The sequence below is a fragment of the Pseudonocardia sp. HH130630-07 genome (assembly GCF_001698125.1).
Taxonomy (GTDB): domain Bacteria; phylum Actinomycetota; class Actinomycetes; order Mycobacteriales; family Pseudonocardiaceae; genus Pseudonocardia.
The window spans coordinates 2446089-2672285 of sequence record NZ_CP013854.1 but is presented as its reverse complement, the minus strand read 5'-3'; the positions used below and the strand labels follow the sequence as shown (position 1 = coordinate 2672285).

Below are 226197 nucleotides of genomic sequence, written 5' to 3'. Positions count from 1 at the left end.
CGTCCGGCGCAGCGGCCGCGCACCCAGGACCGGGTCGAACCCGCGCCGGGCCAGCAGCTTCTTGGCCTGGTCGGTGAGCTCGATGGCCATGTCCTTGTTGGCCAGCTGCTTCTCCACCCGCCCGATCATCAGATCGACCATCTCGACGATCTGCTCCTGGTTGAGCTGGTGGAAGACGATGATGTCGTCGATGCGGTTCAGGAACTCCGGGCGGAAGTGCTTCTTCAGCTCGTCGTTGACCTTGGTCTTCATCCGCTCGTAGTTCGACGCCTCGTCGTTGCCGGTCGAGAAGCCCAGGCCCACGGCCTTCGAGATGTCCTGGGTACCCAGGTTCGAGGTGAAGATCAGCACGGTGTTCTTGAAGTCGACCGTGCGGCCCTGGCCGTCGGTGAGACGACCGTCCTCGAGCACCTGCAGGAGGGTGTTGTAGATCTCCTGGTGCGCCTTCTCGATCTCGTCGAACAGCACCACCGAGAACGGCTTGCGCCGCACCTTCTCGGTGAGCTGGCCGCCCTCCTCGTAGCCGACGTACCCGGGAGGGGCACCGAACAGCCGCGAGGCGGTGTAGCGGTCGTGGAACTCACCCATGTCGATCTGGATGAGCGCGTCGTCCTCGCCGAAGAGGAAGTTCGCCAGCGCCTTGGACAGCTCGGTCTTACCGACACCGGACGGGCCGGCGAAGATGAACGAGCCGGACGGGCGCTTCGGGTCCTTCAGACCGGCCCGGGTACGGCGGATCGCCTGGGACACGGACTTGACCGCGTCCTCCTGGCCGATGATCCGCTTGTGGAGCTCGTCCTCCATCTTGAGCAGACGGGTCGTCTCCTCCTCGGTCAGCTTGAACACCGGGATGCCGGTCCAGTTGCCCAGCACCTCGGCGATCTGCTCGCCGTCGACCTCGGCGACGACGTCGAGGTCGCCCGACTTCCACTGCTTCTCGCGCTCGGCCTTCTCGCCGAGCAGGGTCTTCTCCTGGTCGCGCAGGTGCGCGGCCCGCTCGAAGTCCTGCGCGTCGATCGCCGACTCCTTGTCCCGGCGGACGTTCGCGATCTTCTCGTCGAACTCCCGCAGGTCCGGCGGCGCGGTCATCCGGCGGATGCGCATCCGGGCGCCGGCCTCGTCGATCAGGTCGATCGCCTTGTCCGGCAGGAAGCGGTCGTTGATGTAGCGGTCGGCCAGGGTCGCGGCCGACGCCAGCGCGTCGTCGGTGATCGTGACGCGGTGGTGCGCCTCGTACCGGTCGCGCAGCCCCTTGAGGATCTCGATGGTGTGCTGCACCGACGGCTCGGAGACCTGGATCGGCTGGAAGCGGCGCTCCAGTGCCGGGTCCTTCTCGACGTACTTGCGGTACTCGTCGAGCGTGGTCGCACCGATGGTCTGCAGCTCACCGCGGGCCAGCATCGGCTTGAGGATCGAGGCCGCGTCGATCGCGCCCTCGGCGGCACCCGCACCGACCAGGGTGTGGATCTCGTCGATGAACAGGATGATGTCGCCGCGGGTGCGGATCTCCTTGAGCACCTTCTTGAGGCGCTCCTCGAAGTCACCGCGGTAGCGGGAACCGGCGACCAGCGAACCGAGGTCGAGGGTGTAGAGCTGCTTGTCCTTCAGCGTCTCCGGGACCTCGCCCTTGATGATCGCCTGGGCCAGGCCCTCGACGGCGGCGGTCTTGCCGACGCCCGCCTCACCGATCAGCACCGGGTTGTTCTTGGTCCTCCGCGAGAGGACCTGCATGATGCGCTCGATCTCCTTCTCCCGGCCGATGACCGGGTCCAGCTTGCCCTCACGGGCCTGCTGGGTGAGGTTGCGACCGAACTGGTCCAGCACGAGCGACGACGACGGCGTGCCCTCGCCCCGGCCGCCGGTCCCGCTCTCCTGGGGCTCCTTGCCCTGGTAGCCGGACAGCAGCTGCAGCACCTGCTGGCGGACGCGGTTGAGATCCGCGCCCAGCTTCACGAGGACCTGGGCCGCGACACCCTCGCCCTCTCGGATCAGCCCGAGCAGGATGTGCTCGGTGCCGATGTAGTTGTGGCCGAGCTGCAGCGCCTCGCGCAGCGACAGCTCCAGCACCTTCTTCGCCCGGGGCGTGAACGGGATGTGCCCGGACGGGGCCTGCTGGCCCTGGCCGATGATCTCCTCGACCTGCTGACGCACGCCCTCCAGCGCGATACCGAGGGACTCGAGTGCCTTCGCGGCGACACCCTCACCCTCGTGGATCAGGCCAAGGAGGATGTGCTCGGTCCCGATGTAGTTGTGGTTGAGCATCCGGGCCTCTTCTTGGGCCAGGACGACAACACGTCGTGCTCGGTCGGTGAACCTCTCGAACAATTCGCACTCCTTGCCTGCTGCGCCTCACGTACGGCGCGACCAGCATCCGTAGTCCGGACCCGGGCGCACCGGGCCCGGCACTGCGCCTCGCGTGACACTGCGCCGGACCACCCCTGCAGGGGCGGGCCTATATACCACTGTATCGGTCGTACGGGGTCCGGCGCCTCCACCGCTGGTGGACCGCCGGTCTGTGCGTGCGTAACGCGAACGGCACCGGTCGTGTTCCGGCCCGGCTCAGCCGGGCTGCTCCTCGGCCCGCTCCCGGGCCAGCTCCGCCTGCTTGAACTCGCGGAAGCCCTCCTCGTCGCGGCCGCGCCGCCAGTAGCCGGAGATCGACAGGTCGTCCTTGGCCAGCCCGCGCTCGCGGTACAGGTGCCGGCGCAGCTCCCGGACGGCGATCGCCTCGCCGTGCACGAACGCGTGCACCCGGCCGCTGCGGAACTCCAGCGCGCGGACGGCGTCGAGGAGCTGGGTGGAGTCCGGGTCGCCGGCCGCGTCGGACCGGTGCAGCCACGTCACGTCGAGGCCGGCCTCGCCGGGCAGCTTGATCTCGTCGGAGGGGCCGTCGGTCTGCAGGATCGCGACGACCGGGCACCCGGCCGGGATCCGCTCGAGCGCCGCGCACACGGCGGGCAGCGCCGCCTCGTCCCCGACGAGCAGGTGCCAGTCGGCGGCCGGGTCGGGCGCGTAGGCACCGCCGGGCCCCACCATCCGGATGCGGTCACCCGGCCGGGCGGCGGCCGCCCACGGGCCGGCGAGGCCGGTGTCGCCGTGGTGCACGAAGTCGATGACGAGCTCGCCGAGGGCGTGGTCGAGCGAGCGGACCGTGTACGTCCGCTGGACCGGCCACTGCTCACGCGGGTACTCGGCGTGCACGGTGTCGATGTCGAACGGCTCGGGGTAGTCGACACCCGGCTGCTCGAACAGCAGCTTGACGTAGCGGTCGGTGTGTTCGGTGTCCGGGAACGCGGCCAGGTCGTCGCCACCGGCGACGACGCGCACCATGTGCGGGCTCAGACGTTCGGTGCGGAGCACCTGGAGTTCGGTGACGCGGCGGGCCATGACGGCACCTCCCGAGGAGCGGAGGGGGAAGGGGCCTCCACGAGGCTACCCCTCCCCGTCGCACCCAGGTGAGGTCACCCTTAGTTCTCCTGGTGGTAGGCCTCGAGGACCTCGGCCGGGATGCGGCCGCGGTCGGAGACCTTCATCCCGCGCTTGCGGGCCCACTCCCGGATCGCCTGGTTCTGCTCGCGGTCCACCGAGGGACGACGGGCGGCGGGCGCGGCGGGGCCACCCCGGCGGCGGGCGGCGGGCCCGGCGGCACGACGGGCTGCGGCGACGTAGTCGGCGAGCACGTCGCGGAGCTGCTTCGCGTTGTCGTTCGACAGGTCGATCTCGTAGTTGCGGCCGTCCAGGCCGAACTCGATCGTTTCGTCAGCGGCGTCGCCGGACAGATCGTCGACGAGCCGGATCTCCTTGATCTGCGCCATCGTCGCAGCCTCCTTCAACCTTCGTGCGCGTTCTACGGTGAACCGGTCCGGCGGGAACCCGCACGATTGACTGCAATACCCGGACGCAATGGCAAGGCCGCTCGGATGGCCGGAACCGACTCGTTTCGAAGACTAACCGAAAACTGTTCGCCGCGTCGACCGAGGGGGGTCAGAACATTCCGGAATCGAGCCGAATGCCACTCGTTCGGGCCTGGATACGCCTCGTCCCCGGCCGCGACGACGGCCGGGGACGAGCGGAATCGCGCGTTCTAGGACTCGCCGCGAACCAGCGGGAACAGGATGGTCTCGCGGATACCGAGACCGGTGAGCGTCATCAGGAGACGGTCGACACCCATCCCGAGTCCGCCGGTGGGCGGCATCCCGTACTCCATCGCGCGCAGGAAGTCCTCGTCGAGCTGCATCGCCTCCGGGTCGCCGGCCGACGCCAGGAGTGATTGCGCGTACAAGCGTTCCCGCTGCTCGACCGGGTCGACGAGCTCCGAGTAGGCGGTCGCCAGCTCGACCCCGAAGACGATGAGATCCCAGGATTCGGACAGTCGCGGGTCGTCCCGGTGGGCGCGGGTCAGCGGCCGCACCTCGACCGGGAAGTCCCGGACGAACGTCGGCTCGACCAGCGTGTGCTCGACGAGCTTCTCGAACAGCTCCAGCACGATCTGTGCGTGCGTGGGGTAATCCGTCACGTCGACGTCGAACTTCGCCGCGATCTCCTGCAGAACCGGAACCTCGGTGTCCGGGCTCACATCCTGGCCGACCGCCTCGGACACCGATCCGTAGAGCGTGACCGAACGCCACTCCCCGCCGAGGTCGTGCTCCGTGCCGTCGGCGTGCCGGACGGTGGTGGATCCGAACAGCGACCGGGCGGCCCCCTGGATCAGTTCGCGGGTGAGGATCGCCATGTCGTCGTAGGTCGCGTACGCCTGGTACGCCTCCAGCATCGCGAACTCCGGTGAATGCGTGGAGTCGATCCCCTCGTTCCGGAAGACCCGGTTCAGCTCGAAGACCCGCTCGATACCGCCCACCACGCAACGCTTCAGATAGAGCTCGGGGGCGATGCGCAGGGACAGCTCCGAGTCGAGCGCGTTCGCGTGCGTGAGGAACGGCCGGGCGGTCGCCCCACCGTGCTGCAGCTGCAGCATCGGCGTCTCGACCTCGACGAACTCGCGCTCGGTCAACGACTCCCGGAGGGTGCGGAGCACCGCGGACCGGGCACGCACGGTCTCCCGCGCCTGCGGGCGGAGGATGAGATCGACATAACGCTGCCGGACCCGGTTCTCCTCGGACAGTTCCTTGTGCGCGGTCGGCAGCGGGCGCACCGACTTCGACGCCATGGACCACTCCTGCGTCTGCACCGACAGCTCGCCGCGCCGGGAGGTGATCACCTCGCCGCGGACGAGCACGAAGTCGCCGAGATCGACGACGGCCTTCCAGCGGGCCAGCTCGTCGGGACCGACCCGGTCCAGCGACAGCATGGCCTGCAGCTCGGTGCCGTCACCCTCGCGCAGGGTCGCGAAGCAGAGCTTCCCGGTGTTCCGCAGGAAGATGACCCGCCCGGCGACGGCGACCTGCTCGCCGGTGGCGACGTCGGCGGGCAGGTCCGGGTGCGCCTCGCGGACCTGACGGAGGGTGTGCGTGCGGTGGACCTCGACCGGGTAGGGGTCGCCGCCGGCGGCCAGCAGCTCCGCGCGCTTGGCCCGGCGCACCCGCATCTGCTCGGGCAGGTCCTCGGTTCCGGAATCGGTGGGTGTGCCGGGAGTGTTCACGGCCGGTCAGGCTATCGGCGCCGGTACCGGCCGAATCCGAGCGGGTCCCGAATCCGGCCCGCACCCCTACGCACACGCCTACCCTCGTCGCATGCGCCATCCGCGTTCGCACCCCCGCCCCCGTTCCACTCATGGAGCTTCGGCCTCGCTGCACCGGGCCGAAGCTCCATGAGTGCGGACGGGGAGGGGAGGCCCGCCGATCCCCGGGCGCGCAGCTTCGGGGCGGCGGCGCGGGAGTACGAGCGGTTCCGGCCGGGGTATCCGGACGCGGCGGTCGGGTTCGCGCTGGGGGATGCCGGGGGCGCCGGCAGCCGGGTGCTCGACCTCGGGGCCGGGACCGGGAAGCTCACGGCGTCGTTGCTGGCCCGCGGACTGTCGGTGACCGCAGTGGAGCCCGACCCGGAGATGCTCGCCGTCCTGCGCGGGCGGTTCCCCGGGCTCGACGCGGTACCGGGCGCCGCGGAACGGATCCCGCTGCCCGACGGGTCGGTCGACGCGGTCGTCGCCGGGCAGGCGGTGCACTGGTTCGACCCGGAGCGCTCGGCGGCGGAGATCGTCCGGGTGCTGCGTCCCGGCGGGACGTTCGCGGGGCTGTGGAACGGCGCCGACGGCGAGATCGGCTGGATCGCCGGGCTCGACGAGGTGCGCACCGGCAGCCCGGCCCCGGTGGACAACCCGGCCGGCGGCGGCGAGGGGCCGGGGCTCCCGGGGGCGCCGTGGTTCACCGGGCACACCGGCCGGGTGCTGCGCTGGACCCGCCCCACCACCACCGAGGACTACCTGGCGAACCAGCGCACCCACTCCTAGGGCGTGTCTCCCAGATAGGCGGACCGGGGTGCGCGATGCTTGATCGGTGCCGCGTACCGCTGTCCTGACTGATGCCCAGTGGGCCCGTCTGGCGCCGCTGTTGCCCTCCTCCGAGGGTCGTCGCGGGCGCCCGTTCCGCGATGACCGCCGGGTGCTCGAGGGGATCATCTACCGGTATCGGTGCGGGCTTCCCTGGCGCGACGTCCCAGCCGAGTTCGGGCCGTGGCAGACGTTGTGGAAGCGGCACCGCCGCTACAGCGGCGACGGCACCTGGGACCACATCCTGGCTGCTCTTCTGGTCGAGGCCGACGCCGCCGAGGTGCTCGGGTGGGCGGTCAGCGTGGACTCCACGATCATCCGTGCCCACCAGCACGCCGCGACCCTCAAGCGCGACACAGGGGGCCGGATCGAACTACACGAATCTGCTCGCCGAACCAGCAGATCACGCGCTGGGACGGTCCCGCGGAGGGCTGTCGACGAAGATCCACCAGCTCGTTGACGGGCACGGCCGCCCGCTGGTGGTCCTCCTCGGCCCCGGCCAGGGCGGCGACTCGCCAATGTTTCCGCACCTGATGGCGCGCCTGAGCATCGCCCGACCGGGCCCGGGACGACCCCGGACCCGGCCTGAACGCGTGCGCGCGGACAAGGCCTACTCCTCACGCGCGATCCGCCGGCACCTGCGCGAGCGCCGGATCATCGCTGTCATTCCGGAGCCCTCTGACCAGCAGGGACACCGCAAACGACGGGGCTCACGCGGTGGCCGACCGCCCGCATTCGATCCGGTCGACTACCGAAACCGCAACGTCGTCGAGTGCGGGTTCTGCCACGTCAAGCAGTGGCGCGGGCTGGCCACCCGTTACGACAAGCTCGCCCTGACCTTCCGCGGCGGCGCCGTCCTGAAGGCAATCGTCACCTGGCTCCGCGCATTGGGAGACACACCCTAGTCGCTGACCGCCGACCCGGCCGGGCGCGAGGCCGTGCTGGACCGGATGCGCGACTACCTCGCACACCGCCCGGAGACCGCGTCCGGGACGTTCGGCCTGCCGATGCGGACGATCGTCGCGCGGGCCGTCCGCGGCTGAGGTCAGCGCGGCCGGTGGTGGCGCAGGTGGGTCAGGCGCAACCCGTGCAGCGTCAGGTCCGGGACGTGCGCGGTGATGGTGTCCGCCCGCCCCGCCACCAGCTCCGCCAGCCCGCCGGTGACGACGACGGTGACCGGCCCCGCCGACGGCCCCAGCTCGGCGATGATCCGCCGCACCAGGCCGTCGACCTGCCCGGCCGCCCCGTAGAGCACCCCGGACTGGACGGCCTCGACCGTCGTCCGGCCGATCACCGAGCGCGGCTCCACGAGATCGACCGGCCGCAGCGACGACGCCCGCTCGGCCAGCGCCTGCATCGCGATGTCGATCCCCGGCGCGAACGCACCGCCCAGGAACTCGCCCTTCGCCGAGACGACGTCGATGTTGGTGCAGGTGCCCAGGTCGACGCAGACGCAGGTGGTCCCGAACAGGTGGTGCGCGGCGAGGGAGTTCACGATCCGGTCGGCACCGACCTCGCGCGGATGGTCGACCAGCAGCGGGACGCCAGTCCGCACCCCCGGCCCGACGACCAGCGCCCGCATCCGGTCCGACCACCGGTCCAGCAGCGACCGCAGCTCCCGCGACGGCCCCGGCACCGTGGACAGCGCCGCGACGGCGTCGACCTCGGCGAACCGGGCACCGAGCATCCCGGTGACCGTCAGGTCCAGTTCGTCGGCGGTGGCCCGGGTGTCGGTGCGCATCCGCCAGCGCCGCTCGGGCTCCGGGGACAGCGCCGACGGGTCGGTGCCCGGTGCCGGCTCCGGATAGAGCCCCAGCGAGACGTGGGTGTTCCCCACGTCGATGCAGAGCAGCACTAGCGGGCGGCGGAGGTCAGCAGCCCCGAGCCCTCCGGGGCCCGGCCCGGGTCGGCCCCGAGGTCGGCGATCGCGTTGTCGGCGTCGACGAACACCACCCGCGGCCGGTACCCGCGCAGCTCGGCCTCGTCGTAGGAGCCGTAGGAGATGAGGATGACGAGGTCGCCGGGGTGCACCAGGTGCGCGGCGGCGCCGTTGATCCCGATGGTCCCGGACCCGGCCTCGCCGGTGATCGCGTAGGTCTCCAGGCGGGCGCCGTTGGTGATGTCGACGATCGTGACCTGCTCGCCCTCGAGCAGGTCGGCGGCCGCCATCAGGTCGGCGTCGATCGTCACCGAGCCGACGTAGTGCAGGTCGGCCTGGGTGACGGTGGCGCGGTGGATCTTGGACTTCATCATCGTGCGGTACACGGGCACTCCTCGGAGGTTCTGCGGACCTACAGCGCGATCGCGATGTTGTCGATCAGGCGGGTGCTGCCGACCCGGGCGGCGACCAGCAGGCGGCCGTCGCCGTGGTCGGGTGCGGGGCCCAGGTCGGCACCCCGCAGCTCCAGGTAGTCGACGACGACGCCGGGCTCGGTCTCCAGCTCCGCCCGGGCCGCGGCGAGCACGGCGTCCGGGCCGCGGGCCGACACCGCGGCACCGGCGCGCAACGCCCTGGACAGCACGGCGGCCGCCGGACGCCGGTCGGCGTCGAGGAAGACGTTGCGCGAGGAGCGGGCGGTGCCGTCGTCCTCGCGGACCGTGGGCACGCCGACCACGTGCACGCCGAAGTCGAGGTCGCGCACCATCCGGCGGACCAGGGTGAGCTGCTGGTAGTCCTTCTCGCCGAACATCACGACGTCCGGCGCGACGATGTGCAGCAGCTTCGCGACGACCGTCAGCACCCCGTCGAAGTGGCCCTTGCGGCTGGCGCCCTCCAGGTCGTCACCGAGCGCTCCGGCCGCGATCCGGGTGTCGGAGCCCGGCGGGTACATGGTCTCGGGCTGCGGGGTGAACACCAGCTCGACGCCCTCCTCGCGGCAGACGTCGAGATCGGCCTCCAGCGGGCGCGGGTAGCGGTCGAGGTCCTCCCCCGCCCCGAACTGCAGCGGGTTGACGAAGATCGACACCACCGGGACGACCGAGCCGGGCACCCGGCGGGCGTGCCGGATCAGCTCCCGGTGCCCGTCGTGCAGGGCGCCCATGGTCGGGATCAGCACGACCTTCCGTCCCGCCCCGCGCAGCGCCCGGGTGACCGGGCCCAGCTTGGCCGGGTCGGAGTGGACGGTCAGCCGGCCGGGCGCGTAGCCGTTCCGGGTGGTGCTCACTGGTCCTCCAGGGTCTTCTCCACGGCGGCCAGGTCGGCCGGCGCCAGCAGTCCGGCCGCCGCGGCCCGGCGGGCGGTGCGCGCGGCCAGCGCGCGGTAGGCGACGGCGAGGTCCGGCGCGGCGTCGCCGATCCGGTCCAGGTGGGTCCGGACGGTCCCGGCGTCGCCCCGGGCGACCGGTCCGGTCAGCGCGCGGTCACCGTGGCGCAGCGCGTTGTCCAGCGCCGCGGACAGCAGCGGGGCGACGAGCCGGTCGGCCGGCCGGATCCCGGCGGACTCCAGCAGCTCGACGCAGTCCCCGACCAGCGTCATCAGGTGGTTGGCGCCGTGTGCGAGCGCCGCGTGGTAGAGCGGCCGCACCGACTCGGCGATACGCACCGGCTCGGCCGACATCTCCAGGACCAGTGCCTCGGCGACGCTCCAGCCGACGGTGTCGCGGGGGTCGCCGTCCTCGGGCGCGCCGGGCGCGGTGACGCCGACGCAGCAGGACGCGAGGCGCTCGACGTCCTCGGGCCGGCCGGTGAACGTCATCGCCGGGTGCAGGGCCAGCGGCAGGACACCCTGCTCGGTGGCCGGATCCAGCACCGCGGTCCCCAGCGATCCCGCGGTGTGCACGACGATCTGCCCGGGCCGGAAGCAGCCCGCCGCCGCGAGCCCGCGTACGAGGCCCGGCAGGACGTCGTCGGGCACGGCGAGCAGGACCAGGTCGGCCCGGGTGCAGACCTCGTCCGGAGGCAGCAGCGGGGTGTCGGGCAGCAGCTCCGCCGCCCGCCGGACGGAGGCCTTCGAGACCCCCGAGGCGGCGACGACGTGGTGGCCCGCCCTGGCCAGCGCGGCTCCGAGTACCGAACCGACACGTCCGGCGGAGACCACGCCGACGGCGAGCCGCGCAGGACGGCCGGCATCGATCACAGTCAGTTCCGTTTCCTCCCGCTCCGGTCCGTGCTGGTACCGGTCGGGCAATCCGCGGTCGCGCACCGCCATCGGCGGCGGTGTGCCGGACGCGAGGGTAGACGCGCGCCGGTCCGCCGCGAGCCCGGTATGACCGGCCTCACCCGCCCCGGGGACGCGCTCCCGGGACGGTTCAGTCGGCCGGGCGGGACCGGTCGGGCTCCGGCTCGTCCGGACGGCGCATCGGCCGGGTGAGGCCCGGGTTCGCGGGATCGTCGTGGTGCCGCCCGTGGCCGGACGGATCGGCGCCGGGGTCGCCGGACGCAGGGCCGGGGTCGCCCGACGCGGGGGCGGGGGTGCCGGACGCGCCGGTGGGGTCGGCCGGGCTGCCGGGCGCGGCGGGCGGTTCGGCGGGACGCCGGACCGGCCGGGTCGGCCCGTACGGATCCGGGGGCACCGGTCGCCCGGCGGCGTCGCGGCCGGGCGGACCCGGTCGTCCCTGGTCGGCGCGCGGCACCGGTCCCCCGGCCCGGTCGCCGCCGGCAGGCTGCACGGGCCGCCCGTCCGCCGGCAGCCCGGTTGCGGCACCGCCGGGTGCACCTGCGCCGCCAGGTTGCCCCGCACCGGCGCCGCCCGGCTGCCCCGCACCGGCGCTGCCCGGTCGCCCCGCTCCGGCACCGCCCTGCGGCTGCGCGTGGCCGGGACCGGAGTGCGACTGGGCGGGTCCGGCTCCGCGCAGCGGCGTGGGCGTGGGCGTCCCGGCACCGCCCGGCGGGATGGCGCCCCCGGAGCCCGACGGACCGGGACCGGGACCGCCCGGCGGGAATCCGGCGTCCGGCCCGCGAGCACCCGGATCGGAGCCCCGGCCCGCCCCGGGCCCGTGCGGCGCACCCGACGGGCTCCCGGGCCCGCGACCAGGACCAGGACCAGGACCAACGGAACCGGCGGGACGGCCCGGCGCCGGACCGCCCGTCCCCGGGGACGCCTCCGCGCCGAGGTCGGGGATCTTGAACGCGCCGGAGAAGCTGCCGTCCGGTGCGGCCGGGGGCGGCGGCTGCCAGCCCGACGGGCGCTGCCGGGCCCACGCGGCGACCAGCGCCTCCGGCACCCCGACGGCGATCGCCCGGGTCCGCAGGACGGCGGCCAGCTTCTCGTCGTGCAGCTCCGACGCGCTGTCCTGGACCGCGCCCCGGGCGATCCGGTTGCGCATGAACGCCAGCTCGGTGACCGCGGCCTGGTACTCGGCGACCGCCTTCGCCGCCGCCTTCCCGGACCGCCTGCGGACCAGCGCCTGCCAGCCCCGGCGCCGGGACAGCCGGGCGAGCAGCGGCACCTCGCTCGGCGCGATCCACCCGGCCGCGGCGAACCCGGGCAGCTGCGCGGCGACGATCCGCGCCTCGCGCCGCCGGGCGTACACGACCAGCGTGAACATCCCGGCGAACAGCGGCACCATGACGAACGCGTAGATCTCGTAGAACACCCCGGGCGAGGCCGCCAGCACCGACGCCCCGTTCCACAGCGCGTGCAGCACCACCGCCGCGAGGTAGCCGCCGAGCAGCGCCAGCACCCGGGCGCCGATGCTGCGGCTGGCGACCGACAGCCCGGCCGCGATGCCGATCATGCAGGTGAACAGCGGGTGCGCGAACGGCGAGGCGATCCCGCGCACGAACAGCGTCGACAGCACGCCCGCGGTCTCCGGATCGGAGACCGCGCGTCCCAGGTACAGGATGTTCTCGCTGAACGCGAAACCCGCCGCGATGATGCCGGCGTAGACGATCCCGTCGACGATGCCGTCGAACTCGCGCCGCCGGAAGACCAGCAGCCCGACGATGAACAGCCCCTTGGCGAACTCCTCGACGATCGGGGCCACCACGATCGGCCCGAACAGGTCCCCGGCGCCCCGCCCGGCGGCCGCGTCCAGCACCGCCGACGCGCTGGTGTTGATCAGCAGCGACACCAGCGCGGCGAACCCGGCGCCCCAGAGGAACGCGCCCATCAGCATCCGGGGCGGTTCCGGCTCCCAGCGGTCCACCCACAGGAACGCCGCGACCACCGGCACGACGGGCAGCAGCGCGACCAGGGTCCCGATCACGACGCCGCCGGTGCCGATCGCGCGCTGCAGCACGCCGATCGTCATCACCGTCAGCAGCGCCAGCACCACCAGCCCGACGACCGGCAGCAGGACACCGCGACGCTTCGCGGACGGGGCCGGGCCGAGCGGGATCCGGCCGGACACCGTGGGGGAGACCATGGCCCGGGAGCGTAGAGAATCCCGCGGCCGACCACCGCTCGTGCGCGCCGGGCGAGGCGCGCACCACACCCGTCCGGGCCCTCAGCCGGGGTGGACGCCGTCGTCGGGGTCGTCGGGAGCCCGGCAGCAGTGCTCCAGCCACAACGCCGCCCCGACGAGCAGGAACGCGCAGAGGAGGCCGAGCCCGGCCGCGAGGCTGTCGGCGTACGCGGCGACCACCTGGCCCGCCTGCGGCACGGTGTGCAGCAGCAGTCCCGCCCACAGCCCGGCGACGATCGCCCCGCCCACCGACGACGCCTTCGCCAGCAGCACCGCACGGGCGGCCACCAGCGGCGGCACCGGCAACGCCCCGTTGCGGCGTTCGATCCTCCGGCGCAGCACGAACCCGCCGCCGAACTCGGCGACCGCGAGCACCCCCACCGTCGCACCGGCCGCGTTCGGCAGCACCGGCAACATCGAATACGTCAGCTGGACGAGAATGTTGCCCAGCAGTGCCGTGACCACGAAGATCCCGGCGAGATCGCGGTAGCGGGTCGGGGGCACGGTCGGCCGGGGGTCCGGGTCGGGCCCCGGGCGCCGCCCCGCCGGATCGGGGGCGCTCACCCCGGCACCAGGACCAGGTCGTCCCGCCGGACGACGCCGTCGAGCGCGTCCGGGCCGAGCCGGTCCAGCAGCGCGCGGACCAGGCCGTGCCCGTGCAGGACCGCCCCGGGCTCGGCGAGCAGCCAGGGCAGCAGCACCGTGCTGCGCTCCGGGGTGCCCGGGTGCGGCAACAGCAGATCAGGGTCCGCGGAGAGCACCGGGACGGCCCCGTCGACGACCTGGACGACGTCGACGTCCAGCGTCCGCGGACCCCAGCGCTGCTCGCGCACCCGGCCCGAGGAGTCCTCCAGCGCCTGGCCCCGGCGCAGCCAGCCCCACGCGTCCAGCGCCGGGTCCTCGGCGACCAGCACGGCGTTGAGGAAGTCCGGCTGGTCGGTCACGCCCCACGGCGCCGTCTCGAACACCGGGGAGACGGCCACGACGGCAGGCCCCAGGCCGGCGACGACGGAGCGCAGGTGCCCGAGCCGGTCACCCAGGTTCGATCCCAGCGAGAGCACCGCGCGGGTCACGACCGCCCCCGGCGCAGGACGACGGCGACGTCGTCGAACGTCAGCGGGATCGGCGCCGAGGGTTTGTGCAGGGTCACCTCGACCTCGCGGATCCGCTTGTCCGAGGCCAGCACCGCGTCGGCCACCGCGCCGGCGACCGACTCGATCAGGTCGCGCGCCGGGCCGGCCACGATCCCGGCGGCCAGCTCGGCGAGCTCGCCGTAGTGCAGGGTGTCGGCGAGGTCGTCGGACGCCGCTGCGGCGGACAGGTCGGCGTGCACGACGAGATCGACGACGAACTCCTGCCCGTCGCGCTTCTCGTGGTCGAAGACGCCGTGGTGGCCCCGGACCCGCAGCCCGCGCAGCTCGATCCGGTCGGCGGTCACCGGTCGCCCTCCGGCGAGGTCCTGGCCCGCGAGGCACCGAGCCGGCAGGCCGCCGCGACCGCGACGGCGTCCATCGTCGAGTCGACGTCGTGTACCCGGATACCCCAGGCACCGGCGTTCGCCGCGAGCGCGCTGACCGCGGCGGTCGCCACGTCCCGGCCGGCCGGCGGACGCGGCGTGCCGTCGGAGTCGGCGAGCAGATCGCCCAGGAACCGCTTTCTCGACGCGCCGACGAGAACCGGGAACCCCAGCGCCACCAGCACGTCCAGCCGGCGCAGCAGGGCCCAGTTGTGGGCGGCGGTCTTCGCGAAGCCGAGCCCCGGGTCCAGCAGGATCCGGTCCGGGTCGACCCCGGCCAGCACCGCGTGGTCCACCCGGGCGACCAGCTCGGCGCGGACCTCACCGATGACGTCCTCGTACCCGGCGAGCTGCTGCATCGTCGCGCTGTGCCCGCGCCAGTGCATGAGCACCCAGGGGACCCGGGTCTCGGCGACGACCGCGGCCATCCGCGCATCGGCGAGGCCGCCGGACACGTCGTTCACCAGCACCGCACCCGCCTCGACGGCGGCCCGGGCCACCTCGGAGCGGGTGGTGTCGACGCTGACCCGCACCCCGGCCGCGGTCAGCTCCCGCACGACCGGCACGACCCGGTCCCGTTCGGTCGCGGCGTCGACCCGCTCGGCACCGGGCCGGGTCGACTCGCCACCGACGTCGACGAGATCGGCACCGGCGTCGCGCATCGCGACCCCGTGCGCGATGGCGTGCGACCGGTCGAGATAGCGCCCGCCGTCGGAGAACGAGTCGGGGGTGACGTTGAGGATGCCCATCACCGCGGCCCGGCCCAGCTCGGGCAGGCCGCCGTCCGGCGCGACCACGGTCAGGACCCCCTGATCAGTGAGAGCGCCTCCGCGCGCGAGGAGGCGGAGCTCTTGAACAGCCCGCGGACCGCCGACGTCGTGGTCCGCGAGCCCGGCTTCCGGATGCCGCGCATCGCCATGCACAGGTGCTCGGCCTCCAGCACGACGATCACCGCGCGCGGGTTCAGCTTGCGGACCAGCGCGTCGGCGACCTGCGCGGTCAGCCGCTCCTGCACCTGCGGGCGCTTCGCGTACAGGTCGACCACGCGGGCGATCTTCGACAGGCCGGTGACCTGCCCGTCCACCGCCGGGATGTAGCCGACGTGCGCGACCCCGTGGAACGGCACCAGGTGGTGCTCGCAGGTCGAGAACATCGGGATGTCCTTGACCAGGACCAGCTCGCCGTGCCCCTCGTCGAACGTCTTCTCCAGCACGGAGTCCGGGTCCACGAACAGCCCGGCGAAGATCTCGCCGTAGGCGCGGGCGACCCGGGCGGGCGTCTCCTTGAGCCCCTCCCGGTCCGGGTCCTCCCCGACGGCGAGCAGCAGCTCACGGACCGCACGTTCGGCCCGGTCGAGATCGACCTCGGCGGGGACCGCCTGGGTGACCCCCGCCGCGACCGCCGTCGACTCGATGGGCGGGGGGACCCGGCCGTCCGTCGTCGATGTGCTCAGCGTCCTGCCTCCGGATCGTCGCCCCGGCGGTCCTCCGTCCCGGGGCCGCCCGGGTTCCCGGGCGGCTGCTGCGGGTTGTTCTGGCCCTGCCCCGGGTACTGCTGCGGCGGCCGGTTCTGCGGCGGGCCCTGGTTCTGGCCCGGGTTCTGCCCCGGATTCTGGCCCTGGTTCTGTGGCCCGCCCCAGTTCGCCGGCGGCCAGGTCTGGCCGTGCGGCGTGGTGGCCGGGCGCCAGTCCGGCGGTGCCCCGTAGTTCGGTGCGACGGCCGGCGGGGGCGGCTGCTGACCGCCCGCGTAACCCTGCTGACGCCCGTCGGGGACCCCGTTGCCGTTCGCCTGGCCGGGGTGGGACCCGTTCCCGTTGCCGCCCGGAGCGGGACCGTTGCCGTTGCCGGGCGCGACCGGGGTGGCGCCGTAGCCGCCGTCGTTCGGGGCGTCCGGACGGGCCGGTGCGGACCCGCCGGGCGGGAACGGCGAGGCACCGGGCAGGCCGGGTGCGCCACCGTGGCCGTTCGCCAAGCCGGAACCGACCTGGGCCGGCGTCCGCTCCTCGTCGGCCGGCCACGGCTCGCCACGCTCGTGGGCGAGCTCGCGCGGGGTCTTGATCGGCGGCTTCTCCGACGGGGTGCGCTCACCGAAGTCGTTGAACGCGGTGATCCGCGGGCGCTTCTCCACCGATCCGAAGATCCGTTCCAGGTCCTTGCGGGTCAGCGTCTCCTTCTCCAGGAGCTCCAGGACCAGGTCGTCGAGGACGTCGCGGTAGGTGTTGAGGATCTCCCACGCCTCGGTGTGCGCCGCCTCGATCAGCTTGCGCACCTCCTCGTCGATCTCGTGGGCGATCTCCAGCGAGTAGTCGGCCTGGCTGCCCATCGAGCGCCCGAGGAACGGGTCGCCCTGCTCGCGGCCGTACCGGACGGCGCCGAGCTTGGCGCTCATGCCGTACTCGGTCACCATCGCCCTAGCGATCTTGGTCGCCTGGTCGATGTCGGAGGACGCGCCGGTGGTCGGCTCGTGGAACACCAGTTCCTCGGCCGAGCGCCCGCCCATCGCGAACACCAGCCGGCCGATCATCTCGGCGCGGGTCATGAGGCCCTTGTCGTCCTCCGGCACGACGAGCGCGTGCCCGCCGGTGCGCCCGCGCGGCAGGATGGTGAGCTTGTAGACCGGCTCCAGGTCCGGCATCGCCCAGGCCGCCAGCGCGTGCCCGCCCTCGTGGTAGGCGGTGATCTTCTTCTCGCGCTCGGAGACGATCTTCGACTTGCGCCGTGGCCCGCCGACCACCCGGTCGACGGACTCCTCCAGCGCCGGGCCGGTGATCTGCGTGGCGTTCTCCCGGGCGGTGAGCAGCGCCGCCTCGTTGATCACGTTCGCCAGGTCGGCGCCGGACATCCCGACGGTCCGCTTGGCGAGGCTCTCGAAGTCCACGTCGTCGCCGAACGGCTTGCCCTTGGAGTGCACCTGCAGGATCGCCCGGCGGCCGGCCAGGTCCGGTGCGGCGACCGGGATCTGGCGGTCGAAACGGCCGGGCCGCAGCAGCGCCGGGTCCAGGATGTCCGGCCGGTTCGTGGCCGCGATCAGGATGATCCCGCCGCGGGCGTCGAACCCGTCCATCTCGACCAGCAGCTGGTTCAGGGTCTGCTCGCGCTCGTCGTGCCCGCCGCCGAGGCCGGCCCCGCGCTGGCGGCCGACCGCGTCGATCTCGTCGACGAAGATGATGCAGGGCGCGTTCTGCTTGGCCTGCTCGAACAGGTCCCGCACCCGGGAGGCGCCGACACCGACGAACATCTCGACGAAGTCGGAACCGGAGATCGTGTAGAACGGCACCCCGGCCTCGCCGGCGACCGCACGGGCCAGCAGCGTCTTACCGGTACCGGGCGGGCCGTAGAGCAGGACGCCCTTCGGGATCTTCGCGCCCAGCGCCTGGTAGCGCGCCGGGTTCTGCAGGAAGTCCTTGATCTCGTAGAGCTCCTCGACCGCCTCGTCGGCGCCCGCCACGTCGGAGAACGTGTTCTTCGGCATGTCCTTGTTGAGCTGCTTGGCCTTGGACTTGCCGAAGCTCATCACCCGGTTCCCGCCGCCCTGGGAGTTGTTCAGGAACCAGAACAGGACGATCAGCACCAGTGCCAGCGGCACCAGCATGATCAGCAGCGAGGAGAGGAACGAGTCCGGCGGGGCGCTCGTGTCGTACTCGCCGATGCCGCGGACCCCGCGGATCTCGTCGAAGATCGGGCCGGCGAGCTGCGCCGGGTACTGCGAGATGATCTGGGTCTCGCCGTCGACCGGGGTGTTGAGCGTCAGCCGCAGCTGCTGCTCCCGGTCCTCCATCAGGGCTTCCTTGACGTTCCCCGACTGGATCTGGGCGAGCGCGAACGACGTCGGCTTCTCGGTGTAGCCCCGGGTGTCGTCGAACATGAAACTGAACCCGAGATAGACCAGGAGCGCGACGAGAATCCAGATCAGCGGGTTGCGGAGCAGGCGCTTGCGGTCCATGCAACGTCGGCCTGGGGTGGCCTTCACCTTCCCGAGAGTGGTTCGCGGCAGCGGCGGCGAACGGAGCACCGCCCCGCCGGTCGGCCCTGACCCGCCAGGATAGCCCCACGAAGCAGGGACTGCGCCGGGCGGACCGGGATCGGACGGTCGCGCGCGATCGTCCGTCGGGTGAACGTCCGGCGTACCCGGCTGGTTCCCCCGTCAGGGTGTCCCGGCGCACACCCGGTCGTGGCATCGGCGAGCGGATGTGGGACAACTGTGGAGCACGCCCGGAGACGAGGCGAGCACGGAGCGCACACCTCGGCGCCCGCGCTCCCGGTCCGGCCCGTGCGGGTCTGCGGGTCGGGAGGGGCGGATCGGATGGCGTTGCGCGCGGGGATCGGGGCTCGGCGGGCGGTGTCCGCGCTGGCGGTCGGCCTCGCGGGCTCGGCGGCACTGACGGCACTCGCGGCCCCGGCCGTCCCCCGGGAACCGGCGGCGGAGGCACCGGCCGTCGCCGCCACGGCGCGGGCGCTGCCCGGTGCCGCACCCGCGGCCCCGGCCCCGTCGGTGGTCGCCACCGGCCCGGCGGCCTTCGGGCCGGGCGTCGTCACGGAGACGGCGGGGGCCGGGCTGTGCACCGCCGGCTTCGTCCTCACCGCGGGCGACCGCACGTTCCTGGCCCAGGCCGCACACTGCGGCGGGACCGGCGGCGAGACCGAGACCGACGGCTGCACCTCGGCGGCCGTTCCACTGAACACCCCGGTCACCGTGCGCGGCACCGGCCGCACCGTCACCGGGACGCTGGCCTGGAGCTCCTGGAACACCATGCAGGCGCGCGACGAGACCGATCCCGACACCTGCGCCTACAACGACCTCGCACTCGTCGAGATCCCGCGGGCGGAGGCGGCCGCCGTCGGGGCGGCCGTGCCCTTCTTCGGCGGGCCGTCCGGGATCCGGACCGACCCGCTGCCGGCCGGGTCCACGGTGTTCGGCCTGGCCAACCCGCCGGGCCCGGGCGGGGTCCGGGCCGTCGGGCCGCGCGCCGGTGCGGTCGCGGGCGAGGTCGGCGGGGGCTGGGGACACGCCGTCTACACGATGGAGCCGGGCGTCGCCGGGGAGTCCGGCAGCCCCCTGCTCGACGCCGACGGACGCGCGGTCGGCGTCCTGTCCAGCCTGTCCTCGACCGACGACCGGCCGAGCACCGAGTACACCGACCTGGGCCGGGCGCTGGAGTACGCCGCCCGCACCGACGGGCCCCCCGGCCTCACCCCGGCCCAGGGCCCCGCCTTCACCGCGACCCCGCCCGGGGTGGACCCGCGCACCCTGGCGACGCCCGCGGGCCCGGCACTCGCCGCGGGCTGAGCTCCCGGCGCCCCTGTCCACTGCACCGCCCGGTGGATCGGAGGGTCCGGCGCCCGGCCGGTGGCCCGGCTCGCCGGGCCGACCCGGCGTCCGCCGTACCCCGCCGCCGTACCCGCCGCCGCGCATCTGCCGCCGTGTCTGGTCGCCATGCCTGGTCGCCGCACCTCGCCGCCGCATCCCGTTGCCGCACCTCGCCGCTGGGCCTCCCCACCGCGCCTCGCCGCCGCGCCTCGCCACACCCCGCCCAGTGCCCGGCGCTCATCCCTTGCCTGAACGCTCGCGGGATCGCGTGAGCGGGGACCGGATCCGTGAGCGTCGCGGTGAAGGAGGTTCGCGCGGCGCGGTGTGGACCGCGGTGGATGCCGGGCCCGGTTCCGAAGGGTCGGAGCGCACCGGCACCGCGCGGCCGAGCCTCGGATGCGTACGGGCCGAGCCCCGGGGAGGGACGCCGGACACGGCAGCACCGCGGAACGCGATTCCGAGGACCGCTCGCCCGAGGACGCACCGGCCCCACGGGTACCGCACCAGGCCCGGACGCGGTGCGAACACTCCCGGACGACGGATGCGGGAAACGTACTGCGCGGCGCACCGCCCGACCGCCCGACCGCACCAATACCGCGATCCCGCACGGGACCGCAGCCACCACACCCGTGATCTCACACGAGTCCCTCCGCACCGGTCCCCTGATCCCGCACCGCTGTTCCGGCCGCGCACGAAGCCGGGCCCCATGCGTCGACGGAGATCCCGTGCGAACGGATGTGACAGATCCCCTGGTCGTGCGGGGTGGGCTCGATGTCATGCGGGGGTGGCGGTCGCGGGCCCCGGCCCGGAACGGCGGGGGCCGCGGCCGGCGGCGACGGTTCCCGTGTCCCTCGCGACAGCGGGAGGGGGCGACGCGGGTTCCGGGGGCGGGGTGCCGTGGCCGCGGGGCGGGGAACTGCGTTCCGGCGGCCGCGTCTCCCAGGGCCGGTCAGGCGTAGACGGCCGGGTCCAGGGTCCCGATGTAGGGCAGGTCGCGGTACCGCTCCGCGTAGTCCAGGCCGTAGCCCACGACGAACTCGTTGGGGATGTCGAAGCCCACGTACCGCACGGGCAGGTCGACCTTCACCGCGTCGGGCTTGCGGAGCAGGGTGACGACCTCCAGCGACGCCGGTCCACGGGTCTGCAGGTTGTTCAGCAGCCAGTTCAGGGTGAGACCGGAGTCGATGATGTCCTCGACGATCAGCACGTGCCGGCCGGCGATGTCCCGGTCGAGGTCCTTGAGGATCCGCACGACCCCCGACGACGACGTGGACGACCCGTAGGAGCTGACCGCCATGAACTCCAGCTGCGTCGGCACCGGGAGCGCACGGGCGAAGTCGGTCATGAACATGACCGCGCCTTTGAGCACGCCGATCAGCAGCAGGTCGGAGTCCCGGCCGCCCCGGACGAGATCGGCGTAGTCACCGGCCACCTCGCGGGCCAGCTCTGCGGTCTTCTCCCGCACCTGTTCCTCGGTGACCAGCACGGACGAGATGTCCCCGTCGTACACCCGACCCCCTCGCGGGCCACGATGGCGACCCGGTCGACTGCGGCACCGGGTGATCGTCACGCCCGGTCACGCCCCCACCTGCGGCGGCGCAGCACGAGCCTGCCACGCGAGCGGGTCAGCTCCAAGCCACCACCGAGGGTCGGCCCGCCCTGCCCGCACCACCGTCCGACGAGGTCGTCGGCGGCGCGGAGCTGGGCGTCGGTCAGTGCCCGGACGCCGTGTCCGGCGAGCCATTCCCGCAGCACACGGCGCCGGACGGCCGGCGGTTCGGCGACCAGTGGTGCGACGTCGAGCACGGGTGCGACCACCTCCCCCGAACCGGTGACGTGCGCGGACGGGGGCTGCTCACGGGGGCGCCCCGCCGGTGTCCTGTCACCGGGATCACCCGGGACCGCGGGCGTCGGCCGCCCCTGATGGTCACGTTCCGTGTGCGTCTCGGCACGATGCGGCTCGTCCGTCCGCGGGGAGGACGGACGACCGGGACCACCGGGTCCGCCGTCCCCGACCGGCCCCGGGCGTTCCGCGGAACGCCCGCGCCCGCCCGGATCCGCGTGTCCGGTGCGTTCAGCGGAACGCTCCGGCCCGGCGACGCCCGTGTCCCCGGGCAGCTCCGCATCACCCACGGGGCCGCTGAACCCGGCGTTCCCGGGACGTCCCGTGCGCTCCGTGCGTTCAGCGGAACGCCCGGACCCGCCCACCTCGACCTCCGAGCGTTCCGCGGAACGCTCTCCCGATGAGTCCGAGCGTTCCGCCGAACACGCCGGGTCCGGGTTCCGGGAGAGGTCCGAGCGTGCTGCGGACGGTCGGTCGGAGCGTTCCGCGGAACGCCCGGCCGGTGAGTGCGAAGGGGCCGCGGAACGTCCGGGGAGGTCCGGTGCGGGACGGACCACGGACCCACCGGGAGAGCGTTCCGCGGAACGCCCCGCATCACCCGGTCCCGCGTCCCGATCGCGTTCCGCGGAACCGCCCGAACCACCCGAACCGCCGGGATCCGCCACGCCCACGGCCCGCACCACCGCGGAGCGCACCACCGCGGCCCGGGCGGTGAGGGCGTCGTCGTCGTCGTGCAGTTGTGCTGCGGTGCGGGCGAGCGCCTCCGCGACGCCCCCGCCGAGGACCTCCTCCAGCAGCGGCAGCACCTCGTGCCGCAGCCGGGACCGGGTGAACCGGGCGTCGGCGTTGTGCGGGTCGGCCCACACCGCCGCGCCGGCCTCGGCGCAGGCGCCGGCGGTGTCGGCCCGGCGCAGCCCGAGCAGCGGACGCAGCCACGGCCCGGCCCGGTCCCGCATCCCGGACAGCGAGCGCGCCCCGGACCCGCGGGCGAGCCCGAGCAGGACGGTCTCGGCCTGGTCGTCGAGGGTGTGCCCGAGCAGCACCGGCGAGGACGGATCGGGACGGGCGTCGAGCAGCGCCGCGCGCCGGGCCCGGCGCGCGGCCGCCTCGGTCCCGCCGGACCCGGTGACCTCGACCGCCCGGACGACCGCGGTCACCCCGGTCGTGCCGAGCCACCGGGCGAGCGCCGCGGAGCGTTCCGCGGAACCGTCCTGCAACCCGTGGTCGACGACGACGGCGTGCACCGGCCCGTCCCGCACCGCCCGTACCGCGAGCACCAGGGCCGTCGAGTCGGCTCCGCCGGAACAGCCGACGACCGGCGGCACCGCGCGCACCGGGCCGGGCAGCGCGGCGAACGCGGCGCGCACGGCCGACCGCACCCGCCGGGTCGCCGGGCCGGTCGTCACGACCGCGAGCGCCCGGTCAGGCCACCCGACGCAGCCATGCCTGCGCGTCGGTCAGCTCGTCGCGGGTCGGGAGGGTCTCCGGCGACTCCCACACCCGGTTCAGCCCGGCCGTGCCGGCCTCGGACTCGACGGTGCGGCAGAACGCGGCCCCGACGGCGTACTGCTTCATCTTGGCCTCGACGCCGAGCAGCGCCCGCAGCAGCCGGTCGACCAGGCCCCCGCCGCGACGGCGCGCGGTGAACCGGCGCCGGATCACCGCGACGTCGGGGACCACGTCCGGGCCGACCGCGTCCATCACGTGGTCGGCGTGCCCCTCCAGCAGGGTGGAGAGCGCGAGCAGCCGGTCGAGCAGCGCCCGCTGCTCCGGCCCCTGCAGCAGCTCGACGAGCGCGAGGACGTCGGTACCGCCGCGGCCGTCCGCACCGCGCAGCGAGCGGATCGCCTCGGGCAGCCGGGTGAGCGCCGCGGAGTCCGGCTCCTGCAGCGACAGCAGCTCGGTGACCAGGTCGGCGAAGTGGTCGCGCAGCCACGGCACGGCGGTGAACTGCAGCCGGTGGGTCGCCTCGTGCAGGCACACCCAGAGCCCGAACTGGGCGCCGTCGACGTCCAGCGCCCCGGTCACGGCGTGCACGTTCGGGGCGACCAGCATCAGCCGCCCGGCGCCGTCGGGGCCGCCGAACGGGTCGTACTGGCCCAGCACCCGGGCGCCCAGGTAGGCGAGCAGCCCGCCGAGCTGGACCCCGGCGCCGGCGGCGGTCACCGAGCGCAGCGGCCCGGGAGCGGCGGGCAGCACCGCGCGGCCGGTCAGCGCGTCCATCCCGTCGACGGCGGCCCGGGCCCAGGCCGGCCGGTCCAGGACGTCGGCCGGGAGCAGCGGCAGTCCCGCGCCCAGCCCGGTGACCTCCCGGACGTGCCCCTCGGCCCGGGCGGAGTCGGTCCGCAGCCGCTCGACCAGCTCCCGCGCCGCCGCCGGGGAGGTCCGGGGACCGGGCGGCATCAACCGGGCGGCCGTCGACGCGGCCAGCGACCAGTTCACCGGGAGGCCCCGCTCGTGCGACGTCTGCGGGGGCATCGTGGCCGTGCCGGTCGGGTCGGACTGCATTCGCCTCACGCTACCCGCGGCGGGCGGGTCAGCCGCGGCAGCCGCAGCGGCTCAGCGTCGCCGCGACCCGGTCCAGTGCGGGACGCGCGTCGGCCGGGGACGTCCCGTTCGACAGCAGCGCGAACACCAGCAGCCGGCCGTCGATGTCGGTCACCACCCCGGCCAGGCTGGACGCCCCGCTCAGCGTGCCGGTCTTCGCCCGCACGACCCCGCGCCCGGCCACCGCGGACCCGTCGGTGAAGCGCTCCGCGAGCGTGCCACCGCCACCGGCGACCGGGAGCCCGGTCAGGATCGGGCGCAGGAACTGGACGTCGTCCGGGCTGTCGGACTGGGCCGCGGCCGACTGCAGCACCGAGCCGAGCAGCCGCGCCGGGACCCGGTTGTCCACCGACAGCCCGCTGCCGTCGGCGATCTGCAGGCCCTGCACGTCGTACCCGGCCTGCAGCAGCGACGAGGTGACCGCGCGGGACGCGCCCTCGAACGACGGGTCGCCCTCCTGGACGACCGCGACCTGCCGGGCGAGGGCCTCGGCGGTGACGTTGTCCGAGGCGGTGAGCATGTACTCGACGAGGGTCGCGATCGGCGGGGAGAACACGCTGCCCAGCACCGGTGCCTCCGCCGGGGCCCGGCCCTCCTCGACGTCGCCGGCCCCGAGGGCGTCGGCCAGTGCCCGGCCGGCGGCCTGCGCGGGGTCCGTCGAGCGCGGGCCGTCCTGCTCACCGGGGTCGGTACGGCCGCCGTCGAGCATCAGGGGCGTCATCGGGGCGACGTAGCCGTCCGCCACGTCGCTCGGGCCCCAGCCGGGCGCCTCGGCCGGACCGGTCCACAGGGCGGTGTCGACGAGGACCCGGTTGATCTGCCCCGGGCGGGCCTTCTTCACCTCGTCGGCGAGCTCGGCGATCCGGGCGGGCTCGGGGTAGAGCCCGTTCTCCCCCAGCGGCAGCGCGGTCAGCGAGGGGTCGCCACCGCCGACGAGCACCACCGAGTCCTCGGTCGGGCCGGGCACGACGCGGGTCGCGAGCCGGTCCAGCGGGTCCAGGGTGAGCAGCGCGGCGGCCGCGGTGAGGAGCTTCATCGTGGAGCCGGGGAGCATCGCGCGGTCACCCTCGCGCTCCCACAGCGGCGGCACGCTGCGCGGGGACGCCGAGTCCAGCACGACCCCGGTCACCTCGCCGAGCTCCGGGGCGTCGAGCTGGTCGGCGAGTGCCTGGGTGATCCCCGCCGAGTTCGGGACGGGTGCGGTGGGCGTGAGCGGCCCCAGCTCGGGCATCGGGACCGGCGGGTACTGCACGGCCGCGGTGCCGAAGCCCATCTCGCCGCGGGTCTCCGGACCGGCCAGCGCGACGGCTCCGAAGAGCGACGCCAGTGCCATGACCGCGACGGCGACGACGGCGAACCGGCGCGTGCTGCGGTCGGTCCGCCGGTGCCTGCGTCCCACTGGAGCCTCCTGCTCGCTGCCCGGCACCGGGGTTCCGGTGCCGTTCGACCTGTCCGGGCGACGGTGCGACGGTCGCCACATCTGCCGCCGGTGAGGTCACCGCCTGCAGCCGCGGAGTCCGGCTCCCCCACACTAGGGGGAAGCACGGACTCCGCCGGAACGGGCGGGCCACCCCTCTTCAAGGAGCAACGAACCGTGGACTTCGACGTCACCATCGAAATCCCCAAGGGCGGCCGGAACAAGTACGAGGTCGACCACGAGACCGGTCGCATCCGGCTCGACCGGACCCTGTTCACCGCCACCCAGTACCCCGCCGACTACGGGTTCATCGACGACACCCTGGGCGAGGACGGGGACCCGCTGGACGCGCTGGTCCTGGTGCAGGAGCCCACCTTCCCCGGCTGCGTCATCCGGTCCAGGGCGATCGGCATGTTCCGGATGAAGGACGAGGCCGGCGGCGACGACAAGGTGCTGTGCGTCCCGTCCAGCGACCCGCGCCAGGAACACCTGCGCGACATCCACCACCTCGCCGAGTTCGACCGGGCGGAGATCCAGCACTTCTTCGAGATCTACAAGACCCTCGAGCCGGGCAAGAGCGTCGAGGGCGCCTCCTGGGTCGGCCGGGCCGACGCCGAGCGCGAGATCAAGGCGTCCTACGAGCGCGCCAAGACCGCCGGGCACTGACCGGCACCCCGGGACGGCCGGTCCGGCCGTCCCGGGAGGCGCGGGTCACACCTTCTCGAACACCGCGGCGAGCCCCTGCCCGCCGCCGATGCACATCGTCTCCAGCCCGTAGCGGGCGTCCCGGCGGTGCATCTCCCGGCTCAGCGTGGCGAGGATCCGGCCGCCGGTGGCCCCCACCGGGTGCCCCAGCGAGATCCCCGACCCGTTGACGTTCGTGCGCCCGAAGTCCGCCTCGGTGAACTTCCACTCCCGGGTGCACGCCAGCACCTGCGCCGCGAACGCCTCGTTCAGCTCGATCAGGTCGATGTCGGCGAGCGTGAGCCCGGCCCGCTGCAGCGCGGTGGCCGTGGCCGGGACCGGGCCGATGCCCATCGTCTTCGGCGGCACCCCGCCCAGGCCCCAGGAGACCAGCCGGACCAGTGGCCGCAGGCCCAGCTCGGCGGCGGTCCCCGGGCTGGTCACGACGCACGCGGCGGCGCCGTCGTTCTGGCCGGAGGCGTTCCCGGCGGTGACCGTGGCCTCGTCGTCGTCGCGGCGCAGGACCGGGCGCAGCCCGGCCAGGGTCTGCACCGAGGAGTCCGGACGGATGTGCTCGTCGGTGTCGACGACCGTGTCCGACCGGCGTCCGGGCACCGTCACCGGGACGATCTCGTCGGCGAACCGCCCCTCGTCCCGGGCCGCCGCCGCACGGTGGTGCGAACGCACGGCGAGCTCGTCCTGCTCGGTGCGGCCGATCCCGTACTCCCGGCGCAGGTTCTCCGCCGTCTCCAGCATCCCGCCGGGCACCGGGAAGTTGACCCCGCCCGCGGTGACCCGGCCCCGGGCCAGCGAGTCGTTCAGCAGCACGCCGGGGGTGCCGCCGCGGATCCCCCAGCGCATCCCGGTCGAGTAGAACGACGCCCCGGACATCGACTCCGCGCCACCGGCCAGCACGACCTCGGCGGCACCGGTCTGCACCTGCATCGCCGCGTACAGCACCGCCTGCAGCCCGGACCCGCAGCGCCGGTCGAGCTGCAGGCCGGTCACGGTCACCGGCAGCCCGGCGTCGAGGGCGGCGACCCGGCCGATCGCGGGGGCGTCCATCGAGGGGTAGCAGTGGCCGAGCACGACGTCGTCGACGACGGTCGGGTCCAGACCGGTCCGCTCGACCAGCGCGGAGAGCACCGTCGAGGCGAGCGTGTGCGCCGGTACGTCGCGCAACGCACCGCCGAAACCACCCACCGGCGTGCGCAGGGGCTCGCAGATCACCGCGTCCCGCAGCTCGGCCCCCATCAGACGTACTGCCGGGTCAGCCAGCGGGCGACGACGGCCGGTTTCTCCGCGCCCTCGATCTCGACCGTCACCGTCGACGCGATCTGGACACCGCCGGAGACGTCACCGACCTCGTCGATCGTCACCCGGCCGCGGACCCGCGAGTCCACCGGCACCGGGCTGGGGAACCGCACCCGGTCCAGGCCGTAGTTGACGCCCATCCGCACGCCCTCGACCCGGTACACGGCCTTGACCAGCACCGGGAGCAGCGACAACGAGAGGAACCCGTGCGCGATCGTGGTGCCGAACGGGCCGTCGGCGGCACGCTCGGCGTCGACGTGGATCCACTGGTGGTCGCCGGTCGCGTCGGCGAAACCGTCGATGCTGTCCTGCCCGATCCCGACCCAGTCCGAGACGCCGACCTCGGTGCCGGCCGCCGCCCGTAGCTCGTCCACTCCGTTGAAGACGTGCATCTCCACCCACTTCCGCGTCGTGTGCGTCCGTCGGTGAACCTCTCTACCGCATCGGACGAACAACGGCCGGGACGACGTCGTCCGCCCCGCGCCGCGCGGACCGGCCGACTTGGCTATGGTCGGTGCGCGAGGACGTGCCCGCGGCCAGGAGCGGGCCACCCCTCCACGGAAGGCCACCACGCGATGCACCCGACCGCAGCGGACCGCCGATGAGCAGTCCGACCGCCCCCGTGCGGGGGCTGGCGCACCGTGCCGTGCCCTACCGGGACCCGGACCACCAGGCCGAGTCGCTCGCCGGCCCGCTCGCGGCCGCGCTGGAGCGTGGCGCGCGGGCGATCGTCGTGGTCGAACGGCGGTGCCGGGTCGCGCTGGAACGCCTGCTGGGGCGGGACGCGGGCGTGCTGTTCCGGCGGCCCGAGCGGATGCACTCGGCCCCGCCGTTCACCGTCGCGGGGCGGTGGAGCCGGGCGGTGCGCGCGGCGCTCGCCGACGGCGCGCCGGACGTCTGCACGGTCGGCCAGCCCTGCCCGGTCCCCGGTACCGACCCGGCCTACTGGACCCGCCTGGACCTCGCGCTGGACCACGCGCTGCGCGACCTCCCGGTGCAGATGCTGTGCTGTTTCGCCGACGGCGCCGCCGCCAGGGCGGACGCGGGCGCGCTGCACGACGAGCTGCTCGTCGACGGGGTGCCGGTCCCCAGCGGGCACCGTCGGCGCCCGCTGCGGGACCTGCTCGCGGAGAACCCGCAGCCGCCGCCCGCGGACCTCGGCGCCCCGCTGGTCGAGCTGCCGATCCGGCTCGGCGACCTGGGCTCGATGCGCCGTGTGGTGCACCGGCAGGCGGTACTGAGCGGTTGCGGCCCCGGCCGGGCCGACGACCTCGTCCTCGCGGTGAACGAGCTGCTCAGCAACGGTATCGAGCACGGCTCGGGGGCCCCGGTGCTGCGGATGTGGCGCACCCCCGACGGGCTCGTCGCCGAGATGGCGGACCCGGCCGCGGTGCACCTGCCGTTCCCCGGGCTGAGCGCGCCGCCGGCCGCCGGGACCCGCGGCCGTGGGCTGTGGCTGGCCTCCGAGCTGACCGACGTGCTGCAGGTCTGGACGGCCGAGGACGACCCGGGCCGGGTGCGCGGCACCGTCGTCCGGGTGACGACGAGCCCGCCGTGACGCCGGGCGTCGATCCGGTGGCCCGCTTCCTGCGCATGGTGAGCGGGCCGGAACCGGAGCTGGACCGGGCCGCGTGCGCGATCGCCGTCGGCATGGGCCGCGAGGACCGCACCGCCCGGGTGACGGCGGCGCTCGACGACCTCGCCGACGGCGTGACCGGCCCGGAGTCGCTGCTGCACCGGCTGTTCATCGACGCCGGGTTCGTCGGCAACGTGACCGACCGCGCCGATCCCCGCAACTCCTTCCTGCCCGACGTGCTGGAGCGCCGGACCGGCATCCCGATCACGCTGGCCGTGGTGACGATCGAGGTCGGGCGGCGGGCCGGGGTCCCGCTGGAGGGCGTCGGCATGCCGGGGCACTTCCTGGTCCGGCTGCCCGGGACCCAGCGCTACCTCGACGTCTTCGACCGGGGACGACGGCTGGACCCGGCCGGCTGCGAGCGGCTGTTCCGGGCCACCACCGGCGCCGGCCCGGAGGTGCCGTTCGACTCCGGGATGCTGCCGCGCGTCTCGACCCGCCAGATCCTGGCCCGGATCCTGGACAACCTGCGGGTGGTCCACGCCCGGTCCAGGGACCACGCCGGGCTGGAACGGGTGCTGCGGATGCGGCTGGGGCTGCGGCACCGCGGCCCCGACCTGATCCGCGAGCTGGGCTCGGTGCTCGCCGCCCAGGCCCGGTGGGACGAGGCGGCCCGCCTGCTGGAGACCTGGGCCGACGGTCCGGGACGCGGGTCGCGCAGCGGGGCCGAGACCCTGGACGAGGTGCGCACCGAGGCCCGGCGGCACCGGGCGCACCTCAACTGACGGTCCGGGCCGGTTCCGCAGCGCGGACGGCTGGTACGTCAGGTGTGCGGGGCGCGGGTCGGGGCGCCGGAGTCCTCGCCGAACCGCCACGGCTGGCCGGTCGACTCCAGCACCGCCATCCACAGGTCCCCGTACGGGTCGACCTGGTTGCGGCGGCTCACCGCGAGGGACATCGGGATGTGCACGAACCGGCGGCGGACGCGGCCGACGACCATCGCCGTCCGTCCGGACATCGCGGCGTGCACCGCGGCCTGGGACAGCCGCACGGTGTAGACGCTGTCGTACGGGTTCGCCGGGACGCTGCGGATCAGGTAGCTGGGGTCGACGTAGCGCACCGTCGTCTCCATCCCGGCCCCGGCGAAGGACTCGGTGATCCGCTCCCGCATCCACGGGCCGATGTCGGCGAGCTTCGCGTTGCCCGACGCGTCGGTGCGCCCCACCGGCGGCAGCAGCTCCTGCCCGGCCCCCTCCGCGACGACGACGACCGCGTGCCCGCGCTGCTCCACCCGTCGTCGCAGGTGGTGCAGCAGGCCGGTCTCACCGTCGAGCTCGAACGGCACCTCGGGGATGAGGACGGCGTCCGCGTCGGACCGGACGAGCGAGGCGTAGCAGGCGATGAAGCCGGAGTGCCGGCCCATCAGCTTGACCAGCCCGACCCCGCCCGGGGTGGACTTGGCCTCCACCGTCACCGACCGGATGGCGTCACTGGCCTGGGAGAACGCCGTCTGGAAGCCGAAGCTCTGGTCGATGAACGGGATGTCGTTGTCGATCGTCTTCGGGATCCCGACGACGGCGATCCGCAGGCTCCGCTCGGCGACCACCCTGGCGATCTCCATGGCGCCGCGCATCGTGCCGTCGCCGCCGATCACGAACAGCACGTTGAGGTGCATCTGCTCCAGGCAGTCGACGATCTCCTCGGGGTCCTGCGGGCCGCGCGAGGTGCCGAGGAAGGTGCCGCCGTCGACCGGGATCTCGCGCACCGACTCCGGCGTCAGCTCGACGACGTCGTGCCCGTAGGAGGAGACGAACCCGCGGTAGCCGTTGCGGAACCCGACCACCCGGCGCACGCCGTAGTGGTAGGTCAGGGTGCGCACGAGGCCGGCGATGACGTCGTTGAGCCCCGGGCAGAGCCCGCCGCAGGTGACGATGCCGGCCCGGGTCTTCGACGGGTCGAAGTAGATCTGGCGGCGCGGGCCGCAGGGCTCCAGCCCGGGCAGGTCCTCGACGTCGACACCGCGGGACTTGAGCCCGTTGGCGGTGTCGTCGAGCAGGACGCGGTCACCGGAGTCGACGTAGTGCTCGGTGGTGCGTCGGGCGTCGAGCAGCGGGGCGAGCGGGGACGTGATGCGGGCCGGGCCGAGGGTGTCGATCGCCAGGTCGTCCGGAGTGATGGTGCTGTACTCCCACGTCGTCACACGCACTCCTTCAGGTGTATCGATCCCGTACCCGCCCCAATCGTCGCCTACGGCCCGGTGGACCGCACCGACACCCCCGGAGCGGGGGTGCAACTAGGCTGGGCCGGTGCCGCTCGCTCTGATCACCAACGACGACGGAATCGGGTCCCCGGGGCTGTATCCGCTGGCCAGGGCGGCGCGGGAGGCGGGGTACGACGTCGTCGTGGCCGCCCCGGCGTCGGACGCCAGCGGGGCGGGCGGGTCGGTCCGGGCGGTCGTCGGCCCGGAGGACGACGGCCACGTCGCGCTGAGCGCCCGGGACGACATCGCCGAGCTGGACGGGATCGAGGCCTGGGCGCTCGCCGCGGACCCGGCGTGGATCGTCCAGGCGGCCGGGCAGGGCTGGTTCGAGCGCCGGCCGGACGTGGTGCTCTCCGGGATCAACATCGGCGCGAACACCGGCGGCCAGGTGCTGCACTCCGGGACGGTCGGCGCCGTGCTCGCCGGGGCGCTGAACGGCTGGTCCGGGATCGCGCTGTCACTGGCCTGCGGCCTGGCGGTGCCGCGGCGTCCGCACTGGGACACCGTCACGGCACTGCTGCCGGAGCTGCTCGAACGGTTGCGCTCCCGCCCGGCCGGGACGCCGTGGACGGTCAACGTCCCCGACGTCGGCATCGACCGGCTCCCGCCGCTGCGCGAGGCCGCGCTCTGCGCGACCGGCTCGGTGCGGGTGCGGATGGTGCACCGCGGCCCGGACGGCGACCGGCCCGGCGGCCTGCGCGCGGTCGTGTCCGAGGAGCACTCCGAGGCGCTGCCCGGTACCGACGTCGCGCTGCTCGCCGCGGGACACCCGACGGTGACCGAGCTGTCCCCGATCGGCTTCCGGCCCGGCGGGACCGGCTACCCCGCCTGAGGCAGGGCGCCGGCGCCGACCGACCGGTACTCCCGGCCGACGTGGACGAGCGGCCCGCCGCGCCGCCGCAGCCCGAGCACCTCCACGATCTCCGCGGCGAACAGCAGCGACGCCCCGACCTCGGCGACCGAGCACACCCGGGCACGCACGGCCGTCCCGACGTCGGGCAGCCACGGCTCGCCGGTCGGCAGCGACACCCACCGGGTCCCGGGCCCGAACCGCTCCGCACCGGGCGCGGCGAAGTCGGCGGCGAGGCCGGCGTCGACGTCGTCGAGCAGGTGGACGACGACCGAGCCCGACCCCAGCACCGCATCGGCGAGCCGGGCGGTGCGCGCCATCGAGAACGACAGCGCGGGCGGGTCGGTGGACACCGAGGCGACCGACGACATCGTCATCCCCGCCGGTCCCGCCGCCCCGGTCGCGGTCACGACGGCGACCCCCGCCGGGTGCCCGCGGAACGCCGTCCGCAGGGCCCCGGCGAGATCGGTACGGGTGCTCATCACCCCCGCGCCCCCGCGAGGCGCTCGGCCGCGTCGGCCCAGTCGACGACGTTCCACCAGGCCTTGACGTAGTCCGGCTTCACGTTCTTGTACTGCAGGTAGAAGGCGTGCTCCCACATGTCGAGCAGGACGATCGGGGTCTGCCCGGCCGGGAGCTGGGACTGCTGGTCGTAGAGCTGGTGGATCAGCAGCTTCTGCCCGAGCTGGTCGTAGCCCAGGATGGCCCAGCCGGAGCCCTGGATGGTGGTGGCCGCGGCGGTGAAGTGGGCCTGGAACGCGTCGAAGGAGCCGAAGTCGGCGTCGATCGCGGCGGCCAGGTCACCGGTGGGCTTGTCGCCGCCGTCCGGGGAGAGGTTCTTCCAGAAGGCGGTGTGGTTGACGTGGCCGCCGAGGTTGAACGCGAGGGTCTTCTCCAGGCCGACGATCGCGCCGAAGTCGTTCTTCTCGCGGGCCTCGGCCAGCTTGTCCAGGGTGGCGTTGAGGCCCTGGACGTAGGTGTTGTGGTGCTTGGAGTGGTGCAGCTCCATGATCTCCGGCGCGATGTGCGGGGCGAGCGCGCCGTAGTCGTAGGGCAGGTCCGGAAGCGTGTACTGAGCCATGACCGAAGCCTCGGACCTGTACCGGACTTCAGGTCAGGTGTGACCTGCGACTAGGGCGTGTCTCCCAATGCGCGGAGCCAGGTGACGATCGCCTTCAGGACGGCGCCGCCGCGGAAGGTCAGGGCGAGCTTGTCGTAACGGGTGGCCAGCCCGCGCCACTGCTTGACGTGGCAGAACCCGCACTCGACGACGTTGCGGTTTCGGTAGTCGACCGGATCGAATGCGGGCGGTCGGCCACCGCGTGAGCCCCGTCGTTTGCGGTGTCCCTGCTGGTCAGAGGGCTCCGGAATGACAGCGATGATCCGGCGCTCGCGCAGGTGCCGGCGGATCGCGCGTGAGGAGTAGGCCTTGTCCGCGCGCACGCGTTCAGGCCGGGTCCGGGGTCGTCCCGGGCCCGGTCGGGCGATGCTCAGGCGCGCCATCAGGTGCGGAAACATTGGCGAGTCGCCGCCCTGGCCGGGGCCGAGGAGGACCACCAGCGGGCGGCCGTGCCCGTCAACGAGCTGGTGGATCTTCGTCGACAGCCCTCCGCGGGACCGTCCCAGCGCGTGATCTGCTGGTTCGGCGAGCAGATTCGTGTAGTTCGATCCGGCCCCCTGTGTCGCGCTTGAGGGTCGCGGCGTGCTGGTGGGCACGGATGATCGTGGAGTCCACGCTGACCGCCCACCCGAGCACCTCGGCGGCGTCGGCCTCGACCAGAAGAGCAGCCAGGATGTGGTCCCAGGTGCCGTCGCCGCTGTAGCGGCGGTGCCGCTTCCACAACGTCTGCCACGGCCCGAACTCGGCTGGGACGTCGCGCCAGGGAAGCCCGCACCGATACCGGTAGATGATCCCCTCGAGCACCCGGCGGTCATCGCGGAACGGGCACCCGCGACGACCCTCGGAGGAGGGCAACAGCGGCGCCAGACGGGCCCACTGGGCATCAGTCAGGACAGCGGTACGCGGCACCGATCAAGCATCGCGCACCCCGGTCCGCCTATCTGGGAGACACGCCCTAGTTGTCGTCGCGGCCGGTCAGGGCGTGCTCCAGCTCGTCGGCCAGGTGGACGACCTGGCGGAAGGGGAACTCGAAGCCGTCCAGCGCGGCCGGGCCGAGCGGGATCGAGTGCCGGTAGACGACGACGCCCTCCTCCGCCGCGAGCCCGCCGACGACCGAGGGCCCGGCGAGCTCCAGGGCCCTGGCCAGGTCGACGTCGGCGACCCGGGCCACCGGCGACTCGATCTGCACCCACTCCTGGTCCGGGTCGGCGACGGCGGCCGCGGCGTCGGTGATCTCGACGCCCGGCTGGGCGGCGTCCTCCCGGACCCGCTTGACGATGACGAGCTGCGTGCGGTCACCGGTCGTGGGGAGCCGGAAGCGCAGCTCGGACGCCGTCTGCCGCACGATCTCGTACCGCACCACCACGTAGGAGTGCAGGTCGTCCCAGGTCGCCACGGCTTCTCCCCCTCGTACCGGCGGGCCCCGCGGCCCGTCCCGCCGTGACCCTAGCGTGACCGCGGCGGCGGGCGGCGGGCCCCGGCGTCCGGTGGGCCTCAGCCCTCCAGCCCGGTGGTGATGAGCTGGTCGACCGGGGCCCGGTCGTCGGTCAGCACGGGTGCGCCGGCGGCGAAGGCCGAGGTACGGCCGGGGTCCAGGACGGCGCCGGGCTCCCCGGCGCGCGTCACCGCGCCGTCCAGGGCCGCCGGGTCGAGCGGCCGGTCGGACGCGACGACCACGACGTTCCCGCCGCCCCCCGGTGCGAACTCCGACGGGCGGGCCACCAGCCCGGTCGAGCCGAACCGGGTGCCGACGGTGGCGGTGGCCGCACGCACCAGCTCCAGCGGGTCCCGGTCGATGACGTTGAGCAGGTAGAGCCCGCCCGGCCGCAGGACCCGCCGGACCTCGTCGACGAACTCGACCGTGGACAGGTGCCACGGCACCGAGCGGGCGCCGAACGCGTCCCCGATGACGACGTCCGCCGAGTCGTCCGGCCGCTCGGCCAGCCCAGCCCTGGCGTCACCGGTGCGCACGGTGGTTCCCGGGATCCCGCCGGCCTCCAGCTCGCGGACGCCCAGGTCGACCACGCCGCGGTCCAGCTCCAGCACGGCCGACGTGCTCCCGGGCCGGGTCGCGGCCAGCCAGCGCGGCATGGTGAGCGCGCCCCCGCCGACGTGCACGACGTCCAGCGCCCGCGCGGGCCCGAACGCCGTGTCGACGGCCGCGGCGAACCGCTTGGTGTAGGCGAACTCCAGGTGCGCCGGGTCGCCGAGCCGGACGTAGGAGTGCCGCAGGTCGTCGAGCACGAGGTAGCGCCCGGCGGGATCGCCGGGATCGGGCTGCACCGAGGCGCAGTAGTAGGTGGTGTCGGCGTCGCACCGGCCCGGCACGGCGACCAGCGCGACCGCGAGCAGGACGGCAGCGGTGCCGCCCCGGGCGACGTCCCGACGGCGCCGCCACGGTGCCACCAGCACGCCGAGCAGCAGGCACGCGGCCGCCGTGAGGAGCAGGATCACGCTCACCGGGAACAGCGCGACCAGCACGAACCCGGTGAGGAAGGTGCCCGCGAGCGACCCGATCGTCCCGGCCGCGGACAGCCCGCCGATGACCTCCCCGGACCGGTCGAGCCCGGTCAGCCGGGCCCTGGTGACCGCGGGCGTGACCGCGGACAGCGCGGTCACCGAGACCAGCGTGGACGCCGCGACGAGCAGCACCGCCGCGGACGGCCCGGCCCCGAGCACCGGGCCGAGCAGCCGTACCAGCGGCCGCACCGCGAGCGTCCCGAGCCCGCCGACGACGAGCATCAGCGCCGCGACGGCCACCGGGTCGTGCCGGTCGGCCCAGCGCCCGCCGAGCGCGGCGCCCGCGGCGATCCCGGCGAGCGCCACCCCGATCACGGCGGTCGTCGACTCCAGGGTGAGGCCGACGTACGGCGCGACCAGCCGGGTGGCGAGGGTCTCGACGACGAGGATCGCCGCCCCCGACACGACGACGGCGGTCCGGGCGATGGCGAGGCGCACCGGGCCATCGTGCCGTCCGGGAACGGCTCCCCGGGAACCAGGCCCCGCCCCTCGCACCCCGCCCCGTTGTGCACTCATGGAGCCAAAGCCTCGTCCGGCCGGGCTCTTGCTCCATGAGTGCCGATCGGGTGGGGCCGGAGTGGCGACCGGACCGGACGGGACGCGCCCTGCGCCCCCGGAGGTCGGACGGCGGCCAGGAACCCGGTGATCACGGATCGGGAAGCAGGACGGCCACGGGTGGCCGGATCCCTTCCCGATCGCTGATCATCACGAGCCGGTCCGGGTCTCCCCCAGGCGCAGGACCAGTTTGCCGGTGTTCTCCCCGCGGAACAGCCGCAGCAGCACCTCGGGGAAGTCGTCCACGGTCCCGTCGACGACGTCCTCCCGGCTGTGGATGCGGCCCTCCGCCAGCCATCCGGCGAGCTCGGCGGCCGCCTCGCCCCAGCGCTCGGCGTAGTCGCCGACCAGGAACCCCTCCATCCGGGCCCGGAACACCAGCAGGTTCATGTAGTTGCGCGGCCCGGCCGGGACGCCCTCGGCGTTGTACCGGCTGATCGCCCCGCAGATGACGATCCGGGCGTGCATCGCGAGCCGGCCGAGCACGGCCTCCAGGATGTCGCCGCCGACGTTGTCGAAGTAGACGTCGACGCCGTCCGGTGCCAGCTCCTTCAGGCGCTGCGAGACGTTCTCCGTGCGGTAGTCGATCGCCGCGTCGAAGCCCAGCTCGCCGGTGAGCCACGAACACTTCTCCGGGCCCCCGGCGATCCCGATCACCCGGGCCCCGCGGATCCTCGCGAGCTGCCCGACGACACTGCCGACCGCACCGGCGGCCCCGGACACGACGACCGTCTCGCCCTCGGCCAGCGCACCGACGTCGAACAGCCCGAAGTAGGCGGTCATGCCGGTCATGCCGAGCAGCGCGAGGTAGCGCTCCGGCGGGACGCCGTCGGCGGGCTGCACCTTCTGCAGGCCGGAGCCGTCGGACTCGAGGTACTCCTGGATCCCGACGACGCCGGTCACCGTGTCCCCGACCGAGAACTCCGGGTGCCGCGAGGCCACGACCCGGCCCAGGCCCAGCGCCCGCATCACCTCGCCGAGCCCGACCGGCGGTGCGTAGGACTTCCCCTCGTTCATCCAGCCGCGCATCGCCGGGTCGAGCGAGAGGTGGCTGACCCGGACGACGAGCCGCCCCGCACCCGGCTCCGGGACCGGCTCGGAGGTGTGCTCCCAGACCTCCGGCCCCGGAGTCCCCTGCGGCCGCGCGGCGAGCCGCACCTGACGGTTGACGTCGTTACCCATGAGTACGGTCTACCCCCACGGCCCCGCCCGCACCCACCCGCCCCGAGGCCCACTCATGGAGCTAGAGCCCGGCCAGGCGAGGCTCTAGCTCCATGAGTGCGGCTTGGGGTGGGGTGAGCGGGGCGAGTGAGGCGGGTGAGGCGGGTGAGGCGGGTGAGGCCGGAGGGTGGGTGGGTCAGAGACCCAGGTGCCGGGCGATCAGCATCTTCTGCACCTCGGAGGTGCCCTCGCCGATCTCCAGGATCTTCGCGTCGCGGTAGAACCGCCCGACCGGGTACTCGTTCATGAAGCCGTACCCGCCGAACACCTGGGTGGCCGCGCGCGCGTTGTCCATCGCCGCGTTCGACGAGACGAGCTTGGCGATCGCCGCCTCCTTCTTGAACGGCTCGCCCGCCACGAGCAGGCGGGCCGCGTGCTGCCAGGCCAGGCGCGCGGTGTGCGCCCGCGCCTCCATCTCCGCGATCATGAACTGGACGGCCTGGTAGGAGCCGATCGTGTTCCCGAACGCCTCGCGCTCGCCGGCGTAGCGGACCGACTCGTCGACGCAGCCCTGCGCCAGCCCGGCCGACAGCGCGGCGATCGCGACCCGGCCCTCGTCCAGGATGGACAGGAACTGGGCGTAGCCGCGGCCGCGCTCGCCGAGCAGGTTCGCCTCCGGCACCCGGACGTCGTCGAAGAACAGCTCGCGGGTGTCGCTGCAGTTCCAGCCGACCTTGGAGTACTTCGGACCGACGGTGAACCCGGGCGTCCCGGACGGGACGAGGATCGCCGAGATCTCCTTGCGGCCGTCCGGCTTCTCCCCGGTGACGGCGGTGACGGTGACGACCGAAGTGATGTCGGTGCCGGAGTTGGTGATGAAGCACTTCGAGCCGTTGATCACCCACTCGCCGCCGTCGAGCCGGGCCGTGGTGCGGGTGGCGCCCGCGTCGGACCCGCCGCCGGGCTCGGTGAGGCCGAACGCCCCGAGCGCGCGACCGGCCGCGAGATCGGGCAGCCAGCGGGCCTTCTGCTCGTCGGTGCCGAACCGGTGGATCGGCATCGCGCCGAGCCCGACACCGGCCTCGACGGTGATCGCGACCGACGAGTCGACCCTGGCCAGCTCCTCCAGGGCCAGGCAGAGGGCGTAGTAGTCGCCGCCCATGCCGCCGTGCTCCTCGCCGATCGGCAGGCCGAACAGGCCCATCGCGCCCATCTTCGCGGTGATGTCGTACGGGAACTCCTCGCGGATGTAGAGGTCCCCGATCACCGGGGCCACCTCCTTGCGCGCGAACTCCTCGACCGAGGCCCGCAGTGCCTCGTAGTCCTCGGCGGTGCTCATGGCGTGTCCTCTCCGGTGTCGACGACCAGCAGCACCGCGTCCTTCGCGACGGTGCCGCCGGGTCGTGCCCTCAGCTCACGCACCGTCCCGCCGACGGCGGCGGTGAGCACGTGTTCCATCTTCATGGCCTCGACGACCACGAGCTTCTGCCCGGCGACGACGGTGTCGCCGTCGGCGACGTCGACGACCGTCACGGTGCCGGGCATCGGCGAGCGGACCGCACCGTCACCGGGACCGGACGACGCCGTCGCGGCGGCCTCGGTCGGCTCCTGCTCGCGCACGCCCCAGGTCCGGCCGTCCCGGGAGATCCAGAGCGTCCCGTCGGCGCCGCGGGCCACCGGGTAGCGGCGGGTCCGCCCGTCGTGCGTGTGCGCGATCGTCCCCGGTCCGGTGACGACGGTGCGGCACCGCACGACCGGGGCGGCCGGCACGCCGGGCACGGTGTGCCCCGCCGGGTCCGGGCCGGGCAGCGCCAGCTCGAAGTCCGCGGCCCGGCCGCGGACCCGGATCTCGGTCGCCGCCGTACCGGCCCCGCCCGCGACCAGCCGTCGTACGGTCCAGGCCGGTCCGCCGACCCGCCAGCCACCGGGGACGTCGAACGGGTCGACGACGCCCGGCCCGGGCTCGCGCTGCAGCAGCCCGTACCCGGCGACGGCTCCGAGCACGTCGTCGGGAACGCCCGTGTCGGCCAGCGCGGCACCGCGCCGGGCGATCAGGCCGGTGTCGAGGCGCCCGGCGCGGACGTCGTCGTCGGCCAGCAGGTTCCGCAGGAAACCGACGTTGCCGTCGATCCCGAGCAGCCTGGTGTCCCGCAGCGCCGCGTCGAGCCGGCGCAGTGCCTCGGCGCGGGTGGCCCCGTGGGTGATCACCTTGGCGAGCATCGGGTCGTAGTCGGACCCGACGACGGTCCCGGTCGCGACGCCGGAGTCGACCCGCACGCCCTCGGCGGGCGTCCACTCCAGGATCTCGCCGCCGGACGGCAGGAACGTCAGCGCGTCGCCGGAGACCGACGTCGTCTCGGCGTAGACCCTGGCCTCCATCGCGTGGCCGGTGAGCACCACGTCGTCCTGGCCGATCGGCAGCGGCTCCCCGGCGGCGACCCGCAGCTGCAGCTCGACCAGGTCCAGGCCGGTGACCTCCTCGGTGACCGGGTGCTCGACCTGCAGCCGGGTGTTCATCTCCAGGAAGAAGAACTGGTCCGGGCGGTCGGAGCTGACGATGAACTCGACGGTCCCGGCACCGGTGTAGCCGACCGCGCGGGCCGCCTCGCACGCCGCACGGCCCATCCCGGCCCGCTGCGCGTCGGTGAGCAGCGCCGACGGCGCCTCCTCGATGATCTTCTGGTGCCTCCGCTGCAGCGAGCACTCGCGCTCGCCGAGGTGCACGACGCCGCCGTGGGCGTCGGCCATGACCTGGATCTCGATGTGCCGGGGCGTGGTGACCAGCCGCTCGACGAGCAGGGTGTCGTCGCCGAAGGAGCCGCGGGCCTCGCGCCGGGCTCCGGCGATCGCGTCGGCGAGCTCCGCGGGCCCGTGCACCTCACGCATGCCCTTGCCGCCGCCCCCGGCGGACGGCTTGAGCAGGACGGGATAGCCCACCTCGGCGACGACGGCGGTCAGGTCCTCGTCGGACAGGCCCGCGCCGTCCGACCCCGGGACGACCGGGACCCCGGCCGCCGAGACGGTCCGCTTGGCCCGGATCTTGTCGCCCATCGCCTCGATCGCCGACGGCGGCGGCCCGACGAACACGATCCCGGCCCGCTCGCAGGCGGCGGCGAACGCGGTGTTCTCGGACAGGAAGCCGTAGCCCGGATGGATCGCCTGCGCGCCGGTGGCCCGGGCCGCGGCGATCACGTTCTCGATCGACAGGTAGGACTCCGCGGCCGCGGCCGGTCCGATCCGGACCGCCTCGTCGGCCGCGCGGACGTGCGGGGCGCCGGAGTCGGCGTCGGAGTACACCGCGACCGAGCGGATCCCCAGCGCGCGCAGGGTGCGGACGACGCGGACGGCGATCTCGCCGCGGTTGGCCACCAGGACGGTGTCGAACAGTGCCGGTTCCACGAGGGCCCTCACATCCGGAAGACGCCGAAGGCCGGGTCGGCCAGGGGCGCGTTGGCGGCCACGGACAGGGACAGCCCGAGCACGGTGCGGGTGTCGGCGGGATCGATGACGCCGTCGTCCCACAGCCGGGCGGTCGAGTAGTAGGGGTGCCCCTGGGTCTCGTACTGCTCCCGGATCGAGTCCGGATCGACGCCCGAACCGACGGTGCCCAGCACGGTGGCCGCCTGCTCGCCGCCCATCACCGAGATCCGGGCGTTCGGCCACATGAACAGGAACCGGGGCGAGTACGCCCGCCCGCACATCGAGTAGTTCCCGGCCCCGAACGACCCGCCGATGACGACGGTCAGTTTCGGCACCCGGGTGGAGGCGACCGCGGTCACCATCTTCGCGCCGTTCTTCGCGATCCCGCCGGCCTCGTACTCGCGGCCGACCATGAAACCGGAGATGTTCTGCAGGAACACCAGCGGGATGCCGCGCTGGTCGCACAGCTCGACGAAGTGCGCGCCCTTCAGCGCGGACTCGGAGAACAGGATCCCGTTGTTCGCCACGATGCCGACCGGGTGGCCGTGGATCCGGGCGAAACCGGTGACCAGCGTGGTGCCGTACTCCGACTTGAACTCGGAGAACCGCGAGCCGTCGACGATCCGGGCGATCACCTCGCGCACGTCGTAGGGGGTCCGCGAGTCGGTCGGCACCACCCCGTAGAGCCCGGCCGGGTCCACGGCGGGCTCCTCGGTCGGTGTCACGTCCCACGGCCGGGGTGCGCGCGGGCCCAGGGTCGCGACGATCGCGCGGACCCTGGCCAGCGCGTCGGCGTCGTCGGTGGCCAGGTGGTCGGTCACCCCGGACGTCCGCGAGTGCAGGTCGCCGCCGCCCAGCTCCTCGGCGGTGACGACCTCGCCGGTGGCCGCCCGGACCAGCGGCGGGCCGCCGAGGAAGATCGTCCCCTGGTTGCGGACGATCACCGCCTCGTCGCTCATCGCCGGGACGTAGGCGCCGCCCGCGGTGCACGAGCCCAGTACCGCGGCGATCTGCGGGATGCCCCGGCCGGACATCTGCGCCTGGTTGTAGAAGATCCGCCCGAAGTGCTCCCGGTCCGGGAACACCTGGTCCTGCTCGGGCAGGTAGGCGCCGCCGGAGTCGACGAGGTAGATGCAGGGGAGCCGGTTCTGGGCGGCCACCTCCTGGGCGCGGAGGTGCTTCTTGACCGTGACCGGGAAGTAGGTGCCGCCCTTGACCGTCGCGTCGTTGGCGACGATCACGCACTCCCGGCCGGCCACACGGCCTACCCCGGTGATGATCCCGGCACCGGGGGCCTGGTCGTCGTACATGCCGTGGGCGGCCATCGGCGACAGTTCCAGGAACGGCGACGACGGATCCACCAGCGTGTCGACCCGGTCCCGCGGGAGCAGTTTCCCGCGTTCGACGTGCCGGACCCGGGACCGTTCCGGGCCACCGAGCCGGGCGGTGGCGAGCTGCGCGTTCAGGTCCGCGACCAGATCGCGGTGCGCCGCGGCGGCGGCGACGGAGCGCTCGTCCGCCAGGTCGACCGCGGAACCGATCCGCGGGGCCTCCTGCGTTCCTCCGACCACCATCTCCACCCTCTCGGTTAATGACCGTTAACAGGTTAGCGCTCATTAACGTCGGGCGTCCAGACCGCGGGACTCAGGCCGGTCACAGGAGCGGCGGCGCACACTCACCGGGTACGACGACGAGGGAGTGCCCGTGAACGCCACCGGTCCGCAGCCGCCGGCCACCGTCGGCCTACGGTAGAACCGTGCGCCTGCTACTGGTCGAGGACGAGAAGCCGCTCGCCGAGCTCGTCCGCCGCGGGCTGACCGCCGAGGGCCACGAGATCGAGCTCGCGCACGACGGGAACACCGGTCTTCGCTACGCCCTGTCCGGCCGGCACGACGTGATCATCCTGGACATCATGCTGCCGGGACTGTCCGGCTACCGGATCCTGCAGCACCTGCGCGACCAGGGCGTCTGGACGCCGGTGCTCATGCTGACCGCCAAGGACGGCGAGTACGACGAGGCCGACGCGTTCGACCTCGGCGCGGACGACTACCTGACCAAGCCGTTCTCGTTCGTCGTGCTGCAGGCGCGGTTGCGGGCGCTGCTCCGGCGCGCCGGTGAGGCCGCGCCGACCGTCCTGCGGGTCGGGGACCTGTCCCTGGACCCGGCCACCCACCGGGTGCACCGCGGCGACGTCGAGATCACCCTGACCCCGCGCGAGTTCGGGGTGCTGGAGCACCTGATGGCCCACACCGGGCAGGTCGTGACCAAGACCGACATCCTGCGCTCGGTGTGGGACGCGCACTACGACGGCGAGGTCAACGTCGTCGAGGTCTACGTCGGCTACCTGCGCCGCAAGATCGACACCCCGTTCGGGACGCACAGCATCGAGACGCTGCGCGGAGTGGGCTACCGCATGTCCGAGCCGGGGGCCTGACCCTCCGGGAGCGCGTCCGCTCCCGGCCGGCCGGCGTGGTCAGCGGCGGTGCTCCTGCTCGCGCCGGTCCTGCGGGCGGCGCTGCATGGGCGGGCGGGCCGGGACCGGGTGCGGCTGCGGCGCCGCGACGGGCGGGCCCTCGGTGCGCGGACGGTCGGCGGGCGGCGTCTCGGCGGCGGGCGCGGCACCGGCGGGGGAGGCGCCGGCCCGGGGCGCGGTCGCCGTCGCGGAACGGGCACCCGCACCGGCCCGGACGACCGGGAGCGGGCGGGTGGCGTTCTCGTCGTACGGACTGCCGACGGCGTCCGGGCGGACGGGCTGCGCCGGGCCGGGAGCCCGGCCGCCGGCACCGGCCGGCGCGTCGGCACCCGGGACGACGCCCGGGGTCGCGATCGGGGTCGCGACCGGGACGGCGTCGCCGGTGGGCCGTTCCGGAACGTCGCCCGGACGTGCGGCGCCGCCGCCCCCACCGGTCCCGGGCCGGGAGGCGCCGGCCCACCCCGTGAGCGCGCCGGGGCCCGGTACCGCGCCGATCCGCGGCAGCGGTCCGGACGGCCGGTCGTCCCGCAACGGTGCGTCCGCCGGGTCCCCCGGGTCCGCCGCGTCCGCCGGGTCCGTCGCGTCCGCCGGGCCCGTCGGCTCCGCACCGACGGCCGGCGCCACGGGTGCGGCCGGTGCTCCGTCGGCATCGGGCTCGCCGTCGGTCTCCGGGGCCGGTGCGGCCACCGCGGGCAGGGTCACCCGGAACCGGGCGCCGCCCAGCTCCGGCGAGTCCAGCACCGACACGGCGCCGCCGTGCGCGGCCACCAGCTCGGAGACGATCGAGAGGCCCAGCCCGGAGCCGCCGTCACCGCGCGAGCGGGCCTCGTCGAGCCGCACGAAGCGCTCGAACACCCGGGCGCGGTCGGCCTCGGGGACGCCGTTGCCGTCGTCGTCGACGTCGACGACGGCCGTCCCGTCGGAGATCCGCACCGCCACGGTGACCGCCGAGGCGGCGTGCCGCCGGGCGTTGTCCACCAGGTTGCGGACCACCCGGACCAGCTGACCGCGGTCCCCGACCACCCGGGCCGGCTCGGTGACCACCCGCACCACGACGGCCGACGCCCCGGCGGGCCGGGCCCGCTCGGCGTCGGCGATCTCGTCGAGGTCGACCTCCTCGCGGCGCGGGGCGATGCCGCGCTCGTCGGCCCTGGCCAGGAACAGCAGGCCCTCGACCAGGCCGGTCAGCCGGGAGGTCTCCCCGCGCAGCGTCTCGACGGTCGCCCGGTCCGCGGAGTCCTTCCCCATCCCCGCGCCGAGCAGCTCCAGCCCGGTGGACACGGTCGCGAGCGGGCTGCGCAGCTCGTGGCTGGCGTCGGCGACGAACCGGCGCTGGGTGGCCTGCGAGGACTCCAGCCGGCCGAGCATCTGGTTCATCGTGCGGGCGAGGCGGCCCACCTCGTCCCGCGCGGCCGGCTCGGGCACCCGGCCGGACAGGTCACGCTCGCCCATCCCGGCGACCCGGGCCCGCATCTCCTCGACCGGGCGCAGCGCCCGGCCGGCGAACAGGTAGGTGAAGAAGCCCGCGACCAGGACCAGGATCGGCACGCCGACGACGAGCATCAGGCCCACGGTCTCGACGGCCTTGTGCACCTGGCCGAGGTCCTGGGCGGCGTAGACGGTGATCGGGCGGCCCTGCACCCGGGCCCCGATGCCGACGACCATCATGTTCTCGGTCACCGTCTCGTCGGCACCCTCGCGGTCCGAGCCGTTGCGGTAGGTGATCGGCACGTCGCTCTCGGAGCGGGTCTCGCGGGGCGCGAGCAGCCACCCGACGATCGGGTCCTGCCCACCGAGCGGGTCCGAGGCCCCGAGGACCTGGACGTCACGCCCCCGGCCGTTCGACCCGACCACCTCGTCCGGGGCGTTCGTCCGGTCGCTGTAGGCGGTGACGACCTGGACGATGTCGGTCCGCTTGCCGGTCGCGTCGATCGCGTTGTCCTTCGGGTCCCCGACGAAGTTCGCGTCGACCCGGGTCACGAGCTGGTTCGCGGTCTCCTCCAGCGCGTCGCGGGTGCTCTTCGCCAGCACCTGCTCCAGCACCAGGACCAGGGCGACCCCGGCGACGACGAGCACCATCGCGACCGCCGTGGCGGCGGCGAGCGCGGACGCCGCACGGACGCCCGTACGTTCGCGCAAACGGCGCAGGATCCTCAGCACACGCCCGAGGGTATCGCCGCCGACCTGTGCGGACACTGAGACGGACCGCGCCGGGGTTAACGTTCGTTAACCGCTCGGCTACGCTCGGGCGGTGGCCGGACCCGAGGTCGCCGGGCCCACCCGGCGGGAGCAGATACTGGGCGAGGCCGCGCGCCTGTTCGCCCGGCACGGCTTCCACGGCGTGAGCATCGCCGATCTCGGCGCGGCCGTCGGCGTCAGCGGGCCCGCCCTCTACCGGCACTTCCCCGGCAAGGAGGCGCTGCTCTCCGAGCTGCTGGTCGGGATCAGCCGCCGCCTGCTCGACGGGGGCCGGGCCCGGGTGCACCACGACGACCCGCACGCCGCGCTGGCCGCCCTGGTCGACTTCCACGTGGAGTTCGCGACCCGCGAGCCGGAGCTGATCGTCGTGCAGGACCGGGACCTGGCGAACCTGCCCGAACAGGCCCGGCGCACCGTGCGCCGGCTGCAGCGGACCTACGTCGAGCTGTGGGTGGACGTGCTCCGCCGGACCCGCCCCGGGCTGGCCCCGGCCGAGGCCCGGACCGTCGCGCACGGGGTGTTCGGGCTGCTCAACTCCACCCCGTACGCCCCCCGCGCCGCCCCGCCCGGCGACCGCGGGCCGGACGCGCGGGCCGCCGTGCTGCGCCGGATGGCACTCGCCGCGCTGGCCGCGGCACCGGCCTGAGTCAGGCCGCGACCCGCTCCCGCTCCCGCGGCGCCGCCGGGGCCTCCCGGCGACCGGCCCGCCGGGTCCCGGCCAGCAGGCGCAGCCCGTTGAGGCAGACGACGACGGTGGACAGCTCGTGCCCGGCGACGCCCACGACCAGCGGCAGCGTCCCGGCCAGGTCCCACGCCACGAGCACCACGACCACCGTCGCGGCGAACGCCAGGTTGGCCCGGGCGATCCGCCGGGCCCGGCGGGCCAGCTCCACCAGCGGGGCGATCGAGCCGAGCGGGTCCCGGGTGAGGACGCCGTCGGCCGCCTCCAGCGACAGCGCGCCGGCCCCCTCGGACACGACCAGGCCCACGTCGGCGGCGGCGAGCAGCGGGGCGTCGTTGATGCCGTCGCCCGCGGCGAGCACCCGGCGCCCCGCCGCCTGGCGCTCGCGGACGGCGCTCACCTTGTCCGCGGGCAGCAGCCCGGCCCGGACGGCGGAGAGCCCGAGCCGGGCGGCGAGCGCCGTGGCCGGGCGCGGCGCGTCGCCGGTGAGCACCTCCGGTTCGCCGCCGACCACCCGTCGCACCTCGGCCAGTGCCGCGGTCGCCCCGGGCCGGGGCTCGTCGGAGAGGCCCACGACCCCGGCCGGCTCCCCGTCGACGAGGACGACGACCGCCGTCCGCCCGGCGGCCTGGAGCTCGGCGACGGCCGCCGCGGCGGGCCCGGCCGACGTGCCGAGCAGCTCCGGGCGCCCGGCCACGACGTCCCGGTCACCGACCCGGGCCCGGACGCCCTCGCCGGGCAGCGCGGCGAACCCGGTGGCCGCCGGGATCCGCAGGCCGCCGTCGAGCGCGTGCCGGCGGACCGCCCGGCCGAGCACGTGCTCGCTGCCCGCCTCGGCCGCGGCCGCGACGGCGAGCACCTCGCCGGGTGACCGGCCGCCCAGCGGCGTGACCGTGACGACCACCGGCCGCCCGGCGGTGAGCGTCCCGGTCTTGTCCAGCACCACGGCGTCGACCTCGGCCAGCGCCTCCAGCACCGTGACGTCCTTGACCAGCGTCCCGCGCCGGCCGGCCACCGCGACCGCCGCGAGCAGCGGCGGCATCGTCGCCAGCACGACCGCGCACGGCGAGGCGACGATCATGAAGACGATCGCGCGCAGCAGCGTCTCCTCGAACGGGGCCCCGAGCAGCAGCGGCACCGCCAGCAGCAGCACCGTCGCCGCGACGACGACCACCGAGTACCGCTGCTCGACCCGCTCGACGAACAGCTGCCGCCCGGCCTTCGTCGCGGCGGCCCGCTCGACCTGGGCCGCCACACCGGCCACGACGGTGTCGACGGCGTCGCGCCGGATCCCGACGCGCAGCACCCCGGTGCCGTTGACGGTCCCGGCCAGCACGTCGTCGCCGGTCGCGCGGCGCACCGGCACCGGCTCGCCGGTGAGCGCCGCGGTGTCCACCTCGGACACGCCGTCGAGCACCCGGCCGTCGCCGGGGACGCGCTCGCCCGGCCGGACGAGCACGACCTGCCCGGCGACCAGATCCGCCGCCGGCACCCGCCGCTCGGTGCCGTCCACCAGCAGCGTCGCCGTCTCCGGGGCGAGGTCGAGCAGCGAGGCGATACCGGCCCTGGTGCGCGCCGTCATCACCGCCTCCAGCGCCCCGGACGTCGCGAAGATGACGATCAGCAGCCCGCCGTCGAACCACTGGCCGATCCCCGCGGCGGCGCCCGCCGCGACGACCATCAGGAGGTCGACGTCGAGCCGCCGCTCGCGCAGCGCGCGCAGCCCCTCGACCGCGGGCTCCCAGCCGCCGAGCAGGTAGCAGAGCAGGTAGGCGGCGACCACGACCGGTTCCGGGGCCCCGGCCAGGGAGAACCCGACGGCGCCCAGGAAGACCAGCAGGGCGGCCGCGGCCCAGCGGACCTCGGGCAGGGCGAGAGCGGTGCGCATGCGAACGACACTACCTGCGTATCCACGAAGATACGCAACAACGCATCCATGCACTGAGATGACGGACCATCCGCGCAGCCACGCAGGTATCCTCGGCCCCGTGCACGAGTCCATCCCCGGCTTCGCGATGCCACCCGAGGACGACGTCCGCCGGGCCGCGGACGCGCTGCGCATGCTCGCCGACCCGACCCGGATCAAGATCCTCTGGGCGTTGCTGCAGGGCGAGACCTCGGTGGCCTGCCTGGCCGAGCTGGTCGGCGCCGCCCCGACCGCGGTGAGCCAGCACCTCGCGAAGCTGCGCCTGGCCGGGCTGGTCGAGAACCGGCGGGAGGGGACGTTCGTCTACTACACCGTCGAGGACCCGACCGTCCGCGCCGTGCTCGGACGCGTCCTGCACCGCGAGCCCGCCGGGCACTGAGCGCACGGCGGGCGCCGCGGTTCACCAGCCGCGGTTCCCGGTGCCGTTGCGGGTCCCGGACAGGTCGGTGAAGACGCTCGTCCCGGACGAGGTGTCCCCGCCGTCGCCGTGCACCAGGCGGCGCAGCGCCTGCTGGGCGGCGGCCCGCGGGTCGTCATCGGCCACGGACTCCGGCCCGCCGGATCCCGCGTCCAGGTACGGGCGCGGCCGGGAGACCGGGGGCGCCTGCTGCGGCGCCGGGGCGTGCGCGTGCGGCGGCGGGGCGACCGGGTCGGCGCCGCCGGGTGCGGTCCCCCTGGCGTGCGCCGACGGTCCGCGGTCCCCGCTCGACGGCTCGCGGTCGCGGGCGGCGGGGACGCCGTGCACCGCGGCGGAGCCCGTCCCCCGCTCCGCGGCCCGGATCGTCGCGTCGGTGGCGGACCCGGGCGTACCGATCGCCGCCACCACGATCCGGTCGCCGGCCGGCGTGGCGCCGGCGTCCACCGGGCCGTGCCCGGTCGGGTCCTCCGGCAGGTGCTCGAGCGCGGCCCGCAGGTCGTCGACCGGCAGCGGCCGGGTGCAGGTGACGATCAGGCCGACCCGCCCGTGCAGCGGAACACCGGGGTAGCCCTGCGACGCCAGCTGCAGCTGCTCGCCGATCCGGTCGCAGACACCGGCCAGGTGCCGTTCCGAGGCCCCGGGCAGGACCAGGGCGAACTCGCGCTGGGACAGCCGCACGGCGGTGTCCACCGGGCCGAGCGGCTGGGTCAGGGCGGCGGCGACCTGGTGCGCGGCGAAGTAGGCGGCGCGGTCGTCGGACCGGACCCGGTCGCCGGCCAGCGCCGGGAGGTCGAGCACCGCGACCCCGACCGCGAGGGTCTCCGGACCGACCGGGCCGGTCCAGCGGTCCAGCACCTCGGCGGTGGGCAGTCCGCTGGCCGGGTCGGTGACGGCGGCCGAGCGCGCCGCGGCGGCGCGCTGGGCGTCGGCCAGCTGGGCCCGCAGCTCGCGGGTGCCCGCCCGCGCGGACAGCAGCTTGTCGATCATGTGGTTGAGCGAGGTGGTCGCCCACGCCTCGCCGGTCGTCCCGGAGGACGCGGCCGGGTCGCCACCGGCGGGCATCGAGCGGGCGAGCAGCTCGTCGATGGTGCGGCGGATGCCGGAGTCCAGCCGGTCGCCCAGCGCGAACCGCAGCCGGGCCAGCTCGCTCCCGGCCGCGGCCCTGGCGTAGCCCCAGCGGCCGTGGAACAGGCGGCCGGCCTCGTCGCCCGACTCCTTCGGGTCCCTGGCGTGCTGGTCGGTCGCGACCAGGAACGCCCCGCCCTCGGGACCCGCCGCGACGACCGTCCACTCGTCGGCGAGCGGCTCACCGGGCTGCAGGCTGACGAGATGGACGCCCGGGGGCGCCTCGTGCGCCTCGCCGTCGACGAACCCGACGACGACGTGGATCCCGGCCTCGGCCATCCGCGCGTAGACCTCGCGCTCGCGGTCGAAGAACGGCAGCTTCTGGAAGAGCGCGATCACCACCGTCGGGTCGATCCGCGGCCCGGACATCACCGCGCGCTCGATGGAGTGCGACAGGTGCACGAGCAGGCGTTTCGACGCGGGCTCCGGCGTCGCGCCGGACGCGCGCTCCCACGCCTCCCGGCGCCCCTCGGAGAGGCCGTCGACATAGGCCTGCTCGGCGGCGACGCGGACGGCGTGCGCGAGCGGTCCCTCGGACCCGGACATGACGGCCTCCCTCGGTCGGCACTCCGGCGGACCCGATGCCCCGGGTCACGCCGAGTACCGACTCAACAACCGCGAGTGATCCACAGCAACTCGGGGCGGGGATTGTGGGGTGGAGTCGCAGCAGACTGCGACCAGCGGTTTCACCCGGACGCGGACGCCCGGTCGGCCGCCGGTCGTGACCCTCGATGCGACGAACGGCGCAGCTCGCCACGTACGGAGCAGTACCGGGTCGCGCCGTCACCCACCCGCGGCGGCGAGGCGACCGTGCGTGCCCGCCGACCCCTCGGACGGCCCCGCGACATCGACGGCGGCCGGCCCGTCGCCTCCCGTTGACATGCCGATCCGCCGTCACATACTCGGACCGGACGGGCGCCGTGCGCCCACCGGCGCGCTCGCCGGACGCCGCGTACCGCTCGACCGCACCGCAGGAGCCCTGATGCCCGCACTGATCACCACCGAGCTGGTCGACCTCGACGTGCCGTCGGCGGACCGCAGGACCGCCGTCGCGGCGCTCGCCCGGCGCCTCGCCGACGCCGGCCGGGTCACCGACCTGGACCGCTTCCTGGCCGACGTCGAGGCCCGCGAGGTCCGGATGCCGACCGGCCTGGAGGGCGGCATCGGCATCCCGCACTGCCGCTCGGCGACCGTGACCACCGCGAGCCTGGCGTTCGGCCGCAGCGCGTCGGGCATCGACTTCGGTGCCGAGGACGGCCCCGCCGACCTGGTGTTCCTGCTCGCCGTCCCGGCGGAGGGGGACCCCGACCACCTCGGCGTGCTCGCGGCACTGGCCCGGCGGCTGGTCCGGGCCTCGTTCACCAGCACGCTCCGCGAGGCGACCGCCCCCGCCGCGGCGGCGACCTTCATCGAGGAGCAGATGACCTCGTGACGGCGTCGCCGGGCACGTCGGTCAGCACCGTGACCCCGTGCGGCGGCAGGACGCCGGTCGGCAGACCGGCCAGGGAGCCGATCTCGCCGAGCGGGGCCAGGTCCACCGGGGTGTCGCCGCGGTTCACCAGGAACCGGAACCCCTCCCGGCGGACCAGCTCGACCCGGCCGCACAGCTCGCCGGGGAGCTCCGGGGCGATCCCGGCGCGCCGCAGCAGCCGGCCCAGCAGCGGGGCCCGGTCGGCGAGCCGGGTCGAGACGTAGGACGCCGATCCCGTCCCGACCGGGCGCCGGGTGACCGCGGGCGACCCGGCCAGGTCCGGCGCCCCCGGATCGGTGCCGCCGCCGGTGTAGCGGGCCAGCACCTCGACCGCCGGGTCCACCAGCTGCACCGGTTCGCTCCACAGGTCACCGGTCGAGCCGTCGTCGAGCAGCACGGTCGCCCCCGGGTCCAGCGGCGCGAACTCCTCGACCCGGACCCCCAGCAGGTCGCGCAGCGCGCCCGGGTAACCGCCGGGCACCGCGTGCGCGTCGTCGTCGACGATGCCGGAGAAGTAGGTCGCGACCAGGTGCCCGCCGCCGTCGACGAACGCGCTCAGCTCCGCCGCCCGCTCCGGGCCGAGCACGTGCAGGACCGGGGCCACGACCAGCTCGTACCCGGCGAGGCCGGCCCCGGCCGGGACGACGTCGACGCGCACCCCGGCGTCGGCGAACGCCCGGTACCAGCCGAACGCCTCGGCCTTGTAGCGCAGCTCGGTGCTGGGCGTGAACGGCTGCTCGGCCGCCCACCACGACGGCCAGTCCCACAGGATCGCCGCCCGGGCCGGCACCCGGCGGGCACCGGCCACCGGGGCCAGCCCGGCCAGCGTCGCACCGAGCCCGGTGACCGCCCGGAACACCGCGGAGTCCGCACCGGCGTGCGGGAGCATCGCGGAGTGGAACTTCTCGGCTCCGGCAACGGACTGGCGCCACTGGAAGTAGCAGACGGCGTCGGCGCCGTGCGCGAGATGGGTGAGCGAGTCACCGGCGAGCCGGCCCGGGCGCTTGGCGCGGTTCACCGGCTGCCAGTTCACCGCCGACGTCGAGTGCTCCATCAGCCACCACGGTGCGCCGCCGGCGAGGTTGCCGGTGAGGTTGGCCGAGAACGACAGCTCGTCGCGGGCGTGCGGGCCGGGGAACACGTAGTGGTCGTTGGCGACGATGTCGATCTCGTCGGTCCAGCTCGCGTAGTCCATCCCGCTCGTCTCGCCCATGACCATGAAGTTCGTGGTGACCGGGACGTCCGGGGTCAGCTCCCGCAGCACGGCCGTCTCGGCGCGCAGCGCGTCGGAGCCGAAGCGGGCGAAGTCGAGCTGCTGGGTCGGGTTCGGGAAGGTGCCGGGGCCGACCCGGCGCGGGGTGCGGATCTCGGACCAGTCGCCGTAGTGCTGCGACCAGAACGACGTCCCCCAGGCCCGGTTGAGGGCGTCGAGGTCGCCGTAGCGGTGCGCCAGCCAGTCCCGGAACGCCCGCTCCGCGTCCGGCGAGTGGTCGGCGACGTTGTGGCAGCCCAGCTCGTTCGAGACGTGCCAGGCGGCCAGCGCCGGGTGCCCGCCGTACCGGCGCGCCATCCGCTCGACGAGCTCGAGTGCGTACCGGCGGAACACCGGCGAGGTCGGCCGGTAGTGCTGGCGCCCGCCCGGCCAGACCGTCCGGCCGTCGGCGTCGACCGGGAGGATCTCCGGGTGCAGGTGGTGCAGCCACGGCGGTGGGGACGCCGTCGCGGTGGCCAGGTCGACGGCGATGCCGCCGTCGTGCAGCAGGTCCAGCACCTCGTCCAGCCAGCCGAGGTCCCAGCGCTCCGGCGCGGGCTGCAGCCGGGCCCAGGAGAAGACGCCGACGGTCGCGACCGTCACCCCCGCCTCCCGCATCAGCGCGACGTCCTCGGCCCACACCTCGCGCGGCCACTGCTCGGGGTTGTAGTCGGCCCCGAACTCGATCCGGGGACGGGTGGCGCCGGGGGTGCGGCGGAGCCAGCGGGACATGGCGCTCCTTCGACGTCCGAGTTCGTGTGAACCTGTTCGATTGTGCGCGAACCTGTTCTCAGGGTGTACGGTGCCGGACGCGTGTTACGCCGAGGTAACGGCGTCCCGCCAGGGATGGCAGGAACCCGTCATCACGGGAGACGATGCGCGCCGACCCCGTTCCCGACGACGCGAGCGACCCCGACGACCCGCGTCCGTACGCGGAGGAACGGAGTCCACGCGTGACCCGGACCATGAACGGCACCACCTCCGGCACCGAGCTGGCGCCCGACTCGCTGTCGGCGCACTCCGGAGTGGTCAGCGAGTCCGAGCACCAGGCGCTGCGCGCCGACATCCGGCGGCTGTCGACGATGCTCGGGCAGACGCTGTCCGACGAGGCCGGGCCCGAGGTGCTGGCGCTGGTGGAGAAGGTCCGCCAGGCGGCCCGCGACTCCGCCCGCGGCCAGGCCGGCCCGGACGCCGTCGCGGCGCTGCTCGACGGCATCGACACCGGCACCTCGGTGCTGCTGGCGCGGGCGTTCTCCCAGTACTTCCAGCTGGCCAACGTCGCCGAGCAGCTGCACCGCTCGCGCGAGCTGCGGGCGCTGCGCCCGGCCGACGCCCGTCCGCTGCGCACCGTGCTCCGCCGGCTGGCCGCCGAGGCCGACCCGGACGAGCTGACCGAGGTGCTCTCCCGCGCCCAGCTGCGGCCGGTCTTCACCGCGCACCCGACCGAGTCGTCCCGGCAGTCGGTGCTCGCCATCCTGCGCCGGGTCGTCGAGTCGCTGGAGCGCGAGGCACCGGACTCCGAGGTCGCCGCGCTCGTCGACCTGCTCTGGCAGACCGACGACATCCGACCCGGCAAGCCGATGGTGATCGACGAGGCGCGCAACATCGCCTGGTTCGCCGCCCGGCTCGGCGAGCGCACCGTGCCGGACCTGCTCGACGAGTTCGCCCGCGAGGCCGCGGACGCCGGCTGCGAGCTGCCCGCCGACGCCCGTCCGCTGGTGCTGGGCTCCTGGGTGGGCGGGGACCGGGACGGCAACCCGAACGTCACCCGGGAGGTCCTGGAGCTCAACGCGGACCGGGCGATCCGGATCCACGCGACCCTGGTCGAGCAGCTCGTGCTGGAGCTGTCGATCTCCACCCGGGTGATGGGCGTGTCCGAGGAGCTGCGCGGCTCGCTGGCCCGGGACCGCAGGGCACTGCCCGCGGTGCACGACCGCTACATCCGGCTCAACGCGCACGAGCCGTACCGGCTGAAGCTGTCCTACGTGGCGGCGCGACTGGAGAACACCCGGCGGCGGATCGCCGGCGGGTCGCCGCACGAGCCGGGCCGGGACTACCTCGGCAGCGCCGGCTACCTGGAGGACCTGCTCGTCGTCGACCGCTCGCTGCGCGAGCACCACGGCGCCCGGATCGCCGGCGGCACGCTGGCCAGGGCGGTCCGCTCGGCCCGCGCGCTCGGGCTGCACCTGGTGGAGCTGGACGTCCGGGAGCACTCGCAGTCCCACCACGACGCGCTCGGGGCGATCTTCGACGAGCTCGGCGAGCTGGCGAAGCCCTACGCCGAGCTGACCCGCGACGAGCGCCGCGAGCTGCTGTCCGCCGAGCTGCGCGGCAAGCGCCCGCTGCTACGCCGGCACTACGGGGTCCCGGAGGCCGCCGCGCCGGTGCTCGACATCTTCGACACCGTGCACGCGCTGCAGCACGAGTTCGGGCCGGACGTCGTCCGGACCTACATCGTCTCCATGGCCCGGGACGTCGACGACCTGCTCGCCGTCGCGGTGCTGGCGCGCGAGGCGTACATGGTCGAGATCGAGGGCGAGAACCCGCGCTCGTCGATCGATCTCGTCCCGCTGTTCGAGACGGTCGAGGAGCTGTCTCGCGCCGGGGAGCTGCTGGAGGGCCTGCTCGCCGACCCGGGGTACCGCCGCCAGGTCCGCAACCGGGGCGACCTGCAGGAGATCATGCTGGGGTACTCCGACTCCAACAAGGGCGCCGGGATCACGGCCTCGCAGTGGCAGATCCACCGGGCCCAGCGCCAGCTGCGCGACGTCGCCGCCGCGCACGGGGTGACCCTGCGGCTGTTCCACGGCCGGGGCGGCTCGGTCGGGCGCGGCGGCGGTCCGGCCGGCGAGGCGATCGCGTCCGCGCCGTTCGGGTCCGTGGACGGGACGATGAAGCTCACCGAGCAGGGCGAGGTCATCTCCGACAAGTACTCGCTGCCCAGCCTGGCCCACGACAACCTGGAGATCCTGCTGGCGTCGATGCTCGACGCGTCGCTGCTGCACCAGGCGTCGCGCTGGCCGGAGGACACCCTGGCCCGCTGGGACGAGGTGATGGAGTGCGTCGCGACCGCGGCCACCGACACCTATCGCGAGCTGGTCTCCGACCCCGGCCTGCCCGGGTTCTTCACCGCGGCCACCCCGGTCGAGGAGCTGGGCCGGCTCAACGTCGGCTCGCGCCCGTCGAAGCGGCCCGGGCAGGGCACGCCGACCCTCGACGACCTGCGCGCGATCCCCTGGGTGTTCGGCTGGACGCAGACCCGGATGGTCGTGCCCGGCTGGTACGGCCTGGGCTCCGGGCTGCGCGCCGCGCGCGAGGCGGGCTACGGCGAGGACCTCGCCGCGATGCGGCAGTGGGCGTTCTTCCGGAACCTGATCGGCAACGTCGAGATGACGCTGGCGAAGACGGACCTGCGGATCGCCTCGAGCTACGTCGCGAACCTCGTCGAGCCCGACCAGCAGCACCTGTTCGAGCGGATCCGCGAGGAGCACGAGCGCACCCGCTCGGAGCTGCTCGCCGTGACCGGTGAGTCCCAGCTGCTCGCCGGGCACCCGGTGCTGCGCAACACGCTGGCGGTGCGCAACTCCTACCTCGAGCCGCTGCACCACCTGCAGGTCGAGCTGCTGGCCCAGCGCCGGGCCGCCGGCGAGCAGCCGGACCCGGACCTGGAGCGGGCCCTGCTGCTGACCATCAACGGCATCGCGGCCGGGATGAAGAACACGGGTTGACGTACGGCCCGGAAAGGGTATGAACCGGGCATGGAGAACGAACAGCACACCCCGGCCCCGGCGCGGCCCGCCGCCCGGCGGGTGATCGCCCTGCTGCTGATCTCGGCGCTGGCACTGACCGCACCGATCGGGCTGATCTCCTCGCCGGGCGGGGCCCGGATCCTGGGCGTGTTCCTGCTCGTGGCCATGGCGCTCGGGGTTCTGGTGTTCTTCCTGCACCGCTACCTCCGGGACCGGGAGCCGTAGGCCGCGGGGGACACTGCCCCGGTGCAGTACCGCCACGCCCCGGCCGCGAACCACGCGGCGCTCGACGCGGCACTGGCCTCGGCCCCCGGGCGCCCGACCCTGCCGGTCCGGCTGACGGTCGAGCTGTTCGGCCGGGCCCGCGAGCACGTGCCGGGGGCCCGCGGGACGCTCACCGTCTGGGACCCGTGCTGCGGGGCCGGTGGCACCCTGGCCGTGCTGGGCCTGCTGTGCGCCGGGGTGCACCGGCTGGCCGGCAGCGACGCCGATCCCCGGCCACTGGACCTGGCCCGGCGCAACCTGGGCCTGCTCGGTCCCGGCGGGCTCGCCACCCGCGCCGACGAGCTGGAAGAACTCGCCGCACGGCACGGCAAGGACGCCTACGCCGGGGCCGCGGCCGCCGTCCGCGCGCTGGTCCCGCGGAGCCGGCCGGAGTGGTCGGTCGGGGTGGCCGACGCCGGGGACCCGGCCGCGGTGCGGGCCGCACTCGGTGGCGCGGTGCCGGACATGGTGCTCGCCGACCTGCCGCACGACCGCCAGACGACCTGGTCCGGGCTCCCGCCGGCCCCGGGCGCGGGGGCGGGGGCGGGGGCGGGACGTGGCACCGGCGGCACCCGGGACGCGGCGGACGGCACCCCGGGGCCGGCGGCGCGGTTCCTCTCGGCGGTCGCCGGGGTCGTGCGGCCGGACACGGTGATCGTCGCCGTCGGTGCCGGGCGCACCGTGCCGCTGCCACCGGGGACCCGGAGCCTGGAACGCGTGCGGATCGGGCGGCGCGCTGCCGTGCTGGTCCGCGCCGGGGAGCTCGGGTCACCGTGACGATCGGGTTCCTGGCTGCGTCCGGTGCCGCAGGTGGCACCGGACGCAGCCGAGGATCCGATCACCGGTAAACGGCGATCGCCTGCCGCACCGCGGCTCGGGAAAGCCCGGCGGCACCCGGTCACAGCAGGGCGTAGGCGTCCAGCAACTGGTCGCGGGCGGTGGCCAGGTACCGGGCCAGCTCATCGGCGGCGCGCTCGGTCCGCCCGGCACCGAGCAGCTCGGCGATCTCGCCGTTGCGGGCCAGGTACGGCTCGTGGAACTCGCGCACCTGCAGCATCCGCTGGAACACCAGGCGCATCTCGGCCAGCAGCCGGCCCATCTCCCGCTCCAGGCGCGGGCTCCCCGCCAGCGCCACGATCTCGCGGTGGAAGTGCTGGTTCGCAGCGGCGACCCCGGTCCAGTCCCCGGTGCCCGCGGCGGCCCGGCCCTCCTCGTAGGCCGCGCGGACGGCGGCGAGCGCGGCCGGGTCGGCGGCCAGCGCCCCGTACCGGACGGCGCCCGGCTCGATCACCAGCCGGGCCGCGTAGACGTCGCGGACGTCGTCGATCTCCGGCCGGGCGACGAACACCCCGCGGTTCGGGACCCGGACCAGCACCCGCTCGGCCACCAGCTGGGACAGCGCCTCGCGCAGGGTGTTCCGGGAGACGGCCAACGCCTCACCGAGCGCCTGCTCGGGCAGTCGCGCGCCGACCCGCAGCCGCGCCTCGGCGACCTCGGCCCGGATCCGGTCGGCGACCCGTTCCGACGCCGGGACGACGATCGACGTCGACCCGGCCAGGGACACCAGCGCATCCTGTACGGAGGGGTTCGGGGCGGCCACGACACCGGATCCTAACGAGAAATGTCCTCCGATGGGATTGCCGGATCGTTGAACAATCCGACACACTCGACCGTTCCACCGCGCAGACGGCCCCGGAGGCGGCGATGAGCGAGGACACCGGCACGAGCGACACCGGCAGGAGCGGCACCGCACGTCCCCTGGCCGGATCGACCCGCAGCGCGCTGCTCGGGGCGATGTTCCTGATGGCCACCAGCGCCATCGGCCCCGGCTTCATCACCCAGACCACCCAGTTCACCGCGCAGCTCGGTGCGGCGTTCGCGTTCGCGATCCTGGTGTCGATCCTCGTCGACGTCGCCATCCAGATGAACGTGTGGCGGGTCGTCGGCGTCTCCGGGATGCGCGCGCACGAGCTGGCGAACCGGGTCGCACCGGGCGCCGGCTGGGTGCTGACGGCGCTGGTCGTCGTCGGTGGGCTGGTGTTCAACATCGCCAACGTGGCCGGGGCCGGGCTCGGGCTGAACGCGCTGTTCGGGCTGGACACCGCGATCGGCGGCGCGATCTCGGCGGTGCTGGCGATCGCGATCTTCACCATCCGCCGGGCCGGAGCGGCGCTGGACCGGATCGTCGTCGTGCTGGGTGTGCTGATGATCGGGCTGACCGCCTACGTCGCGGTCGTGTCGGACCCGCCGGTCGGGGACGCCCTGCGCCAGACCGTGCTGCCGGACGAGATCAGCTGGCTGGTCATCACCACGCTGATCGGCGGGACCGTCGGCGGGTACATCACCTACGCCGGTGCGCACCGGATGCTCGACTCCGGCCTGTCCGGCCCGGAGCACGCCGGGCAGGTCGCCCGCAGCTCGGTGCAGGGGATCGTGGTCACCGCGGTCATGCGGGTCCTGCTGTTCCTGGCGATCCTCGGCGTCGTCGCCGGCGGGGTGAGCCTGGCCGGATCCGAGAACCCGACGGCGACGGCGTTCGAGGCCGCGGCCGGCGAGGTCGGCCTGCGGCTGTTCGGGCTGATCCTCTGGGCCGCCGCGATCACCTCGGTGATCGGCGCCGCCTACACCTCGGTGTCGTTCCTGACCTCGCGGACCACCCCCGCGCGCACCACGAACCTGATCACCGTCGGGTTCATCGTGCTGAGCACCGCGGTGTTCCTGCTGGCCGGGGCCGCGCCGGTGACGCTGCTGATCTTCGCCGGAGCGTTCAACGGGCTGATCCTGCCGATCGGCTTCACGATCCTGCTCTGGGTGGCCTGGCGACGGCGCGACCTGCTCGGCGGGTACCGCTACCCGCGCTGGCTGCTGGCCACCGGGGTCGCGGGGTGGCTGGTCACCCTGTTCATCGGGTACCAGTTCGTGGCCGACAACCTGGGGAAGCTGTGATCATCGACCTCAACGCCGATCTCGGCGAGTCCTACGGCCAGTGGACCCTCGGCGACGACGACGCCATGCTCGGCCTGGTCAGCTCGGCCAACGTGGCGTGCGGCTTCCACGCGGGCGACCCGTCGACCCTGCGCGCGACGACGGCGCGCGCCGCGGCCGCCGGGGTCACCGTCGGGGCCCAGGTGTCCTACCCGGACCTGCGCGGCTTCGGCCGCCGGTTCCTCGACGTCGAGCCGGCCGCCCTGACCGACGACGTGCTCTACCAGATCGGCGCCCTGGAGGCGCTGTGCCGGGTCGCCGGGACCGCCGTCCGCTACGTCAAGCCGCACGGCGCGCTGTACAACGCGACCCGTACGCACACCGCGCAGGCGCGCGCCGTCGCCGAGGCGGTGCGGGCCTACGACCCGGCGCTGCCGGTGCTGGGCCTGCCCGGCTCGGAGCTGCTGCGCGCGGCGCAGGCCGCGGGCCTGCGGGCGGTGCCGGAGTTCTTCGTCGACCGCGGCTACACCGCCGAGGGCGCGCTCGTCCCGCGCCGCGAGCCCGGCGCCCTGCTCGACGACGCCGGTGCCGCCGCCGACCGGCTGGTCCGGATGCTCGACGAGGGCGTGGTCCGGGCCGTCGACGGGACCGACATCGCCGTCGTCGCGGAGTCGGCCTGCCTGCACGGCGACTCCCCCGGCGCGGTCGCGATGGCCCGGCGGGTGCGCGACGCGCTGGCCACGGCCGGCGTCGGGGTCCGGGCGTTCGCATGACGACGGCCGAGCTCACCCCGCCGGAGGCCAGGGCACGGTTCCGGGCCGGGCTGTCCACGCCGACGTCGGGCTGGTGCGCGGGCTTCACCCAGGCCAACCTGATCGCCGTCCCGCGCGAGTTCGCCTGGGACGTCCTGCTGTTCGCCCAGCGCAACCCGAAGCCGTGCCCGGTGCTCGACGTGCTGGAGCCGGGCGACCCGACCGGCGCGCTGCTCGACGGCGACGTCCGGACCGACCTGCCGGGCTACCGGGTGTACGCCGACGGGGCGCTGGTCGACCGGCCGTCGGAGGTGGCCCGCTACTGGCGGTCGGACCTCGTCGGGTTCCTGATCGGCTGCAGCTTCACCTTCGAGACCGCGCTGCTCGCCGAGGGCGTCCCGGTGCGCCACCTGGCCCGCGGCACGAACGTCCCGATGTACCGCACGACCCGGCGCTGCCGCCCGGCCGGGCGGATGTCCGGGCCGCTGGTGGTGTCGATGCGCCCGGTCCCGGCCGGGCTCGTCGACACCGCGGTCGCGGTGACCGCCCGCTACCCGGACGTGCACGGCGCACCGGTGCACGTCGGCGACCCCGGCGCGCTCGGGATCGCCGATCTCGCCGTGCCCGACTTCGGCGACCCGGTGCCGATCGCCGAGGGCGAGGTGCCGGTGTTCTGGGCGTGCGGGGTCACCCCGCAGGCCGCGGTGCTGGAGTCGCGGCTGCCGCTGGCGATCACCCACGAGCCCGGGCAGATGCTCATCACCGACGCGCGGGACACCGACTACCTGCTCTGAGTCATGATCGGGGCATGACGAACGACCCCCACGCCTGGCTCGAGGACGTCACCGGCGACGAGGCCATGGAGTGGGTGGCCGCCCGCAACGCCCGCACCGAGGCACTCCTGACCGGGACCGAGCTGTTCACCGGGCTGGAGTCCGGCGTCCGCGAGGTCCTCGACTCCTCCGACCGGATCCCGTGGGTCACCCGCCGCGGCGGGCACTACTACAACTACTGGACCGACGAGCGGAACCCGCGCGGCCTGTGGCGGCGCACCACGCCGGAGGAGTACCGCAAGCCGGAGCCGGACTGGGACGTGCTGCTCGACCTCGACGCGCTGAACGAGGCCGAGGGCGAGAACTGGGTCTGGCACGGCGCCCGGTTCCTGCGCCCCGGCCTGGACCGCGCGCTGGTCGACCTCTCCCGCGGCGGGGCGGACGCCGACGTCACCCGCGAGTTCGACGTCGAGTCCCGGACCTGGGTCGACGGCGGTTTCGTCCGCCCGGAGGCGAAGGGCGGCGTGAGCTGGATCGACCGGGACACGCTCTGGGTCTCCACCGATCTCGGCGAGGGCACGACGACCAGCTCCGGCTACCCGCGCAGCGCCCGGCGCTGGACACGGGGCACCCCGCTGTCCGAGGCGCCGATCGTGTTCGAGGGCTCGGCCGAGGACCTCTCGGTCTCGGCGTTCCACGACCAGACGCCCGGCTACGAGCGCGACTTCGTGCGCCGCGCCATCGACTTCTACGCCGACGAGCTGTTCCTCGTCGAGGACGGGGCCGGGGGCGGGACGCTGCGCAAGGTGCCGGTGCCGGACTCGGCGGTGGCCGACGTGGAGCGTGAGTGGCTGGTCCTCGAGCTGCGGGAGGACTGGAACGGGCACCCGGGCGGGTCGCTGCTCGCGGCCCGGTTCGACGACGTCATGGCGGGGACGCCGGTCTGGTCGGTGCTGTTCGCGCCGACACCGGCGTCGTCGCTGGCCGGGTACGCCTGGACGCGGCACCATCTCGTGCTCAACGTGCTCACCGACGTCGTCAACCGGTTGTCGGTGCTGACCCCCGGCGACGGCGACTGGGCCGCCTCGGAGTTCGTCGGTGCGCCGGAGTTCGGCAGCATCGGCGTGTCCGCGGTCGACCCCGACGAGTCCGACGACGTCTGGCTCACCGTCACCGACTACCTCACCCCGGCGACGCTGTCGATCGCCCGCGTCGGCGAGCAGCCGGAGCCGCTGAAGAGCTCGCCGTCGTTCTTCGACGCGTCCACGCACACCATCGAGCAGCACTTCGCGACCAGCGACGACGGCACCCGCGTCCCGTACTTCCTGGTCCGCCCGGCCGACCTGGCGTTCGACGGCACCGCGCCGACCCTGCTCTACGGCTACGGCGGCTTCGAGATCGCGCTCACCCCCGGCTACTCCGGCGCGACCAGCCGGTCCTGGCTCTCGCGCGGCGGGGTGTACGCGGTGGCGAACATCCGCGGCGGCGGCGAGTACGGCCCGCGCTGGCACCGCGCGGCGCTGCGGGAGAACCGGCCGCGGGCCTACGAGGACATGGCCGCCGTCGCCCGCGACCTCGTCGAGCGGCGGATCACCACACCGGCGCACCTCGGCGTGCAGGGCGGCAGCAACGGCGGCCTGCTCGCCGGGAACATGCTGGTCCGGTACCCGGAGCTGTTCGGGGCGGTGGTCGTCCAGGTGCCGCTGCTGGACATGAAGCGCTACAGCCACCTGCTCGCCGGGGCGTCCTGGATGGCCGAGTACGGCGACCCGGACACCGACGACTGGGAGTTCATCCGGACGTTCTCCCCGTACCACCTGATCGACCCGGACGCGTCCTACCCGCCGGTCGTCCTGCTGACCTCGACCCGGGACGACCGGGTGCACCCCGGGCACGCGCGCAAGTTCGCCGCGGCGCTCGACGCCGCGGGCCACGACGTCACCTACTACGAGAACATCGAGGGCGGGCACGGCGGCGCCGCGGACAACGCGCAGGCCGCGCGGATGTCGGCACTGGCCTCGGCGTTCCTGTGGCAGCGGCTCGGCCCGGCGGGAGGAGCGGCATGAGCGAGATCGTGATCCGGGTGCGCGGCGAGCACGAGCGGGAGGTGCCGGCGGAGCGCGGCACCGTGCGGCTCGTCGTGGCCGCGCAGGGGCCGGAGCCCGGGCCGGTGCGGGCGCAGGTCGAGCGCGACTGCGCCACCGTCCTGACCGACGTGCGGGCCGGGCACGACCCGGACCACGGGCCGGTCCGCCGGATCGTCGTCGACCAGGTCCGGACCTCGGTCCAGCAGCCCACGCACCGCGGGCGGCCGCGGCCGCCGGTGCACCACGCGTCGGTGTCGGTGTCGGTCGAGTTCGACGACGTGGCCCGGCTCGGCGGCTGGCTGTCGGCGCTGCACGACGTCGCGAGCGCCGCGATCCGCGGCATCACCTGGGACCTGGCCGACGAGCACCGCCGGGAGACGACGCGCGACGCCCGCCGCCAGGCCCTGCGCGAGGCCCTCGAACGGGCCCAGGACTACGCCGACGCCCTCGACCTGGGCCCGGTGCGGCCCCGGTCGGTGGCCGACATCGACGCCGGGCCCCCGGCACCGCTCGCCGCGCGGGCGTTCGCCGCCCCGGCCGCCGCCACCGCGCCGGACGACGGGCTCGGGGCGCTGCTGGAGCCGGGCGAGGTGACGATCCGGGCGGCCGTCGACGCCGAGTTCGTCGTGCCCGGCTAGGGCGTGTCTCCCATATGGGTGTCCGGACTGCCGGCAGGATGAGCCGGTGAGTTCGTCGAGGTTCGCGCTGCTCTCGGATGCTCAGTGGCAGTTGATCGGGCCGCTGCTGCCCTCCAACGCCGGGCGGCGTGGGCACCCGTTCGGCGAGGATCGCCGCGTGGTGGAGGGGATCATCTTCCGATACCGAACCGGGATCCCCTGGCGAGATCTGCCGCGGGAGCAGTTCGGGCCCTGGCAAACGGTGTGGAAGCGACACCGCCGCTACGCCGCTGACGGCACCTGGGACACCGTGCTGGCCGCACTGTTGGCCCAGGCCGACGCCAAGGGCGAGATCGACTGGACGGTGTTGACAGGTGTCGGTGGACGCCACGATCAACCGGGCGCACCAGCACGCCACGAACACCACCCGCCCCGAGCAGGACACAGGGGGCACGGTCGAACTACACGAAATCCCCTGACGGGTTCATGCCCAGCCCGCTCGGCGGACCGCGAGAACCCGCAGGTCACGGCATCGGCCGTTCCCGTGGCGGGCTGACGACGAAGATCCATGCCGCGGTCGACCGGCGGGGCCGGCCGCTGGCGGTGGTGGTGACCGGCGGGCAGCGCAACGACGGCGCCATGCTCGAGCAGGTCCTGGCCGACATCCGCGTCCCCCGCCTCGGCGCGGGACGGTCCCGCACCCGACCCGACGCCGTGGTGGCCGACCGGGCCTACTCATCCGGGGTCAACCGGCGCGCACTGGCCCGCCGCTCGATCACCACCGTCATCCCGCAGAAACGCGACGAGATCGCCGCCCGCAAACGCCGCGGCTCCCTCGGCGGCAGACCACCCGGACTCGACGTTGAGACCTACAAGGGCCGCAACGTCGTGGAACGCCACTTCACCCTGACCAAGCAGTGGCGCGGGCTGGCCACCCGCTACGACAAACTCGCCATCACCTATCGCGCCGCCACCGTCCTCAGCGCCTGCATCACCTGGTCACGCCTATTGGGAGACATGCCCTAGCCGTTCCCGGCGATGCCGGAGTGCTCGGCCCGCAGCTCGCGCTTGAGGATCTTGCCGGAGGGGTTCTTCGGCAGCGCGCCGGCGAACACGACGTACTTGGGGCGCTTGTAGCCGGCGAGGCGCTCCCTGGCGTGCGCGTGCACCTGGTCCTCGGTGAGCGTCACGCCGTCGCGGGGCACCACGACCGCGGTCACCGCCTCGATCCAGTGCGGGTGCGAGACCCCGAACACCGCGACCTCGGCGACGCCGTCGAGCAGGTAGAGCGCCTCCTCCACCTCCCGGGAGGCGACGTTCTCCCCACCGGTCTTGATCATGTCCTTCTTCCGGTCGACCACCGAGAGGTAGCCGTCGGCGCTCATGACGCCGAGGTCGCCGGAGTGGAACCAGCCGTTCCGGAACGCCTCGGCGGTCTTGTCCTCATCGCGGTAGTAGCCGCGCGCGGCGTGCGGGGACCGGTGCACGATCTCGCCGACCTCGCCGGGCGGCAGCTCCTCGTCGTCGTCGCCGACGACCCGGGTCTCGGCGTTCAGCGAGGCGCGGCCCGCGGACCCGGCGCGCTCCAGCTGCTCGGCCGGGGACAGGATCGTGGCCAGCGGCGACATCTCGGTCTGCCCGTAGAAGTTCCACAGCGCCACGTCGGGGAGCCGCCGGGCCAGCTCGTGCAGCACCTCGACCGGCATCGCGGCCGCGCCGTAGTAGCCCTTGCGCAGGCTGGACAGGTCCCGGGTGTCGAAGTCCGGGTGCCGCAGCAGCGAGATCCACACCGTCGGCGGGCAGAACAGCTTGGTGACCCGCTCCCGCTCGATGGTCGCCAGCAGGGTGGCCGGGTCCGGCGCGGGCAGGATGATGCTGGTCGCGCCGAGGTAGACGTCGACGGAGAAGAAGCAGTCCAGCTGCGCGCAGTGGTACATCGGCAGCGAGTGCAGCTCGACGTCGTCCGGGGCCATGCCGCCGTCGACGATGCAGGAGACGTACTGCGACACCAGCGAGCGGCTGGTGAGCACGACGCCCTTCGGCCGGGACTCGGTGCCCGAGGTGTACATCAGGCGCAGCGGGTCGTCGTCACCGACGGCGACGTCGGGCTGCCCCGGGTCGCCGGTCCCGGCGATCCACCCGTCGAGGTCCGGCCAGTCCCCGCCCGCACCGATCCGCACCCGGACCGGGACCGGCACCTGGGCGAGGGCCTGCTCGGCGGTCGGGACCAGCGTGTCCTGGACGACGAACGCCCGCGCCCCGGAGTGGTCGAGGATGTAGGCGATCTCGCCGGCGGTGAGCATGAAGTTGACCGGGACGAGCACGACGCCGAGCCGGGCGGTGGCGAACACCAGCACCCCGTACTGACGGCTGTTGCGCGACAGCAGCGCGAGCCGGTCGCCCTTGGCCAGGCCGTGGCCGGCCAGCGCGGCCGCGCAGCGGTTCACCGCGGCGTCGAACTCGGCGAACGTCCAGCGGGTGTCGCCGTCGACGACGGCGGGCTTGTCCGGGTAGCGCAGTGCCGTGCGGTGCAGCAGGTCACCGACCGAGTGCCGGCGGGCCCGCGTGAGGGCGGCGATCGTCCGTTCGCTGAACTCCGGGGCGGCGCTGCTCATGGCGGCATCGTGCCCGACGGCGGTGGCCGGCGTCACGTCCTGACGGGGGCCGCCGCCCGGTTGGTCAGGACCCGGTCCGGACGCCGTCCGACGTGCCCGAGCCGTCCGGGGCCGGCTCCCCGTCCCCGCTCGGGACCGGGGTGCAGATCCCGGTCGGAGCGTCCCGGCCGCGCAGCGTGACCGGTTCGCCGGACCGCCACCGCGCGGCCTCGGCACCCGCGGCGGCGACCGCCCGCTCGGCGGCGACCACGCCGCCCGGCACCGACTTCGCCAGCTCGGTCAACCGGGCCGCCTCGTTCACCGGGTCGCCGATCACCGTGTACTCGTAGCGGCGCGGGTCGCCGATGTTGCCGGCGACGGCGTCCCCGGCCGAGACCCCGATCCCCGCCTCGATCTCCGGCATCTCGGCCTCCAGCCGGGCACCCAGCCTGCGGGCCGCGACCAGCGCGGCGCCGGGCGCGTCGTCGAGGCCGGTGGGGGCGCCGAAGACGGCGAGCGCGGCGTCGCCCTCGAACTTGTTGATCCAGCCGCCGGACCGCTCGACGCACTCGACGACGAGGCCGAAGAACCGGTTGAGCACCGCCACGACCTCCTCCGGCGGGCGGCGCTCGGCCATCGCCGTCGACCCGACGAGATCGACGAACAGCACCGCGACCGGGCGGAGCTCGCCACCGAGACGGACCTCGTCGCCCCGGGCCGCCGCGGCCTCGGCGACGTCCCGGCCGACGTGCCTGCCGAACAGGTCGCGGATCCGTTCGCGCTCGCGCAGGCCCTCGACCATGCCGTTCGTCCCGGCCTGCAGCTGCCCCAGCTCGGTGTTGTCGTAGACCGGCACCCGGACGTCGAGATCGCCGTCGGCCACCCTGGCCAGCGCCCGGCGCACCGAGAGCACCGGATCGGCGATGGCCCGGGCGGCACCGATCGTGGTCAGCAGACCGGCGCCGATCGCCGTCCCGCCCAGGGCCAGCATCGTGATCCCCAGCTGGGTGGGCGAGGAGTCGCCGAAGACCAGCGCGAGCAGCCCGGCGAGCATCAGCCCGGCGACCGGGACGGCGGTGCCCAGCGCCCAGAAACCCACCGACCGCATCATGACGCCGGTGACCAGGCGCCGCCGGCGCGGCGGGCGGCCGGACAGCACCCGGGCCGCCGCACGTCGCAGCATCCGCTCGACCAGCAGGAACGACAGCGCGCAGGTGGTGACCCCGCCGATCGCCACCGTCGCCGTCACCGAGAACGCGAGCCGCCCCGAGTAGCGCACGTTGAGCAGGCAGAACAGCACCGCGGCGAGGAACCAGAGCACGGCGACCACCGAGGTGATCCGGCCCGGGGCGTGCAGCACCAGCCGGCGTTCGGCCGTCTCCGGGTCCGCGGAGCGCCGGCGCACGGTCAGCGCGCGGCGGCCGAACCAGATCCCGATCGGGAGCGTCACGAGCAGGTAGCCGACGAGGACGACGAGGTTGACCAGCCGGATGCCGACCGCGTCCAGCAGCTCCTCGCGGGGCAGCACGAAGGCCGCGAGCACCAGGACGACCGCCGCCCCGCCGACGTTCGCCGTCGTGACGACGAGTGCCAGCAACGCGCGGACCGACAGACCGACGACCGGGCGCCCCGCCCGGGCCTGCCGTTGCTCCGCCATGCGCCGGAGTCTAGGCCGAAAGGGTGATCCGGGCCCGCGTCCGGTGAACCGCCACGCCCGGGCGAGACGTCCGGCAGGCTCCACGGTGGACCGGAGGCGGGGGGCGCGTGGTGGGACGACGGACGACCGGTGCGGCCCGGGGCGCGCTCGGGATCGGAGCGCTGGCCGCGGCGCTCGTCCTGGTACTGGTGCTCGGGGACTGGCCGTCCGGCGTGCTGACGGAGTTCTGGGCCGAGCACGCGATGCTCACCAACGTGGTGTCGTCGCTACTGTTCCTGCTGGTCGGCGCCACGCTGGTGGAGTGGTGGATCGCCCGGCAGGACGCCCGGCGCTACCGGATCATCGAGGTCACGGCCTACGGGGCGGTGGCCCGTGCGCCGCTCGCCGCCCGGCGCGCGCTGTGGGGCCTGCTGAACGGCGGGACGGGCTCGGGCGACGCCGACTTCGGGATCCGCGAGCACGAGCGCACCGAGATCGAGGCGGCGTTCGCCCGCCGGGGCCTCGCACCGGCCTCCGAGCTGGAGATCGTGCACCGGGTCGCACCGCTGCCCCCGGACGTCGAGCGGCTCGCCGTCCTGATCGGCGACGAGCGGTGGCGGCGGACCGCGCTGACCGTGATCCGCCGGGCCATCGACTCCGCACGGGTGATCACCGCACGCTGGGCCCAGGTGATGCTGTCCGCGCAGCGCAGTGCCGAGACGCTCGGCGCGATCGGCGTGGTGATCGAGGACCTGCGCCGGGTCCGCCGGATCCTGCACGAGCTCTCCGGACCCGGTGCCGATCCCGCCGACGTGGACCGGATCCGGGCGGCCGCGATCGCCTGGCGGACGGCGTTCGTCCACGCGGCGGACGCGTACGAGCACATCGCCGACGCCGCCCATCCCGACACCCACGAGAACTGGACCGAGCTGTTGATACAGCCGGCTGACCTGCGGGTCCTGCGGGTCCGGGACGGGACGCGCGAGTCCTGGAGCCCGGTCTACGGCCCGGACCGGCCCCCGGCCGTCGACCTGGCGTTCCTGGAACCGCCGGAGGACCCGCAACCCGGGTCCGGCTCGACCGGTGACTAGGAGCCGGCCGCGGTGATCGGAGATTCGGCTGCGTCCGGTGCCGGCAGCGGCACCGGACGTCGCCGACGTTCCGATCACCATGGTCCCGGGGCCGGGGCCGGGGCCGGGGCCGGGTGCGGGGCCGGGTGCGGGATCGGCGGGCGCGGCCGCGACGGATGTCGCGTGACACCGGATCGACGGGCGACCGTCTGCCGGTGCCCGCGCGTCGATCACGACGGAGACTGGCCCCGGACACCTGTCGTGTGCCGTGGCGCCCGCCGCAGCACACCGCAGTACACCGCCGTCGCGGAAGGACAGTGGATGAGCAGCATGCTGCACGGTTGCCTCGCCGACACCGACTACGTCGAGCTCACGGCGCAGTCCGGGCGCAGTTACGGCATCTGGGTGACCATGCCCCCCGGCCACACCGACGCCACGGGCCCCCTGCCCCTGATGTACGTGCTCGACGGCAACTGGACGGTGGGCGTCACCGCTCCCCTCGTCGTCGTCCAGGCCGACCCGTACCTGACGGTCGCCCCCTACATCCAGGTCAGCATCGGCTACGCGGGCGAGGACGCCGGGCACTGGGAGCGGCTGCGCAACCGCGACTTCGTGCCGCCGGGGGAACCCGTCGCCGAGGACATGGTGTCCACCCTCGAGGCGGCCCGGGACTCGGGCGCGATGTCGCAGGAGAAGATGGCCGCCTACCTCACCGAGCTCGCGGACACCCGGGCCGATCTCTTCCTCGACTTCCTGACCGACGAGCTCCACCCGCACCTCCGGTCCCGGTACCCGGTCGCCGATTCCGGGCACGGGCTCTTCGGCTACTCCTACGGCGGGCTCTTCGCCCTCTACGCGTGGCTGCGCGGCGCGGCGCCGTTCGCCAGCTTCGGTGCGGGCAGTCCCGGCGTCATCACCCCCGCCAGCCGGATCTTCACCATGATCGACGCCCTCCCGGCACGTCCCGCGGATCCGGTCGCCCCGCGGCTGCACGTCACCGTGAACGAGCTCGAGGCACTCGGGGACGTCGCGATCTACCGCAGGCTGGCGCAGAACGTGCTCGACGTCGTCGACCGGCTGCAGCGCACGGACCGGGCGCCGGACGTCACCCGGGCGCTGTTGCGGGAGACCCACGTGACCGGGCTGCAGGCGTCGTTCCTGGACTACCTCAAGGTGTGCCACTCGCGGCCCGGGGCCGGCGACTAGGGTGTGTCTCCCAATGCGCGGAGCCAGGTGACGATCGCCTTCAGGACGGCGCCGCCGCGGAAGGTCAGGGCGAGCTTGTCGTAACGGGTGGCCAGCCCGCGCCACTGCTTGACGTGGCAGAACCCGCACTCGACGACGTTGCGGTTTCGGTAGTCGACCGGATCGAATGCGGGCGGTCGGCCACCGCGTGAGCCCCGTCGTTTGCGGTGTCCCTGCTGGTCAGAGGGCTCCGGAATGACAGCGATGATCCGGCGCTCGCGCAGGTGCCGGCGGATCGCGCGTGAGGAGTAGGCCTTGTCCGCGCGCACGCGTTCAGGCCGGGTCCGGGGTCGTCCCGGGCCCGGTCGGGCGATGCTCAGGCGCGCCATCAGGTGCGGAAACATTGGCGAGTCGCCGCCCTGGCCGGGGCCGAGGAGGACCACCAGCGGGCGGCCGTGCCCGTCAACGAGCTGGTGGATCTTCGTCGACAGCCCTCCGCGGGACCGTCCCAGCGCGTGATCTGCTGGTTCGGCGAGCAGATTCGTGTAGTTCGATCCGGCCCCCTGTGTCGCGCTTGAGGGTCGCGGCGTGCTGGTGGGCACGGATGATCGTGGAGTCCACGCTGACCGCCCACCCGAGCACCTCGGCGGCGTCGGCCTCGACCAGAAGAGCAGCCAGGATGTGGTCCCAGGTGCCGTCGCCGCTGTAGCGGCGGTGCCGCTTCCACAACGTCTGCCACGGCCCGAACTCGGCTGGGACGTCGCGCCAGGGAAGCCCGCACCGATACCGGTAGATGATCCCCTCGAGCACCCGGCGGTCATCGCGGAACGGGCGCCCGCGACGACCCTCGGAGGAGGGCAACAGCGGCGCCAGACGGGCCCACTGGGCATCAGTCAGGACAGCGGTACGCGGCACCGATCAAGCATCGCGCACCCCGGTCCGCCTATCTGGGAGACACGCCCTAGGGTGTGTCTCCCAATGCGCGGAGCCAGGTGACGATCGCCTTCAGGACGGCGCCGCCGCGGAAGGTCAGGGCGAGCTTGTCGTAACGGGTGGCCAGCCCGCGCCACTGCTTGACGTGGCAGAACCCGCACTCGACGACGTTGCGGTTTCGGTAGTCGACCGGATCGAATGCGGGCGGTCGGCCACCGCGTGAGCCCCGTCGTTTGCGGTGTCCCTGCTGGTCAGAGGGCTCCGGAATGACAGCGATGATCCGGCGCTCGCGCAGGTGCCGGCGGATCGCGCGTGAGGAGTAGGCCTTGTCCGCGCGCACGCGTTCAGGCCGGGTCCGGGGTCGTCCCGGGCCCGGTCGGGCGATGCTCAGGCGCGCCATCAGGTGCGGAAACATTGGCGAGTCGCCGCCCTGGCCGGGGCCGAGGAGGACCACCAGCGGGCGGCCGTGCCCGTCAACGAGCTGGTGGATCTTCGTCGACAGCCCTCCGCGGGACCGTCCCAGCGCGTGATCTGCTGGTTCGGCGAGCAGATTCGTGTAGTTCGATCCGGCCCCCTGTGTCGCGCTTGAGGGTCGCGGCGTGCTGGTGGGCACGGATGATCGTGGAGTCCACGCTGACCGCCCACCCGAGCACCTCGGCGGCGTCGGCCTCGACCAGAAGAGCAGCCAGGATGTGGTCCCAGGTGCCGTCGCCGCTGTAGCGGCGGTGCCGCTTCCACAACGTCTGCCACGGCCCGAACTCGGCTGGGACGTCGCGCCAGGGAAGCCCGCACCGATACCGGTAGATGATCCCCTCGAGCACCCGGCGGTCATCGCGGAACGGGCGCCCGCGACGACCCTCGGAGGAGGGCAACAGCGGCGCCAGACGGGCCCACTGGGCATCAGTCAGGACAGCGGTACGCGGCACCGATCAAGCATCGCGCACCCCGCTCCGCCTATCTGGGAGACACGCCCTAGGTCCTGCCCGCGTGGTCCACCGGCGCGGGCGCCTCCCCGGGGCCCGCGCCGGGGGCGCGGCGGCCCAGCCCGATCGCGTCGAAGCCCAGGGGCGGCCCGGGCAGCGGCTGCCCGGGTCCGGTCCGCAGGCCGTCCATGACCAGGGCGAAGAGCCGGTCCAGGACGGTCGGGTCGGTGCCGGCGGATCCCGTGTCCACCTGCGACACCAGGACCAGGGGCAGGATCGCGTCACCGATCCCGATGTCGGCCCGGACCGATCCCGCGGCCTGGGCCCGGCGCAGCAACCGCTCCGCGGTCGCGATCACCTCGCCGCGCCCCTCCCGGGTGGCCGGGGCGTCGCGCACCTGCTGGTAGACGCGCGTCGAGGCCACCGAGAGCAGCACGCTCAGCCGCAGGTCGAGCGCCGAGCGCAGCAGGGTGGCCAGTGCGACGGCCGGGTCGGGTTCGTCGCGCTCCACCCGCCGGGCCATCTCGACGAGCCGCTCCAGCAGGTCGTGGCTGACCGCCTCGATCAGCCGGTCGCGGTCGGGGAAGCGCCGGTACAGGGTCGCGACGCCGACGCCCGCCGCCCGCGCGATCTCCTCCATCGGCACCGCGGGGCCCACCCGGCCGAACAGGTCCTGCGCGGCCCGCAGGATCTGCCGGCGGTTGCGCTCGGCGTCCGCGCGCAGCCGCGTGCCCGACGACGGCTCGGCGCGCGTCGTCGTCCCGCCCGAATCGTCCCGCGCATCCGACCTCGTCACGGGCGGATCGTCTCACGTCCGGGGCACGGCGCCCGGGCGGCGGTCGGTGAAGTGGACGAGTTTCCTCCGGATAGCTACGCTCGTAAGTGGACGAACTCATTCCACATGGAGTGCGAGGTGCGGACCATGACCGACGCGATCGCCGAGCCCGACACGGTGTTCCCGCGCGAACGGGGGTGTCCCTTCGCCGCCCGCGCGCAGGACGCCGAGATGCGCGCGATCTCGCCGGTGCGCGAGGTGACGCTGCAGGGCGGGGAGAGCGCGTGGTGGGTGACCGGCCACGAGGAGGGCCGGACCGTGCTGTCCGACCGGCGCTTCTCCTCCGACCGGCGGCTGCCCCGGTTCCCGCTGCCCGGTGGCGACGCCGAGACCCGCGAACGGTTCCGCAGCCAGCCGCCGTCGATGATCGGGATGGACGGCGAGGAGCACTCGCGGGCCCGGCGCGCGGTGCTCGGCGAGTTCACCGTGCGGCGGCTGCAGGCGCTGCGGCCGCGGATCCAGGAGATCGTCGACGGGTTCGTCGACGAGATGCTCGCGGCCGAGGAGCACCCGGTCGACCTGGTGCAGGCCCTGTCGCTGCCGGTCCCCTCGCTGGTGATCTGCGAGATGCTCGGCGTGCCCTACGCCGACCACGACTTCTTCCAGGCCCGCACGGCCACGCTGATCCGGCGCAGCTCCCCGCCCGGGGACAAGGCCCGCGCCCTCGACGAGCTGCGCGGCTACCTCGGCGAGCTGCTCACCCGCAAGGACGCCGAGCCCACCGACGACCTGCTCGGCCGGCAGGTCGCGGCGCAGCGCGCCGCGGGCACCCTCGACCGCGAGGGACTGGTCAGCACGGCGTTCCTGCTGCTCGCGGCCGGGCACGAGACCACCGCGAACATGATCTCGCTCGGCACGCTCACGCTGCTGCGCGACGACGGGCAGCGGGCCGCGCTCGCCGCGGACCCGGACGCGATCCCGGCGGCGATCGAGGAGCTGCTGCGCTGGTTCAGCATCGTCGAGACCGCCACCTCGCGGGTCGCCACCGCCGACGTCGAGCTCGCCGGCCGGACGATCCGCGCCGGGGAGGGCGTCGTGGTCTCCGGCCTGGCCGCCAACCGCGATCCGCGCGCGTTCGACGGGCCCGAGGACCTCGACCTGACCCGCGGCAGCCGCCGGCACCTCGCGTTCGGCTACGGCCCGCACCAGTGCCTCGGGCAGAACCTCGCCCGGCTGGAGCTCGAGGTCGTCTTCGAGACGCTGCTGCGCCGGATCCCCGGCCTGCGGCTGGCCGCGCAGCCGGACGAGATCGACTTCAAGGACGACGCCGCCATCTTCGGCGCCTGGCAGCTCCCCGTCACCTGGTGAGGGGCTGACCGGCAGGCCACGGCCGCGCCGGCGCCACCCGTGCCGGTGCGGCCGATCTCCACCCGGGCTCGACCCGGAGGTTGATCCCCCACACCCCTCTCCGGCGCGAGGCTCGATCCCGTCACCCACGACGAGGAGGCCCCGCGATGACCCCGGCGGACACCGACCGCACCACACCCGTCCCGACGCCGTCCGGAGGCGGCGGGCCCCGGGCGTTCCTGCGTTCCGCGGGACCGTCGCTGCTCGTCGACGCGCTCCTGCCGTACCTGGTCTACCTGGTGCTGACCGCCCGCGGGTTCTCCGACGTCGCGGCGCTGGCCTGGTCGGCGCTGCCACCGGCCTGCCACGTGCTGGTGCAGGCGGTCCGCTCCCGGCGGATCGAGCCGGTGGGCGGGATCGTGCTGGCGACCATCGGGATCGGCCTCGCGACGTCGCTCGTCAGCGGGGACGCCCGGTTCGCCGTCGCCCGCGAGGCGCTGGGCACGGTCGTGCTGGCGGTGCTGCTCGGCGGCTCCCTGCTGCTGCGGGTGCGACCGCTGGTCTACACCGCGATGTGCTCGTTCGGCCGGATGCAGCGCCCGGAGCTGCCGGAGCTGCTGGACCGCCAGTGGCGCACCAACGCCGCGTTCCGGCGGCTGCTGACCCGGGCCACCACGGTCGCCGCGCTGGTCATGGCCGGGGAGGCGGTGCTGCGGGTGGCGCTGGCCTACACGCTGCCGGTGGCCGTCGCGGTCCCGGTGCTGGCGGTGCAGTCGATCGCGGTGTGGACCGGGCTGTCCGCGCTGCTGGCGGTCATGCTCAGGCGGGCGGTCCGGGCCGGGGCGTGACCTCCAGCAGCCCGCGCAACCGCTCCAGGTCCGCGACGACGGCGGCGACGTCGCGCTCGAACTCCGCGTCGGTCGCCGCCGGGGCGCGGCGCACGCTGAACACGATCTCCGCGCCCAGCGGGTGCGGCACCACCCGCAGCGGGTTGTACGCGACCTCCCCCGACGGCAGGACCACCTCGTGGTCCAGCACGCCCCAGGCGTTCTCCGGGACGAACCGGATCTCGATCTCCCCCAGCGGGCCGCCGGGGACCAGCCACCGGCCGTCCCGCTCCTCGATCCGGTCCCCGACCCCGGCCGCCCAGCGCGGCAGGTTCCGCGGGTCGCGGACCCAGGCGTAGACCGTCCCGGGCGGCACGGCGACGACGACGCCGACGTGCCGGGACCCCACGACCCTCATGACGTCGCCGTGGCGAGTCCGGCGAGCCGCTCCGCGGCCTCGGCCAGCACCTCGTCCCGCTTGCAGAACGCGAACCGCACCAGCGGCCGGGTCGCCGCCGCCCCCGCACCGGTCGGGCAGAACACCGACATCGGGACGGCCGCGACCCCGCACCGCTCCGGCAGCGCCCAGGCCAGCTCGACGCCGTCGTCGAACCCGAGCGGGCGCGGGTCCGCGACGACGAAGTAGGTGCCCTGCGGGATGAGCACGTCGAACCCGGCGGCCCGCAGCCCGGCCGAGAGCAGGTCCCGCTTGCGGGTCAGGTCGGCGGTGACGCCTGCGTAGAAGTCGTCGCCGAGCGCGAGCGCGTTCGCCACGGCCGGCTGGAACGGCGCGCCGCCGTGGAAGGTGAGGAACTGCTTCACCGCCCGCGGCGCCGCGACCAGCTCCGGCGGCCCGTGCACCCAGCCGACCTTCCAGCCGGTGACCGAGAACGTCTTGCCGGCCGAGGAGATCGTCAGCGTCCGCTCGGCGAGGCCCGGCAGCGTGGCCGTCGGGACGTGCCGGACGCCGTCGTAGGTCATGTGCTCGTAGACCTCGTCGGTCACGATCACCGCGTCGTGGGCGACGGCCAGCTCCCCGATCCGGGTCAGCTGCGCGGGCGTGAACACCGTCCCGGTCGGGTTGTGCGGGGTGTTGACCAGCACCACCCGGGTGCGGTCGGAGAACGCGGCGGCCAGCTCGTCGTCGTCGAAGCCGAAGGCCGGCGGGTGCAGCAGGACCGGCTTCAGGGTGGCACCGGCGAGCGCGACGGACGCGGCGTAGGAGTCGTAGGTGGGCTCGAAGACGACGACCTCGTCGCCGGGGCCGCACAGCCCCAGCAGGGTCGCCGCGATCGCCTCGGTCGCCCCGGTGGTGACGACGACGTCGGCCGGGTCGACCGTGAGGCCGTGGAAGCGGCGCTGGTGCTCGGCCACCGCAGCGCGCAGGGCCGGCACGCCGGGGCCGGGCGGGTACTGGTTGGCGCCGCGCTCGGTGATGTTCGCGGCGGCGTCGGCGAGCAGGGAGGCCGGGCCGTCGGTGTCCGGGAAACCCTGACCGAGGTTGATCGCACCGGTCTCGACCGCGAGCCGGGAGATCTCGGTGAAGATCGTGGAGGTGAACGGGCGCATGCGCTCGACGAGCATGCCCCGACCCTAGACCGGCACCCGGGCGGCGCAGCCCCTGATCGAGGTTCTGCGCTGCCGGAGTACGGGCCCGGGCCCGCTGGTGGGCGCGGTGGGTTCCACCGCCGCCGGGCGGGCTTCCGGCGCGGTCAGTCGAGGCCGCGGACGATGTGCGTCTCGTCCTGCTCCTCGGTGTCGACAGTGTCCTCGATGGTCGTGGTGCTCATGGGTGACCTCCTCACTGCTGTCGGATGACCGATGGTGGACGTAGAGGTGGACGCCCGTCACCGGGGTTGCGTTGCTGAACCGGCCTGTGGACCGATTCAGAGCCACCCGGCCGGGTGACGACTCCGGTCTACCCGTCGATCCGGCCGGTCAGGTGCACCCTTTCCGGTTTCCTTGCGCTGCGGACCGCGAGACCCCACGCGCCGCCGGCGCCGGGCGCGGTGACCAGCTCCGCCCGGGACGGGAGCAGCAACGGGCTGCGGAACGCGACGTCGTAGGTGCAGGCGTCCGGGATCCGGCCCGCCAGCGACGCCGCGGCGCGCGCCGCCGTCCACATGCCGTGCGCGATCGCCCGCGGGAAACCCGTCGCCCGCGCGGTGAGCGGGTGCAGGTGGATCGGGTTCACGTCGCCGGAGACCGCGGCGTATCGACGGCCGGTGTCCGCGCCGACCCGCCACAGCGCGCTCGCCGGCCCGGTGGGGGCGTCCGGCTCGTCGATGCCGGGTCCGGTCACCTCCGACGGCGCCCGCGCGCCGCGGGCCAGGTAGGTGCTGCGCCCCTCCCAGACCGGCTCGCCACCCGCCGAGACGATCCCGACGAGGTCCACCCGGGCGCCCTTCGGGTGGCGGCCGAACCGCTCCGCGTACACCTGGACGTCGAGCGTCTCGTCCGTGGCGATCCCCCGGTGCGCGGTGATCCGGTTCGCGATGTGCACCATCCCGGGCAGCGCGAGTGGGAACGCGCGGTCGGCCATCAGCACGACCTGCAGCGGGAACGTCAGCAGGTGCGGGTAGGTGAGCGGGAGCGCGTCACCGACCCGGAACCCGCAGACCCGCGCGTAGTCCGCGAGGTGCCCCGGATCGACCGTGACCCCGCGGCGGACGATCTCGCGGGCCGGCAGCTCGCGCGGCCGGCCACCGGGCAGCACGGCCGACACCGCGGCCGCGGCGTAGCGCGGGCCGAGCGCGGGCGGGCCCGTCAGCTCGGTGGTGGTGCGACCGGCGGGACCCGTCATCTCAGGCCCCCAGCATGGACTGGCCGCAGACCCGCACGACCTGGCCGTTCAGCCCGCCCGAGTCCGCCCGGCCGAACCAGCCGATGGCCTCGGCGACGTCGACCGGCAGCCCGCCCTGCTTGAGCGAGTTGATCCGGCGGCCGGCCTCGCGGGTGCCCACCGGCATCCGGCCGGTCATCTCGGTCTCGATGAACCCCGGGGCGACGGCGTTGATCGTCGCGCCGCGCTCGCCGAACCGCGGGGCCAGCGCCCGGACCATCCCGATCACCCCGGCCTTGGAGGACGCGTAGTTCGTCTGGCCGCGGTTGCCCGCGATGCCCGACTGCGAGGACACGCAGACCACCCGGCCGGCCTCGTGCAGCGGGGAGTCCGCGGCCAGCAACGCCTCGTTGATCCGCAGCTGGGCACCGAGGTTGACCGCGAGCACCGCGTTCCACCGCTCGGCCGTCATGTTGGCCAGCAGCTTGTCCCGGGTGATCCCGGCGTTGTGCACCACGAGATCGACGCCGTCGTGCCGGTCGGCGAGGTGCCCGAGCAGCCGGGTCGCGGCGTCGTCGGCGGTGATGTCGAGCTGCAGCGCCGTGCCACCGGTGCGGTTCGCCGTCCGGGCCAGCCCCTCGCCGGCCGCCGGGACGTCGACGGCGACGATCCGCGCCCCGTCCCGGGCGAGGGTCTCGGCGATGGCCGCGCCGATCCCCCGGGCCGCGCCGGTCACCACCGCGGTCCGGCCGGCCAGCGGCTGCTCCTCGGCCCGCGGGTCGTCCACCTCCACCGGCTCCTGCGGGACACCGACGGGTGCGCCGACGTGCACGACCTGACCGTCGACGTAGGCCGAGCGCGCGGACAGGAAGAACCGCACCGAGGAGTCGAGCGCCGCGGGCGGGGCGTCCGCGGCGGCCACGAGCAGGTTCGCCGTGGCACCGGACCGCAGCTCCTTGGCGATCGAGCGGACCAGGCCGTCCAGCGCCTGCGCGACGGCCGCGGCCTCGGCCCCCTCGGCGGCACCGGGCTCGGCGCCGATCAGCAGCAGCCGGCCGGACGGGCCGAGCCTGCGCACCGCCGGGGTGAGCAGCTGCTGGGCCGCGGCGAGGTCGGCCAGCGTCGTGGCGCCGGCCAGGTCGACGACGACGCCGTGCAGCTTCTCGCTCCCGGCCTCGGTGAGCACCTGCTGCCCCTGCTCGGTGACGAGTGCGGCGACCGCCGCGGCGAACCGCCCGTCCCCGATGGGGGCCACCAGCACCGGGCCGGCGAGCAGCGGGTCCCCCGGCCGGTGCCGGCGCAGTGCCGGGATCGCCGGCAGGCCCAGCTGCCGGGCGATCGGGGTGTGGGACAGGGTCGCGAGCAGGTCGCTCACTTCTTCGCCTCCAGGATCGCGACGACGCCCTGGCCGCCGGCGGCACAGATCGAGATGAGCCCACGCTGGTCGGAGCCCTGCGCGTCGGCCCGCTCCCGCAGCAGCTTCGCCAGCGTGGCGACGATCCGCCCGCCGGTCGCCGCGAACGGGTGCCCGGCCGCGAGCGAGGACCCGGCGACGTTGAGCCGGTCGTCGTCGATCGGGCCCAGCGGTGCGTCGAGGCCGAGGCGCTCGGTGCAGAACCGCTCGTCCTCCCAGGCCCGGCGCTGCACGAGCACCACCGAGGCGAACGCCTCGTGGATCTCGTAGAGGTCGAAGTCCTGCAGCGACAGGCCGTTGCGGGCGAGCAGCCGCGGCACCGCGAACACCGGTGCCGTGAGCAGCCCGTCCTCGCCGTGCACGTAGTCGACCGAGCCGGTCTCGGCGTCGACGACGTGGGCGAGCACCGGGAGGCGGTGCTCGGCGGCCCACTCGTCGGACCCGAGCAGGACCAGCGCGGCGCCGTCGGTCAGCGGGGTGGAGTTGCCCGCGGTCATCGTCGCGTCCGGGTCGCCGGTGCCGAAGACCGGCTTCAGCGCCGCGAGCTTCTCCACCGTCGAGTCGGGACGCAGGTTGTCGTCCCTGGTCAGCTTCAGGTACGGGGTGACGAGATCGTCGAAGAAGCCGCGGTCGTAGGCGGCGGCGAGGTTCGTGTGGCTGCGCACCGCGAGCGCGTCGGACTCGGTGCGCCCGATGCCCCAGGCCGCCGCGGTGCGGGCGGCGTGCTCCCCCATCGACAGGCCGGTGCGCGGCTCGGAGTTCTGCGGGATCTCCGGCACGATCTGCCCGGGCCGCAGCTGCCCGACGAGCTTGACCCGCTCGGCCGCCGACCGCGCCGCGGCCAGCTTCACCAGGACCCGGCGGAGGTCGTCGTTCACCGCGATCGGGGCGTCGGAGGCGGTGTCCACCCCGCCCGCCACACCGGACTCGACCTGCCCGAGGGCGATCTTGTTGGCGACCGCGACCGTCGCCTCCAGCCCGGTCCCGCAGGCCTGCTGGACGTCGTAGGCCGGGGTCGACGGGCTCAGCCGCGACCCGAGGACGGCCTCCCGGGTGAGGTTGAAGTCCCGCGAGTGCTTGAGCACCGCGCCCGCCACGACCTCACCGAGACGCTCGCCGGCCAGCCCGAAGCGGGCCACCAGACCGTCCAGGGTGGTGGTGAGCATGTCGAGGTTGGACGCGCTCGCGTAGGCGCGGTTGGCCCGCGCGAACGGGATCCGGTTGCCGCCGATGACGGCGGCGCGCCGGGGAGTGCCTGACATGGGGACGTCCCTCCTGGAGTGGACCTGCGTGCGACGGTCCCGGCTACCACCCGGTAGACGATACCCAAGGTACACGGTACTGTGGGTGTCGTGAAGGCGCGACGGGACAGGCGGGACAGCCGCTGGGACACGCACCGCGAACAGCGGCGCGGCCAGCTGGTGGGCGCGGCCGTCACCGCGATCCGGCGGGACGGCGCCGGGGTCGGCATGGACGAGATCGCCGCGTCGGCCGCCACCAGCAAGACCGTCGTCTACCGGCACTTCGGCGACCGGGCCGGCCTCTACACCGCGATCTGCGAGTCGGTGGCCGGGGTGCTGCTCGCCGAGGTCCGGCGGGCCACCGCGGAGGCGTCCACCGGCCCCGGCGCCGGGCCGCGCGCGGCGGTCGCCGCCGGCATCGACGCCTACCTGCGGCTGATCGAGATCGATCCCGAGCTGTACCGGTTCGTCGTGCACCGGCCGCTGCTCGCCCAGGGCGCCGCCCGGCGCGCGGGCACCGGGGACACCCCCGATCCGGTGAACGACATGGTGTCGGTGATCGGTGACGAGGTGGCCGGCGCGATCGCCGGGTACCTGCCCCCCGCCGCGGGCACCGGAGCCGCCCGGTTCTGGGGGCACGCGATCGTCGGGCTGGTCCGCGGCGCGGCCGACGACTGGCTGGCCCGCCCGGACGGCACGACCCGCGAGCAGCTCACCGCACACCTCACCGACCTGGCCTGGTCCGGACTCTCCGGCCTGGCGTCCCCTGTGGAGGTTCAGCCATGACCCGCACCCGAGTCGCACCGGAACACGTCGATGCGGGCGCGCTGCGCACCGTCGTCGACGGCCGGTGGGCGCACGTCCGCGAGGAGACCCGGGCACAGCTCGCCGCGAACGACGACGGCCTGCGCGGCGCCGGCGACCTGACCACCGAGGAGTACCGGGCGCGCATCACCGGCGCGCTGAAGATCCTCACCTCCTCGGGCCGCCCGCACACCGGGTTCGACCCGACCGTCGGGGGCTCCGGTGACGTCGGCGGCGTCGTCACCGCCTTCTCGATGCTGGCCTACGGCGACCTGTCGCTGCTGGTCAAGGCCGGTGTCCAGTGGGGACTGTTCGGCGGGGCGGTGCAGGTGCTGGGTACCGAGCGCCACCACGAGCGCTACCTGCGCCGGATCATCGACGGCGAGCTGCTCGGCTGCTTCGCGATGACCGAGGCCGGGCACGGCTCGGACGTGCAGCACCTGCACACCACGGCGACCTACGACCCGGCGGCGCAGGAGTTCGTCGTCGACACGCCGTACCCGCAGGCCCGCAAGTCCTACATCGGCAACGCCGCGCGGGACGGGCGGATGGCCGTCGTGTTCGCCCAGCTGATCACCCGGGGCACCCGGCACGGGGTGCATGCGTTCCTGGTCCCGCTGCGCGACACCGACGGCAACCCCGAACCCGGCGTCACCATCGCCGACGACGGGCGCAAGGCCGGGCTCAACGGCGTCGACAACGGGCGGCTGTCCTTCTCCGGCGTGCGCATCCCGCGGACCCACCTGCTCAACCGGTTCGCCGACGTCGCCGCGGACGGGTCGTACTCCTCCTCCATCGAGAACGAGACGGCGCGGTTCTTCACCATGCTCGGCACCCTGGTCCGCGGCCGGATCTCGGTGGCGGGCGGCGCCGGCGGGGCGGCGCAGAAGGCGCTCGCGCTCGCCGTGCGGTTCGGCGAGCGCCGCCGCCAGTTCTCCCACCCCGGCACCGGCGAGGAGATCGCCGTCCTCGACTACCTCGCCCACCAGCGCAAGCTGCTGCCCGCGCTGGCGACGACGTACGCCCTGCACTTCACCCAGGACGACCTGGTGAAGCGGATGCACGACATCCAGGCACCCGGCGCCGGTCCGGTCGGCGCCCGCGAGCAGCGCGTGCTGGAGCAGTCGGCGGCCGGGATCAAGGCGATCGCGACCTGGCACGCCACGCACACCATCCAGACCTGCCGGGAGGCCTGCGGCGGCGCCGGCTACCTGGAGGAGAACCTGCTGCCCGCCCTGAAGGCCGACACCGACGTGTTCACCACCTTCGAGGGTGACAACACGGTGCTGCTGCAGCTGCTGGCCAAGGAGCTGCTGTCGGACTACGGCCGGACGATCCGCCAGGGCAACCCGCTGCGGATCGCGCCGCTGCTCGGCGGCCAGCTGGCGGGCGTGCTGGCGGAACGGACCGGGGTGGCGTCGCTGGCCCGGCGGCTGCCGCTGCGCGGGTTCGACCTCACCGACCCGGCCCGGCGGCGCGCGCTGCTGCAGGTGCGCCGCACCGACACCCTGGCCACCGCGATCCGGCACCTGGCTCCGGCCCTGCGCGGGGGAGCCGACGAGTTCGCGGTGTTCAACTCGGCCCAGGACCTCCTGCTCGACGCCGCCCGCGCGCACGTCGACGCGCTGGTCGAGCAGTCCTTCGCCGACGCGCTGCAGCGGATCGCCGACCCGGGCGTCCGGGGGCTCCTGGAGCGGGTGCACGACCTGCACGTGCTGACGACGATCGACCGCGAGCGGGCCTGGTACCTGGAGACCGGGCGGCTCACCGCCGCCGAGTCCCGCCGGATCCGGCCGCTGGTCAACGAGCTGTGCGCCGAGCTGCGCCCGCACGCGCGGACGCTGGTCGACGCGTTCGGCGTCCCGGAGAGCCGGCTGGCCTGCCCGATGCTCGACGACGAGGCGTGGGCCCCCGGCCCGAGCGCCCCCGCCGCGCCGGTGACCGAGCAGGTCGAGGCGGGCTGACCCGGGCCCGGGTCAGGCGGGGACCGCGGCCAGCGTCAGCTGCGCGTCCACCACCGCCCGGGTCGCGCCGAGCGCCTCCGAGACCTGCCACGCCACCTCGGCGGCCCGACGGCCCAGCTCGGCGGCCCGCTCGTCACCCATCCGGATGGTGGGCACCGACATGCCCAGCGAGCCGACGGCCCGGCCGCTGTGGTCGAAGACCGGGGCCGCCACCGCCCGGATCCCCGGGGTCCGCTCGGAGTCCGAGCCCGCGTACCCGCGCTCGCGGCACTGCGCGAGCTGGCCCGCGAGATCGGCCGGATCGGTGACCGTCAGGTCGGTGACGGCCGCGATCGGCGCCGCCAGCGCGGCCTCCTGCCGTGCCCACGGCAGCGTCGCCAGGATCGCCTTGCCCGGAGCCCCGTGCACCAGCGCGATGGGGATGCCGATGTCGGTGTAGGTCCGCCGCAGCTCCTGACGGCTCTCCACCTGGTCGATCACGATCCGCTCGCCGCTGGGCAGCAGCTCGTGCAGGCCGACGGTCTCGTCGACCGCGTCCCGCAGGGCGACCATGAACGGCCGCGCGGCGTCCCGCAGCGACGACGGCAGTGCCCCCGACCGGCCCAGCTGCAGCAGCAGCGGACCCAGCCGGTAGCGGCGGTCCCCGCCCTGCGCGAGCAGCCGGTTGCTCACCATCGAGCCGAGCAGCCGGTGCGTGGTGCTGGTCGACAGCCCGGTCCGCCGGGCCAGGTCGGAGATGCCGATCGCGGAGTGCTGCGCGTCGAAGCACCGCAGGATCGCGACCGCCCGGTCGATGGACTGGACTCCGTCCCGCTGGGCCGTCACCGGCGCCCGCCGCCACCCGAAAGGGTTGACGACGGACGTGCCCCCTGCCACTGTTTCCGCATTAAGGCATGGTATCCCGCAATACGGGAAAGTTCAACCCGTCCTCTCACCGGGTTCCGCGTCCTCGACCTGACCCGGTTCCTCTCCGGCCCCTACTGCACGATGGTGCTGGCCGAGCTGGGCGCCGACGTCATCAAGGTCGAGCAGCCCGGCACCGGCGACGACTCCCGCCGGCTGGCCCCGAAGGTCGAGGGTGAGAGCTACCCGTTCGCGATGCCGAACCGCAGCAAGCGGTCGGTGTCGCTGGACCTGAAGGACGAGCGCGGCCTGGAGGTCTTCCTGCGCCTCGCCGAGCAGGCCGACCTGGTGATCGAGAACTTCCGCCCGGGCGTCGCCGACCGGCTCGGCATCGGCTACGACGCGGTCCGGGCGGTACGCGAGGACATCCTGTACTGCTCGATCAGCGGTTTCGGCCAGACCGGGCCGTACCGTGACCGGCCCGGCTTCGACATCATGGCCCAGGGCGTCGTCGGGTTCCTGCGGATGACCGGCGAGCCCGGCGGGCGGCCCGCGAAGTTCGGCATCGCGATCAACGACATCGCGGCCGGCTCCACCGCCATCTACTCGATCATGGCCGCGCAGCTGCACCGGACGTCCACCGGCGAGGGCCAGTACATGGACATCTCGCTGGTCGAGGCCGGGCTGGCCTGGACGGTCTGGGAGTCGGGTGCCTACTTCGGCGGCGGCGAGGTCCCGCAGCCGACCGGCACCCGGCACCGGCGCTCGACCCCGTACCAGGCGTTCCGCACCAGCGACGGCTACGTGACCGTCGGCGCGGCCAACGACCGGCTCTGGCACCGGCTGCTCGGTGCGCTGGGCCGCCAGGAGTGGGCGGCCGATCCGCGGTTCGCCACGCTGCCGGACCGGATGGCGAACATCGACGAGCTGGAGAGCGAGATCGAGCGGATCACCGTCACCCGCAGCACGGAGGAGTGGATCGCGGCGATCGACGCGGTCGGTGTCCCCTGCGGTCCGGTCCTGACCTACGACGAGGCGCTGCGCGACCCGCACGTGACCGCGCGCGAGGCCGTGGTCGACCTGGAGCACCCGATCATCGGGGAGATGCGCACGATCGCGCCGCCCACCAGGTTCTCCGGCATCGACTTCGCGGTGCGCGGCCCGGCGCCGTGGCTGGGTCAGCACACCGGCGAGGTGCTGCGCGAGGCCGGCTACTCCGACGAGCGGATCGCCGAGCTCGCGGCGGCCGAGGTGCTCTACGACGCCCATCCGGACCGGCAGGCGCCCGTCGCCGGGACGGGGGCGGCGTGATGTCCGACCACGTCGTCGTCGAGCGGGACGGGGCGGTCGCCACCGTCGTGCTCAACCGGCCGGCCCAGCACAACGCGATCAACGCCGCGATGTACCGGGACCTGCCCGGCATCGTCGCCGGGCTGGACGCCGATCCCGAGGTCCGGGTGCTGGTCCTGCGCGGGGCCGGGACCAGGGCGTTCGCCTCCGGTGCCGACATCTCCGAGTTCGAGGCGGAGCGCAGCGACGCGGTCCGCGCGAAGGCCTACAACGAGAAGGTCGCCGCCGCCGAGCAGGCGATCGAGGGCTGCACCAAGCCGACCGTGGCGATGATCCACGGCTACTGCATCGGCGGCGGGGCCGGGCTGGCGCTGTCCTGCGACATCCGCTTCGCCGACACCGCGGCGTCGTTCGCCATCACCCCGGCCAAGCTCGGCCTGGTCTACAGCCTGGAGTCCACCCGGCGGATGGTCGACCTGGTCGGGCCGTCGCGGGCGAAGTGGGTGCTGATGGGCGGGCTGCGGATCCCGGCCGCGCGGGCCGCCGAGCTCGGCCTGTTCGACGAGGTCGTGCCCACCGAGGAGCTGGCCGCGACGACCTACGACTTCGCCGGGACCGTGTGCACGCGGGCGCAGTTCAGCGTCCGCGCGGCCAAGGTCATGGTCAACCGGATCTCGGCCGGCCAGACCGTCGACGACGACGAGTCGGTGCGCCTGCGCAACTCCTCGTTCGGCACCGAGGACTTCGCCGAGGGCGTGCGGGCCTTCCTGGAGAAGCGGCCCCCGGACTTCCGGTGGTCCTGACCCCGACAGCAACGGTGTTTTTCTCAACGAGGAGGAAACGATGTTCGTCAGGAGGCTCCTGGCCGCGGCCGCGGTACTGGCGCTGACCACGTCCGTGGCGGCGTGCGGGGCCGGTGCACCGGCCGGCCCCTATCCGTCGGAGGACCTGAGCTGGACGATCGCGTTCGGCCCGGGCGGCGGCAACGACCTGATGGCCCGGACCATGGTCGACATCGTGCAGCGCGAGGGGCTGTACCCGGGCCGGATCCTGGTGGAGAACCGGGAGGGCGGCTCGGGTGCGAGCGGCTGGGGCCACGTCTACGGCCAGAGCGGCAGCGGCTACGAGATCTCGACGACGTCGGGGTCGTTCATCACCACCCCGCTGCAGGCCGACACCGGGTGGCAGCCCACCGACTTCACCCCGGTCGGCCTGCTGGCCTCGGACCACGCACTGCTGGTGACCGCGGGGACCGCGCCGTGGCGGACCCTCGACGACTGGGTCGCCCACGCCAGGGAGCGGGGCAGCGCCGTGGTCGGCGGCATCGGGACCGTGAACGTCGACTTCATCGTCCAGCAGATGATCGCCGAGGCGAAGGGCTACCGGATCGAGTACGTCCCGTTCAACGACGAGGGCCAGATGCAGACCGCGCTGTTGTCCGGCGCGATCGAGGCCATGGTCTCCAACCCCGGGTCGATCATGGGGCAGGTCGAGGCCGGCCAGGTCACGCCCCTGACGTTCACCGGTGGACAGCGGCTGCCCGCGCTGGAGCAGGTGCCGACCACCACCGAGGCCGGGATCCCGGACGTGCCGTCCATGCCGCGCGGCCTCATCCTCCCGCCGGGCGCACCGCCGGAGGCGCAGGCGTTCTGGGTCGACGCGATGCAGAAGGTCACCGCGACGCCGGAGTGGCAGCGCTTCCTCGACGAGAACCACCTGATCGACGACCAGCGCTGGGGCCCGGACTTCACCGCCTACCTGCAGGAGACCCAGGAACAGTTCCGGGCCAAGCTGACCGAGCTGGGGGCGCTGTGACCACCACCGCCGCGGCCCCCGTGACCGGCACCGGCCTGCGGAGCCGGCTGCTCGCACCGAAACCGGTCTTCCTGTTCGTGCTGCTGGTGCTGCTGGCCGGTTACACCGAGCGGGCCTTCGCCCTGGACTGGACGACGGTGGCCGGACGCATCGGGCCGGGCTACTTCCCCCGGATCCTCGGGGTCACGGCGCTGGTCGTCACGGTCTGGGCGCTGGTCGCGGCGATCCGGTCCCCGCAGGCGGAGCCGGAGACCGTCGACGACGAGTCCGACGCCGGGGCCGCCGAGCTGGGCCGGCACCCCGGGCTGCTGACGGTCACCGTGTTCGCCGCGGCCGCGCTCGCGCTGACCCTGGTGTGGCTCGGCGCGATCGTGTCCTCCGCGCTGTTCCTGATCGGGATCCTGGCGCTGGTCAACCCGGGCCGGTGGATCACCAACTCCGCCGTCGCCGTCGGGCTGCCGCTCGGCCTGCACCTGCTCTTCCAGACCCTGCTCAACGCCGGGCTGCCCAGCGGCATCCTCCCCGCGTTCTGACGCGGGCGGCCCGAGGACGGACGGGACCACATGGACGTGTTCGACAACCTCGTCGGGGGGGATCCTGGCGATCCTGACGCCGGCGAACCTGTTGCTCCTGCTCGCGGGCGTGCTGCTCGGGATGCTCGTCGGTGTGATCCCCGGTCTCGGCCCGTCGGCCGGCCTGGCGATCCTGCTGCCGCTGACCCTCACCCTCGACCCGACCGGCGCGATCGTGATGCTCGCGGCGGTCTACTACGGCTCGATGTACGGCGGGACCATCACCTCGGTCCTGATCAACACACCCGGCGAGTCCGCGACCGTCGCCAGCACGTTCGACGGCTATCCGCTGGCCAAGGCCGGACGGGCCGGTCCGGCGCTGGTCATCGCCGCGGTCGGCTCGTTCGTCGCGGGCACCGTCGGGGCGATCCTGATCAGCCTCGCCGCACCGGTCACCGCCGCGGCAGCCGCGACGTTCGGGCCGCCGGAGCTGTTCCTGGTCGTGATCATCGGGCTGCTCGCGATCATCGTGATCGTCGGCCGGAACCGGCTGCTGGGTGCGCTGTCGGCACTGCTCGGCTTCGCGATCGCCACGGTCGGCATCGACATCGGCACCGGCCAGCAGCGCTACACGTTCGGCTCGGTCGAGCTGATCAACGGGATCGACTTCGTCCCGGTCGCGATCGGCCTGTTCGGCGTCGGCGAGATCCTGCACACCCTCTGGCGCGGGGGCCACCTCGAACGCACCGGGTACTTCCGGGTCTCGGCCGCCGGGCGCGGGTTCTGGCCGACCCGGCAGGACTACCGCGAGTCCCGCGGGCCGATCGCCCGCGGCTCGGCGCTGGGATTCGCCGTGGGGGTGGCGCCCGGCGCGGGCGCGACGGTCGCCTCGCTGATGTCCTACAACCTCGAGAAGTCGATCTCGAAGCGGCCGGAGCGGTTCGGGAAGGGCGCGATGGCGGGCCTGGCCGGGCCCGAGGCCGCGAACAACGCCGCGTCCTCCGGCGCCATGGTGCCGCTGCTGACGCTCGGTATCCCGGGGTCGGCGTCGACGGCCGTGCTGATCGGCGGTTTCCTCATGTGGGGCCTGCAGCCGGGGCCGCTGCTGATGGAGCAGAACCCGGACTTCGCCTGGGGCCTGATCGCGAGCATGTACCTCGGCAACGTGATGCTGCTGCTGGTCAACATCTTCTGCATCCCGGCGTTCGCGAGCCTGGCGAGGGTGCCGTTCCGGATCCTCGGGCCGTCGATCATCGTCATGTGCGTGGTCGCCACCTACACGGTGAACGGCTCGATCATCGAGGTCGGCGTCATGCTCGCCTGCGGGGTGCTCGGCTTCTTCATGCGCCGGGTCGGCATGTCCCCCGCGGCCCTGGTCATCGCGCTGGTCCTGGGGCCGATGGCCGAGGAGACGCTGCGCCAGACGATGATCATCTCCAACGGCTCGGTCGGGATCTTCCTGGAGCGCGGGACCTCGCAGGTCCTGCTCGTCGCACTGGTCCTGCTGCTGGTGTTCCCGCTGTTCGCCGCGGGCGTGCGCCGGGCCCTCGGCACGCTGGTCGCCCGGATCGGTCGGCGGCGCCGGGTGGCCCACGGCGACCCGGACGGCCGCGGGGACGTCCCGGCGGACCCGGACCGCCCGGCGACGGGGCCGGCGACGACCGGGCCACCACACCGGAGCGGGACCGGGGCGGGGAACCGTGACCGGCTCGTACGCCGTCGTCGGGGGCGGGATCCTCGGCGCGGCCGTCGCCCGCCGGCTGCAGGAGGTCTCGCCGGGTTCCCGGGTCACGATCTGGGAGAAGGAGGACCGGCTCGCCGCGCACCAGACCGGCCGGAACTCCGGCGTCGTGCACGCGGGGCTCTACTACCCGCCGGGGTCGCTCAAGGCGACGCTGTGCCGGCGCGGGGTCGGCTTGCTGCGGGAGTTCTGCGCCGCGCACGACATCGCCTACACCGAGTGCGGGAAGGTGCTCGTCGCCCTCGACGGCACCGAGACCGGGCGGCTGGCCGCGATCGAGGAGCGGGCCAGGGCCAACGGTGTGCCCGGCGTCCGGCGGCTCTCCGGCGGGGAGCTGCGCGAGATCGAGCCGCACGTCCGCGGGGTCGCGGGCCTGCACTCCCCGCGGACGGCGATCGTGGACTTCCCGGGCGTCACCCGGGCGCTGGCCGGGCTCGTCGAGCGGGACGGCGGCACCGTCGCGCTCGGGCACGAGCTGACCGGGATCGAGCAGCGTACCGGCGAGGTCGTGCTCACCGGGCGGCGGCACGGCGGGCCGGTGCGCGAGCGGTTCGACCGGGTGGTCCTCTGCACCGGGCTGCACTCCGACCGGACGGCCGAGCGGGCGGGCGACGGGTACGCCCCGCGGATCGTGCCGTTCCGCGGCGAGTACCACCTGCTGCGCCCGGAACGCCGCGCCTTGGTGCGGGGCCTGGTCTACCCGGTCCCGGACCCCCGGTACCCGTTCCTCGGGGTGCACCTGACCCCACGGGTCGACGGCGAGGTCATGGTCGGCCCGAACGCGGTGCTCGCGCTGGCCAGGGAGGGCTACGCGTGGCGCACGGTCTCGGTCGCCGACCTGCGCGCGACCTGGGCGGACGCCGGGTTCCGCCGCTTCGCCCGACGGCACTGGCCGACCGGGGCCCGCGAGCTGGCCGGGTCGGTGAGCACCCGCCGGTTCGTCGCGGCCGCCCGACGGTACGTGCCGGAGCTGCGGGCCGCCGATGTCGTCGCCGGGCCGCGCGGGATCCGGGCCCAGGCCATCGACCCGGACGGCTCGCTCGTCGACGACTTCCGGATCTCGGCCCGGGGCCGGGTCACCGCGCTGCGCAACGCACCGTCACCGGCCGCGACGTCCGCGCTGGCGATCGCCGAGCACGTCGTCGGCGCGGTGCTGGACACGGGATCCCGCCGGTGACACCGCGCCGGCGGGCGGGTACGGACACGGAGGCCGGATGGACATCGGACTGAGGGACAGGGTCGCGCTGGTGCTGGGGTCGACGGCCGGACTCGGCCGGGCGTCCGCCGCGGCGCTGGCCGCCGAGGGGGCACGGGTCGTCGTCACCGGGCGCCGCGCGGAACGGGTGGACGAGGTCGTGGCGTCGCTGCCGGGCTCGACCGGGGTGGTCGCCGACCTGACCGAGCCCGACGCCCCGGCCCGGCTGGCGGCGGCGGCCCGTGCGGCGTTCGGCCGGATCGACGTCCTCGTGCTCAACGGCGGCGGCCCGGCCCCCGGGGCGCCCGACGACTTCACCGCCGCGGACGCGGCGGCCGCGGTCGAGCTGCTGCTCGCCCCGCACGTCGCGCTGGTCGGGCAGGTGCTGCCGGAGATGCGCCGGGCCGGGTGGGGACGGATCGTCGCCATCGGTTCCAGCGGTATCCAGCAGCCGATCCCGGCGCTCACCGCGTCCAACGTCGGCCGGGCCGCGCTCGCCGCGTACCTCAAGACGCTGGCCGGCCGGGTCGCGGTCGACGGGGTCACGGTGAACACCGTGCTGCCCGGCCGGATCGACACCGACCGGGTGGCCCACCTCGACCGGATCGCCGCCGAGCGCGCCGGGACGACCCCGGAGCAGGCCAGGGCCGGCTCCGAGGGCGGCATCCCGGCCGGGAGGTACGGCACCCCGGACGAGTTCGGGGCGGTCGTCGCCTTCCTCGCCGGCACCGGTGCCGGGTACGTCACCGGCAGCCAGATCCGCTGCGACGGCGGCCTCGTCGCCGCCCCGTGAGCAGGAGCCCGCACATGCGTCTCGCCACCGTCGTCGACGGACCCGACCGGGCCGCCGTCCTGATCGACCCCGGCCGCGGGGCCGTGCCGGTGCACCGGCTCACCGGCGGCCCGCGCGGCCGGGGCCGCGCCGGACGGGGAGTTCGTGCCCGTCCGGCGGCTCCGGTTCGCCGCGCCCTACCTGCGCCCCCGCAAGATCTGGGGGATCGGGCTGAACTACGTGGACCACGCCGCGGACCTGGCCGAGACCGTCCCGGACGAGCCGGCGTCGTTCCTCAAGGGCGACCACACGATCATCGGTCCCGGGGAGCCGATCCCGGTCCCGCCGCAGAGCGTCCGCACCACGACCGAGGGCGAGCTGGCGCTGGTCGTCGGTCGGGAGTGCCGCAACGTGTCCGTCGACGACGCGCTCGAGCACGTCTTCGGGGTGACCACCGTGCTCGACCAGACCGCCGAGGACATCCTGGCGCGCAACCCGCGCTTCCTCACCCGGGCCAAGAACTTCCCCGGTTTCCTGTCGTTCGGCCCGCAGCTGGTCCCGATGGCCGAGGTCCGGACCACCTTCGACCGGATCGGCGACATCGAGGTGACGACCGCGGTCGGCACGCGGAACCGGAGCAACACGGTGTCCCGGATGCGCTACGACCCGGCGTTCCTGGTGGCGTTCCACAGCGCGGTGATGCCGCTGTTCCCGGGTGACGTGCTCTGCACCGGCACGCCGGGTGCGCTCCCGATCCGCCCCGGCGACACGGCGTGCTGCCGGATCCCGGGCGTCGGGGAGCTGACGAACCCGGTCGTCACCGGTCCCTGAACCTGGACATTTTTTATCCTGGATATGTAGTGTCCTGGTCATGCGGATGGGACAGGGCGTCGAGTGGGCGCTGCACTGCTGCCTCAACCTGGCCTGGGTCGACGCACCGGTGCCCGGCCAGCGGCTCGCGGCGTACTACGACCTGCCACCCGCCTACCTGAACAAGCAGTTGCAGGCACTCGTCCGGGCCGGGATCTGCGAGTCGGTGCCCGGCGCCCGCGGCGGTTTCCGGCTCGCCGGGGCCGCCGCCGAGATCTCCCTGCTCGACGTCGTGGTCGCCCTGGAGGGCCGGGAGGGCGCGTTCCGCTGCACCTCGATCCTCTCGGCGTCGCCCGGTGGCGACCCCGGCCGGGACTACTCCGGCTCGTGCGCGATCTCGGTGAGCATGCGCCGCGCCGAACTGGCCTGGCGCCGCGAGCTCGCCGGGCGCTCGCTCGCCGACGTCGGCACCGACGTCCTCCGGTACTCCCCGGACGCGATGGACCGCGTCCGGGCCGCATTCACCTGAAAGGGTTTCCCGTGGAACCACGCATGCCCAACCCGTACTCGCACGTGCCGGACAGCTACCGCGCCCTGGCCGCGCTGGAGCGCTCCACCCGCGACGACGAGGCCCTCCCGCACCCGATCCAGGAACTCGTCCGGTTGCGGGCCAGCCAGATCAACGGCTGCGGGTTCTGCGTCGACATGCACTCCCACGAGGCCGCCGACGCCGGCGAGCGCCCCGAGCGCCTGTACTCGGTCGCCGCCTGGCGGGAGGCGCCGTGGTTCACCCGCGAGGAGCGGGCCGCGCTGGCGCTGACCGAGGCCGTGACCCGGCTGGCGGACAACCCCGAGGGCGTCCCGGACGACGTGTGGGACGAGGCCGCCGCGGTGTTCGACGAGCGGTCGCTCGCCCTCGTCGTCACCACGATCGCCACCATCAACGCCTGGAACCGGATCAGCGTGACGACCAGGCAGATCGCGGGCAGCCACCGCGGCGCGGCATAGCGACACGCCGTTCGCGTGACCCCACTCACCGGCCCGATGGATCCGGGGCGGAATCCCGGTCACCCCTCGTGAGGTTGGACCGAGGCGTTGCCACACGAGGGGGAGAACGGTGACCACAGCCGTCGTCACACCGAGCCGGGTACGGCTCGCACTCGTCCTGGGTGCGCTGATCGCGCTCGGTCCGCTCACCATCGACACCTACCTGCCCGCGCTGCCCGAGGTCGGCCGCGACCTCGGCGCCGCCGGGACGACCGTCCAGCTGACCCTGACCGGCACGCTCGCCGGGCTGGCGCTGGGTCAGCTCCTGATCGGCCCGCTGTCCGACGCGTACGGCCGTCGCCCGCTGCTGCTGGCCGGGGCGGCGCTGCACGTCGTCGCGTCGGCGCTGGTCGCGGTGGCCCCCTCGATCGAGGTGCTCACCCTGCTGCGCGTCCTGCAGGGCGCGGGCGCCTCGGCCGGCGCGGTGGTCGGGCTCGCGATCGTCCGTGACCTGTTCACCGGCCGCGCGGCGGCGAGCATGCTGTCCCGGCTGATGCTCGTCATGGGCGCCGCGCCGGTGCTCGCGCCGACGCTCGGCGCCGGGCTGCTCACCTGGGTGTCCTGGCGCGGGGTGTTCCTGTTCCTCGCGGCGTACGGCCTGGTCATGCTGGTCGTGGTCAGCTACGGGCTGCCGGAGACGCTGCCCCCGGCCCGGCGCCGGCCGGCCCGCCTCGGCGCCACCCTGCGCACCTACGGCACGTTGCTGCGGGACCGGACGTTCGTCGGCCTCGTCCTCGTCGCCGGGCTCGCGATGGGCGCACTGTTCAGCTACGTCTCCGGCGCCTCCTACGTCTTCCAGCAGCAGTTCGGGGTCGACCAGGGGACGTTCGGGCTGCTGTTCGGGGCCGGGGCGATCTGGCTGGTCGTCGGCACCCAGCTGAACCCGGTGCTGCTGCGCTACCTGGAGCCGCGCCGGGTGCTGACCGGCGGGATCACCGCGGGCGTACTGGCCGGGTTCGTCCTGTTCGTCCTGACCTCGACCGGCACCGGTGGCCTCCCCGCCGTGCTCGTCGGCGTCTGGGTGATGCTGCTGGCCTGCGGGTTCGTGATGCCCAACGCACCGGCACTGGCACTCGCCCGGCACGGGGAGAGCGCCGGGACGGCCGCGGCGCTGCTCGGGTCGCTGCAGTTCGGGCTGGGCGCCGCGACGTCGCCGCTGGTCGGCCTGCTCGGCAACGACGCGATGGCGATGGGCACCGCCATGTTCGCCTCGGTCGCGCTGGCCGGGCTGTCGCTGGTGCTGGTCGTGCGGCCGTGGACGCTGCCGGACCTGAACGAGTAGCCCACCCCCGTGGCGGCCTGATCCGACGGGCTCAGTCGTCGGCCAGCGCGGCGACGACGGGCACCCTGGTGGCCCGGCGGGCCGGGAGCACCGAGGCGAGGACCGCGGCCAGCCCGGCACACCGCCGACCAGCAGTGCCATGAGGCCCCACGGCAGGTCCACGACCACCCGGTCGTCGATCACCCGGGCGGCCGCGATCCCGAAGCCGCTCCCGAGCAGCGTCCCCAGCAGGCCGCCGGCGACGCCGAACACCAGCGCCTCGGCGGTGAGCATCGTCCGCAGGCCGGAGGCGGCGAGGCCGAGCGCCCGCAGCATCGCCGACTCCCGGGTGCGTTCCAGCACCGACAGCGTCAGCGTGTTCGCCACACCGACCAGCGAGACGAGCACGGCCAGCGCCAGCAGTGCGGAGATGAGCGCCGTCGCCTGGCCGAAGTTCGCCGCGACCCGCTCGCGCACGTCCAGCGTGGACACGATCCGGACGGTGGGGTCCTGCGCCGTGGCCCGGTCGACGATCGCCCGCGACTGCCCGGCCGGGAGGTCCGGTGCGAACCCGGCCAGCACCGCCGCGTCGCCCCGGCCGGGGAACAGCGACTCGAAGAACGCGTTCCCGACGATCATCCGGGGAACGGCCTCGCCGGTCACCAGGGCGTCGACGACGAGCGGGACCGGACGGCCGTCGACCACGACCGTGATCGTCCCGCCGACCCCGGTGCCCAGCTCCGCGGCCCGTTCTGGGCGCAGCGCCACCCGTCCCGGGCCCAGTGCGGCGGCGGCCGCCGGGGTCAGCGTCCCCTCCATCGTGCTCAGCTGTGCGGGCCCGCCGGCCGTCGTGACCCGGGACTCGCGGACCCGGGTCACGGCGGTGACGGCGGCGTCGCGGCGCAGGTCGTCGTAGACCCCGCGGGCGATCACGGATCCCGGGCCCGTCCCGGGCGGGCTGACGAGGTAGTCGGCGGGCACGAGGCGCGACGCGCCCACGGCGACAGACGCCTCCAGCGACCGCGTGATGACCGAGACACCCGTGGTCAGCGTGATCCCGACGACGAGTGCGAGCACCGTGGTCGCGGCGCGGGCCGGGCTGCGGGCCGCGTTCGCCACGGCCAGCCGCCCCGGCACGCCGAACAGCCGCCCGAGGGGCCGGCCGACGACGGCGACGAGCGGCCCGACGACGACCGGCCCCAGCAGGACCACACCGCCGAAGAACAGCGCGCCACCGACACCGACCAGCACGAGCGGGTACAACCGGCCGTCGCTGAGCAGTGCGAACCCGGTGCACAGCAGGCCCAGCACGCCGAGGGCGATCCCACCGGCCGTCCGCCCGGGCGGCCCGGCGGGTACCCGGTCGTCGACGGCCCGGCGCAGCGCCGCCACCGGCGGGACCCGGGTCGCGGCGCGCGCGGGCAGCACGGCCGCGGCGACGGTGGCCAGCACGCCGGTGAGCGACGCGACGAGGACCGTCACCGGGGTGACGGTGACGACCGAGACCGGGACGGCCGCCCCGGAGACCTGGATCAACGGGACCACCGCGTACACCGCCCCGATCCCGGCGAGCGTCCCGAGCGCGGCGGCGGCGGCGCCCATCACCAGTGCCTCGGCCAGCACCGACCCGAAGACCTGCCTGCGCGACGCCCCCACACAGCGGGCCAGCGCGAGCTCCCGGGTCCGTCGCCCGAGCAGGATCGTGAACGTGTTCTGGATGACGAACACCGCGACCAGCATCGCGACCAGCGCGAACATCAGCAGGCCGGTACCCAGGACCTCGGGATCGAGCCCGCTGCCCGCCGCCTGGGCCTCGGCGTACTCCCGTCCGGTGGTCACCGTGGCCGGGGCGCCGTCGAGCGCCGCGGCGACCCGCGGCACGAGAGCGGCGGGGTCGTCGCCGCGCACGTAGATCTCGCTGAAGCCGGTCGTCCCGGTCATCCGGGCGGCGACGCCGGGCGTCATCCCGACACCACCCCGCAGCACCAGATCACCCTGACCGGCGACGCCCGCGAGCCCGGAGACCACGAACCGGCGCGGCTCGCCGGATGCGGAGTCGAGGATCGCGACCGTGCTCCCGACCCCCTTGCCGAGGACCCGGGACGTCTGCTCGGCCAGCAGCACCTCGCCGTCCGTGGCGGGCGCCCGGCCGGCGACGACGTCGGTGCGGACCGTCACGGAGAAGCCGGCGGGCTGCTCGCGGACCGGCCGGCCGTCGTCGCCCAGGACCGAGACGTCACCGGTCACCAGCCCCTCCGCCGAGCGGACGCCGCCGGTCTCCCGGATCCGCTGCAACCCCTCGCCGGTGAGCGGGCTGAGCCGGCTCGTCGCCGCCGCGACGACGTCGATCCGGGCGGCCCCCGCGACGACGGTGCGCTCGACGTTCGCCCGCAGCGTGTCGCTCACCACCAGCGTCCCCGCCACGAACGCCGTCCCGATGAACGTGGCGAGACCGGCCAGGAGCAGCTTGCGGCCGTGTGCGCGCAGGGCGGCCAGCAGCAGTCGGCGCACCGCTCAGCCCTCCAGCTTCTTCATCGTGTCGAGGACCTCGTCGGCCGTCGGCCGGGACACGTCGTGCACCACCGCGCCGTCCCGCAGGAAGACGACCCGGTCGGCGTAGGACGCCGCGTACGGGTCGTGCGTCACCATCACCACGGTCTGGCCGAACTCGCGCACCGAGACCCGCAGGAACTCGAGCAGATCGGTCCGCGAGTTCGAGTCGAGGTTGCCGGTCGGCTCGTCCGCGAAGACCACCGCCGGGCGGTTCACCAGTGCCCTGGCGACCGCCACCCGCTGCTGCTGCCCGCCGGACAGCTCGGAGGGCCGGTGCCCCAGCCGTCGCCGCAGGCCCAGCCGGTCGACGACGTCGTCGAACCGCGCACCGTCGATCCGGCGGCCCGCGATCTCCGCGGGCAGCCGGATGTTCTCCTCCGCCGTGAGCGTGGGCAGGAGGTTGAAGCTCTGGAAGACGAACCCGATGTGATCACGCCGGAGAGCGGTCATCTCGTGGTCACCGAGTTCGGCGAGCCGGCGGCCGTCGACCTCCACCACCCCGTCGGTCGCCCGGTCGAGCCCGGCCAGGCACTGCAACAACGTCGACTTGCCCGAACCGGACAGCCCCATGACGGCGTTGAACGTCCCGGCCGAGAGCGAGAGGCTCACCCCGTGCAACGCGGTGACCTGCGCGTCTCCCGAGCCGTAGGTCTTCCGGACGCCGACCGCGCGCACGGTCGTCCTCCCGGGTGCGGTCGGATCGTCGGTGATGTCCGGCATGAACGCGAGCCTATACCGCATTCCCCCCACCGTCGTCGTGCTTGATCTATAGTTGACTTCAAGTTTTATCGTGTCCACATGGATGCGAGCATCTACATGGCCATGCGCAACGCCAGCTCCGAGCCGGGCCGGCAGAACCGGCCGGCCGGGGAGACGGTGCGACGGATACTCCGGCTCGCCCGGCCGCACCGCAGACGGATGGGCTGGTTCCTCGCCGCGAGCACGGTGGGGGCCGCGCTCACCGTCGCCACCCCGCTGCTCGCCGGGCGGGCCACCGACGCGATCAACCTCGGCGAGCCGCTGTCGGTGCTGGGGACCGTCGCCGCGTTGATCGCCGTCGCCGCCGTCGCCGAGGCCGGGCTGAGCCTGGTCACCCGCTGGCTGTCGGCGAATCTCGGCGAGGGACTGATCCACCAGCTCCGCACCACGGTCTTCGACCACGTGCAGCGGATGCCGGTCGCGTTCTTCACCCGCACCCGGACCGGCGCGCTGGTGTCCCGGCTGAACTCCGACGTCCTCGGGGCCCAGCGGGCGTTCTCCGACACGCTGTCCGGGGTCGTGTCGAACCTGGTCGTGCTGGCTCTGACGCTGGCCGCGATGCTCACCATCTCCTGGCAGGTCACGCTGCTGGCCGCGGTGCTGCTGCCGGTGTTCCTGGTCCCGGCCCGGCTGATGGGCCGCCGGCTGGCCGCGCTGGAACGCGAGGCCGCCGACCACAACGCGGCGATGAGCACCCGGATGACCGAGCGGTTCTCCGCCCCCGGCGCCACCCTGATCACCCTGTTCGGGCGTCCGGAGCAGGAGTCGCGGGAGTTCGCCGAGCGGGCCGATCGGGTCCGTGCGATCGGGGTGCGCTCGGCGATGCTGCAGTGGACCTTCGTGACGGCGCTGACCCTCGCGTCGTCGCTGGCCGTCGCCCTGGTCTACGGGGTCGGCGGCGGGTTCGCGCTGACCGGCGCGCTGTCCGCGGGCGACGTCGTCGCGCTGGCACTGCTGCTGACCCGGCTCTACCAGCCGCTGACCGCGCTGGCCGGTGCCCGGATGGAGATCATGACCGTGCTGGTCAGCTTCGAGCGGGTGTTCGAGGTGCTCGACCTGGAGCCGATGATCACCGACGCACCGGGTGCCCGGCCGGTCCCCGGCGGCCCGGTCGGTGTCGAGTTCGACCGCGTCTCGTTCGCCTACCCGAGGGCCGACCAGGTCTCGCTGGCCTCGCTGGAGGAGGTCGCGACGCTCGACACCCGCGGTGGCGAGGAGGTGCTGCACGACGTGTCGTTCAGCGTCCCGGCCGGGCGGATGGTCGCGCTCGTCGGGTCCTCCGGGGCCGGCAAGTCGACGGTGGCCCAGCTCGTGGCCCGGCTCTACGACGCCGGGTCGGGCGCGGTGCGGATCGGCGGGGCCGACGTCCGGGAGCTGACCGCGGCGTCGGTGCACCGGACGGTCGGGTTCGTGACCCAGGACGGCCACCTGCTGCACGACACGATCGCCGCGAACCTGCGGATCGGCGCCCCGGACGCCGGTGACGGCGAACTGTGGGACGCCCTGCGCCGGGCCCGGCTGACCGACCTGGTCGCGTCCCTGCCGGACGGGCTGGACACCGTCGTCGGCGAGCGGGGCTACCGGCTCTCCGGCGGTGAGCGGCAGCGGATGACGATCGCCAGGGTGCTGCTGGCCCGGCCGCGGGTGGTGGTGCTGGACGAGGCCACCGCCAGCCTGGACTCGACGTCCGAGGCCGCCGTGCAGGCCGCGCTCGCCGAGGCCCTCGACGGCCGGACGGCGATCGTGATCGCGCACCGGCTGTCCACCGTCCGCGACGCCGACGAGATCCTGGTGCTCGAGGGCGGGCGGATCGTCGAGCGCGGCGGCCACGCGGCGCTGCTGGCCCGCGACGGCCGCTACGCCGAGCTGCACCGCACCCAGTTCGGCAGTGCGCTCGCCGCGTGAGGGCGGCTCAGGCGAAGTCGTCGGGGGACACGTCGTCGATGAAGGCGCGGAACTGCCGGAGCTGCTGCTCCGGCGGTTCGGTGGGCGGCCCGGACGACGCTGCACGGGCCTGCGCGGCCGAGCCGCTCGCGTCCGCGGCGTCCGGGGGCAGCACCTCGCCGACCGGCTGACCCGCCTGGTCGATGACGTGCTCGGCCATGCCGATCCGCAGTCCCTCGCGGACCGCGACCGCCAGCGCGTCCGACGGCCGCACGGCCAGCCGGGTACCGCCGTCGAACACCAGCTCGGCCGTGTAGACGCCGTCGGCGAGGTCGCTGATCTCGATCGACTCGATCGTCCGGCCGAGCGCCGCGACCACCGGGAGCAGGACGTCCTGGGTGAGCGGGGTCCCGGAGGTGTCGTCGGGGTCCCGGCGGCCGACCGCGATCACCTCGGCCTGCGGGGGCCGCAGGAACACCGGGACGCACCGGTCGCCGCCCTCCTCGCCGAGCAGGAGTACCGGCTGGCGGGAACGGGCGTGCACGATCAGTCGCAGGACGTGCATCGTCCGGGCCATCGGACCAGTGTCCCCGCCGGTGGTGCCGGGAGCCGTCTCACTACGAGACGGTTCAGCCCCGGCCGAGCCACGGCATCGTCGTCGCGGCGATCGTGAGGAACTGGACGTTCGCCGTCAGGGGCAGCCCGGCCATGTGGACCACCGCTCCGGCGACGTGTGCGACGTCGAAGGTCGCCTCCGGCCGCACCGTCCCGTCGGCCTGCTTCGCGCCGGTCGCGATCCCGGCGGTCATGTCGGTGGCCGCGTTGCCGATGTCGATCTGCCCGCAGGCGATGCCGTGCGCGCGGCCGTCGAGCGAGAGCGACTTCGTCAGGCCGGTGATCGCGTGCTTGGTCGCGGTGTAGGCGGCGCTGCCCGGGCGCGGCACGTGCGCCGAGATCGAGCCGTTGTTGATGATGCGGCCGCCCTGCGGACGCTGCTCGCGCATCGCGGCGAACGCCGCCCGCGCGCAGAGGAACGACCCGGTCAGGTTGACGGCGACGGCGTCGTTCCAGTCCTCGACGGCGATCTCGTCGACGGTGCCGGCCGGGCCGAACGTGCCGGCGTTGTTGACCAGCAGGTCCACCCGGCCCCAGCGGTCCCGCACCGCCGCGAACAGGGCCGCGACCGACTCCGGATCGGTGACGTCGGTCCCCACCGGGTACGCGTCGGCGCGGCCGGCGGCGACCCCGTCGAGCTTCGCCGCCCGGCGCCCGGCGAGGGCGACCCGCCACCCGGCGTCGAGCAGGGCGCCCGCCACCGCCGCCCCGATCCCGGACCCGGCCCCGGTCACCACCGCCACACCGTTCATGGCGGCCAGCCTGGCACGCCGCGGGCGGTGACGCGGCACACAGATCGTCACACCGGGCCCGTGGGCGGTGTCCCCATCCCGACCGTTCCGGCAGCGAGGGAGACGACCATGGGTGGCACGGTTCTGGTGGTGGGCGCGGGCTACGCGGGCGTGACGGCGGCGAACCGGCTGGCCCGCACGAGCGGTACCGAGGTGACGCTCGCCGACCCGCGGGACGAGTTCGTCGAGCGGATCCGGCTGCACCGGCTCGCCGCGGGCAGCGGCCCGGCGACGGTGCCGCTGGCGCGGGTGCTCGACCCGCGGGTCCGCACCCGGCGGGCCCGGGTCACCGCGATCGGGGACGGCACCGTGACCCTCGACGACGGCGGCGGGCTGCGGTTCGATCGCCTGGTGTACGCGGTGGGCAGCGGAGGCTCCGGCACCCCGGCGGACGAGGGGTACCGGGTGGACACCCTGGAGGCCGCCACCCGGCTGCGGACGGCCGTCGCCGGTCTGGCCGCGGGCGCGCCGGTCGTCGTGGTCGGTGGCGGGCCGACCGGGGTGGAGACGGTGACCGAGCTGGCCGGCGCGCGTCCCGACCTGCGGGTGCGGCTGGTGACCGACGCCGAGGTGGCCGCCGGGCTCGGCGCGCCGGCCCGGCAGCGGGTGCGGGACCGGCTGGCCGGGCTGGGCGTCGAGCTGCGGGAGCACACCGTGGTGACCGACCCGATCGGGCTCGGCGCCGCGCTGCTCGTGTGGGCGACCCGGCCCGGGGTGCCGGATCTCGCCCGGCGCAGCGGCCTGCCGGTGGACGGGGCCGGACGGCTCGTCGTGGACCGGACGCTGACAAGCGTCGGGGACGCGCGGATCGTCGGGGCGGGGGACGCCGTCGTCGCACCGGCGGAGGTCGGGTTCGTCCGCGAGAGCTGCCAGGCGGCCGTCCCGCTCGGGGTCGCCGCGGCCCGGACCGTCCGGGCGGGGCTGCGCGGGCGGCCCGCACCGGCGGCGTCGGTCGTCTACCGGGCGGTGTGCCTGTCGCTCGGGCCGGGCAGCGGGCTCGTGCAGGCGGTCGACCGGCGGGACGTGCCACGCCCGCTCACGGTCGGCGGGCGGACGGGTGCCGTGGTGAAGGAGCAGGTGTGCCGGTACACGGTGCGGGCCGTGCGGGGACGGGTCGCGTGACCGGGCCGGGCGACGGTCCGCTCGCCGCGTTCGGGCGGCACCGCGGCCTGCTGTTCCGGCTGGCCTACGACATCCTCGGCAGCGTCGCCGACGTCGAGGACGTGCTGCAGGACACCTGGCTGCGCTGGGCCGGCGTCGAGCACGACCTGGTGGCCGATCCGCGGGCCTACCTGGCCAGGATCGTCACCCGGCAGGCGCTGAACCGGCTGCGCAGCACGGCCAGGGCCCGCGAGACCTATCCCGGCCCGTGGCTGCCCGAGCCGTTGCCGTCCGGGTCCGGCGCGGACGACCAGGTCCTGCGCACCGACGACGTGTCGGTCGCGATGCTGCTCGTCCTGGAGACGCTGTCCCCCGAGGAGCGGGCGGTCTTCGTCCTGCGGGAGGCGTTCGACGTCGGCTACGAGGAGATCGCCGGGATCCTGGACCGCCCGGCCGCGACGGTGCGCCAGATCGCGCACCGGGCCCGCGCGCACGTTCGGGCCCGCCGTCCGCGGTTCACCGTGCCGCCGGAGCGGGCGCGGCGGGTCGCGGAGGCGTTCGTCGGGGCGACGCTGGGCGGCGACCTCGACGGGGTGACGGCACTGCTGGCCCCGGACGTCGTGTCCGTCTCGGACGGCGGCGGGCGGGTCTCGGCGGCACGGCACCCGGTGCACGGCCGGGACCGGGTGGCCCGGTTCCTGGTGGGGCTCACCCGGTACCCGATGCCCGGCGGCGGCCCGGAGTTCGGCGTGTTCAACGGCCTGCCGGGCGTGCTGCTGCGGGCCGGTGACGCCGTGGACACGGCGTTCCTGGTCGAGGTGTCCGACGTCGACGGCGCGGACCTGGTCACGGCCGTGTACGCGGTGCGCAACCCGGACAAGCTGGCGCATCTCTAGCCGATCGATCGCGCTGTCTGCCGCCGTCTAGCAACGACACGAGAAAACGGCAGACGAGGACATCGACCGGTCGATCGGGCCGTCTCCGACTTTCTAGCGTCAACCCGAGACAGGCGCAGACGACGACATCGAACCGATCCGATGTCGCGACATACTCCTGTCTAGCGTCGCCCCGATACGGTCGGATACGAGGCGATCGATCCGGTTCCCTCTCTCGTCGGCGCAGCGCAGCAGCCCTGCATCGAACATGTGTGCGACACCCTCCGGGTCAACGCCCGGGGTCGGCGAACACCTCGGGGACGGTGGGCCCCCGCCGCCGCACCCGGCCGGCGGACTCGCCGTTCACCCGCGCGAAGGCCCGGGTGAACGCGGCCTCCGAGCGGTACCCGAACCGGCGGGCGGCCTCGGCCACTGTGACACCTCCCCCCGACAGGACGTCCACGGCGGCCCGCATCCGCCACCGCGTCAAGTACGCCATCGCGGGCTCGCCGACCAGCTCGGTGAACCGGGCGGCGAACGCCGAGCGGGACATGCCCGCCACCTCCGCGAGCGCCGCGACCGTCCAGTCCCGCTCCGGCTCCCGGTGCACCGCGGCCAGCGCCGGGCCGATCCGGGCGTCGGCCAGCGCGCCGGGCCAGCCCGGCCGGGCGCCCCGGTCACTCGCCAGCCGGGCCCGGATCGCCTGGATGACCAGCACGTCGGCCAGCCGGGTCACGACCGCGTCGCTGCCGGGACCGCCGTCCTCGACCTCGGCCGCGAGCAGGCGCAGCGTGTCCTGCACCCGGTCACCCAGCGGCGAGGCCTCGACCCGGATCAGCGGCGGCAGCCGGTCGACGAGGTCCTGCGCCGCGGGATGGGCGAACCGGACGGCGCCGCACACCATCCTCGTCACCGGGCCGCCCCCACCGTGGTGGAGCAGGCCGTAGCGACCGCCGAGCGTCGGGTGCGGGATCGACCGGATGTCCGGCGCGGGGACCTCCGTCGCACTGCGCAGCACGTGTCCGGTGCCGTGCGGGACGACGACGAGCTCCCCCGGCCGCAGCGTCCGCTCCTCGCCGGCGACCGTCAGCCGGGCACCGCCGGAGGTGACGACGTGGAACCACAGGCACCCGGGCGTCGCGGGCAGCGTCATGCCCCACGGCTCGGACAGCTCGCACCGGCAGTGGAAGACGCCGTCCATGCGCAGGACGTGCAGCGCCTCGCCGAGCGGGTCGGCGACCGGGAACGGCGGCGCGGCGGACACCGGCACAGCATGACAGTTCATCCACAGGCCGTCCCCAGGTGTGGACGCTCGAACAACAGATGTGGACTCCTGTGGATTGTCCGTCCGTAGACGGGCCGACAAGCTGGATTCATGTTCGGACGACATGGATTCGAGAGGGGACGCACCATGACCGGAGTGCTCGACACCGTGATCGGCACCGCGACCGGGACCGGCGCCGGCCTGCTCGGCGGGATCTACCTGGCCTTCTCGGTCGCGGTGCTGCCCGCGCTGGGGAACCGGCCGGCCACCGAGGCGGCGGAGACCATGCGCGAGATCAACCGGGTGATCGTCAACCCGGCGTTCCTCGTGCTGTTCGTGGGCACCGCGCTCGCCGCGACGGCGCTGCTCGTCGCCGGGGTGCTGGCGGGGGCGCCGCTGCGGGTCGCGGCCGGGATCGTCGTCCTGGCCGGGTTCGCCGTCACGATCGCGGTGAACATCCCGCTCAACGAGGCCCTGGAGCGCGGCGGGGACTGGGCGGCGTTCGCGCCGAACTGGACGTGGGCCAACCACGCGCGCGGGGCCCTCTCGGCACTGGGCGTGCTGCTCCTGCTGCTCTGAGTCCGCTCCGAGCGGCTCCGGGCCCACTCCGAGTCGAACATGTGTGCGACATCTTGGGGACGCCCCTGGCCCCGGGCGAGCCGGGCGGTGCACCCTGGTCCGGCATCCGCTCCCCCGGGTGCGGACCGGCTGTCGCCGACAGCGCCGAACCAGCACCACCCGGGGGATCATGAACACCCACGAACGACGCCGGCTGGCCGCCCTGCGCGCGGACCGCGAGACCGTGCTCGCCGCCGCCGCCGGGCTACGGCACGAGGCGGTTCAGGCGTACTACGCCGGGCACCTGCCCCGCCCGGAGTACGCCTTCGGCCTGGCGTCGGTACTCGAGCTGCTGGGCACCCGGGTCGCCGACCTGGACCCGGACATCCGCGCGCACGTCGTACGGGTGTCGCGGGAGATGACCGGCGACGGGATGGACCAGCCTTCGGTCCGCCGTACCCGTCGCCGGTGAGTGTCCGTCCACAGGCGGGCCGAGTTGTCCACAGGTGTGCACACAGCTGGGGACAGCTCGAACCCGCGTTCGAGAAGGGGCCTCAGCGCACGCCTTCCATGAGCACCTTCAGCTTCGGGACCGTGGCGAGGACGACCGCTCCCACGACGACCGCGGCGACGCCGGTGATGCCGAAGTAGGCGACCTCGTTGTCCGCGCTGTAGAAGTCCGCGAGCACACCGGCCAGCACCGACCCCATCGACACCGACAGGAAGAACAGGGCCACCATCTGGGTCTGGAACGCCCGCGGTGCGAGCTTGGTCGACAGCGACTGGCCGACCGGTGAGGTGAACAGCTCGGCGACGCAGAAGACCAGCAGGATGCCGGCCACCGCGAGCAGCGGCGTGCCGTTCGCACCGGTCCCCGCCAGCGGCACGAAGAGCAGGAACCCGAGACCCACGACGATCGTCCCGATCGCCATCTTGGTCGGCGACGCGGGCTGGCGCGGACCGAGCTTCGTCCACACCGCCGCGAACACGCCCGCCAGGACGACCACGAAGAACGGCTCGATCGACTGCACGGTGCCGGCCGGGATCTCGAAGAGGCCGAACACCGAGCGGTCCACCCGCTCGTCCGCATAGATCGTCAGCACGGTGAAGATCTGCTGGAAGATCGCCCAGAAGACCGCACTGGCCACCCACATCGGCACGAAGGCGAGCACCCGGCGGCGCTCGATCGGATCGACCTTCGGGCTGCTCAGCATGAGCGCGAAGTAGCCGACCGTGGCGATCGCGACGATCGCGGTCACGATGTAGTCCAGGCGCCCGGCCGTGATCACGCCGGTGAAGGTGAGCACCAGCAGCACGACGACCGCCGCGACACCGATCAACCCGGCGCGGGTCCGCTGCGTGGCCGGGAGCGGGTTGGGGGCGGTCCGGCCACCGGCCGGGAGGTTGCGGCGGAAGAGCGAGTACTGGATCAGCCCGATCGCCATCCCGACCGCGGCCAACCCGAAGCCGATGTGGAAGCTGGCCGTCCGGGTCTGCACGACCGGGGTGAGGATCTGCCCGAGCAGCGAACCGATGTTGACACCGAGATAGAAGATCGAGAATCCGGCGTCGCGGCGGTCGTCGCCCTCGCCGTAGAGCATGGCGATGATCGTCGAGGCGTTCGCCTTGACGCCGCCGCTGCCGAACGCGACCAGGACGAGGCCGACGGCGAGCCCGGTCCCGCCGGGCAGCACGGCGAGCGCGATGTGGCCGGCCATGACCGAGATCGCGCTGCCGAACAGCACACGTTCCGGGCCGAACAGCCGGTCGCCCACCCAGGCCGCGAGGATCGTCGACAGGTAGACCGTGCCGCCGTACGCACCCACGACGCCGGCCGCGACTCCCTGGTCGTAGCCGAGCCCGCCGTCGGTGACGGCGTTGTACATGTACAGCAGCAGGATCGACTGCATCCCGTAGAACGAGAAGCGCTCGAACATCTCGACGCCGAACAGCGTTCCGAGCTGGAGGGGATGGCCGAGGAAGGTCCGCTCCCGGCGTACTGGCGATGTCGTGCTGTCGGTCACCGGGCCCGGTCTACTCGCCGAGTTGCACGAGGTAAAGCTCTTACACCCGACTGTTGGCTCACATCAACGAGCCGCGACACGGATGCCTCAGAGCGTGGCCGGCCCCTCCTCCGGCACCATCCCGATCCGGTCGGCGACGGCGGCCATCACGTCCTGCACCGCGACCGTGTCCGCCAACGGCATCACCGGGCTCTCGATCTCCCCCGCCGCGACCCGGAGGGTCACCTCCTCGATCTCGTGCGCGTACCCCCGCCCGGTGGCCGGCAGCACGATCTCCGCCGGGTCGGCCCCGTGCGCGTGGACGACGATCCGGTCCGGGTGGTGGAACCGCGGCGGCACCTCGATCCAGCCCTCGGTGCCGATCACCCGGGCGCTGCCCGGCATCGCACACCGCAGGCTGGTCTGCAGGGCCGCGCTGCGGCCGTCCGGGAATCCGAGCAGGATCGACTCCTCGGCGTCGACGCCGGTCGCGGTCAGCGCGCCGCTCGCGGCGACCTCGGTCGGGGTGCCGAGCAGCATCTGCGCGAACGAGATCACGTAGACGCCCAGGTCGAACAGCGCGCCGCCGCCGAGCTCGGCGGAGAAGAACCGGTCGTCGTCGGCGGACCGGTTCCGCACGCCGAGATCGGCCTGCACCGACCGGACCTCGCCGATCGCGCCGTCGGCGACCAGCTCGCGCAGCCGGACGACCGCGGGGAAGAACCGCGTCCACATCGCCTCCATGGCGAAGACGCCGTGCCGGCGCGCCGCGGCGGCGATCTCCCGGGTGCCGACCGAGCTGACCGTGAAGGCCTTCTCCACCATGATCGCCTTGCCGGCCCCGATCGCGGCCAGCGCGAGCGCCCGGTGCTGCGGGTGCGGGGTGGCGATGTAGAGGACGTCGACGCCGTCGTCGTCGAGGATCGCCCGGTAGCCCGTGTGCACCCGGTCGATCCCGTGCCGGCGGGCGAACGCCTCACCCCGCTCGGTGGACCGGGACGCGACGGCGACCAGCTCGGCCCCGGGGACGTGTGCGAAGTCCGGTGCGACGGCGTCGGCGATCCGCCCCGGGCCGACGATCCCCCAGCGCACCCGCCGTCCGGCCCCGGTACCCGCCCCGTCCGTGCTCACCTGCGTCATGCCCGTGATCCTGCCGGAAGAAATCTCCGGCCCGCGCGATGAGTTCCGCGGAACGTCCCGGTCTCTCCTGGTGAACGGCACCGGATCCCCGGCGCCACCGCAGCTCAGGAGAAGCTTCCGATGCCGAACATGATCTTCGTGAACCTGCCCACCTCCGACCTCGACGCCGCCAAGGCGTTCTACTCGGCGCTCGGGTTCACCCTCAACGAGCAGTTCTCCGACGAACAGACCGCGTCGTTCGTCGTCAGCGACGCGATCGTCGCGATGGTGATGACCGACAAGCGGTTCGCCGAGTTCACCAAGCAGGACTCGGTGGCCACCCCGGGCACCGCCCGCGAGGTGATCAACGCCCTGGGCGTGGAGACCCGCGACGAGGTCGGCCGGCTCGCCGACGCGGGCCTGGCGGCCGGCGGGAAGCAGGGTGGCGACACCCAGGACCACGGGTTCATGTACGGCCGCAGCGTCGACGACCCGGACGGCCACCGCTGGGAGTTCGTCTGGATGGACATGTCGGCCATGGAGGGCTGAGTGGCGCCGGGCCGTCGCACACGAGGGGGTGCGACGGCCCGTAGGATCTCCGGTGCGCTCAGACCGCCCGCAGCGGCCGGGCCCTGCGCACCAGCCCGTCGATCGCCAGCGCGTACCCGTCGATCCCGAACCCGACGACGATCCCCGCCGCCACCGGCGAGACGTGGGAGTGGTGCCGGAACTCCTCACGGGCGTGCACGTTCGAGATGTGCACCTCGACCGTGGGCAGCTCGGCGCCCTCGATCGCGTCGTGCAGGGCCACCGACGTGTGGGTGTAGGCGGCGGCGTTGAGCACCAGCCCGATCGCCGAGCCGTGCCGCACCGCCGCACCGGCCTCCTGGATCCAGTCGACGAGCGTGCCCTCGTGGTTGGTCTGGCGGAAGTCCAGTTCCATCCCGTGCCCGGACGTCGACTCCCGGCACAGCGCCTCGACGTCGGCGAGGGTGTTCGCGCCGTACACGTCGGGCCGGCGGGTGCCGAGCAGGTTCAGGTTCGGGCCGTTGAACACGTACACGGTGGTCACCCGGCGGATCCTCCCACCTCAGTGCGACCAGCCGGGACGGACCAGGCCGCACTCGTAGGCCAGCACCACCAGCTGCGCGCGGTCGCGCGCGCCGAGCTTGGACATCGTGCGGCTGACGTGGGTCTTGGCCGTCGTCGGGCTCATGTGCAGGCGGGCGGCGATCTCGTCGTTGGACAGACCGGCCGCCACCTCGACGAGCACCTCACGCTCCCGCTCGGTGAGCGACGCCAGCTGCGGCGCCGCGGCCGGGCCGCCCCGGGAGCGGGCCGCGAACTCGGCGATCAGGGTGCGGGTGACGCCCGGCGCGAGCAGCGCCTCACCGCCGTGCACGACCCGGATGGCGTGGATCAGGTCGGCCGGCTCGGAGTCCTTCACCAGGAAACCGCCGGCCCCGCCGCGGATCGCCTCGAAGACGTACGAGTCGTCGGTGAACGTGGTCAGCACGATCACCTTCGTGCCGGCCAGCCCGGGGTCGGCGGTGATCTCCCGGGTGGCGGTCAGGCCGTCGGTGCCGGGCATCCGGATGTCCATGAGCACCACGTCCGGGCGGTGCTCCCGGGCCGCGGCGACCGCCTCGGCCCCGTCGGCGGCCTCGGCGACGACCTCGAGATCGGCCTGCGACCCGAGCAGCGCCCGGAACCCGGAGCGCACGAGGGCCTGGTCGTCGGCGAGCAGCACGCGGATCATGCGTCCACCATCGGCGGTCCGGCCGCCTCCCGTACGTCGGCGACGGGGAGCCGGGCCCGCACCCGGAAACCGCGCTCCGGCCCCGGTCCGGCGTCCAGCGTCCCGCCGACCGACCGGGCCCGTTCGCGCATGCCGGTCAGTCCGTTGCCCTCCGCGGCGTCCTCGACGGGGCCGGTCCCGTCGTCGTCGACCACCAGGTCCAGCTCCTCCGGCCCGAACCGCAGCGTGACGACGGCCGTCGCCGCCCCCGCGTGCCGCCGGGTGTTGGTCAGCGACTCCTGCACGATCCGGTACGCGGCGAGATCGACGCCCGTCGGCAGCGGCCGCGGCTCCCCCTCGGTCCGCCGGTCCACCGGCAGCCCGGCGGCCCGGACCTCGTCGAGCAGCGCGTCGAGCCGGTCCAGCCCCGGGGTCGGCAGCCGCGGTGCCTGCTCGTCCACCCCGCGCAGCACCCCGAGGGTCGAGCGCATCTCCCGGAGCAGGTCGCGGCTGGCCCGCTTGATCTCGGTGAGCGCGGTGCGGGCCTGCTCCGGGTCGTCGTCCATCAGGAACAGCGCGACCCCGGCCTGCACGTTGATCAGGGAGACGTGATGGCCCAGCACGTCGTGCAGCTCCTGGGCGATCCGCAACCGCTCCTCGCCCGCCCGGCGGCGGCGCTGCTCCTCGGCGGCGCGCCGGGCCTGCTCCACCCGCTCCCGGCGGACCCGCAGCAGCATCCCGACCGCGAACAACGCCAGCAGCCAGGCCACCACCGGCCCGCTCGCGCCCCACGGCACCGGCCGGCCGGTCAGCAGCAGCCACCCCACCAGCACCGCCGCCGCCACGACGACGACGGCCAGCGCCCGGTGCTGGCGCCCCGCCGCGACCGCCGAGACCAGCCCGACGCCCAGCGCGAGCCCGGTCGGCCCGGTCACCGGGTACCCGAGCCCCAGGTAGACGACCGACGCGGTGGCGATCACGGCGAGCGCGGCCACCCGGTTCGCCCGCCGGAACACCAGCGCGAGCGGCCCGATCGCCAGCAGCAGCACGGCGAGCCCGTCGAACGGCAGCTCGCCCGGCCGGAGGGGACCGGCGGACCAGTCCCACTCGTCCCGCCGGACCGCGCCGAAGGCCGTGCCCCCCGCGGTGAGCAGCGCGACGGCGCCCGGCAGGACGAGGGTCCGCACGACCCCACCCCACCAGCGCGGACGGCGATCGGTGAGCACGGGCGACACGGTAGCCGGGCACACCGACAGCCGGCGTCGTCCCGAGGGTGACCGGCCGGCTGCACCCGGGGGAGTACGCCCGGCCCGGACGCTGCCACCCCGGCGGCAGCCGGATCGGCGACCGCCGGTGGACGCGCCCGCACCCCGCCCGCGACCAGGCTGTCCGGCATGACGACGACACCGGACACCACCGACCCGGCCCCGGCGGCCACGAGCACCGACGCCGCGGGAGCCCCGACCGGACCGACCGCGCCGACCGCGCCGGACGACGCGATCACGCGTCCCGGCCCCGTGGGCGCGACCACCCGCACCGTGCACCCCGGCGAGGACGAGCTGCTCGCCTCGGACTCCGAGCGCGAGCACGTCACCGACCGGCTCCGGCAGGCGGCCGCCGAGGGGCGGCTCACCCTGGACGAGGCCGACGAGCGCCAGGCCGCGGCCTACGCCGCCCGGACCCGCGCCGAGCTCGTCCCGCTGCTGTCCGGGCTGCCCGCCGTGCCCCGGGCCCGGCGACCGCGCCGCGGGCCGCTCACGCCCCGGGCCCGGCGGAACCTCGTCGTGCACGCCGGGGTGACCGCGGCGATCCTGCTGGTCCTGATGGTGGCGGCGATCGTGGGACCGGCGCCGTTCTTCGTGCCGATCGGGCCGGCGTTCTGGCTCGGCCTGATCCTCTTCGTGCACTCGCGGCGGGCCGAGCGCGAGCCGTCCCCGGACGAGCAGATCCCCGCGGAACTCCGATGACCGCCGCGGCCACCGGGGCAGCCGGGGCAGCCGGGGCAGCCGGGGCAGCCGGGGCAGCCGGGGCAGCCGGGACGTCCAGGACCACGGCGGCCGCCCGGCGGCCCGCCCCGGCCCGCCGGCTGCCCCGGCGCGCACGCGCGGGGCTGCGGGTCGCGCACGTCGTGCTCGGCATCGGCTGGACCGGGCTCTCGACGGTGATGCTGGTGCTGCCCGCGACGGTGCTGCTGCGCGACGGGGGTGCGGACATCGCGGTCCCGGCGATGGCGTTCGTCGGCAACGGGATCATCCCGTTCTTCGCCGTGGGCACCGTGCTCACCGGCGTCGCGCTCGGCGTCGGCACCCCGTGGGGCCTGTTCCGGCACCGCTGGGTCGTGGTGAAGACCGTGCTGGCACTCGCCGTGATCGTCGGCTCGGTCGCGCTGAACACCCGGTGGATCGAGATCGCCGCCGCCGGCGACGACCGTTCGGTCCTCTGGTCGCTCGTGCTCAGCTCGGTCCTGCACCAGGTGATGCTGCTGGCCTCGACGGTGCTCTCGGTGGAGAAGCCGTGGGGACGCGTCCGGCGCTTGACAGGCAACCGTTCAGTTGCATAATTGGCCGCGTGACCGCCGTCGACGCCGTCTTCCGGGCCCTGGCCGACCCGACCCGGCGCACGGTGCTCGACCGGTTGCACGAACGGGGTGGCCAGACGCTCGGTGAGCTGTGCGAGGGGCTGGGGATGAGCCGGCAAGCCGTCTCCAAGCACCTGGCCCTGCTGGAGTCCGCCGGGCTCGTGTCCTCCGTCCGCCGCGGCCGGGAGAAGCTCCACCACCTGGACCCGGTGCCCATCCAGGAGATCCACGACCGGTGGATCGGAAAGTTCGAGCGCAGCCGGGTGCAGGCGATCACGAGCCTGCGCGCCGCGTTGGAGGACGACGATGAGCGAGCAGACTGAACCGACCTACGTCTACACGACCTACATCCGCAGCACCCCGGACCAGGTGTTCCGGGCCCTGACCACGCCCGAGTTCACGATGCAGTACTGGGGCGGCGCCGAGCTGACGTCGGACTGGCAGGTGGGGAGCCCACTGGAGGCGGTGCACCCGGACCGGGACGACTTCATCGGCACAATCCTGGCCGTGGAACCCCCGCACCGGTTGTCCTACTCGTTCACCGGGCGGGCCGAGCAGGCCGCGGGCCGAGCGGCCACCGTGGTCGAGTTCGCGATCTCGCCGTTCGGCGAGGAGGCGGTGAAGCTGCAGGTCGTGCACACCGGCTTCACCCCCGACGAGCAGGGCGCCCGGGACCTGCGCGACGTGGGCGAGGGCTGGCCGGCGATCCTCTCCGCCCTGAAGACGCTGCTGGAGACCGACCGCCCGCTGGCCTCCCCCGGGCACTTCGCCCCACGGACCCCCGCCCGCACCTGAACCCGGTCCCGCGCCGGCCCGGCCAGGACCGGCGCGGCGGAGCGGCTCTCAGGTGCCGCGTCGCCACCAGCGACGGCGCGGCGGAGCGGGTTCCGGGGCGGCCGGGACGGTGCGCCGCTGCTCCCGGGCGTGGCGCCAGCGCGACACCACCTCGTCGGCGTCGAGCTTGCGGATCGGCACGCGCGGTCCCATCGGGTGCCGCATGTGGTCGACGACGCGCGAGTTCACCTCGGCGACGTGCTCGCGCACCCGGCGCTCGTCGCGGAACCCGGCGACCGTGGTGTCGATCGCGTCCAGTTCCTTGCGCAGCTGGACCGACGGCGGCAGCAGCGCGTCCCCGGAGATCCCCTCGCGCTGCAGGTAGCCGCGGATCCACCAGTTCTCGTCGACCGGGCCGGTTCCCCCGGCGCCCGGCAGTGGTCTGCCCTTCCCGGGCAGGTCGTCGAAGTCGCCCCGCTCCACGGCCTCCCGGATGCTCCGGTCGACCGGGGACTCGAACCGTGGATCCACCATTGCGATCACCCCGTGCCTACCGTACCGGCGACACCCGTTTTCTGTCGGGGGTCGGGTCCACACTCCTGCCATGACCGACCTCCACGGGGCCGACCGCCTCGAGACCACCGACCGTTCCCGCACCCTCGACCTCGCCCGCCACTACCCCGGTCGCCGGGCCGGCCACGTGGCGGCGCGGGTGCGCGGTGCCGGGCATCCCGACCGTTCCTGGCGCCTGGGCGCCGACGGGGAGATCCGCACCGCACACCTGCTCGAACAGCTCACCGGCCGTACCCGTCGCGACCGGCTGCTGGGCCGATCACCCCGGTGGCGGGTGCTGCACTCGGTCCCGCTCGAGGGCGGGGCGGCCGATCTCGACCACGTCCTGATCGGCCCGCCGGGGATCTGCGTGATCAACTCCCGGCACCACCGGCACCGCTCGGTCCTGCTCGACGGCGAGCGGCTGGTCGTCGCCGGGGTCGCCACCGACGCGGTGCCGCGGGCCCGTGCCGAGGCCGCCCGGGTCCGGGAGCTGCTGCTGCCCCGGGTCGGGGGCGGGTCCCGGATCCCGGATCCCGGTCCGGTCGGTGATCGCCGTGGTCGGGGCGCCGATGCGGGTGCGCCGCTGGCCGGACGACGTGGTCGTCGCGACCGAGAGTGCGCTGGTCCTCGCCCTGCGCGGGCTGGCACCGGCGCTGGACCCGGCCGGGGTGGACCGGGTGTACGCGGTGGCCCGCCGCCCGGAGACGTGGGACGGGCCGCGGGACCCGGTCACCGGTCGAGGAACCGCAGCACCGCACCGGTGAACTCGGCGGGCCGCTCCATGTTCGGGTAGTGCGCGGTGCCGGGCACGGTGGCCTGCTCACCGTGGGGCACGATGGCGACCGCGTCGGCGACCAGTCGCCGGTGGTCGTCGCCGTCCAGGTCCCCGACGATGCCGAGCAGCGGGGCGGCCAGGGTCGGGGCCAGTGCACGGGCGTCCGGGAGGAACTCGATCGGCGGACCCGGCACCGTCGGGTCCGCGGGCAGGTGCCGGCCGAGCAGGTCGACGGCCATCACCCGGATCTCGTCGGACACCAGCGGGTCGACCTCGTCGGCGGTCCGTGTGGGCCCCGGGACGAACCGCAGGAACGCCTCGACCCAGCCGTCGGCGTCGAGCGCCTGCTGGGTGCGGGCCCACTCGGCGAACACCCCGAGCACCCAGGGGTCCCGGAAGTCGGGCTCGCCGATCCCGGTCCCGCACACGACCAGCCGGTCCACCAGGTCCGGCCGGGCCAGCGCGGTGTCCGCGGCGATCCGGCCGCCCATCGACAGGCCGACCAGGGCGGCCGGCCCGGTACCGAGGTGGTCGAGCAGCGCGGCGAGATCGTCGTGCGGGCGGAACGGCCGGTCCGCGCCGGACGAGGCACCGTGGCCCCGGGTGTCGGGCACCACCACGCGGTGCCGGTCCGCGAGCGCGGCGAGCTGCCGGCCCCACATCCGGCCGTCGAGCCCACCGCCGTGCAGCAGCACGACCGGCGGGCCGCTGCGGGGACCGACGTCCCGGTAGGCGATCCGGCCGTCGTCGACGGGCAGGAACGAGGGGACACCGAGACGGGCGAGAGGCAGGCTCATGACAACCAAGGTGTCATTACTTCCGGAAGATGACAACCGAGGTGTCATACTGTGCCCATGACGGACGCGGACGCGACAGCCGACCGGCTCGCCGAGGTCTACCTGCTGGTCGGGCCGCTCTACCGTCGGGTGCTGCGCGAGGTCGAGGAGGCCGCTCCGGCGAACCGCGTGTCGACCGGCGTCCGCGCGGTGCTCGACCAGCTGAGCCGCAACGGCCCGATGACCGTCCCCGAGATCGGCCGGTCGCAGTCGCTGAGCCGCCAGTTCGTCCAGCGTTCGGCCGACGAGGCGCTGGCGGCCGGGCTCGTGCAGCGGCGGGAGAACCCGCGGCACCGCAGGTCACGGCTCATCGCACTCACCGCGGAGGGCAGCACGAGGATCGAGGAGGTCACGAGGCGGGAGCACGCCCGGCTACGGGAGGTCGCGAGGGAGGTCGACGACGCCGACGTCCGGGCGACCCTGCGCGTGCTCACCGCGATGGTCGACGCCCTCGCCGAGATCGAGCCCGCCACCCACTGAGCACCCGGCACCACGGACGGTCCGGACACGCCGACGGGCGGCGACCCGTTCAGGTCACCGCCCGTCGCCGAGGGATCGGACTTACCGCAGTCCCAGCTGGCTGGCGCAGGAGGGCCATGCGCCCCAGCCCTGGCCGTCCAGCACGTTCTCCGCCACGCGGATCTGCTCGGACTTGCTCGCGTTGTGGGCCCGGCCCTCGCCGCCGTAGGCCTTCCAGGTCGACGGCGTGAACTGCAGGCCACCGGAGAAGCCGTTGCCGGTGTTGGTGTTCCAGTTCCCGCCGGACTCGCACTCGGCGAGCTTGTCCCAGGTCGAGCCGGCGACGGACTGGGCCGGTGCGACGACCGCGGCCGGGGTCACCGCGGCGGTGGTCTCGGGGGCGGCGTTCGCGGTGCCGGCCAGGGCGAGCGGGGCTCCGATCGCCAGGATCCCGGCGGTCAGCGTCCCGACAAAGCGCCCACGGATGGACGTGCGCGTGCTGCTCATCAGTTCTCACCTGGTTCCGGACCCACGGCTTTCCGGGCGGACCGGATGCGCTGGGGGTGCGCCCTCCGGTGCACACGAGCAGATCTCGTGGCCCGCGACCCCGTCCCGCCCGAGGCAGGTCGACTGGCCGGGAACCGTGGGACGGGGCCGTCCTGGCGTGGCGGTTCCGGCGCTTCGATGCACGCTCCGGCCGAGGACGGCCAGGAGCGACATCGAAGGTCGCCGAAAGGGTGAGATCAGGTCAAGCCAGGTGGCCGTGAGGTATCACACGACTATAACGAAAGGGTGCGCATTCGCAGCTCAGAGGCAGTGGCCGACGATCACGAAGGATGCCGTGCACGGCACGGTCGTTTCCGGATCGGAGATGTTTCACGGGCCCCGTCACGACGCGGACGGCTGCTCCGCCCGCCGGAGCGTGAACACCGCGATCCGCACCACCATCGCGTCGAGCAGCAGCGCGCCGAACGCCCACGGGTCCAGCCACGCCGTCCACGTCTGCCCCTGAGCGAGCACCACCAGCCCGGGCACGAGGAAGAGCGCGACGCCGAGGCCACCGGCGACCGCGGACACCAGCAACGCCGGGCCGTCCGCGCGCCGGATCACCAGCACCAGCGCCACGAGCGCGGCGATCGCCACGATGCCGTCGACCACCGCGACCAGGGGCGCGGCGGAACCGACCACGGCGACCAGGCGCGCGTGCACCGCCACGGCGAGCACGAGCAGGGCGATCAGGATCCGGCGCCCGAGCACGGGTCCGCGGTCGGCACTCATGCGACCAGTGTGACCGGTGCCCCGCGGGCCGCGGCCTACCGCACCCGCAGGACCAGCAGGCGGCAGTCCACCTGCTGACCGGCGCGGTAGGGCGCGATCTCGATCGAGACCGCCTCGAACACGTCCGCCGCGGCGAGCCGGTCGATCTCGGCCCGGTACCCGCCGGCCTCCCAGACGTCGTCCAGCACCGTCGCGACCACGTACCCGCCGGGGCGGACGACCCGGGCGAACTCGCCGATCGCCGCCGGGCCGACGTGGGCGTGGGTCAGCGTCCCGACGCAGACGACGACGTCGTAGCGGTCGTCGGGCAGCTCCAGCGCAGCGGTGAGATCGGCCTCGCGCAGCTCGCGGTAGGCACCCGTCGCACGGGCCCGTTCGAGCATCCCCGGCGAGAGGTCGATGCCGTCGATCGTGCCGACACCGCGCTCGTGCAGCGCCGCGCCGACCAGGCCGGTCCCGCAGCCGGCGTCGAGCACCTCGCCGCCGGTCCCGGCCGCCGCGACGACGGCGTCCGCGGTGACCGACGGCGCGACGTAGCTCTGCGCCCCGGCGGCGAGATCGGCGTCGTAGGTGGCGGCCCACTCGTCGTAGAGGGCGCGGGCGTCGTCCGGGCCGGTCAGTGCGTAGGCGCGTTCCAGGTGGGGGTCGCCCCCGGTGCTCGTGGCCATCCGCCGATCATCGTGGATGGCCGGTGCCGCTGTCAGGCCGGGCGCCCACGGCGGTCGGCGGCCAGGAAGGACAGGGCACAGAGTGCGCCCCACCCGGCGGCGACCATGGTGGCCTTCTCCCGGGCGTCGCGGTCCGGGAGCCGCCCGCCGAGCACGGCGAGATCGGCCACGTCGGCGCCGACCCGGACCGCGATCGCCGTCTTCAGCGGGGTTCCGGCGGGCGCGAACAGCATCGCCAGGCCGGAGGCGAGATCCCGGCCGCCGATCGCCATGGTGAACGTCCGCTGCTCGCCGCTGGGGGTCTCGCCGTCGGAGACGAGCCCCGTGGGCCGCAGGAACAGTTCCGGCTTCGCGGTGATCGCCGCGCCGTAGGCGGCGGTGGCCGCACCGAGCAGGCGCGGGATCCAGGTCAGGTCTCGTCGGGGCATGTCCCCGGTCTACCCGATACGGCCGGGTCGCATCCCCGCGCAGCCGAACATCGGTGCGCCGGTCGCCGCGTGGACGGCGGTACCGGCCGCCAGCATCGCGCCCCACGGGCCGATCACCCAGATCGGCCAGAAGTAACCGCTCCCGCCACCCACGGCGACCGCGGCCCAGACGAGCAGGCAGACGACGGCGGTGAACGCCCACGGACCCCAGGTCGCGGCGAGCACGGTCCGGCGCACCCGGGCCTCCCGCTGCGGGTCGGGCAGGCGCGGGAGGTCCGCCTGGACGTCGGCGAGCTCGGCGCGGGTCCGGGCCGTCGTGGCCCGGTCGCTGCGCTCGGTGAACTCGGCCAGGTCCAGCCGGCCCGCACCGACGTGCCGCCCGAGCTGCTCGATCGTGCGTTCGCGCTCGGCGTCCCCGATTCGCATGTCCGTCATGCCCCCGCCCTCCGTTGTCGGATAGCAGAACTATCCACTATCCAGTGGGCGGGCGCAACGTCAGATCTCGTCGAGGAACGCCAGTGCGGCCTCCGCCGACACCCGCCGCCAGGCGACGAGGGTCCGGTCGAACGCGTCGGCGCCGGTCTGTTCCTCGCGCAGCGCCGCGACGATCGGCTCCAGCACCCCCCGCTGGGCGGCCACCAGCGGCGCCGGGTCGGCACCGCGCCGGTGCGTGATCGCCAGCTTCAGGAGGAACTCCGACCGCAGGTCCCGGACGTGCGGGACCGGGGACCGGAGCCAGTCCTCGACCAGCTCGCGACCCGCGCGGGTCGAGGCGTACAGCGTCCGCGGCGGGCCACCACCGGTCTCGACGGCCCCGGCGGTGATCCGGCCGGCGTCGACCAGCCGGCCGATGGCCCGGCAGACGACCGGGCGCGGGATCTGCCAGACCCGGCCCAGCTCGCCGTCGGACGCCGTCAGTGCGGCGATCGCGAAGCCGTGCACCGGGCGCTCGGCGGCGACCGCGAGCACCGTCCACTCGGCGAGCCCGAGCCGGACCGTGCCCTCTCCCATGCCGGGGAGGGTAGGGCCACCGGCCGACCGGCGTCCGCCACGGCTCCCGATCGGAGGGGTCCCGGCGCAGCCGCCGGACCACGGACGGGTCACAGGACCGTGCGCGGCGCCATCGGGCCTTCGACCAGGCAGGACGGCCGCCGGAACGACACCTGGTCCCAAAATCTTCACCCAGAACGGTTGCGCACAACCAAATACGGTAAGAAGATGGTTTCCACGCCCCGCACGACGACGCCCGGGGCGTACGGGAAGCACCCGACGGCGTTGCGGAGGAATCGTGACCACCACCGTGCCCGCCCTGACCACCGCCGGCCCCAACCAGCCGTTCCGGCGGGGGACGGTCGAGCGTCGTGACCCGCGCCCGCACGACGTCGTCGTCGACATCGCCTACAGCGGGATCTGCCACTCCGACATCCACCAGGCCCGCGACGAGTGGGGCGAGGGCATCTACCCGATGGTGCCCGGCCACGAGATCTCCGGGATCGTCGCCGCCGTCGGCAGCGAGGTCGACCGGTACGCCGTCGGTGACCGGGTCGGCGTCGGCTGCTTCGTCGACTCCTGCCGCCGCTGCGAGAGCTGCCTGGCCGGGGAGGAGCAGTACTGCCTGGAGGGCGAGGTCCAGACCTACAACTCCCGGGCCTACGACGGCTCGCTCACCTACGGCGGCTACTCGACCCAGATCGTCGTCGACCAGAACTACGTGCTGCGCATCCCGGACGGCATCGCCCTCGACGCGGCGGCGCCGCTGCTGTGCGCCGGGATCACCCTCTACTCACCGCTGGTCCGGTGGGGTGCCGGGCCCGGCCGGAAGGTCGCGGTCCTCGGCATGGGCGGGCTCGGGCACCTGGGGGTGAAGCTCGCCAAGGCGATGGGCGCTGAGGTGACCGTGCTGTCCCGGACCCTGGCCAAGGAGGCCGACGGCCGCCGGCTCGGCGCCGACCACTACCACGCCACCGGCGATCCGCGGACCTTCACCGAGCTGGCCGGGCGCTTCGACCTCATCGTCAACACGGTGGCCGCCGAGATCCCGGTCGAGGACTACCTGCGCCTGCTCGACCTCGAGGGCACGATGATCACCGTCGGGGTCCCCCGCGGCGAGCTCGGCTACCACGGCTTCTCCCAGGTCACCGGGCGCGGCAACCCGGCCGGTTCGAAGATCGGCGGCATCCGCCAGACCCAGGAGATGCTGGACTTCTGCGCCCGCCACGGCCTGGGCGCCGACATCGAGACGATCTCCTGCGACGATGTCGACGACGCCTGGGACCGGGTGGTCAAGGGCGACGTCCGGTACCGCTTCGTGATCGACGCGGCGTCGTTCGCCTGACCGTCCCGCCGGGCACCGGGCGTCGCAGATCGGGACACGCGCACCGGCCGCGCCCGTGGAAGGATCGTCCCGGCGATCCGTCCCGACGACCGTGAACCGGAGACCCCCGTGATCCTCATCGTGCTCAAGGCCCAGATCCGACCGGACAAGCGTGCCGAGTGGCTGTCCGGGATCTCGGAGTACAAGGCGAACGTCAACTCCGAACCGGGCAACGTCTCCTTCGACTACCACGAGAACGTCGAGAAGGAGAACGAGTTCGTCATCGTCGAGGTGTTCCGCGACGACGCGGCGGGCGAGGCCCACGTCAAGACCGACCACGCGCAGAAGTTCTTCGACTTCATGGGCTCCGTGGTGCCGGAGAAGCCCCTGATCAACTTCCAGAGCGTGGACGGCGACGCCTGGGTCGAGATGGGCGAGGTCACCCCGCGCTAGGGTGTGTCTCCCAATGCGCGGAGCCAGGTGACGATTGCCTTCAGGACGGCGCCGCCGCGGAAGGTCAGGGCGAGCTTGTCGTAACGGGTGGCCAGCCCGCGCCACTGCTTGACGTGGCAGAACCCGCGCTCGACGACGTTGCGGTTTCGGTAGTCGACCGGATCGAATGCGGGCGGTCGGCCACCGCGTGAGCCCCGTCGTTTGCGGTGTCCCTGCTGGTCAGAGGGCTCCGGAATGACAGCGATGATCCGGCGCTCGCGCAGGTGCCGGCGGATCGCGCGTGAGGAGTAGGCCTTGTCCGCGCGCACGCGTTCAGGCCGGGTCCGGGGTCGTCCCGGGCCCGGTCGGGCGATGCTCAGGCGCGCCATCAGGTGCGGAAACATTGGCGAGTCGCCGCCCTGGCCGGGGCCGAGGAGGACCACCAGCGGGCGGCCGTGCCCGTCAACGAGCTGGTGGATCTTCGTCGACAGCCCTCCGCGGGACCGTCCCAGCGCGTGATCTGCTGGTTCGGCGAGCAGATTCGTGTAGTTCGATCCGGCCCCCTGTGTCGCGCTTGAGGGTCGCGGCGTGCTGGTGGGCACGGATGATCGTGGAGTCCACGCTGACCGCCCACCCGAGCACCTCGGCGGCGTCGGCCTCGATCAGAAGAGCAGCCAGGATGTGGTCCCAGGTGCCGTCGCCGCTGTAGCGGCGGTGCCGCTTCCACAACGTCTGCCACGGCCCGAACTCGGCTGGGACGTCGCGCCAGGGAAGCCCGCACCGATACCGGTAGATGATCCCCTCGAGCACCCGGCGGTCATCGCGGAACGGGCGCCCGCGACGACCCTCGGAGGAGGGCAACAGCGGCGCCAGACGGGCCCACTGGGCATCAGTCAGGACAGCGGTACGCGGCACCGATCAAGCATCGCGCACCCCGGTCCGCCTATCTGGGAGACACGCCCTAGGTGGCGCACACGATCACCGCATCGGGGGTTGCTCCGCCCGATGCCGTAACGGCACACCGGGTCCCGGGCGACACACGGGGCGTACCCGCACGCCCCCTGATCTCCGGAGTGGCCCGATGGTCGAGCGCCTGTCGTCCCGCCCGTCACCGGCCGGGCTCGCCCGCCGCGCCGCGCGCCTGACGCTCGGCGGCGGGGCCAGGGCGGTCGCCGCGCCGGTGCGCCGGATGGCGTTGCTCGGCCGTCGCGAGGCCGATCCGCGGTGGCGGCGGCTGACCTGGATCTGGCAGCCGGGCTGGGGCCGCCGGGCGCAGGACCGGCTCCTCGACCGGCCCGCCCCGTACGCCATCGGCGCGGACGCCTACGAGCAGCAGAAGTACGCCACGGTGATGGACACGCTCGCCGGGCGCCGGTTCGACCGGGCGCTGGAGGTCGGCTGCGGCGAGGGCGCGCTCGCCGCCCGGCTGGTGCGCCACGCCGACATCCTGCTCGGGGTCGACATGTGCGACGCCGCCGTCTCCCGGGCCGGGGTCCGGGTCCCGGCCGCCGTGTTCGGCCGGCGCACGCTGCCGCACGAGATGCCGGTCGGCACGTTCGACCTGATCGTCTGCAGCGACGTCCTCTACTACTGGGAGCCCACCACCCTGCGGACCGGCGTGGCCACGCTGCTGGACCGGCTGCGGCCCGGCGGGACGCTGCTGGCGTACCACCGCCGCACCGACTTCGGGCAGGCCGGGAGCGCGGAGGGCGCACGCGGCGTTGCGGGCGGCGGCCCACGAGCGGGGCTACACGGTCACGCCGCACGACGGCGCGGGCCGGGTGCGGTTCGACGTGATCACCGCGTCCCGCACCGGCGGCCGGGCCCCGGCGGTCCCCGCGCAGCGCTGCCCGGAGTCCGACCTCCCGTCCTGGTCCTCGCGGGACTGAGCCACCCGGCGGTACTCCGGATCCGCCGTTCGGACGTTATCGTCAGGTCGACGCGGACCTGTCCGGAGTTGCGGACACCCCGTTAGCGTCGGTGGGCATGACGGTCAACGCCGACGGTCCCGCCGACATGTCCGACGCGCGCCGGGTGGTGACCATCCCCGAGCTGAGCGCGCCGAGCTACCTGCAGGCGGTGCTGTCGGTCGCCTACCGGGACGAGCGCAACAGCGTCCCGCTGACCGTCGCCACCCCGGCCGGTCTCGTCTTCGGCAACGCCGTGCACCCTGCGACGTGGCTGCGCCGGCTCGGCGACCAGCTGCGGCACCTGACCGTCGGGCACGAGCGCAACGAGTCCGCCGAGGCGATGGCGGCGATGTTCTTCGACATGGCCGAGGAGCGCGACGACGCGCATCCCGGCGGCGAGGTCCCGGTCGAGGACATCCGGTGGGTCTACTTCACCGACGCGCTCATCGTGCCCACCGCCGCGGCGGCGCCGAACTACACCGAGCCGGCGTGCTGGCAGGTGGCGATGCGCGACGTCACCGGATGGACCATCGGACTCCCGCCCGGATAGACATGTGACGACGGTCACGTCGATCGGTGCGTGAGGTTGCGGGCCCGGCACGCGTCCCACTTCCGACGGCCGACGCCCACGCCAGGGCGTCCGGCCACGGAGCATCCGACCCGGCGACCCCGGGTCGCCCGATCGAGCGTGGAGGCACACCCATGAGCACCACCCCCGAGGCCAAGGCACCCATCAGCCCCGCCGCCCCGTCGGCGCTGCAGTCCGAGTTCGGCAGCACCCGGATCGCCGAGACCGTCGTGTCGAAGATCGCCGGGCTCGCCGCACGCGAGGTGAACGGCATCCACGCCCTCGGCGGCGGAGCGGCCCGCGCGTTCGGCGCGCTGCGCGAGCGCATCCCGGGCGGCACGACCAACGCCTCGCAGGGCGTCGCCGTCGAGGTGGGCGAGAAGCAGGCGGCCGTCGACATCAACGTCGTCGTCGAGTACGGCGTGTCCATCGCGGACCTGGCGAAGGCCGTGCGGCGCAACGTCATCACCGCACTGGAGCGGATGACCGGCCTGGAGGTCGTCGAGGTCAACATCTCCGTCGACGACGTCCACCTCCCGACCGAGGAGGACGCCGAGCCCCGCGAGCCGGCGCCCCGCAAGATCGAGAACCCGGGCCGCGTCTCCTGAGCCGTCGCGTGGGCCCGGCGGGCGCGACCCCGGGCCCACGCGATCGGTGCGGGTCAGCGCGAGCGGTCGACGAACGTGGTCCCCGAGATCCGCAGGCCGCTGCCCCCGGCCATCCGGAGCAGCCCGGCGAGCGCGACGACCAGGCCGACCATCTCGCAGGACTCCTCGGCACCAGCCAGCACGTTGTAGCCGAACGCGTGCACGTCGCCGGTCTGCTCGAAGACCGCGCCACCGATCGACTCCAGGCCGACCGAGCCGAACAGGAACAGCGCGGCACCGGCCACGACGACGTACCCGCCCGGGCGGCGCAGCACCATCGGCAGGCAGAGCAGCGCCACCACGGCGACCAGCGCGACCGCCGGGATGATCCAGGCGTAGGTCAGGAACCCGCTCGTCCCGAACGTGGTGTGGATGATCCAGCCGATCTGCTCGTGGTTCGCCGCGGTCTCGTCCATCGCGACGACCGCGCAGGACAGGCTCAGCAGGATCCAGCGCCACCGTTCCCGACGCACCGAGTTCGCGGCGATCAGGGCCAGCACACCGGCGTTCGTCAGGTGCAGGGCCGAGCTGAACCAGGTGGAGACGTTCAGCTCGTTGCCGAGCCGGATCGCCGCCGGGATCTCGAACCCCGGCCGCCCGATGCCGTAGACGGCGGCGGCGAAGTGCGCGAGCACCAGCACCGCCGTGATCCCGCCCGCGACCTTGACGACGCCCGACGGCCGCAGCAGCGCGAGGTGCGGCGCCCCGGCCGGCGGCTCCGGTTCCGGTGACGGCTCGACCGGGGCCGGCGTGGCCGCCGAGGACTGCTCGCCGACCCGCGGGATCACCTCGGTCACCGGGTCCTCGTCGGCGTTGCGTGACTGGTGGTGCTCCAGCCGGTGCTGCGCGGTCATGGCCCCCTCCTCCTCCGCGACCGGACCCCCCGATGCGGACGGACACCCCCGGTCGTCCGCCCTGCGGGAAGCAGGAGGCTACGGGCACTCGTCGGAGCGCGGACCGTGAGGTGACTGGAAGGTAAACGAGCGTCCGTCCGACGGGAAACGCCCGGTCGGGCGGTGTCCGGTCAGGACCAGGGCCGTGCCGACCGCCGTTCCCAGTAGGCCGCGGGCTCCTCGGCGAGCGCGGCCAGTTCCGCGACGGCACCGGCGGGCGGTTCCGGGTCCGCCGCGGCCACGTTGGACCCCAGCTGGGCCGTCGTCACCGGCCCGAGCAGCACCGTCGTGGGCCAGGGGTTCGCGAGTGCCGCGGCGACCGCCAGCCAGTCCAGCGGGACACCCGTCGCATCGGCGATCGCGGCCGCCGAGCGGGCGCCCGCGCTGCCGTCGTCGCCGCCGGGGGCCAGCCGGCCGTTGGCGAAGACCTCCTTGAGGATCACCCGGGCCCCGGCGTCCGCGGCGTCGGCCAGTGCCGGTCCGGCCGAGGGCTCCAGCGGGTTCCAGGTCGACTGGAACGAGGTGAACAGGGGCTGCCCGTCGACCACGACGTCGAGCGCCCGCCGGATCGCGTCGGCCTGGCCGGGACCGGAGGTGGAGATCCCGACCCGCAGGCCGGCGTCCCGCAGGTGGGCGAGCGCGCGGTGCACCCTGGCGTCGGAGAGCACGCCGGTCTCCAGGGTCGCGGAGTGCACGTGGTAGATCCCCAGCCGCTCGCCGAGCAGCTCCCTGGTCTGTGCGTACTGCTCGGTGAACGCGTCCAGCGAGTGGTCCTTCACCTCGTGCCGCTCGGCGTCCGTCCGCCAGGCACCGACGTAGCGGTAGCCCCACTTCGAGCCGATCTCGACGTCGTCGACGTCCGGGCGGGCGGCGAGCCACCCGGCCAGGAACTCCTCGCCCCGGCCGTAGGACCGGGCGACGTCGAGGTAGCGGATGCCGGCGGCGTACCCGGCGTCGAGGAGCTCGTGGGTGCGGGCGCGCAGCGTCTCGACGCCCCGGTCGTCACCGAGACCGGTGTCGCGGCCGGAGGTGATGTACGCGGGCCGGGCGATCGCGGCGAGCCCCAGGCCGAGCCGGGCGACGGGAGACGACATGCCGGACAGCCTGCCCGGCGCGGCCCGGTACCGCACGGCTGGGCGACGAACTCGGCGTTGTCGCCGGGCGGGGCCGGGCCGTAGCGTCGCCGGGGTGCCGACCGAGGGCTGGATCCTGCTGCTCGCGCAGCTGCCCGCGGCGCCGTCGAGCCCCCGGGTGACGCTCTGGCGACGGGCGCGGGCCGCGGGCGCCGTCGGGCTGCAGAACGGCGCCTGGGTGCTCCCGGACGGCCCGGAGCACCGTGAGTTCGTCGACGGCCTCGCCGCGCACGTGCGCGAGAACGGCGGGACCGCCTACGCGCTGCGCGCCCACGCCGGGTCCGGGGACGGGATCGTGGACCGGTTCCGGGCCGAGCGCGCCAAGGAGTACGCCGAGTTCACCGAACGCGGCCGGGCCCTGCTGGCCGAGCTGGCGAAGGAGACCGAACGGGACAACTTCTCCTTCGCCGAGCTGGAGGAGAACGAGCAGGCCCTGGACCGGCTCGCCGGCTGGCTGGAGACCATCTCGGCCCGGGACTTCTTCCCGGACGAGCACCGGTCCGACGCCGCCGGGCTGCTGGAGCGGTGCCGGGCCGCGCTCGCGGAGTTCACCGCGGGCGTCTACCGGGCCGAGGGCGTCGCCGAGGACGTCCCGCCCGGGGACTGAGAGCCCCGGACACACCGATGCCCCCGCGACGGTGCGTCGCGGGGGCATCGGAGCAGTGCGAGGGGGGCGATCAGCCGATCGAGTCGCCCGCGCCCGCGACCTGGCCGCAGTTGTCGGACTGGTCGGTGACCGAGTCGCCGGACTTGGCCTTGGCGTCGCCCAGCACGCCGAGCGCACCGGTCACGCCGTTGAGCAGCGAGGCGTCCTCGACCGGAACCTGCGCGCCCAGGACGTTGACCGGGATGTTGTTGTTGCAGACCTGGATCGGCACGTTGATGTTGTTGCCGTTCAGACCCGAGATGAGGCCCTTGGCGTCCTTGTCGATCTCGCCGCCGTCGTGCCCGTGGTGCTTGCCGTCGCTGGTCTTCTCGGCGGCGTAGTCGCCGGCGAACGCCAGCGGGGAGACGGCGAGCAGGGACGCAGCGGACGCCGCGACGATGATTCCGGCCTTCTTCAGCACAGTTCTTCTCCTGGTGAGTCTCGAGTCCGTGCGAAGACGGCTCGGTACCTGCCGGCGCGATGACAGAGAGCGGGAGCCCACGCCGGATGACGGAAATGTATCGGTACCCGTGGCCCGACACAATTAGTCCGACACCATCGTGGGGTCGGAATTACTTTCTGTTTTGCACGGTCCACGATCGGGTCGATCCGAACGAGTTCGATCGGGTCGGTGTCCGGGTCGCGGACCACGGAGGGTCACCTCCGCGCCGCGCGCACCCGGGGTCGCGCAGGACTCCGGGTGCGCGCGCGATCAGCGGAGGATCAGCCGCCGATGGCGTCGCCCGCGCCGGCCTCCTGGCCGCAGCTGTCGGACTGGTCGGTGACCGAGTCGCCCGACTTCGCCTTGCCGTCGACGGCACCGGCGGTGAGGCCGTTGGCGGCCGCCGCGTCCTCGACCGGCACCTGGACACCCAGGACGTTCACCGGGACGTCGTTGTTGCAGACCTCGACCGGCACCTGCGCGTTGTTCCCGTTCGCACCCGCGACCAGGCCCTTGGCGTCCTTGTCGATGTCGCTGCCGGCGAACGCCAGCGGGGACAGCGCGAGCAGGCCCGCGACGGACGTCGCGGCGATGATGCCGGCCTTCTTCTTCAGCACAGTTCTTCTCCTGATGAGTTCGGGACCGTTTCGGCCCCGGCACCTACCGGCACGCTGACCAAAAAAAGGGGGAGCCCGCGCCGGCTGCGGAGAACGTATCCGGCGCGAACCCGGCATTCAAACGGACGACACGATCGAGCGTGTTTATTACTTTCCGTATGGTTACTCACCTTTTCGGGCCCCATCGCCCAGACCGCGGCACGACAGGACGGGCGGGCGGTGACCCCGGATCCCCATCCGGATCTGCACCGCCCGCCCGTCCTACCGGTGAGCGCGTCCCGGCTACCGCCGGTCGCCGGCCACAGGCCGTTCGCTCAGCGCCGCACGGCCTCCGCCACGAACTCGGCGAGGGCCGCGGTGAGTTCCCGGCGGCTCTCCTTCCAGGTGTAGAACATGTGACCGCCGTCGAAGTGCCGCACCGTGAGCCGGTCGGCCGTGGCCGGGTCCAGCCGCATGAGGTTCCGCAGCCGGTTGGTCGTGTAGTAGGGCGTCACGAGGTCGTGGTGGCCGTGGGTGATGAACGCCCGCAGGTGCGGGTTGAGCGCCAGTCCCTGCCGGAAGTCGTCGGTCGCCCCCGGGATCGGCTGGTTGTAGTTGCCCGGGGTGTCGTTCTTCCAGGCGCCGACGACCTCCAGGTCGATCAGCTTGTACTCGCGGTCGGTCTCGACCCCGATGTCCGAGCGCAGCCTGCGGTTGACGGCCGTGGTGAACGTCGAGGCCGTCCCCATCAGCGTCGGGTCGCTGCCCATGAACAGCGGCCGGTCCGGGAACGGGTCGGTCGTGGTGACGGTCGCGTCGTACATGCCGATCGCCGTCCGCTCGTCGCGCAGCAGCTCACGGACGAACTCGATCACCCGGATCCGGCCCTCCGCACGGGCCACGACCTCGGGGGACAGGCCGATGAGGTCCGCGAGCCGCCCGGCCACCCGCTCCCGCTCCGCGTCCGGCATCGCGGCCCCGCGGACGAGGTACACGGCCAGGTCGCCGGTGGCGAACTCCTCGGCCGCCCGCCGGATCTCCGCACCCGGTGTGCCCGGCGCGAACGCGCAGGACCGGCCGTGGTGCGCGGCGGCGAGCGCCATCGTCGGCAGCACGTCGACCCACGGGAGGACCTCGTAGTCGCCCCAGGTCAGCCCGGCGATCGCGGCGATCCCGCCGAACTCCAGCGCGGGGGACAGCAGGATCGAGCCGTTCAGGCTGATCCCGGCGGTCTCCTGCAGCATCCGGGTCAGCCGGCCGACGCGGTAGCCGCCGTAGCTCTCCCCGGCGAGGAACAGCGGCGATCCCCAGCGGTCGTTCGCGGTGAGCCAGCGGCCGATGAACTCGCACAACGACTGCAGGTCGCGGTCCGTGCCGAAGTAGGCGTGCGGATCGGGAGCGTCGTCGTCCTTCCCGGTCTCGATCATCCGGCTGAACCCGGTGCCGACCGGGTCGACGAACACGAGGTCGGTGAACGCGAGCCAGGACTCCTCGTTGTGCACCAGCCGGGCCGGGGCGGGCCGCACGGTCCCGTCGTCGTTCAGGTCGACGCGCTCCGGGCCGGCCGCCCCGACGTGCAGGTACGCCGACGAGGCTCCGGGGCCGCCGTTGAAGACGAAGGTGACCGGCCGGTCGGCCGGACCGGTCCCGGTGGCGCCCTGCGCGACGTAGGAGACCGAGAAGATCTCCGCCGTCGGCTTCTCCTTCGTGCGCAGGACCTCCCAACCGGCGGTGGCCCGGTAGCCGATCCCGTTCCAGACGGCGGTCGTCGAGGCCCCGGCGGGCGGCCGGTGGGTCGCACCGGCGGCGGGCTCGGTCGCGTCGGGGGTACCGGAGGCGTTCATCGAGGTCTGCTCCTTCTCGGTTCGGGTGCTCCACCGATCAGACGCCGTGCCGTCGCGGCACGGTCAAGCCCCCGCGCCGATCCGGCCGGGCGCACGTCACATCCGATCCGCGGAACCGCCACCCGCCGGGCGACGACTGGAGCACCGGACGGCAACCGGACGGGAGAGGTGCGCGGTGCGACGACACGGACGGATCACGGTGGTGGCGGTGGCCGTACTGGCGGTGCTGGCACTCACCGGCTGTGCGGGCGGGGGTGCGGGCGGGGATGCGGACGACGGTGCCGGCCACGCCGCCGCACCCGCCTGCCCGCCGGCCCCGGAGCTCGCCGGGCCGCCGCAGCGGGTCGTGACCATGGACGGCGGCGCGGCCGCGGTGCTGGAACGGCTCGGGGTGGGCGACCGGATCGTCGGGACCGCCGCACCCGACTTCCTCGACGCCTTCACCGGGCCGCGGCGCACTGCGCTCGACCGCATCCCGGTCCTCGATCCCGGGCAGGGCAACGCGGAGGCCGTCATCGCCGCCGAGCCCGATCTCGTGGTCGGGATCTCCGCCTACAGCTTCGGCGGTTTCGACGGGACCCCGACGGTGCAGCGGCTCCGCGACGCGGGCGCTGCGAGCCTCGTGGCCTGCGACGACGCCCCGGCGCCGGTCACCGGGATCGACGACACCTACGCCTTCGTCGAGCGGGCGGCGCGGGTGTTCGGGGTCCCCGAGCGGGGCGCGGAGCTGGTCGCGGAGATCCGTTCAGCGGTCGAGGCGGCCGCACCCGCCCCCGGTACGGCCCCGGTGCGGGTGCTGATGCTGTCGTCCGCGCCCCAGCCCGGCCAGCCGCTGAGCACCCTGGGCGGCGGCGGGCTGGCGAACGGGATCGTCACGCTGGCCGGGGGCACCAACATCGCGCAGGACACCGGCGCCGACTTCGCCGCGCTCAGCGCCGAGGAGGTCGCGGCCCGGGACCCGCAGGCGATCGTCGTGATCACCGGCTTCGCTCCGCAGGGCGACGCCGAGCTCCTCGGCGCCGTCCGGTCCAGCCCGGTGCTGGCCGCCACGACGGCCGTGCGGGAGAACCGGATCGTCGCCGTGCCGCAGTCGATCACCCTGTCGCCGAGCGTCCTCAACGGACAGGCGGTCGCGACGGTCGCCCGCGGCATCCACCCCGCCCCGTGACGCTCACGGTGCGGCGGGAGATCCCGGCCGGTGGCCTGCTCGGCCGGGTGCCCTTCGGCGCGGTGCTCGCGGCCGGGGCGGTCGCGCTGATCGGCTCGGTCGTCGTCGCGGTCGGGCTCGGTCCGGTGTGGATCCCGCCGGGGACGGTGCTCGCCTCCGTCGGGGCGCACCTCGGCGGCGCCGGCCCCGCCGTCCGGCCCGCGACGGACTTCATCGTGTGGGAGCTGCGCGTGCCGCGGGTGCTGCTGGGGGTCGTCGTCGGGGCCGGGCTGTCGGTCGCCGGCCTGCTGGTGCAGGCGATGGTCCGCAACCCCATCGGCGATCCGTACGTGCTGGGGCTGTCGTCCGGGGCGTCGGTGGGCGCGGTGCTGGTCATCACCACCGTCGGGACGGCGGCCGGGCTGCTCGTCCTGCCGGCGGCGGCCTTCGCCGGGGCGACGGTCACCGGCCTGCTGGTGTTCGCCGTCGCCCGGGTCCGCGGACGGCTGCAGGCGGCCCGGATGGTGCTGGCCGGCGTCGCCGTCGGACAGCTGCTGGCCGGGGTGACGTCGTTCCTGCTGCTGTCCACACGCGACCCCGACGCGACCCGGCAGGTCCTGTTCTGGATGCTCGGCAGCCTCGCCGGGGCCCGCTGGGACCTGCTGGCGACGGCCGCCGCGGTCGTCGCGCTGCTCGTCGTGGCGACGGTGCTCGGTGCGAGCCGGGTGAACCTGCTCGTGCTCGGGAGGACGCGGCGTCCGCGCTCGGTGCCGACCCGACCCGGGTCCGGGCCGCGGTGTTCCTGCTGACCGGGCTGCTCACCGGCACGGTCGTCGCGGTGTCCGGGAGCATCGGGTTCGTCGGGCTGGTCGTCCCGAACACGGCCCGCCTGCTGTTCGGGGCCGACCACCGCCGCACCGTGGCGGCGTGCGTGCTGCTGGGGGCGCTGCTCGTCGTCTGGTCGGACACCGCGGCCCGGCTGCTGCTGGCGCCGACCGAGCTGCCGATCGGGATCCTCACCGCCGCGGTCGGGGTGCCGTTCTTCCTGGTCCTGCTGCGCCGCAGCGCCACCGGAGCGGTCGGCGGGTGAACGCGACGCTCACGCTCGACGGCGTCACGGTCGGCCACGGCGGACCGCCGGTCGTGCACGACGTCGACCTCACCGTCCCGGACGGGGCCTTCCTCGCCCTGGTCGGCCCGAACGGCTCCGGCAAGTCCACCCTGCTCCGGACGCTGTTCCGGGCGCTGCGCCCGCAACGCGGGCACCTGGTCCTCGGCGCCGACGACCTCTGGGCGGTGCCGCACCGCGACAACGCCCGCGCGGTCGGCGTGCTCGCCCAGCACACCGACGGCGGGTTCGGCTTCACCGTGCACGAGTCGGTGATGCTCGGGCGCGCACCGCACCTCGGCACCTTCGGCCGGCCGGGCCCGGCCGACGCCGCCGTCGTCGCGGCGGCGCTGGAACGCACCGGGTGCACCGGGTTCGCCGCCCGGCCGCTGTCCGAGCTGTCCGGCGGGGAGCGCCAGCGGGTGCTGCTCGCGCGGGCGCTCGCCCAGCAGCCGCGGGTGCTGGTGCTCGACGAGCCGACCAACCACCTGGACCCGCAGCACCAGCTGGGCGTACTGCGCCTGGCCCGGGAACTGGGGACGACCGTCGTCGCCGCCCTGCACTCGCTCGATCTCGCCGCCCGCTACGCCGATCTCGCCGCGGTCCTGTCCGGGGGCCGGGTCGTCGCGGTGGGGCCCCCGGCGGAGGTCTTCACCCGCACACTGCTGGCGGAGCACTTCCGGGTCGACGGCCGCGTGGTCCCCGACCCCGTCGACGGACGTCCGCGGGTCCTGCTGCGCGAACTCGACCCGCCCTGACCCCACGCACCTCACCGACCTCACCCACCTCATCACCCACTCCACCCCCACCCCACCGGTCACTCATGGAGCTAGAGCCTCGTGTCGCGGTGCTCTTGCTCCATGAGTGGGCCATGGCGGAGGAGGGGAGGGCGCCGTACGAGGGCCGGGGTTCGGCGGGACCACGCTCGGTGGCCGCTCGCCCGCCCGGGGTCCATCCCGCGGCTCGATGTGCCGAGATGCAGGGCAGCGGGCCGGGGCACGCACCCGAGACCCGCTCACGTGCATCTCGGCACAGAAGCCGGGCCTCCACGCAGCCCGCGCGGCGGTCGGCAGGCCGGGCCCGTGCGCGAACGCGGTGCCGGGATGCGGCGCGGTCCCGGGCTCGCCGTCGCACCCCGGGCCGGGTCGTGCACCCCCTCACGGCATGTCACACCCGTCGCGGCGGGTGCGGCACGCCGCAGCGGGGTCACGCACGAGCACGGGGGCGCGGCAGGACCACAAGTCGGTGGCCGCTCGCCCGCCCGGGGTCCATCCCGCGGCTCGACGTGCCGAGATGCAGCGCAGCGGGCCGGGGCACGCACCCGAGACCCGCTCACGTGCATCTCGGCACCGTCCGGGAGCCGACGGGGCCGTGGGCGCCCCGCCCGCGCCGATCCCGCACCCCGACCGACACGTGCACCTCCGCCCGGCGCGCTGCGCCCCACACGCCGGATGCGGCAGGCCCCGACGAGGTGCCCCCGCGGCTCCCGGCCTCAGCCCCGGTGCTCCAGGTAGGCCAGGATCGCCAGGACCCGGCGGTTGTCGTCGTCGCTCGGGGCGAGGCCGAGCTTGTCGAAGATGCTGTTGATGTTCTTGCTGACGGCCTTCGGCGACACGGACAGCCGGCCGGCGGCTGCGGGGCCGGCCGGCACCGTTCGCCGTCGCACCGCGGTGCACCCGCACCTCCTGGGGCCGGGCTGCGGACCTGCTCACCCACCGTCCGGTCACGACGGTCGCGCTCGGCCAGTGGGCGTCCTACGGGCGGGTCGTGGTCCCCCGGATCGCGGGCTGGACCTCGATGGCACCCGGCCGGTTCGCCGTCGTGCACGCGCTGTCGGCGACGAGCTGGGCGACCGTCCTGACCACCGCCGGGCACCTGCTGAGCGCGGGCGCCCGGGAGCGGCTGACGTTCGCACTCGGGGTCCCGGTCGTCCTCGTCGTCGGCATCGGTGTGGGTGGCGCGATACTCCTCCGACGGTTCCGACGCGGGGACCGCACGCGCAGCACACCGGAGGAGCGGACATGGCGAGAACCGATGTCACGGCGATGGCCCGCGCGGAACGCGCCGACCTGGCGGAGTTCCTCGACACCCTCACCCCCCGCCGAGTGGGACGCACCCACCCTCTGCACCGGCTGGCGGGTGCGCGACGTCGTCGCCCACACGATCAGCTACGACGGGCTGCGCCCGCTCGCGCTCGCCCGCCGGCTCGCCGCCGGGCCCACCGGCGCGAACGAGGCCGGGGTCGCCGAGCTGCGCGACCGCACCCCGTGCGAGCTCGTCGCACTCGTCCGCGAGCGCCTGACCCCACGCGGCCTGACCGCCGGGTTCGGCGGGCGGATCGCGCTGACCGACGGCCTGATCCACCACCAGGACATCCGGCGCCCGCTCGGGCGGCCCCGGGCCGTCCCGGCGGGCCGGTTGGTCACGGCACTGGAGTTCGCCCGGTTCGCGCCACCGATCGGGGCCCGCTCCCGGATCCGCGGGCTGACCCTGCTGGCGACCGACATCGGCTGGCGCACCGGGACGGGCCCCGCCGTCGCGGGTCCGGGGGAGGCCCTGCTGATGGTGATGGCCGGGCGGGCCGACGCCGTCACCGGTCTGTCCGGCCCCGGTGTGGACGTCCTCGCCGCCCGGCTGGGCAGCTGAGCACCCGTACTCCGCGGTAGGTCCGGACCCACCGGGAACCGGAACAGCGGTAGCCCCGAACACCGGACATGAGCAACGGTGTGGATCTCGATGTCGCCGGAGCGGTCCTCGCCGTGATCACGTCACCGGCCGGTGCCCTCGACGAGCTGGTCCGGCGGTCGGCACTGATCCTCGACGTGACGGCGGGCGCCGCGCTGGTCTCCGACGGCGCGGTGCACGGCCTCGTCTCCGCCGGTCCGGACGGGCCGCGCTCGGTCCTATCCGCGGGGTTCGGGCAGGGCCCCGGCGGCGAGTGCGCCCGCACCGGACGGCCGATCGTGTGCACCGATCTCGCCGCGGTCCGCCCCCGGTGGTTGTCGTTCACGGCGCGGGCCGCGCAGTTCGGGATCACCGGCGCCTGGGCGCTGCCGGTACCCGGCGGGTCCGGGCCGCTCGGGGCGCTGCTCCTGCTCGGGCGCGGTACCGAGCCGCCGAACCTCGGGGTCGCCGGGATACTGGCCGAGGCCGCGGCCGTCCGGGTCAGCGACCGGCGCGAGCGGGACCGGGTCGAGGCCGAGACCGGTCAGCTCCGCGCGGCCCTGCACAGCAGGATCCCGATCGAGCAGGCCAAGGGCGTGCTGTCGGTCTGGACCGGGCGCGACGTCGACACCGCGTTCGACCTCCTGCGCTCGCACGCCCGGCGCAACGGGCGCCCGCTGGCCGAGGTCGCCGCCGATGTCGTCTCGGGTGACATCGACCGGAGCGCATTTGTCGATGGATCGTGACGCGCGCCACCCGAATTGCCGACGAACACGATCTACGAATTTATCGGCGGTGCGGTTTTCACTCGATCGAGTGATCATCCGTCGGGGTCGCCGGGAGACCGGTCCGAGACCGGCGAGCGAGCTGGTTCGATCTTCATCGTCGCAGGTGAACGGCCTACGGACACAGAGCGCTTCGGAACCGGGCGCGCCGGGGTTCAGTACCGGAAGAGTGAATTCGGGCCACCCCCCGTGAGTACTCGCCGTACATCGCCGGGATAGCGTCCGGAACAGCACAGTCGGACCATCCCGAAATGTGCCGGCGAACCACTGGAGGATTCCCATGCGCAAGTCCGTGCGTACCCTGCTCGTCTCGGCGATGGCCGTTCCGATGACCCTCGGCGTGACCGGAATGGCGTTCGCCGACGAGGGCGACTCCAGCTTCGGGCTGAACAAGTCCCTCGAGGGCTCCCTGGTCTCCGAGCAGAGCTCCTCGTTCGACCGGGACGGCGACCGCTTCGACTCGTCCAGCCGGTCCGACTCCTCGCTCGGCCTGAACCTCGACAGCTTCAGCGAGTTCGACGACGAGGACTTCGAGAGCGACTCCTCCTCGTCGCTGGGCCTGGACCTGGACAGCTCGTTCGAGTCGCGGACCGAGAGCGACCGCGACGACGACGGGGACCGCGACGGTCTCTTCGACCGGATCAGCGACCGCGACAACGACGACGACCGGGACAACGTTCTCGACCGCATCGTCGACCTGGACGACTGATCTCCTCAGCACCACCGACCGTCGGGCCGGTCCGCACACTCCGTGCGGGCCGGCCCGACGTCGTTGTCGGGTGCCCGGACACGACGGTGCCGCCGCTCCCACGTGTGGGGGCGGCGGCACCGGGTCGTGCGGGGAGGGCTGGTCAGTCGTTGGCGTCGCTGGTGGCGACCTCGCCGTTGACGCCGGCGGGGAAGAATCCGCCCGAGGTGACCGAGGCCGGGTTGAGGTAGGCGATGTTGAGTACCTGGCCGGGGGTGCGGGAGAAGGCGATCGAGTTCTCGTCGGTCGGCACGATGTTGGCGTTGCCGTTGCGGTCGACGATGCCCTGGTCGAGGTCGTCCGGGCCGTCGAGGGAGTCGCGGGCGTCGGAGATCTTCCCGACCGTGTCGGCGGCGCCGCCCTGGAGCAGCAGGGTCCGGACCAGCCCGGCGTGGTAGGCCTCGACGGCCAGGATGCCGGCCGCGGCCTCGAGGAACGTCTTGTTCGCGACCAGGGGAGCGGCGCCCTTGTAGGCGGTGACGCCCACGTCTTCGAAGATGAACGCGCCCAGCAGGAAGCTGGTCTCGTCCTTGAACGGGTCGAAGGTCTCGTTCGGCCCGATGACGCCGGCGGCCTGGGCGGCGGCGGTGAAGGCGTCCTGCAGGTTGATCTCCGGGCGGGCCACCTTCGCGTCGCCCAGTGCGGTGCGCAGGAAGTCGACGTGCGCCTTCTCGTCCTGGGCGATCTCCTCGGCGTACTGGCGGCCGATCTTGGTCTCGAACTTGACCGCGTAGCCGCCGGTGACGCCGCCGAGCTTCCCGGCGCCGTCGATCTGGGAGTCCGCGAGCCCGTTGCCGGTGACGGCACGCAGGTAGAACTCGGCCTCCAGGTACTCCAGGTTGAGCGCGAAGTTCAGCACCGCCGCGTCGGACACGGCGCCCTCGTCGTCGCTGCTGCCGCCGAGGATCCCGCCGAGCAGACCGTCCTCGCTGGCGGAGGCGACGCCGCTGCCGAGGACTCCGAGGCCCGCCACTCCGGCGCCGGTCAGACCGGCGGCACGCAGGAAGCGACGACGGTCCATCGCGTTCTCCGAGCTGCGCTCGATCGAGTCGTTCAGGAACTTCTTGGTGAAGCCGTGGAACACGAGGTCTCCCCGTGCCGGCCCGACGGCGACGGCCGGGGTCCGGGGCCGTCGAGACACGATCGGGCGGTGACGAGCACCGCACCGGCACCCGTACGGGGATCAACGAGCCACCACTGCGCGGACACCACCCGTTCGGGTGACGTTTGCGGTGGGGTGGTCCTCAGCGCAGCCGGGTGGCGTCTACCGCGAGCCGGGCCTGCAGGACGAGCCGCGCCCGGAGCACGAGCTCGCGCGCCTCCTCGGGGCTCAGCACCCCCGCGGCGACCGCCGGGAGGACGCGATGGGGCAGCTCGTCGACCAGGCGGATGTGGACCTCGAGACCGATCCCCTGGTACCCCATGCGCACTGCACGTCCTCGTGTACCGGCCGTACCGGTACCGCGGGGTCCGGGCGGCACGGTGTCGGAGGATCGATCCGACCGGACACGCTACGGAGTCCGGTACGCTCCGCAGCCGCCCGGGGGGTCACCCGTCGAGGAACCGCAGCAGCTCCGCGGTCACGAACTCCGGGTTCTCCTCGACCAGCCAGTGCCCCGCGCCCGGGACCTCCGCCGCCCGCTCGATCGCCGTCAGCCGCGGTGCGACCGTGCCGCGGACGCCGTCGAGCTGACCCTGGGCGGTCAGCAGCAGGGCGGGGGTCCGCACCGGTGGCGCCGCGACCGCGTCCCGCACGTCCTCGTCGAGGGACCGATACAGCTCGAACCCGCCGGCCAGCACCTCCGGACGGCCGTAGGTCCGCGCGTACTCGTCGATCTCCTCGTCGGTGAACGGCGAGTCGCGCGACGTCCCGCCGAACGCGCTGCCGCCGAAGGCGACCTGCGGGTAGAACAGCGCGAGGTACTCGCGGACGTCGTCGCCGACCACCGCCTCCGGCACCTCGGGCTGGGAGTGGAAGGCGATGTGCCAGCTCAGCGACCGGTAGGTGGCCGCGTCGACGGCCGGACCGGGCAGCGGCAGGTCGAGGTAGCCGAGCCGGGAGACGTCGGCCGGGTGCGCGGCCGCGTACTGGAAGGCGACGGCGGCCCCGAGGTCGTGCCCGACGACCGCGGGGGCACTCAGCCCGAGCTCCCCGGTGACGAGGGTGTGGACGTAGCGCGCCAGCGTCGCCTTGTCGAACCCGTCCGGCGTGCCGGTGCTGTCGCCGAGTCCGGGCAGGTCGATCGCGTAGACGGTGTGGTGCTCGGCGAGCTCCGGCATGATCGGCCACCAGCCGTACCAGGTCTGCGGCCAGCCGTGCAGGAGCACGAGCGGCGGCCCGCTGCCACCGGCGACGTAGTGCATGCGGACGCCGTCGACGTCGGCGAAGCCGTGCCGGAACGTGCCGCCGAACTCCGGATCGTCGTGGGTGGCCGCCGCGTACGGCTCCGGTCCGCTCTCCGCGACCGGGCCTCCGCACCCGAGCAGGACGACGACCGCACTCAGGAGGACGGCGAGCAGCCGCCCGGAGATCGGCGCGGTCATCGCCCCGTGCTCCCGTCGATCAGCTCGCGCACGATGTCGGCGTGCCCGGCGTGCCGCCCCGTCTCCTCGATCATGTGCGCCAGCGCCCAGCGCACCGTCGGTGCGGTCCGGCCCGGCTGCGACCGGGGCAGCGGGGCAGCGAGATCGGTGCACCCGTCGAGGACGTCGTTCGCCGCCGAGACGGCCGCGCGGTACCCGGCGACGACGGAGCCGACCGTGTCGTCCGCGCTCGTCCGGAAGGTGGCCGGCCAGTCCGTGACGCGCTCGCCGAGGAACAGCGCCCGCTCCACGTGGGTCAGGTGGTGCAGCAGGCCGAGCAGGGTGGTGCCGGACGGCACCGCCGCCGTCCGGACCGCGGGTTCGGGGGCGCCGTCGACCTTGGCGGCGACCGAGGTGCGCAGGTAGTCGAGGAAGCCCCGCAGGACCTCGGGTTCCGAGGATCCGGTGCGCGGGGGCGGGGTGTCGCGGCGGCGGGCGGTGCTGGGCACGGTGACCTCCATCGTGGGAGCGGCGGTGCCGCTCGGGGGCCGCCATCCTGCAACGACGGGCGCGCGTCCGGCACGGGATCTTGCGGTTCCGGCAAGAGGGAACCGGCTTCCCGGACCGGAGCAGAGCTGCTATCACCGTCGACGGTGAGCGACTTCTACCACCTGTGCTTCGCCGTCACCGATCTCGACCGGGCCACCGACGAGCTCTCGGCGGTCCTGGGCGTCACCTGGAACCCGGCCCGGGACGGCCACCTCGGGGACTGGGACTACCGCATCGTCTTCTCCGCCGGTGGGCCGCCGTTCTTCGAGGTCATCGAGGGTCCACCGGGCAGCCCGTGGGACGCGACCGGCGGGTCGCACTTCCACCACATCGGCTACTGGGCCGACGACGTGCACACCGGCAAGCACGCACTCGCCCGGCGCGGAGCACCGATCGAGTTCGACTCGTGCCCCTACGGCCGGTCCTTCACCTACCACCGGCTCCCGGGCCTGGGTGCACGGATCGAGCTGGTCGACGTCTCCGTCCAGCCGGGCTTCCGCGAGACCTGGAGCCCGGCGGCGGCGCCCATGCCGACGCTCGACATCCCGTGAACCTTGCGGTTACGGCAAGCTGCACCCGTGCAGAACGACGGTGACCAGACCGACGAGGTCCTCGACGCGGTCGGGCCCCGGCTGCGCGCACTGCGACAGGCCCGCGAGCACACCCTCGCCGACGTCACGGCGGCCACCGGCGTCTCGGAGAGCACGCTGTCCCGGCTGGAGAGCGGGCAGCGCCGGGCCACGCTGGAGCTGCTGCTCCCGCTCGCCCGGGTGTACGACGTCCCGCTCGACGATCTCGTCGGTGCGCCCCGGACCGGCGACCCGCGGGTGCACCTCAAGCCGATCCACCGGTTCGGGATGACGTTCGTGCCGCTGTCCCGCCGCCCCGGCGGCACCCAGTCGTACAAGATGATCATCCCGGCCCGGCCGGACGGGGTGCCGCCGGAACCCACCCCGCAGACCCACGAGGGCTTCGAGTGGCTCTACGTGCTCGACGGCCGGCTGCGCCTCGTGCTCGGCGAGCACGACCTGGTCCTGCCGCCCGGCGAGGCCGCCGAGTTCGACACGCTGCTGCCGCACTGGCTCGGCAGCGCCGACGGCGGCGCGGTCGAGCTGCTCATCCTGTTCGGCAAGCAGGGCGAGCGCGCCCACGTCCGGGCCAGCACGCGGCGGTCATGAGGCGACCCGCTCGGTGCCGCGCAGCACCGACGGACGCCGGCGACCGCCCAGCCACCTCCCGATCCAGGTGTCACGGACCAGCAGGTCGTAGCTCCCCAGCAGGGTCACCGCGGCCACGGCCCAGACGACCAGCAGCTTGACCGGGACCGGCCACCCGAGATCGGCGAGGAACACCCCGGTCACCATGACGACCGGCAGGTGCGCCAGGTACATCCAGTACGACGCGTCGGCGAGGTAGCGCACCCACGCCCGGTCCCGGTGCAGGAACCGGACACACGCGCCGACCAGGCCGAACGTCCACGTCCACCCGGCGACGGCGACGACGACCGCCTGCACCACGAACGGCGGCGCGTCCCCCGCGAACACGCCCACAGCCGTCAGCACGACGGCCGCGACCAGGTTCACCGTCCACGCCCCGGTGATCCGGCGCAGGGCGTCGGTACCGGCGTGCAGGCACCAGCCGACCAGGAACGCGCCGAGGTAGCCGACGAGCGGGACCGGCTCGGGCAGCACGGTCGTCGGCTGGTCGATGCCGCCGCCGGCGTGCCCCTGCAGCAGCACCGTCACCAGGTAGGGCAGTGCCGCGACGACCACCCCGGCCCCGGGGACGGCGAGCAGGTCACCGGCCCGCGCCGCCCACGCGTCGAGCCGCTCCGGTCCGGCCGTCCGGACCAGGACCGCGCGGACCCCGACGACGAGCACGATGCACTGCACCAGCACATCGAGGAACCAGAGATGGCCGGGCGCCGCGAGCAGCAGCAGCCACGGCGGGCCGCCGAGCTCGGCCGGCAGCGGCGTACCGCGCACGACCCGGTCGAGCTCGAACACTCCCGCGAGTGACGCGAGCACCAGCGGACCGAGGACGACCAGCGGGAGCAGGATCCGCAGTCCCCGGTCGCGCAGGTAGGCCCGGGTCCCGCGGCGGCGCAGCACCATCCGGCCGAAGTACCCGGCGAGCATCACGAACAGGACCATCCGGAACAGGTGGATCACCGTGACCGCCACGGACGCGACGGTGCTGTCGTGCACGTCGTCGGGCACCCAGAACCCGCCCGGCAGGAACGGCATCAGCGAGTGCAGCACGATCCCCAGCAGCAACGCGCCGCCGCGCAGCGCGTCGAGTCCGTGCACCCGGCGGCCGCCCGCCGCGCCCGGTGTGTGGCCGTCCATCGGCACGCTCCCATCACCGTTCCGATACGACCGTACAATCTTGTACGATCGATCAGCACCAGCCCCGCCCCGGAAGGAGCAGCCCGTGCCGAAGGTCGTCGACCACGACGCCCGCCGCCGTCAGATCGCCGACGCGGTGTGCCGCATCGCCGCCGCGGAGGGGCTGGAGGCGGTCTCGGTACGCCGGGTGGCGGGGGCGGCGGGCCTGTCGTCCCCGCTGGTGCAGCGTTACTTCCCCGAGAAGAACGAGATGCTGCGCTTCGCGATCACCGACGTCACGGCGCGCGGCCAGCAGGCCGCGCAGGAACGCGTTCGCGCCCTCGTCGCCCGGGACCCCGGGGCATCACCCGTCCGGACGACGCTGCGGGCCGTCCTGATCGAGTGTCTCCCGCTCGACGACGAACGCCGGCTCGTGCTCCTCGTGCACCACGCGTACTTCTCCCGGGCCCTGTTCGACCCGGCCATCGCCTCGCTCTTCCGGGACGAGACGCCGCTGCTCGCCGGCTACGTGGCGGACGAGCTGGCGGGGGCGCAACGCTCCGGACAGGTCGATCCCCGGGTCGATCCCCGGCGGGAGGCGGACACGCTGCTGTGCGTCGCGATCGAGCTGGGGACGGAGATGCTGCTGGGGACGAAGGACCGCGACGCGGTGCTCGACCTGCTCGACTACCACCTGGAGCGGCTGTTCACGGGATGAGCGGGGCACCGTCCCGCAGAACGGTGTGCACCCGCTCAGGCAGGAGCACGGTCCGCCACCCGTCCTCGGGCTCGTCGCCCCACCAGGTCCGGCCGGTCGCATCCACCCACGCTTGATCACCGGGATCCGTGTGCAGATCGTGGTAGAGGTCCGAGGCCAGCCTCCCCGGATCTGTCGCAGGCAGTCCGGAGGTCGGATCGACCGTGAGGTCGAACCGCGCTCCCAGCAGCGCCGACCCGATCTCGTACTCGACGAGGAGCGCACCGTCGGCGGCCAGCCAGACGCTCGACACACCGGGCACCGCGTGCTTCAGCGCGATGTCCCGGAAGGCGTGCGCAACGTCGAAGGCGCAGATCTCGTCACCCGGTCCGATGGAGCATCACCTGCCGGCACCTCATGGAGAACAGGCTTCCTGGATTCCTCGTCAAGGCTACGACGGGGCGTCTCCGTCACGGCGGTCGCGCACTCGGACCGCCCGACTGGCCAGCAGACGGACGTTGCACGGCCACCGCGCACGGCCGGCCGAGACGGTGGAGCACACCCGGCAGCATCCGTGGTCGTCACTGACGTGCTCCGTGATCACGATGTCGAGCAGCCCGGGCTCGGCCACGAGGAACGCGACGGCATCGTCGTCGGCGACCTCGTTGATCGGGCCCCGCCACACAGGTTCGGATGCGTTCGGTATCTGCACCGGCACAGAGTGTCGCCTCGGCTGCTGCCACTGAACTGCACAAGCCCGGCACTTACCAGGTATCGCAAACTCATCTAGGCGTTTTACGCCGGGTCGTGTCACGATCGGTGCATGCTGTTCGGCGAGAACCTCGCTCGGATCCGGGCGGCCCGCGAGTACACGCAGGAAGCGCTGGCCCAGGCCAGCGGCGTCTCCGTGGACACGATCTCCCGGCTCGAGCGCGGCACCCACGACCGGGCGCGCCGCGGCACGTTGCAGGCGCTCGCGAATGCGCTGGGGGTGGACTCGACGCGCCTGCTCGGTATGGCCGCCCCCGAGCAGGACACGACCGGCGCCGATCAGCTCCGCCGCGCCGTCCACGCCCTCGACCTCCCCGACCAGGCCGAACCCGACGACGTCCCCCCGATCGATGAGCTACGCGACGCCGCCTCGACCGCATGGCGCGACTACCTGGCCGGACGGCACGCAGAACTCCTCGCCGGGCTGCCGGCTCTGATGGTCGACACCCGGCGTGCGGTCTCCGCTCTGACCGACGACCGACGGGCGGAGGCAGCGGGTCTGCTCGCCACCTCCTACCGGCTCACGGCCGGGCTGGCCGGGCGCATCGGACTGACCGACCTGGCGGCGCACAGCGCGCACCGGGCACTCGACGTCGCCCGGCACACGAGTCGTCCCGACCTCGACGAGGCCGCCGCGTTGCGCTATTTCGCCTGGGTGCTCGTTCGGCAAGGTGATCTCGCAGGCGCCGAGCGGCTTGCCGTGCAGACCGCCGCCCGTCTGGACGCCGGGCTGATGAGCCGCCCCGACCTCGACACCGCCGCGGTGTTCGGTGCGCTGATGATGAACGCCGCGTCCGCTGCTGCGCGGCAGGGCAACAGCGGCGGCTCGGACGACCACGTCGCCGTCGCTCGGGCGGCCGCCGTCCGTTCCGGGCGGGACACCTCGGCCGAGGCAGGAGTGTTCGGCCCCCGGGTGGCCGGGATGCAGGCCGTGGACTCGGCGGTGCGCTCGGGGCGTCCGGACGATGCCCTGCGACTGGCCGGGCACGTCCCCGACGCCACCGGCCCGGTCCCGGCCTTCTGGGAGTCCGGGCACCGCATCCATCTCGCTGCCGCGTGCGCCGATCTCGGACACTGGAACGACGTGCTGGAGCACCTCGTCGAGGCGGCGAAGATCGCTCCACAGTGGTCCCGAGTCCAGCCGCTGGGCCGCACCATCGCGCAGCAGGTCATCGAGCAGCGCGCACGGCGCACGGGCCGGCTCGCGTTCGTCGCCGACCACTACGGCACGACCTGAGCCCGCGGCACTCCGGTAAAGCGCCACTTCCCGCATGTAGGACTCGATGGCGGCCGACAGCAACGGCTCTGCGACCATCGGCGTGCCGAGTCCGATCATGCACCGCCCCGCCATGACGGTGATCTCGGATCGGCCAGTCGTCAGAGCGTCACTGCGGATCCGGCGTGCTCGGCCGGTTCAGGTCGATGTCGTCCTGGGGGCCGACGATGGCCTGCAGGTTCTCATCGTCGGCGGCCAGGTAGAACGCGCGGCTGGTCGGCTGGTTGTCGAGCAGCACGGGGCGGCCGTACCGGTCGTACCAGCGGAGCTGCTGGACCCCGCCGTCGCGGAAGTGGGCGACCATCCCGTCCGGGGCAGGCGTGAACGGTCCCTCCGGGTGGGAGGGCAGGCTCGCGCGGAGTCCGACGAACTGCTTCTGCGGATGTGTCGCCGGGATCAGGCTGCCGGACGGCGAATGAGCTACCAGAGCACGTCCGTCATAGGTGAAGCCGTGCACCGGATCACTCCACTCTCGGCCGTCCCTGAGTCGGTAGACGGCCTCGACCGGTGCGGCCGGCGCGATCGCGACATGGTTGTCGTGGGACATGACTACTGCTCCACCCACAATCTGTTGACGAGCACGTCAGGTGACTGGGCCCAGGCGATCCACGCGTCAGACCCGAATCCGCGAGTTGCGCTGGTGGCCGGACTGGGGAGATGGCGATAGGTGCCCGCTGACCTGCGATGATCGTGTTTGCGACGACACGACATTGCGGGTTGAGAGGACACCTATCAGGTGCGAACAGTACGCAAGCGACGCCCGCGGTGTGCGCGGGTGCGTCTCGGCGCGCCGGACGCGGCGCTGACCAGGTTCTCCGGGCTGGCCGCGGTGACCGAGCTGATCGACCGGCTCGGGATCATCGACAAGCTCGACGCCGCGGTCGGGCCCATCAAGGACCGCGACCGCGGGTGCAGCGCCGGGCAGATGCTGGTCGGCATGTCGGCGGCGCAGCTGTGCGGGGAGGACTTCCTGGTCGGGCTGGACCGGCACCGCGCCGACACCGCCGGGCAGGCACTCACGCCGGTGCCGGGGTTGGCGTCCACGACCGCCGCCGGGCTCGCGCGCAAGTTCATCGAGGGGCAGTGGGCGGCGGTGGAGACCGGGCTCGGTGACGTGCACACCACCGCGCTGGACCTGCTCGCCCAGGTCGACCCGGACCGGGCCGAGCAGCTGACGGCGGACGTGACGATCGATCTGGACACCACCGATGTCGAGGTTTACGGCCGGCTCAAGCAGGGCGTGGCGTTCAACCACCAAGGCCAGCGGGTCGCCCGCCCGCACGTCGCGACCTGGGCCGACACCGCGGTGGTGCTGGCCGCTGACCTCGGTTCGGGCCGGGATGACCCCCGCGCCACCAGCGCCGAGCTGTTCCACCGGGCGCTGGCCGCGCTCCCCGCGCAGGCGCGGGCGGGGCGAGTCCGCGTGCGTGCGGACGCGGGCTACTTCGCCGGGCAGCTCGCCCGCGCAGCCCTGTTCGTCGGCGTGGAGTTCGCCATCGGCGCCCGACGCATCGCGCCGCTGTGGCGCATCCTCGACGGCGTCGCGGCCGACGGGTGGACCGACGCGATCGACATGACCGGCGCGCAGGTCGCGGTGGCCGACTATTGCCCGAACTGGTGGCCCGCAGCGACCCAGCTGCTGATCCGTCGGGTCCGGCTCGACCTGGACCACGGCCAGGTCTCCGGTGACCCGCGAGCGCGGCGCCGACGCACCCTGCACCCCGCCCAGCGGGCGCTCCCGCTCGACGACCTCGCTACGGTGGCCAAGGTCGACGGGGTGTTCGCCTACTCGTTCATCGTGACCAACCTCGACGTCTCCACACCTGCCGCAGCCGCGCAGGCCGAGTACTGGTACCGCCACCGCACGAAGGTGGAGAACCTGTTCCGCGACACCAAGCACGGCGCCGCGCTGCGCCACCTCCCCTCCGGACACCTCGCGGTGAACCGAGCCTGGATGTGGGGCGCACTCCTGGCCGCCACCACCAGCGGGTGGCTGCACCACCTCACCGCCCGCACCCGCGACGGGCGCCTGGTCGGGCACGGCGTCCGCGGCGGCCAGGCCATGATCGCCACCCTGCGCCGGCGGCTGATCACCATCCCCGCCCGCCTCGTGCGCCACGCCCGCGGCCTCACCCTGCGCCTACCACCCGGCGAGCACCTACTCGCCGAGGTCCTCGCCCGCGTCCGCGCCCTGCCCGCTCCGTCCTGACCCGGCCGCACCGGCCCCGACCAGCACAGGAACCCGCCACCCGAGGCGACACTCGGGCCGCCCGCTTGCCCACCACCCCACTCCCGACCCAAGCAACATCAACTTTGGCCGACCAAGATCAGCTCATAGCCTACTCGCGGATTCGGGTCAGAGGGCGCGCGGCTCGTGCTGACCGCGGTGTGGATCCGCTGATCCGTGGAGCCGAGTCGCGAAAGTCCGCGAGTGCGAGCAACAGGGTGCAGTTGGCCGCTATGCGACAGAGCGACTGTCCGCTCCGTATCCGGACCATTCCCAATCATTCAGCCCGGCTGACGTGAAGGCGTCGACGAGCTCCTTACGAATCTGGTCGTACTGCTCCAACTGATCTTTGACGGATCCGTCGACCTGAGGAGTGAACCCGCTTGCTATCTGGCATACATCGATTCCCTGCAAGGGAGTTTCCTCAACGAGGTAGCCTGCAGACCTGAGCGCCTCGATGTAATTCTGCATAGAATCGCGCGGTACTATAAAATGAACGGTCGCGAGAGTGGTCATACTTGTACATGATACCCTATCGCGGCCACGTCCGGGTAGGGCGCGGCCGCGATCGAGAAAAGCTGTGGGTTAGTCTGTCAGCCCGTCATCGGCGTACAGAAAGTGTCGACCGTCCGGTTGCTCCTGGCAGCTAGTGAGGCCGGGTCGCTTCTTCTGCTCTCTTGCTGCTGCATCGAGGCACTCGTTCATGGATTGGTATCGGCCGATGATGACGTGCCCGGCAAGCTGCACGCCTGACTGCAGGATGAGGCCCTGGCTCTCCACAGGTGACGGGCCAGCGGCCGGAACCAGCAGGGCTGCCGAGCCAGCCAGGAGTCCAGCGGCCACCGCGCGACCGATAGCAGATACTTCAGCCACGTCGATCAGCCCTTCGCCCACAGCGTGAACATGCCCTTCTTGGGGCCGTACCTATCTTCGAAGCACTGCGAGAACAGGCCGGGCTTCTCGGCGTGAAGTCGCTTCTGTGCCGCGATGCACTCGTCCATCGTCTTGTGCACCGAGTAGGGCATCACCGGTGGTTCCTGAGTTGGAGCACTGACAGTGACGGGCGCTGACAGTGAGGTGGCTGCATCGGACGGCGATGAGGCATGAGCAGCCATGGCGGGACCTGCTGATCCGAGGAGTGCCACAAGAGCGATGATGATCGCAGCGGACATGCGAGCAAGAGACATGCGTCTACCCCATTCGCGAGTCGTTAACCATGTTTGCGATTGGTCATTCTTTACTATCACTGCACGAGCGCGGAGTCAGCCTTGATTCACATCATCACCGGCATGGAGCACAAGCCGCCGAGTCGCGCAGTGAGCTATCGTCTGTCAATCACTCGTCTGTAGTCTTTACAAGCGTTCGCTGGAAGGCTGACTCTCCGAGCGCGGCGGCATCCGGCTCAGCTGCCGGCTGTGCGCCGGATCTGTCTGCACGAGATCGTTTCCGACCGCACGTGTCCCACCGGAGGGAAGCCGATGATCGTCCTCGCTTCCAGCCACGTGTTCGCGGACCGGCAGCCGCGTCTCGGTCACGGTCCCGTCGGACGCCCGCTCGATCTCGTAGCCGTACGCGCCCTGGGTCGCCGTGACCACGTCGGGCCGCTCCGTCCCGCGGTAGTACGGCCCGGCGCTGTCGTCGGTGACGAATCCCGGCGCGGCCTGGCATCTGGGCGAGTGCGACGGCGTGCTGGGCCGGCGGTCGATCTCCCGGGACAGCCACGGGACCGCCGGAGGCAGCGAAGATCATCGGGTGCAGCGCGGTCATCACGCGAGGCTGGAAGCCGATGCGGACGGGTTCAGCCGGACTACACATGGTGTCGGCGAACCCGGCCGAACTGCCGGAGAGTGTGGAGCCGCCTTGGGGAGTCGAACCCCAGACCTACGCATTACGAGTAGGTCGCTCACCGGGTTCGGCATGCTCGACGAGGACCGCCGTTCACGTCGTGACGTTCGCGGTGCGCACCGCGTACCGCTGTGCAGCACCGTTTCGTGCCACGAGCCGTACCACGATGGAGGTCGTCGACGCGTGCAACTGCTCGTCGAACGCGGTCTCGATCAGCACCGAAAGCAGCGGCGTGGCGCCTGCTCCCGGGCGGACTCGTCCGGCCTGGATGACCGACTAGACCCGGACGGCTACGTCGTCGGACCATCACTGAGCGCGGAGTCCGAGCAGCTCTCCCAGGCGGCCGACCATGGAGCGTACTGATCTGTCCTCACTCGCCGCCTGCGCCGGCTGTCAGGGCAGGTCCGCCGCCAGCGCTTCCGCTCGCTTCGTGTCGACGTGCTGGTGCCACTGCCCGGTCGGGTGCTCGATGACCAGCGGTCCGAGGTTGCAGGGTCCGATGCAGGACATGCCGGTGACCTGCGTGCCCGTTCCGCGGGAGGCGTCCGCCAGCGCGCGTTGTGTGGCACCGGCTCCGTGTGCGGTGCAGCGGGGACCGCGGCAGACGAGCAGGTGGCGGTCCGGGATCTCCAGGTCCGACCAGGCCGGGCTGCGGAACCCGGCCGGGGAGGCGGTGACCGGCCGGCCGCCGGACGCGACGAGATCGGAGACGGCGTCGGCAACGCCGGGCAGGTCCGTCAGCCCGTCGGCCTGGCGGATCGCGAGGGTGGACGCCCGGGTCTCGCGCCAGTTGGCGACGGCTTTCGCAATCCAGCTCGTGAGGTAGCGGTCTGCGGGCACCGCGAGCGCCAGGACCAGTACGGAAGCCGCCCCAGCTGCAGCCAGCTCGTCCAGGACGTCGTGCAAAGAGGGCGCCTCGTGGTCGAGGTGCGCGACATGAACGGAATCCGGCACCCGGCCGGCGACGGCTCCGGCGAGCCGGCGCAAGGCCCGCTCATCGAGGCCGGCGGGAGTCGGTCGGGCGACCAGCACGACGGCCCGGTCGGTCGGGTGGGTCACGGGGTGACTCCTCGGCGGTCGGGGGCAGGGGGTCGGAAGCGGATGTGCGGGCGGCCGGTGTCGGCGTCGGGGGCGACCTCGGCCCGTACGCCGTAGACGTCGCGCACCATCTCCTCGGTGATCACGTCCGCGGGCGGGCCGTGGGCGTGCAGACGACCGTCGTGCAGGACGGCGACGTCGTCGCCGTAGTGCGCAGCGAGGTTGAGGTCGTGCAGGGCCATCACGGTGGTGACGCCCCGGCGCCGCGCGGCGTCCAGCACGTCGAACTGGTGGCGGACGTCGAGGTGGTTGGTCGGTTCGTCGAGCACCAGGAGCCGGGGGCGTTGCGCGAAGGCACGGGCGATGACCACGCGCTGACGCTCTCCACCGGACAGCGTCCGATACGACCGCTCGGACAGGTGCGCGACGCCGGCTGCGGCCAGTGCTGCGGCGACGGTCTCCTCGTCGTCGGACTCGGTGGAGACGAGCAGGCGCTGGAACGGCGAGCGCCCCATGCCGACGACCTCGCGCACCGACATGTCGAACTCGGCTCCGGGGTCCTGCAGGACCGCGGCGACGTTGCGGGCGAACTCGCGGGCGGAGAACTCCCCCGCTGCCTGACCGTCGAGTGCGACCGTCCCGTGCTCCGCGGGCAGGATCCGTAGGACGGCGCGCAGCAGCGTCGACTTGCCGCTGCCGTTCGGCCCGACGAGGCAGAGCGTGCGGCCCGGGTCCAGGGCGAACGACACGCCGTCGACGACGGTCCGTCCGCCGAGCCGGACCGCCAGGTCGGACACGGCCAGCCCGGCCGGGTCGCTCATGCGCTGGTCCGGGTACCGCGGCGAGCCTCGCGCCGCACGAGCCACAGAAAGAACGGCCCGCCGCACAGCGCGGTCAGCACCCCGACCGGGACCTCGATCGGCGACGCGACCGTGCGGGCGGCGATGTCGGCCCACACCAGGAACGACGCGCCGCTCAGGGCGGCGGCCGGGAGGAGCCTGCGGTGGTCGCTGCCGACGACCAGGCGCACCGCGTGCGGGACGATCAGCCCGACGAAGCCGATCGGTCCGGACACCGAGACCAGGACGCCGGTGACGAGCGAGGTCAGGACGAACATCCCCGCGCGGAACCGCGGGACGTCGACACCCATCGTCGTCGCGGCCTCGTCGCCCGCGAGCAACAGGTTCAACGGGCGGGCCGCGGCGAGCAGGATCGCCACACCGACCACGACCGCCCCCGTGGGCAGCCACAGCAGGTCCCAGGTGGCTCGGCCGAGGCTGCCTAGCAGCCACGCCAGGACCTCGCGGTAGGCGTCCGGGCGGGCCGCGAGGATCAGGAGCAGGCTGGTCAGGGCGGACAGGACGTAGGCGACGGCGACGCCGGAGAGCACCAGCCGGGTAGGCGTGACCTGCCCGCCGGACCGCGACATCGCGTAGACCACGAACAGCGCCAGCAACGCGCCGAGGAACGCCGCGACCGGCGTCGTGAGGCCGAGGACGGCGGTGGCGCCGGAGATGATGACGAGCACCGCGGCGACCGAGGCGCCGGACGAGACGCCGAGCAGGAACGGGTCGGCGAGCATGTTGCGCACCAGCGCCTGCAGCGCGGCGCCGACGACGGCGAGGCCGGCACCGACGACGACGGCGAGCAGAACCCGCGGAGCGCGGCTCTGGGTGACGATCGCCTGCACGAAAGGTGGCCCGGTCGCATCGATCCGCCCGCCGGTCACCGCGGCCGCAAGGTTGGACCAGACCTGCCCGGGCGGGATCCTGACCGAGCCGATCGAGATCCCGGCGGTGACCGAGACGACCAGCACGGCCGTCAGCACGACGAGCACCGCGGGCTGGCGCCAGTGCGAGCCGGGAGCGAGATCCGCCGTGGCCGGTCGGCGGGGCGCGATCGTCACCGGAAGCGGTCGGGGTGCAGGGCGCGGGCGAGGGTCTCCACGGCCATCGGCGGACGGACACCGACGACGCCGTCCTGCAGGGTGAGCGTGGTGAAGCGCTGGTTGCGGATCGCCGGCACGCTGGCCAGCTCCGGACGCCCGAGCAAGAACCGCTTCTTCGCCTCGACGCCGCCGCTGCCGTCGACGTAGTCGTAGATCACGATCACGTCCGGGGCCCGCTGCGCGACCTGCTCGAACGAGACGTCGCCGAAGAGGTCGTCCAGGTCCCCGAACACGTTGCGCCCGCCGGCGCGGGCGATCACGTCGTTGCTGATCCCGCGCCCGCCGGCGGTGAACGCGGTGTCCTCGCCGCTGTCGTAGACGAACACGCTCACCGGCGGGGCACCGGCGACGCGGGCGCTCGACGCGTCCACCCGTCGCTGCAGGTCACCGACGAGCGACTCGCCGCGCTCCGGGACGCCGAACATGCGCGCGACCGTCCGGATCTCGGACCAGACGGTGTCCATCGTGACCTTTGGCGTGCAGGCCTCCGAATTCTGGTAGGTCGCGACGCCGGACTGCTGGTAGCGCTCCCGGGCGGTGCCCTTGTCCGCGGAGAACGCCGAGTCGTAGCCGCCGTAGACCATGTCCGGTCCGGTGACGAGCACCTGCTCGAACGACGCGTCCTTGTCCGAGATCTGCGGCACCGACGCGTTCGCGGCCGCGAACTGTGGCAGATAGGGGTTGTCCGGGTAGGCCGTCCCGACCATCGAGCGCTCGAGTCCGAGCGCGTACATGATCTCCGCCGGGTGCTGGTAGATCGTCACGACGCGCTGCGGCGGGGCGTCCAGGCGGACCTGCACACCGCAGTTGTCAATCGTCATCGGGAAGCCGGGTGCAGCCGCGGGCGTCTGTGGCGGCGCCTCGGTCGACGGCGCCGCGGAGCAACCCGCAGCGAGCGCGACGGCCATCGCCACTGTGCAGAGGCGCAGCATCGCCGACCGACGGCGGGTGCCAACGGCGGATGCCGCGATCGTCTCCGGACTCGACACCGCTGCCTCCTGGGGTCTCTTGTGGAGCCCGAACTGTATGGATCGAATCGACAGTTGAGCAAGTGCTCATACGATTTGGGTCCGCCATCGGCCCGTCGCGTACCGCCACCCCGTGATCGCGAGCATCGTGAGACCGAAGCCCAGCCACGCGACGTAGATCCCGGTCAGCCCCCAGCCGAGGACCAGCCCGAGGAACCAGGCCAGCGGCACCAGCACCGCGTAGTCGGCCACCAGCGACGCGATCATCACGGTGACATTGTCGCCGGACGCACGCAGTACGCCCGCGATGTTCAGCGACAGCACGATCGGAACCAGCGTCACGACGGCGAGCGGCGCGGTGGACGCCGCGAGGTCGACGACGGCCGTGTCCGCCGTCGCGAGCGAGAACAGCGTCCCGGGGAACAGGGCGGCCAGCACCGCCGGCGGCGTGGCGAGCACGAGAGCCAGTACGACCCCTGTCCGCTGGTAGGTCCGGACGGCCGCGACATCCCCCGCCCCAAGGCACTGACCGGCCAGGATCGCGATCCCCGCACCGACCGCGGCGAGCAGGTTATAGATCACCAGCGTGAGGTTGTCCAGGAGACGGTACGCCGCCAGGTCCACGCTCCCGACCTGCGCGGCGAACCCCACCACCAGGACCTCGTTGAGGTAGCCGAAGAACAGCAGAGCGGCCTCCGGCCACGCCAGGCGGGCGAGCACCGGCACGGCGACCCGGCCACGCGCGAGATCACCGCGGGCCAGCAGCACCGCGCCGGGCACGACCGAGCCGATACGGCTGCGGGCGAACCAGATGAGGTAGGCGGTACCGACGACCGTCGACACCACGGTGGACAAACCGGCCCCGACGACCCCGAACCCTGCTCCGAAGACCAGCGTCACGCCCAGCACCAGATTCACGATGATCATGAGCAGTGTCGACACCATCGCGATCCGAGTGGCGCCGAGGCCGGCGAACGCGGCCTGGAGCACCGCCGACGCCGCCGCGAACGGCACGCCGACGGCGACGATGCGCAGGTAGTCGACACTGCCCGCGACGACGGCCGGGTCATCACTTAACGCCCCCAGCACCGGACCCGCCGTCAGGATCAACGAGCCGGAGAACACGACACCCGTCACGACTCCGGCGAGGAGCGCAACGGCGGTCGCCCCGGCAACCGCCGGGACGTCGCCGGACCCGAAGCGCCGCGCCACGACGATCTGGGCGGCGGTAGCCCAGCCCCGGACGACCATGACCGCGATGAGATAGACGGGCGCAGCCAGGGCGACCGAGGCCAGCGCCGCGGTGGAGTAGCGGGCCACCAGCGCGGTGTCCGTCAGGACGATCGCGACCTGCGCGAACATGGTGACGATCAGCGGAACGACCAGCCGCCACAGCTCGCGCAGCGGTGACGCGTCACGGGTGAGCGTCACAGCACGCCCGACGCGGCCTCGATGAGTTCGACGTCGCGGGTCAGCAGGATCAGGGTGTCCACACGCGACCCGGCCCACGCACCGAGCCGGTCCAGGATGCGCTCCCTGGACCCGATGAGCGCGAATGCGTCCACCAGGTCGTCCGGCACGGCGGCCCAGGCATCGGACCGCCTGCCCTCGACGTGGTGCTCGCGGATCCGGTGCGCTGCCTCCTCCCACCCCATCTCACAGGCCTGCGCAAAGTGGGTGTTCTCCACGCCGACACCGCGCGGGCCGATGTAGGACGCGAGGACCGGGCGGACCTCGTCCCGCGCCGCGTCCAGGTCGTCGTCGACCAGCACGTCGACGATCTTCGTGACGGCGACGGCGTCCGCTTCCCGTCCACTGCGGGCGAGCCCCTCGTCGAGCGGGGCGAGGCAGACCTTCTCGTGCTCCGGGAGGTAGAGGCCGCCGGCGATCCAGCCGTCGGCGATCTCACCGGTGAGTCGGACGGCGCGAGGTCCGGTGGTCCCGAGGTAGATCGGCACCGACGGCCGCAGGGGCTTCATCTGGGACCGGATCGACCGGCCGGGCCCACGGGCGTCCGGCCCCCGGTACGGGACGGTGTAGTGGCGGCCGTCGAACTCCAGCGGTGCCTCGCGCGCGACGGCTGCCCGTACGACCGCGACGTACTCGCGGATCGTGTCGACGGGCGGGGTGAACGGGACGCCGTGCCATCCCTCCATCAACCAGGGCTGCGATACTCCGAGCCCGAGCAGCGCCCGCCCCTCGCTGAGTATGTCCAGGGTCGCCGCCGTCATGGCGGTCAGGGCGGGCGTGCGGGCCCCGATCTGCAGGATTCCGGTACCGAGCCGGATCCGGTCGGTCTGCCCGGCGAGATAGCCGAGGATGGAGACGCCGTCCGCGCCGAACTCCTCCAGGCTCCAGACCGAGTCGAACCCGCAGCGGTCCGCGGCCCGCACGGCGGGCAGTACCTCGCCCATCGGTTCGCCCCCGTATCCGAGGGCAAGGCCCAGCTTCATCCGACCTCCAGTGGACGGTTCACGAGAACGGCAGCGGCGGGGGCACCGGGATGTCGGGGTCCCGGTCCAGGCGAGTACCGCCGAGCAGCGGGAACGCCGCCGGCGCGAGCTGGTAGAGGCCGGGGACGACGACCCGGCTCACGCGCAGCCCCGCCCGCGCGACGTCGTCGGTCGTCAGGTCGACGCCGACCGCGGACAGCCCGGCGCCGGTCAGCTCCCGCAGATACGCCGACCGCGGGTCGCCGGTCACGGTGGGCCCCGCGCCGAGGGGGATCGCGGGCGTCGCGGGGCGGGTCCGAGCCAGGGCGACGGCCTGCATCCGCGGGTCCAGGTAGAGCTGAACGTTCGGTTCGAGCGACGTGAGGTCCCGCCAGTCCGCCCGGTACAGGTCCCGGTAGGACCGGTCGTCGTGGAACGGGCGGTAGGGCGCGGCGGGCAGGCGCCCGGCACGGACGTCGGTCCAGAACGGGCTGTCCGGGTCGGCCAGCTCTCGAGCGACCTCCAGGGATACGAGAGCCTCGGTCAGCGCCTTGTGCGCGGCCGCGGTCGTGGTCGGACGGCAGGCGGTCCCGACGCCGATCAGCCCGCGGTGCGGGTCGTGGAGCAGCACGGCGGCGACCGGGACGTCGACCAGGCAGGGCAGCAGGAGGAACCGCGCGTCGAGCCGGCCACAGACGGGCCCCGACAGGGTGTCCGCGATCACCGGGTCACCCGTGACATCAAGGGCGGTCGCGTGGTCGCCGGTCGCCCACCACACCGTGACGGCATCGCGCTCCAGGACCTCCTCCATCGCCGCCCGCTGTGCCGCCGTCGCCGTCTCCCCTGCCGCGATGCCGGCCAGGGCCGGCGGCGATACCGGGGCCGGGCCTCCGGGCCGGGTACCCGGCCCGTTGAGGTGGACCGCCGCCGCGGGCACGAGCATCGGGTCACCGGTCACGAGGTCGCAGCCCCGGGCCCAGTCGAGCGTCAGGTCGTCGTGCAGCGGGACGAACGGGAAGCCCGGCGTTGCGTACTGCGCCGCCGAGTACAGCGTCAGCGCACCGGGTGACACGACCCGGTGGCCGAGCGCGCGGAGGTCCCGGGCGGTGCCGCGCGGCAGGTCCGGAGGTATGGCGTTGCCGCAGTAGCGCTCGACGGCTTCCCCGAGGGCAGCGCGGCGGGCCGCGTCCGGGTCTCCGAGTGTCGCCCCACCGGCCGCGGGGTCCGCCCGCCACGGCGCGAAGACCCGCGTGTCGCAGACCTCGGCCTCGACGCAGGCCAGTGAGGACGAGTAGGGACCGGGTCGCGACGCACGGAGCGCGGTGACGATCCCGGTGCGGGCGTCCACGAGGCGATCCTCGGGGCTCGTTCCCGTCGCGGTCCCGGCGGAGTGCTTTCCGGGGAGCGGCAGCACCGGGTGGCGAGTGAGGGTCGCGCCGCTGATGCGGACCTCGTGATCGGCCCCGGGCGCGCGTTCGCCGCGCAGGTGGGCGAGCACGTCGTCGACGACCAGCTGCGCCGCCGTCACCACGGTCTCCGAGTTCGGCCGGGGACCCGGAACCCGGTCCGCGCGAGACCAGCGGTCGAGAAGGCCGTCGGGGTTCCGGCTCGCGGCCAGGCGCCGGGCACGCCAGTCCCGGTAGCCGGCAGAGACGCCGGGCATGGTGAACGGGCCGACGCAGACCACCGGCCCCTCGACGTGCACGCGGTGCCAGGCGAGGCCCGCACCCTCGCAGAGGGCGTCGAGGTCCTGCCACCGATCATCGGGCAGAGCGTTCGCGCAGGCGACGACGACGTCATGCACAGCCGGGTCCGGCCGGTCCCCGATCTCCGCCCGAACGTCGGCCCGCTCGCTCAGCAGCCGCCGGACCTCGTCCGCGATCGGATCGGAGCCGGACGGTGCGGTGACCAGCGAGATCGACGCGGTCGTCGCGTCAGGTCCCTGGTGATGTGCGACGGTTGTCGCCTTGGCGATCACCACCGGAGTCCCCCTGTCGCGCCCACGTCCCGGTCGAGGCACGGGGCGGGGAGAACGCATCTCCCCACCCCGGCGACTCACTTCTCGGTGTCGGCCAGGTCGCCGATCAGCCAGCTGAAGGTGTCCTCGACGGCCGGGGTGTGGGCCCGGAGCCGGCGCGGCGCAGCATCGTCGCTCTCCTCGTACTCGTAGCCGTGGTGATTCATGACCTGCTCCTCCGTGTCGGAATTGACGGTCCGGGCGCCCGTTGTGATGCTAATGCATCTAAGTACCAAATCAACACTTGAACAGTCATTCATTTGTTGCTAGACCGTCTGGGTAGGCGGAAGGGGCTTCGTGGACGACACGCTGGCGGCGCGGGTGGCCGATCTCGATCTCGCGGACGTCCAGTCCCGGTTCGCCGTCGGCGTCGCCCCGGACGCCCCCTACCACCACCGCGAGGCCACTGCGCTGGAGTACCGCCGCTTCCTACTCCTCGCCGTGACGCATCCGGAGCTCGACGTGCAGCCAGGCGGGCCGGTCGGACGCTTCCGGCGCCTGCACGCCGGCCGGCCGCGGTTCACCACCGACTGCGCCGGGCTCGTCGCCGGAACCGGTGTCGATCCTGGACGGCTCGCTCCCCCGCCGCACCCAGGCGGCCCCCCGCCCGACGAGCGGATCCACCACCTCTACCGGCACATGTTCCCCGGCGGGGACACCGACCTCTGGGGCTGGCCCGCACCGCAGTCGTACCCGCGCGTCGCGGCCCCCGGACTCGGGATCATCCACACTCGACTCGACGGGGCCGTCGACGACGGGACCCGTGACGGTCTGCGACGTGAGGCGCTCGCACTGCGTTCGGGAGCGATCGAGGGCCACTCGGGGGTGTCGACGATCGAGCGCGGTTGCGTGACCGGCGGATACGGCGGCTTCTGCTACGCCGACGCGGGACCGGCCCTGCTGAATCGGCATTGGTCCGGTTCGCTGGCCCGCCGCATCCGTGCGGAGACCGGTGTCGCGGTGGCCCCGACGGGGGTGTTCTACAACTTCCACCGCGACGGGGACGCCAGCCCGCTGCACACCGACCCCGTCGCCACCGAGCTCGTTGTCCTCACCCTGCTCGACGGGCCCGTCGAGCCGCTGTACTTGCAGCCCGAACTCGCGACGACACCGCTCGAAGACATCGGGGCGCTGTCCGGGCGGACCCACGGACATCCCGACGGTGGTATCGGATTCGACATCGGCCCGACACCGTTCCTGATGTCCGGGCAGACCGTCCCGCACCACCGCCTCCCGGCCACCCGATCCGCGGAGGTGGTCGTCGCGGCGCAGTTCTTCGGTGTCGTCGCCCCTTGAGCCACGTAACCGGCGGCGCCCCGTCCGATTCAGCCGCCGTTCCACCCGTAGCACGCTGGCCGTCAGCGCGACACCGACAGATGACCCGCACTCCGGCGAACCGGGGGAAGCTCACGGCCCGGCTCCACGACGCCCGCCACACTGCCGCGACTGCGCTCATGGTCCTCTGGGTCCCCGTCCGCGCCATGATGGGCTGGTCGGAAGCCTCGACGGCGACGCGCTACACGCATGTCCCCGACGACCTGCGCCGCGGGTCCGCGACCCAGGTCGGAGGTCCCCTGTGGAACGCCCCCGAGCCGGCACCGGACGGCCTGACCCCGGAGCACCAAGAAGCGCTCGGTGAGTTCAGCCAGTCGTAGCAGCTCGGCCAGCTCAGGCTCGAAGATCCAGCGGCTGGCAGCTACGAACCTAGATTACGTTGTTGCCGTCTCGCCATAGCGGTCGGCAGCGAGTACGTCGTTAACATGCGCCAGGTCGAGGGTTCCGTCGTCGTTGATGCCAGGGAACACGATCGCCGGCACCGAGTCGACCAGGAGCCGGTACTCCTGGCAGCAGTCCTCGGCCGCGATCAGCGCGTGCAGCTCGTCGAGCGCGTGGCGGCGCGCGCGGGCCCAGTCCGGCTCGTCGCCGGCGGCGGTCCAGTCGATGTTCTCCGCGCCGTCCCGCAGGACGCCCACCTGCCATCTCATGCCCGCGACGATGACGGGCCCCCGATTGTCCACAGCCGGCCGCTACAGGTCGTCGCTGTCCACAGACAACATCTGCTCGGCCAACTTCCACCCCCGCAGCAGCGCCGCGTACGCCTCGGCGTCGCACACCTCCCACACCAGCGGCCCGACCCGCATCCGCAGCATCCGCGACGCCTCCGTACCCGCCTGCGGCTCGATCACCCCGCCGGTGACGTTCGGGACCCCGTTGAGCCGCACCATGACCGCGGTCGACCACGGCCCGGTCGGTGCCATCACCTCCCGCTTCCGCCCCGCCAGGACGGTCGGCAGCGGCGCGACCAGCGGCGCCGCCGCGGCCCACTGCCGTGCGATCCGTGCCGCGACGAAGTGCGAGCGCATGTAGACCAGCACCGGCCCCAGCGACAACCCGAGCTGGCGCTCCGGGGTCCCGGCGAAGCGCATGTCGACCCGCACCGCGACCGGCCCGGCGACCCGCAGGACCATCCCCATCATCGCGACCGCGCCAGCGGCGCCCTCGCGCGCGGCCTGCTCTGCGTCGCTGCGCCCGGCCTTGTGGGCGGTGTGCTGGCTGGTGTTCACGCTGGCCTCCCGATCGACGGTCGGGCCTGTCGGCCCGGGTACCCCTTGGGGTGGCGGGGCGCTTGTTCCCCGCCGCCGCAAGGCGTCCCACCGAGGCCGGCGAGGCTCGCGGTCACTACGGGCCGGACGCAGTCCGGTCGCGCAGCGACGCGCAGCGCCCTTGACCGGGAGACCGGTCGTGGTAAGCCACCGGGCCGTCAGGCCACGCCGCAGGCGTTCCACCGGGGTTCACGGCCGCGCGGCCCTGAGCGGGTCTTTGAACCCGTCACTCCACTCATGGCCACCGAACAGAAATTCGCGTTAGCAGACTTGAACGCGACTATCTCCCGCAGTAGCGGAGTTACCGGGCTGGTCGCAGAACGTCTAGAGCAGTCTCATCGAAGAGGCCGCGTGTGAGCGCGACCATTGCTAGCGCCATGGGGTCCACAGTCGGGTAGTCCCGCTTGCGGCACGGCTCATCCAGTCAACCTCGCCTGGGAGCACGGCTACACGGAACGCCGTTGCACCTGACGGGCCACGCCCGTGGTGTTGTAGCGAAAACGGGCCATCTCGATGGTGACGCCGCAGTCCGCGGCGATCTCGGCGGGTCCGTCGCCGCGGCGGGCGGCCAGCATGAGCAGTGGGCGCGGAAGCAACAACGTCCCACCGAACGCGGTGGCCTGTTCCTCCTCGTCGGGTCGGCAGGTCCGGAACGGGACGCCGTCAATCTCGCGAACCTCGGCGAGGTCGTGGTCGAGGATGGTATGAGCGAACTCGTGCGCGACGTCGCTGGCGAGGCGACCAGGAGTGCGGAGGGGGTTGGTCACCACGAACGTCCGATCCCCGACGACGAACGTCGCGGCAGAGAACGCAAAAGCCTGAAGACGCTCGATCTCCTCCAGGCGGTCGCGAGCGACGAGCTCCTCACCACTGACCAGCGTGACTCCGAGGTGCTCGGCGAGACGATCGAGCGGCAGTGCGGCGGCCGCACCGAGGCCGAGTTCACCGCGCAGACGTTCGGCCTCGCGCTCGGCCTTGGCCTTGAAGCCCCGCGGCAGGGTCACTGCGCACCCTCCTTCTCGACCCGCGCGACGAGCGCGGCGTGCATGTCGTCGAGCAGCGCCCCGAGCCGCTGCGGCACCCCGGGACGCATCACCGAAGCCGCACGAAGGTGGCAGGCGACGACCGGCTTCGCGAGCGGGTTGGCCTGGGCCAGGGTCGCGTACATCTCCTTGAGCACACTGCTGATCGCCGCGGCTGCGTCGGTTGTCAGCGCCGGGTCTGCGGAGATGTGGGCGATCGCCTGCTCCAGCGGCTGCTGCGGACGCTCGGTGACCGGGGTAAAGAATCTGCTCGGCGGCATCCCCAACCAAGCACACAGGGCGGTGAACGACGCCAGGTCGGGCTGGGCACCCCCCTCGACGCGCGACATCGTGGAGAAGCTGACCCCGGCGTCGGTCGCGGCCTGTCGCAGTGACTGCGCGCCCCGTCGCTCCCGGACGAGTCGGCCAAGCTGGGAGACGTCGAGACGCTCGACATCGCCACCGCGCGGATCCCGCTCGTCGTCGACAGCACGGGTCATCGTGGGTTTCTCGGCTCGGCCACGCCGCGAGGGTAGCCGCTCGTCGCAGCTTTGCTGCAACACGGCGCGCTGCAGCAGCCGATCACTTGTGACGCTTTACTGCAACACGTACCGTCCTTGGTGCAACTCCCCAGCAGCCAAGCAGTAGAGAAGGACGGTCATGACCGACGTCTCGAACCGCAAGCCGCGCCAGGTGCACTTCACCCTCGACGGGCGCAAGCTCGTCACCGACGCCAGCCGGATGCCCGCCGCCGCGATCCTGCGGCTTGGCGGTCTCGACCCCGCCGGCTACGACCTCAAGCAGGTTCGCCCCGGGCACCGCGAGCCGATCGGCTACGCCGACACTGACGAGGTTGCCATCTCCAACGGCGACAAGTTCGTCAGCGTCCGCCAGACCGCCACGGTCGCATGATGGACACCGCCTCGACCGTGCCGGACACGGTGACCGATTTCCTCGCTGGCCTCGACCGATGTGGCATCACTGCGGTCGTGCAGGGGTCGGTCATCACCTTCACGGTCGAGGCGGTGGCCGGCGCCCGCGCCGGCCGCGCAACCCCTACCGGGGTACAGATCGACGAGCTGTCGATGTGGCCGCAGTGCCCACCGCACTGGGTTCACTTCCCCGCGGATGTCGGGTTCGCCGCAACCAACGCGAACGTCGACGAGACCCTGCCGGGCTGGGTTCGCCACTCCCGGCAGATCGCCGGTTGGGGGGACGCCACCGAACCGGCTCAGGCGTGGATCGCGCACGTCAGGTCCGTTCTTGAGACGGCGAGCTGACCATGACGATGTCGAACGTCCCGACCCGGATCATTCCGGGGTCTACGAACTCCGCGCCGACCGTCTCGGTGGCGATGACCGAGACCATCGACGAGCTGCTGCACCAGCACTTGCTACGAGCCGACGGGCAGGAAGACCTGTGCCTGGCCACTTACGCCCCCTCCACCGGCAGCCGGCGCTGGACCGCGCTGCTGCGCGACGTCGTCACGCCGAAGCCCGGCGAGCGCACCGTGCACCGCAACGTTTCGTTCACCGGCGACTACATGGTGCGCGCGGCGGTCCAGGCCGCCGCCGCCGGGCTCGGTGTCGCCATCCTGCACTCCCACCTCCGCGGGCGCGGCTGGCAGCGCATGAGCCCCTGGGACGCCGACGCCGAGCAGTCCTACGCACACCTCGTCGAGGCGATCACCGGCCTGCCGCTGCTCGGCATGACCCTCGCCGGGGTCGACCAGGCGTGGTCCGCGCGCACCTGGACCAGCACCGGCACCCCGGTCTGGGCGGAGGGCGTCCGCATCGACGGCGGGCAGTTGCGCGTGAGCTGGAACGACCACTTGCGCCCGTCGCCGCGCGCCCAGGACACCCAGCAGCGCACCATCTCCGCGTGGGGCACCACCATCCAGGCCGACTTCTCCCGGCTGCGCATCCTCGTTGTCGGGGTCGGTAGCGTCGGACTCGACGTCGCTGTCCGCCTCGCCGCAGCCGGCGTGCAGCACATCGCCGTCATGGACCCCGACATCGTCAAGCGCCTCAACCTGGACCGGCTCATCGGCGCCACGCGCCGCGACGCCAGCTTGGGCCGCCCGAAGGTCGACGTCGCGGTCCAGCTGATGCGCGCGGCGGCGACCGCCGAGCAGCCCGACATCGTCGGCCACCGCATGAGCGTGTGCGACCCGGAGGCGCACGCGATCGCGCTGGACTACGACGTCATCTTCAGCTGCGTCGACCGCCCCTGGGCCCGCGCAGTCCTCAACTCCCTCGCCTACACCGACCTCATCCCGGTCCTCGACGGCGGCATCGGCATCGACGCCTTCGACGACGGCACGGGCATGCGCAACGCCACCGTTCGCACGCACGCGCTGCGGCCCGGGCGGCCCTGCATGGTGTGCAACAAGCAGCTCGATCCCGCCCTGGTCCAGATCGACCGCCAAGGCCTGCTCGATGACCCCCACTACATCGCTGGCGCCGGTCCTGACATCGGCGGCGGCCACGAGAACGTCGCACTACTCTCGCCGAACGTCAGCGTCGGACTGCTCAACCTGTTCGTCAGCCTGATCGCCGCACCCGGCGGCGAGCCCGACCCCGGCCCGCTGCGCTTCAGCCTGTCCACCCACTCTCTCGAACACCTGGACCACCGCTCGTCGCCCACCTGCTACGTCGAACAGACGGTCGGGATCGGCGACGCCCGGCCGACGTTGACAGGGGCGCCGGGCTGCGAGCAGTCAGCCTGACCAAGAAGCATGACTCCTTCAGCGTCCCTTCGAGGACGTCCGGCTATCCGCTCAGGAACGAACGATTGATCAACGAGGCATCGAGCTCGGCGAGCAACTACATCAGCCGGGTGCGGAACCGCTCGACGCTGGCGAGCTTGATCTGTTCGTAGCCACGGATGATGTCCCCCGAGGACGTCACGGACCTGCGCTTCGAGCCGCCGCTGCCGGTCTTCGGTCATGGTCGCGGTCCAAAGCGGGTCGGTGGTTGCCGGAACGGTGTCGGCGGGCACACCGCTGCCCCCGAGACCGGGACCGGCATGACGGGTTCACCGCGGCACGCCGCCGAACCGCGAGCCATCGCCTCGTCGACCAGATCGAGGGGCAGGTCGAGGGCCGCGGCGATGCCGTGGACCATCTCGGTCACGGTGCCGACCAAGTGCGTGGGTGGGCCGATCCAGACCTGTGGGCCGTCCGCGTCGTCGACGCCGTTCGGGGTGAGCTGGGCGTAGTAGTGATCGCCGTCGAGTCCCCAGGTGCTCGCGTAGTCCCAGCCGTCGAGCAAGAAGGCGTAGATGCTCACGGCCGTCACCCGCCCGGCCGGGCCGCGGTGGACTGGTCGGCCGCGCGGGTCCGGTCCAGGCTCCGGTCGGCGGTCCGGGACCTCTGGGCCGGCGCCTCGGGACGGCGCAGCGTCACACCGGCGGCGGTGAGCATCCGCAGGTCCAGGTGCCAGGTTCGCGCGGAACGCTCGGTCCAGAGCCGACCGGCCTCATCGACGTGGCGAGACACCTGCTGGTCGCTCATGCCGGTGACCCGACGCAGGTGGGTCAGGGCCTCGTCGGCGCGACCGGTGACGTTGGCGTGCCCGAGGTGGGTCGTCAGGTGGCACGGCGAACACAGGCAGATCAGCCGGCGCAGGGTCTGGGTGCCGGTGCGGTCGTCGTAGCTCCAACGCTCGTGCGCCTCCAACCACCGGCGCACAGCACGGTCCTCGATCGCACCGCACGCCTCGCAGCGGTGCCCGGCACGGGCGAAGACCATCTGGCGCAGGCGCTCCCAGTCCTGCGGCGAGACGCAGGTACGGACGTTGGTGAACCAGCAGGTCCTCGGGATCATGTCGACGAACAACCCGGACCCGAATGACCGGTCCTCGCCCGGCAACAGGTCCGGGACGTCGGGCAGCGCCGCCCACGGCTGCAGCCCGGGCGTGGGCGGGCGAGGGTCGAACCAGCGCTTCGCGGCCGGATCCCAGCGGGCGCCGTGCGCCTTGGCCTGGTCCTTCTCGCTGAACGGCACGTCCAGCCACGCCCGCGCCCGCGGGCCCGTCTTGGTCTCGTTCGTCGTCATCTGCGCTCCTCGACGCCGGCGGTCGTGGACCTGCCCGCTCCGATGATGACACCGGGCACCGACAGTTCAGTCCAGGTCGACGTCATCCGTTCCGACTGGAGACTGCCGACGACCAGTGACCGCCGTAATGTGCGCCCGTTCTCCCTGGGGCCCGAACAGGTTCAAGATCTCGGTCGGTCGAGGGCTGGCGCTGGCGAACCAGTGCGGAACGTGGGTGTCGAACTCGGCGACCTCACCGGGCCTCAGGACGACGTCGTGGTCGCCGAGGATCAGCCGTAGTTCTCCGCTCAGCACGTAGAGCCACTCGTACCCGTCGTGGACGACGGGCTCGGGAAGCGGCTGATCGGGGTCTCGGCCGGGCAGGATCTGCTTGTAGGCCTGGAGCGGACCCGGGTAGCGGGTCAGTGGCACGATCGTTCGCCCGCGGTGGTTCCGTGGTCGCAGGTGCACGCGCGGGTCGCCGGTCTCGGGTGCGCCGACGAGGTCGTCGAGCGGCACTCGGTAGGCCCGGGCGAGCGGGACGAGGAACTCCAGGGTCGGGCGGCGCTTGCCCGACTCGAGACGCGACAGGGTGCTGATCGAGAAGCCGGTCAGCTCCGCGAGATCGGCGAGGGTCGTCCCTCGGCGCCGGCGTAGCTCCCGCAGCCGTGGACCCACCTGCCTCGCCAGCTCTTCGCCCTCCACTCCTGCATTTTGCAGTATCCGCAACGATCTTTGCCACCGTTCTCGACGGCGGCGATCGTGAGCGGCGGAGGTGCTGTAATGATCGAAGAACCGACATATGACGTTGTTGTCGTGGGAGCCGGCGCGGCCGGGCTCAGCGGAGCGCTCACCCTCGCCCGGGCCCGGCGGTCCGTCTTGGTGGTCGATGCGGGAGAGCCGCGCAACGCTCCGGCGGCCGCCATGCACGGATTCCTGACCCTTGATGGAGCTGCACCGGACAGGGTGCTGACCGAAGGCCGTCGGGAAGTGGAGCACTACGGCGCCGTTATCCGCCGTGCACGAGTGACAGAGGTCGGCCCGGTCAGGAGGACCGACGGATCACCGGTATTTGACCTCGGCCTCGACGACGGTGGCCGAGTACGGGCCCGGCGGGTCCTGCTGGCCTGTGGGCTCGTCGACCGCCTGCCCGCGGTCGACGGGGTGCGGGAGCGTTGGGGGCGAGACGTTCTGCACTGTCCCTACTGCCACGGCTATGAGGTCCGCGATCAGCCGGTAGCCGTACTGGCCACCGGACCGGCTGCAGCACACCTCGCGCTGCTCATGCGGCAGTGGACCTCGAACGTGACGTTCATTCAGCCTGAGGACTTCTCCCTCGACCATGCCCAGCGCGCCCAGCTCGACGCGCGAGGTATCGGGCTCGTCGTCGGCGACGCCGCCGGACTCGACATCACCGGCGACGCCCTCAGTGCGGTCCGCCTCACCGACGGTCGAGTAGTTCCCTGCCGTGCACTGGTCGTGACACCTCGATTCGAAGCGCGTAGCGACCTGGCGGTCGCTCTCGGCGCGCGCGTCGCCGAGCACCCAGCAGGCACCGGATCGATGGTGGTCACCGACCCCACCACGCTGCAGGCAGCGCCTGGCGTGTGGGCGGCCGGAAACATCACCAACCTGATGGCCCAGGTCGTGCAGGCCGCCGCCCAGGGCGTACAAGCCGGAATCTCGATCAACTCCGACCTGGTCACCGAGGACACCGCAGCCGCGCTCCCTCCATCGGGACCCTGGGCCCCGATTCCCGAAGGCCCCGAAGAAGAGGCAGTCCGTCGATGAGCACCGGAACCACCCCGACCCGACCCGACGACGACCGCGGCACGCCGCGTGCGACAACGCGACTACCCGGAGCGGTGTACCTGCTGGGGCTGAGCCTGTTCGCCATCGGAAGCTCCGAGTTCCTCATCGCCGGCGTCCTCCCACCGGTCGCCGCCGACCTCGACGTGTCCTTACCGGCCGCCGGAACCCTGATCTCGGCCTACGCCATGGGCGTCGTCGTCGGGGCCCCGCCGCTGGCGCTGCTGACCTTGCGATGGTCCCGACGCACGACTCTCATCGCCAGCCAGGTCGTGTTCGTCGCCGCCACCACAGCGGGGATGCTCGTCGAGGGCTACTGGCCCCTGCTGATCTCACGCGTCGTGGTTGGTCTGGCCTATGCCGGGTTCTGGGCCGCTGCGATGGTGACCGCGCTGCACTTGGTCACCCCGGACCGCGCCGCACGCGCACTCGCCGTCGTCGTCGGCGGCCTGAGCCTGGCCATGGTGCTCGGCGGACCACTGGGCACCCTGATCAGCGACGTCGCTGGCTGGCGGGCTGGATTCTGGGCTCTTGCCGCCGCCACCGCCGCCACCGCCGTCGCCACCGCGATCGTCCTCCCCGCCGGAGCGGATCAGGGACCGCCACGCGATGTGCGGGGTGAACTTCGCACGATGCTGCGTCCGCGGCTCTGGATCGCCTATGGCACAACCGTTCTCAGTACCGGCTCGTACATGGTCACCTACAGCTACATCGCCGGAATCCTGACCGACGTGAGCCGACTGGATCAACGCCTGGTGCCTGCCGTCCTGGCGTTGTTCGGCATCGGTGCCGTGGCTGGCTTGACCGTCGGCGGCCGGATAGCAGACCGATACCCGTTCCCGCTGCTCGCGGGCGGGCTGGCGAGCATCACGGTCCTGTCCGGCGCCATGCTGATCTGGGCGTCGAACTCCACGATCATGGTGGTGCTGTTCTTCCTGCTCGGATTCGCGGCGTTCGTGCTCAATCCTGCGGTTCACGGCCGGGTGTTCGCCATCGGCGCCGACGCTCCGACCCTGGCCGGTGCGGTCAACGTCTCCGCCTTCCAGGTCGGCATCACGCTGGCCGCCGCCGTCGGCGGCGTCGCGATCACCGCAACCGGCCGCCTCACCGCGATCGCGTGGGTGGGCATAGCCGGCGCGATTCTCGCCCTCTCGACCGTGGCCGTCGACGCCCGATGGCCGCTGTCCGTGCGCAAGCCCGAATCGCCCTCCTGACCGTTACCGTCCTCGCGACGGCCCAGTTGCGCTGTCTCTGCCCTTCCGCGGTCGACCGGCAACCACGCACCGCACACTGCGAGCGTGGAGAATCGGCTCTGGAAAGACAGGCCGACGGGCCGACTCATCCGGCCCTGTCGTCGGTGCGGCAGCGACGTACCGGTTACGGCACCGCATAGGTACTTCACGAGTCTTCTACGTCGTCGAAGCCTTCAGTCGCGGCGTCGTCGGTGTGCCAGCGGATGAGCTGGTCGGCGCGCTCGTCCTCGGGTTCGTCGACGGCGTCGCGGTAGGCGATCTCGTCGAGCATCCGGCGGGCGTGCTGGACCGACTGCTCGGTCTGCTCGGCGTCCGGGACCCGCACGACATCCTCCCCGGTCTGGACCGGCGGGGCCTCGCGCGCGTCCTCCCGCCGCGACTCGGCCACATCCCGGTCCTCGTCGGGTCGGGTGTCGTCGAGGTGGTCGGCGATGTCGCCCTCGGTGATCTCGCGGTGTCGGTCGTCGTCGGCGACGGCGGCGTCGTGGGCGGCCTTCCACTCGGCGGCGGTGATCCGGTCGTCGGGGTCGTCGTCGGCGTCGCGGGCGAACAGCTCGGCCTTGGACAACTCGGCCTGCGCGCGGGTCTGGGCGGTGTGGGCGAGCCAGCGGCTGCGGGCGTCGTCGACCTCGGCCAGCTCGGTCGCGCGCTGTTCCAGGACCGCGGCGAGCGCCGCGGCCTGGGCGGCCTCCTCGGTGAGGCGCTGCTGCTCGGCCGGGTCGGTCGCCGCGTCGGCTTCGGCGCGGCGCAGGGCGGCGTCCTGCTGGTGGCGGGTCGCGGCCTGGTGGGTGGCGGCGAGCTCGTTGGCGACGTAGCGGGGCGCGGCGGCCAGCTCGCGGTCGTAGGCACGCACGCGCATCCGGAGCTGGCCGTTGGACAGCTCCAGGTGCTCGCGGTCGATCTCGGGCCGTCCGAGGTCGCGCCACGCCGCGCGGTAGGCGGCGAACTGCTCGACCTGCCCGGGCTGCGGGCCGGTCCGAGGGCGTCGTCGGGGTCGTCGTGGCCGCGGGCCTCGCGGTAGGCCGCGACCCGCCCGACCCTGTCGGCCCAGGCGGCGCGGGCGGGGCCGTCGTCGGGGGCCTCTCCGAACGCGGCGAGCGCCCAGGGCTGCGGGGCGTCGGCCAGCTCGGCGCCGAGGGTGTGGGCGCGGTCGTCGGCGGCCTCGGCGAGCGCGCTCAGGTAGGTGTCCCACTCCTTGTCCTCGACCCGGGGGGTCCAGTCGGTCCAGCTCTGTCCGACGGGGTCGAAGCGGTGGCCGTCGCGGATGCGGGAGTAGAGGACGTTGGACACGGTGCGGGCGCCGGTGAGCGGGCCGCGTTCGACGGCGTCGCCCAGGACGGTGTCGGGGTCGTGCCCGGCGAGTTCGGCGCGGCGCAGGATGCGGGTCAGAGCGCCGGTGCCGTCCTCGGCGGCGATGCGGGTGCGCTGCTCGACGGTCAGCGCGCCGGTGTCGACGAGCCGGTCGAGGGCGGCGTTGGTGCGCTCGGTCGCGGCGAGCTGGGCGCCCTCGGAGAGCAGGTCGGCCGCGGTGCGGGTGCTGAGGGCTTCGGCCACGGAGTCGGCGGCGAATGTGAGCGAGGAACGCTCGACGGCCTGCTCACTGGTGTCGAGGATCCCGGCGAGGGTGGCTACGGGGTCGCGGTGCACGCCGTGTTCGTGGGTGGTGCCCTCGGCCGCGTCCTGCGGTCCGGTGCGGGTGGCGACGTGCGCGGTGTTGGAGCTTCGGCCGCGGGACATGCCGACGTACAGCGCGGCGGCGGCGGTGTTCGGGGTGGCGACGGTGTGGGTGGTGTCGACGGTGGCGCCCTGCGCGGCGTGCACGGTGGAGGCGTAGCCGAGCGCGAGGTGCTCGGCGACGTAGTCCGCGGGCAGGACCAGCCGCTCCCCTCCGTCCCCGATGGGGTCGGTGGTCACTTCCAGGGCGCCGTCGTCGCGGACGGCGGTGACGCGGTAGGTCTCGCGGTTGATCGGGCCGCGGCGGTTGCCCTCGACGCCGACCAGGTTCCAGCCGTTGCGTCGGGCCTGCACCAGGTCTCCGACCCCGGCGAAGGTGCCCTGCATCCCGAGCGGGGCCCCGTGCTCGTCGACCCGCCCGAGTCGGACCAGCTCGGTCCGCAGCTGGGCGGACAGCCGGGCGGCCTGGTCGTTGGTGTCGACCAGGAGCAGGGACCGGCGGCCGTCGAGGGTGTCGGCCAGCCATCCCCGTGCGGCGGACGCTTCGGCGTCGTCGCGGGTGCCGGAGTCGATGAGTCGGCCCTGCTGGTGGTACTCGCGCAGGACCGTCTCGTCCCCGGCGCGCAGCCGCAGGGACGCGGCGCGCTCCCAGCCGTCGGTGAAGCGGCGGGCGTCGGTGAGCTCGTAGCGCGACCCGGCCGCGGCGAGCATGTCCATGCCGCCGCCGGCGCCGACAGCGGCGAGCTGCTTGTGGTCCCCGACCAAAAGCAGCTTCGCCCCGGCCGCCGCGGTGTGGCCGTGGATCGCGGCCAGGGCGGCGGTGTCGGTCATCGCGGACTCGTCGACGACGACGAGGTCCCCGGCGCGCAGCCGCCACGCCTCGTCGCCGTCGACGGTGCGGCGCTCGGCGGGCGCGGCGGCGAGCCGGTCCTGCGTCACGAGCCATCGGGTGACGTTGCGCGCGGTCAGTCCTTCTCCGGTGAGGACGTCGGTGGCGACCTGGCTGGTCGCCAGCCCGAACACCCGTCGACCGGGCTCGTCCGGTGTGGCACTGGTGTCGGTCCAGGCGCGGGCGACGGTGCCGACGACGAAGGACTTCCCGGTCCCGGCCGGCCCGACGAGGGTCTCGACCCGGGCACCTGAGGTGAGGACCCCGCGGACCGCGGCGGCCTGGTCGGCTCCGAGGTGGACTTCCTCGTCGTCGAGGCGGGTCAGGAACGCGGCCGCGGCCTGCTCGGTGAGTGCGGCGCCGTCGCGGGCGGTGACGGCGGCGAGCAGGATGCGTTCGGAGCGGACCTGGTCGGGGGTGGAGTAGATCCGCCCGCCCGGGGCGCGCATCGCGGACTCGCCGTTGGCCAGCAGCAGGTCGGGCGGCAGCAGCGACTCCCCGGGGCGTTCGGCGTCCATCGCGACCGCGTACAGGATGGCCTCGTCGGTGAGCTGGTCGAGCAGGGTCGCGACGTCGGTTCCGTCGGGGATCCCGAGGTAGTCGGGCAGGGCGGCGTTGACCGCGCGGGTGAGGTCCGCGCGGGTCCAGCCGGCTTTGCGGGAGGCGACGTCGGACAGCGCGAGCTCGATGACCACCTGCGGGTTGAACGCCTGTGGCGCGACGTCCCCGGGGCGGGCGGCCAGGACGGCGTCGGCGACCGCGGCCAGGCCGCCGTCGATGTCGGCGCGCATCCGGTCGTTGATCCGGTCGAGGAACTCCTCGCGGGTCTCCCCGTCGTGCGACTTCGACGCCCGCGTGGCGAACGTGGCCTGCCGGGAGATCCGGTCGCGCTCGGCGGAGTTCGGGGCGCGCCCGTAGCGCTGCTCGAACAGCTCGAACAGCTCGCCGGTCTTGGCGGTGACCGCGCGGCGGCGCTGGGAGAACAGCGCCATCGTCTCCTCGGCGATGCCGACGACCTCGCGGGACTTCCCGTCCGGACGGGTCGCGAGCAGCATCCCGAGCGAGTGGGTGATCCGCTCCTCGCACGTCCGCTCCGCGACCGCGGCGGCGGCCGGGCGCCACCGGTAGAGGCTGCGCCCGTCCAGGGTCCGCCACACCCCGTCGGGGCCCTCGACGCGGTTGAGGATCGTGTCGTGGATGTGCAGCTGCGGGTCCCGGTCGCGGGAGTCGTGCTGGAAGAACGACGCGACGACGAAGTTGTGCGCGTCGACCCACCGGCCCGCGGCGCCGCCGTGGTGCCCGACGCGGGAGTAGCCGGCCTTGTCCTGCAGGTAGGCCAGGGCGGCGTTGTTGCCCGCCCAGATCGCGTCCTCGACGGCCTGGCGGAACTCGCCCCACGCCACGGCGGTGGCCTCGTCGCCGGCGTTGCGGGCGGCGACCTCGCGGGCCTCGAACGCGGTGTGCAGCATCGTCACCGACTTCTGCACGGAGAACGTGACGTCGAGGAAGGCGACGTTGTGCCGGGCCGACTTCCCGGCTTCGGTACGCAGCTCGGCCCGGCGTTCCGCCGAGGCGTCCGGTTCGCGTTCCAGCGCGGCGGTGTAGATCTCGTCCTCGGACAGGTACTTGCGTCCCGTGTGTCCCAGTGTCCCGACCTCGTCCCACCGGGACGGGTCGTGGAACCCCTCGTCCCGCGGGTCGAGGAACCGCTCATAGACCGCGCGCATGTCCTGGGCCTCGACCAGCCCACGCAGCCCCAGCTTCTCCGCCCCGGCACCCCACCAGCGCCCCGGTGGCTCCCCCTCGGCGACCGCGCCGGTGTAGTAGTTCTCCCGCCCGGCCGCGACCTCCTTCAACAGGTACTCCGGGCTGTACCCGGACGCGATGCTCAGCACCCCGACCACCTCGAAATGATCTTCCGACGGGTCCCGTCGAGATCGACAGCGCACGGGGTCCGGCGTGGCCGGCCGGAGGCCGGCCAGCCCCCTCGGATCGTGATGCATCGGTGTGCTGCTTTTGATCTTGGGCTCTTGTTGCTCTGTTCGGGGTAGTCGCTCTCGGTTCTGGCGTTCTGCTCGGTCGCGGTGGTCTTCTCGCTGCTGGTGCTCATCGGGTGGTCCTGTTCTGGGGCTCGTCGGGGACGAGGTGAAGACCGCTCGCGGTCTGCGGTGGGGTGTCGCGGAGCTGTTGGAGTGCTCGGGCGGCGGTGCCCCGGCCGACGTCGGCCATCTCCTGCAGCTCGCGCACCGTGGGGAGGTCGCCGTGGCGGTCGCGGTGGGTCGCGGCGGTGGTGCGGGCGCGCTCCTGCGCGCCCGCACCCGACCCGCCCGTCCCACCCGGGCCGGAGCCGTCCGGCCGGACGGCGGGGCGCGGAGCGGGGTGGGACACCGGCCGCGGCGGGCCCGGGATCACCGGCCCGTCGAGGGCGGGCGGGACAGCCGGCCCGTGTCCCACCTCGTCGGGGTGTCCCGCCGGTGTCCGGCCGGACGGCGGGACGGTGATCGTCGCTCGGACACGGGGTTCGGCCGCGACCTCAGGCGCCTGCCGATCGTGGTGCTCGGGCTGCTCGTCGGTGTCGGTCTCGGCAAGGAGGTAGAGCAGGTGCGCGACGACGGCGGCGGCGACCGCGGGCCACGCCCCGACCCCGAACCGCAGCGCGGCGCTCACGGCCAGCTCCCCACCCGCGGTGACGGTGTCAGAAGCGAGGTAGACCGCCTGCGCGAGCCCCGACAGCCCGGCCGAGACGATCACCACCGACCAGGCGTAGCGGGCCGCCGACCCGGACAGCCGGGCCGTGGCGGTGTAGGCGACCAGCGCGAGGCCGTCGGTGATCAGCGGGTAGATCCAGGCGATCCCGGCCGGGACCCGCGCGGCCAGCGCGACCTCGAACAGACCGTGCGCCGTCGCGACCGCGGCCCCGATCGCGACGGCCAGGCCCGGCAGCCAGATCGCGGCCCGGCCGGCGCGACCGCTCCGTGTTCCGGTGATCGTCATCCGAGCGCACCGCCGATCGGACCGGCCCCCGCGGCGGCGGTGCTCGCCGGCTCGGGTGGAGCCTGCTCGCGCCCGTCCGCCCACCACGCGGTGATCAGCGACGCGTGCTGCTCCCCCGGCACAGTCGGCGGAGCCCCGGGCGGGGCACCCCACCCGGGTCGGGTCTGGTGCCTCTCGATCGAGCACGACCCGACGGACTTGCGGAGCCGGTTGACCACCCCAGGGCGCTGGCGGTCGTGCCAGTCCCCCGCGAGCTGCACCGAGGCGTCGGGGCCCTGGTAGGCCGCGCACCAGGCGTGCATGAGCCACAGCAGCTCCTCGACGACGTCGGCGTGCCAGGCCCAGCACTCCGGCACTACCCCGGCGCCGTCGGGGTAGCGCAGGAACACCAGACGCAGCCACCCGGCCAGCTCGTCGAGCAGCGCCGCGACCTTCTCCGACTCGGTCGGGGCAAGCAGCCACGACGGGGCCGGGGCCGGCCGCCGCCGGGCGGCGACCGTCGCAAGGGTCTGGCTCAGCTCCGCCACGACCTGGGTCAGCTCGTCGACCCGGCCGTTGACAGGACCGAGCGCATCGAGCCTGCGGTTCAGGTCGTCGACCTGCCGGGCCAACCCGGCGACCGCGACACCGGTCGGCCCCTCCGCCTTCGAGGGGGTGTCGGGGTGCGGGGGCGTGTTCATCGGCCCCACTCCGTCGCGTCGTCGTCGGCCCGCGGGGCGGACGACGGGATGTCGTGGGGTGCCAGATCGTCGGCCAGCGCCTCGGCCTGCGTCGCACGGACCATGTCCGAGACCCGCCGCATCTCGGTATCGGTCAGCGGCCGGATCCCGCCCTCCACGGCCGGGTCCGGGGTGAACCACATCCCACCGACGAACGCACCGGGCCCCTCGTCGAGGACCCGTTCGCGGTCCCCACGCTCGTCCTCGCGGACCAGGTCGGGACCGTCGTCGGTGCGCGCGGCCGCCTCCATCTCCGCGCGCAGGGCACGCATCGACGGGTGCTCGTCGGACAACATCCGCATCCGCCGCCCGTCCGGGGCAAGCGACCACCCCTCGTCCTGGTTGCGGTCGTCCGCGCCGCGCATCGTGTCGTCCGCCTCGTGGTCGCCGCTCCGCTGCTCACGCGGGTCGCGGTCGGTCTGCTGGTGGTGGTGATCGGCGGTGGTCGCCGACGCGGCGGCGGCGGCTTCGGCCGCCAGGACCCAGGTGTCGTGGGCGGCGGTGGCCTCGCGGTGCGAGCGCTCCCGCCCCTCCCGGGCGACGGTCACGAGCCGCGGCTGCGGGTCACACGCCGCGGTGTTGGTCAGCTCGTCGAGCCCCATGCTGTGGGCGCGGTAGCCCCACATCTCTGCGTCGGAGTGCAGCCCAAACAGCCGGGCCCGCTCGGTGATCGCCGACGTCCCCCGCGCGTCCCGCAGCGCCGCGACCGCGGCGGCATCGGCACGGGTGCGGGCGGCGGCGACGGTCTCCCCGCCCGCGAAGTCGACCCACCCGAACCGGGCACGGGCGTCGTCGAGATCGAACTCGTCCATCCGCCACCCCGACGACGGACGACCGTGCACACCGGTCGCGTCCCGCAGGTAGGACGCGATGACCTGTTCCGCATCCGCCCGCCCACCCGGCAGGTCGACGGCGAGCCGGTCGACCGCCTCGACCGGGGTCAGCAGCTCGTAGCGGCCGCTCATCGCTGCCACCGCCCGTCATCTGCGCCGCCTGCCGGTGGGCCGGGCGGTGCGACGTCGGGGCCGGGATCTTGCAGCGCCGTCGCCTCGGCGGCCTGGCCCTGCTCCCCACCGCGGCGGATCGCGCGCAGCTCGGCGAACATCCGGTTCGACGACCGCACCCGCTCCGCCGCCTCCCCGAACCGCCCCGGCCAACGGCCGGCGAGCACGGTGAGGGCATGTTCGAGCTGGAGGTCCGCCCACGCCCGGGCCGTCTCGCTGCGGCGGTGCCAGCGGGTCTCCGCCTCGATCCGGGCCAGCAGCCGGGCCCGACGCCGGACATCGCGGCGGCGCCACGCCATCTGCGCCCGGCCGATCACCGGGGCGATCCCACGCCGGATCACGACCACCCGGCCAGCGGGCAGGTTCGCGATCTGCGCCGGCGCCAACACCGGCACCTTCCGCACACTGCGGGAGGCGACTCGGCCGTGGTCGTCGGTCGTGGTGACCCGCTCGTCCCGCTCACCCGCGAGGGTGGACCAGAACTCCAGATCCGCCTTGTCCCGGGTCCCACCGAAGATCATCACGGCGGCGGTGTTGTTCAGGATCGTCGCGGCCTTGTGCTCGCCCCACCGTGCGAGGAGCTGGGCGCGGGACTGGAACGCGCACAGGATCGTGACCCCGCGCCCGCCCATGTCTGCAGTCCACGACTCCAGCGGGACCGGGCTGATCAGGGCGGCCTCGTCCAGGAACAACCCCAGCGGCGGGTCCAACCGGCCCTTGGACTGCCCGGCGGCGAGGCGTCGGGCTTCGCGGGCGATGTGCCCCGTGAGAGCGCAGACCAGGGGTGCGGTCTGGGCCTCCTCGGCGCCGAGCAGGAACACCGTCGCCCGGTCGTCGAGGAGTCGGGCGACGTCGAAGCCGTCCCCCGGCTTGGCCGCCGCGGCGGCAGCCGGGTGGGTCAGCCACCCGAGGGCGGGCATCACCGAGGAGGTGATCGAGGAGCGGGTGCGTTCGTTGGTGGTGATGAACTGCATGGCGTCCTGTTCGAACGCGGTCACCCCGGAGCGGCGCAGCAGCGCGGGGACCTCGCGGCCGGCGGCGTCGGGGTCGGCGACCCACCCGAGCACATCGGCCATCCGCCGACCGCCGAGAGCGGCGGCGTGCAACAGCGCGGCCAGCACGCGGCGGGCCTGACCGTCCCAGAACTCCCGATCCCCACCACTGCCAGAGGCGACGGCGGCGAGCATGTCCGTCGCCCGCTCGGTCGCAGTCACCGGATCCGAGCAGCCGGTCAGCGGATCGAACGTTATCGTGCTGGCCCGTGCCCCGAGGCCGGCCGGGTTGAACACGAACACCTCACCCCGGTCCTGACGGCGCAGCGGCGCGCAGAGGTCGAGCAGGTCGGTGCGGGTGGAGGTGACCAGGGCGGCGCCGGGGGCGTCGAGGACGCGCCCGGCGAGCCAGCCTGTCTTGCCGGTGCGGGGGCCGCCGACGACGATCACGACGTCCTCGACCAGCGCCCACACCCGCAGCACGCCGGTGCGGCACAGCTCGACGGCGGCCTCGCTGGTGGCGAGCCGGGCCCGCTGCCACCGCGACAGAGCGGCCAGGGACGGCCGGACGGTGCCGGTGCGGCGCCGGACGGCGAGGGTTCCGGCGTGGCGGACGATGTCCAGCGACGAGGCCACGCCGACCTTGCGGCGCGACCGGGCCGCCCATCGGGACACCGTGGCCGAGGAGCGCGACCAGCGGTGCCACACGATCACCCCCGCCAGACCGACCACCGCGACAAGCGCGGGCCAGGACAGGGCGGTGACGATCGTCGCCGCCGGGAGCAGCGCGACCACGGCGAGGCCGGCCGCCAGGGCGCGGGCGCCGCGCGCCCAGGCGAGCAGCGCGCCCGCGGCGAACACCGCCAGCACGAGCGCGGTGGAGCTGAACAGGATCTCCATCAGAGCTCCCACCCCTCGTTCCACGCCTGCACCTCGGCCGCGTGCCGCGTGCAGCCCTTCGTGTGGCCGTCCTCTCTGTTGGCCGGGTTGCCCTCGAACGGGCCGTGGTCGGTGACCAGGCCGTCGCAGGTCGAGCAGCGCCAGTACGCACACGGCGTCCGGAACGAACGCACCCCGTCCGGCTCCGGATCCGGGGCACGGCCGCAGACCAGCCAGTCGAACGCCGCCTCCCCCACCACCGCGACCTCGTCAGTGGTGATGCCGAGCGCGTCGGCGATCTGGTCCCAGGACCGGCCCGCCGCACGGGCGGCCCGGGCGTACTCGGTCAGCTGCGACTCCGCCACCGTGTGCACCAGCAGCGCGGCCCGGATGCCGGCCAGCGGGTCGTCGAGGCGGCGGTCGGTGAACGCCGTGAATCCCGGGATCGGGACCTCGGTCTCGGTCGCGGCGAACACCTCGACGGCGATCCAGCGCACAAGCTCACGGACCCGACCGGACACGGCGGTCCTCGGGGCGACGTCGAACCGGGCCATCACCGACCACCACCCGGGGTCGTGTCGGCGACGGACAGGGTCGCGGCCCAGCGGTCGACCGTGCGTCGCGACACCCCGAAAGCCGCCGCGACCTCGCGTCGCGGGACGCCCCCCGCGAGGGCGGCCCGACCGTCGGCGACGATCGGGGACCGGCTCCGGGATGGGACCTGCCGGACTCCGACCGGAACCTTGAAGGCGACCTCACCTCGGCACGCGGTGACGCGCCGGGCGGGCCGGACCGCGCGGGCCCGGCGGCGCTCGGCGGCCGTCATCCCGCCGGCGATGCCGTGCGGCTGGGACTCGATCGCCCACTCCAGGCACGCGGCCTGCACCGGGCACCGGCCGCAGACCCGCTTCGCACGGGTGACCTGCCGGGCGTACGCAGCGCCGTTCTCCGCGACCGGGAAGAACAGCTCGGGGTCCACCGACCGGCATCCGGCGCGGTCGCGCCACCGGTCGTCCTCGCGCTCTACCATCGTCACCTCTCCTGCCTTCTGCTGATGTGCGGTGAGAGCGGCCCGGCGGCTGTGTCCCGCCAAGAACCCGTCGCCGGGCCGTCCCTCGTGGTGTGTGCTCCCGTGGTTCATCGCGTGTCCTCCCGTTCCGGGGTGCGGGCCGGGGCGGCGAACAGCCCCGACATCGCGTCCAGCTCGTCGCGCCGCCGGTCCCGGTCCGCGGCGCTGTCGCGGCCGGCCCGGGCCCCGGGGACGACGTCGGCCAGGTGCCCCAGCCGCGCCGGCAACGGCCGGTTCTCCAGCAGCGCGAGCGCCACCTGCCGCGACGGGCACTCCTCACGGCGCTGTACCGTCCACCGGCAACTCGGGCACCGTCCGGCGGTCGGGACGTAGTGTTCGACGACCATCCGCAGTCGTTCCGTGCGTCCGGTCGGCGACAGCAGCCGTGGGTCCAGGTCGTCGGGCTGCGCGACCGGGTCCCGGACCAGCCGCTCCGGGCTCGGCCCGGGGCTCACGCCCACCACTCCCGGTCGACGTCGAGCGACGCCCCGGAGCCCTGCTCGGTGAGCGCGTAGCGCAGCCCGCCCGCCTCGACCGGATCCGGAACGCGTCCGGCCTCGTCCGGGCACAGCACCGAGCCGTCCTCGTGGGAGAACGTGGGCAGGTGCCCAGCCCGCGCGGGCCAGCCCGTCGGCGGGACGTCGACCACCGGGGACCAGCAGCCCGGGCACACCAGGTCCGCGACGTCGACGACGTCGTCGCCGAGCACGTGGTCCACCGGGTACTCGGCCGCCGCGCTCACGACCCGCTCCCAGAGGTCCCGGCCTGCTGTGTTCCGTTCAGCGCGGGGGTCGCAGCCTGGTCGAACGCGGACATGAACGTCCCGACCGCCGCCGGCACCCCGGCCCCGACCGGCGTGGCGATGAACAGCACCAGGGCCAGCGCGGCGAACGCAACCGCGCCACCGGCCGAGCGGGCCTTGGCGCAGATGAACGCCCCGACCAGCGCGACGAGGATCAGCACTCCGACGCTGCCCATCACGCACCGCCCCGCAGGTCGGCGGGGACACCGGCGACGGCGTTCTCGACGAGGGTCTCGATGACCTGCGCCGGGACCAGCCAGCGGCCCCGCACGCGGACCGCCCGCAGCTCCCCGGTCGAGATCGCCCGGTAGACGGTCATCCGCGACATCTTCAGCATCGCGGCCACCTCCTGGACGTCGTAGAAGGTCGGCCCCGCACTCGGGGCTCCGGTCGTCGTCATCTCTGCTCTCCGTTCGTATCCATACACACATTGTGCACCATATGCACATGGTGCACAATGCTGCATTGCGATGGCTCCCGCCGTGCGTGGCAGCTACGCGCCCGTCACCGGGCTGCGTAGGCTCCCGACCGGAGGAGGCCGATGACCGAGCACACGGGGCGCCCGAAGTACCTACAGGTGGCCGACGAGCTACGCCGCGCGATCCGCGCCGGCTCCTACCCCGTCGGGAGCGAGCTGCCCTCGACGTCGCAGCTCACCCGCACCTACGAGGTGTCGACGACCGTCGTACGCGCCGCGGTCCGCGAACTGCGCCAGGAGGGCGTCGTCCAGGGGCAGCCCGGCAAGGCCGTGTACGTCACCGCCGAGCCCGGCGACGAGCCTGATGCCGATCGCTCCGACCTCGCCGTCCGACTGCGCGAGCTGGAGGACCGCACCTCGACCGCTCTCGCCGCGCTCGAAGCCCGGGTGGCCGAGCTGGAGGGCCGGACCTCGGAGCAGTAGCTCCCTGAACCGCCTGTTTGCTTCTGCGATGCTCTCCATGCGAATCAGCAAACAATGTCGGTGCCCCTACCTACAGTGTGCTCGGGGGGTGCATCCGTGCACAGCGGGTGCACACGGGGTGCAGACAGCCCCTCCGGGCGGTGGAACGGATGGGCGGAACGACGCCGAACGTCGCGCTCGGTCGCGCGATGGCCGAAGCCGAGATGACCAACAACGGGCTCGCACGCCGGGTCCGTGACCTCGCCGCACGTCGCGGCGTCCGCAGCGCCGCCGACCACGTCGCCGTCAAGCGGTGGCTCGACGGCACACAACCCAAGGCCGAGACCGCGGTCCTGATCGCGACCTGCCTGTCGGAGAAGCTCGGACGCACCCTCACCCCGGCCGGACTCGGCTTCACCGCCGTCGTCACCGCCGAGGCAGAACCCGCCGCCGCCGTCGAGCCGGTCGTCTATCCCGACGACGCCGACACCGCGACCGCACGGCTCGACTCCGTCGCCGCAGCCGACACCGCCGGCGTCCTCGTCCCCGGCCCACACGCCTGGGACGGGTTCGCGACCCCGTCGATCATCACCGGGTACCTGTTCGACGACCAGAGCGAGTACCGCCGACCCGACACCGACGATGTCCCGGTCGACGCCGAAGCGATCCGGCTTACGACCGCACGGCTCATGGAGCTGGACTTCCAGCTCGGCGGCGGGCACACCCGCGAGCTGCTGCTGTTCTACTTCCGCAGCCAGGTACTTCCGCTGCTCCGCTCGCTACCCCGGGGGGCCGGGCGCGCGGATATCCTGTCCGCCACAGCGGAACTCGCCCAGATGCTCGGGTGGAGCGCGTACGACGCCGGACGCCACGCCGCCGCACAGCGCTACCTCACCTACGGACTGCGCCTCGCCCGCGACGCCGGAGACGTCCTGCTCGGCGCGCGGCTCCTCGCCAACCTCAGCCACCAGGCCAACTACCTCGGCCGCTACCGCGACGCGGTCCAGCTCTCCCGCGCAGCGATCACCACCAGCACCGGCATCCCGGCACCGGCCACGCTCGCGATGCTGCACGCGATGGAGGCGCGAGCCCTCGCGTCGCTGTCCGACGGCCCCGGAGCCGAGCGGGCACTCGGACGAGCGGAGGCCTCGCTGCACCAGGGCGGAGACGCCGATCCTGCGTGGATCGGCTACTTCGACCCGGCCGAGCTGGCGGGCGAGGCCGCACACTGCTTCCGCGACCTCGGCCACGGCGAGGAGACCCGCCACTTCGCCGGCCTGGCCGTTGCCTCGGACGCGACTCCGCCCCGGACACGAGCTTTTATCAACATGGTCACCGCAGCCGGGGCGCTGCAAGGGGGATCACTAGACGAAGCTGTGGCCGCCGCCCGATCGGCGATTGAGCTTGCCGGACCTCTGCAATCCAGCCGGTATCGGCGTTACGTCGCTGATTTCGTCCGACAGGTGACCGCAGCGCATCCGCGCGACCGGCGGGTCGTCGAACTCGCCGTGCTCACCGAACCGTTGCTTCGAACGACGTAGGGGTCTACGTCCTGCAACCACAGTGGCGGCGAGACACAGGAGACAGGCGAGCGACCGTGATGATCGCCGCATGATTGATGTTGCCAGGCCGGCAGCTCCGTCAGGCGCAGTGGAGGAGTGGCGATCCACAGTCGCCCCAGGACGGGGCTGTGGTTCAGATGTATATCGCGATGGGCATGACAGTGACGGCGTTGACAATTTCCGCGTCGAAGGATAAATCGAAGTGCTCGGCTACTTTTTCATCGGGAACCAACGCATCAAGAAGCTCGTCGATCGCCTTTGGCTGGAATCGTCGCAGCAGTTTGTTGTTGGCGAGAATCGACGTGCTCGAAGTCAGCGGCTTGATGACCTTCCCGAGGATGGTGAATCGGCCATCAAGGAGCCGATCGGGATCCGCGGTCACAAAATGTGCCGTGTCGCAGATAAGAATAGCATTACGGTCGTCGGTGACAGTAGCGTGGTACTCGCGGGTGTCCGTCCGTCGTGCATCGACTTGAAGTGCCGCGGCGACAGCCTCGGCGACATCAGCTGTATCAGACGCTGCTAGCTCGTGAATAGCACGCTGCGCGGCGATCTTCTCCGCGCCTATGCTGACCTCCGCAGCCTCGGCCTGGTCCATCATGTCCTTAATCTCGGCCCGATTTCGGCTCCGGACGACGAACCGAGCGACCTCCCTGACCAGAATAGGGGTCGCGATGTCCAAGAGGGCGTTGATCTCGTTCGGGCGCACCGTGCGGGCAGTGAGCCTTTTTCAACCTGACCAGCGAGCTTCTGCGTCAGGAGATCGCGAAGGTTGCAGCGCAACTGCTCTGACCACAGCTGCACAGGTCACCGGCTCGCCAGCTCGGCGTCTGCACCCACACAACCAGGCCCCTGAGCTGCCGGAACGGCAGGTTGAAAAAGGCTCAGTGAACTCCACGATGTCCCCGACTGACGCGGTGAACGCATCGGAGGCGATCTGACTACGTTCGGCAAGCCCTCGATGCACAGCGTCGAGGTAATGAGCTTGCGAGAACACGAACTTCTGCCGTTGAGCGCTCGATCGTTCGTCGGCCTCGGTCTGCTGGCGTATCCATTCGCCGTCTAGCTTGCCCCCAGCCTTGGACAGGAGCGGCACACTCCCTTCGGTGTTTGCGTCAGCAGAGGTCTTCCTCTGCTTGTTCCCGGTCTCTGAGTTCTTCCCGGAAGAATCGCTTTCCAGCGACTGAATCAAGCCGACCTGGTAGATCTCTTGCAGCATTGCCGAAACGAAGTCGGCGTTCTGATAGACAATGGTGCGCGGAGTCTGGGACCACAGCCCTTGCGTCGAGATCTCGGCCATAACAGCGCATCCTTCCGAAGATATATATATATATATTGCCTAGCAGGCGAACCGAGCCGCTGCAGAATCCGTCAGAACGGCCTCCAACTGCGTAACGACTCACCCTCCCGAATGGTCCGCATCCGACGCTCGTACTGATCGCGGATCTCGCGCGACTCGTTGAGGTTCTGCATGATCCAGGTGGTCATCTTGATCGCCTGAACTCGCCTTAGAACTGCGAAACCTGACCATCTCGATACATCAAATCCGTACTCCTCGGAAAACTCCCTGTATCGCTCGTCCTGCCAGAATCCGGCGACCTGCCACTCGGTTGCGGTGACGTTCAGATCCCACTCGGGCTGTCCGAGCGCCATGTTCTCCAGGTCGATGACGACCGGCCGCCCGTCCGCCGGAACCATGAGGTTCTGCACGTGGGCGTCGCCGTGCAGCACAGCAGGGGCGAGGGGGAAATCGAGGTCCCGCAGCTGATCCCGGACTTGGCTAAGAGTGTCGGCGAGAAACGCACGGTCGTCGTCTGGGATGGGCGACTGCTCGATGCGGTGCACGACCCGAGCGAAGGGGTCGAACTGCGGCAGCTCCGGCGCCTGGTCGACGGGCAGCTCGTGGATGGACCGCAAGATGCGGGCGAGATCCCCGACGTCGCTCGGGCGACCGCGGCGACCGTCGATGTACTTCCAGAACGTCACCGGGTGGCCGTCGACATCGAATGGCTGGTCCTCGACGTCCGCAAGCCGGACGACACGGACGCCCTGCTCAGCGAGCCACCGCGACATCCGGACTTCCTTCACCGCGTCGGGCCACCGCTGCGCCGACCGCGCGATCCGTACGACGACGGGTGCACCGGCAAGTCGGTAGATCGCGTTCTCGCCGAGGCGGAGCAGCTCCGCACCGTCGGCCGAGAGACCCGCCCGACGGCACGCCTCGCGCAGAACGGGCGTCGTCGAGTCGCGTCCGAAGGTCGGAGAGCTGGGTGCACCGGCCACAGCGCAACCGTACGGATGGACGACGCTCACGGCGCCCGCGGTACGCCGTCCGACGGCCTCACTTCTTCCTCGCGGAGAACGGCCGGCGGCTCGCCAGCGCAGCGGCCGACCGCTGCTCGGACTCCAGCACGAACGCGGTGTAGGTTCGCAGCGTCGTCGACCCACCACCCGCGTGCCCGAGCCGCCCGGCGACGGTCCGGATGTCCACCCCGGCCGCGATGAGCTCGGTCGCCGAGTAGTGCCGGAGGCAGTGCAGGTGCGTCGTGATTCCGAGCCGCTTCACCATCCGCCCGTACCGCTGGGTAACCGTGTCCGGGTTCAGCTGCACTGCCCCGTCGATCGCTGGCGAGAACACGAACCCGTCCCGCCGGACCGTCGTGTCCAGCTCGGCCGCGCGGGCCTCGCACCGCTCGCGGTGCGCCATCAGGACCAGGACCAGCTCCGGGTCGATGGTGACCCGCCGGTGCTGGTGGGTCTTGGTGTCCTTCTCCCACACGTCCCCGGCGATCTGCCCGATGCTCGACCGGAACACCACCACCCCGCGCTCCAGGTCGACGTCGGGCCACCGCAGCCCGCAGATCTCCCCACGCCGTGCACCGGTCGTCATCGTCAGCCAAATCAGCGCGGACCAGTCCGGGTCGCTCTCGGCCGCCTGCATGATCTGCGCGGCCTCCTCCGCGGTGGGCGGGTTCGGGTTCGGCCGCGGCACGGACGGCGGGTCGACCTGGTCGACCGGGCTCGTGGCGATCCAACCCCAGCGGATCGCGCGCTGGAACGCACCGCTCAGGATCGCGTGGACCACTCGCACGCTCCCGGCCGACAGCGGCGTGCAGACGTGCTGACGACAGATCCGGCTGCACCACTTGCACTTCGCGTCCAGATCACCCGTCGCGATCTTCACGCACTTCCGTCGGGTCGAGTGCTCGTCGCAGACATGCTCGGCCGTCGTGCGGTGCTGGATGTACTTCTCGCCGTGGCAGTGGTCTCGGCACCGGCGGAGGCGTGCGTAGAGGGTGTCCAGCGTCTCCGCCGTCACCCGACCGACCTGGAGCCGGCCGATCGTCGGCCGGATGTGCTTCTCGATCTTCCCGACGTACCCGGCGCGGGTCTTGCGCTCGACCTCGATCACGTCGAGCCAGCGGTCGATGAGCTGGTTCACCGTCGCCTCGGTCCGCGGGCTCCGGCGCTCGTCGACCTGGTTGAGCAGGCGCGTCACGGCCTTGTCCGCCTCGCGCTCGGTCTCCCGCTTCGTGGCACGGGCGGGCACCGTCTCGCGGAGCCGGATCTGCTTCCCCGTGACCTGGTCGACGCCGCCGTACACGCTCACGCGGGCGGAACCGCTGGGGAGCCACGTGACGTTGCCGCGTGTGCGGCGGGGCTTCGAGGAGGCCATGCGCCGAAGCTAACGCGGATCTCGTGCCACAAACCGTGCCACGATCTTGCCTCTGAGCTGGTCAGAAGGCCCGGAAAGGGCCTCTGACGTGGAGCCGCCTTGGGGAGTCGAACCCCAGACCTACGCATTACGAGTGCGTCGCTCTAACCGACTGAGCTAAGGCGGCGTGGTGCGTGCGCAAGTGTACCGACCCCGTCCGGCGCCCCCGACAGCCCCCGCCCCACCGCAGATCGATCGAAAGTGGGACGCGGTCGCAGCGGCGGGCGGGAGATCCTCCTCGTCATGGTGACGCGCTGGGTGGCGGTTCTGGTCCTGGTCGGGGTGGCGTGCCTGTCCTGGGCGGACGGGCGCGCCCCGGCCCCGCTCCCGTCCGACGCACCGGCGCAGGTGTTCGCCGCGGACCGCGCGATGCGCACGGTCGAGGAGCTGGCCACCGGGCCCAGGCCGGTCGGGAGCCCGGCGGCCCGGCAGACGCGCGACGAGCTGTCGGCCCGGCTCTCGGCGGCCGGGCTCACCACCCGGGTGCACGCGTCCACCGGTGTGGACGGCCGGGACCGCCGGATGGTCGCCGCCCCGGTGGACAACCTGGTCGCGACGCTGCCCGGCACGGACCCGACGGGCACCGTCGTCCTCGCCGCGCACTACGACTCGGTCGCGAACGGCCCGGGGGCCGCCGACGACATGTCCTCGGTCGCCGCCATCCTGGAGGCGGTGCGGGCCCTACGGACCGGTCCGCCGCTGCGCAACGACCTGGTCGTGCTGTTCACCGACGCCGAGGAGCCCGGCCTGCTCGGCGCGCAGGCCTGGGTCCGCGAGGAGCTCGGATCGCGCCCGACGGTCGTCGTGAACTTCGAGGCCCGCGGGACGTCCGGGCCGTCGCTGATGTTCCAGACGTCCACCGGCAACGCGGGCCTGGTCCGGGCGTTCGCGGAGGCCGTGCCGCACCCGGTCGGGGACTCCTCGCTCGTCGAGGCCTACCGCCTGCTGGACAACGACACCGATCTGAGCCGGGTGCTCGACGCCGGCCGGCCCGGCCTGAACTTCGCCTTCATCGAGCAGCCGGTGAACTACCACACCACCGGGGACTCCCCGGTCAACCTCGACGCGGCGAGCGTGCAGGGGCACGGCGAGGCCGCGCTCGGCCTCGCGCAGGTGCTCGGCGCGCGTGATCTCGGACCGCTCGATCCGGCCGCGTCCGGCGCCGCGCCGGAGGACGACGTCACCTACTTCCGGTTCCTCGGGCTGCTCGTGGTGTACCCGGCCTGGCTGGTGTGGCCGCTGGCCGGACTGGGGCTGGCCGCGGTCGCCGGGGCGGTCGTGGCGGGGCGCCGACGTGGCGTCCTGACCGTGCCCCGGCTGCTGGGTGTCGTGGTCTCGGTGCCGGTGGCGGCCGTCGTCGGGGCGGTGCTGTCGGTCGGGCTGTGGGAGCTGCTGGTCGCGCTGCGGCCCGCCTACGCCGACGTCGGGCCGTTCCTGCACCGTCCGGTCCCGTTCCAGTCCGCGGCCGTGGCGACGGCGGTGCTGGTCACCGCGCTCTGGTACCTGGCGGTGCGGCGGTGGGCCGGTGCCGCCGCGGCCGCCACCGGGGCGGGCGTGGTCGTCGCGCTGCTGGGCGTGCTGACCGCCGCGACGGTGCCCGGGGTGTCCTTCCTGTTCGCGCTGCCGGCGATCGGTGCCGGGCTGGGGCTCGTCGCCACCGTGCTGATCGTCCGCACCCCGGTCGCCGGGACGGCGGTGGCCGCCCTCGGCGCGGTACCGGCCGCCGTCCTGCTGGCCCCGCTGAGCTGGGAGCTGTTCGCCCTCTCCGGGATCTCCGACGGTGTCGCGGTGCTGGTGCAGGTCGTCGTCCTGGCGCTGCTCGCGGTGGTGCTCGTGCCGACCGCCGACGCCGGTGCCGGGCGGGGATGGCCGGTGCCCGTGACCGCGGCGGTGCTCGCCGTCGTCCTCGCCGGGACCGGGCTGGTGCTGGACCGCCCGTCCGCGGACCGGCCGCAGGCGTCGCACCTGGCGTTCCTGCAGGACACCGGCACCGGTGGGGCCCACTGGATCAGCGCCGACACCGCCCCGGCCCCGTGGACCGCCGGGTACCTGGACGACGGGCCCGCCCGGGCCCTGCCGTGGCCGGACGACGCGCCGGTGCGGTCCGGGCCGGCGACGCCGCTCGACCGGCCGGGCCCGGTGGTGGAGATCCTCGAACGGGGTCCGGAACGGCTGGTCGTCCGGGTCGTGAGCGCCCGCGGAGCCACGTCGGTCACGCTGCACTCCGATCGGCCGGTGCCGTCCGTCGTCGTGGCGCCGGACGGGCGCCCGGCGGTGCGCCGGGACGGGGCGATCGACGAGATCCGGCTGCACGCCGTCCCGGCGTCCGGGATGCGGGTCGAGCTGACCCGGCCGGGGCCGGAGCCGGTCGCGCTGACCGTCACCGATCTGACACCCGGGCTCACCGGAGCCCCCGGTTTCCGGCCCCGGCCGCCGGAGCTGCGGGGATCCGGGCAGTGGAGCAGCGACCAGGTGGCGCTGAGCCGGACGGTCAGCGGCTGAACGTGAACCGCGGGCCGGGCTCCCACGGGCCCCCGGCGTAGCGCCACAGGGCCAGCCCGGTGACCGTCGCGGTCCACGGCGTGAACGCCGCGGCGAGGTCGTCGTGCAGCGCCCTGGCGACGGCCGGGTCCACCTTGTTCTGGACGGTGACGTGCAGATCGGACTTCCCGGTGTCCTGCCGGGACAGGCGCGCGGCCCAGCGCGACGCGAGCCCGCGGCGCAGTGCGACCAGGTCCGGGCAGGCCACCGTGTACGCGACGCCGCGCCCCAGCAGCCGCAGACCGTCCACCCGGGCCGGCAGCGGCACCCGTTCCGCGGCGGCCAGCACGTCCGCGGCCACCTCGGTCGCGGCGTCGCCGGGGAGCGCGTGGAACAGCGTGAGGTGCGCGGCGAGGTGGTTGCGCTCCGGCGGGAAGTGGCGCTCCCGCAGGTCGTCGAGGCGGCCCTGGGTGTCGTCGTCGAGCAGCGCGGTCAGGACGAGCGGCCGGTCGTCGGGATCAGCCACGGTGCAGCGCCGTCATCATCGCCTCGACCGCGATCCGCGGCTTCACGTTCTGCTCCAGGCCCTCGCGGCAGGACAGCACCGCCTCCAGCCGGCGCAGTGCCGAGTCGGCACCCCACTCGGCGGCGGCGCCGCGGATCTCCCGTTCCCGGTCGGGGTTGGTCAGCGGCACCTCGGCCCCGGACGCGGCGACGATCACGTCCCGGTAGAACCCGGCGAGGTCCACCAGGGCCCGGTCCAACGCGTCGCGCTGGGTGCGCGTGGCCCGGCTCTTCTGCCGCTTCTCCAGGTCCCGCTCGGCGGCCTTCGCCGACCGCGCCGCGGCGGCCGCACCCTTGCCGGTACCGCCGGCCCCCATCGCGACGGCGAGCTCCTCGCGCTCGGCACCGTCCCGCGAGGCGCGCAGCTCGTCCGCCTCGCCCTCCGCGGACCGGATCAGGACGTCGGCGTGGGAGAACGCGTCACCGAGGCGGCGCAGGCTGGTCGGGACGCCGAGGATCTGCTCCCGGCGGGCCCTGGCCCCGGCGTCACGGGCCAGCCGGCGCGCCCGGCCGACGTGGCCGCCGCACACCGAGGCCGCCCACCGGGCCTGTTCCGGGTCGATCCCGTCGCGTTCGCGCAGCACGCCGGCGACGGCCTCCGCCGAAGGGCTGCGCAGGTGCACCGGGCGGCACCGGGAGCGGATCGTGACCGGCACGTCCTCCGGGTGGTCCGACGGCGCGCAGAGCAGCCACACCGTCTCCGGCGCGGGTTCCTCGACCGCCTTGAGCAGCGCGTTCGACGCGCCCTCGGTGAGCCGGTCGGCGTCGGCGATGATCACGACCTGCCAGGAGCCGGTGGCCGGGCGCCGCGCGGCCAGCTGCACCAGCGCGCGCATCTCGTCGACCTTGATCGACAGTCCCTCCGGGTTGATCTCCCGGACGTCGGCGTGGGTCCCCGCGAGCGTGGTCCGGCAGGCCGCGCACTCACCGCAGCCGTCGTAGCGGCACTGCAGCGCGGCGGCGAACGCGCGCGCCGCGTTCGACCGGCCGGACCCGGGTGGCCCGGTGAACAGCCAGGCGTGCGTCATCGCGGCCGGGTCCGCGGCGGCGGCCCCCAGCTCGGCGACGGCCGCCGGCTGCCCCACGACATCGCTCCAGACGCTCACGACACTCCCTCCGGTGTGCTCCCGGTCCGCTCGGACCGGCGGCCGGCCATCTGACGGTGGGCGACCGCACCGACGACCGCGGCCACGATCCCGCCCCCGGCCAGGACGAACCGGGTCCCGTCGACGACGACCGTCAGGTCCGCGATCGTGACCGTCCGGGTCGCGACGATCCCGACGATCACCGGCACCAGCGACATCGACCCGAGCAGTACCAGCCGCACCAGCGACTGGACGAACGCGTTGATCCGACCGCGGACCTCGTCGGCGACCCGGGTCCCGATGATCGTCAGCCCGGTGAGGAAGGCGATGCCGGCGAAGCAGCTCACCAGCAGCACCGTGGCGATCGCCATGAACAGGTGCACCGCGACCGCGACGAGCACCAGCGAGAGCCCGGCGGCGACGATCGCGGTGCCGAACAGCCGGTCGTGCGGCAGCCGGCGGGCGAGCCGCGGCCCGATCCCCATCCCGGCCGCCAGCCCGGCGAACACGGCCACGAACAGCACCGAGTACGCGGCGTCGCCACCACCGAGGCTCGACGCGTAGAGCTTCGCCGTGGCGATCACCGCACCGCCCGCGGTGAAGGCCCCGACGATCCCGACGGCCAGCCCGCGCACCAGCGGGGTGGCGACGACGAACCGGAACCCGTCGCGGAGCAGGAACAGCATCGACGGCGGCACCGCCCGCCGGTCGGCCGCGGCGGGCCGGCCGGAGATCTCCGGGATCCGCAGCGCCACCACGACCGCGGAGATCAGGAAGACGAACGAGTTGAGGAACAGCGCCACGTTGACCGCGGCGATCGGGTGGGTCTCGTCGATCAGCGGCGCGGCCTTGGTGACCAGCGCGAACAGCCCGGCTCCGGCCAGCACCGCGACCCCGTAGGTGACCACCAGCCCGAGCTGGGCGGCGGCCTCCATCTGGTCCGGGCGGCGCAGCAGGTTGGGGACCGCGGCATCCTTCGCGGGGATCCAGAACATGGTGCACAGCTCGATCAGCAGCGTGACCACGAGCAGCCACCACAGCGACCCCGCGAACGGGACCGACACCAGCAGCCCGAACTTCGCCAGGTCGCAGACGACCATCACGGTGCGCCGGTCGAACCGGTCGGCCAGCACCCCGGCGAGCGGCCCGAGCAGCAACGACGGGACGAGCTTGGTCGCGACGACGCCGCCGAGCGCGAAGCTCTGCGCGGTGTACCCCGCCCCGGCGGTCAGGTGCGTGGCCAGCGAGGTCAGGGCGAGCAGGGACATCCACTCGCCGGTCGAGGTGAGGATGGTGACCGACCACAGGCGGCGGAACGCCGGGATCGAGAGCACCGACGACCCGCCGTGCTCGGCGCGCGGTGCCTCCGGGGACACGGGTGCGGTGATCGCCGCTCACCTCCTCCGCGGGGGACGCCGGAGAAGGACCCACCCGGCTCCGGCCACAGTAATCGGGGGCACCGACTCCCCCGGCGGACACCTCAGACGATCGTGGACAACGTCTGGATGATGATCACCAGGTAGATCGCCGCGAAGACGAGTGCGAACGCCCGCGACCCGTTGCGGCCCCGGGTGAGGCGGGAGAAACCCAGCAGCCCGTTGTCGAGGTCGACCCGCGGGCGGGCCGACACGGCCGGGGGCCGGTAGACGACGCCGGACGGCCGGGGCCGCCGCTGGCTGGGGACCACGGCGGGCTCGGCGGGCCCGGTCGGCTCGGCGGGCCCGGTCGGCTCGGCGGGCCCCGTCGGCTCGGCAGGATCCGTGGGCCCGGCAGGATCCGCGGGCCCGGCGGAGTTCCTGGGCCCGTCAGTCTCGGTGCGTTCGACGGGGGCGTGCGGCACCCGGCCCGCGCGGCGCTCCGCCTCCCGCTGCGCGACCAGCCGCGCCACGCCCCAGCGCTCGTCGTCGGTGGGGCCGGGCGCGGTACGCCTGCTCCTCCACCGCACGGCCATGTCCGCATGCTAGGCCCGGACCAGCGATGACGCGTCCTTTCGACACCCCTCGCGGGCGGGTCGTCCCCGGCCGGGTGACCCGGTGCGGGCGACGGTCACCGACCGGAGCGGAACGGCTCAGCCGTCGCCGGGCGGAGGTCCGCCGCCGTCGTCCCCGCCGTCGCCGTCACCACCGCCGTCGCCCTCACCCGGCGGCGGGCCACCGGGAGGCGGCGGACCGCCCGGCGGCGGGCCGGCGCCGGGCGGCGGGGGCGGCGCGGGCACGCTGCCGCTGCTCACCTGCAGCGTCACCTGCTCGCCCGGCAGCGCGGCACCCCGCGGCTCCTGCCCGACGACGGTGCCCTCCGCGGCCCGGTTGTCCACCGTGCGCGTGGTGACCTGCCAGCCCTGGCCCTCCAGCTCGCCGCGCGCGTCGCGCAGCGGGCGGCCGACGACGTCCGGGATCCGGGACTCGGCGCCACCGTCGAGGAAGCGCGGGTCGGTCGGGGGCAGCGGCGTCGGCGGGGTGCCCGCCAGCAGCGGCCCCACGGCGCCGTACCAGGTCCTGGCCGGGGTCTTGCCGCCGAAGATGTTGCCGTTCCCGCAGGCGAACGGGGCACCGCCGCCGTCGCACAGCGGTCGCGGCGAGTTCGAGTTGTCGAAGGTGATCACCGCGCCGGACATCTCCGGCACCCCGCCGACGAACGCCGCCGACTTGTGCTGCTGGGTCGTCCCGGTCTTGCCCGCCATCGGCCGGTTCCAGCCCGCCGCCCGGGCCGCGGCCGCGGACGTGCCGGAGATGTCGTCCTTGCTCATGCCGGTGACCAGGGTGTTCGCCAGCGCCGGGTCCACCGCCTGCTGGCACGGCTCCTCGGTGATCGGGACGTCCTTGCCGTTCGCATCGGTGATCGAGTCGATCGGCGACGGCGGGCACCAGGTACCGCCGGAGAACAGCGTCGCCCCGACGTTCGCGAGCTCCATCACCGACGTCGGCGTCACGCCGAGGGTGAACGACGCGAGCTTCTGCTCCTTGATCACCTCGGCGATCGAGCGGTCGGTCCGCTCCCCGCTGCCCGGGTCTACGAACGGCGTCGTGGCCAGCGACTTCATCCCGAGCCGGACCGCCATGTCGACGACGTCCGGGACCCCGGTGAACTCCTCCAGCTTGATGAACGCGGTGTTCGGCGACTGGGCCAGCGCATCGGTCATGCTCATCCGCGGCGGCAGGCCCTCGCTGGCGTTGCCGACCGGGATCGGGCGCCCGCTGCCGTCGACGTAGATCGGGGACGCGTACCCGGACGGCGGGACCTGCATCGAGTAGTTGATGCCGAGGCCCTTCTCCAGGGCGGTCGCCGCCGTGAAGATCTTGTACGTCGAACCGGCGCCCAGGTTGACCGGCTGGTACGGCAGCCCGTAGCTGGTCTCCTCGGCGTCGGCGTCCAGGCCGAAGGTGCGGCTCGATCCCATCGCGAGCACGCGGTGCTTGTCCTTGCCCGGCTGCACCAGCGACATCACGTTCGCGACGTTCGGGGTGTCCGGCGGGACCTCGGCGTCCAGCGACCGCTTGACCTCGTTCATCGCCCGCGGGTCCAGGCTGGTCTTGATCGTGTAGCCGCCCCGGTTGATCTGCTCCTCGGAGAAGCCGGCCTCGGTGAGGTACTGGACGACGTACTTGCAGAAGAAGCCGCGGTCACCGGCCCCGAGGCAGCCGTTCGGCACCCGGACCAGCGGGTCCGCCACCCCGAGCGGCGCCGCCGTGGCCTGCCGGGCCTGCGCGTCGTCGATCATGCCCTGCTGGCGCATCTGGTCGATCACGACGTTGCGCCGCTGCAGGGCGTCGTCCGGGTTCTGCACCGGGTCGAACCGGGACGTCGACTGGACCATCCCGGCCAGCATCGCGGCCTGCGGGACGGTCAGCTTGTCCGGCGTGGTGTTGAAGTACGTCCTGGCGGCTGCCGCGATCCCGAACGAGCCGTTGCCGTAGAAGACGATGTTGAGGTAGCGGTTGAGGATCTGGTCCTTGGACAGCTGGCGCTCCAGCTGCAGCGCCACCCGGGCCTCCTTCAGCTTCCGGGCCGCCGTCTGCTCGGTCGCCTTCAGCCGTTCGGCCTCGGTCTGCGCGTCGACGTAGAGCATGTAGTTCTTGACGTACTGCTGGGTCAGCGTCGACGCGCCCTGCACGACGTCGCCGGAGGCCGAGTTCGCCACGAGCGCGCGCAGCGTGCCCTGCCAGTCCACGCCGTCGTGGTCGTAGAACCGGCGGTCCTCGATCGCGAGCGTCGCCGCCTTCATCGCGGGGGCGATCTGGTCGTCGCCCACCTCGGTCCGGTTCTGGTCGAACAGGTAGGCGATCGGGCGGTCCTCGGAGTCGGTCACCGTCGTCGTCCGCGGGGCCGGGTTGTTGACCAGGTCGACCGAGCTGGACGTGACGCTGTCCCCCGCCTGGTTCGACAGGATACCGACCCCGCCCGCCAGCGGGAACGCCATTCCCGCCGTGACGACGCCGAGCAGGACGCACAGGCCCGCGAGCACACCGAGCGGGCGGAGCAGGCGGCGGGGGAACCTCACGGGATCGAGAGTACGGCCCGCGAGGTCAGAAACACGTCAGGCCGCGTTCCCCGGGTTGCGTAGTTTTGCGCGCTGCCGCCGGCGCCCTCCGCTCGCCAGAATTACCCCATCGCATTGCGGACCGGAGGTCGGTCCGCCCCGGGACGGAAGGCAGTCATGTCCGAGCAGCAGAACGTCACCTCGATCGACTCCCGCCGCCCCGGCCGGCCGCGGTTGCGGCCGGCCGGTCTGCGGTCGTCGGGTCCGGTCTGGAACTGGCGGGCCGCCGCGCGCTGCCGGGCCGGCACCGCCGAGGAGCTGTTCGTCACCGGCGCCGACCAGCGCGAGGCCCGTGAGTTCTGCTTCGCCTGCCCGGTCCGCACCGAGTGCCTGGCGCACGCCCTGGACCAGCAGATCGAGTTCGGGGTGTGGGGCGGCATGACCGAGCGCGAGCGGCGGGCCGTGCTCCGCCGGCGGCCCGAGGTCAGCGACTGGTCGAACCTGCTGGGCCAGGCGCGCAACGACCACTACGCCGGACGCACCCGCGGGGCGTGATCGGCCGCTCGCTAGCGTCTGCCCGGTGCAGACCACCGAGCGGCTCGACCTCCTCGCCGACCTGTACCGCGCGCACGCCGACGACCTGCGGGTCGTGATCGCCCAGCGGCGCGCGTTCCTGCTGGACGCACCGTCGGTCACCCCCCAGCTCGACGACGTCGAGGCCGAGGTGACCTACCTGCTCCTGCGCCACCACCGGCCGTCGCACGTGGTGGAGATCGGCACCTTCTGGGGCTGGTCGACCACCTGGATCCTGTCCGCGCTGCGCGACAACGGCCACGGGCACCTGCACTCGTTCGACCTCGTCGACCACGTCCGGGACACCGTGCCGGCCGCGCTCGCCGACGATCGCTGGACGTTCCACCACGGCGACCTGCGGGACACCGTCGCCGAGGTCCCGGACGACACCGGCTACCTGTTCGTCGACGCCGACCACGGCCGCCGGTTCGCCCGGTGGTACCTGGAGCACCTGTTCCCCCGGATCGCGCCGGGCACCCCGGCCAGCGTGCACGACGTGTTCCACCTGCCGTGGGCGCGGCCGTTCACCGAGGGTGCGGAGGTCGTGCGCTGGCTGCGGCAGCGCGGGACCCCGTGGTTCCGCCCGGGCGGCCGCAACCGCCGCACCCTGGACGCGGTGCGCGCCGAGCTGGGCATCACCGGGGCCCGCGGGACCACCCGGAACCCGATGATGTTCTTCGAGATGCCGGAGACCGCGGACCCGAGGACCCCCGCCTCCGTGCCCGCCGAGCAGCGGGGCTGACCGGACGGCCCCTCCCGCCCTGTCCGGTCGGCGGCCCGGTCCCGGAGACTCGCTCACCCGGTGAGCGAATCGGGAGCCCCTCGCCGCGTGTCCGCGCGGAGGGGCTGCGGTCCGTGGTGCGAGGAGGCCACGAGGGTTCCTCAGCCCGTGGCTCGTCCCTCGGCCGGGGCCGGGCTCGCCAGCAGGTCGCCGATCGTGCGCAGGCCGTCCAGGTCGGCGATGTCCCCGGCGACCGCGGGCACCCGGACCACCGGCACCGACGGGTGCGCCGCGGAGAAGCGGGTCAGCAGGTGCTCCTCGCGTTCGTGCAGCTCCACGCGGTCGGCGTGCAGGCGGAGCACCGCGGCCGCGATCTGCGATCCGGGTCCGCCGACCTGCTCGGCCGCGGCGCGGGCCCGGGCCGCGGACACCGGTGCGAGGACGGGGTGCGTCCGGTTGAGCACCAGGCCGGCGAGCGGCATGTCCTCGGTGGAGAGCCGGTCGGTGAAGTAGGCGGCCTCGCGCAGCGCGTCCGGCTCCGGCGCGGCGACCACGAGGAACGCGGTGCCCGGTGAACGCAGCAGGGCGTAGGTCCGCTCGGCCCGCTCGGCGAACCCGCCGAACAGCGTGTCGAAGGCCTGCACGAACGCCGACGCGTCCTGCAGCATCTGCCCGCCGATGATCGTCCCGACGGCCTTGGCGAACAGCCCGAACCCCGCCTCGACGATCCGGCGCAGGCCCCGGCCACCGGCCTTCGCGGGCGCGGCCAGCAGCTTGATCATCCGGCCGTCCAGGAACCGGGACATGCGCTGCGGTGCGTCGAGGAAGTCCAGCGCCGACCGCGACGGCGGGGTGTCGACGACCACGAGGTCCCACGTCCCGGCGGCGACGAGCTGCCCCAGCTTCTCCATCGCCATGTACTCCTGCGTCCCGGAGAACGACGAGGAGATGACCTGGTAGAACGGGTTCTCGATGATCCGCCGGGCCTTCTCCGGCGGCGCGTGGCCCTGCACCATCTCGTCGAAGGTGCGGCGCATGTCGAGCATCATCGCCGCGAGGTCACCGGTCGGGGTGGGCACCGGGGCCGGGTCGTTGGAGAGCTCGTCGAGCCCCAGGGCCTGGGCCAGCCGACGGGCCGGGTCGATCGTCAGCACGACGACCTGGCGGCCCCGCTCGGCCGCGCGCAGGGCCAGCGCGGCCGAGGTCGTCGTCTTGCCGACACCGCCGGAGCCGCAGCAGACGATCACCCGGGTCTCCGGGTCGTCGATCAGCGCGTCGACGTCCAGCCCGCTCATCGCCGGGGCTCCAGGTACACGCCCTGGCCGATCATCGACTCCGCGAGCTCGTAGAGCGCGCCCAGGTCGACGCCGCCGAGCACGGCGGGCAGCGTCAGCCGGGGCAGCGGCGGGTCGGGCTCGGTGTCGAGCCGGCGCAGCGCGGCGGTCTCGGCGGCGACACCGACGGCGTGTTCGACGGTCTCCGCGACCAGCCCGTCGATCTCGTCCGGGGCCAGCTCGATACCGGCGCTCTGCAGCCCGTTCGCGATCCGGCCGGCGTCCACCCGGCCGTCCGCGGCCGCGGTCACCGAGCGGTCCGGGAGCCACTGCTCGCGCATCCGGTTGACCACCAGCGTCCCCACCGCGATGTCGGCCCGGCCCAGCTCGGCGACGGCGTCCAGGGTCTCGGTGACCGGGAGGTCGGACAGCAGCGTGACCAGGTGCACCGCGGTCAGCGGTGAGTGGATCAGGGCCTCGACGCCCTTGGCCTGGCCGTGGATCGGCCCGACCTTCGCCAGGTCCGCCATCGCCTTGGTGACGTCGAGGAAGCCGACCAGCCGCCCGGTCGGGGGCGCGTCGAGGACGACGGCGTCGTACGCGGGCCGCCCGTCGGTCTCGGTCCGCGTCACGCACTCCTTGGCCTTGCCGGTGAGCAGCACGTCGCGCAGGCCCGGCGCCAGCGTCGTCGCGAACTCGATCGCGCCCATCCGGCGCAGCGTCCGGCCGGCCATGCCGAGCCGGTAGAACATCTCGAAGTACTCCAGCAGCGCGGCCTCGGTGTCGACGGCCAGCGCGCGGACCTCGCCGCCACCGGCCGCGACCGCGATCCGTCGCTCGGCGTAGGGCAGCGGCGCGGTGTCGAACACCTGCGCGACGCCCTGCCGGCCCTCGACCTCGACGAGCAGCACCCGCTTCCCGCCGGTGGCCAGGGCCAGTGCCAGCGCGGCCGCCACCGTCGTCTTGCCGGTGCCGCCCTTCCCGGAGACGACGTGCAGCCGCGCGTGGGCGAGTGCGCCGGGCCAGGTCGCGGGCCCGGCCGCCGGTTCGGGGTGGACGGTCGTCGGCACGCGGTCAAGCGTACGGAGTGGACCCCGGCGCGGCCCGTCGGCGAGGCGCGCCCCACACGGACGTCCGTCGCAGCGGGATGTCCATCCGCCGTCCGGGGCAGCCCGGCGACCGGTTCGCCGGGTTAGAGTCCGGCCATGAGCTCCCCGGCCCTGAAGTGGGAATACCTGACCGCCCCGCTGCTGATCCACAACACCAAGGCGATCCTGGACAACTTCGGCCAGGACGGCTGGGAACTGGTCACGGTCACCGCCGGCGCCAACGCCGAGCAGCTCGTCGCGTTCTTCAAGCGGCCGGTGCAGCAGTGAGCGCGCTGGCCCGCCTGCGCGAGCTGGGCCTGACCCTGCCCGCGGTCGCCGCGCCCGCCGGCGCCTACATCCCGGCCCGGCGCAGCGGGAACCTGGTGTTCACCGCGGGCCAGGTCCCGTTCGTGGACGGTGCCGTGGCCGCGACCGGCAAGGTCGGCGCGGCCGTGTCGGCCGAGCAGGCCTACGACCTGGCCCGGATCTGCACACTGAACGCGCTCGCCGCCGTCGACGGCCTGGTCGGCCTGGACGCCGTGACCGGCGTCGTGAAGGTCGTCGGGTTCGTCGCGTCCGACCCGTCGTTCAGCGGGCAGCCCGGCGTCGTCAACGGCGCGTCGGACCTGCTCGGCGAGGTCTTCGGCGAGGCGGGGGCGCACGCGCGCTCGGCCGTCGGCGTCGCGGTCCTGCCGCTCGACGTGCCGGTCGAGGTCGAGCTGGTCGTCGAGGTCGGCTAGCGGACGACCCATGGGATCTCAGACCGGAACCCCCGCCGCGCACGACCTGCTCCTGCGGCTCGCCGGGCGGCTGCCCGACGAGCTGCTCTGGCGGCTGCGCGACTGGGTGGCCGGAGGCGCCGACGAGTCCGTCGGCGCACTCCTCCCGCGGGCCCTGCTGCGGCACCGGACCGGTGTGACCGACGAGGAGCGCGCGCTGCTCGCCGAGGTCGTCCCGGCCGGCTCCGCGTCCCGGCGGCTGGTCGGGGCGGTGCCGTCGTGCGAGGTACCGGCGCCGCCGTCGTTCGGACCGGGGGAGCCGGACCTGGCCGCGTGGTCGGCCACGTCGGTCGTCCGGGACGAGGCGGACGAGCTGCGGGTCGCCGTCCGTGACGACGGGGCCCGGGTCCTCCTGGTCCGTGCCCACGACCGCCCGCACCTGCTCACCGCGGCCCTGCAGCGGCTGCTGCGGGTGCACGGCGAGCACGTCCCCCGGGTGGAGATCTGGACCGGCGACCGGGCGCCGGGTCCGTACCACGAGGCGGCGTACGAGAGCGCCGCCCCGCTGTGGAGCCGGCCGCCGGTACCCACCGGCAGCTGAGCCCACGAAGGAGGCCCCATGTCCGACCCCACGTACCGGCTCCTGCTCGAGCTGGCCGGCCGGGTGGACGACGACCTGCTCGGCTCGGGCCGGGAGCTCGTCGCCGTCGGCGAGGAGGGGTACGCGCTGGAGCTGCTGGTCGCCGAGCTGGTCGCCGGCCGGGTGGTGCTGCCCGTCGCGGTGCGCCGGGCGCTGGTCACGGAGGCCACCGCACGCCGGCTGCAGCCGGACCCGGACCGGCTCCTGCCGGCCGGCACGCCGGAGGACGCGTGCCCGCACCGCTTCACCGGGAGCGGGGACGCCGACGGCATCGCCGGGGCCCTGGCCGGCCTCCCGGCCCCGGACGACGGCTGGCTGCTCGCCCACCGGGTCACGCCCGCCGGTTCCGCACCCGGCCCGCTGCCGCACCCGGTGCTGCTCGCCCGTACCGGTGGTGACGGGTCGGCCGAGGTGCTGACGCTGCAGGCGCAGTCCGCGCTCGCCCGGGCCGGGCTGGTCGCCTCGGTCGAGGTCGGTGGGGACGGCGATCCGGACACGCCCTACCACCGTGCGGCCCGTGCGGCGGCGGTGCGGCTCCCGGCCGGGCCGCCCGCTCCCGGGACCGCACCCGAACCGATCGACCCGCCACTCCCGGACGCGCTCACCCCCGCCGAGACCCCCGCGCCGCCGGTCCAGCCGGTCCAGCCGGCATCCGCGCCGGAACCGGTCGTGACACCGGCGGTGCAGAGCCGGGCGGCACCCGTGTTCGCTCCACCCGCCGAGGTACCGGACACCCCCGCCACCCTCGCCGAGCCGACCGCGGAACCGCCCCCGGCGGGCCCGTCCGCGGCACCGGCCGATCCGGAGCCCGTCGTCCCGGCTGCCCCGTCGAGCCCGGTCGCGCCCCGGCCCGCCCCACGGCCGGCGGCGGACCCGGCCGAGCCGATCGTCGCGGCCGCATCGTCCGAGGTCACCGACCCGCCGACCGCGGTCGGGCCCACCGGCCCGGAACCGGCCGTACCGATCGACGCACCGGCGCCGCGCCCGGAGGAACGGCCCGGGGCCGCCGGACCGGCCGTCCCGGCGACACCGGCCGGGACCGTCCCCGCGCAGCACGGGCCGCTCCCGGAGGGCGAGGACCACGAGCAGGCGTCACCCAGCATCTCGTCCGTCGCCGCACCGCTCGGAGCGATCGACCCGACGGTCCCGATCGAGCGCCCCGAGCGGCGCGCTCGGCGGCTCGCCGGCGCCGGTCGGGACTCCGGAGCACCGGGCCCCGCGCCGAGGCCCCGCAACGGGCGACCGGGTCCGAGCGCCGCACCGGAGCGACCGGACCCGGCAGCACGGCCGGATCCCACGGCGCGCCCGGACCCGTCGGCCGGACGCCCGGACCCGGGGGAGCAGCCGTACCGCCCGGCCGCGACCGGCGCCCTGCCGCCCGGTGCCCCGCCCACCGGCGACCTCCCGTCCAGCACCGGAGCCGGTCCCGCCCCGGGAGCGGGCACCTTCGACGCCGCCCCGCCGGAGCCACCGGCGTCCCACCGCCTGCACCCGGACCCGGCCGACGCCGGGGAACCGCTGCATCCGGCACCCCGCCCCTCCCCGCCGATCCGGGCGCTGCGCGAGTCCACGGCGGGCGACTGGTTCGAGTCCGACGGCGAGTCCCCGCAGCCCCGGGGACCCGGTGCGACCGAGGAGATCGGCCACCCCGCTCCGGACGTGGCGGAGAACGACCCGGCGCCACCGGGACGGCCGACCGCCGGACCGCCCGCGGTCCCCGCCGCCGACGAGCAGGCCTGGCTGGACGACTGGGCCTCCGGAGCGTGGATCGGGGAGACGGCGGGCCCGGCACCGGAGCCCGTCGCCCGGCCGTCGACGGCCGGAGCCGAGATCGACGCCCCGACCCCCGCCCCCGGGGTCCCGATCGTGGCCGCGCCGGACGTCCCGCCGTCGTCCGTGGTGGAGGTGCCGCGACGGCCGCGGCACCTGCTCGTCACCGAGGAGGGCCAGGTCACCGGGCCGGAGGAGCCGGGGACCGCGGACGCCCCGGTCAACGGCTCGGCGACGAACGGCACGATCCCGGAGGCGGCTCCGGACGGCCACCCCGCGGGCACCGGCCGTCCGGCGCCGCAGCCCGGCCCGCCGTCGGACGGGGCCCCGTCCGACGGAGCGCTCGCCGACCGGCTGACCCCGGCCGAGCAGGACCTGCTGCAGCGCCTGCACGAGGAGCTGGCGGTCCGGGAGAACGGCGGCGAGCCCACCCCGCGCAACGGGACGACCCGCCCCGACCAGAACTGATCAGCCGGCGGCGCGGGTGATCTCCTCGACGATGCGTTGCAGGTGCAGCGCCCGGGCCGCGCCCACGGGGAGCCGGGTGTTCCCGGTGCCGATCGCGTCCGCCAGGTCGTCGAGGAGCCGGGAGTAGCAGGCGACGGCGTCGGCGGGACGGCTGTCGAGCACCGTCCGGCCGCGCCCGTCCGGGCCGAGCCCGCCGGTGATCGCCAGCTCGAAGTCGGTCGGGTCGACCGGGGTCCGCAGCGACAGCACCAGCGAGCTGCGGGCCCCGCCGGAGTGCAGCAACCCGACCCGCCACAGGTCCGGCTCGTCGCGGCGGGCCTGCTCGACACCGGTGACCGGCCCGAGCGCGGCGTCCAGCAGGTCGATCACGTGCGGACCGATGTCCAGCAGGGCACCGTGCTCGGCCCGCCAGCCGGACGTCGCGAACGGGCCGCCCAGCAGGGCACCGGACAGCCAGCGGGCCGTCCCGACCGTCCCCGGGCCGTGCGGGCCCTCCGGCACCGCCCGGAGCCAGGCACGGATCGTGGGGTCGAACCGCAGCGTCAGCACGGTCGCCGAGCACACCCCGGCCTCCTCGATCGCGGCGGCGGCGCGCTCGGCGGCCGCCAGGTCCGCGGCCAGCGGCTTCTCCAGCACGAGATGGCGGCCCGCCGCGGCCGCCACCGGAACCAGCTCGCCCTGCACCCGCGGCGGCACGGCGAACGCCACCGCGTCACTGGCCGTCAGGAGAGCATCGAACGACGGGTGCACCGGGCGCCGCGGCCTCCGGGCGGCGGGCCCACACCCCGGCCGCCGACCAGCGCGGATGGCCCGCGATCGCGGGTGCGTGCACGGTGCGCGCCCAGGGGCCCGCGCCGACGAGTCCGATGCGCATGCGGGCATTGTCACCGTCTGTCCCGGGCCGTCGTGTTCTAGGGTCGGCGGCCATGAGCACCGCAGCTCCGGAACCCCCGGTCGAGCCGAGACCCGCCGCGACGGTCGTGCTCGTCCGGGACGCCCCGGGCACGGGCCTGGAGGTCTTCCTGCAGCGCCGGGTCACCGGGATGGCGTTCGCGGGCGGCATGACCGTCTTCCCGGGCGGTGGCGTCGCGGCCGACGACGTCCCGGACCCGTCGCGCTGGCGCGGGCCCGCCCCCGAGCGTTTCGGCGCGGCACTCGGTGTCCCGGCGGACGCGGCGGCCGCGCTGGTCACGGCCGCGGTGCGGGAGACGTTCGAGGAGTGCGGGGTGCTGCTGGCCGCCGCGCCCGGCACCGAACCGGGCCCGATCACCGACTCCGGACGCTGGCGCGACGACCTCACCGGACGGCGTGCGACGCTGCCCGGCCTGCTCGCCGAGCACGATCTCGAACTGCGTGCCGACCTGCTGCAGCCGTGGGCCCGCTGGATCACCCCGCCACGCAACCCGCGCCGCTACGACACCGCCTTCCTGCTCGCCCGCCTGCCCGACGGCCAGCACGCCGACGACGCCACCACCGAGGCCGTCGAGGCCCGCTGGTGGACCCCGGCCGACGCGCTCGCCGGGTACCGCGACGGCGCCGTGGCCCTCATGCCGCCCACCCTGCACACCCTGCAGGGCCTGGCCCGCTACGACGGTGTCGGTGCCGTCGTCGCGGCGGCCGGGGAGCGCGACATCGAACCGATCACCCCCGAGGTGCGGCGGGAGGGCAAGGTCGTGACGATCACCCTCCCCGGCGACCCGGACTGGCGATACGAGGAGACCCCGACGTGAGCCACCCGCTCTACGGCAGCCTGCGCGCCGTGCACCCGCTGGCGGCGGTGCTGCTGCAGGACAACCCCGGCCCGATGACGCTGGACGGCACGAACACCTGGGTCGTCGGGGTGCCGGACTCCGGGGAACGCATCGTCGTCGACCCCGGTGAGGACGACGGCACGCACCTGGAGCGGCTGGCCGACGGCGCGCCGGTGGCCGCGGTCGTCCTCACCCACCGCCACCACGACCACTCCGGCGGCGCCCGGCGGTTCGTCGAGCTCACCGGCGCCCCGGTGTACGCCGCGGACCCGGACCTGGCCGCGGGCACCGAACCGCTGACCGACGGCGTGGTGATCGCCGGCGCGGGGGTCGAGCTGACCGTCCTGGCCACGCCGGGGCACACCGCGGACTCGGTCTCGTTGCTGCTCGACGGGCCCGGATCCGGTGGGCCGGCGCTGCTGTCCGGGGACACCGTCCTGGGCCGCGGGACGACCGTCATCGCCCGTCCGGACGGTGCGCTCGGGCCCTACCTGGAGTCGCTGCGCCGGATCGCGGAGCTCCCGGCGGGTGTCCCGGTGCTCCCCGGGCACGGGCCGGAGCTGCCGGACGCCGTGCAGGTCGCCAACGCCTATCTCGCCCACCGCGAGCAGCGGCTGGACCAGGTCCGGGCGGCGCTGGAACAACTCGGCCCGGAGGCGACCGCGCGCGACGTCGTCGAGGTCGTGTACGCCGACGTCGACACCTCGTTGTGGGACGCGGCCGAGCAGTCGGTCACCGCCCAGCTCGAGTACCTGCGGGCCTGACCGGCACCGGTCAGGCGAGGCTCGCGACCGGCGGAGCGACCGCCGCGACCGTGCCCCGGCGCAGCCACAGCAGGACGGCGACCAGCACGCCGAGGAACCCGCCCGCGGCGAATCCGGCCGGGCCGACGAGCTCGATCACGCTACCGGACACCGCCTGGCCCGCCGAGACCCCGACGATGGCCGCCATGACCGTCCAGTTGAACGCCTCGGTGGCCGCCTCCGGCGGGGCGGTCAACTCCACCCCCAGCGAGTGCGCGGTCACCTGCGGGGTGATGAACGCGCCGGCCGCCATCATCACCACGCCGAGCAGCAGCAGCGACCCGAGCGGGGCGACCAGACCGGTGGCGGCGACCAGCAGGCCGAACCCGCCGAGCAGCACCGGCAGCCGCAGGTGCAGCGGGCGCGGCCACGGCCGGAGCCCGTACACGACGCCGGCGGCGACCGACATCACCGACCACAGCGACAGCAGGATCCCGCCGGCCGCCGGGGCACCGGCGAACTCCGCCGCCGCGAACACCCCGACCTCGGCGGTGCCGGCCACCAGGCCGAACCCGAACGCGGCGAGGGCGACGGTGCGCAGCCCCAGGCGGCGGAACACCCCGAGGAGCCCGGACTCGCCGGTCGGCACACCGGCGGCGCGCTCGGCGCGGATCCGGGCCGAGCGCCGGCGCGCCGCCCGGGTCAGGACGAACCACGTCGTGCCCAGCAGCTCGGCCGACGCCGCGACGACCAGTGCCGTCCCCGGCCACGGCGTGGCGACGACCAGCACGGCAGCCAGTGCGGGCCCCAGGATGAAGAACGTCTCGAGGCTGATCGCCTCGTAGGTGTACGCGGCCTCCCGGCGGGGACCGGCCGGGACCAGGTCGGACCACAGGGCCCGCGAGGAGCCCTCGATGGCCGGCGTGGCGAGGCCGGTGAGCACCGCGACCCCGGCCGTCAGCACCGGCGGTACGGCGGCCTCGACACACCCGATGAGCCCGGCGACGGCGACCGCGTAGACCGCGGCCAGCACCAGCATCGGACGGGTCGGGCCGAGCCGGTCCAGCATCCGGCCCTGCAAGACCGTGCCGGCCGCCGTCCCGACCAGCAGCGCCGCCGAGACCGCACCGGCCAGTGCGTAGGAACCCTCCGCCTCGCGGACGTAGAGCAGGGTCGCGAGGCTGTGCATCGCGATCGGGAACCGCCCGATCGCCGAGGCGAGGACCGGAGCCGCCGCGCCGGGGGTGCCCAGCGCGGCCCGGTAGTCGGAGAGGGAAGCGGCCACGCCCCAGGGTCACACGGTCTGGTACGGCAGTACGACCCGGATTCCCGAGGAGCGGGACGCGGTCAGCGGGCCCGGCGGGCCAGCCGCTCCGGCTCCAGGATCAGCACGCTCTTGCCCTCGAGCCGCAGCCAGCCGCGGTGCGCGAAGTCGGCGAGCGCCTTGTTCACGGTCTCCCGCGAGGCGCCGACGAGCTGGGCGATCTCCTCCTGGGTCAGATCGTGCGTGACCCGCAGCAGACCCGACTCCTGGGACCCGAACTGGCGGGCCAGCTGGAGCAGCGACTTCGCGACCCGGCCGGGGACGTCGGTGAAGATCAGGTCCGCGAGCATGTTGTTGGTGCGGCGCAGCCGGCGGGCCAGCACCCGCAGCAACTGCTCGGCGATCTCCGGGCGCTTGCCGATCCACTCCCGCAGCGCGCTGCGGTCCATCGTGTAGGTGCGCACCTCGGTCACCGCGGTGGCCGACGACGTGCGCGGGCCCGGGTCGAAGATGGACAGCTCACCGAACATGTCGGAGGGGCCGGCCACCATCAGCAGGTTCTCCCGGCCGTCCGGCGACTTGCGGCCCAGCTTTACCTTGCCACCGGCCACGATGTAGAGGCGGTCACCGGGCTCGCCCTCGGAGAAGATGACCTGCCCACGGGAGAACTCGACCGTCTCCAGCGCCTCGGCCAGCGCCTCGGCGGCCTGGGGCTCCACACCCTGGAAGATCCCGGCCCGGATCAGAACCTCGTCCACTGCAACTCCTCGTTCACCGGCCGTGATCGTCACGGCGGGTCGTCGGCGCGCCAGTGTAGAGGCCTTCGCCACACACGTGCGCACCACTGGCCCGATCGGCGCTCGTCCGATCGGGCCTGTTTCGTTCTTCGGACGCTCTCGTGGAGCCCCGATTCGATCGCGTCAACCGGGTCAGGCCGACGGAACCTGACTACGCCGGGTGGTCCTGCGCCGCCGGTTCCGCAACCGGAACAGCTCCAGTGCCCGGCTGCTGCCGGAGCGGAACAGGGCACGCACCTCGTCCGGTCGGGGCTGCTCGAGCATCTCGTCGAGCTCGTCCTGGCGCACCGTGGACTCCCGCAGGCGGGACTCCACACGCTCCATGCCGAGCGCGAAGAACATCACGAGAAGCGGAACGAGGACGCTCAACCAGGCAGTCATGGCACCTCCGATCCTCTCCTACGGGTTCGCACCCGCACCCTCCGGGGGTAACCGATCCGGGTGTTTCGTGATCGTTTCGTGATCGTCTGCTCCGTCCGGCGGCGTTCGGCGCCGCCGGACGGCCGCTCGACGCAGCCCCGATCCGGCCGCAGCGCCCCCGCCACCGGTGCACTCATGGAGCTTCGGCCTCGTGTGGCCGGGCCGAAGCTCCATGAGTACGCGAGGGGTGGCCGGGGCGCGCCACACGGTGACACGGCTGTCGGGGGCCACCCGTACGCTCGGTGACGTGAGCACTTCCGTCCGGCGGCCCACCCGGCGCGCCGCGGCCGGTCTCGCCGCGCGGATCACCGCCGGGGAGAACCCGATCGGGCGATCGCGGCGGGTCAACCGGATCCTGCGCGCGCTGGCCGAGTGTTACCCGCACGCGCACTGCGAACTGGACTTCACCACGCCGCTGGACCTCGCGGTGGCCACCATCCTGTCCGCCCAGTGCACCGACGAGCGGGTCAACCAGGTCACCCCGGCGCTCTTCGCCCGGTACCCCACGGCGGCGGACTACGCGGCCGCCGAGCGGACCGAGCTGGAGGAGCTGATCCGGTCCACCGGCTTCTACCGCAACAAGGCGAACTCGCTGGCGGGTCTGGGGGCCGCGGTCGTCGAGCGGCACGGTGGCGAGCTGCCCGCGAACCTCGAGGACCTGGTGCGTCTGCCCGGCATCGGGCGGAAGACCGCGAACGTCATCCTGGGCAACGCGTTCGACGTCCCCGGCATCACGGTCGACACCCACTTCGGGCGCCTGGTCCGCCGGTGGGGCTGGACCACCGAGGAGGACCCGGTGAAGGTCGAGCACGCCGTGGCCGCGCTCGTCCCGCGCCGGGACCAGACGATCATCTCCCACCACGTGATCTTCCACGGCCGGCGCGTCTGCCACTCCCGCAAGCCGGCCTGCGGGGTCTGCCTCCTGGCGGCGGACTGCCCGTCCTTCGGGCTCGGTCCGACCGAGCCCGCCGAGGCTGCGGCCCTGGTCAAGGGCCCGGAGCGGGACCACCTCCTGGCGCTGGCCGGAATCGACGAGGGCGGCCGGTGAGCCGGAGCGGCGCCACCCGGTCCGAGATCGTCTCGACCGTGGTCGTCGTCGTGCTCGTCGCCGTCGCGGTGTGGGCGCTCTGGCCCGCACCCTCCGGCCCCTCGGCCCAGGGCGCGCCGCCCGCCGCGGCCCGGCAGGAGTCCGACCCGGCCACCGCCGATCCCGCCGCGCTCGCCGTCGCCCGCTCCGGGGCCCGCCTGCAGCCCTGCCCGGCCCCGACCGGCGCGCCCGCGGCCGGGCCGCTGGCCGGGATCACCGTCCCGTGCCTGGGCGCGGACGGGTCGATCGACGTCGGCGCCGCGGTCGCCGGGCGTCCGGTGCTGGTCAACTTCTGGGCCTCCTGGTGCGTGCCGTGCCGCGAGGAGCTCCCGGCGCTCGCCGAGTACGCCGCGCGCCCCGGCTCGGTCCCGGTACTGACCGTCGACGTCCAGGACGACCCGGTCGCGGCGCTGCGCCTGGTGCAGCGGCTGGGGATCCGGCTGCCGGCCGTGACCGACCCGCGCGGCGAGCTGCGGGCGGCCCTCGACGCGCCGCCGGTGCTGCCGTTCACCTCCGTCGTCCGGGCCGACGGCACGCCGGCCACGGTCGATCCGCCGATCCCGTTCCGTACCGCCGACGAGGTGGCGGCCGCGGTGGAGCGCCTGCGGTGACCGGCCGCGCCGTGCCGGAGCCGGACCCGGGGGCCGCACCGCCCTCGCTGGTCCCGCTGGTCGAGGGGGTCCGCGGGCTCGACGCGGCCTGGTTCGGCAGCCGGCGCGATCCGGCGGCCGGCCGCGGCGACGGGCGGCGGGCCGCCGTCCTGATGCTGTTCGCCGACGGCGACCGCGGCCCGGACGTGCTGCTCACCGAACGGGCCGCGACCCTGCGGTCGCACGCCGGCCAGGTGGCCTTCCCCGGCGGCCGGGTGGACCCCGGGGACACCGGGCCCGTCGACGCCGCGGTGCGCGAGGCCCGCGAGGAGACCGGGCTCGACCCGGCGGGCGTGGTGCCGCTGTGCCTGCTGCCCGAACTCCTCGTCCCGCCGACCGGCGCGCTGGTGACCCCGGTACTCGCGCACTGGGCCCGCCCCGTTCCGGTGGACGTCGTGGACCCGGCCGAGGTGGCCAGGGTGCTGCGGGTCCCGGTGGCCGAGCTGGCCGACCCGGCGAACCGGATCTCGGTCCGCGGGCCGCGCGGGTACGTCGGCCCCGCGTTCCGCACGTCGGGGCTGCTGGTCTGGGGATTCACCGGGGGCCTGCTGTCCGCCCTGCTCCGGCGGGCCGGCTGGGAACGTCCGTGGGACGAGGAACGGGTCGAGGGACTCGACGAGGCATGGGCGGCGAGCGCCCGGCCCGGGCACGGGGAGCCGTGCCCGGACGAACTGCGAGGAGAACGCGTGACCGACCCCGTCGATCGTCGTGACGAGGTGGGCCGGTGAGCATCAGCTGGGTCGACGTGGTCGTCGTCCTCCTGGCGCTGCTGGCGGCGGCGTCCGGATGGCGGCACGGGGTGGCGGTCGCTCTGCTCTCCTTCCTCGGGGTGCTGACCGGGGCCATCCTGGGGCTGCGGCTCGCGCCGCTGCTGGCCGCCCAGGTGGAGTCCCAGCAGGCGAAGGTGCTGCTCGGGATCGGGGCGGTGGTGCTGCTCGTCGCGCTCGGCGAGGCCACCGGGGTCTACCTCGGCCGGCACATCCGGGACCGGATCCGCGGCGAGGGCACGCTCAAGGTCGACTCCACGCTCGGGGCCGGGGTCCAGGCGGTCGCCGTGGTGATCGCGGCCTGGCTGATCGCGCTGCCGCTGTCGTCCACCAGCTTCGCGACGCTCACCAGCGGGCTGCGCGACTCCCGGGTGCTGGCCGCCGTCGACGGCGCGATGCCGGACGCCGCCCGCCAGCTGCCGGCCGAGCTGCGCCAGATCCTGGACGACTCCGGGTTCCCCGACGTCGTGAGCCCGTTCTCGCGCACCCCGGTCGCCGCGATCGGCCCGCCGGACGCCGGTCTGGTGCAGAACCCGGTGGTCAACGAGGTCCGCGACCGGGTGCTCAAGGTGCGCGGCCGGGCCACGGCCTGCCGCCGTGCGCTGGAGGGGACCGGCTTCGTCGTCGCGCCGCAGCGGGTCATGACCAACGCCCACGTCGTCGCCGGCACGTCGAGCACGAGCGTGGAGGTCACCACCTCGCGCGGCCGTACCCGCCAGCTCGACGCCGAGGTCGTCTACTACGACCCGCAGGTCGACGTGGCCGTCCTGGACGTGCCGGCGCTGGAGGAGGAGCCGCTGCAGTTCAGCCCGGAGCCGACCGGCGTCGGGGACGACGTGATCATCCTCGGCTACCCGCTGGACGGCCCGTACACCGTCACGCCGGGCAAGGTCCGGGAGCGGATCCGGCTGCGCGGGCCGGACATCTACGAGCAGGGCAGCGTCGTGCGCGACGTCTACACCGTGCGCGCCGTGGTCCGTTCCGGGAACTCCGGCGGGCCGATGATCACCCCGGACGGCCGCGTGGTCGGCGTCGTCTTCGGTGCGGCCCTCGACGACACCGAGACCGGTTTCGTGCTGACCGCGGAGCAGGCCGCCGCGGCGCTGAACGCCGCGGCCGACGAGTCGGCGTCCTCGGTCGGCACGGGGGAGTGCGCCTCGTAGCGGTTCCCATCATCTGGAAGCGCATGGTCACCTGCTGGGAACACGCCTAGCGTTGCCGGCATGGCCGACGTCGACGTCACCCGGAGTCCACGCCGCTGGGTGGTGCTCGGCGCCGGCGTGCTCGCCCAGACCGCCGCCTGCAGCTTCGTCTACGGGATGCCGTTCCTGGTCCCGCTGCTGCGCGACGCGGGCGGCCTGTCCCTCGCCGGGGCCGGCACCTACGTCGGCGCGCCGACCGCGGGGCTGTTGCTGACCCTGATCGCCTGGGGCGCCGTGGCCGACCGCACCGGTGAGCGCGGGGTGATCGCCGCCGGGCTGGCCGTCTGTGCCGCCGCGGTCGCCGGGGCGGCGTTGTTCCCGGGGCCGGCGACGCTGGTCCTGCTGGTGCTCGGCGGCGCCGGGGCGGCCTCGGTGTTCGCCGCCAGCGGCCGGATGGTGATGGGCTGGTTCGGCCCCCACGAGCGCGGTACGGCGATGGGCGTGCGGCAGACCGCGCAGCCGCTCGGCGTCGCGCTGGCCGGGCTCACCCTGCCCACCCTCGGCGCCGCGGCGGCGGGCCCGTGGCGGGCGTTGCTGCTGCCCGCCGTCGCCTGCCTGGTCGCCGCGGTGCTGGTGCTCCTCCTCGCGCCCGACCCGCCACGCCCGGCCGGCGCCGGCGGCCCGGACCCCGGCTCCCCGTACCGGACGCCGGTGCTGTGGCGGGTGCACGGCGCGTCGGCCCTGCTGGTGGTGCCGCAGTTCGCGGTGGCCGCGTTCGGCACCGAGTACCTGGTCCGCGAGCAGGGGTGGGGCGTGGCTGCGGCCGGGGCGTTCGTCGCCGCCGGGCAGGTCGTCGGCGCGGCCGGCCGGATCGGGGCCGGCTGGTGGTCGGACCGGGCCGGCTCCCGGCTGCGGCCGATGCGCCTGATCGCGGTGGCCGCCGCCGTCGTGCTGCTGGTGTTCGCGCTCGGCGACGCGGTGGCCGGGTGGCTGGCGGTGACGATGCTGGCGGTCGGCGCGGTCGTCACCGTCGCCGACAACGGTCTCGGGTTCACCGCGACCGCCGAGCTGGCCGGCCGGGCCTGGTCCGGCCGGGCGCTCGGAATCCAGAACACCGGCCAGAACGCGCTCGCGTCGGCCGTCCCGGTCACCCTGGGCGCCCTGATCGGGGCGAGCAGCTACGGCGTGGGCTTCGCCCTGGCCGCGGTGACGCCGCTGGCCGCCGCCCTCCTGACCCCGGTCCGTGACGAACCGACCACGCGCAGCGTTCCCTGACCCGTCCCCCGGACCCACTCATGGAGCTTCGGCCTCGTGTGGCCGGGCCGAAGCTCCATGAGTGACCAGTGGGAGGGGGAGGGCGGGGGCGGGGAGGGGAGTCAGCGGGTGATGGTCTGGTCCCGGCCGGGGCCGACGCCGATCGCGGAGACCGGGGCGCCGGTCAGCTCCTCGATCCGCTCGACGTAGGCGCGGGCGTTCGCCGGCAGGTCCTCCCAGGCCCGGGCCCCGGAGAGGTCCTCGAACCAGCCCGGCAGCTCCTCGTAGACCGGGACGGCGTGGTGGAACCCGGTCTGGGTCATCGGCATCTCGTCGACCCGGTGGCCGTCGACCTCGTAGCCGACGCAGATCGGCACGCTCTTCAGGCCGGAGAGCACGTCCAGCTTGGTCAGGAACACGTCGGTGATCCCGTTGACCCGCACGGCGTACCGGCCGATGACCGCGTCGAACCAGCCGCAGCGCCGGGCCCGGCCGGTGTTGACGCCGACCTCGCCGCCGGTCTTGCGCAGCCACTCGCCCATCTCGTCCTGCAGCTCGGTCGGGAACGGGCCCGACCCCACGCGGGTGGTGTAGGCCTTCAGGATCCCGATCACTCTAGTGATCTTGTTGGGCCCGATGCCCGACCCCACCGAGGCGCCACCGGCCGTCGGGTTCGACGAGGTGACGAACGGGTAGGTGCCGTGGTCGACGTCGAGCAGGGTGCCCTGCGAGCCCTCCAGCAGGATGGTCTCGCCGCGCTCCAGGGCCTCGTTCAGCAGCAGCCGGGTGTCGACGATCCTGTCGGCGAACTCCTTCGACTGCTCCAGGACCGTGTCCACGACCTCCTGGAAGTCCAGCGCGCGCCGGTTGTAGACCTTGACCAGGATCTGGTTCTTCAGCTCGAGGGCCGCCTCCACCTTCTGGTGCAGGATCTTCTCGTCGAGCAGGTCCGCGGCGCGGACGCCGACCCGGGCCACCTTGTCCTGGTAGGCCGGGCCGATCCCGCGGCCGGTCGTGCCGATCTTGGCCTTGCCGAGGTAGCGCTCGGTGACCCGGTCGATCGCCACGTGGTACGGCATGATCAGGTGCGAGTCGGCGGAGATCAGCAGGCCGGACGTGTCGACGCCGCGACGCTCCAGGCCCGCCTTCTCGTCGATCAGGGCCTCGGGGTTGACCACCACACCGTTGCCGATGACGTTCTTCACACCCGGGGACAGGATCCCGGACGGGATGAGCTTGAGCGCGAAGTCGCGGCCGTCCGGGGTGACGACGGTGTGCCCGGCGTTGTTGCCGCCCTGGTAGCGGACGACCCAGCCGTACTCGCCGCCGAGCAGGTCGGTCGCCTTGCCCTTGCCCTCGTCGCCCCACTGGGCGCCGATCAACACGATTGCGGGCATGTAAGAGACTCCAGTTCACACACGCTCGGCACGGCCACGGACCCGGGCGTGGTTACCGGTTTCCGCGGCGGAGAGGGTACTCGATCAGTGGACTCGACCGATCCCGAAGCGGTGTTGCTCGCCTGCGTGCCGCAGCGCCGACACCGTCTTCCGTTCCACGGTATCCGGCCCCGCGCCCGGCGGGAACGCCCACCGGCCTCCCTCACCGGGGACCCGGCGGTGCGCTCGGTCACCACCGGCCCGCGACCGGGACGCGACGTCGTCGACCCGCTACTGGCCGAACACCCCGGGGTGCGGCTCATCGTGCACGGCGACGACGCCGATCTCGCCGCGGTCGTCCTGCGCCTGCTCCGGCGCTCCGCGCTGGGGACCGAGGTCGCCTACCTGCCCGTGCACCGGAACTCCGCCGCCGTGCGGAACTGGGGGCTGCCGTCGTCGTTCGCCGACGCCGCCGGGCTGGCCCGGACCGGGACGGCCCGGCCGCAGCCGTTGCTCCGCGACGACAACGGCGGTGTGCTCGTCGGGCGCGGCGAGATCCCGGACCTGTACGGCGAGGCCTACTGCGACGCCGTCCGGGTCCTGCACGGCCGGGTGCCCCGCCTGGTCGTCGACGCCGGCCCGGACGGCGTCCGGGTGCGGAGCGGTCGCGGGGTCACCGCCGCGACCGGGCGGGCGGTGCAGATCGGGACGACCGGTGCCACCCCGGTCCGGGACGGCGAGCCGTACCCGCGCGAGACGAAGCGCTGGGCCTGGTACCGGCACACCGAGCCGTGGAACCCGGTGCTGCCGGACTGAGCCCTGCTCAGGCCGCGCGGTCCGACTCGGACGGGCGCCGGTGGTAGGAGTCCACGTAGACCTGGCCGGAGAGGTCGGCGATCGCGTCCATGATCTCGTCGGTGACCGCCCGGCGGATGGTCGGAGCGCCCTCCAGCCCCTCGTACCGGCTGAACTCCAGCGGCGCACCGAAGTGCACCTCGACCCGGGCCAGCCGGGGGAGCCGCCGCCCGGACGGGCGGACCCGCTCCGTCCCGATCAGGCCCACCGGCACGACGACCGCACCGGTGGACAGGGCCAGGCTCGCGACCCCGGTGTGCCCGCGGTGCAGCCGGCCGTCGAGCGAGCGGGTGCCCTCCGGGTAGATGCCGAACACGCCCCCGGCCCGCAGCACCTCCCGGCCGGCGGCCAGCGCGGCGAGACCGGCCCTGGCGTTGCCCCGGTCGACCGGGATGTACCCCAGCGCGCCGAGGAAGCCGGCCGACAGCCGGCCGCGCAGCCCCCGGCGGGTGAAGTACTCCGCCTTGCCCAGGAACGCCACCCGGCGCGGGGCGACGAGCGGGATGAACACCGTGTCGGCGACGGCGCGGTGGTTCGCGGCCAGGATCACCGGGCCGGAGGAGGGGATGTGCCCGGTTCCGTGCACCCGCGGACGCCAGAGCAGGCGCACGAGCGGCGCGAGAACGTAGCGGATGAACGACTGCACTGGCTTGGACCCCGATCGCGGTCGGCGGCGACGACCGCACGGCTGTGTGCGGGGGACGAGGAGTTCGCCCCGGCGCCGGACAGCGCCCGATTCTGCTCCGTGACCGGACCGTGACGGAAGCCCGCTCCCCCGTTCAGCCGACGCCGGTCTCCGGGGGCACGCCGCGCAGCGCGTGCATGGCCTCGGTCCGGGTCATGCCGGTGGCCTGCAGGAGGTCGATGGCGATCGAGCGGACCTGGGCCACCAGCACCGGGACCGAGACGGCCGGGGCCGCGGCGCCGTCGTCCTCCGGGCGGGGTACGGCGGGGACCACCGGTACCTCCGACAGCACCGGGACGTCCCGCACCGCGTCGAGCAGCGGGCCCCGGGCCCGCTCCCGGTCGCCGTCCTGCCCCAGCTCGCGGATCAGGGCGTCCACCGCGCCGGCGAGGTCGACGATCGTGTCCGGCAGCTCGGCCGGGACGCGCTCGCCGTCCTCGATGGCGGTCAGGGCCCGCCGGGCGAGCACCCGGGCGTTGCGGTGGGCGTAGTCGGTCCGCTCGGCGAGCTCCCGGTACCGGCGCAGCATCCGCCGCCGGGGACGGTGCAGCGGGGACACCGCGGCGACCTCGCCCGCCGAGCCGACGGCGGTCCGGAGGCCGTCGATGACGCCCTGGGTGTCGCGGGCCCGGCGCAGCGCCCGGGACGCGCTCTCCCGGTCGCCGGACCGCAGCGCGGAGGCGATCTCGGTGAGCACCGTGACGAGGTCGTCGAGTACCCGCCGGGCCTCGCGCCGCACGATCCGGACCGGGTGCACCGGGAGCACCGCGGCGACCAGGATCCCGGCCATGCCGCCGATCAGGGCGTCCACGCACCGGTCGATCCCCCCGGTCTCGCCGGGCGGCAGCAGGGTGGTGACCAGCACCGCGGACGCACCGGCCTGGGCGACGATGAGGTTGCCGCCGTCGAAGAACGTCGCGAGCGTGATCGCCAGCGCCACGACCAGGACCAGCTGCCAGACCCCGCTGCCGATCTGCGCGATGAGCAGGTCGCCGACCAGCACGCCGAGACTCACCCCGACGACGAGCTCGCTCGCCCGGCGCAGGCGGGAGTTGAGCGACAGGCCGAGGCTGATCACCGCGGCGATCGGCGCGAAGAACGGCCGGGTGTGCCCGACCAGGTCGCCGGCCACCCAGAGGGCGAGGCCCGCGGCCACGGCGCACTGCAGGATCGGCAGCCAGGACGCCCGCACCCGGCGCACACCGAGCCGGCCCCGCACGCGCAGCCGGTTCCCGGCGCGCCGCCACCCGTTCCGCGTCACCGGTCCGCCACGCGGCCGGGGACCCCGTCCCGCACCCGGGTGGCGGGGCGGGACGGGACGGGATGCACGGCCACCGGGTCAGCCGATGCCGAGGGCGGCGAGCGCCTCCGGATCCGAGTCGGCGATCAGGCTGCGCAGCCGCTCGACCTCCGGCGCCTCACCGATCCCGTCGGCCGCGCGCAGGAGCGCGCCGCAGGAACGCAGGAAGCCGCGGTTGGGCTCGTGCGACCACGGGACCGGGCCGAAGCCCTTCCAGCCGTTGCGCCGCAGCTGGTCCAGGCCGCGGTGGTAGCCGGTGCGGGCGTACGCGTACCCGGCGACGGTCTCGCCGGCGGACAGCGCACGCTCGGCCAGCACCGCCCAGGCGATGGAGGAGGCCGGGCTGCCCGCCGCGACCTCGGACGGGTCGGTGCCCGCCGTCAGCTCGGCGGCCGCCGGATCCACCGGGAGCCGGGTGGCTTCGGGTTCGAGGAGATTGCCGTGCACGCTCATGGGACTCAGAGTGCCTTGCCGGCGGACTTCAGCGACTCGCAGGCCTGGACGACCCGCTCGCTCATCGCGACCTCGGCCTTCTTGAGGTAGGTGCGCGGGTCGTAGGTCTTCTTGTTGCCGACCTCGCCGTCGACCTTCAGGACGCCGTCGTAGTTCTCGAACATGTGCGCCGCGATCGGGCGGGTGAACGCGTACTGGGTGTCGGTGTCGACGTTCATCTTCACCACGCCGTAGCCCAGCGCCTCGTGGATCTCCTCCAGCAGCGAGCCGGAGCCGCCGTGGAAGACGAGGTCGAACGGCTTCTCGACCGAGCCCGGCCCGATCGTCGTCCGGGCCACGTCCTGGCCCTCCTTGAGGATCTCCGGGCACAGCTTCACGTTGCCCGGCTTGTAGACGCCGTGCACGTTGCCGAACGTCGCGGCCAGCAGGTAGCGGCCCTTGTCGCCGGAGCCGAGCACCTCGACGGTCCGCGCGAAGTCACCGGGGGCGGTGTAGAGCTTCTCGTTGATGTCGTTGTCGACGCCGTCCTCCTCGCCGCCGACGACGCCGATCTCGACCTCGAGGATGATCTTGGCCTGGACCGCCTCGGCGAGCAGCTCGGCGGCGATCTCCAGGTTCTCCTCCAGCTCGACGGCCGAGCCGTCCCACATGTGCGACTGGAACAGCGGGTTCCGCCCGCCCGACACCCGCTCCTGGCTGATCTTCAGCAGCGGCCGGACGAAGGAGTCGAGCTTGTCCTTCGGGCAGTGGTCGGTGTGCAGCGCGATGTTGACCGGGTACCTGTCCGCGACGACGTGGGCGAACTCGGCGAGCCCGACCGAGCCGGTGACCATGTCCTTGACCCGGGTGCCGGAGAGGAACTCGGCGCCACCGGTGGAGACCTGCACGATGCCGTCCGACCCGGCCTCGGCGAACCCGCGCAGCGCGGCGTTCAGGCTCTCGGTGCCGGTCACGTTGATCGCCGGGTAGGCGAACTCGCCGCTCTTGGCCTTGTCCAGCATCTCGTTGTAGATCTCGGGCGTGGCGATGGGCACGGGCTGCCTCCTCGTCGTCGGCGGTCGCTGCTCGTCGCAGCGCTCTCTCCTCGGGTGAGTATCGCGTACCCGGTGCGGGGTGGCAGGCACCGCGGGAGAGGGTCTGGTCACCCGTTCCGGCGCGGCCGGGGGCACGAGCCCGTGTGGACCGCCGGGGGCGATCGCTACGCTGGGGCACGTGGAGGAGGAACGGGCCGAGAACGCGGTCGACCGGACGCTGGGCCGGTTGCGCGCCATCGACAGCAGACCGGCGCCCGAGGGCACCGGTTCCCACCCGAGCCCGTTCCCCCCGGAACCGGTGCCGGACGGGCCGGGTGGATCCGGGCCGCAGCCCGAGCGCCCGCTGACCCTCGCCGACCTCTACCGCGACCACCGGCTGCGGCTGGTGCGGCTCGCGATGCTGCTCGTCGACATCCCGGCCACCGCCGAGGACGTGGTGCAGGAGGCGTTCGCCGGGCTGCACCGGCACTGGACCGGGCTGCGGGACGAGACGGCGGCCGTCGCCTACCTGCGCGCCGCCGTCGTCAACGGGTCGCGGTCGGTGCTGCGCCGCCGCCGCACCGCACGGGAGTACGTGCCGCCGCACGCGGCCAACGCGCGGTCCGCGGAGTCGCTGGCGATGCTGTCGGCCGAGCACCAGTCGGTCGTCGACGCGCTGTCCGCGCTCCCGCCCCGGCAGCGGGAGGTGCTGGTGCTGCGCTACTACGGCGGCCTGACCGAGTCGGAGATCTCCGAGGCCGCCGGGATGAGCCGCGGGACGGTGAAGTCCACCGCCAGCCGCGCGCTCGACGCCGTCGCCCGGATCATGGAGGAGCGCGCCGGCGCCGCGGCCGTCCGCCGCCCGGGGGAGATCCGATGACCGGCCCGCAGGTCCCGCAGCACGACGACGCGGCCCGCCGGATCGGCGAGGCGCTGCAGGCCCAGGCCCGCGGCCGCCCGATGCCGCCACCGCGGCCGTCCGGCCCGCCGCCGGGAGCCCCGCGGATGCCGAGCCGGGTGCCGCCGCCGGCACCCCGTCCGGGGCCCCCGGTCCAGCACCGGCCCGCCCCCGCCGGCCCGCCCCGCGCCGTCGCCGAACCCCGCACGTCGGCGGGGTCGCAGATCCTCTGGGCCGCACTGGTCGCGCTGCTGGTCGGGGCGTTGCTCGGCGGCGGGATCGCGCTGATCTCCATCCTGCTGCCGGGGGCACTGCCCGCGTTCGGCTGACCGCGCCGGTCGCCGCGCCTCACCCGGCCGGTACCGTTTCTCCGCGTGATGGTCCTCGCCGCAACCCGGACGCTCGCCCTCGGCCCGTCGTGGCTCGACCCGGCGGTGATCATCGAATCGCTCGGCCCGTGGGCCGTCGTCGGCGTGGCCGCGATCATCTTCGCCGAGTGCGGCCTGCTGCTCGGGTTCTTCCTGCCCGGTGACTCGCTGCTGTTCACCGCGGGCCTGTTCGTCGCCCAGGGCGCCATCGACATGCCGCTGTGGCTGCTCTGCATCCTGCTGGTGGTGTCCGCGTTCGCCGGGAACGCCGTCGGTTACGGCATCGGCTACCGGGCCGGCCCGGCCGTCTTCGACAAGCCGAAGTCCCGGCTGTTCGACCCCAAGCACGTCGCCAAGACCCACGAGTTCTTCGAGCGGTACGGCAACCGGGCGATCGTGCTGGCCCGGTTCGTCCCGATCGTGCGGACGTTCATCACGGTCAGCGCGGGTGTGGCCCGGATGGATCCGAAGCGCTACCTCACGTACTCGCTGATCGGCGGCGTCGCCTGGGCCGCCGGGGTGACCGTGCTGGGCTACTTCCTCGGCCAGTTCGCGTTCGTCCGCGAGCACATCGACCTGATCCTGATCGCGATCGTCCTGATCTCGGTACTGCCGATCGTGTTCGAGGTGCTGCGCGCCCGGTCGCAGAAGGGCTCCCCGGCAGCCGCTGGCGCTGCCGGTGCCGTCGACGCCGTCGGTGCCACCGCGGCGGGGGCGGCCGCCGCGACCGTCACCGGCCGGGCCGGCGAGACCGACGCCGCGACCGTGCAGATGCCCGTCGTGGGCCGTCGCCCGGAGCCGGACGGCCAGGGCGGGACACCGGGCCCGGCGGCCCGCCCGCGGGCGGCGCGCGACCTCGGCGGGCGGCAGCCGTCCGCGGCACCGCGCCCGCCGCACCCGGGCGGGGCACCGCAGGGCTGGAGCGCGCCGCAGGACGCACGCACCGGCCAGGGCGAGCAGTCCTACCGGCGCAGCAGCGGGCGCCCGCCGATGCCGCCGCGCCAGGAGCGCTGAGCACCACCCCCGGGAGCCCCCGGCTCACCAGGCGCCGGACAGGTCCGCGTGCTCCCGTACCCAGGCGTGCATGACGATCCCCGCCGCCACCCCGGCGTTGACCGAGCGGGTGGAGCCGAACTGGGCGATCGAGACGGCCACCTCGGCGGCCGCGCGCAGCTCGTCGGACAGCCCCGGGCCCTCGGCGCCGAAGACCAGCACGCAGTCCCGGGGCAGCGCCGTCTGCTCCAGCCGGGTCGCGCCGGGCAGGTTGTCCACCGCCACCAGGGTCAGGCCGGCCGTCCGGGCGTACCCGACCAGCCCGTCGGCGTCCGGATGGTGGTGCACCGACAGGTAGCGGTCGGTGACCATCGCGCCGCGGCGGTTCCAGCGCCGCCGCCCGACGATGTGCACCCCGGCCGCGCCGAACGCGTTCGCCGTGCGCACCACCGTGCCGATGTTGTGGTCGTGACCGAGGTTCTCGATCGCGACGTGGAACGGGTGCGCCCGGCGCGCCAGGTCCGCGGCGACCGCCTCCCGGCTCCAGTAGCGGTAGGCGTCCACCACGTTGCGACGGTCGCCGTGGGCGAGCAGCTCCGGGTCCCAGTGCGACCCGGCGGGCGGCGGTCCCGGCCAGGGACCGACGCCGACCTGCCCCGGGACCTGCCACTCGCTCGGCCCGGTCTCCCCGGAGCCCTCCGGCGCCGTCACCCCAGCTGCAGGTCCGCCAGCCCCAGCAGGGCCCGGTACGGCGCCCCCTCGGCCTCGACGGCCTGCCGGGCGCCGGTGTCGCGGTCCACGACCGTGCACACCCCGACGACGTCGGCCCCCGCGGCGCGCACGGACCGCACCGCGGTCAGCACCGAGCCCCCGGTGGTCGAGGTGTCCTCGACGACGAGCACCCGGCGGCCGGTGATGTCCGGCCCCTCGACCAGCCGTTGCATGCCGTGCCGCTTGGTCTCCTTGCGGACGACGAACGCGTCGATCGCCGCGGGCTCCGGCTCCAGCGCGGCGGCGTGCAGCACGGCCGTCGCGACCGGGTCGGCCCCGAGCGTCAGCCCGCCGACCGAGGCGTAGTCCCAGTCCGCCGTGAGCTCGCGGAGCAGCCGCCCGATCAGCGGGGACGCCTCGTGGTGCAGCGTGACCCGCCGCAGGTCGACGTAGTAGTCCGCCTCGGCACCCGAGGACAGCGTCACCTTCTCGTGGACCACCGCCAGCTCGCGGACCAGCGCGGCCAGCCGGGCCCGGTCCGCGTGCGCCGTCATGTCCGGTCCCGGTCGAAGGTCGCCGTGATCCGCCGCAGCGCACCGCGCGGGATCATCCCGACCAGCCCGACGATCGCCTTGTACTGCCGCGAGGGCACCGACACCACCCGCCCTCTCTGCAAGTCGGCCAGGGCCTCGTCGACGACCCGCCCGGCGTCGAGCCACAGCGGGCCGCGCCGTCCGCCGACGTCGATCCCGGCCCGTTCGTGGAATTCCGTCCGTACGTAACCGGGGCAGAGCGCCATCGCCCGCACCCCGGTGCCCTGCAACGACGCGGCCACCCCCTCGGTGAAGGAGATGACCCACGCCTTGTCCGCGGCGTAGGTGGAGCCGCGGCCGGCGAGGAAGGCGGCCACGCTCGCCACGTTCACCACGGCTCCGGTGCCGCGGTCCACCATCCCGGGCAGCGCCGCCCTGGTCAGTTCCAGCACCCCGGTGACGTTCACCTGCAGCTGCCGGGTCAGGTCCGCCGGGTCGCTCTCCAGGAACGACGCCCCCAGCGCCAGCCCGGCGTTGTTGACGAGCAGGTCGACCGGTGCGAGGTCCGGGTCCGCGAGGCGCGCGGTCACCCGGGCCCGGTCACCGGGCTCGGCCAGGTCCGCGGGCAGCACCTCGACCGCGATCCCGAGATCGCGGAAGCGGTGCGCGGCGGCCTGCAACCGGTCGACGTCGCGGGCCACGAGCACGAGGTCGCGGCCGTCGGCGGCGAGCCGGTCGGCGAACGCCGCCCCGATCCCCGACGACGCGCCCGTGATCATGACGGAGGGCACGGCAGTGAGCGTAGTCCGTCCGCGGGCGGCGTTCCGCCGGAGGCGACACCCGTCCGTGGTCCGTGACGCCGGTCACACACAGCGATCATGACCTCGTGAGACGGAACGCTCTCGCGTGCCTCGCCGTTACGGACCCTTTACCGTCGAGGCATGACGTCCGAGGTGCTGCGGATCCGGCGATCGGCCGAGCCCGCCGGAGAGCCCGACACCGGACCCTCCCCTCGGCACTCCCGGGTCGCGGTCGTGGGTGCGGGCTTCACCGGCCTGGCCGTCGGCCTGGCCCTGCTGCGCCGCGGGGTGCACGACTTCGTCCTGCTGGAGCGGGCCGACGACGTCGGCGGCGTCTGGCGGGACAACACCTATCCCGGCGTCGGCGTCGACACGCCGTCGCCGCTCTACCAGCTCCGCGCGATGACCAACCCCGGCTGGTCCGACCTGTACGCGCCGGGCCACGAGGTGCAGGACTACGCGCGCCGGCTCGCCCGCTCCACCGGCCTGCTGAAGCACATCCGGTTCGGTGCGGACGTCGACTCCACCCGGTGGGACCCGGCGGCGGCCTGCTGGCGGATCGAGACCCCGCTGGGCGAGTTCACGGCGAACGTCCTGGTCAGCGCGGCCGGGCTGGTCGCCGACCCGAAGCTCCCCGACGTGCCGGGGCTGGCCGAGTTCGACGGGCCGGTCTTCCACTCCGCACGCTGGGACCACTCGGTCGACCTCACCGGCAAGCGGGTCGCGGTGGTCGGCACCGGGGCGACGGCCATCCAGCTCATCCCGGAGCTGCAGCCGGTGGCCGCCGAGCTGCACGTGCTCCAGCGCACCCCGGCGTGGATCCTCCCGAAGCCGGAGCGGCCGGTCGGGGACCTGACCCGGCGCGCGCTCGCCGCGACCCCGGTGCTGTCCCGGATGCAGTTCGACGTCATCTACGTCGGCGCCGAGATCCTCGCCGCGACCCGCCGCTCCCGGCTGCTGCGCGACGTCCTCACCCGGGTCGGGCGCCGGCACCTCGGCGCCCAGGTCGCGGACCCGCGGCTGCGCGCGCAGCTCACCCCGGACTTCGCCTACGCCTGCAAGCGCCCGCTGGTGTCCAACGACTACCTGCCCGCGATGTGCGCCCCGAACGCCACCCTGCACACCGGCGGCCTGTCCCGTGTGGACGGACGCACGGTCGTCGCCGGGGACGGGACGGCGGCCGAGGTCGACGCGATCGTCCTCACCACCGGCTTCGAGGTCGGCGCGACGGCACCGATCGCCCGCCGGATCCACGACGCGTCCGGGCGGTCGCTGCACGACCACTGGGGTGCCTACCCGCGGGCGTACCTCGGGGTGAACGTCCCGGACTTCCCCAACCTCTTCCTCATGCAGGGCCCGAACGCCACCAGTGGCGCCAGCTCGACGCTGCTGTTCTCCGAGGCCCAGGCCCGCTACGTCGCCGACGCCGTGTGCCGGATGGCCGACGAGGGCATCCGGGCACTCGACGTGCGGCCCGAGGTCGAGGAGCGGTGGACCCGCCGGATCCGCAGGCGTTCGGCCCGCACCGTGTACGAGACCGGCGGGTGCAGCAGCTACTACCAGAACGCGGACGGCTTCAACGTCGTCATGTGGCCGGCCAACACCGCCGAGTACCAGCTGCGCACCCGGCGGTTCCGGACCACGCCGTTCCGCACCGAGCCGGGCCGGACGGGCGCCGGCCGGCCGCTGGAGCCGCTGCGCCCGGTCCGGCTCGCCGCCACCGCCTGAACGCGCTCAGGCCAGGACGATCGTCGGGAGCACCAGCACCAGCGCGGCGACGACCTCCACCCCGCAGTAGAACCAGATCGGGTACAGCGCGACGGGCCGGTCCACCAGCCGGGAGATCACCCGACCGGCCGCCATGCCGAGCAGCATCACCGCGACCGTCAGCACGACGCCGGGGCGCATGCCGGGCAGCACCAGCGTCGCACCGAGGACCGCGGCCGTCGCCACCCCGAACCCGCCGTAGACCGCCCGGACCTCCGACCGGCTCTCCGGCCGGTCCGCGACCAGGGCGAACGGCCGCACCAGCGCGGCCGGGGCGACGAGCCCGTAGAGCCCCATCCCGAGGAAGAACACCGCCACCACGACGACCGCCGACGTGCCCACACCGGGCCTCCCGTTCCCGGCGGCCCCGTGCCGCCGACCGGGGCCGAGTCTCGCCGGGCCCCGCCCGGGGCGCTGTCACGAACGTGCCGGTCAGCCGTCGGTGACGATCCCCCCGGCGTCGAGGACCAGGCTCGGGCGCAGCCCGAACATCTGCCGGAACGCGAGGCTGAGGTGCGACGGGGTGGCGAAACCGGCGTCGGCGGCGGCCCGGGTGAGATCACCGCCCGCGGCCACCACCCGGGCGACGACGATCATCCGGGCCCACCGCCGGTAGGCCCGGATCCCGATCCCGGCCTGCTCGGCGAACAACCGGCGGAACCGGGGCGGGGACAGCTCCGCCCCGGCGGCGAGCACCTCGGTCGCGACGTCGGCCCCGCCGGGGCGCCCGATCACCCGCAGGGCCGCGCCGATCCGGGCGTCGATCCGGGCCGGGTCGCCGGTCATCGGTCCTGCCGCGGCCCGGTACGACCCCGGCAGGTCGCGCTCCGCGGCCCGGTCCACGATCTCGGCCTCGGCGACGTGGCGCCGGGGGAGCACGGGGTGCGCGTCCGTCATCCGGTCGCGGCAGGTCCCGTGCGCCGCGGTGGCCGGGTCGAGGTAGAGGAAGGCGCTGCGGCCGGCGCCGGAGCGGATCCGGTGCCGCAGCCCGGCCGGCACGAGCACGGTCCGCGCCGGCCCGGCTGCCGGGAGCCCCTCGACGTCGACCGACAGCGGCGCGTCGATCCCGATCGCCAGGCAGGCCACCGCACCGCGGTGGTACCCCAGCTCCAGCGACGGCCCGGCGTAGGCCGCCCAGCCGGGCCCGACCCGGATCTCGGCCCGGTCGGTGCGCGTGGCGCTCAGGCCGGACGTCCCCCGGCCCACGACCGGACCTCCCCGACGAACGCGTCCCGGGCGGCGGGCTCCAGGAACGCCGAGGTGAACGAGTTCTCGGCCAGCGTGACGACCTGCTCGTCGGTCAGGCCGAGGCCCTCGCGGGCGGCGGCGTAGTTGGCGTCGACGTACCCGCCGAAGTAGGCCGGGTCGTCGGAGTGCACCGAGACGTTCAGGTCGGCGGCGAGCATCTCGGGCAGCGGGTGCAGCGCCATCCCGGGCACGCAGCCGAGGCGGACGTTGGACAGCGGGCAGACCGTCAGCGGGGTCCGGTCCCGGCGCAGCCGGGCGACCAGCTCCTCGTCCTCGACCGCCCGGATGCCGTGGTCGACGCGGAGCACGCCGAGATCGTCGAGCGCCTCCCGGACGTAGGACGCCGGGCCCTCCTCCCCGGCGTGCGCCACCGGCCGCAGCCCCAGCTCCCGGGCCCGGTCGAACACCGGCACGAACCGCGACGGCGGGTTCCCGACCTCCGCCGAGTCGAGCCCCACCCCGACGATCCGGTCCAGGTACGGCTCGGCCGCGCGCAGGGTCTCCTCCGCGGCGGCGACCGGCTGGTCCCGCAGGAAGCAGAGGATGAGACCCGCCGAGACCTCACCGGCGTGCGCGTCGACGGCGTCGGTCAGGCCACCGACGACGTCGGCCATCGGCACGCCGCGGGCGGTGTGCGCCTGCGGGTCGAAGAACATCTCGACGTGCCGGACGCCCTGCTCCGGGCAGCGCCGCAGGTAGGCCGACGCCAGCTCGGCGAAGTCGTCGCGGGTGCGCAGGACGGCCATGTTGGCGTAGTAGACGTCCAGGAAGGACTGCAGGTCGGTGAAGTCGTACCGGGCGCGCAGGTCCTCGACGCCGGCGTAGGGCAGCGCGACGTCGTTGCGCCCGGCCAGCGCGAACACCGTCTCCGGCTCGAGGGTGCCCTCGATGTGCAGGTGCAGTTCGGCCTTGGGAAGGGGCGGGATCCCGGTGGTCGTCATCCGGTCATCCTCCCGTGGACGCGGCCACGGGGGCGACCTGCCCGCGGGTCAGGACTCGACGGCCGGGCGCCGCGAGTGCAGCCCCTCCTCCATCGCCGTCGCGACCTCCGCGAGGTCGGCGAGCAGGTCCTGCATCCGGTCGGCGGAGATCCCGACCGGGGCGGCGGCGAGGACCCAGGCGTCCTCGGCCCAGAGCAGCTCGATGTCCTCGCCGACCGCGTCGCTGGCGTCGGCCAGCCGGGTCGAGAGCAGCGGCCGGACCGCCTCGGCGTCGCTCACGAAGGCGTACCGCTCGCCGACCGGCTCCAGCAGGTCCAGACCGGCGTCGTCGGGCAGCGGTGCGGACGGGAGCCGCAGCTCGACCGCGGCCGGGAGCGACTCCTGGACCTGGACCGCGCAGAGCACCGAGCTCACCCGGCCGGCCTGCTCGTGGTCGAACGCGTACGCCTTGCGCGGGCCGTCCGGGGTCGGGACGTCCCCGGTCACCAGGTTCCGGGCGACGCCGGGACCGCCCTGGTGGATGGTCCCGTAGCGCCAGCGGCTGGGCAGGACGGGGTCGGAGTCCTGGTACTCCCACTCACGCATCGAGGCCCAGCGCTTCCGGTCCCGGGTCGCGCCCCCGCGGAACCGGTCGAAGACCAGCAGACCGACGCCGACGACGATCGCGACGAGTGCGATGACGAACCAGACCGACATGCCGCGGAGCGTAGCCCCGATCGAGGGCGCGAGGTGGTTCCGCCACGGCCCGGACGTGCACCTTTCCGGGTGTGACCGGGTTGCGGCACGACATGGAACGACAGGGTCACGCGATCGCGGTGCCCGGGGGCGGCCCCCAGCCGACCAGGGTCTCCCGCCCGGAGGCGGACTGCTTCTGATGTTCGAGGAGCATGCCCGGCGCCCGGTCGGTCACGATCCCGGTCAGGCTCTCCGCAGCGCCGGGTACGGCAGCGGTCACCCCGTCCATCGTGTCCGTCGAGGCCCGTTTCGCCACGTTGGCGGCGACCTCCTGGGCGGCTGCCGTCATCCTCCCCAGCACGGTCAACAGCTCGTCGGTCCGTCGCCAGAGATCGTTGGCGAAACCGATGATGTCGGCGATCAGCAACCCGCCCGACACGACGCCCCCGACCCCGGCGGTGGCGGCGGTCGCGGTCAGCGCCGCCACCGCTTTCGGGACCAGCCACACGAGGAACTCCGCGATCAGGTCGCGAATGATCGCCCGCTCGGTCCCGACGAGCACGCCCGACTGCAGGACGAGCTCGCCGACCTTCCTGCAGTCCTCGGCGAGCGCCCGGAGGCCGTCCGCCTCCCGGACCGCCGCAGCGCCGTAGGACCGGGCCGCCGAACCACTCCATCCGCCGGCGGCGTTGCCCAGCGACGACTCCAGGGAATCGGCCTGGGTCCGGAGCGAACGGGAGAGACGCTCCCAGCCGTTCGCACGGTCCTCGATCTCCGCGGCGTCCCCGCACAGCGCGTCGAGCGGTTCGCGCAGGATCGAGACGTGCTCGATCAGCCAGCCGACACCGGCACGGGCCAGCACGTCCGCCGGATCGTCCCGCAGACTCAGCGCGTCGAGGGCCGCGACCGTGGAGGCAGCGAGTATCCCCGGTCCGTCCTGCCCCTGGACGGCTCCGACCACGTCGTACATCGACGAGGCGATGCCCGCGCCCTCGAAGGCATCGTCCATCAGGTCACCGGTGGTCGGCTCCGGGGCGTCGAACGGGTTCGGGGTCGGTGCGTTCGGGGTCGGTGCGTTCACGCTCGCCCCAGCCCGAACGACGACAGCGACGACGACGACATCATCCCCATGAAGTACGCGGTGTTCCGCTCCTCGGTCTCCCGGTAGGCGGCGGTCGTCGTCCGCAGGGTGTCCCCGAGGTCACGCAGCGCATCCGCCCGATTGCCGAGTTCGACGACACACGCCGCCATCGGCTGACACACGGCCTGCGCGAACACCGCACCGATCAGGCCATAGGCGTCGGGGGAGATGTCGGCCCGGTCCGGACCGGACTCGGCCACCGCCGTGGCCAGCTCCTCGACCTGGCGCGCGTGCTCATCGACGTGGTCCGGTACGACCCAGAAGCCCGGCGCCGTCACGACGGCCTCTCCGCGGACAGCGGCTCCATGATCGCCTCGACCTGACCG

Annotated in this window: 225 protein-coding genes, 1 tRNA gene and 10 pseudogenes (2 of these 236 running past the window's edge); 95 read left to right on the top strand and 141 right to left on the bottom strand. The window is 73.8% G+C overall.

Annotated elements, in window-relative coordinates:
- The 4 genes from AFB00_RS13020 to lysS all read right to left on the bottom strand — a co-directional run.
- A protein-coding gene (locus AFB00_RS13020) for an ATP-dependent Clp protease ATP-binding subunit (protein WP_068797451.1) crosses the window boundary here: on the bottom strand, window positions 1–2325 show its 5' portion. 219 nt of this gene lie to the left of the window's left edge; only the first 2325 of its 2544 coding nucleotides appear in the window; the start codon lies at window positions 2323–2325; the stop codon falls past the left edge of the window.
- Between the two features lie 234 nt (window positions 2326–2559).
- A complete protein-coding gene (locus AFB00_RS13015; RefSeq protein ID WP_068797450.1) occupies window positions 2560–3387 on the bottom strand; it encodes a siderophore-interacting protein in 828 nt (275 codons plus the stop codon).
- Window positions 3388–3467: 80 nt separating this feature from the next.
- Window positions 3468–3815: a histone-like nucleoid-structuring protein Lsr2 gene (locus tag AFB00_RS13010; protein ID WP_068797449.1), complete on the bottom strand. Its 348-nt coding sequence runs from the start codon at window positions 3813–3815 to the stop codon at window positions 3468–3470.
- A gap of 269 nt (window positions 3816–4084) precedes the next feature.
- Complete coding sequence (lysS, locus tag AFB00_RS13005; RefSeq protein WP_068800268.1) at window positions 4085–5542, bottom strand: lysine--tRNA ligase; 1458 nt, start codon at window positions 5540–5542, stop codon at window positions 4085–4087.
- A gap of 222 nt (window positions 5543–5764) precedes the next feature.
- Here lysS and AFB00_RS13000 point away from each other — a divergent pair, with 222 nt between their 5' ends.
- The 3 genes from AFB00_RS13000 to AFB00_RS36185 are packed head-to-tail and all read left to right on the top strand — an operon-like array spanning window position 5765 to window position 7347.
- Complete coding sequence (locus AFB00_RS13000) at window positions 5765–6403, top strand: class I SAM-dependent methyltransferase (RefSeq protein ID WP_068797448.1); 639 nt, start codon at window positions 5765–5767, stop codon at window positions 6401–6403.
- Between the two features lie 46 nt (window positions 6404–6449).
- The gene (locus tag AFB00_RS36190; RefSeq protein ID WP_060710991.1) at window positions 6450–6902 is read left to right on the top strand and encodes an IS5 family transposase; all 453 of its coding nucleotides are present in this window, start codon (window positions 6450–6452) and stop codon (window positions 6900–6902) included.
- A complete protein-coding gene (locus tag AFB00_RS36185) occupies window positions 6826–7347 on the top strand; it encodes an IS5 family transposase (protein ID WP_442965863.1) in 522 nt (173 codons plus the stop codon). The genes AFB00_RS36190 and AFB00_RS36185 overlap by 77 nt, the downstream gene beginning before the upstream one ends.
- 140 nt (window positions 7348–7487) lie before the next feature.
- On the opposite strand, the gene AFB00_RS12985 is transcribed toward AFB00_RS36185, so the two are convergent.
- The 11 genes from AFB00_RS12985 to ftsH all read right to left on the bottom strand — a co-directional run bounded on the left by AFB00_RS12985 (window position 7488) and on the right by ftsH (window position 18244).
- Window positions 7488–8297 (bottom strand): type III pantothenate kinase, encoded by an 810-nt coding sequence (locus AFB00_RS12985; protein ID WP_068797447.1) that lies wholly within the window; start codon window positions 8295–8297, stop codon window positions 7488–7490.
- On the bottom strand, window positions 8297–8707 hold the full coding sequence (gene panD / locus AFB00_RS12980; protein ID WP_068797446.1) for an aspartate 1-decarboxylase: 411 nt from the start codon (window positions 8705–8707) through the stop codon (window positions 8297–8299). Before panD ends, AFB00_RS12985 begins: the two co-directional genes overlap by 1 nt.
- Window positions 8708–8733: 26 nt before the next feature.
- Window positions 8734–9606 (bottom strand): pantoate--beta-alanine ligase, encoded by an 873-nt coding sequence (gene panC / locus AFB00_RS12975; protein ID WP_068797445.1) that lies wholly within the window; start codon window positions 9604–9606, stop codon window positions 8734–8736.
- The gene (locus AFB00_RS12970; RefSeq protein ID WP_231974437.1) at window positions 9603–10514 is read right to left on the bottom strand and encodes a Rossmann-like and DUF2520 domain-containing protein; all 912 of its coding nucleotides are present in this window, start codon (window positions 10512–10514) and stop codon (window positions 9603–9605) included. The genes panC and AFB00_RS12970 overlap by 4 nt, the downstream gene beginning before the upstream one ends.
- 175 nt (window positions 10515–10689) lie before the next feature.
- Window positions 10690–12747, bottom strand: coding sequence for a PrsW family intramembrane metalloprotease (locus AFB00_RS31805; RefSeq protein ID WP_068797444.1), 2058 nt, complete (start codon window positions 12745–12747; stop codon window positions 10690–10692).
- An 81-nt stretch (window positions 12748–12828) separates the two neighbouring features.
- Window positions 12829–13350, bottom strand: coding sequence for a DUF3180 domain-containing protein (locus AFB00_RS12960; RefSeq protein WP_068797443.1), 522 nt, complete (start codon window positions 13348–13350; stop codon window positions 12829–12831).
- A complete protein-coding gene (folK, locus tag AFB00_RS12955; protein ID WP_068797442.1) occupies window positions 13347–13859 on the bottom strand; it encodes a 2-amino-4-hydroxy-6-hydroxymethyldihydropteridine diphosphokinase in 513 nt (170 codons plus the stop codon). The genes AFB00_RS12960 and folK overlap by 4 nt, the downstream gene beginning before the upstream one ends.
- The gene (gene folB, locus AFB00_RS12950; RefSeq protein WP_068797441.1) at window positions 13856–14224 is read right to left on the bottom strand and encodes a dihydroneopterin aldolase; all 369 of its coding nucleotides are present in this window, start codon (window positions 14222–14224) and stop codon (window positions 13856–13858) included. Before folB ends, folK begins: the two co-directional genes overlap by 4 nt.
- Entirely contained in the window at window positions 14221–15051 is an 831-nt protein-coding gene (gene folP, locus AFB00_RS12945) for a dihydropteroate synthase (RefSeq protein ID WP_068800266.1), read from the bottom strand. Before folP ends, folB begins: the two co-directional genes overlap by 4 nt.
- Window positions 15052–15101: 50 nt before the next feature.
- Window positions 15102–15716 (bottom strand): GTP cyclohydrolase I FolE, encoded by a 615-nt coding sequence (gene folE / locus AFB00_RS12940; protein WP_068800265.1) that lies wholly within the window; start codon window positions 15714–15716, stop codon window positions 15102–15104.
- Between the two features lie 35 nt (window positions 15717–15751).
- A complete protein-coding gene (gene ftsH / locus AFB00_RS12935; RefSeq protein WP_068797440.1) occupies window positions 15752–18244 on the bottom strand; it encodes an ATP-dependent zinc metalloprotease FtsH in 2493 nt (830 codons plus the stop codon).
- Window positions 18245–18604: 360 nt separating this feature from the next.
- On the opposite strand from ftsH, the gene AFB00_RS12930 reads away from it, so the two are divergent.
- On the top strand, window positions 18605–19588 hold the full coding sequence (locus tag AFB00_RS12930; RefSeq protein ID WP_068797439.1) for a hypothetical protein: 984 nt from the start codon (window positions 18605–18607) through the stop codon (window positions 19586–19588).
- A 970-nt stretch (window positions 19589–20558) separates the two neighbouring features.
- Here the strand turns inward: AFB00_RS12930 and hpt are convergent.
- The 5 genes and pseudogenes from hpt to dacB all read right to left on the bottom strand — a co-directional run bounded on the left by hpt (window position 20559) and on the right by dacB (window position 25398).
- Window positions 20559–21119, bottom strand: a complete 561-nt coding sequence (hpt, locus tag AFB00_RS12925; protein ID WP_068797438.1) for a hypoxanthine phosphoribosyltransferase — start codon at window positions 21117–21119, stop codon at window positions 20559–20561.
- Window positions 21120–21175: 56 nt separating this feature from the next.
- The gene (locus tag AFB00_RS34830) at window positions 21176–21364 is read right to left on the bottom strand and encodes a TilS substrate-binding domain-containing protein (protein ID WP_442965868.1); all 189 of its coding nucleotides are present in this window, start codon (window positions 21362–21364) and stop codon (window positions 21176–21178) included.
- 786 nt (window positions 21365–22150) lie between these two features.
- Window positions 22151–22819, bottom strand: a pseudogene (gene tilS, locus AFB00_RS31795) (tRNA lysidine(34) synthetase TilS); the annotation flags it as partial.
- Window positions 22820–22874: 55 nt separating this feature from the next.
- Window positions 22875–23960 carry a zinc-dependent metalloprotease gene (locus tag AFB00_RS12915; RefSeq protein WP_083275488.1) on the bottom strand — a complete coding sequence of 362 codons (1086 nt, stop codon included), beginning with the start codon at window positions 23958–23960 and terminating at the stop codon, window positions 22875–22877.
- Window positions 23961–23988: 28 nt separating this feature from the next.
- On the bottom strand, window positions 23989–25398 hold the full coding sequence (gene dacB / locus AFB00_RS12910; RefSeq protein ID WP_197519840.1) for a D-alanyl-D-alanine carboxypeptidase/D-alanyl-D-alanine endopeptidase: 1410 nt from the start codon (window positions 25396–25398) through the stop codon (window positions 23989–23991).
- Window positions 25399–25593: 195 nt separating this feature from the next.
- Here dacB and AFB00_RS12905 point away from each other — a divergent pair, with 195 nt between their 5' ends.
- Window positions 25594–26082, top strand: coding sequence for an inorganic diphosphatase (locus tag AFB00_RS12905; RefSeq protein WP_068797435.1), 489 nt, complete (start codon window positions 25594–25596; stop codon window positions 26080–26082).
- A 45-nt stretch (window positions 26083–26127) separates the two neighbouring features.
- Here AFB00_RS12905 and AFB00_RS12900 read toward each other — a convergent pair whose 3' ends face one another.
- Both AFB00_RS12900 and AFB00_RS12895 read right to left on the bottom strand, forming a co-directional pair.
- Window positions 26128–27342 (bottom strand): acetyl-CoA C-acetyltransferase, encoded by a 1215-nt coding sequence (locus AFB00_RS12900; protein WP_068800263.1) that lies wholly within the window; start codon window positions 27340–27342, stop codon window positions 26128–26130.
- A gap of 11 nt (window positions 27343–27353) precedes the next feature.
- Window positions 27354–27806 (bottom strand): MaoC family dehydratase, encoded by a 453-nt coding sequence (locus AFB00_RS12895; RefSeq protein WP_068800262.1) that lies wholly within the window; start codon window positions 27804–27806, stop codon window positions 27354–27356.
- A gap of 209 nt (window positions 27807–28015) precedes the next feature.
- Between AFB00_RS12895 and AFB00_RS12890 the strand changes: the two genes are divergently transcribed.
- Window positions 28016–28972, top strand: coding sequence for an ATP-binding protein (locus AFB00_RS12890; protein ID WP_068797434.1), 957 nt, complete (start codon window positions 28016–28018; stop codon window positions 28970–28972).
- Entirely contained in the window at window positions 28969–29775 is an 807-nt protein-coding gene (locus tag AFB00_RS12885) for a SirB1 family protein (RefSeq protein ID WP_068797433.1), read from the top strand. The genes AFB00_RS12890 and AFB00_RS12885 overlap by 4 nt, the downstream gene beginning before the upstream one ends.
- Before the next feature lie 38 nt (window positions 29776–29813).
- On the opposite strand, the gene AFB00_RS12880 is transcribed toward AFB00_RS12885, so the two are convergent.
- Window positions 29814–31190, bottom strand: coding sequence for an ATP-dependent 6-phosphofructokinase (locus AFB00_RS12880; protein ID WP_068797432.1), 1377 nt, complete (start codon window positions 31188–31190; stop codon window positions 29814–29816).
- A gap of 106 nt (window positions 31191–31296) precedes the next feature.
- Between AFB00_RS12880 and surE the strand changes: the two genes are divergently transcribed.
- Window positions 31297–32082, top strand: coding sequence for a 5'/3'-nucleotidase SurE (gene surE / locus AFB00_RS12875; protein ID WP_068797431.1), 786 nt, complete (start codon window positions 31297–31299; stop codon window positions 32080–32082).
- Here the strand turns inward: surE and AFB00_RS12870 are convergent.
- The 9 genes and pseudogenes from AFB00_RS12870 to AFB00_RS12825 all read right to left on the bottom strand — a co-directional run bounded on the left by AFB00_RS12870 (window position 32070) and on the right by AFB00_RS12825 (window position 42417).
- Complete coding sequence (locus tag AFB00_RS12870; protein ID WP_068797430.1) at window positions 32070–32582, bottom strand: flavin reductase family protein; 513 nt, start codon at window positions 32580–32582, stop codon at window positions 32070–32072. The two genes, surE and AFB00_RS12870, sit on opposite strands and share 13 nt — an antisense overlap.
- Window positions 32582–33181: a superoxide dismutase gene (locus AFB00_RS12865; RefSeq protein ID WP_068797429.1), complete on the bottom strand. Its 600-nt coding sequence runs from the start codon at window positions 33179–33181 to the stop codon at window positions 32582–32584. Before AFB00_RS12865 ends, AFB00_RS12870 begins: the two co-directional genes overlap by 1 nt.
- A gap of 50 nt (window positions 33182–33231) precedes the next feature.
- A pseudogene (locus AFB00_RS31790) lies at window positions 33232–34129 on the bottom strand (IS5 family transposase).
- A gap of 46 nt (window positions 34130–34175) precedes the next feature.
- A complete protein-coding gene (locus AFB00_RS12850) occupies window positions 34176–34616 on the bottom strand; it encodes a hypothetical protein (protein ID WP_068797428.1) in 441 nt (146 codons plus the stop codon).
- A 98-nt stretch (window positions 34617–34714) separates the two neighbouring features.
- Window positions 34715–36178: a fused MFS/spermidine synthase gene (locus tag AFB00_RS12845; RefSeq protein ID WP_068797427.1), complete on the bottom strand. Its 1464-nt coding sequence runs from the start codon at window positions 36176–36178 to the stop codon at window positions 34715–34717.
- 267 nt (window positions 36179–36445) lie between these two features.
- Window positions 36446–37477, bottom strand: a complete 1032-nt coding sequence (locus AFB00_RS12840) for an NADP-dependent oxidoreductase (protein WP_197519839.1) — start codon at window positions 37475–37477, stop codon at window positions 36446–36448.
- A 175-nt stretch (window positions 37478–37652) separates the two neighbouring features.
- Window positions 37653–38795 (bottom strand): acyl-CoA dehydrogenase family protein, encoded by a 1143-nt coding sequence (locus AFB00_RS12835; RefSeq protein ID WP_068797425.1) that lies wholly within the window; start codon window positions 38793–38795, stop codon window positions 37653–37655.
- Entirely contained in the window at window positions 38792–40843 is a 2052-nt protein-coding gene (locus AFB00_RS12830; RefSeq protein WP_083276025.1) for an ATP-binding protein, read from the bottom strand. Before AFB00_RS12830 ends, AFB00_RS12835 begins: the two co-directional genes overlap by 4 nt.
- A 20-nt stretch (window positions 40844–40863) precedes the next feature.
- Entirely contained in the window at window positions 40864–42417 is a 1554-nt protein-coding gene (locus AFB00_RS12825; protein WP_068800261.1) for a carboxyl transferase domain-containing protein, read from the bottom strand.
- 215 nt (window positions 42418–42632) lie between these two features.
- Here AFB00_RS12825 and AFB00_RS12820 point away from each other — a divergent pair, with 215 nt between their 5' ends.
- Window positions 42633–43310: a response regulator transcription factor gene (locus tag AFB00_RS12820; protein WP_068797423.1), complete on the top strand. Its 678-nt coding sequence runs from the start codon at window positions 42633–42635 to the stop codon at window positions 43308–43310.
- A 39-nt stretch (window positions 43311–43349) separates the two neighbouring features.
- Here the strand turns inward: AFB00_RS12820 and AFB00_RS12815 are convergent, their stop codons facing one another.
- Window positions 43350–45488, bottom strand: coding sequence for a sensor histidine kinase (locus tag AFB00_RS12815; protein WP_068797422.1), 2139 nt, complete (start codon window positions 45486–45488; stop codon window positions 43350–43352).
- Between the two features lie 112 nt (window positions 45489–45600).
- Here AFB00_RS12815 and AFB00_RS12810 point away from each other — a divergent pair, with 112 nt between their 5' ends.
- Complete coding sequence (locus AFB00_RS12810) at window positions 45601–46194, top strand: SACE_7040 family transcriptional regulator (protein ID WP_068797421.1); 594 nt, start codon at window positions 45601–45603, stop codon at window positions 46192–46194.
- Window position 46195: 1 nt separating this feature from the next.
- On the opposite strand, the gene AFB00_RS12805 is transcribed toward AFB00_RS12810, so the two are convergent.
- The gene (locus AFB00_RS12805; protein WP_083275486.1) at window positions 46196–48118 is read right to left on the bottom strand and encodes a heavy metal translocating P-type ATPase; all 1923 of its coding nucleotides are present in this window, start codon (window positions 48116–48118) and stop codon (window positions 46196–46198) included.
- 100 nt (window positions 48119–48218) lie between these two features.
- On the opposite strand from AFB00_RS12805, the gene AFB00_RS12800 reads away from it, so the two are divergent.
- Window positions 48219–48536: an ArsR/SmtB family transcription factor gene (locus AFB00_RS12800; RefSeq protein WP_068797420.1), complete on the top strand. Its 318-nt coding sequence runs from the start codon at window positions 48219–48221 to the stop codon at window positions 48534–48536.
- A gap of 21 nt (window positions 48537–48557) precedes the next feature.
- Here AFB00_RS12800 and AFB00_RS12795 read toward each other — a convergent pair whose 3' ends face one another.
- Window positions 48558–50246: a DICT sensory domain-containing protein gene (locus tag AFB00_RS12795; protein ID WP_068797419.1), complete on the bottom strand. Its 1689-nt coding sequence runs from the start codon at window positions 50244–50246 to the stop codon at window positions 48558–48560.
- 436 nt (window positions 50247–50682) lie between these two features.
- Here AFB00_RS12795 and AFB00_RS12790 point away from each other — a divergent pair, with 436 nt between their 5' ends.
- Window positions 50683–51132, top strand: a complete 450-nt coding sequence (locus tag AFB00_RS12790; protein ID WP_068800259.1) for a PTS sugar transporter subunit IIA — start codon at window positions 50683–50685, stop codon at window positions 51130–51132.
- Here AFB00_RS12790 and AFB00_RS12785 read toward each other — a convergent pair.
- The gene (locus AFB00_RS12785; RefSeq protein WP_068797418.1) at window positions 51107–53155 is read right to left on the bottom strand and encodes a beta-galactosidase; all 2049 of its coding nucleotides are present in this window, start codon (window positions 53153–53155) and stop codon (window positions 51107–51109) included. The two genes, AFB00_RS12790 and AFB00_RS12785, sit on opposite strands and share 26 nt — an antisense overlap.
- Before the next feature lie 221 nt (window positions 53156–53376).
- Here AFB00_RS12785 and ppc point away from each other — a divergent pair, with 221 nt between their 5' ends.
- Genes ppc through AFB00_RS12770 form a run of 3 tightly spaced genes read left to right on the top strand, consistent with a single transcriptional unit; the run spans window position 53377 to window position 57213 of the window.
- The gene (gene ppc / locus AFB00_RS12780; RefSeq protein ID WP_231974361.1) at window positions 53377–56151 is read left to right on the top strand and encodes a phosphoenolpyruvate carboxylase; all 2775 of its coding nucleotides are present in this window, start codon (window positions 53377–53379) and stop codon (window positions 56149–56151) included.
- Window positions 56152–56181: 30 nt separating this feature from the next.
- A complete protein-coding gene (locus AFB00_RS12775) occupies window positions 56182–56397 on the top strand; it encodes a hypothetical protein (RefSeq protein ID WP_068797417.1) in 216 nt (71 codons plus the stop codon).
- Between the two features lie 21 nt (window positions 56398–56418).
- Window positions 56419–57213: a hypothetical protein gene (locus tag AFB00_RS12770; RefSeq protein ID WP_068797416.1), complete on the top strand. Its 795-nt coding sequence runs from the start codon at window positions 56419–56421 to the stop codon at window positions 57211–57213.
- Window positions 57214–57334: 121 nt separating this feature from the next.
- Here AFB00_RS12770 and AFB00_RS12765 read toward each other — a convergent pair whose 3' ends face one another.
- Window positions 57335–58036 carry a GntR family transcriptional regulator gene (locus tag AFB00_RS12765; RefSeq protein ID WP_068797415.1) on the bottom strand — a complete coding sequence of 234 codons (702 nt, stop codon included), beginning with the start codon at window positions 58034–58036 and terminating at the stop codon, window positions 57335–57337.
- Between the two features lie 104 nt (window positions 58037–58140).
- Here AFB00_RS12765 and AFB00_RS12760 point away from each other — a divergent pair, with 104 nt between their 5' ends.
- The 6 genes and pseudogenes from AFB00_RS12760 to AFB00_RS36180 all read left to right on the top strand — a co-directional run bounded on the left by AFB00_RS12760 (window position 58141) and on the right by AFB00_RS36180 (window position 64616).
- Window positions 58141–59382, top strand: coding sequence for an NRAMP family divalent metal transporter (locus AFB00_RS12760; protein WP_068797414.1), 1242 nt, complete (start codon window positions 58141–58143; stop codon window positions 59380–59382).
- Complete coding sequence (locus AFB00_RS12755; RefSeq protein WP_068797413.1) at window positions 59379–60134, top strand: LamB/YcsF family protein; 756 nt, start codon at window positions 59379–59381, stop codon at window positions 60132–60134. The genes AFB00_RS12760 and AFB00_RS12755 overlap by 4 nt, the downstream gene beginning before the upstream one ends.
- A complete protein-coding gene (locus AFB00_RS12750) occupies window positions 60131–60907 on the top strand; it encodes a putative hydro-lyase (protein WP_068797412.1) in 777 nt (258 codons plus the stop codon). The genes AFB00_RS12755 and AFB00_RS12750 overlap by 4 nt, the downstream gene beginning before the upstream one ends.
- 14 nt (window positions 60908–60921) lie before the next feature.
- Window positions 60922–62952 carry a prolyl oligopeptidase family serine peptidase gene (locus AFB00_RS12745; RefSeq protein ID WP_083275485.1) on the top strand — a complete coding sequence of 677 codons (2031 nt, stop codon included), beginning with the start codon at window positions 60922–60924 and terminating at the stop codon, window positions 62950–62952.
- Window positions 62949–63611, top strand: a complete 663-nt coding sequence (locus tag AFB00_RS12740) for an SIMPL domain-containing protein (RefSeq protein ID WP_068797411.1) — start codon at window positions 62949–62951, stop codon at window positions 63609–63611. The genes AFB00_RS12745 and AFB00_RS12740 overlap by 4 nt, the downstream gene beginning before the upstream one ends.
- 67 nt (window positions 63612–63678) lie before the next feature.
- Window positions 63679–64616: pseudogene (locus AFB00_RS36180) on the top strand (IS5 family transposase).
- Here the strand turns inward: AFB00_RS36180 and AFB00_RS12730 are convergent.
- Complete coding sequence (locus AFB00_RS12730) at window positions 64613–66205, bottom strand: acyl-CoA synthetase (RefSeq protein WP_068800018.1); 1593 nt, start codon at window positions 66203–66205, stop codon at window positions 64613–64615. The pseudogene AFB00_RS36180 and the gene AFB00_RS12730 sit on opposite strands and share 4 nt — an antisense overlap.
- A 64-nt stretch (window positions 66206–66269) precedes the next feature.
- Entirely contained in the window at window positions 66270–67841 is a 1572-nt protein-coding gene (locus AFB00_RS12725; protein ID WP_068796240.1) for an adenylate/guanylate cyclase domain-containing protein, read from the bottom strand.
- Window positions 67842–67951: 110 nt separating this feature from the next.
- Between AFB00_RS12725 and AFB00_RS12720 the strand changes: the two genes are divergently transcribed.
- Together AFB00_RS12720 and AFB00_RS12715 are read left to right on the top strand one after the other, a co-directional pair.
- A complete protein-coding gene (locus AFB00_RS12720) occupies window positions 67952–68911 on the top strand; it encodes a hypothetical protein (protein WP_068796239.1) in 960 nt (319 codons plus the stop codon).
- 300 nt (window positions 68912–69211) lie between these two features.
- Complete coding sequence (locus AFB00_RS12715) at window positions 69212–70096, top strand: alpha/beta hydrolase (protein WP_068796238.1); 885 nt, start codon at window positions 69212–69214, stop codon at window positions 70094–70096.
- Here the strand turns inward: AFB00_RS12715 and AFB00_RS31780 are convergent.
- The 3 genes and pseudogenes from AFB00_RS31780 to AFB00_RS12690 all read right to left on the bottom strand — a co-directional run bounded on the left by AFB00_RS31780 (window position 70093) and on the right by AFB00_RS12690 (window position 72727).
- A pseudogene (locus tag AFB00_RS31780) lies at window positions 70093–70990 on the bottom strand (IS5 family transposase). The gene AFB00_RS12715 and the pseudogene AFB00_RS31780 sit on opposite strands and share 4 nt — an antisense overlap.
- A 46-nt stretch (window positions 70991–71036) precedes the next feature.
- Window positions 71037–71934: pseudogene (locus AFB00_RS33190) on the bottom strand (IS5 family transposase).
- Window positions 71935–71980: 46 nt separating this feature from the next.
- Window positions 71981–72727: a TetR/AcrR family transcriptional regulator gene (locus tag AFB00_RS12690; protein WP_156819513.1), complete on the bottom strand. Its 747-nt coding sequence runs from the start codon at window positions 72725–72727 to the stop codon at window positions 71981–71983.
- Window positions 72728–72853: 126 nt separating this feature from the next.
- On the opposite strand from AFB00_RS12690, the gene AFB00_RS12685 reads away from it, so the two are divergent.
- A complete protein-coding gene (locus AFB00_RS12685) occupies window positions 72854–74074 on the top strand; it encodes a cytochrome P450 (RefSeq protein ID WP_068800254.1) in 1221 nt (406 codons plus the stop codon).
- A gap of 146 nt (window positions 74075–74220) precedes the next feature.
- On the top strand, window positions 74221–74901 hold the full coding sequence (locus AFB00_RS12680; RefSeq protein WP_068797410.1) for a VC0807 family protein: 681 nt from the start codon (window positions 74221–74223) through the stop codon (window positions 74899–74901).
- On the opposite strand, the gene AFB00_RS12675 is transcribed toward AFB00_RS12680, so the two are convergent.
- From AFB00_RS12675 to AFB00_RS12655, 5 genes are all read right to left on the bottom strand, one after another.
- On the bottom strand, window positions 74873–75298 hold the full coding sequence (locus tag AFB00_RS12675; RefSeq protein WP_068797409.1) for a polyketide cyclase: 426 nt from the start codon (window positions 75296–75298) through the stop codon (window positions 74873–74875). The genes AFB00_RS12680 and AFB00_RS12675 overlap by 29 nt on opposite strands.
- Entirely contained in the window at window positions 75295–76464 is a 1170-nt protein-coding gene (locus AFB00_RS12670) for a pyridoxal phosphate-dependent aminotransferase (RefSeq protein WP_068797408.1), read from the bottom strand. The genes AFB00_RS12675 and AFB00_RS12670 overlap by 4 nt, the downstream gene beginning before the upstream one ends.
- Window positions 76465–76798: 334 nt before the next feature.
- Window positions 76799–77683, bottom strand: coding sequence for a MaoC/PaaZ C-terminal domain-containing protein (locus tag AFB00_RS12665; RefSeq protein WP_068797407.1), 885 nt, complete (start codon window positions 77681–77683; stop codon window positions 76799–76801).
- Between the two features lies 1 nt (window position 77684).
- Window positions 77685–79037, bottom strand: coding sequence for a 3-oxoacyl-ACP reductase (locus AFB00_RS12660; RefSeq protein WP_068797406.1), 1353 nt, complete (start codon window positions 79035–79037; stop codon window positions 77685–77687).
- Window positions 79034–80338 carry an acetyl-CoA C-acetyltransferase gene (locus AFB00_RS12655; protein ID WP_068797405.1) on the bottom strand — a complete coding sequence of 435 codons (1305 nt, stop codon included), beginning with the start codon at window positions 80336–80338 and terminating at the stop codon, window positions 79034–79036. The genes AFB00_RS12660 and AFB00_RS12655 overlap by 4 nt, the downstream gene beginning before the upstream one ends.
- 90 nt (window positions 80339–80428) lie before the next feature.
- On the opposite strand from AFB00_RS12655, the gene AFB00_RS12650 reads away from it, so the two are divergent.
- Both AFB00_RS12650 and AFB00_RS12645 read left to right on the top strand, forming a co-directional pair.
- Window positions 80429–81103 (top strand): TetR family transcriptional regulator, encoded by a 675-nt coding sequence (locus AFB00_RS12650; RefSeq protein WP_068800253.1) that lies wholly within the window; start codon window positions 80429–80431, stop codon window positions 81101–81103.
- Window positions 81100–83085 carry an acyl-CoA dehydrogenase family protein gene (locus AFB00_RS12645; protein ID WP_068797404.1) on the top strand — a complete coding sequence of 662 codons (1986 nt, stop codon included), beginning with the start codon at window positions 81100–81102 and terminating at the stop codon, window positions 83083–83085. Before AFB00_RS12650 ends, AFB00_RS12645 begins: the two co-directional genes overlap by 4 nt.
- Before the next feature lie 12 nt (window positions 83086–83097).
- Here the strand turns inward: AFB00_RS12645 and AFB00_RS12640 are convergent, their stop codons facing one another.
- Window positions 83098–83910 carry an IclR family transcriptional regulator gene (locus AFB00_RS12640; protein ID WP_068800252.1) on the bottom strand — a complete coding sequence of 271 codons (813 nt, stop codon included), beginning with the start codon at window positions 83908–83910 and terminating at the stop codon, window positions 83098–83100.
- Window positions 83911–84072: 162 nt separating this feature from the next.
- Between AFB00_RS12640 and AFB00_RS12635 the strand changes: the two genes are divergently transcribed.
- From AFB00_RS12635 to AFB00_RS36175, 5 genes and pseudogenes are all read left to right on the top strand, one after another.
- Window positions 84073–85239: a CaiB/BaiF CoA transferase family protein gene (locus tag AFB00_RS12635; RefSeq protein ID WP_442965855.1), complete on the top strand. Its 1167-nt coding sequence runs from the start codon at window positions 84073–84075 to the stop codon at window positions 85237–85239.
- Window positions 85239–86021, top strand: a complete 783-nt coding sequence (locus tag AFB00_RS12630) for an enoyl-CoA hydratase-related protein (RefSeq protein ID WP_068800250.1) — start codon at window positions 85239–85241, stop codon at window positions 86019–86021. Before AFB00_RS12635 ends, AFB00_RS12630 begins: the two co-directional genes overlap by 1 nt.
- A 40-nt stretch (window positions 86022–86061) precedes the next feature.
- A complete protein-coding gene (locus tag AFB00_RS12625) occupies window positions 86062–87033 on the top strand; it encodes a Bug family tripartite tricarboxylate transporter substrate binding protein (RefSeq protein ID WP_068797403.1) in 972 nt (323 codons plus the stop codon).
- Complete coding sequence (locus AFB00_RS12620; protein ID WP_068797402.1) at window positions 87030–87566, top strand: tripartite tricarboxylate transporter TctB family protein; 537 nt, start codon at window positions 87030–87032, stop codon at window positions 87564–87566. Before AFB00_RS12625 ends, AFB00_RS12620 begins: the two co-directional genes overlap by 4 nt.
- 121 nt (window positions 87567–87687) lie before the next feature.
- Window positions 87688–88866: pseudogene (locus AFB00_RS36175) on the top strand (tripartite tricarboxylate transporter permease); the annotation flags it as partial.
- Here AFB00_RS36175 and AFB00_RS34000 read toward each other — a convergent pair.
- The gene (locus AFB00_RS34000) at window positions 88821–89099 is read right to left on the bottom strand and encodes a hypothetical protein (RefSeq protein WP_068797399.1); all 279 of its coding nucleotides are present in this window, start codon (window positions 89097–89099) and stop codon (window positions 88821–88823) included. The pseudogene AFB00_RS36175 and the gene AFB00_RS34000 sit on opposite strands and share 46 nt — an antisense overlap.
- A 146-nt stretch (window positions 89100–89245) precedes the next feature.
- On the opposite strand from AFB00_RS34000, the gene lhgO reads away from it, so the two are divergent.
- The 6 genes from lhgO (at window position 89246) to AFB00_RS33995 (ending at window position 94392) form a co-directional block, all read left to right on the top strand.
- Window positions 89246–90463 (top strand): L-2-hydroxyglutarate oxidase, encoded by a 1218-nt coding sequence (gene lhgO, locus AFB00_RS12600; RefSeq protein WP_068797398.1) that lies wholly within the window; start codon window positions 89246–89248, stop codon window positions 90461–90463.
- A gap of 37 nt (window positions 90464–90500) precedes the next feature.
- Entirely contained in the window at window positions 90501–91274 is a 774-nt protein-coding gene (locus AFB00_RS12595) for an SDR family oxidoreductase (RefSeq protein ID WP_068797397.1), read from the top strand.
- A gap of 144 nt (window positions 91275–91418) precedes the next feature.
- Entirely contained in the window at window positions 91419–92084 is a 666-nt protein-coding gene (locus AFB00_RS12590) for a fumarylacetoacetate hydrolase family protein (protein WP_068797396.1), read from the top strand.
- Window positions 92085–92124: 40 nt separating this feature from the next.
- A complete protein-coding gene (locus AFB00_RS12585) occupies window positions 92125–92592 on the top strand; it encodes an RrF2 family transcriptional regulator (RefSeq protein ID WP_068797395.1) in 468 nt (155 codons plus the stop codon).
- Between the two features lie 23 nt (window positions 92593–92615).
- Window positions 92616–93071: a carboxymuconolactone decarboxylase family protein gene (locus tag AFB00_RS12580; protein WP_231974354.1), complete on the top strand. Its 456-nt coding sequence runs from the start codon at window positions 92616–92618 to the stop codon at window positions 93069–93071.
- 109 nt (window positions 93072–93180) lie between these two features.
- Window positions 93181–94392, top strand: a complete 1212-nt coding sequence (locus tag AFB00_RS33995) for a multidrug effflux MFS transporter (protein WP_083275480.1) — start codon at window positions 93181–93183, stop codon at window positions 94390–94392.
- A 249-nt stretch (window positions 94393–94641) separates the two neighbouring features.
- Here AFB00_RS33995 and AFB00_RS35795 read toward each other — a convergent pair.
- Both AFB00_RS35795 and AFB00_RS12570 read right to left on the bottom strand, forming a co-directional pair.
- Window positions 94642–96111, bottom strand: a pseudogene (locus AFB00_RS35795) (FtsX-like permease family protein); the annotation flags it as partial.
- Between the two features lie 774 nt (window positions 96112–96885).
- Complete coding sequence (locus tag AFB00_RS12570; protein WP_068797392.1) at window positions 96886–97644, bottom strand: ABC transporter ATP-binding protein; 759 nt, start codon at window positions 97642–97644, stop codon at window positions 96886–96888.
- A 78-nt stretch (window positions 97645–97722) separates the two neighbouring features.
- Here AFB00_RS12570 and AFB00_RS12565 point away from each other — a divergent pair, with 78 nt between their 5' ends.
- Window positions 97723–99588, top strand: coding sequence for an ABC transporter ATP-binding protein (locus AFB00_RS12565; RefSeq protein ID WP_068797391.1), 1866 nt, complete (start codon window positions 97723–97725; stop codon window positions 99586–99588).
- A 7-nt stretch (window positions 99589–99595) separates the two neighbouring features.
- Here the strand turns inward: AFB00_RS12565 and AFB00_RS12560 are convergent, their stop codons facing one another.
- On the bottom strand, window positions 99596–100144 hold the full coding sequence (locus AFB00_RS12560) for a bifunctional nuclease family protein (protein WP_068797390.1): 549 nt from the start codon (window positions 100142–100144) through the stop codon (window positions 99596–99598).
- A gap of 52 nt (window positions 100145–100196) precedes the next feature.
- Entirely contained in the window at window positions 100197–100934 is a 738-nt protein-coding gene (locus AFB00_RS12555) for an SDR family oxidoreductase (RefSeq protein WP_068800249.1), read from the bottom strand.
- A gap of 108 nt (window positions 100935–101042) precedes the next feature.
- On the opposite strand from AFB00_RS12555, the gene AFB00_RS12550 reads away from it, so the two are divergent.
- Together AFB00_RS12550 and sigJ are read left to right on the top strand one after the other, a co-directional pair.
- Window positions 101043–102095 (top strand): FAD-dependent oxidoreductase, encoded by a 1053-nt coding sequence (locus AFB00_RS12550; RefSeq protein ID WP_068797389.1) that lies wholly within the window; start codon window positions 101043–101045, stop codon window positions 102093–102095.
- On the top strand, window positions 102092–102970 hold the full coding sequence (gene sigJ / locus AFB00_RS12545; protein WP_068800248.1) for an RNA polymerase sigma factor SigJ: 879 nt from the start codon (window positions 102092–102094) through the stop codon (window positions 102968–102970). The genes AFB00_RS12550 and sigJ overlap by 4 nt, the downstream gene beginning before the upstream one ends.
- A gap of 268 nt (window positions 102971–103238) precedes the next feature.
- Here sigJ and AFB00_RS12540 read toward each other — a convergent pair whose 3' ends face one another.
- A complete protein-coding gene (locus tag AFB00_RS12540; protein WP_083276023.1) occupies window positions 103239–104213 on the bottom strand; it encodes an AraC family transcriptional regulator in 975 nt (324 codons plus the stop codon).
- Window positions 104214–104360: 147 nt separating this feature from the next.
- Between AFB00_RS12540 and AFB00_RS12535 the strand changes: the two genes are divergently transcribed.
- The gene (locus AFB00_RS12535; protein WP_068797387.1) at window positions 104361–104792 is read left to right on the top strand and encodes an anthrone oxygenase family protein; all 432 of its coding nucleotides are present in this window, start codon (window positions 104361–104363) and stop codon (window positions 104790–104792) included.
- Window positions 104793–104961: 169 nt separating this feature from the next.
- The gene (locus AFB00_RS12530) at window positions 104962–105243 is read left to right on the top strand and encodes a hypothetical protein (protein WP_068797386.1); all 282 of its coding nucleotides are present in this window, start codon (window positions 104962–104964) and stop codon (window positions 105241–105243) included.
- A gap of 82 nt (window positions 105244–105325) precedes the next feature.
- Here the strand turns inward: AFB00_RS12530 and AFB00_RS12525 are convergent, their stop codons facing one another.
- Both AFB00_RS12525 and AFB00_RS12520 read right to left on the bottom strand, forming a co-directional pair.
- Window positions 105326–106795: a peptide MFS transporter gene (locus AFB00_RS12525; RefSeq protein WP_068797385.1), complete on the bottom strand. Its 1470-nt coding sequence runs from the start codon at window positions 106793–106795 to the stop codon at window positions 105326–105328.
- An 87-nt stretch (window positions 106796–106882) separates the two neighbouring features.
- Entirely contained in the window at window positions 106883–107914 is a 1032-nt protein-coding gene (locus tag AFB00_RS12520) for a Gfo/Idh/MocA family protein (protein ID WP_068797384.1), read from the bottom strand.
- 120 nt (window positions 107915–108034) lie between these two features.
- Here AFB00_RS12520 and AFB00_RS12515 point away from each other — a divergent pair, with 120 nt between their 5' ends.
- The gene (locus AFB00_RS12515) at window positions 108035–108442 is read left to right on the top strand and encodes a VOC family protein (RefSeq protein ID WP_068797383.1); all 408 of its coding nucleotides are present in this window, start codon (window positions 108035–108037) and stop codon (window positions 108440–108442) included.
- Between the two features lie 58 nt (window positions 108443–108500).
- On the opposite strand, the gene aroQ is transcribed toward AFB00_RS12515, so the two are convergent.
- From aroQ to AFB00_RS12500, 3 genes are read right to left on the bottom strand one after another with little or no spacing between them, the layout of a single operon-like run.
- Window positions 108501–108974, bottom strand: coding sequence for a type II 3-dehydroquinate dehydratase (gene aroQ, locus AFB00_RS12510; RefSeq protein WP_197519925.1), 474 nt, complete (start codon window positions 108972–108974; stop codon window positions 108501–108503).
- Window positions 108975–108983: 9 nt separating this feature from the next.
- Entirely contained in the window at window positions 108984–109652 is a 669-nt protein-coding gene (locus AFB00_RS12505) for a response regulator transcription factor (RefSeq protein WP_068797381.1), read from the bottom strand.
- On the bottom strand, window positions 109649–110857 hold the full coding sequence (locus tag AFB00_RS12500; protein ID WP_068797380.1) for a sensor histidine kinase: 1209 nt from the start codon (window positions 110855–110857) through the stop codon (window positions 109649–109651). Before AFB00_RS12500 ends, AFB00_RS12505 begins: the two co-directional genes overlap by 4 nt.
- A 168-nt stretch (window positions 110858–111025) precedes the next feature.
- Here AFB00_RS12500 and AFB00_RS12495 point away from each other — a divergent pair, with 168 nt between their 5' ends.
- Genes AFB00_RS12495 through AFB00_RS35785 form a run of 4 tightly spaced genes read left to right on the top strand, consistent with a single transcriptional unit; the run spans window position 111026 to window position 113004 of the window.
- Window positions 111026–111598 (top strand): DUF1707 SHOCT-like domain-containing protein, encoded by a 573-nt coding sequence (locus tag AFB00_RS12495; RefSeq protein WP_083275478.1) that lies wholly within the window; start codon window positions 111026–111028, stop codon window positions 111596–111598.
- Complete coding sequence (locus AFB00_RS12490) at window positions 111595–112191, top strand: hypothetical protein (RefSeq protein ID WP_068797379.1); 597 nt, start codon at window positions 111595–111597, stop codon at window positions 112189–112191. The genes AFB00_RS12495 and AFB00_RS12490 overlap by 4 nt, the downstream gene beginning before the upstream one ends.
- Window positions 112192–112199: 8 nt before the next feature.
- Entirely contained in the window at window positions 112200–112532 is a 333-nt protein-coding gene (locus tag AFB00_RS35790) for an ArsR/SmtB family transcription factor (protein WP_068797378.1), read from the top strand.
- Window positions 112516–113004, top strand: a complete 489-nt coding sequence (locus AFB00_RS35785; protein WP_068797377.1) for an SRPBCC family protein — start codon at window positions 112516–112518, stop codon at window positions 113002–113004. Before AFB00_RS35790 ends, AFB00_RS35785 begins: the two co-directional genes overlap by 17 nt.
- Window positions 113005–113052: 48 nt before the next feature.
- On the opposite strand, the gene AFB00_RS12475 is transcribed toward AFB00_RS35785, so the two are convergent.
- The gene (locus AFB00_RS12475) at window positions 113053–113517 is read right to left on the bottom strand and encodes a J-domain-containing protein (protein WP_068797376.1); all 465 of its coding nucleotides are present in this window, start codon (window positions 113515–113517) and stop codon (window positions 113053–113055) included.
- A 70-nt stretch (window positions 113518–113587) separates the two neighbouring features.
- Between AFB00_RS12475 and AFB00_RS33180 the strand changes: the two genes are divergently transcribed.
- On the top strand, window positions 113588–114331 hold the full coding sequence (locus tag AFB00_RS33180; protein ID WP_156819512.1) for a nuclease-related domain-containing protein: 744 nt from the start codon (window positions 113588–113590) through the stop codon (window positions 114329–114331).
- Here the strand turns inward: AFB00_RS33180 and AFB00_RS12465 are convergent.
- The gene (locus AFB00_RS12465; protein WP_068797374.1) at window positions 114268–115110 is read right to left on the bottom strand and encodes an alpha/beta fold hydrolase; all 843 of its coding nucleotides are present in this window, start codon (window positions 115108–115110) and stop codon (window positions 114268–114270) included. The two genes, AFB00_RS33180 and AFB00_RS12465, sit on opposite strands and share 64 nt — an antisense overlap.
- A 57-nt stretch (window positions 115111–115167) precedes the next feature.
- Between AFB00_RS12465 and AFB00_RS12460 the strand changes: the two genes are divergently transcribed.
- Window positions 115168–115629: a MarR family winged helix-turn-helix transcriptional regulator gene (locus AFB00_RS12460; protein ID WP_068797373.1), complete on the top strand. Its 462-nt coding sequence runs from the start codon at window positions 115168–115170 to the stop codon at window positions 115627–115629.
- Window positions 115630–115710: 81 nt separating this feature from the next.
- Here AFB00_RS12460 and AFB00_RS12455 read toward each other — a convergent pair whose 3' ends face one another.
- From AFB00_RS12455 to AFB00_RS12430, 6 genes are all read right to left on the bottom strand, one after another.
- The gene (locus tag AFB00_RS12455; RefSeq protein WP_068797372.1) at window positions 115711–116115 is read right to left on the bottom strand and encodes a transglycosylase family protein; all 405 of its coding nucleotides are present in this window, start codon (window positions 116113–116115) and stop codon (window positions 115711–115713) included.
- A 381-nt stretch (window positions 116116–116496) separates the two neighbouring features.
- Window positions 116497–116886, bottom strand: a complete 390-nt coding sequence (locus AFB00_RS12450; protein ID WP_156819511.1) for a hypothetical protein — start codon at window positions 116884–116886, stop codon at window positions 116497–116499.
- A 35-nt stretch (window positions 116887–116921) separates the two neighbouring features.
- A complete protein-coding gene (locus tag AFB00_RS12445; protein ID WP_068797370.1) occupies window positions 116922–117554 on the bottom strand; it encodes a class I SAM-dependent DNA methyltransferase in 633 nt (210 codons plus the stop codon).
- A gap of 32 nt (window positions 117555–117586) precedes the next feature.
- Complete coding sequence (locus AFB00_RS12440; RefSeq protein ID WP_068797369.1) at window positions 117587–117982, bottom strand: hypothetical protein; 396 nt, start codon at window positions 117980–117982, stop codon at window positions 117587–117589.
- A 9-nt stretch (window positions 117983–117991) separates the two neighbouring features.
- Complete coding sequence (locus tag AFB00_RS12435) at window positions 117992–118417, bottom strand: DUF1707 SHOCT-like domain-containing protein (RefSeq protein WP_068797368.1); 426 nt, start codon at window positions 118415–118417, stop codon at window positions 117992–117994.
- A gap of 60 nt (window positions 118418–118477) precedes the next feature.
- On the bottom strand, window positions 118478–118993 hold the full coding sequence (locus AFB00_RS12430; RefSeq protein WP_068797367.1) for a PadR family transcriptional regulator: 516 nt from the start codon (window positions 118991–118993) through the stop codon (window positions 118478–118480).
- A gap of 277 nt (window positions 118994–119270) precedes the next feature.
- Between AFB00_RS12430 and AFB00_RS12425 the strand changes: the two genes are divergently transcribed.
- Together AFB00_RS12425 and AFB00_RS12420 are read left to right on the top strand one after the other, a co-directional pair.
- A complete protein-coding gene (locus AFB00_RS12425; RefSeq protein ID WP_068797366.1) occupies window positions 119271–120317 on the top strand; it encodes an NAD(P)-dependent alcohol dehydrogenase in 1047 nt (348 codons plus the stop codon).
- Between the two features lie 108 nt (window positions 120318–120425).
- On the top strand, window positions 120426–120749 hold the full coding sequence (locus AFB00_RS12420) for a putative quinol monooxygenase (RefSeq protein WP_068797365.1): 324 nt from the start codon (window positions 120426–120428) through the stop codon (window positions 120747–120749).
- Here the strand turns inward: AFB00_RS12420 and AFB00_RS31740 are convergent.
- Window positions 120746–121643 (bottom strand): annotated as a pseudogene (locus AFB00_RS31740) (IS5 family transposase). The gene AFB00_RS12420 and the pseudogene AFB00_RS31740 sit on opposite strands and share 4 nt — an antisense overlap.
- A 166-nt stretch (window positions 121644–121809) precedes the next feature.
- Here AFB00_RS31740 and AFB00_RS12405 point away from each other — a divergent pair.
- The 3 genes from AFB00_RS12405 (at window position 121810) to AFB00_RS12395 (ending at window position 123814) form a co-directional block, all read left to right on the top strand.
- Window positions 121810–122703, top strand: coding sequence for a class I SAM-dependent DNA methyltransferase (locus AFB00_RS12405; RefSeq protein ID WP_068797364.1), 894 nt, complete (start codon window positions 121810–121812; stop codon window positions 122701–122703).
- Window positions 122704–122714: 11 nt separating this feature from the next.
- Window positions 122715–123188, top strand: a complete 474-nt coding sequence (locus AFB00_RS12400; protein ID WP_156819509.1) for a hypothetical protein — start codon at window positions 122715–122717, stop codon at window positions 123186–123188.
- A gap of 152 nt (window positions 123189–123340) precedes the next feature.
- Window positions 123341–123814: an Asp23/Gls24 family envelope stress response protein gene (locus AFB00_RS12395; protein WP_068797362.1), complete on the top strand. Its 474-nt coding sequence runs from the start codon at window positions 123341–123343 to the stop codon at window positions 123812–123814.
- A gap of 53 nt (window positions 123815–123867) precedes the next feature.
- Here AFB00_RS12395 and AFB00_RS12390 read toward each other — a convergent pair whose 3' ends face one another.
- Together AFB00_RS12390 and AFB00_RS12385 are read right to left on the bottom strand one after the other, a co-directional pair.
- Window positions 123868–124707, bottom strand: coding sequence for a hypothetical protein (locus AFB00_RS12390; RefSeq protein WP_068797361.1), 840 nt, complete (start codon window positions 124705–124707; stop codon window positions 123868–123870).
- A 170-nt stretch (window positions 124708–124877) separates the two neighbouring features.
- On the bottom strand, window positions 124878–125840 hold the full coding sequence (locus AFB00_RS12385; RefSeq protein ID WP_068800246.1) for an aldo/keto reductase: 963 nt from the start codon (window positions 125838–125840) through the stop codon (window positions 124878–124880).
- 94 nt (window positions 125841–125934) lie between these two features.
- Here AFB00_RS12385 and AFB00_RS12380 point away from each other — a divergent pair, with 94 nt between their 5' ends.
- Window positions 125935–126486: a Chromate resistance protein ChrB gene (locus AFB00_RS12380; protein WP_068797360.1), complete on the top strand. Its 552-nt coding sequence runs from the start codon at window positions 125935–125937 to the stop codon at window positions 126484–126486.
- A gap of 70 nt (window positions 126487–126556) precedes the next feature.
- Here the strand turns inward: AFB00_RS12380 and AFB00_RS12375 are convergent, their stop codons facing one another.
- From AFB00_RS12375 to AFB00_RS12365, 3 genes are all read right to left on the bottom strand, one after another.
- Window positions 126557–126946: a hypothetical protein gene (locus tag AFB00_RS12375; RefSeq protein ID WP_068797359.1), complete on the bottom strand. Its 390-nt coding sequence runs from the start codon at window positions 126944–126946 to the stop codon at window positions 126557–126559.
- Window positions 126947–127248: 302 nt separating this feature from the next.
- Entirely contained in the window at window positions 127249–127584 is a 336-nt protein-coding gene (locus AFB00_RS12370; RefSeq protein ID WP_068797358.1) for a hypothetical protein, read from the bottom strand.
- Window positions 127585–127898: 314 nt separating this feature from the next.
- Window positions 127899–129407 (bottom strand): S10 family peptidase, encoded by a 1509-nt coding sequence (locus AFB00_RS12365; protein ID WP_068797357.1) that lies wholly within the window; start codon window positions 129405–129407, stop codon window positions 127899–127901.
- Between the two features lie 175 nt (window positions 129408–129582).
- On the opposite strand from AFB00_RS12365, the gene AFB00_RS12360 reads away from it, so the two are divergent.
- The 3 genes and pseudogenes from AFB00_RS12360 (at window position 129583) to AFB00_RS12350 (ending at window position 132420) form a co-directional block, all read left to right on the top strand.
- Window positions 129583–130575, top strand: coding sequence for an ABC transporter substrate-binding protein (locus AFB00_RS12360; protein WP_068797356.1), 993 nt, complete (start codon window positions 129583–129585; stop codon window positions 130573–130575).
- A pseudogene (locus AFB00_RS12355) lies at window positions 130572–131644 on the top strand (FecCD family ABC transporter permease). The gene AFB00_RS12360 and the pseudogene AFB00_RS12355 overlap by 4 nt, the downstream one beginning before the upstream one ends.
- On the top strand, window positions 131641–132420 hold the full coding sequence (locus AFB00_RS12350; RefSeq protein ID WP_068797355.1) for an ABC transporter ATP-binding protein: 780 nt from the start codon (window positions 131641–131643) through the stop codon (window positions 132418–132420). The pseudogene AFB00_RS12355 and the gene AFB00_RS12350 overlap by 4 nt, the downstream one beginning before the upstream one ends.
- Window positions 132421–133154: 734 nt before the next feature.
- Here AFB00_RS12350 and AFB00_RS33175 read toward each other — a convergent pair.
- Window positions 133155–133328 (bottom strand): hypothetical protein, encoded by a 174-nt coding sequence (locus tag AFB00_RS33175; protein ID WP_197519837.1) that lies wholly within the window; start codon window positions 133326–133328, stop codon window positions 133155–133157.
- A 101-nt stretch (window positions 133329–133429) separates the two neighbouring features.
- Here AFB00_RS33175 and AFB00_RS12345 point away from each other — a divergent pair, with 101 nt between their 5' ends.
- The 3 genes from AFB00_RS12345 to AFB00_RS12335 all read left to right on the top strand — a co-directional run bounded on the left by AFB00_RS12345 (window position 133430) and on the right by AFB00_RS12335 (window position 135820).
- Window positions 133430–134308 carry a maleylpyruvate isomerase family mycothiol-dependent enzyme gene (locus tag AFB00_RS12345; protein WP_335726569.1) on the top strand — a complete coding sequence of 293 codons (879 nt, stop codon included), beginning with the start codon at window positions 133430–133432 and terminating at the stop codon, window positions 134306–134308.
- Window positions 134309–134388: 80 nt separating this feature from the next.
- Entirely contained in the window at window positions 134389–135072 is a 684-nt protein-coding gene (locus AFB00_RS12340; protein WP_197519836.1) for a GAF and ANTAR domain-containing protein, read from the top strand.
- A gap of 319 nt (window positions 135073–135391) precedes the next feature.
- Window positions 135392–135820 carry a hypothetical protein gene (locus tag AFB00_RS12335; RefSeq protein ID WP_068797353.1) on the top strand — a complete coding sequence of 143 codons (429 nt, stop codon included), beginning with the start codon at window positions 135392–135394 and terminating at the stop codon, window positions 135818–135820.
- Between the two features lie 142 nt (window positions 135821–135962).
- Here AFB00_RS12335 and AFB00_RS12330 read toward each other — a convergent pair whose 3' ends face one another.
- The 4 genes from AFB00_RS12330 to AFB00_RS12315 all read right to left on the bottom strand — a co-directional run bounded on the left by AFB00_RS12330 (window position 135963) and on the right by AFB00_RS12315 (window position 138891).
- Window positions 135963–136880, bottom strand: a complete 918-nt coding sequence (locus AFB00_RS12330; protein WP_068800245.1) for a ferritin-like domain-containing protein — start codon at window positions 136878–136880, stop codon at window positions 135963–135965.
- A 223-nt stretch (window positions 136881–137103) separates the two neighbouring features.
- A complete protein-coding gene (locus tag AFB00_RS12325) occupies window positions 137104–137289 on the bottom strand; it encodes a hypothetical protein (protein ID WP_197519835.1) in 186 nt (61 codons plus the stop codon).
- A 118-nt stretch (window positions 137290–137407) separates the two neighbouring features.
- The gene (locus AFB00_RS12320) at window positions 137408–138403 is read right to left on the bottom strand and encodes an alpha/beta fold hydrolase (RefSeq protein ID WP_068797351.1); all 996 of its coding nucleotides are present in this window, start codon (window positions 138401–138403) and stop codon (window positions 137408–137410) included.
- Entirely contained in the window at window positions 138400–138891 is a 492-nt protein-coding gene (locus AFB00_RS12315) for a mycothiol transferase (RefSeq protein WP_068800244.1), read from the bottom strand. Before AFB00_RS12315 ends, AFB00_RS12320 begins: the two co-directional genes overlap by 4 nt.
- A gap of 144 nt (window positions 138892–139035) precedes the next feature.
- Here AFB00_RS12315 and AFB00_RS12310 point away from each other — a divergent pair, with 144 nt between their 5' ends.
- Both AFB00_RS12310 and AFB00_RS12305 read left to right on the top strand, forming a co-directional pair.
- Window positions 139036–139482: a VOC family protein gene (locus tag AFB00_RS12310; protein ID WP_068797350.1), complete on the top strand. Its 447-nt coding sequence runs from the start codon at window positions 139036–139038 to the stop codon at window positions 139480–139482.
- Between the two features lie 27 nt (window positions 139483–139509).
- The gene (locus tag AFB00_RS12305; protein WP_068797349.1) at window positions 139510–140109 is read left to right on the top strand and encodes a helix-turn-helix domain-containing protein; all 600 of its coding nucleotides are present in this window, start codon (window positions 139510–139512) and stop codon (window positions 140107–140109) included.
- Here the strand turns inward: AFB00_RS12305 and AFB00_RS12300 are convergent.
- Window positions 140104–141279 carry an acyltransferase family protein gene (locus AFB00_RS12300; RefSeq protein WP_068797348.1) on the bottom strand — a complete coding sequence of 392 codons (1176 nt, stop codon included), beginning with the start codon at window positions 141277–141279 and terminating at the stop codon, window positions 140104–140106. The two genes, AFB00_RS12305 and AFB00_RS12300, sit on opposite strands and share 6 nt — an antisense overlap.
- An 85-nt stretch (window positions 141280–141364) precedes the next feature.
- On the opposite strand from AFB00_RS12300, the gene AFB00_RS33170 reads away from it, so the two are divergent.
- Window positions 141365–141976 (top strand): TetR/AcrR family transcriptional regulator, encoded by a 612-nt coding sequence (locus tag AFB00_RS33170; protein WP_068797347.1) that lies wholly within the window; start codon window positions 141365–141367, stop codon window positions 141974–141976.
- On the opposite strand, the gene AFB00_RS12290 is transcribed toward AFB00_RS33170, so the two are convergent.
- Window positions 141966–142268, bottom strand: coding sequence for a hypothetical protein (locus AFB00_RS12290; protein WP_068797346.1), 303 nt, complete (start codon window positions 142266–142268; stop codon window positions 141966–141968). The genes AFB00_RS33170 and AFB00_RS12290 overlap by 11 nt on opposite strands.
- Before the next feature lie 510 nt (window positions 142269–142778).
- Between AFB00_RS12290 and AFB00_RS12280 the strand changes: the two genes are divergently transcribed.
- Window positions 142779–143963, top strand: a complete 1185-nt coding sequence (locus AFB00_RS12280) for a helix-turn-helix domain-containing protein (protein WP_068797344.1) — start codon at window positions 142779–142781, stop codon at window positions 143961–143963.
- A gap of 148 nt (window positions 143964–144111) precedes the next feature.
- Here AFB00_RS12280 and AFB00_RS12275 read toward each other — a convergent pair whose 3' ends face one another.
- Window positions 144112–144549: a hypothetical protein gene (locus AFB00_RS12275; RefSeq protein WP_068797343.1), complete on the bottom strand. Its 438-nt coding sequence runs from the start codon at window positions 144547–144549 to the stop codon at window positions 144112–144114.
- A gap of 228 nt (window positions 144550–144777) precedes the next feature.
- Between AFB00_RS12275 and AFB00_RS12270 the strand changes: the two genes are divergently transcribed.
- Window positions 144778–146211 carry an IS1380 family transposase gene (locus AFB00_RS12270; protein WP_068796312.1) on the top strand — a complete coding sequence of 478 codons (1434 nt, stop codon included), beginning with the start codon at window positions 144778–144780 and terminating at the stop codon, window positions 146209–146211.
- Window positions 146212–146814: 603 nt separating this feature from the next.
- Here AFB00_RS12270 and AFB00_RS33165 read toward each other — a convergent pair.
- The 11 genes from AFB00_RS33165 to AFB00_RS35490 form a co-directional block, all read right to left on the bottom strand.
- A complete protein-coding gene (locus AFB00_RS33165) occupies window positions 146815–147123 on the bottom strand; it encodes a hypothetical protein (RefSeq protein WP_156819507.1) in 309 nt (102 codons plus the stop codon).
- The gene (locus tag AFB00_RS33160; RefSeq protein WP_156819506.1) at window positions 147108–147401 is read right to left on the bottom strand and encodes a hypothetical protein; all 294 of its coding nucleotides are present in this window, start codon (window positions 147399–147401) and stop codon (window positions 147108–147110) included. The genes AFB00_RS33165 and AFB00_RS33160 overlap by 16 nt, the downstream gene beginning before the upstream one ends.
- Before the next feature lie 766 nt (window positions 147402–148167).
- Entirely contained in the window at window positions 148168–148293 is a 126-nt protein-coding gene (locus AFB00_RS35495; protein WP_257785255.1) for a hypothetical protein, read from the bottom strand.
- A gap of 174 nt (window positions 148294–148467) precedes the next feature.
- Window positions 148468–149133, bottom strand: coding sequence for a (2Fe-2S) ferredoxin domain-containing protein (locus AFB00_RS12255; RefSeq protein WP_068797340.1), 666 nt, complete (start codon window positions 149131–149133; stop codon window positions 148468–148470).
- A complete protein-coding gene (locus AFB00_RS12250) occupies window positions 149130–149933 on the bottom strand; it encodes an ABC transporter ATP-binding protein (protein WP_068797339.1) in 804 nt (267 codons plus the stop codon). The genes AFB00_RS12255 and AFB00_RS12250 overlap by 4 nt, the downstream gene beginning before the upstream one ends.
- On the bottom strand, window positions 149930–151018 hold the full coding sequence (locus AFB00_RS12245; RefSeq protein ID WP_083275472.1) for a FecCD family ABC transporter permease: 1089 nt from the start codon (window positions 151016–151018) through the stop codon (window positions 149930–149932). Before AFB00_RS12245 ends, AFB00_RS12250 begins: the two co-directional genes overlap by 4 nt.
- Window positions 151015–151860, bottom strand: a complete 846-nt coding sequence (locus AFB00_RS12240) for an ABC transporter substrate-binding protein (RefSeq protein ID WP_231974349.1) — start codon at window positions 151858–151860, stop codon at window positions 151015–151017. The genes AFB00_RS12245 and AFB00_RS12240 overlap by 4 nt, the downstream gene beginning before the upstream one ends.
- Window positions 151861–152115: 255 nt before the next feature.
- Complete coding sequence (locus tag AFB00_RS12235) at window positions 152116–153459, bottom strand: MATE family efflux transporter (RefSeq protein ID WP_068797337.1); 1344 nt, start codon at window positions 153457–153459, stop codon at window positions 152116–152118.
- A complete protein-coding gene (locus AFB00_RS12230; protein WP_068797336.1) occupies window positions 153456–154481 on the bottom strand; it encodes an LLM class flavin-dependent oxidoreductase in 1026 nt (341 codons plus the stop codon). The genes AFB00_RS12235 and AFB00_RS12230 overlap by 4 nt, the downstream gene beginning before the upstream one ends.
- 19 nt (window positions 154482–154500) lie before the next feature.
- Window positions 154501–156438 carry a YcaO-like family protein gene (locus AFB00_RS12225; RefSeq protein ID WP_156819505.1) on the bottom strand — a complete coding sequence of 646 codons (1938 nt, stop codon included), beginning with the start codon at window positions 156436–156438 and terminating at the stop codon, window positions 154501–154503.
- Window positions 156439–156515: 77 nt separating this feature from the next.
- The gene (locus AFB00_RS35490; RefSeq protein WP_257785254.1) at window positions 156516–156644 is read right to left on the bottom strand and encodes a hypothetical protein; all 129 of its coding nucleotides are present in this window, start codon (window positions 156642–156644) and stop codon (window positions 156516–156518) included.
- Window positions 156645–156774: 130 nt separating this feature from the next.
- Here AFB00_RS35490 and AFB00_RS12220 point away from each other — a divergent pair, with 130 nt between their 5' ends.
- Together AFB00_RS12220 and AFB00_RS33985 are read left to right on the top strand one after the other, a co-directional pair.
- Window positions 156775–157773, top strand: a complete 999-nt coding sequence (locus AFB00_RS12220; RefSeq protein ID WP_068797335.1) for a hypothetical protein — start codon at window positions 156775–156777, stop codon at window positions 157771–157773.
- Window positions 157774–157853: 80 nt separating this feature from the next.
- Window positions 157854–158132: a site-specific integrase gene (locus tag AFB00_RS33985; protein ID WP_068797334.1), complete on the top strand. Its 279-nt coding sequence runs from the start codon at window positions 157854–157856 to the stop codon at window positions 158130–158132.
- Between the two features lie 54 nt (window positions 158133–158186).
- On the opposite strand, the gene AFB00_RS12210 is transcribed toward AFB00_RS33985, so the two are convergent.
- The 4 genes from AFB00_RS12210 to AFB00_RS12195 all read right to left on the bottom strand — a co-directional run bounded on the left by AFB00_RS12210 (window position 158187) and on the right by AFB00_RS12195 (window position 160602).
- Complete coding sequence (locus AFB00_RS12210; RefSeq protein ID WP_156819504.1) at window positions 158187–158462, bottom strand: hypothetical protein; 276 nt, start codon at window positions 158460–158462, stop codon at window positions 158187–158189.
- 42 nt (window positions 158463–158504) lie between these two features.
- The gene (locus tag AFB00_RS12205; protein WP_068797332.1) at window positions 158505–159041 is read right to left on the bottom strand and encodes a hypothetical protein; all 537 of its coding nucleotides are present in this window, start codon (window positions 159039–159041) and stop codon (window positions 158505–158507) included.
- A 485-nt stretch (window positions 159042–159526) separates the two neighbouring features.
- A complete protein-coding gene (locus AFB00_RS33980) occupies window positions 159527–160084 on the bottom strand; it encodes an ImmA/IrrE family metallo-endopeptidase (RefSeq protein WP_068797331.1) in 558 nt (185 codons plus the stop codon).
- Window positions 160081–160602 (bottom strand): helix-turn-helix domain-containing protein, encoded by a 522-nt coding sequence (locus tag AFB00_RS12195; protein ID WP_068797330.1) that lies wholly within the window; start codon window positions 160600–160602, stop codon window positions 160081–160083. Before AFB00_RS12195 ends, AFB00_RS33980 begins: the two co-directional genes overlap by 4 nt.
- Window positions 160603–160762: 160 nt before the next feature.
- On the opposite strand from AFB00_RS12195, the gene AFB00_RS12190 reads away from it, so the two are divergent.
- From AFB00_RS12190 to AFB00_RS12180, 3 genes are all read left to right on the top strand, one after another.
- Window positions 160763–161014 (top strand): hypothetical protein, encoded by a 252-nt coding sequence (locus AFB00_RS12190; protein WP_068797329.1) that lies wholly within the window; start codon window positions 160763–160765, stop codon window positions 161012–161014.
- On the top strand, window positions 161014–161382 hold the full coding sequence (locus tag AFB00_RS12185) for a hypothetical protein (protein WP_156819502.1): 369 nt from the start codon (window positions 161014–161016) through the stop codon (window positions 161380–161382). The genes AFB00_RS12190 and AFB00_RS12185 overlap by 1 nt, the downstream gene beginning before the upstream one ends.
- 74 nt (window positions 161383–161456) lie before the next feature.
- A complete protein-coding gene (locus tag AFB00_RS12180) occupies window positions 161457–162830 on the top strand; it encodes a ThiF family adenylyltransferase (RefSeq protein ID WP_197519833.1) in 1374 nt (457 codons plus the stop codon).
- A gap of 217 nt (window positions 162831–163047) precedes the next feature.
- On the opposite strand, the gene AFB00_RS12175 is transcribed toward AFB00_RS12180, so the two are convergent.
- The 3 genes from AFB00_RS12175 to AFB00_RS12165 form a co-directional block, all read right to left on the bottom strand.
- Complete coding sequence (locus tag AFB00_RS12175; protein WP_156819501.1) at window positions 163048–163392, bottom strand: hypothetical protein; 345 nt, start codon at window positions 163390–163392, stop codon at window positions 163048–163050.
- A gap of 5 nt (window positions 163393–163397) precedes the next feature.
- The gene (locus tag AFB00_RS12170; protein WP_068797325.1) at window positions 163398–164159 is read right to left on the bottom strand and encodes a DUF5710 domain-containing protein; all 762 of its coding nucleotides are present in this window, start codon (window positions 164157–164159) and stop codon (window positions 163398–163400) included.
- Window positions 164160–164225: 66 nt separating this feature from the next.
- Window positions 164226–164816 carry a helix-turn-helix domain-containing protein gene (locus AFB00_RS12165; RefSeq protein WP_231974347.1) on the bottom strand — a complete coding sequence of 197 codons (591 nt, stop codon included), beginning with the start codon at window positions 164814–164816 and terminating at the stop codon, window positions 164226–164228.
- Between the two features lie 105 nt (window positions 164817–164921).
- Between AFB00_RS12165 and AFB00_RS31725 the strand changes: the two genes are divergently transcribed.
- Together AFB00_RS31725 and AFB00_RS12150 are read left to right on the top strand one after the other, a co-directional pair.
- Complete coding sequence (locus AFB00_RS31725) at window positions 164922–165929, top strand: NAD(P)/FAD-dependent oxidoreductase (RefSeq protein ID WP_083275470.1); 1008 nt, start codon at window positions 164922–164924, stop codon at window positions 165927–165929.
- Window positions 165926–167161 carry an MFS transporter gene (locus AFB00_RS12150; RefSeq protein ID WP_068797321.1) on the top strand — a complete coding sequence of 412 codons (1236 nt, stop codon included), beginning with the start codon at window positions 165926–165928 and terminating at the stop codon, window positions 167159–167161. The genes AFB00_RS31725 and AFB00_RS12150 overlap by 4 nt, the downstream gene beginning before the upstream one ends.
- A 195-nt stretch (window positions 167162–167356) precedes the next feature.
- On the opposite strand, the gene mobF is transcribed toward AFB00_RS12150, so the two are convergent.
- The 11 genes from mobF to AFB00_RS12095 form a co-directional block, all read right to left on the bottom strand.
- A complete protein-coding gene (gene mobF, locus AFB00_RS12145) occupies window positions 167357–171667 on the bottom strand; it encodes a MobF family relaxase (protein WP_231974345.1) in 4311 nt (1436 codons plus the stop codon).
- A gap of 202 nt (window positions 171668–171869) precedes the next feature.
- On the bottom strand, window positions 171870–172757 hold the full coding sequence (locus AFB00_RS12140) for a hypothetical protein (RefSeq protein ID WP_068797320.1): 888 nt from the start codon (window positions 172755–172757) through the stop codon (window positions 171870–171872).
- Window positions 172754–173437, bottom strand: coding sequence for a hypothetical protein (locus tag AFB00_RS12135; protein ID WP_068800241.1), 684 nt, complete (start codon window positions 173435–173437; stop codon window positions 172754–172756). The genes AFB00_RS12140 and AFB00_RS12135 overlap by 4 nt, the downstream gene beginning before the upstream one ends.
- Complete coding sequence (locus AFB00_RS12130) at window positions 173434–174441, bottom strand: hypothetical protein (RefSeq protein ID WP_068797319.1); 1008 nt, start codon at window positions 174439–174441, stop codon at window positions 173434–173436. Before AFB00_RS12130 ends, AFB00_RS12135 begins: the two co-directional genes overlap by 4 nt.
- Window positions 174438–176372, bottom strand: a complete 1935-nt coding sequence (locus AFB00_RS12125) for a type IV secretory system conjugative DNA transfer family protein (protein ID WP_068797318.1) — start codon at window positions 176370–176372, stop codon at window positions 174438–174440. Before AFB00_RS12125 ends, AFB00_RS12130 begins: the two co-directional genes overlap by 4 nt.
- Window positions 176372–176905 carry a hypothetical protein gene (locus tag AFB00_RS33975; protein ID WP_068797317.1) on the bottom strand — a complete coding sequence of 178 codons (534 nt, stop codon included), beginning with the start codon at window positions 176903–176905 and terminating at the stop codon, window positions 176372–176374. The genes AFB00_RS12125 and AFB00_RS33975 overlap by 1 nt, the downstream gene beginning before the upstream one ends.
- Entirely contained in the window at window positions 176905–177381 is a 477-nt protein-coding gene (locus AFB00_RS36170; RefSeq protein WP_083276021.1) for a WhiB family transcriptional regulator, read from the bottom strand. Before AFB00_RS36170 ends, AFB00_RS33975 begins: the two co-directional genes overlap by 1 nt.
- A gap of 107 nt (window positions 177382–177488) precedes the next feature.
- On the bottom strand, window positions 177489–177875 hold the full coding sequence (locus tag AFB00_RS12110) for a hypothetical protein (protein ID WP_156819500.1): 387 nt from the start codon (window positions 177873–177875) through the stop codon (window positions 177489–177491).
- Window positions 177872–178162, bottom strand: coding sequence for a hypothetical protein (locus AFB00_RS12105; protein ID WP_068797314.1), 291 nt, complete (start codon window positions 178160–178162; stop codon window positions 177872–177874). The genes AFB00_RS12110 and AFB00_RS12105 overlap by 4 nt, the downstream gene beginning before the upstream one ends.
- A complete protein-coding gene (locus AFB00_RS12100) occupies window positions 178159–178398 on the bottom strand; it encodes a hypothetical protein (protein ID WP_068797313.1) in 240 nt (79 codons plus the stop codon). The genes AFB00_RS12105 and AFB00_RS12100 overlap by 4 nt, the downstream gene beginning before the upstream one ends.
- On the bottom strand, window positions 178398–178622 hold the full coding sequence (locus AFB00_RS12095) for a helix-turn-helix domain-containing protein (protein WP_068797312.1): 225 nt from the start codon (window positions 178620–178622) through the stop codon (window positions 178398–178400). Before AFB00_RS12095 ends, AFB00_RS12100 begins: the two co-directional genes overlap by 1 nt.
- Window positions 178623–178763: 141 nt before the next feature.
- Here AFB00_RS12095 and AFB00_RS12090 point away from each other — a divergent pair, with 141 nt between their 5' ends.
- Window positions 178764–179123: a winged helix-turn-helix domain-containing protein gene (locus tag AFB00_RS12090; protein WP_068797311.1), complete on the top strand. Its 360-nt coding sequence runs from the start codon at window positions 178764–178766 to the stop codon at window positions 179121–179123.
- 149 nt (window positions 179124–179272) lie between these two features.
- Window positions 179273–180643, top strand: coding sequence for a hypothetical protein (locus AFB00_RS12085; protein WP_083275469.1), 1371 nt, complete (start codon window positions 179273–179275; stop codon window positions 180641–180643).
- Window positions 180644–180797: 154 nt separating this feature from the next.
- On the opposite strand, the gene AFB00_RS12080 is transcribed toward AFB00_RS12085, so the two are convergent.
- The 5 genes from AFB00_RS12080 to AFB00_RS12065 form a co-directional block, all read right to left on the bottom strand.
- Complete coding sequence (locus AFB00_RS12080) at window positions 180798–181373, bottom strand: DUF6414 family protein (RefSeq protein WP_068797310.1); 576 nt, start codon at window positions 181371–181373, stop codon at window positions 180798–180800.
- 21 nt (window positions 181374–181394) lie between these two features.
- On the bottom strand, window positions 181395–181964 hold the full coding sequence (locus tag AFB00_RS33145) for a hypothetical protein (protein WP_156819499.1): 570 nt from the start codon (window positions 181962–181964) through the stop codon (window positions 181395–181397).
- Between the two features lie 71 nt (window positions 181965–182035).
- A complete protein-coding gene (locus AFB00_RS12075; protein ID WP_197519831.1) occupies window positions 182036–182977 on the bottom strand; it encodes a phosphotransferase enzyme family protein in 942 nt (313 codons plus the stop codon).
- 28 nt (window positions 182978–183005) lie between these two features.
- Entirely contained in the window at window positions 183006–184274 is a 1269-nt protein-coding gene (locus tag AFB00_RS12070) for a site-specific integrase (RefSeq protein WP_197519830.1), read from the bottom strand.
- Between the two features lie 155 nt (window positions 184275–184429).
- Window positions 184430–184506 (bottom strand) — tRNA-Thr (locus AFB00_RS12065).
- A 116-nt stretch (window positions 184507–184622) separates the two neighbouring features.
- On the opposite strand from AFB00_RS12065, the gene AFB00_RS12060 reads away from it, so the two are divergent.
- Window positions 184623–186881 carry a M20/M25/M40 family metallo-hydrolase gene (locus tag AFB00_RS12060; RefSeq protein ID WP_156819498.1) on the top strand — a complete coding sequence of 753 codons (2259 nt, stop codon included), beginning with the start codon at window positions 184623–184625 and terminating at the stop codon, window positions 186879–186881.
- Here the strand turns inward: AFB00_RS12060 and AFB00_RS12055 are convergent.
- The 5 genes from AFB00_RS12055 to AFB00_RS12035 all read right to left on the bottom strand — a co-directional run bounded on the left by AFB00_RS12055 (window position 186871) and on the right by AFB00_RS12035 (window position 193007).
- Window positions 186871–187386, bottom strand: a complete 516-nt coding sequence (locus AFB00_RS12055; protein WP_068797306.1) for a 2'-5' RNA ligase family protein — start codon at window positions 187384–187386, stop codon at window positions 186871–186873. The genes AFB00_RS12060 and AFB00_RS12055 overlap by 11 nt on opposite strands.
- Complete coding sequence (locus AFB00_RS12050) at window positions 187379–188530, bottom strand: DNA polymerase III subunit delta' (protein WP_068797305.1); 1152 nt, start codon at window positions 188528–188530, stop codon at window positions 187379–187381. The genes AFB00_RS12055 and AFB00_RS12050 overlap by 8 nt, the downstream gene beginning before the upstream one ends.
- Complete coding sequence (locus tag AFB00_RS12045; protein ID WP_068797304.1) at window positions 188527–189885, bottom strand: MFS transporter; 1359 nt, start codon at window positions 189883–189885, stop codon at window positions 188527–188529. Before AFB00_RS12045 ends, AFB00_RS12050 begins: the two co-directional genes overlap by 4 nt.
- A 104-nt stretch (window positions 189886–189989) precedes the next feature.
- Window positions 189990–190460, bottom strand: a complete 471-nt coding sequence (locus AFB00_RS12040) for a hypothetical protein (RefSeq protein ID WP_156819497.1) — start codon at window positions 190458–190460, stop codon at window positions 189990–189992.
- A gap of 117 nt (window positions 190461–190577) precedes the next feature.
- On the bottom strand, window positions 190578–193007 hold the full coding sequence (locus tag AFB00_RS12035) for a penicillin-binding protein (RefSeq protein WP_335726568.1): 2430 nt from the start codon (window positions 193005–193007) through the stop codon (window positions 190578–190580).
- Between the two features lie 156 nt (window positions 193008–193163).
- Here AFB00_RS12035 and AFB00_RS12030 point away from each other — a divergent pair, with 156 nt between their 5' ends.
- Window positions 193164–193541: a WhiB family transcriptional regulator gene (locus AFB00_RS12030; protein WP_083275466.1), complete on the top strand. Its 378-nt coding sequence runs from the start codon at window positions 193164–193166 to the stop codon at window positions 193539–193541.
- 25 nt (window positions 193542–193566) lie between these two features.
- On the top strand, window positions 193567–194301 hold the full coding sequence (locus AFB00_RS12025) for a class I SAM-dependent methyltransferase (RefSeq protein WP_068797302.1): 735 nt from the start codon (window positions 193567–193569) through the stop codon (window positions 194299–194301).
- 140 nt (window positions 194302–194441) lie between these two features.
- On the opposite strand, the gene AFB00_RS12020 is transcribed toward AFB00_RS12025, so the two are convergent.
- Entirely contained in the window at window positions 194442–195575 is a 1134-nt protein-coding gene (locus tag AFB00_RS12020; RefSeq protein ID WP_068797301.1) for an ArsA family ATPase, read from the bottom strand.
- Window positions 195572–196624 carry an ArsA-related P-loop ATPase gene (locus AFB00_RS12015; RefSeq protein WP_068797300.1) on the bottom strand — a complete coding sequence of 351 codons (1053 nt, stop codon included), beginning with the start codon at window positions 196622–196624 and terminating at the stop codon, window positions 195572–195574. Before AFB00_RS12015 ends, AFB00_RS12020 begins: the two co-directional genes overlap by 4 nt.
- Window positions 196625–196759: 135 nt before the next feature.
- Here AFB00_RS12015 and AFB00_RS33140 point away from each other — a divergent pair, with 135 nt between their 5' ends.
- The 4 genes from AFB00_RS33140 to AFB00_RS12000 are packed head-to-tail and all read left to right on the top strand — an operon-like array spanning window position 196760 to window position 200239.
- Complete coding sequence (locus tag AFB00_RS33140) at window positions 196760–196930, top strand: DUF4177 domain-containing protein (protein WP_156819496.1); 171 nt, start codon at window positions 196760–196762, stop codon at window positions 196928–196930.
- Window positions 196927–197382 (top strand): RidA family protein, encoded by a 456-nt coding sequence (locus tag AFB00_RS12010; protein WP_068797299.1) that lies wholly within the window; start codon window positions 196927–196929, stop codon window positions 197380–197382. The genes AFB00_RS33140 and AFB00_RS12010 overlap by 4 nt, the downstream gene beginning before the upstream one ends.
- A gap of 10 nt (window positions 197383–197392) precedes the next feature.
- Window positions 197393–197962, top strand: coding sequence for a hypothetical protein (locus tag AFB00_RS12005; protein WP_068797298.1), 570 nt, complete (start codon window positions 197393–197395; stop codon window positions 197960–197962).
- Window positions 197963–197980: 18 nt separating this feature from the next.
- Window positions 197981–200239, top strand: coding sequence for a hypothetical protein (locus AFB00_RS12000; RefSeq protein WP_068797297.1), 2259 nt, complete (start codon window positions 197981–197983; stop codon window positions 200237–200239).
- Here AFB00_RS12000 and AFB00_RS11995 read toward each other — a convergent pair.
- Window positions 200240–201113, bottom strand: a pseudogene (locus AFB00_RS11995) (Gfo/Idh/MocA family protein). It abuts the gene before it with no gap.
- Between the two features lie 52 nt (window positions 201114–201165).
- On the opposite strand from AFB00_RS11995, the gene AFB00_RS11990 reads away from it, so the two are divergent.
- Entirely contained in the window at window positions 201166–201969 is an 804-nt protein-coding gene (locus AFB00_RS11990) for an NUDIX hydrolase (RefSeq protein ID WP_068797296.1), read from the top strand.
- The gene (locus AFB00_RS11985) at window positions 201966–202754 is read left to right on the top strand and encodes an MBL fold metallo-hydrolase (protein ID WP_068797295.1); all 789 of its coding nucleotides are present in this window, start codon (window positions 201966–201968) and stop codon (window positions 202752–202754) included. The genes AFB00_RS11990 and AFB00_RS11985 overlap by 4 nt, the downstream gene beginning before the upstream one ends.
- A 10-nt stretch (window positions 202755–202764) precedes the next feature.
- On the opposite strand, the gene AFB00_RS11980 is transcribed toward AFB00_RS11985, so the two are convergent.
- From AFB00_RS11980 to AFB00_RS11970, 3 genes are all read right to left on the bottom strand, one after another.
- Window positions 202765–204018: an MFS transporter gene (locus AFB00_RS11980; protein WP_068797294.1), complete on the bottom strand. Its 1254-nt coding sequence runs from the start codon at window positions 204016–204018 to the stop codon at window positions 202765–202767.
- A 62-nt stretch (window positions 204019–204080) separates the two neighbouring features.
- Entirely contained in the window at window positions 204081–204755 is a 675-nt protein-coding gene (locus tag AFB00_RS11975) for a Crp/Fnr family transcriptional regulator (RefSeq protein WP_068797293.1), read from the bottom strand.
- 171 nt (window positions 204756–204926) lie between these two features.
- Entirely contained in the window at window positions 204927–205175 is a 249-nt protein-coding gene (locus AFB00_RS11970) for a hypothetical protein (protein ID WP_068797292.1), read from the bottom strand.
- 286 nt (window positions 205176–205461) lie between these two features.
- Here AFB00_RS11970 and nth point away from each other — a divergent pair, with 286 nt between their 5' ends.
- From nth to AFB00_RS11945, 5 genes are read left to right on the top strand one after another with little or no spacing between them, the layout of a single operon-like run.
- Window positions 205462–206262, top strand: a complete 801-nt coding sequence (gene nth / locus AFB00_RS11965; RefSeq protein WP_231974343.1) for an endonuclease III — start codon at window positions 205462–205464, stop codon at window positions 206260–206262.
- Window positions 206259–206912 (top strand): TlpA family protein disulfide reductase, encoded by a 654-nt coding sequence (locus AFB00_RS11960; RefSeq protein WP_068797291.1) that lies wholly within the window; start codon window positions 206259–206261, stop codon window positions 206910–206912. The genes nth and AFB00_RS11960 overlap by 4 nt, the downstream gene beginning before the upstream one ends.
- Window positions 206909–207679: an NUDIX hydrolase gene (locus tag AFB00_RS11955; RefSeq protein WP_068797290.1), complete on the top strand. Its 771-nt coding sequence runs from the start codon at window positions 206909–206911 to the stop codon at window positions 207677–207679. The genes AFB00_RS11960 and AFB00_RS11955 overlap by 4 nt, the downstream gene beginning before the upstream one ends.
- A gap of 2 nt (window positions 207680–207681) precedes the next feature.
- Window positions 207682–208881, top strand: coding sequence for a MarP family serine protease (locus tag AFB00_RS11950; RefSeq protein WP_068800236.1), 1200 nt, complete (start codon window positions 207682–207684; stop codon window positions 208879–208881).
- A 60-nt stretch (window positions 208882–208941) separates the two neighbouring features.
- Window positions 208942–210135 carry an MFS transporter gene (locus AFB00_RS11945; protein WP_068797289.1) on the top strand — a complete coding sequence of 398 codons (1194 nt, stop codon included), beginning with the start codon at window positions 208942–208944 and terminating at the stop codon, window positions 210133–210135.
- 101 nt (window positions 210136–210236) lie between these two features.
- Here AFB00_RS11945 and AFB00_RS11940 read toward each other — a convergent pair whose 3' ends face one another.
- The gene (locus AFB00_RS11940) at window positions 210237–211511 is read right to left on the bottom strand and encodes an adenylosuccinate synthase (RefSeq protein WP_068797288.1); all 1275 of its coding nucleotides are present in this window, start codon (window positions 211509–211511) and stop codon (window positions 210237–210239) included.
- A 219-nt stretch (window positions 211512–211730) separates the two neighbouring features.
- On the opposite strand from AFB00_RS11940, the gene AFB00_RS11935 reads away from it, so the two are divergent.
- Window positions 211731–212306, top strand: a complete 576-nt coding sequence (locus tag AFB00_RS11935) for a hypothetical protein (protein WP_068800235.1) — start codon at window positions 211731–211733, stop codon at window positions 212304–212306.
- A gap of 7 nt (window positions 212307–212313) precedes the next feature.
- Here AFB00_RS11935 and AFB00_RS11930 read toward each other — a convergent pair whose 3' ends face one another.
- From AFB00_RS11930 to fbaA, 4 genes are all read right to left on the bottom strand, one after another.
- Entirely contained in the window at window positions 212314–212991 is a 678-nt protein-coding gene (locus AFB00_RS11930) for a lysophospholipid acyltransferase family protein (protein WP_068797287.1), read from the bottom strand.
- Between the two features lie 133 nt (window positions 212992–213124).
- Window positions 213125–214291, bottom strand: a complete 1167-nt coding sequence (locus tag AFB00_RS11925) for an FUSC family protein (protein WP_231974341.1) — start codon at window positions 214289–214291, stop codon at window positions 213125–213127.
- Between the two features lie 78 nt (window positions 214292–214369).
- Window positions 214370–214783, bottom strand: a complete 414-nt coding sequence (locus AFB00_RS11920) for a DUF3151 domain-containing protein (RefSeq protein ID WP_068797286.1) — start codon at window positions 214781–214783, stop codon at window positions 214370–214372.
- Between the two features lie 5 nt (window positions 214784–214788).
- Window positions 214789–215817: a class II fructose-bisphosphate aldolase gene (fbaA, locus tag AFB00_RS11915; protein WP_068797285.1), complete on the bottom strand. Its 1029-nt coding sequence runs from the start codon at window positions 215815–215817 to the stop codon at window positions 214789–214791.
- Between the two features lie 160 nt (window positions 215818–215977).
- On the opposite strand from fbaA, the gene AFB00_RS11910 reads away from it, so the two are divergent.
- The 3 genes from AFB00_RS11910 to AFB00_RS35775 are packed head-to-tail and all read left to right on the top strand — an operon-like array spanning window position 215978 to window position 218076.
- Window positions 215978–216676, top strand: coding sequence for a SigE family RNA polymerase sigma factor (locus tag AFB00_RS11910; RefSeq protein ID WP_083276019.1), 699 nt, complete (start codon window positions 215978–215980; stop codon window positions 216674–216676).
- Complete coding sequence (locus AFB00_RS11905) at window positions 216673–217023, top strand: hypothetical protein (protein WP_068797284.1); 351 nt, start codon at window positions 216673–216675, stop codon at window positions 217021–217023. Before AFB00_RS11910 ends, AFB00_RS11905 begins: the two co-directional genes overlap by 4 nt.
- A 48-nt stretch (window positions 217024–217071) precedes the next feature.
- Window positions 217072–218076: a VTT domain-containing protein gene (locus AFB00_RS35775; RefSeq protein WP_083275464.1), complete on the top strand. Its 1005-nt coding sequence runs from the start codon at window positions 217072–217074 to the stop codon at window positions 218074–218076.
- A 24-nt stretch (window positions 218077–218100) separates the two neighbouring features.
- Here the strand turns inward: AFB00_RS35775 and AFB00_RS11895 are convergent, their stop codons facing one another.
- Genes AFB00_RS11895 through AFB00_RS11885 form a run of 3 tightly spaced genes read right to left on the bottom strand, consistent with a single transcriptional unit; the run spans window position 218101 to window position 220090 of the window.
- The gene (locus tag AFB00_RS11895) at window positions 218101–218766 is read right to left on the bottom strand and encodes a TrmH family RNA methyltransferase (protein ID WP_068797283.1); all 666 of its coding nucleotides are present in this window, start codon (window positions 218764–218766) and stop codon (window positions 218101–218103) included.
- Window positions 218763–219320, bottom strand: coding sequence for an orotate phosphoribosyltransferase (gene pyrE, locus AFB00_RS11890; RefSeq protein ID WP_068797282.1), 558 nt, complete (start codon window positions 219318–219320; stop codon window positions 218763–218765). The genes AFB00_RS11895 and pyrE overlap by 4 nt, the downstream gene beginning before the upstream one ends.
- Window positions 219317–220090 (bottom strand): SDR family NAD(P)-dependent oxidoreductase, encoded by a 774-nt coding sequence (locus tag AFB00_RS11885; RefSeq protein WP_197519828.1) that lies wholly within the window; start codon window positions 220088–220090, stop codon window positions 219317–219319. Before AFB00_RS11885 ends, pyrE begins: the two co-directional genes overlap by 4 nt.
- Window positions 220091–220240: 150 nt before the next feature.
- On the opposite strand from AFB00_RS11885, the gene AFB00_RS11880 reads away from it, so the two are divergent.
- Window positions 220241–221827, top strand: coding sequence for a flavin-containing monooxygenase (locus tag AFB00_RS11880; RefSeq protein ID WP_068797280.1), 1587 nt, complete (start codon window positions 220241–220243; stop codon window positions 221825–221827).
- Window positions 221828–221833: 6 nt separating this feature from the next.
- Here the strand turns inward: AFB00_RS11880 and AFB00_RS11875 are convergent, their stop codons facing one another.
- The 7 genes from AFB00_RS11875 to AFB00_RS11845 form a co-directional block, all read right to left on the bottom strand.
- Window positions 221834–222208, bottom strand: coding sequence for a DUF4345 family protein (locus AFB00_RS11875; RefSeq protein ID WP_083275463.1), 375 nt, complete (start codon window positions 222206–222208; stop codon window positions 221834–221836).
- Between the two features lie 90 nt (window positions 222209–222298).
- A complete protein-coding gene (locus AFB00_RS11870) occupies window positions 222299–223072 on the bottom strand; it encodes an AraC family transcriptional regulator (protein ID WP_083275462.1) in 774 nt (257 codons plus the stop codon).
- A complete protein-coding gene (locus tag AFB00_RS11865) occupies window positions 223048–224055 on the bottom strand; it encodes an adenosine deaminase (RefSeq protein WP_068797279.1) in 1008 nt (335 codons plus the stop codon). Before AFB00_RS11865 ends, AFB00_RS11870 begins: the two co-directional genes overlap by 25 nt.
- Before the next feature lie 48 nt (window positions 224056–224103).
- A complete protein-coding gene (locus AFB00_RS11860) occupies window positions 224104–224751 on the bottom strand; it encodes a hypothetical protein (RefSeq protein ID WP_068797278.1) in 648 nt (215 codons plus the stop codon).
- Window positions 224752–224857: 106 nt separating this feature from the next.
- Window positions 224858–225811, bottom strand: a complete 954-nt coding sequence (locus AFB00_RS11855) for a WXG100 family type VII secretion target (RefSeq protein WP_068797277.1) — start codon at window positions 225809–225811, stop codon at window positions 224858–224860.
- Window positions 225808–226149 carry a type VII secretion target gene (locus AFB00_RS11850; protein ID WP_068797276.1) on the bottom strand — a complete coding sequence of 114 codons (342 nt, stop codon included), beginning with the start codon at window positions 226147–226149 and terminating at the stop codon, window positions 225808–225810. The genes AFB00_RS11855 and AFB00_RS11850 overlap by 4 nt, the downstream gene beginning before the upstream one ends.
- Window positions 226146–226197, bottom strand: the final stretch of a protein-coding gene (locus AFB00_RS11845; RefSeq protein ID WP_068797275.1) for a YbaB/EbfC family nucleoid-associated protein. 278 nt of this gene lie beyond the right edge of the window; only the last 52 of its 330 coding nucleotides appear in the window; its start codon lies beyond the right edge, outside the window — the gene reads right to left on this strand; it ends in the stop codon at window positions 226146–226148. The genes AFB00_RS11850 and AFB00_RS11845 overlap by 4 nt, the downstream gene beginning before the upstream one ends.

What these genes read in the sequence shown, in the direction of transcription:
- AFB00_RS13015 (WP_068797450.1), bottom strand. Translation starts at nt 3,387, where the DNA reads ATGGCCCGCCGCGTCACCGAACTCCAGGTGCTCCGCACCGAACGTCTG.
- AFB00_RS13010 (WP_068797449.1), bottom strand. Translation starts at nt 3,815, where the DNA reads ATGGCGCAGATCAAGGAGATCCGGCTCGTCGACGATCTGTCCGGCGAC.
- lysS (WP_068800268.1), bottom strand. Translation starts at nt 5,542, where the DNA reads ATGCGGGTGCGCCGGGCCAAGCGCGCGGAGCTGCTGGCCGCCGGCGGC.
- AFB00_RS13000 (WP_068797448.1), top strand. Translation starts at nt 5,765, where the DNA reads ATGAGTGCGGACGGGGAGGGGAGGCCCGCCGATCCCCGGGCGCGCAGC.
- AFB00_RS31805 (WP_068797444.1), bottom strand. Translation starts at nt 12,747, where the DNA reads ATGGTCTCCCCCACGGTGTCCGGCCGGATCCCGCTCGGCCCGGCCCCG.
- folP (WP_068800266.1), bottom strand. Translation starts at nt 15,051, where the DNA reads ATGGGCATCCTCAACGTCACCCCCGACTCGTTCTCCGACGGCGGGCGC.
- ftsH (WP_068797440.1), bottom strand. Translation starts at nt 18,244, where the DNA reads ATGGACCGCAAGCGCCTGCTCCGCAACCCGCTGATCTGGATTCTCGTC.
- AFB00_RS12930 (WP_068797439.1), top strand. Translation starts at nt 18,605, where the DNA reads ATGGCGTTGCGCGCGGGGATCGGGGCTCGGCGGGCGGTGTCCGCGCTG.
- AFB00_RS12915 (WP_083275488.1), bottom strand. Translation starts at nt 23,960, where the DNA reads ATGCAGTCCGACCCGACCGGCACGGCCACGATGCCCCCGCAGACGTCG.
- AFB00_RS12895 (WP_068800262.1), bottom strand. Translation starts at nt 27,806, where the DNA reads ATGCACGTCTTCAACGGAGTGGACGAGCTACGGGCGGCGGCCGGCACC.
- AFB00_RS12890 (WP_068797434.1), top strand. Translation starts at nt 28,016, where the DNA reads ATGAGCAGTCCGACCGCCCCCGTGCGGGGGCTGGCGCACCGTGCCGTG.
- AFB00_RS12870 (WP_068797430.1), bottom strand. Translation starts at nt 32,582, where the DNA reads ATGAGCACCCGTACCGATCTCGCCGGGGCCCTGCGGACGGCGTTCCGC.
- AFB00_RS12865 (WP_068797429.1), bottom strand. Translation starts at nt 33,181, where the DNA reads ATGGCTCAGTACACGCTTCCGGACCTGCCCTACGACTACGGCGCGCTC.
- AFB00_RS12840 (WP_197519839.1), bottom strand. Translation starts at nt 37,477, where the DNA reads ATGGGTAACGACGTCAACCGTCAGGTGCGGCTCGCCGCGCGGCCGCAG.
- AFB00_RS12835 (WP_068797425.1), bottom strand. Translation starts at nt 38,795, where the DNA reads ATGAGCACCGCCGAGGACTACGAGGCACTGCGGGCCTCGGTCGAGGAG.
- AFB00_RS12805 (WP_083275486.1), bottom strand. Translation starts at nt 48,118, where the DNA reads ATGCGCACCGCTCTCGCCCTGCCCGAGGTCCGCTGGGCCGCGGCCGCC.
- AFB00_RS12795 (WP_068797419.1), bottom strand. Translation starts at nt 50,246, where the DNA reads ATGTCCGGGTCCGAGGGACCGCTCGCGCACGCCGTCCGCGTCGCCGCC.
- AFB00_RS12790 (WP_068800259.1), top strand. Translation starts at nt 50,683, where the DNA reads ATGCCCGCACTGATCACCACCGAGCTGGTCGACCTCGACGTGCCGTCG.
- AFB00_RS12785 (WP_068797418.1), bottom strand. Translation starts at nt 53,155, where the DNA reads ATGTCCCGCTGGCTCCGCCGCACCCCCGGCGCCACCCGTCCCCGGATC.
- AFB00_RS12775 (WP_068797417.1), top strand. Translation starts at nt 56,182, where the DNA reads ATGGAGAACGAACAGCACACCCCGGCCCCGGCGCGGCCCGCCGCCCGG.
- AFB00_RS12760 (WP_068797414.1), top strand. Translation starts at nt 58,141, where the DNA reads ATGAGCGAGGACACCGGCACGAGCGACACCGGCAGGAGCGGCACCGCA.
- AFB00_RS12750 (WP_068797412.1), top strand. Translation starts at nt 60,131, where the DNA reads ATGACGACGGCCGAGCTCACCCCGCCGGAGGCCAGGGCACGGTTCCGG.
- AFB00_RS12745 (WP_083275485.1), top strand. Translation starts at nt 60,922, where the DNA reads ATGACGAACGACCCCCACGCCTGGCTCGAGGACGTCACCGGCGACGAG.
- AFB00_RS12740 (WP_068797411.1), top strand. Translation starts at nt 62,949, where the DNA reads ATGAGCGAGATCGTGATCCGGGTGCGCGGCGAGCACGAGCGGGAGGTG.
- AFB00_RS12730 (WP_068800018.1), bottom strand. Translation starts at nt 66,205, where the DNA reads ATGAGCAGCGCCGCCCCGGAGTTCAGCGAACGGACGATCGCCGCCCTC.
- AFB00_RS12725 (WP_068796240.1), bottom strand. Translation starts at nt 67,841, where the DNA reads ATGGCGGAGCAACGGCAGGCCCGGGCGGGGCGCCCGGTCGTCGGTCTG.
- AFB00_RS12715 (WP_068796238.1), top strand. Translation starts at nt 69,212, where the DNA reads ATGAGCAGCATGCTGCACGGTTGCCTCGCCGACACCGACTACGTCGAG.
- AFB00_RS12685 (WP_068800254.1), top strand. Translation starts at nt 72,854, where the DNA reads ATGACCGACGCGATCGCCGAGCCCGACACGGTGTTCCCGCGCGAACGG.
- AFB00_RS12680 (WP_068797410.1), top strand. Translation starts at nt 74,221, where the DNA reads ATGACCCCGGCGGACACCGACCGCACCACACCCGTCCCGACGCCGTCC.
- AFB00_RS12675 (WP_068797409.1), bottom strand. Translation starts at nt 75,298, where the DNA reads ATGAGGGTCGTGGGGTCCCGGCACGTCGGCGTCGTCGTCGCCGTGCCG.
- AFB00_RS12670 (WP_068797408.1), bottom strand. Translation starts at nt 76,464, where the DNA reads ATGCTCGTCGAGCGCATGCGCCCGTTCACCTCCACGATCTTCACCGAG.
- AFB00_RS12665 (WP_068797407.1), bottom strand. Translation starts at nt 77,683, where the DNA reads ATGACGGGTCCCGCCGGTCGCACCACCACCGAGCTGACGGGCCCGCCC.
- AFB00_RS12655 (WP_068797405.1), bottom strand. Translation starts at nt 80,338, where the DNA reads ATGTCAGGCACTCCCCGGCGCGCCGCCGTCATCGGCGGCAACCGGATC.
- AFB00_RS12645 (WP_068797404.1), top strand. Translation starts at nt 81,100, where the DNA reads ATGACCCGCACCCGAGTCGCACCGGAACACGTCGATGCGGGCGCGCTG.
- AFB00_RS12635 (WP_442965855.1), top strand. Translation starts at nt 84,073, where the DNA reads ATGGTGCTGGCCGAGCTGGGCGCCGACGTCATCAAGGTCGAGCAGCCC.
- AFB00_RS12630 (WP_068800250.1), top strand. Translation starts at nt 85,239, where the DNA reads ATGTCCGACCACGTCGTCGTCGAGCGGGACGGGGCGGTCGCCACCGTC.
- AFB00_RS12625 (WP_068797403.1), top strand. Translation starts at nt 86,062, where the DNA reads ATGTTCGTCAGGAGGCTCCTGGCCGCGGCCGCGGTACTGGCGCTGACC.
- AFB00_RS12595 (WP_068797397.1), top strand. Translation starts at nt 90,501, where the DNA reads ATGGACATCGGACTGAGGGACAGGGTCGCGCTGGTGCTGGGGTCGACG.
- AFB00_RS12585 (WP_068797395.1), top strand. Translation starts at nt 92,125, where the DNA reads ATGCGGATGGGACAGGGCGTCGAGTGGGCGCTGCACTGCTGCCTCAAC.
- AFB00_RS12580 (WP_231974354.1), top strand. Translation starts at nt 92,616, where the DNA reads ATGCCCAACCCGTACTCGCACGTGCCGGACAGCTACCGCGCCCTGGCC.
- AFB00_RS12570 (WP_068797392.1), bottom strand. Translation starts at nt 97,644, where the DNA reads ATGCCGGACATCACCGACGATCCGACCGCACCCGGGAGGACGACCGTG.
- AFB00_RS12565 (WP_068797391.1), top strand. Translation starts at nt 97,723, where the DNA reads ATGGATGCGAGCATCTACATGGCCATGCGCAACGCCAGCTCCGAGCCG.
- AFB00_RS12560 (WP_068797390.1), bottom strand. Translation starts at nt 100,144, where the DNA reads ATGGCCCGGACGATGCACGTCCTGCGACTGATCGTGCACGCCCGTTCC.
- AFB00_RS12555 (WP_068800249.1), bottom strand. Translation starts at nt 100,934, where the DNA reads ATGAACGGTGTGGCGGTGGTGACCGGGGCCGGGTCCGGGATCGGGGCG.
- AFB00_RS12550 (WP_068797389.1), top strand. Translation starts at nt 101,043, where the DNA reads ATGGGTGGCACGGTTCTGGTGGTGGGCGCGGGCTACGCGGGCGTGACG.
- AFB00_RS12535 (WP_068797387.1), top strand. Translation starts at nt 104,361, where the DNA reads ATGACCGGAGTGCTCGACACCGTGATCGGCACCGCGACCGGGACCGGC.
- AFB00_RS12530 (WP_068797386.1), top strand. Translation starts at nt 104,962, where the DNA reads ATGAACACCCACGAACGACGCCGGCTGGCCGCCCTGCGCGCGGACCGC.
- AFB00_RS12520 (WP_068797384.1), bottom strand. Translation starts at nt 107,914, where the DNA reads ATGACGCAGGTGAGCACGGACGGGGCGGGTACCGGGGCCGGACGGCGG.
- AFB00_RS12515 (WP_068797383.1), top strand. Translation starts at nt 108,035, where the DNA reads ATGCCGAACATGATCTTCGTGAACCTGCCCACCTCCGACCTCGACGCC.
- AFB00_RS12505 (WP_068797381.1), bottom strand. Translation starts at nt 109,652, where the DNA reads ATGATCCGCGTGCTGCTCGCCGACGACCAGGCCCTCGTGCGCTCCGGG.
- AFB00_RS12495 (WP_083275478.1), top strand. Translation starts at nt 111,026, where the DNA reads ATGACGACGACACCGGACACCACCGACCCGGCCCCGGCGGCCACGAGC.
- AFB00_RS12490 (WP_068797379.1), top strand. Translation starts at nt 111,595, where the DNA reads ATGACCGCCGCGGCCACCGGGGCAGCCGGGGCAGCCGGGGCAGCCGGG.
- AFB00_RS35785 (WP_068797377.1), top strand. Translation starts at nt 112,516, where the DNA reads ATGAGCGAGCAGACTGAACCGACCTACGTCTACACGACCTACATCCGC.
- AFB00_RS12475 (WP_068797376.1), bottom strand. Translation starts at nt 113,517, where the DNA reads ATGGTGGATCCACGGTTCGAGTCCCCGGTCGACCGGAGCATCCGGGAG.
- AFB00_RS33180 (WP_156819512.1), top strand. Translation starts at nt 113,588, where the DNA reads ATGACCGACCTCCACGGGGCCGACCGCCTCGAGACCACCGACCGTTCC.
- AFB00_RS12465 (WP_068797374.1), bottom strand. Translation starts at nt 115,110, where the DNA reads ATGAGCCTGCCTCTCGCCCGTCTCGGTGTCCCCTCGTTCCTGCCCGTC.
- AFB00_RS12460 (WP_068797373.1), top strand. Translation starts at nt 115,168, where the DNA reads ATGACGGACGCGGACGCGACAGCCGACCGGCTCGCCGAGGTCTACCTG.
- AFB00_RS12455 (WP_068797372.1), bottom strand. Translation starts at nt 116,115, where the DNA reads ATGAGCAGCACGCGCACGTCCATCCGTGGGCGCTTTGTCGGGACGCTG.
- AFB00_RS12450 (WP_156819511.1), bottom strand. Translation starts at nt 116,886, where the DNA reads ATGAGTGCCGACCGCGGACCCGTGCTCGGGCGCCGGATCCTGATCGCC.
- AFB00_RS12445 (WP_068797370.1), bottom strand. Translation starts at nt 117,554, where the DNA reads ATGGCCACGAGCACCGGGGGCGACCCCCACCTGGAACGCGCCTACGCA.
- AFB00_RS12440 (WP_068797369.1), bottom strand. Translation starts at nt 117,982, where the DNA reads ATGCCCCGACGAGACCTGACCTGGATCCCGCGCCTGCTCGGTGCGGCC.
- AFB00_RS12435 (WP_068797368.1), bottom strand. Translation starts at nt 118,417, where the DNA reads ATGACGGACATGCGAATCGGGGACGCCGAGCGCGAACGCACGATCGAG.
- AFB00_RS12430 (WP_068797367.1), bottom strand. Translation starts at nt 118,993, where the DNA reads ATGGGAGAGGGCACGGTCCGGCTCGGGCTCGCCGAGTGGACGGTGCTC.
- AFB00_RS12405 (WP_068797364.1), top strand. Translation starts at nt 121,810, where the DNA reads ATGGTCGAGCGCCTGTCGTCCCGCCCGTCACCGGCCGGGCTCGCCCGC.
- AFB00_RS12400 (WP_156819509.1), top strand. Translation starts at nt 122,715, where the DNA reads ATGACGGTCAACGCCGACGGTCCCGCCGACATGTCCGACGCGCGCCGG.
- AFB00_RS12395 (WP_068797362.1), top strand. Translation starts at nt 123,341, where the DNA reads ATGAGCACCACCCCCGAGGCCAAGGCACCCATCAGCCCCGCCGCCCCG.
- AFB00_RS12390 (WP_068797361.1), bottom strand. Translation starts at nt 124,707, where the DNA reads ATGACCGCGCAGCACCGGCTGGAGCACCACCAGTCACGCAACGCCGAC.
- AFB00_RS12385 (WP_068800246.1), bottom strand. Translation starts at nt 125,840, where the DNA reads ATGTCGTCTCCCGTCGCCCGGCTCGGCCTGGGGCTCGCCGCGATCGCC.
- AFB00_RS12365 (WP_068797357.1), bottom strand. Translation starts at nt 129,407, where the DNA reads ATGAACGCCTCCGGTACCCCCGACGCGACCGAGCCCGCCGCCGGTGCG.
- AFB00_RS12335 (WP_068797353.1), top strand. Translation starts at nt 135,392, where the DNA reads ATGCGCAAGTCCGTGCGTACCCTGCTCGTCTCGGCGATGGCCGTTCCG.
- AFB00_RS12330 (WP_068800245.1), bottom strand. Translation starts at nt 136,880, where the DNA reads ATGGACCGTCGTCGCTTCCTGCGTGCCGCCGGTCTGACCGGCGCCGGA.
- AFB00_RS12320 (WP_068797351.1), bottom strand. Translation starts at nt 138,403, where the DNA reads ATGACCGCGCCGATCTCCGGGCGGCTGCTCGCCGTCCTCCTGAGTGCG.
- AFB00_RS12300 (WP_068797348.1), bottom strand. Translation starts at nt 141,279, where the DNA reads ATGGACGGCCACACACCGGGCGCGGCGGGCGGCCGCCGGGTGCACGGA.
- AFB00_RS12280 (WP_068797344.1), top strand. Translation starts at nt 142,779, where the DNA reads ATGCTGTTCGGCGAGAACCTCGCTCGGATCCGGGCGGCCCGCGAGTAC.
- AFB00_RS12275 (WP_068797343.1), bottom strand. Translation starts at nt 144,549, where the DNA reads ATGTCCCACGACAACCATGTCGCGATCGCGCCGGCCGCACCGGTCGAG.
- AFB00_RS33160 (WP_156819506.1), bottom strand. Translation starts at nt 147,401, where the DNA reads ATGTCCGCTGCGATCATCATCGCTCTTGTGGCACTCCTCGGATCAGCA.
- AFB00_RS12250 (WP_068797339.1), bottom strand. Translation starts at nt 149,933, where the DNA reads ATGAGCGACCCGGCCGGGCTGGCCGTGTCCGACCTGGCGGTCCGGCTC.
- AFB00_RS12230 (WP_068797336.1), bottom strand. Translation starts at nt 154,481, where the DNA reads ATGAAGCTGGGCCTTGCCCTCGGATACGGGGGCGAACCGATGGGCGAG.
- AFB00_RS35490 (WP_257785254.1), bottom strand. Translation starts at nt 156,644, where the DNA reads ATGAATCACCACGGCTACGAGTACGAGGAGAGCGACGATGCTGCGCCG.
- AFB00_RS33985 (WP_068797334.1), top strand. Translation starts at nt 157,854, where the DNA reads ATGACCCGCACTCCGGCGAACCGGGGGAAGCTCACGGCCCGGCTCCAC.
- AFB00_RS12210 (WP_156819504.1), bottom strand. Translation starts at nt 158,462, where the DNA reads ATGAGATGGCAGGTGGGCGTCCTGCGGGACGGCGCGGAGAACATCGAC.
- AFB00_RS12195 (WP_068797330.1), bottom strand. Translation starts at nt 160,602, where the DNA reads ATGACCCGTGCTGTCGACGACGAGCGGGATCCGCGCGGTGGCGATGTC.
- AFB00_RS12190 (WP_068797329.1), top strand. Translation starts at nt 160,763, where the DNA reads ATGACCGACGTCTCGAACCGCAAGCCGCGCCAGGTGCACTTCACCCTC.
- AFB00_RS12185 (WP_156819502.1), top strand. Translation starts at nt 161,014, where the DNA reads ATGGACACCGCCTCGACCGTGCCGGACACGGTGACCGATTTCCTCGCT.
- AFB00_RS12180 (WP_197519833.1), top strand. Translation starts at nt 161,457, where the DNA reads ATGACCGAGACCATCGACGAGCTGCTGCACCAGCACTTGCTACGAGCC.
- AFB00_RS12170 (WP_068797325.1), bottom strand. Translation starts at nt 164,159, where the DNA reads ATGACGACGAACGAGACCAAGACGGGCCCGCGGGCGCGGGCGTGGCTG.
- AFB00_RS31725 (WP_083275470.1), top strand. Translation starts at nt 164,922, where the DNA reads ATGATCGAAGAACCGACATATGACGTTGTTGTCGTGGGAGCCGGCGCG.
- AFB00_RS12150 (WP_068797321.1), top strand. Translation starts at nt 165,926, where the DNA reads ATGAGCACCGGAACCACCCCGACCCGACCCGACGACGACCGCGGCACG.
- AFB00_RS12140 (WP_068797320.1), bottom strand. Translation starts at nt 172,757, where the DNA reads ATGACGATCACCGGAACACGGAGCGGTCGCGCCGGCCGGGCCGCGATC.
- AFB00_RS12135 (WP_068800241.1), bottom strand. Translation starts at nt 173,437, where the DNA reads ATGAACACGCCCCCGCACCCCGACACCCCCTCGAAGGCGGAGGGGCCG.
- AFB00_RS12130 (WP_068797319.1), bottom strand. Translation starts at nt 174,441, where the DNA reads ATGAGCGGCCGCTACGAGCTGCTGACCCCGGTCGAGGCGGTCGACCGG.
- AFB00_RS12125 (WP_068797318.1), bottom strand. Translation starts at nt 176,372, where the DNA reads ATGGAGATCCTGTTCAGCTCCACCGCGCTCGTGCTGGCGGTGTTCGCC.
- AFB00_RS33975 (WP_068797317.1), bottom strand. Translation starts at nt 176,905, where the DNA reads ATGGCCCGGTTCGACGTCGCCCCGAGGACCGCCGTGTCCGGTCGGGTC.
- AFB00_RS36170 (WP_083276021.1), bottom strand. Translation starts at nt 177,381, where the DNA reads ATGGTAGAGCGCGAGGACGACCGGTGGCGCGACCGCGCCGGATGCCGG.
- AFB00_RS12100 (WP_068797313.1), bottom strand. Translation starts at nt 178,398, where the DNA reads ATGGGCAGCGTCGGAGTGCTGATCCTCGTCGCGCTGGTCGGGGCGTTC.
- AFB00_RS12095 (WP_068797312.1), bottom strand. Translation starts at nt 178,622, where the DNA reads ATGACGACGACCGGAGCCCCGAGTGCGGGGCCGACCTTCTACGACGTC.
- AFB00_RS12090 (WP_068797311.1), top strand. Translation starts at nt 178,764, where the DNA reads ATGACCGAGCACACGGGGCGCCCGAAGTACCTACAGGTGGCCGACGAG.
- AFB00_RS12085 (WP_083275469.1), top strand. Translation starts at nt 179,273, where the DNA reads ATGGGCGGAACGACGCCGAACGTCGCGCTCGGTCGCGCGATGGCCGAA.
- AFB00_RS33145 (WP_156819499.1), bottom strand. Translation starts at nt 181,964, where the DNA reads ATGGCCGAGATCTCGACGCAAGGGCTGTGGTCCCAGACTCCGCGCACC.
- AFB00_RS12060 (WP_156819498.1), top strand. Translation starts at nt 184,623, where the DNA reads ATGGTGACGCGCTGGGTGGCGGTTCTGGTCCTGGTCGGGGTGGCGTGC.
- AFB00_RS12040 (WP_156819497.1), bottom strand. Translation starts at nt 190,460, where the DNA reads ATGGCCGTGCGGTGGAGGAGCAGGCGTACCGCGCCCGGCCCCACCGAC.
- AFB00_RS12030 (WP_083275466.1), top strand. Translation starts at nt 193,164, where the DNA reads ATGTCCGAGCAGCAGAACGTCACCTCGATCGACTCCCGCCGCCCCGGC.
- AFB00_RS12020 (WP_068797301.1), bottom strand. Translation starts at nt 195,575, where the DNA reads ATGAGCGGGCTGGACGTCGACGCGCTGATCGACGACCCGGAGACCCGG.
- AFB00_RS33140 (WP_156819496.1), top strand. Translation starts at nt 196,760, where the DNA reads ATGAGCTCCCCGGCCCTGAAGTGGGAATACCTGACCGCCCCGCTGCTG.
- AFB00_RS12005 (WP_068797298.1), top strand. Translation starts at nt 197,393, where the DNA reads ATGGGATCTCAGACCGGAACCCCCGCCGCGCACGACCTGCTCCTGCGG.
- AFB00_RS12000 (WP_068797297.1), top strand. Translation starts at nt 197,981, where the DNA reads ATGTCCGACCCCACGTACCGGCTCCTGCTCGAGCTGGCCGGCCGGGTG.
- AFB00_RS11990 (WP_068797296.1), top strand. Translation starts at nt 201,166, where the DNA reads ATGAGCACCGCAGCTCCGGAACCCCCGGTCGAGCCGAGACCCGCCGCG.
- AFB00_RS11970 (WP_068797292.1), bottom strand. Translation starts at nt 205,175, where the DNA reads ATGACTGCCTGGTTGAGCGTCCTCGTTCCGCTTCTCGTGATGTTCTTC.
- AFB00_RS11945 (WP_068797289.1), top strand. Translation starts at nt 208,942, where the DNA reads ATGGCCGACGTCGACGTCACCCGGAGTCCACGCCGCTGGGTGGTGCTC.
- AFB00_RS11940 (WP_068797288.1), bottom strand. Translation starts at nt 211,511, where the DNA reads ATGCCCGCAATCGTGTTGATCGGCGCCCAGTGGGGCGACGAGGGCAAG.
- AFB00_RS11920 (WP_068797286.1), bottom strand. Translation starts at nt 214,783, where the DNA reads ATGAGCGTGCACGGCAATCTCCTCGAACCCGAAGCCACCCGGCTCCCG.
- AFB00_RS11905 (WP_068797284.1), top strand. Translation starts at nt 216,673, where the DNA reads ATGACCGGCCCGCAGGTCCCGCAGCACGACGACGCGGCCCGCCGGATC.
- AFB00_RS35775 (WP_083275464.1), top strand. Translation starts at nt 217,072, where the DNA reads ATGGTCCTCGCCGCAACCCGGACGCTCGCCCTCGGCCCGTCGTGGCTC.
- pyrE (WP_068797282.1), bottom strand. Translation starts at nt 219,320, where the DNA reads ATGACGGCGCACGCGGACCGGGCCCGGCTGGCCGCGCTGGTCCGCGAG.
- AFB00_RS11880 (WP_068797280.1), top strand. Translation starts at nt 220,241, where the DNA reads ATGACGTCCGAGGTGCTGCGGATCCGGCGATCGGCCGAGCCCGCCGGA.
- AFB00_RS11865 (WP_068797279.1), bottom strand. Translation starts at nt 224,055, where the DNA reads ATGACGACCACCGGGATCCCGCCCCTTCCCAAGGCCGAACTGCACCTG.
- AFB00_RS11860 (WP_068797278.1), bottom strand. Translation starts at nt 224,751, where the DNA reads ATGTCGGTCTGGTTCGTCATCGCACTCGTCGCGATCGTCGTCGGCGTC.